This is a genomic window from Martinezella lusitana, assembly GCF_010668395.1.
Classification (GTDB): Bacteria; Pseudomonadota; Alphaproteobacteria; order Rhizobiales; family Rhizobiaceae; genus Rhizobium; species Rhizobium lusitanum_A.
In genome coordinates this window covers 57,672-288,357 of the sequence record NZ_WUEY01000002.1, presented here as the reverse complement: position 1 = coordinate 288,357, position 230,686 = coordinate 57,672, and the positions used below count along the sequence as shown (strand labels likewise).

Sequence of the window (230,686 nt, the reverse complement as noted above, 5' to 3'; positions counted from 1 at the left end):
CCGCAATCACGCCCTCGCGCTCCAGCCGTTCGAGCCTGGCCTGGACGGTGGTGCGCGACAGCGACAGCTTTTTGGCGAGCGTTGCTACCGGCATGCGGGCATTCTGGCCGAGCAGGGCGATCAGCTCGCGATCCTTATCCGTAACCTGCATGGCGGCTCCTGCGTTTTGCAAAATTATGTCGTCAGTTTGTACAGATTTATACAACGAAATGCGTTTTTCGTCGCTATGAATCGTTCAACTCCTGCCTACACTTATATAAATCTTATCAATGAAATGCAGGGGAGTCATATGAAAGACATAGTGGTTATCGGCGCAGGCAAGATCGGTGGGGCGATTGCTCTGATGTTGGCCGAGACGGGCGATTACAGGGTCGTCGTCGCCGACCGCAGCCAGGAGCAGCTGGACAAGATCGACCGCCATCCGGCGATTTCCACGGCAGCCGTCGACATTGCCGACCGCGCAGGTCTGGTCGCCGTCCTGAAGGGCAAGTTTGCCGTATTGTCGGCAGCACCGTTCCATTTGACCGGCTTCGTGGCCGAAGCGGCGCTCGAGGCAGGCGTCCATTATCTCGACCTTACCGAAGACGTCGCGACGACGAAGAAGGTAGAGGAACTGGCGCAGGGCGCGAACACCGCATTCATTCCGCAATGCGGCCTTGCTCCGGGCTTCATCTCGATCGTCGCCAATGATCTCGCCAAGCGTTTCGACAGCCTCGACAGCGTGCGTATGCGCGTCGGCGCGCTGCCGCAGTATCCGTCCAATGCCCTGAACTACAATCTGACCTGGAGCACGGACGGCCTGATCAACGAATATATCGAGCCCTGCGAAGCGATCGTCGAAGGCAAGCTCGTGACCGTTCCGGCGATGGAAGAGCGCGAAGAGTTTTCGCTCGACGGCGTCACCTACGAGGCGTTCAACACCTCGGGCGGGCTCGGAACCCTTGCCAAGACGCTGACCGGTCGCGTGCGCACGATGAACTACCGCACGATCCGCTATCCCGGCCATCAGGCCATCATCAAGGCGCTGCTCAACGACCTGAACCTCAAGAACCGCCGCGATGTGCTGAAGGATCTGTTCGAGAACGCGCTTCCTGCCACCATGCAGGACGTGGTCGTGGTCTTCGTCACCGTCTGCGGCTGGCGCGAGGGCCGCTACATGCAGGAGACCTATGCCAACAAGGTCTATGCTGGCATTGTCGCCGGCAAGAAGATGAGCGCTATCCAGATCACCACCGCAGCCGGCATCACCACCGTGCTCGATCTGCTGGCCCAGGGCAAGCTGCCCGCCAAGGGCTTCGTCTGCCAGGAAGAAATCGATCTCGGCGATTTCCTCGCCAATCGCTTCGGACAGGTCTACAGCCTGGAAAAGATCAAGATGAGAGAAGCGGTGTAAGCAGCGCTTATCCATGATGATTTGTATGTGGCGCCTGTTGGGCGCCACTTCTGTTTTACGATACCGGCATGTGCAAAGTCAGAAGCCCAAAGCGCCATCAATCAATTTGAAAGATCGCGCTGCGTTTCAGCCGATCAGATCATTCAGGATCTCGACGGGATGCGGAATAGTCCGGCGTTCCATCTTGGCGACCTGTGAGCGGCAGGAAAAGCCGGTGGCCATGACGATGTTTTGAGTGTCGCTCTTGGCGATCTTGTCTTGCCAGCTCATCGCATAGAGCCTTTCCGAAATAGGCCGATTGCGCAGCTCGTGGCCGAAGGTGCCGGCCATGCCGCAGCAGCCGACATCGGCCATATCGAGCTTGATGCCCAATTTTTCGAACAGCAGCGACCACTGCTTGAGCGCGGCCGGCGCATTCGTTCGTTCCGTGCAATGGGCAAGCAGCGTGAAACGCTCGCCGGGTGAGGCTTTCGGCTGCGGCAATCGATCGAGATTGGCGGCGAACCATTCCTGAAGCAGCAGCACCGGCGCCCGCAGCCGGGCAGAGGGCAGGGCGGCATATTCGCTGCGATAGGTCAGCGTCATCGATGGGTCGATGCCGACAAGCGGGATGCCCGTCTGCGAGATACGATTGAGATAGTCCCGCGATTTTGCTGCCGTCCTCTCGAAGCGGCCGAGATAGCCGTGCACATGCAGGGCCTTGCCGTTTTGCTGCGGGCTGGCGAGCCATGGCTTCATGCCCATCTTCAGCGCGAGCTTGAGCGCGGCGATGACCACGGCTGGATCGAAATGGGTGGAGAAGACATCGGCAATGATGACGACCGATCGAGCGCGCTCCTCGGGAGAGAGCTTCGCCAGACGCTCCGGCATGGCGATGCGCACGCCGAGGCGAGCGGCCTCCCGCTGCAGCGAGATCGCAGGCATGGTCGGAAGGGCCGTGAGGCCGGCAAGCCGCATCAATGCCTGACCGGCGTTGGATCCGGTCAGTAGATTGTAAGCGGGCTTGACGCGCGCCATCAGCGGCAGCGTGGTCTCGATCGCGGCGACGATCGGATCCTTCAAGGGCCTGAGATAGCGCCCGTAATAGAGCTCGAGAAACTTCGACCGGAAGGCCGGGACGCTGACCTTGACGGGACATTGCCCCGCGCAGGCCTTGCAGGCGAGGCAAGTGTCCATCGCGGCCCGCACTTCATGGGAAAAGTCGTTACGGTTGGACGGATTGAGCGAGTTGGCCGTCCGGCGAAGCAGATTGCCGACGCGGTTGGCGCTACGCTGCGTTTCCGCCTCGCGTCGGGGATCGACCTGCCGCTCGGCAAGCAGACGCAGCCATTCGCGCATCAGCGACGCGCGCCCTTTCGGCGAATAGCGCCGGTCGCCCGTCGCCTTGAAGGAAGGACACATCGGGCTTACGGCGTCGAAGTCGAAACAGGCGCCATTGCCGTTGCAATAGGCGGCATTGTCGAAAGCGGCGCGAATGTCGTTGCCGATAATACGATCGAGATCGCCGCGCAGCGGCACTTCGTCGATCTTGAGCAGCGGACGAGAGGCGGCCGAGGCGATCTTGCCGGGATTGAGGCGATCTGCCGGGTCGAAGGCGTGCTTGATGTCCTGCAGGCAGGGATAAAGATCGCCGAAGAATTCCGGCACATATTCCGAGCGTACGCCCTTGCCGTGCTCGCCCCAGAGCACGCCGCCATATTTGCGTGTCAGCGCGACCACGCCGTCGCTGATCTTGCGCACAAGCGGCTGATGGTCGGCGCGCGTCAGGTCCAGCGCGGGGCGAACATGCAGCACGCCGGCATCGACATGGCCAAACATGCCGTAATCCAGTCCTTCGGCATCGAGAAGCGCCCGGAATTCGCCGATATAGGCGGCGAGATGCTCGGGCGGGACGGCGGTGTCCTCGACAAAGGGCACCGGCCGCACCGGTCCTTCGACATTGCCGAGCAGGCCGACGGCGCGCTTGCGCATGGACCATATCGCCTCGATTTCGGCCCTGTCGCGGGCCACCGTATAGCCCTTGTGACGCGCGGATGAGAGGTCATCGAGGGCGGCGGTGACGTCAGTGAGCTTACGCTCCAGCTCCTCGCGGTCGTCGGCCAGCAGCTCGACGAGGTTGATGCCGTTGGCGGAGCCGGATGCATCCTCGGGAAAGAAGCGGGCGATATTGGTCCAGACGATGTCGCCCTTCGCCAGGCCCAGCACTTTCTCGTCGACCGTCTCGACCGAGGCCACCTTCAGCGCCACCAGCCGCCGTGCGTCCTCGAGCGCGGTGTTGAAATCATCGTAGCGGATGTTGATGAGCGCTGCCTCCGCCGGGATCGGCAGAACGTTAAGCTCTGCTTCCGCGATCATGGCAAGCGTGCCTTCCGAGCCGCACAGCACTGCATTGAGATCGAAGCGGCCGTCCTCGCGCCGGATATGGGCGAGATCGTAGCCGGTCATGTAGCGGTTGAGCTTCGGGAAGGTGGCCGCGATCAGCTCGCTCTTGTCTCCGGCGATCCCGTCGACGACCCTGTGAATCTCGCCGATCCGATCCTCGCGTGCCTTGATCTCCTCCAGTTCCGCGTCACCGAGAGGACGCGACCACCAGTCGCTGCCATCGCAGAGCACGACGCGAAGGCCGAGAACATGGTTGCTGGTCTTGCCGTAAAGGCACGAGCCCTGGCCGCAGGCATCGGTCGAGATCATGCCGCCGATCGTGGCGCGGTTGGAGGTGGAAAGCTCGGGCGCGAAGAACAGGCCGTATGGCTTGAGGGCCTTGTTGAGCTGATCCTTGACGACGCCGGCCTCGACGCGGGCGATCCTCCGAACGGGATCTATCTCCAGAATTCGGTTCATATGTCTGGAGCAGTCGACGACGACACCCGATGTCAGAGACTGGCCGTTCGTCCCGGTTCCGCCACCGCGCGGCGCGATGGTCATGTCGGAAAAGGCGGGTTCCGATATGGTCGTCGCGATGATCTTCAGATCGTCGGCGCCGCGCGGATAGACAAGGGCCGCGGGCTTGATCTGATAGATGGAATTGTCGGTCGAAGCCACCGTCCTGGCGCCTTCATCCATCTCCACGTCGCCACGGAAGCCGAGCGCGGCCAGCCGGCGCCCGAAGGCGCCGATCTGCTGCTTACGACTGTCTTTCGCCGAAACGAGGCGTGGGAGCATGGTACGAAGGCTTCCGGCGTTTTACCCGATGACTATCGCCGGAGATCAGCGCAGGCCCGTTCGATGCGATTGAGCGCTTCGACGAGATCGGCTTCCGACGTCGCATAGGAAATACGGAAATAAGGCGACAGTCCGAAGGCAGAGCCCGGCACCACGGCGACATGGGCTTCGTCGAGCAGATAGGCGCAGAAATCCGCATCCGTCTCGATGGACTTTCCGGACGGCGTTGTCGTTCCCAGTATGCCGGCGCAGCCCGAGAATGTATAGAAGGCACCTTCCGGCACCAGGCAATCCAGTCCTTCGATGGCATTGAGCCGGCCGACGACCAGATCGCGGCGACGCTGGAAGCTTGCCTTGCGATCCGACAGGAATTCCTGCGGGCCGTTCAGCGCCGCGACTGCCGCCGCCTGGCTGACGGAAGAGGGGCAGGAGGTCGCCTGGCTCTGAATGACGGCCATGGCCCTGATCAGCGCCTTGGGGCCGCCGGCATAGCCGATGCGCCAGCCGGTCATGGCATAGGCTTTGGAAACGCCGTTGACCGTCAGCGTCCGGCTCTTGAGACTCGGCTCGATCGCGACGGGCGTGGTGAAGCGGAAGCCGTCATAGACGATGTGCTCATACATGTCATCGACCATCAGCCAGACATGCGGATGGCGCAGCAGCACTTCGATCAGGGGCTGATAGTCGGCCTCCGAATAGGCCGCACCCGATGGATTCGAAGGCGAGTTCAGCAGCAGCCAGCGCGTCTTCGGGGTAATGGCCTTTTCGAGCTGATCCGCCTTCAGGCGAAAGCCGGCCGCGGCATCGCACGGGATCAGCACGGGCACGCCGCCGCAGATTTCGACGATATCGGAATAGGAGGTCCAGTAGGGCGTGGGGATGATGACCTCGTCGCCCGGATTGATCGACGCCATGAAGGCGTTGAACAGGATCTGCTTGGCACCCGTCGCCACGGTGATTTCGTCGAGGGTGTAGTCGATGCCGTTCTCGCGCTTGAATTTTCCGGCGATGGCCTTCTTCAGCTCCGGCGTGCCGTCGAGGGCCGTATATTTCGTTTCGCCGCGATCGATGGCGGCCTTGGCCGCCTCCTTGACGTTGTCGGGCGTATCGAAATCCGGTTCGCCGGCACCGAGAATGATGACCGGCAAGCCTTCCCGCTTCATCGCATTGGCGCGAGCGCCGATCTGAAGAATGGTCGATACGCCGATGGAAGCGATGCGCGAAGCGGGCTGGAAGCCCGCTTCTTCGATTTTGGTGGCGATCGTCATGGTGCTTACTCGATGTCGAAGGAGACACCCTGCGCAAGCGGCAGGGCCTTGGAGTAGTTCACGGTGTTGGTCGCCCGGCGCATATAGGCCCTCCAGGCGTCGGAACCGGATTCGCGGCCGCCGCCGGTTTCCTTCTCGCCGCCGAATGCGCCGCCGATTTCGGCGCCCGAGGTGCCGATATTGACGTTGGCGATGCCGCAATCCGAACCGTCAGCCGCGAGGAAGCGCTCGGATTCCTGCATGTCACGGGTGAAAATCGATGACGACAGGCCGGCGGCAACGGCGTTGTGCTCGTCGATAACAGCGTCGAAATCGTCATAGGGTATGACGTAGAGGATGGGGGCGAAGGTTTCTTCCAGAACGGGGCCTGCCTGCTTCGGCATTTCCACCAGCGCCGGCTTTGCATAATAGCCGTCGGCATGGCCGACATCGATGCGCTCGCCGCCGGTGACGGAACCGCCATGGGCCTTGGCTTCGGCGATGGCCTTCTGCATGCCGTCATAGGCTGCCTTGTCGATCAGCGGGCCGACCAGGGCGGAAGAGTGCAGGGGATCGCCGACCGAGACGCTCTGGTAGGCCTTCTTCAGCCGCGGCACGAGCTGGTCGTACACGCTCTTATGGACGAACAGGCGGCGCAGCGTGGTGCAGCGCTGGCCGGCGGTGCCCATGGCGCCGAAGGCGATGGCGCGCAACGCCATGTCGAGATCGGCCGACGGGCAGACGATGCCGGCATTGTTGCCGCCAAGTTCGAGGATGGCGCGGGCAAAACGCTTGGCAAGCCGCGGGCCGACCTCGCGGCCCATGCGCGTCGAGCCGGTTGCCGAAACGAGCGCCACCTTCGGGTGATCGACCAGGACTTCGCCGATCGCGCGGTCGCCGATCAGCAGCTGCGACAGGCCCTCCGGCGCATCGCCGAAGCGGGCAAGCGCGCGATCGAGGATCGCCTGCGAGGCCAGCGCCGTCAGCGGCGTCTTTTCAGAGGGCTTCCAGATGATGGAGTCGCCGCAGATCAGCGCCAGGGCTGCGTTCCACGACCAGACCGCGACCGGGAAGTTGAAGGCCGAGATGATGCCGACGACGCCCAGCGGGTGCCAGGTTTCCATCATGCGATGGCCCGGACGCTCGGTGGCGATCGTCAGGCCGTAGAGCTGACGGGAGAGGCCGACGGCGAAATCGCAGATGTCGATCATTTCCTGCACTTCGCCGAGACCTTCGGAGCGGATCTTGCCGGCTTCGATGGAAACGAGGCGGCCGAGATCGTCCTTGGCGGCACGCAGCTCTTCGCCCAGCAGACGAACCAGCTCGCCGCGCTTGGGTGCCGGCACGAGGCGCCAGGCGCGGAACGCGGCATGGGCCTTCTCGATCCGCTTCGCCGCTTCATCGGCCGAAACGGTCTTGAGGCTGCCGATCTTCTCGCCGGTGACCGGGGAGTAGGAAGGCATGTCGCCCTGCGTGTAGAGCGCCTTGTCGACGCCGAGCTTTTCGAGAATGGCAGCGGCTTCGGCTGCGACGGAGGGGTTCTTTGCTGCGATGTTCATCTTCTGAAACTCCACTTGTCTTTGATCCGGGTTGTGAGGGGCGGCTCATGGCCGCATCGCCTCACTCGGCGGCGTCTTGCTTGGATAGTGCCCGCAGGCAGGCGTCGATCGACGCCTGTTCGATGCCGGCATAATGGTCGAATTCGTTCAGCACCTTCATGCCGAGGTCGCTTTCAAAACGCTGCTGGTTCGGGCTTGCAACGAATTCCTGCTGCGCGCCATCTCCGAGATTGGATTGGAAGATGCCGGCGGCGCTGACGGGAAGAAAATCCTCATAGACGATCGGATCGAACTGAACGAGGCCCTGGCCGATCAGCGCGTCGATATCGCCATGGTTCGTTGCGGCGGCATTGCCCTTGGCCGTCAGCGAATAGGTGAAATAGCCGAGGCCCTGGGCACGGATTGCCGACCACTCGTCCGGGAATTCGGCAAAGCTCTGCGCGAGCGCGGCCTCATACTCGCGTGCGTTCGATCCGTCGGCGGCCGGACGCACGATCTTGCGCGACTGATCCAGCAGCCTGTCATAGAGCGCACGGCCCTTGGGCGTCAGCGCAATGCCACGCTGCTCGATCTCGCCGAAACGGGCCGTATGCGAGCCCTCTTCCCAGATGCCCTCGGCATTCCGGAACGAGACGGGCTCTTCAAGCGCCTTGAACGAGGTCTGACGCAGCAGGATCGGGCAAGAGCGCGTCGGCGGTCCTTCGACGATGGCCTTCGGCGCAATGTCGTAGTCAGGCATCAGTGCCTGCACGCGGTCGATATCGAGCGTGCGCGGTGTCAGGTGGTTGATGTGCGGCCCCTTGAACGACACGACATCGGCGATCAGGCGATGAGCGTCATGGAGACGATGGTACATGGCGGCATCGACATTGGCTTCGTCATGCCAGCGGAAGGTCTCCAGCACTTCGCTCACGAAACGCTGGGCGTCGTCCTTGTTCAGCCCGCCATCGCGCTCGGCCTTCTCGGCCAGTGCAACGGCGCCGTCCGTGAAGATCTTGCGCTTCGCGAGAATGTCCGCGGCCGCCTTGCGCAGATCCTCGTCGGCGATAAGGTCGAGCCGCAACAGCGAGGTGAAGACACGGAAGGGATTGCGCTTCAGCTCCGCATCGCCGATCGGACGGAATGCCGTCGAGTGGACCGGCACGCCGGCGGTGGAAAGGTCATAGTAGCCGACGGGATACATGCCCATGACGGCAAAGACGCGCGCCATCGTCGAAAGCTCCGCCGCAGTCCCGAGCCGGATGGCGCCGTGGCGCTCCTCGGAGATGCGGTCGAGATAATCCGTCGCCTCCAGCCGCTCCTTCAACTTGGGCTGGGCCGCAAGCGTTTCGTCGTTGACGCGGGCGACCAGTTCCATGAGTGTGCCGTAGGCGGGCACTTCTTCGCGATACATCGCGGACATGGCGGCCGAAAAGGCGCTGCGAATATCGCTGGTCGAGACGTGATCAGGCTTCATGTGCGATCTCTTCCTGAAAGCTATATCATTCCTATTTAGCAGAATATCTCTTGTTCAGGCGTCAGTCTTGTGAGAGAGAATTCTAACTTGATGCGGAAATGGAATGACCATGCGTCGACGGCTTATCCCGGACATCGTCAATCTGCAGGCGTTCGAATGCGCCGCGCGCCACCAGAATTTTTCGCGCGCCGCGGAGGAGCTCAATCTGACCCAAAGCGCCATTAGCCGGCAGATCAGCGATCTGGAACGGCAGACGGGCCTGAAGCTGTTCGAACGCGTTCGGCAGCGTGTCGTCCTGTCCGAGGCCGGCCTTCGGCTGTTGCCGGAGGTGAAGGATCTGCTTTTGCGCTCGGAGCGCCTGATGATCGGCGCCGTTGCCGCCGGCCAGATGAAGCTGTCGTTGAAAGTCGCGACCTTGCCGACCTTCGGCACGCGCTGGCTGGTGCCCCGCCTCGGCCGATTCCTCGACGAGCATCGCGATGTCGCCGTTACCGTGGAATCGCGCTCCAAGCCGTTCAGCTTCGACGAGGACAATTTCGATCTTGCCATTCACTATGGCCTGCCGGCCTGGGCGGGCGCCGTTGCGACGTTCCTTTGCAACGAGACCGTTCTGCCCGTTGCCAGCCGGGAGCTTGCCGGACGGTTGGCTCTGAGCTCGGCAGGCGAGCTGGCGGAGGCTCCGCTGCTTCACCTGACAACGCGGCCCAAGCTATGGGCGCAATGGTTCGACCTGCAGGATCTGCCAAGTGACAACGCCTATCCCGGTGCGCGCTTCGACCAGTTCTCCATGATCATCGCTGCGGCTATCGCCGGGATCGGCGTGGCGCTTCTGCCCACCTATCTGATCGAGGACGAGCTGAAAGCCGGCACGCTCCTGCCCCTGTTCGATCTGCCGATGCCGACCGAGAACAGCTACTATGTCGTCATGCCGGAAAAAAAGCAGACGAACGAGACGGCGACGTTGTTTCAGGACTGGCTGCTGAGCGAGGTTACGCCGCAGCCTTAGGTCACGACCGGCCCGGCGTTTCCACGCATCGGCGCCGATTGATAAATTTTAAGCTTGAAATTTCTCTTTGCCGGCGTCACAGATTTTCATGTCGGGCTGCCGCACATCCAATAGGGGGTCGGCTCGAGGTGAACTCGGGGAGGAGCAAGCCACCATGAAGATGCATCCGCTGAAGGGACCGAACCGGTTGAAGCTCGGCGTTTTTTCCGCAAATGCGGATGGCGGCCTCGCAATCACCGACGTGCCCGAGCGCTGGACCGCCGGCTGGCAGGATAATCTGACTGCGGCGCAGATCGCCGACCGGGCCGGGCTCGAATTCTTTCTGCCGATTGCCCGCTGGCGTGGTTTCGGCGGCAAGAACCGCGTGCGCGAATGGTCGTTCGAGACCTTCACCTGGGCTGCGGCGCTTTCCGCCGCAACCGAGCGGATCGGCCTCTTCATGACGGTGCATGTGCCGCTCGTTCATCCGCTCTATGCCGCCAAGTCGCTCGCCACGGTCGATCATATCAGTGGGGGAAGGGCCGGACTGAACATCGTCTGCGGCTGGAACCCGAAGGAATTCGGCATGTTCGGCGTGCCGCTGGTCGAAAAGGGCTACGATCAGGCGGCCGAGTGGCTCGAAATCGTCGAAAAGCTCTATGCGTCCGATGAGCCGCTCGACTATGCGGGCAGCTATTACAATCTGAAGGAAGCCGTCAGCCGCCCGGCAAGCCTGCAGGCACCGCGGCCGGTGACGATGAACGCGGCATTCGGCGGCCCCGGCCGCGATTTTGCCGCGGCCCATTGCGATTATCTCTTCACCACCTTTACCGAGATCGGTGACGCAGGAAAGCATGTGGTCGACATCGCGGGACGAGCGGAAGAAAAAGGCCGGCAGGTCGGCGTTTATACGGTTTGCCATGTGGTTTGCCGCGAGACGCAGGCGGAGGCGGAGGATTATTATACCCGCTACGCCGTGACCATGGCCGATCAGGGTGCCGTCGACCAGCACATGGCCGGCAAGAAGGAGTTCTCGCAATCCCATGATCGCGATGCTTACGACCGTTATCGGCAGCGTTTTGCCGGCGGTGCCGGCAGCTACCCGTTGATCGGCACGCCTCAGCGGATCGCGGAGGAGATGATTGCGATCGCCGAGCAGGGCTATGCCGGAATTGCCCTGTCCTTCGTCAACTACACGCAGGAGCTTCCCTACTTCTGCGACCGGGTGCTTCCGATTCTGAAGAAGGCCGGGTTGCGGATAGAGTGAGGGATGGCCGCTTTCCCTGCCATCACCGGCGCTCGACAGCGGCGTATATGATCGCTTCTCGCTGATCCTATGGCTTGCCGGCGCGCCATCATGGCGGCTGCGGCAAGTGTGCATTGCAGCAAAAAACTTGCCCCAAGGGGTTTACAAGCGCGCCATCGGATGGGATTCTTTTGGCGAAGGGGCCGCTTGATTTGCGGCGTCGCTATTCCCTTCACCCGGATGCCATGACTTTGGCTCCGGCGCGCTGTGCTTTGCAAGCGCTCAACCGAACACATCAATCCGAGGCCAGAATGCGGCGTTTGTTCCGTCTCCGGCTGTTGTCTCAGTGCGCCCCGAGCCTTGCGTCGGGGCACAGATAATCGGGCTTTTCATGAGCTTTAAGTCAAAACGCGCCCTTCGCGGCGTTCTGGGTCTTCTTGCAAGCGTCAGCTTGCCGCAGACGGCCAAGGCCAGCGATCTGATGATCTGGTCGCCGGTCAAGCTGGCGCCGCGAACATACAAGGCGACGCTCGGCTTTCGGCTGCCGATGGCGTGGGAGATGAGCGCGGGCATGGATCTCGGTCTGGGTGGAGCGGCAAATGGCCGAATCGTCCGTAGCAGCCGGCTGGCAACGTTCTGGGGGAGGGCAATCGATGATCACAAGCGCTTCTCGACCGTGTGGCGCCGCGAAGTTGCATTGAGGGTCGACACCGTCAACGGCACGGGAACGCTTTGCCTCGAGCGTTCGCGGAGCTGGGCTGTCTGGAACAATCTCGACATGAGCACATCCCGGTCGCTGAACGTGAACTATGCGGGCGCGCGGAACGCAGGAAATTCCATTGCCGCGACACACGCCGTCACAGTCGCTGTTCCCTGGACGGGAACCTCCATATCCGCGATCGGCAACCTGACGGACGCAGGCAGTATCTTTTCCAGCACCGTTTCGCTGCAGCAGCCGTTGGCGCCGAACCTCAATTTCTCGGCGTCCTTTGCCGACCCGCAGACTTTCGTGCCGTCCGGCAATTTCCGGATCGACTACCGCATCAAATGGTAGGCTTCGGCCGGCCCCTTGTCGCGGCCGCGGACGCGCGGAACAAATGTCGTTCGGGGAAGTTTAAGGCAAGCAAGAGATCGATCTTGCTCGAGGTCTCATGGCCTTGCGAAGCCTGCCGCTGGTGCAGCTCCCTGCTGGCGGCAGGCTTAGCGCTCATGCGGAGACGGTCAGTCGGCTTGGCTTGCCGGCTCTGTCGGCAGCTTGATCGCGACGTCCGATTCCGCAAGCCGCGCTTTCAGTTTCGATACGGTGTCGTGCCGGACATCGGACCAGGACGTGGTTACGGTCCAATACTCGATGTTCAGCACTGCCTGATCGACGGCCAGATCATCGAGATAGACTTTTGGCGCTGGCGTATTTTTGATCCGCTGATCTGCTTTCAAGACGTCCAGAATGGTCTTGCGGGCAAGGTTGATGTCGATGTTGTCAGCCAGGGCGACGGACAATTGCTGGCGGCGATCCGGCTCACGGCTGTAGTTGATGATGGGCGTGTTCCAGAGCGTGGAGTTCGGCGCCATGAGATAGAGGCCGTCCGCCGTCTTCATCTCCGTCGCGAAGAGGCCGATCTCCTTTATGTAGCCTTTGACATTGGCCGTCTCGATATATTCGCCGACGCGAAACGGCCGCAGGATCAGCAGCATGATGCCGGCCGCGATATTTTGAAGCGTGCCCTGCAGCGCCAGGCCGATCGCCAGGCCGGCGGCGCCGAGCGCGGCAATGATGGAGGCGGTCTGAACGCCGAATTGCCCGAGGACGGTGATGAAGACCAGGATGAGCAGGCTGTAGTGCAGGACGTTCTGGAAGAAGCTCGCCAGAGTTTCGTCGATGCCGCGGATGCGCGAGATGACGCGATAGGCCGAGCGGCTGATGATGCCGGCAAGGAGCCAGCCGCCGATCAGGAGAATGATCGCACCGAGAAGCGAGAAGCCGTATTGAACCGCGAGTGCCGAGGCCTGGTCGAGAGCGGTGCGGGTGGCGACGACGATGTTGGTCGTTTGATCTTCCATTTCAAAACTCCGTTTTTTTCAGAGAGCCAAATGAGAAGTCGCGATCTTTGTTCCCGATCGTCGGGCGCACGAACCTCGGCCGTTTCAAGTCATTGTGCGGGATGGATTCCGTGCCGGCGCTTCAAGCGCCGTGCTTTGCCTGATGCGCACCAAGGCTCGCGGCAACGGCATAATGTGCCTTTTTCTGCTCGTACATGCCGAGATCGGCGCGCTTGATCATCGCTTCAATGGTCTCGCCGGGCTCGCTCGTTGCCACGCCGACAGCGACGCTGAGCGGCGCGCTGGAGTAGAACTGGTTGTTGATCTTGAGCAGTTCGTTGATCGTCTCTACCATCGCTCCGGCGGTAATCTCGTCCGCACCGGGCATGAGAACGGCAAACTCGTCGCCGCCAATGCGGGCTGCATGGTTCGGCAAGGACACGACGCTGTTCAGTACCTCGCCCATCCGGCGCAACAATGCGTCGCCGGCATCGTGTCCGCTCTCGTCATTGGCTTCTTTCAGGCCGTTGAGATCGATGATGATGGCCGAAACCGGTCGAAGCGACTTGCGCTCCAGCCTGTTGAGCTCTTCCATGTAGAAGGCGCGGTTGTAGAGCCTGGTCAGGACGTCGTGCTTGCCGAGATATTCGAGATAGGCCTCTGCCTTCTTGCGGGCGGTAATGTCGGTGAGTGCCACCTGCACCAGCGACCAATCGTCCTCAAAACCGGGAAGGACGGAAAACTGCAGCAGAACGTGACGCTCCGATCCATCGAGGGCATAGTTCAGCACCTCACGCTGATGGAAGAGACGGCCATTCCACAATTCCACCAATTGCCCGCGGAAATGCTTCTCCATGTCGTCACGGAACACTTCACCGATCCGTTGATGCAGGGTTTGCCGATCCGGCGCACAGAACAGATCGAGCGTTGCCTGATTGACATCGAGCACGCTGATTTCGCTCATGCATTGCTGGACGAATTCCGGATGCACGTCGAGAAATACCTGGAAATCGACGATACCGCGGTTGCGGATTTGATCGAGCAGGATCTTGATGCGGCTGAAATCTTCGACCCACAGGGACACGGGTGAATGCTCGAACATTCCCTCGGCATAGCGGCGTTGCCGCTCTTCCTGGCGCCTTGCTTCTTCGCGCGCTGTCACGTCTTCGGTGGTCAGCAGCAACCTGTCCCAGGACTCTTCGTGCCCAGGGAGAATGACGCCGCGAAGCTGGATATCGAGCCTCTTGCCGCCAAGGGAATAGTTGATGGCCGTGCTCGAAAATTCGGTCTTGCCTTCCCAGAGCGCGACAAGCTCGTTCACATGGCTTTGAAGCATCTCGTCCCGGAAGATCTGGTGAAGACTTCCTATAAGCGTCTCGAAGGACGGCGCTTCGAACAATTCCAGCGTCCTGGCATTGACGGCAAGGACCTTGATCTTTCGTGAACAGGCCGCGACGCGCTGCGCATCGACGAGCAGGAAGGCGCGCAGGTCGGTTACCCCCTCAGCCCGCCAGAGGTCGAATTGCTCCCTGACGCCGCTGAAATCCTCCAGCCACATGGCGACAGGCGCGAGATCGAACACTGTGCTGCTAAAATCCTGGGCGTTCATTCCAATTCCCTGCGCCGGCCGAAAAATCAGTCTTCGAAGCACAAAGCCGGCTGTTCGCTGGATTCTGCTTAGCGAACATTTGTAAAGCTTGCGTTGATATTTGGCGCCCGGTCAAGCCGATCAGCCAACGGCATCCTGTTTTCAGTTCATTCTTGTCGAAACTGTGCCCAAAATGGCTCGATCGGTACAATTGACCACCCGACTCCTTGCGGCAAACACGGCTACTATGTTCTCAGAAAGCGCTCAAACGCTTCGAGAGTTTTCTCGCTGACATGGTGTTCGATGCCCTCGGCATCATTCCTTGCGGTATCGGGATCAACGCCGAGGCGGCACAGGACAGCTTCCACGACCTCGTGGCGGCGGCGCGTTGCGATTGCCAGGCGCTGACCTTCTTCCGTCAGGAAGACGCCGCGATACGGGCGTTGCGTGATCAGATTTTCCTCCGCCAGACGCTTGAGCATCTTGGCGACCGTCGGCTGTGTTACTCCCAGCCTCTGCGCGATGTCCGTCTGGCGTGCTTCGCCGGCGTGTTCTATCAGATCGGCAATGAGCTCGACGTAGTCTTCCATCAATTCCGTGCGTCTGTCGTCACGGCTTTTCTGAAAGGCCTCGGCATGCGACTCGACTTCCGTCGAAGCAAGTCGGCTTTCCGGGGTAAGAGGCAATTTCGTCAAGGCGGCTCACCTTCGCAAGGTTCAGAAAGTGGTGAAGATATTTAGCCTTGCCTATAAATAAATCGCAAGCGCAATGAAACCCTAATTGGGGGTATAGACACCGCTAATCAGGGACGGAAACTCTGGGTTTCATGTCCAAGGCTACGACGCGACCGCCGTTTACGAGAAAAGCCGGACGCTCCAATAGCACAATGCCGACATTGCGGCTGCAGCGGGCAAGGTGATCACCCAGGCGATCACGATATTGCCGGCAATACCCCAACGCACGGCCGACACTCGCCGGGCGGCGCCGACGCCGATGATGGCGCCGGTAATCGTATGGGTCGTCGAAACCGGTATGCCGAGCCAGGTCGCGGCGAAGAGCGTCAGAGCGCCGCCAGTCTCGGCGCAGAAGCCCTGCATGGGATTGAGGCGGGTTATTTTCGAGCCCATCGTATGCACGATCCGCCATCCACCGAGCAGCGTGCCCAAAGCCATGGCCGTCTGACACGAAAGAACCACCCATAAGGGAACGTGGAAGGAACCGCCGCCATATCCTTGGGAATAAAGAAGTATGGCGATGATCCCCATCGTTTTCTGCGCGTCGTTGCCGCCATGCCCAAGGGAATAGAGCGAGGCTGAAAAGAACTGCATGATGCGGAATGTGCGGTCGACGGCAAAGGGCGTCTGCCGGACGAACAGCCATGTGACGGCAAGGACCAGGAACAGGGCAAGCAAAAAGCCGATCAGCGGAGACATGACGATCGCGCCGGCGGTCTTGAGGACGCCGAGCCAGACGATGGAACTGACGCCGACCTTGGCGAGGCCGGCGCCGATCAGGCCGCCGACCAGCGCATGCGACGAGCTCGACGGGATGCCGAATATCCAGGTGACGATATTCCAGACGATCGCCCCCATCAGCGCGGAGAAAATGACGGATGCATCGACGATATTCGGATCGATGATGCCCGTCCCCAACGTTTCCGCGACGTGCAGGCCGAAGAACAGGAAGGCGATGAAATTGAAAAACGCGGCCCAGAGAACCGCATATTGCGGCCGCAGGACACGGGTGGAGACGATGGTCGCGATGGAGTTCGCGGCGTCATGGAGCCCGTTCAGGAAATCGAAGAACAGAGCGGTGGCAATGATTGCCACCAGCAGCGGAAAGGCGAGCGAGGCCTCCATCAGACACTCTCGATCACGATGCCGTTGATCTCATTGGCGACGTCCTCGAAGCGGTCGACGACCTTTTCCAGTTCGCCGTATATCTCGCTGCCGATGATATAGGCCATGGCGTTGGAGGTGCCGTAGTTGCGGAAAAGCTCTTTCAGGCCCTGCTCGTGCAATTCGTCCGCATGGCCTTCGACCTTGACGATCTCTTCCGTGATGTTGGCAAGCCGGGTGGCATTGGCGCCCATGCGATCCAGCAACGGCACCGCCTCGGCCACGAGATGCGCCGCCTTGACGATCACTCCGCCCATCTGCTGCATGCGGGGATCGAAGCTCCTCTGCTCGAACAGGCGGATGGTCTTGACGGTCTTGTGCATCATGTCGATGGCGTCATCCATGGACATGATCAGATCCTTGATGTCACCACGATCGAATGGCGTGATGAAGCTCTTGCGCACGGCAAGCAGCACATCGCGCGTGATCTCGTCGGCCTGATTTTCGAATTCGACGATCTGCCGGCACTTTCCATCGATGTCCTTGCCGGAAAGCAGTTGGTTCAGCGCCTCGGCAGCACCGACGATCGTGCGCGAGTGCTGCGCGAAAAGATCGAAAAAACGATCCTCGCGCGGCATGAGTTTGCGAAACCAGCCTAACATCAAAGCTCCATGCGTCCATTGTCACGAAATTGTCATAATTGACAACGCGCGGCTTGGAAAGGCGCGGAACGGTGTTGTTTTCAGGCCTCGCTGAGGTTTGTTGTGGACACGCTGCGTCAGTGTCGTCGAACGCAAACCGGCTCATGCTGAAGAGCGCCGCCCGGTCAGGCTGGGATTTGTTCGCGCAGGAGCGGCAGCAATCGGTCGCCCTGCCGTTTGATTTCCGAGAGATAGGGCGTGTCCGAAAGAACGAAATGCGTGATGCCCAGATCGCGATATTTACGCAGGGAACGGGCGACATCTTCGGCCGAACCGACCAGCCATGTGGTGCCCGCGCCGCCGCCGCCGACCTTGCCCGGCGCCGTATAGAGATTGTCGTCAAGCACATCGCCGCGCGCTGCAAGATCGAACAGCCGCTTCTGGCCGACGGCGATGGATTGACGGTGATCGTTCCAGCCAACGCCGTTGTTCTTTGCCATTTCGGCAATCTTTATTTCGGCATCGGCCCAGGCCTGCTCGCTCGTCTCGCGGACGAGCGTGGTGATGCGCAACCCGAATTCCAGTGGCGGAAGATCGCGATCAAGGTCTCTGCTCAATGCCTTGAGCCGGCTGATGCGCTCGCCGATATCGGCGAGAGGCTCGCCCCAGAAGAGCTGTACGTCGGCTTCCGTGGCCGAAACGCGCTCGGCCGCGTCGGAGGCGCCGCCGAAATAGAGCTTGGGGTGCAGGCGCTCGCCGCTGCGCCGGATGCGCGGCGCGGCCGTGGACTCGCTGACACGAAAATGGTCGCCCTCGAAGGTTACGTTTTCTTCCGTCCAGAGCTTGCGGGTGAGCCGCATGAACTCCTTGGTGCGGCCATAGCGATGCGCCTGGTCGCCCTCGCTGTCGCCATAGGCAGCCAGGTTGTCCTTGCCCGATACGATATTGACGCGCACGCGGCCTCCGCTCAGATGATCGAGCGTGGCGGCGGCCGACGCGAAATGCGCCGGTCGCCAATAGCCCGGCCGGATTGCGATCAGTGGCTCGAAGGTGGTGGTGCGGGCCGTCAGCGCTGCAGCCACAGTGAACGTATCGGGCCGGCCCCAGCCTGTACCGATCAGCGCGCCCTTCCAGCCGTGATCCTCCAGGGCCCTGGCGTGGCTGGTCAGGGTTTCAAGGCTGTTATGGTTCTCGAGAGTGGAATCGCCGCGATGGCCGGGTTTGACGTCGTTGGGGATATACCAAAGAAATTCGCAATTGCTGCTCATGCCTGGGCCTGCCTGACTTGGATATGATATTCCACCCCGGCGCCGGCCATAGTTCATCCATGGCTCACGGCGCCGGTATGCTTAAAGTTTGCCTTTCCACGGAACCAGGACGGCCTCGAGAATGCGGATTCCGGCCGAAAAGGCGAAAGCGCAAACGGCGATGATGCCGATGCCGACGAAGACGACGTCGGTGGCGAGGAATTGCGAAGCCGACATGATCATGAAACCGATGCCGCGGGTCGAGGCGATGAGCTCGGCGGCCACCAGCGTGCCCCAGCCGATGCCGAACGCGATCCGGACGCCGGTCAGAATTTCCGGCAGGGCCGAAGGCAGGACCACGGCAAAGAAGAGCTGCAACCGGCTTGCCCCCAGCGAGCGTGCCGCATTGACGCGCTCCAGCGGCAGCGAACGGACGCCGGCTTGGGCGGAAAGGCAAATCGGCGCGAACATCGCCAGCACGAGAAGCGTGATTTTCGACGTCTCGCCAATGCCGAGCCAGATAATCATCAGCGGCAGATAGGAAAGGGGAGGCAGAGGCCAGTAGAATTCGATCGGCGTATCCAGCACGCCTTTTGCCCAGCGATTAAGGCCCATCAGCAGGCCGACGGGAATGCCCACGACGATTGCGATGGCCGCAGCGACGATGATGCGGAACAGGCTTGCCAGTATATGTTCGGATAGCGAGGCGCCGGCATAGCCGTCGCGATAGACGACGCCGATCTGTGTCAAGACCTCGTCCGGGCGCGGCAGGAAGAGATGCGACACAAGGCCGAGCTTGGCAACTAGCCACCAAAGGCCGAGACAGGCGATTGCCGTGACGATGCTGATGGTGACGGTGGGCTTGTCGCCGACACCGAAATCGGGAAGGCGGACCAGCTTCGGTTGCGCCTCGTTCTGGGAAACGACGATCGGTCGCGTCTCGATGATGTCGCTCATGCGGCGCTCCTGATGGTCTCGGCGTTGTGAAGGATGCCGCGAATTTCTTCCCGGAGATTGCCGAATTCGGGAGATGTGACGATCGCCCTCGTGTCGCCACTGGCGGCAAAGCGATGCACGAAATCGAGCTCGAAGCGGGCGACGACGCGCCCCGGCCTCGGCGACATGACCAGAACTTCGGTGCCGAGGAACAGCGCCTCCTCGATCGAATGGGTAATGAAGAAGATGCGCTTGTTGGTTCTGGCCCAGATGGAGACCAGCAATTCCTGCATCTGCTCACGCGTCAGGCTGTCGAGAGCGCCAAAGGGCTCGTCCATCAGCAATATGTCCGGGTCGGTGGCGAGCGCGCGGGCAATGCCGACGCGCTGGCGCATGCCGCCCGACAGTTCATAGGGCAAGGCATTGGCAAAGTCGGTCAGCCCGACGAGCCGCAGCAGTTCCGATGCGCGGTCGCGCCGTTCCCTTCGTCCCAGTCCGGCAAATTGCAGGCCAAGCGCTACGTTGTCGATGACGGACTTCCATGGCAGCAATGAATCCTTCTGGAAAACGACGCCGCGGTCGGCGCCTGGCCCGGAAACCGGCCTGCCGTCGAGCGTGATCCTGCCTTCGGAAAGAGGTAGGAAGCCGGCGATCGCGTTGAGCAGCGTGGATTTGCCGCAACCGGATGCGCCGAGTGCGACGACGATGCCGCGCTCCGGAATGTCGAAGGAAACGCGGTCGAGCGCGTGAACTGTTCTGCCGTCACGCGCCGCAAAGAAAACACTGGCATGGTCGACTTGAAGCATGGGGCCTCTCAAAGGTTCGACACCGGCGCGCCGAGCGCGCCGGTGTCAGGGAGGATCAGTTGCTTGCGCTTACAAGCGCGTCAGCTGTAACGAATGCACCGTAATTCGGCAGGACGTCGGAGACTTTCCCCTGGCTCTTCAGGAAAGCCGCGGTGTCCTTGAGGATCTTGGCTGCTCCGGATTGGTCGCCGCCGCCGAGCCATGCGGCCGATGCCTGTACGTCGGGCGTCAGGAGGGTCAGGTTTTTCAGCGCGGCGGCCTGCTGGTCCGCCGTACCGCCGAGAAGCTTGGCGAGCGCCTTCGCATTGTCGCTATCCGGTCCCCAGGCGGCCTTGTCGGCTGCGAAGGAGGCATAGTATTTGCTGATGACCGAGGCGTAGGTCTTCAGGAACTGCGGATTGTCAGCCGCGAATTTCGAGGTTGCGACCCAGGCGGAGAATGTCGGGGCACCCTTGTCGGCGACATCCTTGGATGTCACGAGCACCTTGCCGCCCTTTTTCAGCTCGGTCAGTGCCGGATCCCAGACGAAGCCGCCGTCGATATCGCCGCGATTGTAACTTGCGACGATTTCCGGCTGCGGGATGGCGAAGACCTGCACGTCCTTCTCGGTCAGCCCGAGAGACTTGATGAGGGCCAGAAGCTGATAGTGATCGGTGGAGACGGGCGCAGCCGCGAGCTTCTTGCCCTTCAGATCGGCGAGCGTGTTGATGCCGGAGCCGTTGCGCACGACCAGGGCTTCGTCGATGCCCGAGATGGACGACAGGTAGAAAGCCTTCACCTCAAGCCCGCGCGAGGCGGCCGCCGCAAACGGGCTTGAGCCGACATAGCCGATCTGGACATCGCCGGACGCGATGGCGGCGAAAATCTCCGCGCCGGAATTGAACTTGCGGAAGTCGATGTCGTAGCCCGTTTCCTTGGCAAAATCGCCATTGGCGATCGCGACGGAGGAGGGCAACGCATCCGTCTGGTAGCCGACGACGACCTTTTTGTCGGCCGCAGCCGCGACGGCTGCCATTGAAATGCTGGCAAGGCCGATGGCGGCTGCAGCGATCAGTGTCTTGAACTTCATGTTTGTCCCCTTGGCCGGATCTCAGTCTTCCGGCGGTTCCCTGAGTGCAATGACCAAAGCCTAGCGAAGAAGGGGAGAGGATCGATAGAAATAACAAACTATTTTTATAGAGTATAAGCGGAATTGTTTGTCTGAATTGAAGGAGACAACAGCGCGGGTATGTTTCCGGCCTGCAAAGCCAGCATGATCGGCAAACCACTACGCACGCGAAATCATGCGAACACTGACAAGGCGTCGAGCAGCCGCCCTTTCCCTTAAAGATGCACCGAAATGACTATCTGCAGCCGCCCGTTGTCCCGCGTCGTCATGGAAAGCGGGCCATTTGGCCTTTGGGTAGCGGTGTGGCTTCAATCGCAGTCGTATCAAAGTTCCGCCGCGGAACAGCAATCGTTCGGCGCAGTTCGGGAGCTGGTCCAGGCCGCCCTTCGGGCACGACCGAGCATGACGTTGTCTTGCCCGAGCAGGAGGTGACACATGAGCCTGCTCGGGCGATATGGCGCCGGATCTTTTCTATGCCCGCACGAACCGGTAGGCGCCGTCTTTTCGCTCGGCATAGCCGATGCCGGGATAGCTCCAGTGGTAGCCGAGCATCTTGAGTTTTTCGCCCGCTGCGCGGTCGAGAAGCATTTGTCTGTTCTTGAGCGCGACGTCTGGATCTGTATCGAAGCCGAAGTGCCAGGCAGGATGCTCGAGGAAGATGACGTCGCTGGTGCAGGCATCGCCGGTAATCAGCAGATTGCCGTCGCCTGCCAGTTCGAAGGAGACATGGCCGGGTGTGTGGCCGCTCGTCGCGATGACGCTCATGCCCGGCACGACTTCCTGGCCGGGTTTCATCATGGTCAATCTATCCCGGACCGCAAAAAGGTCGCGCTGTGCGCCGCGGGCGAAATCATGCAGCGCGGCCGGCATGTGGGTTTCGTAGTCCTTGTCGGTCCAGAAGTTCCATTCCGCCTCGTTCACGAAATACTGCGCGTTCGGATAGAGGACCTTGCCGTCCTGCGTCGTCGTTGCTCCCGAATGATCGGGATGGGCATGTGTGAAGATGACCTTGGTGATCGCTTCCGGCTCCACGCCCAATGTCTTCAGATTGGCGGCCAGCTTGCCGGCGCTCGCCTGGAAATGCGTGCCGGAGCCGTTGTCGATCAGGATGAGATCGTCGCCATGCCGGATAAGCGGAATATTGGTCTGTAAGGGCGCGCCCTGGGCATCTCCGCCGAGCCTCGGCAATATTACCTCTCGCTCTTCCGGCGTTGCGTCCGGAAGCAGTATCTCCGCCGGCAGCGTCAGAAAACCGTCGCTGACGACGGTGATGTCGAAGGCGCCGTGGGTGAGATGGCGAAATTCCGCCGCATAGACGTCGCGCGGCAGAAGAAGGGCTGCGGCGCCGGCAATTGCAGCGGAAAGCACTTCCCGGCGTGTCGCATCCAACCGAAATTCCCGGTGATCACGCATCTTGCGGTCTCCTGTTTCTAGCTGTTCGTTGTTCGTCGGCGCGCTGCTAAGAGTGGTAGCGGTGCGCCGACGGCGATCGTCGTCAACTGCGGACGAAGTCCAGCAGATCGGCATTGACGATGTCGGGATGCGTCGTGCACATGCCGTGCGGTAGGCCATGGTAGGTTTTGAGGGTGCCGTGCTTCAGGAGCTTGGCCGATAGCGGCGCGGAATCGGCATAGGGGACGATCTGGTCGTCGTCGCCGTGCATGACCAGCGTCGGTACCGCAATTCTCTCGAGGTCTTCGGTGAAATCCGTCTCGGAGAAGGCTTTGATGCAATCGTAGTGGGCCTTGGCGCCGCCCGCCATGCCCTGCCGCCACCAGTTCTCGATGATGCCCTGGCTGACTTTTGCGCCTGGCCTGTTGAAGCCGTAGAAGGGCCCGGCCGGCACATCGAGGAAAAACTGCGCGCGGTTGGCGACGAGCGCCGCACGGAAACCGTCAAAGACCTCCAGCGGCAGACCGCCCGGGTTCTTGTCGGATCTGACCATGACCGGCGGCACCGCGCCGATGAGCACCGCCTTGCCTACGCGGCCGGGCTTGGCTCGTGCCACATAGCGGGCGACTTCGCCGCCGCCGGTGGAATGGCCCACATGGACCGCGTTCTTCAGATCGAGCGCATCCGTCAGGGCTGCGACATCGGCCGCATAAGTGTCCATCTCGTTGCCGGTCCAGGTCTGGGTGGAACGGCCATGGCCGCGGCGGTCATGAGCGATGACACGGTAGCCCTTGTCGAGGAAGAACATCATCTGGCCGTCCCAATCGTCGGCGCTCAGCGGCCAGCCGTGATGGAAGACGATCGCCTGCGCATCGCGCGGACCCCAGTCCTTGTAGAAGATTTCAGTCCCATCCTTGGTCTTGATAAATGACATGATCTTTATCCCTTCGTGAGATGAATCTGCTTTCGTTGCGGCGATCGCGGACCTGGGCAAGGCCATCGCGCCGATCGCGATGCCTCCCGCCACAAGCACGTCCCGTCGTGTCGCTTCTGCCGAAAATGCAAGGGCTCGCTCGTTCATGACTGTCTCCTTCGCGGGCCTGCCGGCCAACTTCGACGAAAGCATCGTTGCCCAGCTTCGGCGGCAACACGAGTTAAGCGTCGTAAATTGATGCAAATGGCGACCACATGAACCGGGGCCGTAAATCAGGCGCAGGCGATGGAATAGCGGTTCGCTCGGAAGAGGAGTTCTCGCAAGGAGAGCAGGAGGAGACGGCCTCTTGTGCGATGACACGAGGCATGTGGCGTGTTGCGATCCGGGTTGCCGGCCGCAAAGGTCAGATCGGACTTGCCATGAGGTTCCGTCTTTCCTGCGCCACCTTCAGGAGGGCGTGGGCGGCGAGTATCGAGGATTCGGCGTTGTCTCCCATGATGACCAGCCCGCTCATCGCCTTTTCAGACGAAAGATCGAGTGTCCAGCCGGGCACGAGCGCCACGGGTCTTCCGCTCTCGAGGAAGGATCGGACGGTCGGCACGAGGCTACCTTTGTCCGAAGCCTGCATGTCGTCGGCAGTCCCGATGCAGAATGCCGCGTCAAAATCGTCGATGACGATCTGATCGATGCCTAACGTGTCCGCCAGATCGTCGCGGGCATGACGGTCGGAGAGAAATCGCTGTGCCAGCTGATCCTGGTGCGAGCGCCGTCGCATCTGCGTCGACAGGGCGGGGAAGCCACCGAGCGGCGTGGCAAGAACCACCTCGGCGAAATGATCCTTGAAAAGGTAGTATGGCGGCGCAATCCTCTCGATCAGAGACTCGTCGCTGAGAATTCCGTGTCGCCCATCGGCCAAGGCTATGAGAAGACGGATAGGCGGAAGGCCGTCCATTTAACACTCTCCTTTTCCGGCGATCATGCAACGCCCGGGAGAGGCCGACGAGTTGAAAGTTGTAAATTCCTGTAAATCAGGGATCGTTCTTGGCTGCGATGTCAGGGAGCGATCCCGGAGGCGTGGCTCGCAATATCGGAGTTTAATGCCGCATCACGATCGGATGCCGGATTGATCGGGGCAGGAAGGTTGGAGATCGATGTCCGGATGCGATGTTCCCAGCGCTTCGTACCGTCCTCGCCGGCAATCCCCAGCGCCGTGCGGTAGCAATGCCCGGCTGTTTGCGCGGCAGCAGGACCGTTCGCGGCAAGCAGGGCGAGTCCCTTGACCCGATATAGCTCCGGCAGGCACCACCGTTCGCCGGAGGATTCGCAGTGGGTCAGGGCGGCGTCGAGGATTGCCAATGCTTCCTCGTGATGCCCGAGCCGTGAGAGAGCCTGAGCTTCCACCGATTGGAAGATCGTCTGAAAGAGAATGAATCCGGCACCGCGCAGAACTGGCATGCCCCGCTGCAATTGCCGAAGGCATTCCTGATGCCGACCGGCCCGCAAATGCAATTCGGCCTCGAAGCAGTCCGCATAGGTATGCCACACATCGAGCGACAAAGCCTTGGTATGGTCCCGCAGGCGCTGGATATAATCCGCAGCCAGTTCGTCCCGCTCGGCGAGAAGCGCGAGCGGGCAGGCCGCTTCCGCCAGCACGGTGGTCAGGGACAGATCGTGCCGGATCTCCGCGGCGTAGCGGATCGTTTCCTCGATTTCTTCAAGCGCTTCATCTTCATGATCGAGCAGCCACAGGCATCGTGCATGAATGATGCTTGCCGTCACCTTCTGATCGAACTGGAAGCGAACCGAATGCCGTTGCGGTGCGACGCGCTGATACTCGGCCATCATCCTTTCCAGCTGTTCGCGCGCCTCCTGCGCTTGTCCCAGCCAGTGCAGCGTCGCTCCTTTCATGCGCCTGCCGATGATCGCGTCGGTTGGATCGGAGGAAAGAGGCGCCCGCGCGCCGAATTGCTCGGCGAATGTTAAACCCAGTCTGGGTTGGGCGCGATTGATCGCGTCCACCCACAGCGCCCACAGCGCGCGCAGCTGATAATCGACGTCGGCGAGTTCTTCGGCGATCCGATATGCCGTGCTCCAGGCAGCCACGCCGAATTCGGGAGCATCGGTTGAGCGGAGCTGCGGCCAGCCGAGCGCCGCATAGAGCTTCATGCGGCGTCTTTCGTCCAATCCGGGCTGGCTTTCCAGAAAACGGATCGCCTGGGTCACGCAAGCCAGGCATTCGTCGAGCAGGGAAAGGCGGAAAAAGAGCGGCAGGGCGGCGACCGTCAACCTGACGCCGAGAAGTCCGTTGCCGCTTTCGCCAAATGCCCATTCCAGGGCCGCGCGAAGAGAGGCCACGTATTGGCCGAATTCTTGCGACCATTCCTCCATCGAAACCGAATAAAGCTCGTGTTCGGCGCTTTCGAACAGGGCGGTGAGATACTCCGCGAGCCTCGTCATGGCCGCGTGGCGCTCGCCTGCTTCCTTCAGCTTTTCCGCCGCATAGAGCCGGGTGGTGTCGAGCAGCCGGTAGAGCGTTTCACCGGAAGGCGTTGCAGCTGCGATGAGCGATTTTGCGACCAGTGCCGCCAGAATATCATCCGTTTCATCGACGGACAGGATCGCTGCGGCCATGTCGCTTGCAAACCAGCCCGGAAGTACGGAAAGCGCGTTCAGCGCCTGTTGCTCGGCGGACGGGAGAATCTGGTAGCTCCAGTCGAGCGTGGCTCTCAGCGTCTGATGGCGTGCCAGCGCGGTGCGCCGTCCGCGTGTGAGGATCCGAAAGCCGTCCGACAGCGAGCGGGAAAGCGTGGCCACGCCGATCGTCTCGAGGCGCCCGGCCGCAAGCTCGATCGCCAAGGCAATGCCGTCCAGCCGCGTACAAATGTCGACGACGTGAGGAGCGTCCTCGTCCGTCAGTTCATAGCCGCCGAGACAGGCGTCGGCCCGTTCAACGAAGAGCTGGACGGCGGGCGAAGCAAGCGCGTCCTCGGCTTTCATCCTTCCCTGTGGCAGTTCGAGCGGCAGCAGGCGATGCACCCGCTCGCCCTCGGCGCGCAGCGGCTCGCGGCTGGTGGCCAGGATGCGGATCTCCGATGTCTGCGCCAGCAGCTTCTCCACGAACTCCGCGACATTGGCGACCAGATGCTCGCAGCTGTCGAGAACGAGAAGAAGCCTCCGGGTCTTCAGGAAGGAAATGATTTCGGGGAGGATATTATCCGTGCGCGAGATTACACCGAGAGCCGAAGCGACCACGGTCTGGACAAGCTCACCTCTGCCGATCTCCGAAAAGTCGATCCATACGACGTCGGCCTCGCCGGCATAGTTGGACGCTGCCAGGCGTGCCACGGCGGATTTTCCAATTCCGCCCGGCCCGGCAATCGTCACCAGGCGACCTCTGGCGAGTTGGCCGGCGATGGCCGCGACCGCCGCCTTTCGTCCGAAGATCCGGGACGTTGGCTGATCTGCCCATGTCTGCCGATTGGCGGAAGAGGGCTCGTTCCTGTCCTTGTTCCCAGATTCCACCGCGGCAATGAAGGTATAGCCGCGACCGGGAGTATTGGCGATGATTTGCGAGTCACGCTGACGGTCCTCAAGCGCCTTGCGCAACGCCGACATGTGGACCCGCAAGTTCGCTTCGCCGACAAATGTCGTCGGCCAGACGTGGTTGACGATCTCCGTATTTGTCTTCGGCTCGCCCCGATGCGCGATCAGGAACAGGAGGATATCCATGGCCCGGCTTCCGAGCGGAACGACTTCTCCCTCCCGCAAAAGCTTGCGCCTTGCAGGCACGATCGAGAACGGCCCGAAACGAAGCTCCTCTTCCAAGCGATATCTCCAGCCACGGATTGACAGGTTGATCTGTGGAGAGACTTGATGTCAACAATGCTTCTGAATTGGCCGGAGGCTGGGCAATGACAGAGCAGCCTCGTCTCCGCCACTGCTGCGTGGAAAGGTTTCCGTCCGTGAACGATGGACTGTGGGTGAAAAAGTCCAAAACGGGAGAAGACCCGCATGGCCGCCCGCGTTTCGGAACGTGGACATGCCGCCTGCGTCTCAGGCTACCCTCAACATTGAAATCCTAAGCCAAGCCACTATCAGGATCATCGCGAAATGACTGTTTCACCTTCTTTCCTCGGCCTTCCCGACTGCCTGGCCGCCGGACGCACGCCCTGCGCGGTGATCTTCGCGGCTGGTCACGGCAGCACCTATCCCGGCAAGGACAGCAGCAATTATGCCTTGGCCGCCGGCGCCATCCGCGCCGCAAGCCAGGGCGATGCCGCGCTTATCGAGCACTGGGATTTCGACCTCGGCGGCCCGCTTTTCGATGGCAAGCCCGTCTGCTGCATCGACGTGGGGGATATCCCGACCGTCATGCACGACAATGCCGGCAACAGGGCCCGGATCGAGGCGAAGACGCGCGAGGTGCTGGCCTTGCCTTCCGTGCCGATCCTGCTGGGCGGTGACGATTCCGTGCCTATTCCCTTCTTTTCAGGCTTTTCGGATCACGGGCCTGTCTGGATCCTGCAGATCGACGCCCATATCGACTGGCGGGACGAGTTGCATGACGAGCGCTACGGCTATTCGAACCCGATGCGCCGGGCGAGCGAGATGCCGCACGTCGCCGGTATCGTGCAGGTCGGCATCCGCGGCGTCGGCAGCGCGCGCGTCGCCGAAATCGAAGCGGCGCGGCGCTATGGCAGCCGTTTGGTCACTGCCCGCGAGGTTCATGCGCAGGGCGTCGAAGCGGCCCTGCGGCATATTCCAGAGGGAGCGCGGGTGGTCGTGACCCTCGATTGCGATGGCCTCGATCCCGCTATCATGCCTGGAGTGGCGGCACGTACGCCCGGCGGCCTGACCTATACGCAGGTGATCGATCTGATCGCGGGTCTCGGCAAGCGGGCGAGGATTGCCGGATTGGACCTCGTCGAGTTTTATCCTCCCGCCGATATCGACGGCCTCTCGGCCCTGACGGCCGCACGCCTTCTTGCGAATGCGATCGGCACGATCGCACGGCAGTCTTCTTAGAGTCCGCACCTGATGGCGATAGTCACCGACCTTGTAGCTGCTGCCGAGAGGATCGGGTTGATACACACTTCGCAGCGGTCGGCGGCGCAACCGCAAACTTTGGTCTGAAAGGCAGGCAAATTTGATCTCTTGCTCGCGACAGAGTCGGTAGACGCTATTGACCCCAGACGGTTCTCCATCCCGCCGGACGACGAACAGGCGCCGATAGCCGAAACGCTTTCGCTCGTTGGCGAGGTCACGCAGCTTTGCCTGCTGTTCGGCCTCAGGCGGTCACCTCACCCTTCCGCCGCAGTCGACTTCATCCCGCCCATTGTGAAACTGTGCCCGCAGTGTTCCGGCCGCAGGCACAGTGATCATTGCCTTAGGGGCTAGTAGGAAGAGGCGCCTCCCGGTCGATCAAGCCTTCAGCCACCAGATCGGTCCAGAGGTCGGCCGGGATCGGAAAGTTCATAAAGGTGAGGTTTTGCTCCAGCTCCGATACGGATCGTGCTCCGGGGATCACACTTGCAACGACCGGGTGGCCAAGGGGGAACTGAAGCGCGGCCGCCGCCATTGGGACGCCATGACGTTCGCAGACGGATTGAATTTTGGCGACCCTGTCGAGAATCCGTTGCGGGGCAATCTTTGTGTTGAACATTGCCCCTTTAACGGGGCCGGAGGCCAAAATTCCGGAATTGTATGGGCCGCCAATGATAATTTTGGTCCCACGCTGCTCGCAGATCGGCAAAAGCGGCTTCAGAGGCTCTTGTTCGAGCAGCGTGTAACGCCCCGCCAGCAGGAAATAATCAAATTCACCCGCGACGACAAAGTCTTGAAGCATTTGCCACTGGTTGATGCCCACACCGATAGCCTTGACCACCCCTTGGGAGCGTAGATCATGTAAGACGTGGTAGGCGCCGTCCATCGCTTCCTTAAATCGACTACGAGCGTATGGGTCCTCTCCAGGCTCAAAATGCGTCGCTTCGTCGGGATCGTGGATTGCCAGCATGTCGATATAATCGGTGTCCAGTCGCTTCAGGCTCTGCTCGATGGAGCGCAGAGTGCCGTCCCGGGAATAGTCGAATTCTGGTTTGAAGGCTGGAGCGTCCTCCCAAAGCACCGGCTTGACTTCGCTCTCCGGGATGGGAATGAGGCCATAGCCAACCTTCGACGAGATCACGATCTCGCTGCGGGGGAGGGACTTTACCGCCGCGCCAAGCCGCGATTCGGCAAGCCCAAATCCGTAGACCGGCGCAGTGTCGAAGTAGCGGATTCCGTGTTCAAACGCCGCGTGTACCGTCTGGGCCGCCACCTCCGGGGCTGTCGCCTTATACATATTTCCGAGACCCGTTCCTCCCAGGCCCATCGTTGTAACCTTCAATCCGTCTTTTGATACGGTCCTCGATGAAATGGCTGACATCTGCTTCCTGCCAATTGAGTTGAGTTTCCATCAGGCGGCCGATCTCGCCCTCCAGCGACCCGGCCCCAAAAACATATTGACATGAAACTTGTCGTACAACAATGTAACCCGACGACAAAAGAGGGCACGGGAGGTGCGGCTCCTGTCGTTTGATAGGGAGGTTGCAGTGACGAATAAGTCTGATGACCAGAATCCGGAATTTATTGAGCCATCCAGAGGCCTGAGCAGGCGTGATGCCTTTGGCCTGGCTGCGAAGGTGGGTTTAGGCGCGGCGGCTTTGGCGGCCGGTGCCAAGAGCGGCACCGCACTTGCGGCCGATGCGGCTTCGAGCGGACTGCCGAAAAAGAATTACAAGTTCTTCTTCATTTGCCACGTCACTCTCGACCAGTTTTTCACTCCGGCCATCTACGGTGCCCAAGATGCTTGTGCGGCGTTCGGTTGCAGCTATCAGTGGACGGGTTCGCAGAAAGGCGTCGTCTCCGAAATGGTCAGTGCCATGCAGACGGCAATTGCCCAGAAGGCTGACGGCATCGCCGTTTGCCTGGTCGATCCGACCGCTTTTGACGCCGCCACTGCCGCTGCCACAGCCGCCGGTATCCCGGTCGTTGCGTTCAACGCCGATGTTCCTCAAGGCAGTCCGAACAAGCGCCTGTCTTACATCGGCCAGCCGCTTTTCCAGGCAGGCTACAATGTTGCGCTGAAATGGCTGAAGCTCGTCCCCAAAGGCGGACATGTGGTGCTGACTATTGGTGTGCCCGGTGCCTTGAACACCCAGCCCAGGCTTGATGGCTACATTCAGGCGATCAAGGATGCGGGGAACGGCGTGACCTACGAGACCCTCAACGCCGGCGTCGATCCGCAGACGGCGATCTCCCGCATCGAAGCCTACCATCTCAGCCATCCCAATGTCGACGGCATGTTCGGCACTGGCGGTGCTGATACCTACGCCTGCGGGTTCATCTCCAACAAATACGGCTTGGCAAAGAAGGGGGCCATCGTCGCCGGGTTTGACCTGTTCCCACAGACCCTGGGCTTTATCAAATCGGGAGACGTCACCTTCACGACCGACCAGCAGTCCTACCTTCAGGGCTTCTTGCCGGTCCAGCAGTTGTACCTTCACAAGCTGTCGGGCGGCCTCGTTGGACCCGCGAATAGCGACACCAGCCAGGCCTACGTCACCAAAGAGAATGTGGACGCCTATCTTGGTGATACCCGGTTCGAGGGGCGCACGCCGAACGAACCCAAGTAAGCGCTCCACCGCTTGCACATCGTATCGCGGCCGAATTCCGAGGTCGCGATACGTCCCACTGCGCGGGCCAAGGGCATGCCGTGCCCAATTCCCAAAGGCACCACATCCGCTTTTATGGCGGGAGGGAAGAGAATGATGAATGTGGATTTGAAAAACAACCAATCGAAATCGCCCCAGCCCGGGCTGACGGCCGGACAACGGCTGGCAACGCTACTTTCAAAGTACCCGGAGGCAAGCATTGCCGTCGTCGCCGTGGTCCTTGTCATTTACTTCCAGATCGCCAGCGGCGGCGGCTTCCTTTCGATGCAGTTCATGAGCGTCGTCCTTCGTGACACCAGCCGTTTGGCCATCGTGGCCGCAGCGGAGGTCATGCTGATGATCACTGGCGAGATCGACCTTTCGCTCAGCAGCACGTTCTCGCTTGCACCATACATCATGGTCTTGATGTCGATCGTCTGGGGTGTTCCCTTGTGGCTTGGCGCAATCGCTGGCGTCGCCATTGGTGTCCTTGTGGGTTTTGTCAACGGCTTCATAACCGTTCGTTTTCGCGTGCCATCACTGATCACCACCGTGGGAACGCTGTTCCTCCTTCAGGGCATTGTTGTTTCGATCTACGATAGTCAGCCGATTGTCGCGCCGATCCAGGAGCCGTTCAATTCGATGTTCGGCGAAAGCCTGTACGATCCCCTGGGCCCGCTGCTTTCAGTGAACGTGATCACCGCCTTCACGCCCTTTCTTTGGTCTTTAGCGGTCGTCATCGTTCTCGCAGGCGTGCTTTCGAAGACCACGTTCGGCCTTCATACGATTGCGACGGGCAGCAACATCGTCGGCTCTCGCGAGATCGGCATCAGGACGGATCGCATCAAGATCTACAATTTCATGATCGCGGGGGGATTGGCGGCTTTTGCCGGGGTCCTGAACACGATGGAATTCTCGTCTGCCGATCCCTTGGCGGGCAGCCCGTTCCTTACACTACAGGCAATCGCCGCTGCGGTTATCGGTGGGACCTCGCTGCTCGGAGGCTCTGGTACGCTGATCGGAGCGATGATCGGCGCCTTCGTGGTGTCTTCTCTCAACAACGGATTGGTCATGGTCGGAGCCCAGGCAACGACGTCTGACATCTATCTCGGGGCGGCGATCGTCGCGGCCATGGTTCTCAATGTTCAAGTCGACAGACTGCGTACGAGGAAGCGGAAATGATGGAACAGGAAATCAAGCCACTTGCTGCCGACGCACCCAACGTTCTTGAAGTATCACATATCAGCAAGTCCTTCGGTGCCGTGACAGCTCTTGTCGATGTAAGCTTGAAGGTAAAGCGGGGTGAGGTCCTCGCCCTTGTCGGTGACAATGGCGCTGGAAAGTCGACCCTGATCAAGATCCTTTCCGGCTTCCATCAGCCGGACACAGGCAAAATCCTGTCGAATGGAGAGGAGACCCGCTTCGCGTCTCCCCGCGATGCCCGGGCCAGGGGAATTGAGACGGTCTACCAGGATCTGGCACTGATCGGCGACCTCAGCATCTATCACAACATGTTCTTGGGCCGTGAGCAGCGGAAGCGCTTTCTTGGCCTCAATCTGCTCGACAACAAGAAGATGCGGACGCTGTCGCGCACCTATCTGGACACGCTCGGCATCCATATTCCCGATGTCAACAACACGGTCGACCTACTGTCCGGTGGTCAGCGGCAATGCGTAGCAGTGGCCCGCTCGATTTACTCCTCGCCGAGCATCCTGATTCTCGACGAGCCACTTGCCGCGCTCGGGGTGCGGGAAAGCGCCCATGTTCTCGGCCTCATCCAGAACCTTAGGCGGCAGCGCGAGGTCTCTGTTATCATGATCGTTCACAACTACAACCAGATCTTCGAAGTCTGTGATCGCATCAACTTCCTGCACGCGGGTGAGATCGTTCTGGATGCCTCAACCTCGGAGACCACCGAGGAAGAGCTGATCAGGGTCGTTAAATCGGGGTTGGGCAAGAACGCCATATCTGCGGCTGCCTCAGCTGCGGAGGGCCGGGCCACGCTTCCGCATCACTGATCCAACATTTCTTGCCGGTACCGCGTTCGCCAGCAGGCGGCGCGGACCGCGCCACAATCCAAGGATAGTAAAATGCAAGTGGAAGTCAGACACGCTGCCCACCCCGATGCCGTGCGCGAATTTGATACCGAAACGCTCCGCATGCACTTTCTCGTGGAAAGAATCTTCCAGAGCGGAGAAATCCTGCTGACCTACTCCCACTATGACCGAATGATCGTTGGTGGCGCCATGCCCGACGAGGGCGGCCTGACGCTTTCAACGCCGAAGGAGGTCGGTCAATCTTCTTTCCTAGCAGAACGGGAACTGGGCGTGCTCAACGTTGGCGGAGCCGGACGCGTTACAGTGGATGGAATAACGTATGATGTGGCCCACCTCGATTGCCTCTATGTTGGGAAAGGCACGCTTAACGTCCGCTTTGAAAATCGCGATCAGAAGAACCCGGCAAGGTTCTATCTTGTGTCGGCTCCTGCCCATGCAAAGCATCCGACGGTTCACCTGACCAGGACTGACGCTCGCCATCTCACGCCGGGAGAGCCCGAAACAGCGAACAAGCGGTCGATCTATCAGTATATCCATCCAGAGGTCTGCCAGTCGTGCCAGCTCACCATGGGCTTCACTATGCTGGAGACCGGAAGCGTCTGGAATACGATGCCGAGCCATACCCATGATCGGCGGATGGAGGCTTATCTCTATTTCGACCTCGATCCGGATCAGCGGATATTCCATTTCATGGGCGAGCCGCAGCAGACCCGGCATATCGTCGTGGCGAACCATCAGGCCGTGATCTCGCCGCCTTGGTCCATTCACTCTGGAGCGGGGACCAAGAACTACAGCTTCATTTGGGCCATGGCCGGTGACAATAAGAGCTTCACGGACATGGACCATATCGCGGTTGGGGACCTTCGATGAGCAACGTGGCCAATGCCTTCGATCTCACGGGCCGCGTTGCGGTCGTCACGGGCGCCAATACAGGCATCGGTCAGGCGATCGCGGTTGCGTTTGCCGAAGCCGGTGCGTCCGTCGTGGGGGTCGGCCGGTCGTCCATGGAAGAGACCAGATCTCTGGTCGAGGCAACCGGGCGGCAATTTCACACGGTGACGGCAGATCTCTCATCACTGGAACCCGTAAAAGGCATCGTGTCGGAGGCGATAGAGAAGTTCGGTGGCCTCGACATCTTGGTGAACAATGCCGGGATCATACGCCGGGCCGACGCCGTCGATTTCACCGAGGAGGACTGGGATGCAGTCATCGACACGAACTTAAAGACTGCCTTCTTTCTTTCCCAGGCCGCCGGACGTTACATGATCGGGCAGGGGCGAGGAAAGATCATCAATATCGCATCGATGCTGTCGTTTCAGGGCGGCATCCGGATACCGTCCTACACGGCGTCGAAGAGCGGTCTTGCGGGAATAACCCGTCTGCTCGCATGTGAATGGGCTGTAAAGGGAGTGAATGTCAACGCGATCGCTCCGGGCTATTTCGTGACCAACAACACAACCGCCCTCCGGGAAGAACCCGACCGTTCAGCGAGTATTCTGTCTCGCATACCAGCAGGGCGATGGGGCAGTCCATCCGAGCTTGGCGGGGCTGCCGTATTTCTCGCGTCATCGGCATCCGACTACGTGCATGGAACTGTTATACCGGTCGACGGCGGTTGGCTTGCCCGGTGAGCCGCCACGCATATCGAAAATGGCGGTAATAGACGTCGAGACCGGCCGCACCCATGTCCGTGCCGGTCTCGATTTGCAGTGCTCAGCCCGCCGTATCGAGGTCGATGAGTTCAATCTTGTAGCCGTCCGGATCCTCCACGAATGCGATGTGGGTTGTCCCGTGCTTCATTGGGCCGGGCGGCCTTGGAATGCTGGCTCCTTGCTTTTCGAGTTGGGCGCACACCCCGTAGATGTCCCGGACACCAAGGGCGAGATGCCCGAAGCCGGTTCCGATTTCATATGGAGCCGCCTGATCCCAATTGTGGGTAAGTTCGACGACTGTGCTGCTATCTTCCGGCCCGTAACCGACGAATGCGAGTGTGAACCTGCCGCCCTCGAAATCCTCGCGTCGGAGCAGCTTCATCCCGAGCAGCCCGGTATAAAAGGCGATCGACTTTTCCAGGTCGAACACCCTGATCATGGTGTGCATCATTCGAAAATTGTTGCTCGTTTCGGTCATTTTATCCTCCTGAACGGACTAAATGCCCGTGTCGGCGACAAAATAGTTGTTGTATGATAACCGTGCAAGCAACATAGTCGCGACAGACGTGATTAATTGGGGAGGTAGGATGTCGGAGGTTGTCAACCGTCGGGTAAACACGCTTGACGCGCTCGTTGCGCAGTTGCCTGATGGGACATTTCTGACTTCCCCTGAACTGATTGCGCCCTATTCAGGGGACTGGTCCGGTGAATATCGCGGCTCAGCGCTGGCGGTGGCACGGCCCCGCAATCGGGACGAGGTCAGCGTGGTGATGGCATACTGCCATGCCAACCAGATTAATGTCGTGCCGCAAGGCGGACTCACCGGGCTCGTGGGTGGCGCGGTGCCAAGGCAGGAACTCGTCGTGTCATTGGAGCGAATGGACAGGGTCCGGTCAGTCAGCCCGATCGATTTCTCCCTGGTGGCCGAGGCTGGTTGCGTGCTTCAGAACGCAAAGGACCGAGCGCTGGAGGCGGACTGTATCCTCCCGATCACCTTCGGAGCCCAGGGTAGCTGCAGGATTGGTGGCAACATCGCCACCAACGCCGGCGGATTCAATGTGCTGCGATACGGTATGACCCGCGATCTGGTACTCGGCCTTGAGGCGGTTCTGCCCGACGGTCGGATTTGGAACGGCCTGAAAACGCTCCGTAAGAACAACACTGGTTATGACCTGAAACAGCTGTTCATCGGAAGCGAGGGAACGCTTGGCATCATTACCGCCGCCGCCTTCAAGATTTTTCCCAGGCCTCAGCAGATCGAAACAGTTCTAATCGGACTTGGCTCCGTCGAGGACGCGATGGCTCTCTATGCCCGAGCCAGGCGCGATTGCAGCGACTTGCTGACAGCATTCGAACTGATCCTTCGTGTGGGGATCGATATAGCTGTCTCCGCAAGGAGCGACCTTCTTGATCCTTTAAGCCAGGTCTGTCCGGTTTACGTTCTGATGGAGGTATCCGGCGGTGGACGTATTGACGTGCGATCAATGGTCGAGGGCTTCTTGGCCGATGCAGCCGAACTCATAATCGACGGGACAATGGCTTCGAGCGAGGCTCAATCCCAACGACTTTGGCTGCTTCGAGAAACGATGGTGGAAGCGCAGGGGCGCGGAGGGCGCTACCTGAGATCCGACGTCTCGGTCTCCATATCGCGGCTTGCCGAATTCATCAAAGACGCTCTCATCGAATTGAACATCAGATATCCCAGCGCCTTGCCCGTTACATACGGGCACGTCGGAGACGGCAACGTGCACCTCAACGTGGTGCCGCCGCTCAATATGCCGCCGGAGGACATTGACGCCTTCTTTCACGCGGCCGAGGCCACCCTGTTCGAGGTTGTTGATCGCCACGATGGGTCGATCAGCGCAGAGCACGGTATCGGTTTAGGCAAGAGAGGAGCCTTTTTGCAACGGGTTGACGACGTTACCCTGGATATTGCCAGAAGCATCAAGAACAGCTTCGATCCCCACCAGATACTGAGCCAGGGTCGAATCTATGGAGCGCGAGCCACAACGGAGGTTAACTCTCGATGACGCTGAAGCTTGATAGGGTCAATCGCGGTCCTCACTTGTCGACGCTGGTAGCCAGCTCGATCACGCGTGAGATAGCTCAGGGTCGCCTGAAGCCAGGCGATCAGCTTCCAACCGAGCAAGCCTTGGCGACAACCTTTGGCGTCAGCCGAAACGTTATCCGTGAGGCGATCGCTCGGCTTCGCTCGGAGGGGCGGGTGTGGTCGCAGCAGGGGCGGGGTGCGTTCGTTGCGGAGGAAGCAAACGATACCGTCCTGACGATCAGCCACGGGGAGATGTCCGATACCGCCGCTTTTCGCAGCCTTTTCGAGCTTCGCGGCTTTCTGGAAGTCGAAGCGGCGGGACTTGCTGCCTTGAGGCGGTCCGACAATGATCTCAGGGCAATGAGCGACGCGTTGGAAACCATGAAAGGCGCGCCGTACGGGAGCGTGATGTGGTTGAAGACCGACCTTGAATTTCACAGGACCGTCGCCGCTGCAACCGGGAACCCGTACATGGTGCAGTTCTTGGTCTTCGTCTCTGAGCGGATCCGTGAAAGCATTCTCGTGTCCGGCAATCAGCAGAAGTCAGAGGTTTTGGCAGCCGTCACTCTTGGGGAGCATCAAAACATACTCGACGCGATCATCGAAGGGGATGAGGCCCGGGCAAAGGCGGCAATGAAGCTGCACTTGCTCAATGCCGCAGGTCGCGTGGGAATCGAGAACTCCTGAACCTGGCCAGCGTTGTCGCTCGCGCGAGTTCGTTCCATTTTTTGCATTTCCTCGTACACTCAGGTAGTAGGCAAACGACATCCCTATAGATGTAAGGTTGTTTTGAGGCGCACATACGAGGAAGGTTTGGCAGTTGTTCAAGGCGATCGAGCAGTCTCCCAATCTACGAAGCGAACTGGCCAACACGCTGGCTGCTCAGATCGAGTCCGGGGACCTTCAGCCTGGGCAGAAGCTGCCGACCGAGCAAGCGATTATGAAGGCCACGGGCGTCAGCCGGACGGTCGTGCGCGAGGCGCTCGCAACCTTGCGCGCCAAGGGGTTGATCGTAACGCGGCAGGGATATGGTGCAGTTGTCACCAACGACCCCAAACCCCCGGCGTTTTCTATCGTCCCGAATGATCTCGAAACCATCGATGACGTGCTTAATGTGCTGGAATTACGGCTCGGAATAGAGTGCGAAGCAGTCGCGCTTGCCGCATTGCGCTCCTGCGACCAAGACATTGCAAGACTTCAGTTTTGTCTGGATGCGATCGACTCGGCGATCGCGGATGGCGGATACGGCGCCAAGGAGGATTTCGCGTTTCACCGGTCGATCATGGTGGCGTCCCGCAACCCTTACTACGCCCGCGTCTTCGATGCCTACGAAAGCGCGATGATCCCCCGCCAGTGGGCTCGCCTTGATCTGCTGTCAGAGGAGGAGCGCGGGGTCCACACTGCTCGTATGACTCGGGAACATCGCGCGATATTCGAGGCGATCCGAAACAAAGATGAGGCTGCGGCTCGCAGCACGATGCGAACGCATTTGTCGGAAAGCATTGCTCGGTTCGAACAGTTACGGCAGGTGGCGGTCAGCGGCCTATAGCCTGTCGAAATCGGCGCCAATCGCGAGCTTATCCGGCCTGCTGGGATCCGGACAGCTGAGAGCTGCCATCTCACATATGGAGACCATGGCTATCGACGACTAAGCTCCAATGCGCACTCTAAAGATAAGAATTTGGGGAGCCTTGTTCGCCAAGGTCTGCCGCCGCCAATCAGCCAGGCGGATCGTCTAGGTAAACTCGATCCACCAGTTTCAAGCTTCGGTCCGGTTGCAATATGTATGTCTCTCGAACGCGCTCGCCCCATTGATCTGTAAAGTCATGGGGAACCAAACTGCCGATAGGCGATTTCATCAGACGCTGTGTCGGCTGCCCACCATAGGTAATACTTCCTGGAATGGGCTTCAGCGCAGCACCGCCAGCCTGACAGGACGCAAGAACGGCGCTCAGCGATACCGCTAATATCAGACGCTTCATCGCACACTCCAACTCGGACAATCCAGCGTTACTGTTATGCTGTCAACGTCTTGGTCGTACTCGGACATTTATCCGAACCGGCAGCAATCCAATCATCGAAATCGTACTTTTACAAGTCGTGAATTAGGTCGATAGGCTCAAGCTCGGCTGGCCCGATTTCAATTCCCGGTCCTCGCGAATCCAAGTTGTCTCATAGTTTGGATCCGATCCTCGCCGTATCCAACGATACTGCGGAGCAAGCTTCTCAGCGCGACCGAAACGTCGATTGGGGCGCCATGGGGCCGATCCCTTGCGAGGCTATCGCCGGCGGCGCCCGCATTTCGGTCGCATCTAGCAACTGTGACATCTGTTTGGGTGCAACCAGTCGCGCAACCCTCGCCGGGTGACATTTGTTGCGGCTGCATCCACCAGCCTGCATGCAATTGCCGATTTTTTCCGCATCTGGCGGAAGAAAAAGAAAGCTGTTTCTTAAATAACTTAAAATCTATGTTTTTTATAGATTACAGCATTCGGTGGTCGGCATTGAGTGCGAACATGGATGAAACGGCATGTCTTATCTCCTCAGCCTTCTCGACAAGAGCCCGATCGAACAGGGGCTCAGCGCCACCGATGCGCTCGGCGCCACGACGCGCCTGGCCATCAGGGCCGAAGAACTCGGCTATCATCGCTTCTGGGTCGCCGAGCACCACAATATGGCAAACCTCGCAAGTTCGGCGCCCGAAGTTCTGATTGCCTATCTTCTCGCCAGGACATCGAAGATCCGCATCGGTTCGGGCGGCGTGATGCTTCAGCATTACAGCGCCTATAAGGTCGCCGAGGCCTTTAACCTTCTGGCCTCGCTTGCGCCTGGCCGCATCGACCTCGGCGTCGGCAAGGCGCCGGGCGGGTTTCCGCTGTCGACGCGCGCGCTGCAGCGTGCCTTCGACCCTGAAAAAAAGCCCGATTTCGCGGAGCAGCTATCCGATATCAACGCCTACTTCGCCGCCGATCCCCATTCCGAGGGTGCCTTGGCGACGCCATTTCCGCCACGCTCGCCGGAGCGCTTTCTCCTTGGCGCCAGCGTCGAAAGCGCGAAACTCGCAGCCGAGAAGGGCTGGACATTGGTGTTCGCCGGCCATCTGAACGGCGATCCGGAAAATCTCAAGAAGACTTTCGAAGCCTATGAACATGCGACCGGCGGTAAAGTTCCGATCCTGGCGCTCGCTGCCTTTGCAGCCGAAAGCGAAGCTCATGCCAAGGAACGCGTCGGCCAGCTGCGCATCGTCAAGCTCTTCCTGCCCAATGGCCAGAGCGTCAATGTCGGCACCCAGGAACAGGCGGCGGAATTCGCGCGCCAGGCGGGCTTTTCGGATTTCCGCACCGAGGAAAAGGCGCCAAGCGTGCTGCACGGCACGGCAGCGCAGATCCGCGATGAACTCGACACGCTCCATCGCCGCTACGGCGTCGAGGAGTTCGTGCTCGACACCCCGGCTCTGACGGCGGCCGAACGGCTCAACTCCATAGAACTGCTCGCCAAAGAGCGCCTTTCGCTCGTGGCCTGAGCACCTACCCCAGGAGAATCATCATGGTTCAAAAACACGTCACTTTCGGTATCATGCTGCAAGGCCCGGGCGGCCACATGAATGCCTGGAAGCATCCAAGCGTTCCAGCCGACGCCAGCACCAATCTGAACTTCTTCGTTAAGACGGCCCGCAAGGCGGAAGATGCCGGCATTGCCTTCGCCTTTGTCGCGGACGGGCTCTATATCAACGAACAGTCGATCCCGCATTTCCTCAACCGGTTCGAGCCGCTGACCATCCTCTCTGCGCTCGCTGCCTTTACGACGAAGCTCGGTCTGGTCGGTACGGTTTCGACGTCCTACAGCGATCCCTTCACCATTGCCCGCCAATTCGCCTCGCTTGATGTCATCAGCGGCGGTCGCGCCGGCTGGAACGCGGTGACGTCGCCGCTCGAAGGGTCCGGCCGCAATTATAGCCGCGAGCATCCCGAGCATGAGCTGCGCTACGAGATCGCCGATGAATATCTCGATGCCATCAAGGGGCTGTGGGACTCCTGGGACGACGACGCTTTCGTGCGCGATCGCGAGACCGGCGTCTATGCCGACAAGTCCAAGCTGCATCGCCTGAACCACAAGGGCCGCTTTTTCCGCATCGAAGGCCCTCTTAATATCGGTCGCTCCAAGCAGGGCCAACCGGTGGTGTTTCAGGCCGGCGCGTCCGATTCCGGCATCCGGCTTGCCGGCAAACATGCGGACGCCGTCTTCACCAATGGCGGGCCGCTCGAAGACGCCAAGACCTTCTACAAGCAGGTGAAGCAGAGCGCGATCGCGCATGGCCGCAGTGCTGCCGATGTCGGCATCTTCCCCGGCATCGGACCGATCGTCGGCGCGACCCAGGAGGAGGCGGACGCCAAATACCTGGCGATCCGCAATCTTGTCACCATCGAAGAGGCGCTCGCCTATCTCGGCCGCTTCTTCGACCATCACGACTTCAGCGCCTATCCGCTCGATGAGCCGTTCCCCGATCTCGGCGACATCGGCCGCAACAATTTCCGCGCCACGACCGATCGGATCAAGAAGACGGCGCGGGAGAAGGGGCTTACCCTGCGTCAGGTGGCGCTCGATGCCGCAACGCCGCGCACCTCCTTCATCGGCACCGCCGAGCACATTGCCAGCGAGATCATCCGCTGGGTGGATGAGGAGGGTGCGGACGGCTTCATCCTCGGCTTCCCCGTCATTGGTGAAGGCTTCGACGATTTCTCCAAGCATGTCCTGCCGATCCTGACGGAGCGTGGCTATTTCGATCCGGTACTGAAGGGCGAGACGCTGCGCGATCACCTTGGCCTGCCGTTCCGCGAAAGCCGCTACGCGGCAGAGCCCGATGGCATCGAACCCGCAAAGGCCGTGGGCGCCTGAGCCCGGACGATCGCCATGAACGCCATCATCAAGTCCGCTTCGGTCACGGATCAAGTCGAGGCAGGGATTGCCGCCTATATCGACGAGATCATCGCGCTGAGGCACGATCTGCATCAATATCCCGAGCTCGCCTTCCAGGAGCACCGAACCGCCAAGAAGGTCGCGTCGCTTCTTGCCGACTGGGGCTATGAGGTTGCAACGGGCATCGCCGGCACCGGCGTTGTCGCGACTCTGAAGCGGGGAGGTGGAAATCGAAGTATCGGCATCCGCGCCGATATGGACGCGCTGCCCATCGAGGAGGCAACCGGGCTCGATTACGCCAGCAGCAATCCTGGTGTCATGCATGCCTGCGGACATGATGGGCACACGTCCATCCTGCTGGCCGCTGCCCGCTATCTTGCGGAAAGCGGCAGTTTCAGCGGCACCTTGCGCCTGATTTTCCAGCCGGCCGAGGAGATCGGCGCGGGTGCGCGCAAGATGCTGTCGGAAGGGCTTTTCGATCGCTTTCCGGTCGATGCCGTCTTCGGTCTGCATAATTGGCCCGGCGTTCCCGAAGGGCAATTCGGCTTCGTTGCCGGCCCAGCGATGGCCTCCGTCGACCAGGCGGTTATCAAGATCGTCGGCAAGGGCGGTCATGGTGCCGAACCGCATCGGGCCGTCGACCCCGTTTTGGCGTCGGCTTCGTTCATCACGGCTCTGCAAAGCGTCGTTTCGCGCAATATCGATCCGCAGGACATGGCCGTGGCGACGGTGGGCTCGATTCATGCGGGCTCCGCATCGAACGTCATTCCGGAAAGCGTCGAGTTGAAGCTGACCATGCGCGCTTTCAGCGAAGGGGTGCGCGCGAAACTTCAGGAGCGCATTCCGGCACTGGCACGGGCGCAGGCGGAAAGCTTCGGAGCCGTCGCCGAGGTCAACTATCGCCTGGGCTTTCCGGCCTTGGTCAACCATGCGGACGAGACGGCTTTTGCCCGCGACGTCGCGGTGCAGGCGCTTGGCCCGGCGGCGATCGAGGCGGATTTCCGGCCGCGCACGGCAAGCGAAGACTTTGCGTTCCTGCTGCAGGCCAAGCCTGGAAGCTACCTCTTCGTCGGCAACGGCGACAGCGCGCCGCTGCACAGCGCCCACTACAATTTCAACGACGCCATCATCGCGCCCGCGGCCCGCTATTGGGTGCGGCTCGCCGAAACTTTCCTTGCGGATGACAACAGGTGACGACCGACATGAGCGATACGTTTCTTTATACGACCCCGGTCGATCCGCGCGCGAAGCCGCTGATCGACGAGCTGATCCATGAGTATGACAGTCGCTATGGCACCTATTTCAACGCAGAGGGTGCGGCGGCCGAACTCAATCGCTATCCGCCGGAGGCCTTTTCGCCGCCGCACGGCAACTTCCTGCTGTTGTTGCGGGACGGCGAGACCATCGGCGGTGGGGCGTTCAAGCACTACGACGACCACACCGCGGAATTCAAACGCATCTGGACACGGCACGATCTTCGTCGTCAGGGATTGGCGCGAACGCTGCTCGTCGAGCTGGAGGCCCAGGCGGCGCGGCAGGGCTATCACCGCATCTATCTGACGACGGGCTTCCGCCAGCCCGAGGCCGTCGGCCTCTATCTGACCAACGGCTACACCGCGCTCTTCGACACGTCGGTCGATCCGGAAGTCTACAAGAGCCTGCCTTTCGAGAAGGATATCAGCCGCCTGGCCTTGTCCTATGCCGCCGAAGCCTCCGGATCGCAGCAACGTCTGGCCGCCGCCGGCCGATAACGGCGAGCCGGATCAATCACAATCATAAGGGGTAAGCATCATGGCGCTAACGACGGATTTTGCGAGTGTCGATCCCGGCACGGGAACCGCCGAGACGAAGACGGATTATTCGCGTTACCGCATCGTGCCCGCGCGGCACCCCGGACGCATTGCGGGCACGATTTTCGCCGCACTTGTCATATCGGTCATCCTCTATTCCACCTTCACCAATCCGCGCTGGGGCTGGAATGTTTTCGCGGAATGGTTCTTTGCCGAGCCGGTGCTGGTGGGCCTCGGCAGGACGCTGCTTCTGACGGCGCTCGCGGCGGTTTCCGGCTCCATTCTCGGTACGGCGCTGGCGCTGGCGCGCGTATCGAAGTCGCCGCTGCTAGCAAGCCTCTCCTGGGGTTATATCTGGCTGCTGCGCTCGATCCCGATGATTGTGTTGTTGCTGGTTCTCAACAATCTCGGCTATCTCTATGAAACCATTAGCATCGGCGTCCCCTTCACCGACAAGGTGCTGTTCGATTACCCGACCACGCAGCTGTTGACGCCGTTTGCCGCAGCCTTTCTCGGACTGACGCTCAATCAGTCGGCCTTCTTCGCGGAAATCGTTCGCGGCGGCATCCTTTCGGTCGACCAGGGGCAACTGGAGGCGGCGGCCGCCCTCGGCCTGTCACGTCGCCGGCAGGCCTTTCGCATCGTTCTGCCACAGGCGATGCGCTCCATTCTTCCCACCGGCTTCAACGAGATCATCGGTCTCGCCAAGAGCACGTCCATGGTCTACGTGCTGGCGCTGCCGGAGCTCTTCTACACGGTGCAGGTCATCTACCGCCGCAATCTGGAAGTCATCCCGCTGCTGATGGTGGCGACGGTCTGGTATCTCGTCATCATGACGGTGCTGTCGATCGCGCAGCACTACATCGAGCGCTATTTTTCGAAGGGAGCGGTGCGCAATCCGACGCCCTTGCCCTTCCAGGCCTATTTCCAGCGCTTGCGTCGTGCGTCGACGGTAGTCTCCACGAAGGCAGGCATCGGGAGCCTTGGAAGCCAGAAGAATCCTGCCGACTGGCGTGCGAAGGGTGGGGCCGTGCGCATCCACGGTATATCGAAGAGCTTCGGCACGCTCAAAGTCCTCGACAACATCGAGCTCAACCTGCCTGCCAGCAGCGTGACCGCCATCATAGGTCCGTCGGGATCCGGAAAATCGACCTTGCTGCGCGCCATCAATCATCTGGAGCGCGTCGACAGCGGGTTCATCTCGGTGGATGGCGAACTCGTCGGCTATACGCAGAAGGGCGATGTGCTCTACGAGCTCAAGGAGAAGGATATCCTGAGGCGGCGGACCGACATCGGCATGGTCTTCCAGAACTTCAATCTGTTCCCGCATCTCACTGTTTTGGAAAACCTTATCGAGGCGCCGATTCAGGTGCGTGGGCTGAGCCGGGATGAGGCTATCGCATTCGCACACGAGCTGCTCGCTCGCGTCGGCCTCAGCGACAAGATCGATGCCTATCCACGCCAGCTTTCCGGCGGCCAGCAGCAGCGTGTGGCGATCGCTCGTGCTCTGGCGCTCCGGCCGAAGGTACTGCTGTTCGACGAGCCGACCTCGGCGCTCGATCCGGAACTCGTCGGCGAAGTGCTCGACGTGATCAAGGAGCTTGCCCGCACCGGCACGACCCTTGTGATCGTCACCCACGAGATCGGCTTTGCTCGCGAGGTCGCCGATACCGTCGTCTTCATGGAAGGCGGGCACATCATCGAGACCGGCTCGCCGGTACAGGTTTTCAACGATGCGAGGCACCCGCGTACCCGCGCCTTCCTCGCCAAGGTTCTCTAGCAGACACAGGCAGCCATCGGACGACCTGACGTCAGGCGTCTGGACAACGACAACAATATAAACAACTTAAAATTGAAAAGGAGAAGGGAAATGGCATTCATTGATAGAGCAAAATATGCTTTTGCCGGCGTGTTAACCGCGGTGGTGATGAGTTGCACGACGGCCGGTGCGGCCGAAAAGTTCAATCTCAGCCCGGATACGTCCAATCGCGTCAGAGCGGAGAAGGACGAGGCGGCGATCAAGGCGATCGCGCCGAGCTTCAAGTTCGTCAATCCCGGCAAGTTCACGGTGGCGATCAACCCCTGGGACCCGCCGATCGCCACCTATGCGACCGATGCCAAGACCGTCGTCGGCGGCGACCCGGATCTCGCCCAACTGCTTGCCGATTCCCTCGGCCTCCAGCTCGAGCTGGTGCCTGTCGCCTGGGAAGACTGGCCGCTCGGCGTTTCCTCCGGCAAATATGACGCCGTCATCTCCAACGTGACCGTTACCGAGGAGCGCAAGGAGAAATTCGATTTCTCGACCTATCGCAAGGACGTGCTCGGCTTTTACGTGAAGGCCGACAGCAAGATCACGTCGATCAAGGAACCGAAGGACGTAGCCGGTCTCAAGGTCATCACCGGCGCCGGCACCAACCAGGAGAAGATCATTCTCGAATGGGACCGGGAAAATGTGGCGGCCGGGCTGAAGCCCATCGAGGTGCAGTATTATGACGACCGCGCCGCTGCCGATCTCGCGCTGCAGTCCGGTCGCGCCGATGTCGAATTCAATCCGAATGCGACGCAGGCCTACAACGCGGCTATCAACGGTACGAGGAAGCTCGTGGGCATCGTATCCGGTGGCTGGCCACTGACGGCGGAAATCGCCGTGACGACGAAGAAGGGAGCCGGATTGGCTGACGCCGTCACCCTCGCACTCAATGATCTGATCAAGGACGGCAAGTACGGTGAGGTGCTCAAGCACTGGAGCCTGAGCGCCGAGGCGATCGATCAGTCCAAGACCAACCCTGCGGGCCTGCCGAAGAGCGGTTCGTAATGTTGGTAGAGCGGATCGGCGCCGGTGGGGCCCGCGTCGATCCGCTCCCTGTCTCATTCATGGAGCGACCTGTTCGTGACTTTCTTTCCCAATCTCAAAACCATATTTGCCGCTGTAGCGACGGTTTCCCTGATCGGAGTCGGTGCCGTTCACGCCGCCGACGAGTTCGATCTCGGTCCTGAACAGCCCGGGCGTGTTCATGCGGCCAAGGACGAGGCCGCCATCGCCGCGATCCCCAAGGATTTCAAGTTTGTCACGCCAGGGACGTTCACCGTGGCGGTGGCGCCCAGCGGGCCTCCGCTTGCGACCTATGCAACGGATGCCAAGACCGTGGTCGGGGCGGATCCTGACTATGCCTCCGCCATCGCCGACGCGCTCGGATTGAAGCTCGAGCTTGTCCCGGTCGCCTGGATCGACTGGCCGCTCGGGCTGACCTCGGGCAAATACGATGCCGTCATCTCCAATGTCGGGGTGACCGAACAGCGCAAGGAGAAGTTCGATTTCTCCACCTACCGACAGGGCCTGCATGGATTCTTCGTCAAAACCGACAGCAAGATCACTGGCATCAAGGAGCCGAAGGATGCGGCGGGCCTGCGCATCATCGTCGGTGCCGGCACCAATCAGGAGCGAATTCTGCTGAAATGGAGCGACGAGGATGTCAAAGCCGGCCTGAAGCCGATCGAGCTGCAATATTACGACGATGATGCGGCAAGCCTCCTGGCCCTCCAGTCGGATCGCGCCGAAGTCATCGTGCAGCCGCACGCCCAGCTGGTCTACATCGCCGCCCGCGACAAGAACATCAAGCGCGTGGGTACGTTGAGCGCCGGCTGGCCGGATCGCTCGGATGTCGCGATCGCCACGCGCAAGGGCAGCGGATTGGCGGCCGCCCTCACCCTCGCAACGAACGGGCTGATCAAGGATGGCAGCTACGCGAGGATCCTCGACCATTGGCATCTTGCGGAAGAAGCCTTGCCGAAGTCGGAAACCAATCCGCCGGGCCTGCCGAAATTTTGAGGAGATAGCTGCATGAGCCGCCCAGCCCCATCGATCAGCCACATCGGCTTTCTCACGCCAGGAAACTATCCGGATGAAGATCCGTTAGCGGGCCTGGAGCAAACCCTGCAATTGCTCGAATACGGAGAAGGCAGGGGCTTCAACAGCGCCTGGGTTCGCCAGCGGCATCTCGAACCCGGCATCTCCTCGGCGAGCGCCTTTCTCGCGGCAGCGACACAGCGCACGCGCCACATCGAGCTCGGCACGGCCGTCATACCCATCGGCTATGAAAGCCCCTATCGGCTTGCCGAGGATCTGGCGACCGTGGATGTGCTGTCGCGTGGGCGATTGAATATCGGCCTCAGCGCCGGCCGTCCGCTGCATGCGGACCTGATCGGCCCGCTCGCTTTCGATGGCGACTGGGAAAGCCATGATTTCTCCCATCAGAGAGTGCTGCGCTTTGCCGATAATTTGAAGGGCGCCTATATCGGCAATCAGGATACGGTCATCAAGACGCCGTTCGGTCCGCAGCGTCCGCGTCTGCAGCCCTATGCGAAGGGATTGATCGATCGCATCTGGTATGGCGGCGGCTCGCTGCGTTCGGCCGAATGGGCAGGGCGCAACGGTTTCAACCTGCTGATCGGCAATGTCACGACGGGGGAGCAGACCGACGATTTCTTCGTCGCGCAGTCGCGGCAGCTGGAAACCTATCGGAACTCCGGCGGCGATACGAGGCGCGTGGCGCTCGGCCGGGTCATCGTACCCTTCGACAGCGCCGACGCCGTGACGCGCAAGCGCTATACCGACTATGCCGCCGGCCGCCATGAGCGAACGCTGTCTCCGCAAGGCGAGCGCCGCACGCTTTTCGCGCGCGATCTCGTCGGCTCGTCGGAGGAGATTCTGGAGCGCCTGCGCAACGATCCGATCCTGCCCCATGTCAATGAATTCCGGCTGGAGCTGCCCTACGAGTTCCACGACGAGGAGTATCGGCAGATCATTCACGACTTCGTAACGTTGATCGCTCCGGAGATTGGCTGGAAAGAACCCGCGCTCCTGCGCCGGTCGGCATCCTGATGTCTGTGGGATAGAAAACCGCGCAACCGGATCGGCAGATTGCCGATCCGGCCTGGATGATGCCGCGCTGAGGACGGCGCGGACGTTTTGATCCGCTAGCCGATGGACGGGCGTGTATCTTCCGTTCCGGCAAGGATTCGCTCCGCCAGCTGCAGGGCGTCTTCCTGGGACGCGACGATCTCCATCCTCGTGCCGAATGCTTTCGTGGCAAGGCTCATCTGCACTTGCATGGCCGCCCGCTTGATGGCGCTCGCCTCGATCCCGATCACAGCCCTGCAAATTGCCGCAAGCGCCGCCTTGTTTCTCTTCAGCCATATGCCGCGTGCCTTGCGATCCTCGTGATCCTCGGCAGGCTGATCGCCTTCCATGATGACGACGAAAGGCATCGAGATTGCGAGGATGGCGTCCATCTCGCGCGCCCATTGTGCCGCATAACCCGGCTGCACGGACCGGGCCGATTGGCGCACGATCGGCCACAGGGAAACATCGTGAAAGGCGAAAGTGGTTGCATCGATTGTCATGCTATTCTCCTCAAGCGATCTTGTCGGTGATTGCTGCGAACAGCATCGCGGCGCCGCGCTCCGAAATGTCGATGGCGCGGGTCGCTCGTTCGCGCATGTCGGCCTCGTAGTCCAAGAGTGCCGTACAGGTCGTCCTTGGCTCCTTGCCGGCCGCCGCCAGGATCTGTGAAAGCGTGCGGGCATCTTCGAGCGCGGTATTGGCGCCAAGTCCGCCGGCGGGGCTCATCGCGTGGATGGCATCACCGATGAGCGTGACCGCTCCGAACGGCCAGAGAGCATCGGGGCGTCCGGTTCGAACGGGAAGCGCCGCCACGGCTTCGGCCTTGCTCCGGCCGATGATCTGCCTCAGTTCGGGACGCCAGCCGCGCATTGCGGTTCTCAGCAAGACCGGCAGGTCGCGGGTGTGGTCGTATGTTTCCAGCCCCAATCGCCGGCGGGGGCCGATCAGCGCCCAATAAAGATAGTCGGAGACCGGCGTCAGCCTGCAATCGGGTGCGAGACTTCCCGCAAGGACGGGAAATTCGTCGCGGAACCGCATGAGATCGAAAATCGCCGTGCAGCCATCGGCAAAGATCACCGTCGTGCCGTCTTCAAGCAGATCGGCGGCGCCGTTGCGTGGCAGCTCGCTCTTGCCGTAAACGCATATCGAGCCCGTATCCGCCGGCTCGGCATAGGGTGCCAGCTGACGGCGGACCTGCGAATTCACGCCGTCGGCGCCGACGAGCAGGTTGCAGGAAACCACGGAGGCGTTTTCGAACTGAACCTCGACGCGGCCATCGTCCAGGCAGCGGTATTGAGTGAGCGCGTGATCGAAATGAACATGGTCCTCGATCCCGGCCAGCAGGATTTCACGAAGGGTAAGGCGATTGACGCTGAGATCGCCCTCATCTTCATCCTCTCCCGTATCCCAGCTCATCGGCGTGCGGCCCGCGATCGGCTGAAGCTGCGGCGTCAGGAAACGCCCCGACCGTGGGCTGATGGAGGCGGTCGCCCGAAAAAGATCGAACTGCCCCTGCGGCAGGCACGCCTCCAGCGCTCGCTGTCCATCCGTATCGATGCGGATGCGATAACCCTGTAGCCGGCTATCGGCTGCCGGGTCGCGCTCGTAGACGTCGAAGTGGATGCCGGCGCGCTTCAATCCCTGGGCAAGGCACAGGCCCCCGAGGCCCGCGCCAATGATGACGACATGAAAGTCCTGCATGGATTCTTCTATTCCATTCACTATTCGACTTCGATTTTGCGAGGTCAGAATAGCGCGCGCCCGCCGGAACGTGATAACGACATTCGGACTATAAATGTTGCAAAACGGCCAAACGGAATATGGATATCGAAGATATCGGCGATCGCCTTGACGGGCCGCCGCTCATCGCCTTCTGGGGGTCGGACGAGCCCGGCAGCGCCTTCCGCCTGGGAACCCTGGAATATGATTGGCATGCGCACACGCGCGGGCAGCTTTTCTGCATTGAAAGCGGGCTCGTGCGCGTCGATACGCCCACGGGGTCGTGGCTGCTGCCGCCGCAGCGTGCGGGATGGATTCCGCCGGGCGTCATGCACAAGGCCGGGATCAACGGTGTGCTGAGCGGCTGGGGCATCCTCCTGACGCCGGAAGCGAGTGCCGGCCTGCCCAAGGATCCGTGCGTTCTCAGTGTAAGCGAGGTTTTGCGGGCGCTGGTGCGCCGAACGACGACATGGCGCTGGGAGGAGCGGCTTTCCCCACAGCAGCGTCGTCTGGCGGCTGTCCTGCTGGACGAAGTGCGGGCCGCGCCGCGCGAAGGTCTACACTTGCCGATGCCGGCGGACCGGCGGGTTCTGCGTATTGCGGAGGCCGTGCTGCAGGATCCTGCCAGCGAGGACACTTTTCATGCCCTGGCACAGCAGGCGGGCATATCGGAACGATCGGCCCGGCGGCTTTTCAATATCGAAACAGGCATGTCGTTCGCAAACTGGCGGCAGCAGGCGCGATTGCTGCTTGCGCTTGAACATCTGAGCGCCGGCAATCCGATCGCGCAGGTCGCCGACAGCCTGGGATATGCGAGCGCCAGCAGCTTCATCGCCATGTTCAGGAAGGCATTCGGCCTGTCGCCGCGTCGATATCTCTCCGTCCGAAAATCCTGATGCCGCACTTGCCGGAGTTTTGGATGGTGACAGAAAAGGGCGCCGACATTTCGATCGACGCCCGGGCAGACGGTCTTAGGCCGCGACGCGGCGGGGCCTGACGGCGAGGAGGCGCAGGGCGTTCATGGTGACCAGCACCGTGGCTCCGGTATCGGCGAGGATCGCCGGCCAGAGACCGGTGATGCCGATGATCGTCGTGACCAGGAAGACGCCCTTCAGGCCGAGCGCGATGGTGATGTTCTGGCCTATATTGGTCATTGTCCGCTTGGACAGGTCGATCATCTCGATGACATCGCCGACGCGCCCATGCAGCACGGCGGCATCCGCCGTTTCCAGCGCAACGTCAGTCCCGCCGCCCATGGCTATCCCGACATCGGCGGCTGCCAGTGCCGGCGCATCGTTGATGCCGTCACCGACCTTGGCGACGCGAAAGCCCTGCTGCTTCAAATCGCTGACGATCCGCTGCTTGTCTTCGGGCAGCAACTGCGCCCTGACCTCGATGCCGAGCGTCTTGCCGATCGCCTGTGCCGTGCGCTGGTTGTCGCCCGTCAGCATGATCGTCTTGATGCCGGCATCGGAAAGCGCCTTGAGGCCGGCTGCCGTATCAGCGCGCGGTTCGTCGCGCATGGCCAGCAGGCCCGCGGCAGCACCGTTGGCCACGAGAATGGAGACGGTCTTGCCTTCATCATTGAGGGCGGCGATTTGGGCTGACTGCTCCGGAGCCAGCGAAACCCTGTCGGCTGCAGCCTGCGGCGATCCGAGGAATACATCTATACCGTCGACCGTGCCGCTGACACCCTTGCCTCCGATGGCTTTGGCATCGATGACCTGGGGGATATCCGTTCCCGTAGCTGTCGCGCGGTCGAGGATGGCGCGAGCGAGCGGATGGCTGGAGCCGGTTTCGAGCGCGGCCGCCAATCGCAGCACGTCCGCATCGTTCATGCCGAGGCCGACGATATCGGTGACCTTGGGCTTGCCTTCGGTCAGCGTGCCTGTCTTGTCGAAAGCGACAGCCGTGACCTTGCCGATATTTTCGAGCACGGCGCCGCCTTTCAGCAATAGCCCGCGCCGCGCGCCTGAAGACAGCGAAGCGGCAATGGCGGCCGGCGTCGAGATGACGAGGGCGCAGGGGCAGCCGATCAGCAAAATGGCCAGGCCCTTGTAGACCCACTCGCCCCAGGCGCCGCCGAAAAGCAGCGGAGGCACGATGGCGACGAGCGCTCCGACCAAGACGACGCCCGGAGTATAATAGCGGGAGAAGCGATCGATGAAGCGTTCGGTCGGCGCCTTCGATTCCTGCGCCTCCTCGACCAGCTTGACGACGCGGGCGATGGTGTTGTCGGACGCCGCCGCGGTCACGCGCACACGCAGCACGGCATCGCCGTTGACCGTGCCGGCAAAGACGGTTGCATCGGCACCCTTGCGCACGGGTGTGCTTTCGCCGGTGACCGGCGCTTCGTCGATGGCGCTTTCGCCGGAGAGGATCACGCCATCGGCCGGAATGCGGTCACCTGGCCGAACCAGAATGATGGCCCCTACGGCAAGGTCTTCCGCCTGTACTTCGCGGGTCTTGCCGTTTTCCTCGACGAGAGCGGTCTTGGGGACGAGGTTCGTCAGCGACTGGATGCTGGCGCGCGCCTTGCCGGCGGCAACGCCTTCCAGCAGTTCGCCGATCAAAAACAGGAATACGACGGCCGCAGCCTCCTCGCTGGCGCCGATGACAACAGCGCCAACGGCGGCAATCGTCATCAGCATTTCGATCGAGAATGGTGTTCCCATCCTCGCGGCCATGAAGGCCCGTCGCGCAATCGGCAGCAGGCCGACCAGCATGGCGGCGGTAAAGATCCAGACGTCCAGTGCGGGAATGAGCTTGCCGATACCCCAGGCTGCCGCAAGCGCCACGCCGCTGGCGATGGTCAGGCGGCCCTTGGCCGATTTCCACCAGGGCCCGTTGGTCGGTCCATGGTCGTGGCCGTGAAGGCCGGCAGCTGCCTCCTCACGCTCGTTCGAGCCGTGGCCATGCCCCTCATGATCGTGCTGACGACCGCTGCCTCCGTCAGCGTGGCCGCCATGATCGTGATCGTGCCCTGTGTGGTCATTGTTGTGCGATTGGTGTTCGTGATGATCGTGGCCACAGCCGCAGGTATGGTCGTCCTTTTCCACCTTGGGCGTGGCGACATTGCCTTGGGGAAGTGGAAAGAGCTTGTATCCCAGCCCGGTGACCCGCTTGGCGATGGTCGGCAGAAGGTCGGGATCGCCCTGGTGCCTGACCGTCATCGTGCCGGCGGTCACCGAGACCGAGACGTCCTCCACACCCTGAAGACGGCGAACGGCCGTGTCGATTTTCGCCGCGCAGGAAGCGCAATCCATGCCTTCCACGCGATAGCGGCTCTGTTGTGTTGTCGAAGTCATCTTCCGGTTCCGAATTGGCTGTTGGAACCATTGCTACATCCTCTAGCTACTAGAGGGACAAGAGCGATTTTCCGAATTTCTGCACGATGATTTGCGGATGTCGCCAACCGACCCAACCGTCTTTCCCGTGGACCTGGCTAGGACAATTCCGGAAGAGCGTGCGGTGGGAAGACGGCGTTCCTGCCGTGGCGCTTGGCTTCGTAGAGCGCTGTGTCGGCCGTTTTGAGCAGATCCTCAAGCGATTGCCTCGAGGTTTCGCCCCAGGCGACGCCGAGGCTGGCGGTGATCACCTGCCCATCGTCGAGCCCGCGGTGGCGGATGCCGAGAGCTTCGACCGCCCCGCGTGTTCGCTCGGCGATCGCAAAGGCTTTCTCGCGGTCGACATTGGGCAGAAGGATCAGAATTTCCTCGCCGCCGAAACGGAACGTGGTTCCGCTGACGCCGATTTCGCGCGAGATGCATTGGCAGACGGCGCGGATACAATCATCGCCTTCGATATGGCCATGGACGTCGTTGAACAGCTTGAACCGATCGATGTCGATCATGACGATGGCGACGGAGGTCGTGCCGCTCTTCGTCCGCCAGATCGAGGAGCGCACCCGCTCCAGGGAATGCCGATTGAAGAGGCCGGTCAGCTCGTCGCGTTCCGATTTCTGTTCGAGCTGCACATGCAGTAGGCCGCCGCGGAGCTGATTGAGGAAGTTCAGCCGGTCCTTGTGTTCGGAAATGTAGGCGCTGATCACCAGGAAGATCACCAGCGTTATGTAAAAGGTGACGATGCCGGCATAGACCACGTCGTCGAAGGCGCCGCTGAGCTTGGTGGTGGTGAACTGCACGGCGCACATCAGCGCGAGACCGAGGAGGATCGTCACGAATCGAGGCCGGAGCGCGATGACGAAGAAGAGGAAGGCGGCCACGTTGCCGTTCTGATAGACGAACAGGTACGGGCTGCCGCTGTGCATGGCGACCGACATCGGCAGAAGAGCGCCGAGAACCGCCACGCCGATGGCAAGCAGATCGTAGTTCAACGCGCTCGGCCATCGCCTCAGGGCCAGGACGCTGAACAGCGCGAAGGGCGTGAAGATCCCGAAGCGGACGATAACGAGCTGCGGGAAGACATTCGCCATCATCGTGCGGTCGCCAAAATAGACCATGTCGTAGATCAGCGTACCGACGATAGCCCAAATTGGGGCGAGCTTGACCCGGTGGGCGGTGTAATCCTGAAGGAAGAGCGATTCGATCGCGGGCTTGAAACGAAGAAGCCTAAACCCGTTGCGGATTTGGCGATCGACCTCTTCCAATGTCACGGCGCTCACCGATGACTCTCCGAATGACATAAATAATTTCCGTTAGATAGCGCAAAAGTCTGAGCAGTATCTAAAGAACCATCTGGAGAATGAATCAGTCGTAAAGGGTCAAATTGAGGCGGCCGCGTTCAGGCAAGCCAATCGCGCGCCCGGCAACGAGGGCATCGCCGGTCGCGGGATCGACGGCCGGCGAGTACCGTTTGCGGGAAATCTAAAGTTTAAGCAAAACCTTGCCGGCCTTTCCGGGCGCCAGCGAAGACTTTACCGCCTCGGCGATTTCGGTGATGTCGTAGGCTGCTTCCACCGGCAACTTGACCTCGCCGGAAGCGACCCTGGTGATCAGTTCGCTGATCAGCCGCCGCCGCTCGTCGGCAGACATGGCGGCGCTGACCTTGATGCCCCAGAAGCCCTTGATCGTCAGCTGCTTGAAGATGACGGCCCTCGAGGCGATCTGCATGGGTTTGCCGGCTGCGGTGCCGAAAGAAACCAGCAGGCCATTTTCGCTCAGCAGGTCGGCGAGATCGTTGCTGGCAACGCCTCCGACCGAATCGACGGCCGCCCGGATCGGCGCGTCGCCGACCATGGCGCGCACCTTCGCCTTCCAGTCGGCAGAAGCGGTCGAGACGGCGTTTCCGATGCCGAATGCCGACAGCTCGTCGATGCCGCCATCGCGCCTGACGAGATTGATCATGTGGATGCCGCGGCTGTGCGCCAGCATCGCCAGCGTCTTGCCGACCGCACCGTTCGCGGCATTCTGTATAATCCAGTCGCCAGGCCCGACGTTGAGGGATTCCAGAAGCGCGATGGCGCTGAACGGCATGGCGATAAGCTGAGCCGCGGCTTCGTCGCTGATGACGTCGGGCACGGGGACGAGGCTTGCCGCCGGCGCCGTGAATTGCTCGGCCCAGGTGCCATGCACGCCGGCCGCAACGACGCGCTTGCCGATCAGAGTCTTGTCGACGCCGGATCCCACGGCATCGACGATGCCGACCGCTTCGCTGCCGCCGATCGCAGGCAGGATCGGTTTGTAGCCATAGGCGCCGCGTACCGTCCAGAGATCATGGTTGTGGATGGGGGAGAGAATGGTGCGAATGCGCACGTCCCCCGCGGCAGGCTCCGGCAAGGGCATGTCGGCCAGATAAAGGACCGCAGTCGGATCGCCGAAGGTATCGTGGATGGCACTGCGCATTTTGTTTTCCTTGTGAGTTGACATGCTGGTCCGGGCTTGCGTCAAAGGCCGCCGGGCGTGGAAAGCGCTTGTTCGGTAGCGAGCATGGCCTGGTCGAGCGGGGTCCTGTCTTTTCCAAGCTTGGCCAGGATCGCCGCACCGAGCCACAGGCTGTAGAGCGAACGAGCCGTCTTTTCTGGAATGCAGGAAGGTGAAATGGAGCCGTCCTCGCGTCCTTCGGTGATGGTCTTGGTGAGGCGGCGAATAAGATCCTCGACGCCGCCGAGCAGGATTACGCGCATATTGTCGGAGAGGTCGGAGATTTCGGCGGCAAGCTTGACCACCAGGCACCGGTCGGCCAGGCTGGCGGTATTGCCATCGGAAAGCCAGGCGTTCCAATAATGCATCACCCGCTGGTGGCCATTGCCCTTCCAGCCGAAGAGCGCATCGAGGCGCTCGGCGTAGTCGGAACAATATTGCTTCAGCAGGGCACAGCCGAAGGCCTCCTTGGACGCGAAATAGTAATAGAAAGACCCTTTGGGCACAGCGCTCTGTTCGAGCAGCTCCTTCAGGCCCACGCCGCCGAAACCCTTGCGCAGCACCAACTCCCGCCCGATTGCGAGAATGTGGCTCCGAGTCAGTTCCGATTTCTTCTTTGTCACCATGAGCGGTGCGATAACAAATAATCGACCGGTCGTCTATAAACTCGATGCTGTCAGCCGTCAGATCAGCGCGAGTGTTGCAAGCGAGAGGATCAGCGCGGGCAGCATCACGACGGCGCCGATCTTCAGGAAGGTCAGCGCTCCCATGTGAAGCCCCTCCCGGCGCAGGGCCGCAAGCCAGAGGATCGTCGCAAGCGAGCCGGTGACCGACAGGTTGGGACCAAGATCGACGCCGATCAGCACCGCTCCGGCAATGGCGTCGGGAACATGAGCCGCCTGCACCGCGCTGCCGGCGAAAAGCCCGGCCGGCAGGTTGTTGACGAGGTTGGAGACGATCGCAACCGAAAACCCGGCCGCTCCGACCGCCTGTGCCTGGGATTGCGCCGCCAGCGATGCAAGCCTTTCCGACAGGAGCGCGGTCAAGCCTGTATGATTGACCGCTTCGACGATGACGAAGAGGCCCGCAACCAGCGGCAATACGCTCCAGCTTATGCCGCGAACCGTCTCGATCGGGCTTTGCCGGGTAAGCGCCAGAACGATGATCGTCGTGACGACGCCGGCGGCGAATGTCGGAATGCCGAGGTCGACATTCATCGCGGACGCCCCGATCAGGATGAGAGCCGTTGCGATAAGCCCCCACCCGGCCAGCCGCGCGCTAGGCGAAAGGGCAGGCTGGCCGACATCGCGTGCGATCGTATCTTCCGCAAGTGCGCGTCTCAGCACCCAGTAAAGGCAGGCGAACGTCACGACGATCGAGACGATGGAGGGCAGCAGGAACGTCTGCATCCAGCGCGACAAGGGCGGCATTTCGCCGCCTGCGAAGATGACCAGATTGGCGGGGTTGGAAATCGGCAGCACGAAGCTGGCGGCATTGGCGATGAAGGCACAGACCAGCAGGTACGGCATGGGATCCTTGACCCGTGCCGCCCGGCACGCCGCATAGACCGCCGGCGTGAGCACGACGGCAGTGGCATCGTTCGACAGAAACACCGTTACGACCACGCCGACGACATAGACGAGCAGGAACAGCCGGCGTGGCGAACCCCTGGCATGCGAGGTGGCGATTGCCGCGACCCAGTCGAACAGCCCCTCGCGCCGGGCAAGCTCCGACAGAAGCATCATGCCGATCAGAAACAGATAGACGTCGAAGCCTTTCGATACCCCCGCCCAGACGTCGGCCGGGCCGATGAGCCTGAAGGCGAGCAGAAGTGTTGCGCCGAGAACCGCCCAGATCGCTTCCGGCCATCGGAAGGGGCGCGTGACGACGCCCAAGGCTGTCAGGCCGGCGATGCTCCAGGTGATGGCGGATTCGGTCATGCAGCTCGTCTTGGGTATGGATCGAGGCGGGTAGGTAGCATTGTTGGAGGGTATAGCAAACCGTTACGGCAATGGTGTTCGACTGAATCTTCCGCAACGGACTGCATGCAGCCGCCTCATCCCGGCGGGTTTCATGCGTGCTTTGTCTTGCCCGTCTTGGTCGTGTCGTCATGCGCCGTGTCCGCGCGCTCGACGAGAACGGAGCAATCGGCGTGTCGGATGACATACTCGACCGTGGAGCCGAATATGCGATCGAGAATATCCGAATTATGCGTCGCAAGGACGATCAGGTCTGCTTTCTTCTCCTTGGCAATCGTCAGCAGTGTTTTCGAGGCCGTCCCCGGGCGCACTTCTATGGAGGCGGCGATGCCGAGGCGCCTGCACAGGGCGCCCAGCTTTTCTTCTGCCTCCTTGATGACGGAGACCGCCCATTCGTCGGGGCTTTCGTGTCCGGATGGGAAACGATCGATGATGTGCGCGACAGTGAGTTCACCTTCAGGCGACAAAAGGGCATGGGCGGTGCGTAACAGGCGTTCGGCACGCTCGCGTGATCCCAGCCCTATAGCGCAAATGATCTTGTCGTACATCAAGCTCTCCTCATGCGTCGACCGCTGCAGTTTCCAAACCCGACTCGCAATCTCGCCGGTTGAAACTTGCCCGGAGAAGTAAACGAGTGTCCAGCACAGCGATATTGGCGCGCCCCGTCAAGTGTCGTCGCAGCAATGATGCGAACCATACACATCTGTGCGCTTTCGACGCCGTCGGGCGCGGCGGGTTCTGTTGCAGGCGCTGCCGATTCGACCGGATGATTCGGCGCTTCGGTCGTCTATTGCCATGATCGAGGTCAAATGGTCGCGGTTTTATTATCAGCGCGGCCCGTCAGGACCATGCCGCCAACGCAAGGCAAGATGCTGCGGACATCGAGAAAATTGCTGCAACGCAAACAGTTTAACCGCCGCTCAGCTCATGGTCTTTCTCGCGGCGGCTCAAAAATATCATAGGCTTCTGCGTCAATCTGCCATCGCTCCAGCGGCGCCCTGCGACATCCTGCATGCTTTTGCGCAGTGCACAACATGCCTAGAACCATGTCGCGAACAGCTTGCCATGGTTTCAACCCATCAGCGAGACGGCTGTTGCTATTCTTGTCGCTGACAAGAGGCGGAAAGCCAGTCATATTGGCGCTCCGATATCGTCGATTGCGGCAAGTGCGTTCTGGGTTCGACGAAGGACCGGTGTGTCTGCAGGGCAGGTCACCCGGTCCTGCCGGTCGGCGGGCCCTCCTTTTTGGCATGGAATTGGAAAGGACGGGCTAAGGTGACTGCTTCCTCCGCCACCGATGGCATCTTGGAAAGACGCAATGCCGCGAACCCGCCTTCGTCGGTTAGTTTGTCGGCCCGTCGCACGGCAACTGGCCCGGCCACCGGAAAGTGTCCCGGTCTCGGCCTCGCATCCGCCCTGCTTTGTCTGTCTTCTCTCGGGTGGATCGCTCAAGCGGCAATGCTGGCCATGGGCGTGGGAGCGATCAGCCGGGGAGGCGGCGTGAGCGACGTGGCGGCACCGGCTGCGGTCGTTGCGGCCATCGGCGTCCTGAGAGCCGGCTTGGATGCCGCTGGCGGGCGGCTTGCGTTCCGGGCTGCGCGCAGGGAATTGAGCACTCGGCGTGCTGCTGCGGCCGCGGCGCTTGCACTGCGTTCACCCCTCGATAGTGGCCGTCCCGCATCCGGCCTGGCGGCAAGCGTTTTGGGCGAGCAGGCCGAAGCCGTCGTGCCTTATCTCGCACGGTTCCGTCCGGCTCGCATGAAGGCGAGCACCGTGCCGCTTGTCATGCTTGTCTGTATTGTGCCGATTTCCTGGCTGGCGGGGTTGATCCTCGTGCTCTGCGCGCCGCTCATCCCGGTTTTCATGGCGTTGATCGGCTGGCGCGCGAAAGCCGCCAGCGAGGAGCAGCTCGCCGAGACCGGCGGCATCAATGCCTTTCTGCTCGACCGCCTGCGGGGCCTCGCCACCATTCGCGCGCTCGATGCCGTCGATGCTACCGCACTGCGTCTGCGCGGGGATGCGGACTCGCTGCGGCTCCGCACCATGGCCGTGCTGAAGATCGCGTTCCTGTCTTCGGCCGTCCTGGAGTTCTTCGCAGCGCTCGGCGTCGCGGCGACGGCCGTTTACGTCGGCTTCAGCCTTCTCGGTTCGGTCGAAATCGGCACCTGGGAGGGCAATCTGACCTTGACGCAGGGCCTTTTCATTCTCCTGCTTGCCCCCGCTTTCTTCGAGCCGTTGCGTGAGCTGTCCGCTGTCTGGCACGACCGCGCCAATGGCGAGGCCGCGCTCTCGGCGCTGGCGGAGCTGGCATCTTCGCATCAAACCATCCTTGGCGGTGTCGATTCGCAGCCATTCACGGCCGCCGGTCACGCGTCCGTCGAGATCTCGGGTCTGGTTTTTCGGCACGGCCCGGAACGGGAAGCCGTCATCGATCATTTCGATCTTTCCATAGGGCCAGGCGAGCATGTGGCGCTTTGGGGCGCCAGTGGCTCAGGAAAGACCACGCTTCTGTCGCTGATGGCCGGTCTGGCGCGGCATGACACGGGTGTCATCCGCATCGGCGGTATTCCGCTGCGCGACGATACCGTCGACGGACTGCGCCGCCGCATGGCATGGATCGGCCAGTCGCCACATGTTTTTGCCGCCAGCGTCACGCGCAATATTGCCCTGGGGCGCGTCGGCATCGACGGCGAGGCGGTTGCGGCGGCTCTTGCGGGTGTCGATCTGGATCGGGTCTTCACGCCCGAGCGCGCGTCAGCGGTCGGGGAAGGGGGACTTGGTCTTTCCGGTGGCGAGGCGCTGCGGCTGGCGCTGGCGCGCATGATGGCCGATGAACGGGCCGATATCATCCTCGCCGACGAGCCGACCGCGCATCTCGATGCGCAAACGGCTGCCGCCGTGACGGATGCATTGCTTGCGCTCGCCGAAGGTCGGGTCCTGATCGTTGCCACGCATGATCCGGTGCTAGCGGCGCGTATGCACCGTATCGTCCGCCTTGAGGGGCAGGCGCCGAGGGCGGCGGCATGAGGCGTTCCTTCAGGCTACTTCTTCCTCTCGTCAGGCTGTTCTGGATCGAGCGCGGCGTGAGCCTAGCCCTTGGCGCGGGCTTGTCCGCCTTGGCAATGCTTGCCGGCGGCGCGTTGCTGGGACTGTCCGGCTGGTTCATCACCGCGTCGGCCTTTGCCGGATTGAGCGTGACGAGCGCCGCGGTTTTCGACGTCTTCGTACCGTCGGCCGGCATACGCATGCTTGCCATCGGCCGAACGGCTGCCCGCTACGGCGAAAGGCTTGTCACCCATGACGCCACCCTCAGGGTTCTCGCCGCGCTGCGCGAACGGCTGTTTCGCGGCTGGGCCGAGCCCGAAGCCGCTGCTGCCATGATCCGAAGGCCTGCAAAACTGCTGTTCCGACTGACGAGCGATGTCGATGCGCTCGATTCGCTCTATCTGCGCGTGCTGGTGCCGGCCGCCGTTGCGGTTCTCGCCGCCGTTGCCGTCACGCTCGCACTCTGTTTCATCGACCCCTTGTTCGGGATCGCGGCGGGGGTGTGGCTTATCGCGCTCTGTCTTGGGCTTTCCCTCGTTGCGGGGCATCTGGCACTGAAGCCGGGACGCCGCCGTGCCCACGCGATGGAGGCGCTGCGCGCCCGTGCCGTTGATCTCGTCGCCGGTCAGACCGATCTGGCAATGGCCGGGCAATTGCAGGCACAAAGAGCTGCGATTGCCGAAGCCGACGAACGGCTGGCCAAGGCCGACGATGCCCTGAACCGGATCGACAATGCCGTCGCAGCAGGCTTTTCGCTTGGGTCCACATTGCTGTTGACGGCTACGCTCCTGACCGTCGCCCTGCTTGCCAGACAGGGAACGATCGGCGCTCCCGCCGCGGCCCTGGCGCTCCTCGTCGCCTTTGCTGCCACGGAGCCGTTCGCTGCCCTGCGACGTGGTGCCCTCGAACTCGGCCGAACCCTGCTCGCCGCAAGGCGCATTGCTCCTCGATTGAGCGTTGCCTCCGCTCCGACGCGGCGTGCTGACCCGGTGGCCGGCTGCGCTTTCCAGCTTACGTCTGTTGTCGCAGGGCACGAGGGATCATCGCATCCGGTCTTGCAGGATGTGTCTTTGTCGCTTGCCGCCGGCGAGCGCTTGGCGGTCGTCGGGCAGAGCGGCGCCGGCAAGTCGACGTTGCTGGCCCTGCTCGCGGGCGAGATTGCCGCGACGAGCGGTGCCGTCGCCGGCCTGCCGGCAGCGGCGCTGACGCAGCGCAGCGCGTTGTTTCAGGACACGGTCCGAGGCAACCTGAAGCTGGCGGACCCCCATGCGGATGACGATCGCTTACGGGACGCGCTTTCAACGGCCGGCCTGCTCGACGATATCGAGGCGCTGCCGCAAGGTCTTTCGACCCGCCTGGGCGAGGGTGGCGGCGGCCTGTCCGGCGGGCAGCTCCGACGGCTGGCGCTGGCAAGGCTTCTGCTGCGCGACACGCCGCTCTGGTTGCTCGACGAACCGACGGAAGGCCTGGATGCCGCCACCGCCCGCGCCGTGCTCGAACGGCTTGCCTCGGCTGCCGACGGGCGCAGCCTCGTGATCGCAACGCATATTCGCCGCGAGGCTGCCCTGGCAGACCGCATCATGCTCCTGGATGGCGGTCGCATCGCCGCCAGCGCATGCCGCGAGGCACCGGAATTCGAAATGCTTCTCAACCGGTTGCGGCCGGATTGAGAGGTGAACATGCCCGCGACGCGTCGAATGGCGTCGCATTCCTGTCAGACACACCGTAGGGGGTGGGAGAAAGACTATGGAACTGGATATCGTGGCGCTATCGCGCCTGCAGTTTGCCATGACGGCCCTGTATCACTTCTTGTTCGTGCCGTTGACGCTTGGCCTTTCCGTGCTGCTCGCCATCATGGAAACAACCTATGTCATGACCGGCCGCCAGATCTGGCGGCAGATGACGAAGTTCTGGGGAACGCTGTTCGGCATCAACTTCGTGCTCGGCGTCGCCACCGGCATCGTGATGGAATTCCAGTTCGGCATGAACTGGAGCTATTACAGCTACTATGTCGGCGATATTTTCGGCGCGCCGCTGGCGATCGAAGGATTGATGGCCTTCTTCCTCGAGGCGACCTTCGTCGGCCTCTTCTTCTTCGGCTGGGACAAGCTGTCCAAGGTCGGCCATCTGGTCGCCACCTGGGCCGTGGCGCTGGGCTCGAATTTCTCGGCTTTGTGGATCCTGATCGCCAATGGCTGGATGCAGAATCCGGTGGGCTCGGCGCTTAACCCGCAGACCATGCGGATGGAGATCGTCAGCTTCTTCGACGTGGTCTTCAATCCGGTGGCGCAGGCAAAGTTCGTCCATACCGTTTCGGCCGGCTACGTCTGCGCTTCCGTCTTCGTCCTCGGCGTCTCGGCCTGGTATCTCGTGAACGGTCGCAGCGTCGAGCTCGCCAAGCGTTCCATGACGGTCGCGGCATCCTTCGGCCTGGCTTCGGCGCTTTCCGTTGTCGTCCTCGGCGACGAGAGCGGCTACCTGACAACCGAGCATCAGAAGATGAAGCTCGCCGCGATCGAAGCCATGTGGGAGACCGAGCCGGCACCCGCCGCCTTTACCGCCTTCGGCTTTCCCGACCAGCAGGCCCGCGAGACCCATTATGCCATTCACATTCCCTGGGCTATGGGTCTGATCGGCACGCGCTCGCTGACGACGGAGATCGCCGGCATCGACAAGCTCGAGGCGCAGGCCAAGGACCATATTCGCCAGGGCATCAAGGCTTACGACGCGCTGATCAAGATTCGCGCCGCAAAGCCGGCTACGCCGGGCGAGGCCTCGCAGGATGTCGCCACCGCCGAAGCGCGCACGTCCTTCGAGGATATCGGCCACGAACTCGGCTATGCACTGCTCTTGAAGCGCTATGTGGACGATCCGCGCCAGGCGACGGAGGAGCAGATCGCTCAGGCGGCCCGCGATACCATTCCGCATGTGCCGACGATCTTCTGGGCTTTCCGCATCATGGTCGGTCTCGGCATGTTCTTCATTCTGCTGACGGCGGTCTTCTTCTGGCTGTCGGCAAGGCGTCGTCTCGACCGGTATCCGCTGCTGCTGCGGGTCGCGGTATTTGCCATCCCGCTGCCATGGGTCGCTATCGAACTGGGATGGGTCGTTGCGGAGTTCGGTCGCCAGCCGTGGATTATCGAAGGCGTGCTGCCGACTGCGGCGGCCGTTTCCAATCTCGGCGCCGGTACCGTGCTCCTGACCATTCTCGGCTTTGCCGCGCTTTATACCGTCCTCATCGTCATCGAGATGACGCTGATGATCAAGGCGATCCGCAAGGGTCCCGAAGCGGACGACAAGCCGGAAGCCAAGCTGATTTCCGAAAACCTCGTTCCGGCTGCGGAGTGACCTGCCATGATCCTGCATGAATTGATCGACTACGAGACCTTGCGTGTCATCTGGTGGCTGCTTCTCGGCGTGCTGCTGATCGGTTTTGCCGTCACCGACGGCTTCGACCTCGGTGTCGGCACGCTCCTTCCCTTCGTCGCAAGGACGGATACGGAGCGGCGTATCGCCATCAACTCGATCGGCCCGACCTGGGAAGGCAACCAAGTCTGGCTGATCCTCGGGGGCGGCGCCATCTTCGCCGCCTGGCCGCCGCTCTACGCCGTGTCCTTCTCCGGCTTCTATCTCGCCATGTTCGCCATCCTGTTCGCGCTGATCCTGCGACCGGTCGCCTTCAAATATCGCTCCAAGCGCGATAGCGCACGGTGGAAGGCGGGCTGGGACTGGGCGCTGTTTGTCGGCGGCTTCGTGCCGTCGCTCATCTTCGGTGTTGCGGTCGGCAATGTGCTGCAGGGCGTGCCCTTCCGCTTCGACGACGATATGCGCATCTATTATGAAGGATCCTTCTTCGCCCTTTTGAACCCCTATGCCCTTCTCTGTGGCCTCTTGTCCGTTGCCATGCTTGTCATGCACGGCGCAGCCTGGCTCCAGGTGAAGACGGATGGCGTGGTGGCCGAACGCGCTCGCCGGTTCGGCATCGTGGCGGCGCTGGCCGTGATCGTGCTCTTTGCACTCGGCGGCGTGTTTCTGTGGATGGGTATCGATGGCTATCATATCGTGAGCCCCATCGACGTCGGCGGGCCGTCCAATCCCTTGCTGAAGACGGTCGAGCGCAGCGCGAAGGCATGGCTCTCGAATTACAGCACGCATCCCTGGATGACGATCGCGCCGGTTCTCGGCTTTGTCGGCGCGGCTGCCGCGCTGCTCGCCATGCTTGGCCGGCGTGAAGTCACCGTGCTGCTGTTCAGCAAGCTTTCCATCTTCGGCGTGATTTCGACGGTCGGGTTGTCGATGTTCCCCTTCCTCTTGCCGTCATCGCTCGATCCGCGATCCAGCCTGACGGTTTGGGACGCTTCGTCCAGTCACATGACGCTGTTCATCATGCTGGTCGTCGCCATCATCTTCCTGCCGATGATCCTGGCCTACACCGCATGGGTCTACCATGTGCTGTGGGGCAAGGTCGACGAGAAGACGGTCAACGACAAGGGCGGTCACGCCTACTGATCCTGAAGGAGATTTCCTATGTGGTACTTTGCCTGGCTTCTCGGCTTTCCTCTGGCGGCGGCATTCGCCGTCCTCAATGCCATGTGGTACGAACTCGTGGACGATCAAGCGAAGGCGAAAGCCGTGCGCCCTCAGGAGAAATAAACGGGTCGCCCGTCCTTGACCGAGGTTTTAGCCATACGATCGGCGCGCCGGCCAAAACCGGTGCGCCGATTGCCATGAGGTCACTTTTCCAAACCACGCGAGCTTTTGCGGCCGCGTGCTTTGTGTGCAATCATAGCGACCCTTCACGCGATCAATTGCAAAAATCTCCCTGAATGCGAGACATCGGCGGAGCGGGCGCGACATTTGGTCTTATCCAAGTGAAAACTAGAGCCGATGGTTCCACATGATATAAGTTGTATGCAACAATATGCGATCAATGCCGGCCCCGTTGCAGTTCAGGTCCGGTTCCCCTTGCGGAGCATGAAATGAAAAACTGGCACCCTGACCTCAGCCGCTCCTCCAGCCCCCGTTACATCGCCATCGCCGATCTCATCGAGATGGATCTGCGCAGCGGCGTGCTGGCCGCGGGCGACAGGTTGCCGCCGCAACGGGCGCTTGCCAAGCGTCTCAACATCGACTTCACGACGGTGGCGCGCGGTTATGTCGAGGCACAGAAGCGCGGGCTGGTGGATTCGCATGTGGGGCGGGGGACTTTCGTTACCGGCAGACAGGAGAGGGAGCGGCGTGGGTTCTCCCTCGATACCGCTCCTGATCCGCGTCGAGCCTCCGTCATCGATTTTTCGATGAACCTGCCGCCGGAGCCGAACGATCCGGATCTCGTCGCCCGCATGCGGGAGGGCATGTCGGTCGTGGCGGCCGATCTCATTCCCTTGCTGCGCTATCAGGGGTTCGGTGGCGCGGGCATAGACAAGGAGGCGGCCGGTGCCTGGCTTAGCCGGCGCGGGCTCACCCCCTCGCAGGAGCGCATCTTCGTGACGCCCGGCGCGCATCCGGCCCTGCTGGCGATCTTTGGCCTTCTGGCCAAGCCCGGCGAAACCGTGCTGTCGGAAAACATCACCTATCCCGGCATGCGTTCGATTGCCGCTCAGCTCCGGCTCAATCTCGCGGGGCTGCCGATGGACGAGGACGGAATTCTGCCAGACGCCTTTGGGGAAAGCTGCGAACGTCTGCGGCCAAAGGCGCTTTACCTCAATCCGACACTGCAAAATCCGACGACATTGACCGTTCCGCAAAAGCGGCGCGAGGCGATTGCCGCCATTGCCCGCAAATACCGCGTGCCCATCATCGAGGACGATGCCTATGGCTTCATTCCGCTCAACGCGCCGCCACCGATGGCTGCCATTGCTCCGGACCTGACCTGGCACATCGGCGGATTGGCGAAATGCATCGGCGCAGGGCTTCGGCTCGCCTTCGTCGTGGCGCCGGACACCAAGTCGATCTGGCCTTTCGTCAGTGCGATGCGAAGCAACAATGTCATGGCGTCGCCGCTCAACATGGCGCTGGCGACACGCTGGATCGAAGACGGCACGGCCGATGGCATCCTGCGCTTCATTCGCACGGAGGCCGCCGCCCGGCAGGCGATGGTGGCCGACATTCTGCCGTCCGGAAGCTATCGCGCCGATCCCATCAGTTTCAATATCTGGCTGCCATTGGCCAACGGCTGGACCCGCGCGACTTTCGGCAGCCATATGCGCAATGCGGGTATCGGCGTCGTCGCAAGCGATGCCTTCACGGTGGAGGGCATCGTCCCTGAGGCCGTGCGCGTTTGCCTCGGTGGCCCGATCAGTCGCGAGGCGTTGAAGGGTGCGCTCGATTTCATGGCGCACGCGCTCGAAGGCCCGCCGGAAATGGCCGCCTCCTTCTTTTAGAACTTCATCGCTGTTTCACCGTTGACTGGACGGATCCGGCTTCGGCGCGGAGACGATCTCTCGTCATGCGCCGGCTCTCCTCCTGCGTCATTCTGCCAGATGGACTCGTCATTTGCATTCATTGTAACTATATTGAATGCATGCAATCAAATTATTGATCGCACATCCTTGTAATATTGATTCAGGAGTGAGCCGCCATGGATACCGAATATCCTCCGCTGAGCCCGATTCAGACCGGCCTTCGTTGCCGTTGCCCTCGTTGCGGGCAGGGTCGCCTATTCGATGGGTTCTTGACCTTGCGCAAGCAGTGCGAAGCGTGCGGCCTCGACTATTCCTTCGCGGATCCCGCCGATGGCCCGGCGTTCTTCGTTATTTGCTTTGCCTGCATTCCGAGCGTGCTTCTCGGCGTCTGGCTGGAGGTGGCCTTCTCGGCACCGATCTGGGTTCAGTTCCTGGTAACCGGACCCTTCATGCTGGCGACCTGCATTCCGCCATTGCGGCCGCTGAAGGGGTGGCTGGTGGCTAGCCAGTATTTCTACAAGGCCGAGGAAGGCAAACTCGTCCGTCTTCCGGCGACCGATACGTCGCACGCAGCGAACTAAGGTCTGTGGGGATTCATCTTGAATGGATGACGGCTGCGGCGAGATGGATGATGACACCACTATGCCGTGGGAATGGGAACGTTACGATCGAAGTTGGGTTCGCCGATGGTTTGAACAAAACATGAAGCTGCTGAAGCAGCGGTTCTGAGCTCGTGCTCCTCACGATAGATAGCGTCAAGTAATAGCCTGGAAATACTCAAAATGATGGATTGGTTCCCTATAGTCTTCATCGTGTTTAAGGTTCTCGTGTTGGGCACGGGGATGTTCTTCGCCGTCAAGTGGCATCACGATCAGGGGGAGGAGGAGAGACGCGCGGCGCTACGTATGGGCGGCAAGATAGCGGCAATCTTCGTGCTGTTGCTCCTAGGTGCGGGTGTCGTTACCTTCGTTCTCAGCAGGATGCTCGGTTTGGACTTGGGCCTCTCATGATGGCATCGCCTACGAAGAACGTGAATTCGCAGCCCGATCGGCATACGCTGACCGGGCTTTCATTTGTAGCAAACTCTTACTACCCCGCTAACATGGAAAGGTTCTCTAGGATAAAGTTACGTGCCAAGGTCCCGCCTGGCATAGATGATGGTTTCGCATCCAATTGGAAGCGCACAAAGACAACGGTTCGTCCCTGCCTTTCGCCCCATCCGACAAACCAGCCTTGCGGCCGCGATTTATCGATCTGGCCGGCGCTATTTCTGAGCCACCCGCTTCCACTTTTTCCGTGAACCATCCACCCTCTGACCCAGGGTACGCAGGAAGTGACAAGCGGGTTTGTCTATAAGCATTTGCTCCGACGCCAAGACTACCGTTGAGGAAGTCGGAGACGAACCTGCATTGCTCGTCGGCGGAGATCGCTAGAGAATTCATGAGCCAAGCGTGCGTCAGGCCATCTTCTTGCGGCGTTCCATCCACGTCTTCATTGCCGTAGCGGAATTGCTTTACATAGGCGGCAAAGCGCTCCTTCCCCAGTTTCTGGGTGACGTTCCGCCTCCTTTATCCGTAAGCCTGTCGGCAGGGACGTATCGCAGCTAAGTCGAGTGATTGGACGGCGGTGAGGTTCCGGGACTGGCGTAATGGCCAGAGCGGGCAGACTTCGCCGTTCGTGATGCCAACGGTCGTTTCATCACCAACCGAAAGTTTATAATCTCACCTGCGTCAGCATGGCTGCTGTTGTATGCAGTAGTTTTGGGGTAGCGCGCCCCACGATGGGTAGCGTCAGGTAATAGCCTGGAAATACTCAAAATGATGGATTGGTTCCCTATAGTCTTCATTACATTCAAGGTTCTCGTGCTGGGCACGGGGATGTTCTTCGCCATCAAATGGCATCACGATCAAGGGAAGAAGAAACGAAACGAGCGGACCATAGCGCCCGCCGAACGCACCCTTGACGCCTCGGATCAAGGTCTGCGGGGATTCATCTTGAATTGATGACGGCTGCGGCGAGGTGGACGATTGCTGAGAGGCTTTCGTCTGTCTTGTCGGCTCCGGGCAGAGCTCTCGGCGCTTTGCGCCGGATATCGATGCTTCGGCATCGCAGTGCCCATGCCGCACTGCACATTTGACCAAACAAGCCACCCTTCATGTCAAAAAAGTATCGGCCGAACGTACAAGGCGTAGTAGCGGAAGGCTATTGCGAGGGGTAGATTTACCACATGGAAGACGCAATGGCCTCTGGGAGGAGGCGCCGTAACCGCAACGAGGCGGACGGACGAAAGGAGGCTTGCTGATGAATCCCGATTTGGAAGTGGTCGCGATCGGCAGCGGCGAGTCTTTCAAGGCTTGGGAGCACGGCTATCCCTACCGCACGGTTCGCTGGCATTTCCATCCCGAATATGAAATCCATCATGTGGTGGCGACAACCGGTCAGTATTTCGTCGGGGATTTCATCGGCGAGTTCGAGCCGGGCAATCTGGTCCTGACGGGACCGAACCTGCCGCACAACTGGGTGAGCGATGTGCCCGTTGGCGTCACCCTGCCGCTGCGCTGCCGCGTCCTGCAGTTTTCCGAATCCTTCTTCGCCGATGCGAGCAGGGTTTTCCCTGAGCTTTCCGCTTGCGGCGGTATTCTCGAAACAAGTCGCAGAGGCGCGCTTTTCACTCCCGAGACTGCCGCCGTCGTCGGCCCGATCCTTGGCGAACTGGTCGAGGCGGCAGGCATCCGCCGCATCGAACTCTTCATGAATATTCTCGATGCCATGAGCAGCGCCCAGGGGACTCGCACGCTTGCCAGCGCCGGCTACCAGCCGGATCCATCCGGTTTCATGTCGGCAGGCGTCAACCAGGCGCTGGCCTACATCAACACGCATCTGACCGAGCCGTTCAGCGAATGCGACCTCGCTGAGTTGACCGGCCAGAGCCCGAGCGCCTTTTCGCGCAGCTTTCGGCGTCATACCGGCATGGCGCTGGTGCAATATGTCAACCGGCTGCGCATCAACTTCGCCTGCCATCTGTTGATGAGCGAGGCCGGGATGACGATCACCGACATCTGCTTTGCGGCAGGCTTCAACAATATCTCGAACTTCAATCGGCGTTTCCTGGATCAGAAGGGCATGGCGCCTTCCCGGTTCAGATCGCTATTGGCACAGCACGCACGCGCGGTGGAGGCCGCCTAACAAAAGGGAGGACAGGGAGGAGAGACGATATTCGGACCAAGCGAACGGGCACCTCTGTCGCCCGAAGGAGAACGCTTGTCCAAAAAATAGCAGCCGCCTCGGTTGGATGACCGTTGCCGGCGAGCATCGAACAAGAACATCGCGTGCAGACAGCCGTGATGGTCAAGGGAAACTATTACCATTTGGAACGGAGAAATTCCAATGACTCATGTCACACTCAAAATCGCCGGTGCAGCCGCACTTGCCGTCGGCCTTCTGGCCGGCACGTCCGCCTTCGCCCAGTCCGCCAAGGTGACCGACGCAACCGTCGCCTTCCTGATGCCCGACCAGAGCTCGACACGTTACGAAGAGCATGACTTCCCCGGCTTCCAGGCGGAAATGAAGAAGCTCTGCGCCGGCTGCAAGGTCATCTATCAGAATGCCAATGGCGATGCCTCGCGTCAGCAGCAGCAGTTCAATTCGGCGATCTCGCAGGGCGCAAAGGCCATCGTGCTCGACCCGGTCGATTCCACGGCCGCCGCCTCGCTGGTCAAGCTGGCGCAGAGCCAGGGCGTGCGCGTCATCGCTTACGACCGTCCGATCCCCTCGGCTGCCGCCGACTACTATGTCTCCTTCAATAACGAAGAGATCGGCAAGATGATCGCCAAATCGCTGGTCGATCATCTCAAGGCCAAGAACGTGAAGGCGGGCGACGGCGGCCTTCTTGAGATCAACGGTTCGCCGACCGATGCGGCCGCCGGCCTGATCAAGAAGGGCATTCATGCCGGTCTCGCCGAGGGCGGATATCCGGTGCTGGCCGAATTCGATACGCCGGAATGGGCGCCGCCGAAGGCGCAGCAATGGGCAAGCGGCCAGATCACCCGTTTCGGCAAGAAGATCCTCGGCGTCGTTGCCGCCAATGACGGCACGGGTGGCGCAGCCGTCGCCGCGTTCAAGGCGGCCGGTTTCGATCCGGTCCCGCCGGTCACCGGCAATGATGCGACGATCGCCGGCCTGCAGCTCATCATTTCCGGCGATCAGTACAACACGATTTCGAAGCCGAGCGAGATCGTTGCCGCCGCCGCCGCCAATGTCGCGATCGAACTGCTTTCCGGCGAGACGCCGAAAGCCGACACCAAGCTCTTCGACACGCCGACCAAGCTCTTCACGCCGGCACTGGTTACGTCCGAAAATCTCAAGGCCGAAATCATCGACAAGGCCGTCAACGGCAAGCCGATCCAGACGCCGGACCAGCTCTGCATCGACCGCTACGCCGATGGCTGCAAGAAGCTCGGTATCGGCAGCTGAGCTTTCCCAACCCTTCAGATCCGGCCGCTTCGGCGGCCGGAAACCAAACGCATCCCAGCATTTCAACCCGAGAAGGTAGCCAGTCATGAGTGACGCTTCCGATCCAAGAGCCCCGTCAGGCGAGCCTGTGCTCAGCCTCAAGGGGATCTCCAAACACTTCGGCGCCGTCTCGGCACTGACGGATATCAATCTTGACGTACATGCCGGCGAAGTCGTCGCACTCGTCGGCGACAACGGCGCGGGCAAATCGACGCTCGTCAAGGTTCTGGCCGGCGTCCACCAGCCGAGTTCGGGTACGATCACGTTCCGCGGCAAGCAGGTGACGCTCAGCGATCCGGCAACCGCGCTTGATCTCGGCATTGCCACGGTCTTCCAGGATCTGGCGCTTTGCGAAAATCTCGATGTCGTCGCCAACATCTTTCTCGGCCGGGAACTGAGCCCGTTGAAGCTCGATGAAACCGCGATGGAGGTCCGCGCATGGACCTTGCTCAACGAGCTTGCGGCGCGCATCCCGAGCGTGCGCATCCCGATCGCATCCCTTTCGGGCGGTCAGCGGCAGACGGTGGCGATCGCCCGTTCGCTGCTGCTCGAGCCCAAACTCATCATGCTGGACGAGCCGACCGCGGCACTCGGCGTGGCGCAGACGGCGGAAGTGCTGAACCTTATCGAGCGCGTCCGTGACAGGGGTCTCGGCGTCATCATGATCAGCCACAATATGGAGGACGTGCGCGCCGTCGCCGACCGCATCGTCGTCCTTCGCCTCGGCCGCAACAACGGGATCTTCTATCCCGACACCTCGAACCAGGAACTCGTAAGCGCGATTACCGGTGCTACGGAAAATTCGGTGTCGCGCCGCGCCGTACGGCGTCAGGCCCAGCAGGAGCAGAGAGAAGGGGGCCAGCCATGAGTGAGGACAGCAAGCAATCCACTTTGTTGCTCGATCGCGGCGATGTCCGTGTGAACCATGACGCGGGGCTTGCAGCCACCATCCGTTCGTTCATCGACAAGGTGCGCTCCGGCGATCTCGGCTCGCTGCCTGTCGTTGTCGGCCTCGTCATCATCTGGACGGTGTTCGGCACGCTCAATCCGACCTTCCTCTCCAGCAACAACCTTGCCAACCTGCTGTTCGATGCCTCGACCGTTGGCATCATTTCGCTCGGCATCGTCTGCGTGCTGATGGTCGGCGAGATCGATCTTTCCGTCGGCTCGATCAGCGGCTTCGCTTCGGCCATGGTCGGCATGCTTTGGGTGAACGAGGGCTGGCCGGTGGCTTTGGCGATCCTGGCGGCTTTGGTTGTCGGGGGCGTGATCGGTGCGGTCTATGCCGTTCTGTTCAATCGGCTGGGCATGCCGAGCTTCGTCGCCACGCTGGCGGGGCTTCTCGCCGTGCTCGGCATGCAGCTCTACCTGCTCGGCGCGACGGGTTCCATCAATCTGCCCTATGGCTCGGCGATCGTGAATTTCGGCCAGCTCCTCGTCATTCCCCGGCCGCTTGCCTATGTCTTCGCGCTCATTCCGGGTGCGGTGATGCTGGTTGCCGGTCTCGGCGCGGCGCGGCGGCGCAAGCAGGCGAACCTTTCGGCTCCCTCCATCGGCGGCCTCCTGGCCAAAGCGGCTGTCATCACCGTGGCTTTGGAGTTCGTCGCCTTCTATCTCAATCAGGATCGCGGCATTCCCTGGATGTTCGCCGTGTTCGTGGTGCTCGTCATCCTCATGGACTATGCGCTGACGCGCACGCAATGGGGCCGGTCCATGTCGGCGGTCGGCGGCAATCGCGAGGCAGCGCGCCGCGCCGGTATCAACGTGCGGCGAATCTACACCAGCGCTTTCGTGCTTTGCGCCATGTTCGCGGCCCTTGGCGGCGTGCTGGCGGCTGCGCGCCTGGCGTCGGCCAGCCAGCAGGCGGGCACCGGAGACGTCAATCTGAATGCGATCGCGGCGGCCGTCATCGGCGGCACCAGCCTCTTCGGCGGCCGCGGCAGCGCCTATTCCGCGCTGCTCGGCATCATCGTCATCCAATCGATCGCGAGCGGCCTGACCATGCTCGATCTGTCGTCGGCGCTTCGCTACATGATCACCGGCGCTGTTCTCGCCATTGCCGTCATCGTCGACTCGCTGGCTCGCCGTTCCCGTGCCTCGCATGGGCGCGGCTGATTTCTACAAGAAGGTAAGGATTGATATGAGACAGGATTTTACCGGTAAAGTCGCCGCCATCACCGGGGCTGCCTCCGGAATTGGCCTGGAATGCGCCAAATCGCTATTGAACGAGGGCGCCAGCGTCGCCCTCGTCGACAGGGCCGAGGACAGTCTGAAAAGCCTTTGCGCGGAGTTGGGTCCGAATGCCTTTCCGGTCGTCGTCGATCTCCTGAACCCCGAGAGCGTCGCCACCATGATGCCGCAGATCCTCGGCAGGTTCGGCAAGCTCGATATCTTCCATGCCAATGCCGGCGCCTATATTGGCGGCGAGGTCGCGGAGGGCGATCCCGATGCCTGGGACCGGATGCTGGATCTGAATATCAACGCCGCTTTCCGTTCGGTCCGGATGGTGCTGCCGCACATGATTGAGCGCAAGACCGGCGACATCATCATGACCAGCTCGATCGCCGGTCTTGTGCCCGTGGTCTGGGAGCCGATTTACACGGCCTCGAAGCATGCCGTTCAGGCCTTCACGCATACGGTGCGGCGTCAGGTCGCCAAGCACGGCATCCGTGTCGGCGCCGTGGCGCCGGGGCCGGTGGTGACGGCGTTGATCAGCGACTGGCCGCAGGCAAAGCTCGATGAGGCGATCGCCGCAGGCGGTCTTATGGAGCCGACGGAAGTGGCGGAGGCCGTCCTCTTCATGCTATCCAGACCGCGCAACATTGTCATTCGGGATCTGGTGATCCTGCCCTTGAGTACGGATCTCTGATGACGGCACCTTACTTCATCGGCATCGATGTCGGCACCGGGAGCGCCCGGGCCGGGGTTTTCGATGCGCATGGCCATCTTCTTGCTGCGGCCAAGCGGCCGATCACCATCTGGCACGAGGCCGGCAGCATCGTCGAGCAATCCAGCGAGCAGATATGGAAGGCGGTTTGCGACAGCGTCAGGGAAGCTGTCGAAACGGCAGGGATAGCGGCTGATCGTGTCGCCGGCATCGGCTTCGATGCGACATGCTCGCTGGTCGCGGTCAAGGCGGATGGCGCGCCCGTGGCTGTGGGACCATCGGGTAATGCCGATCGCAACATCATCGTCTGGATGGATCATCGCGCCGCCGGTGAGGCGGCGGAGATCAATGCCGGACATCATGCCGTGCTGCGCTATGTCGGCGGTCGCATTTCGCCCGAGATGGAGACGCCGAAGCTCCTGTGGTTGAAGCGGAACCTGCCGCAGTCTTTCGCCGCAACGGATCATTTCTTCGATCTGGCCGATTACCTCACTTGGCGCGCGACGGGCTCGTTGCAGAGATCGGTCTGCACGGTGACGTGCAAATGGACCTATCTCGCCCATGAGAAGCGGTGGGACGCGCAATATTTCAAGGATATCGGCCTCGGTGAACTGGCGGACGAGGGCTTCGCGCGGATCGGCACCGAGATCGTCGAGCCGGGCACGGCGCTCGGCGAAGGCCTGAACGAAGCCGCCGCCCGCGATTTCGGCCTTGCGGCCGGTACGCCGGTCGGTGCTTCGCTGATCGATGCCCATGCCGGCGGCGTCGGCACGTTGGGCGGGCAGGGGCCGGATGGCGAAGCGGATGTCAGGAACAGGCTCGCCTATATCTTCGGCACATCGGCGTGCTCGATGGCGTCGAGCGGCGAGGCCGTGTTCGTCGAAGGGGTCTGGGGGCCGTATTATTCGGCCATGGTGCCCGGCCTCTGGCTGACGGAAGGTGGACAGTCCGCGGCCGGTGCGGCGATCGATCATCTCGTCACCATGCATCCGGCAACAGAGGAGGCGCGCGCCAAGGCCGAAGCCAACGGCCTTTCGCTGGTCGCCTGGCTCGACCGCCAGGCCATGAAGGCATGCAGGAGCGCTTCCGACGTCGTGAAACTCGTGAACTCCATCCAGGTCGTTCCCGAATTCCTCGGCAACCGGTCTCCTTATGCCGATCCCGACGCTCGCGCGGTGATTTCCGGTCTTGGCCTCGAAACCGGTATCGACGATCTGGTCGCTCTTTACGTCGCCGGCCTTTGCGGCATCGGTTACGGCCTCCGGCAGCTGCTTGAAAAATTGGCACAGGATGGCATCGCCTGCGATCTCATCATTGCCAGCGGCGGTGCTGCCCAGAGCGGACTGGTGCGCCAACTCCTGGCGGATACGACCGGCAGGCCGGTCGCCGTTTCGGATACCGAAGAGCCTGTGCTTCTCGGTGCAGCCATGCTTGGGGCCACGGCCGGCGGACATTGCGGCTCTCTGGTCGAGGCCATGGCAGCCATGTCGCGGCTGGCCAAAAGGTTCGAGCCGGCGGAGGGCGTCACGAACGCACTGCACGGAAGGCGCTATGAAGCCTTCGAACTGCTGCAAGCGGCCGACCGCAGCATTCGCGCGTTGATGGCGTCTTAACCGCCATCAGCGAAAGAACCCGTTAGCGGCACTCTTTTGCGGTTTGTTTGTAAAACGAGCTATCGGCCTCTACTCTTGCCCTGTTTTGGAGCTAAGTTGCCGGCATGCCCCCAAGCCGGGGCCATCGAGAGGAGAGCATAATGGATGTCATCAGAAACGGGACACAACCCTCCGGCAAAGGGCCCTCCGATTGGTTCAGCGGCGCTGTGCGGATAGATCCGGTGTTTGCCGCCAACGAGGCGCGTCGAGCCGCCGCCGCAACCGTTACCTTCGAGCCGGGCGCAAGGACTGCATGGCACACCCATCCGCGCGGCCAGACCCTGATCGTCACCGCCGGCCTGGGCCTGGTTCAGCGCGAGGGTGGTCGGGTCGAGGAGATTCGCCCCGGGGATGTCGTCTGGTTCGAGCCGGGAGAGAAGCACTGGCATGGCGCGTCCCCAACGACTGCCATGACCCATATCGCCATCCACGAACATGTCGACGGCAAGGTGGTGGACTGGATGGAACATGTCACCGACGAGCAATATCTGGCGAGATGAACGCCGGAGCCTTCGACCCCGTTTCCGCTGAACCGGTCGTTCTATCAGGAGGGACCGGCCTATTGCCGCGGCTTCGCCACAAGTCGGCCGCAAGACGCCGGTATCAGCGAAACTCTCCTGTCGTTTTACGGCGCAGGACCAGAGAGTGAATTGCGCCGGCGGGGTGACGGACCTCGTATCGGCACCGACTTGAATTGGGGGACATATCATGATCCGGCTCGTGATTGGCGCGGCACTCGCGCTTGCAGCGCTTACCTGGTCCAATGCGCAATGCATGCAGATGCCGACTGGCTTTTCCCTGCCGTCGAAAAGCGTGTTTGCCGCCGACTAATCCCTTTATTTCCAGCAGTATCTCCATGTCGCCATCGCGGCGCAATTGGCCGTAGGCGGAGAAGACTCGCTGAGCGCGCCGCGCTATCTTCGGCCAGCATCCACGATTCGAGGATATCCGATGACGTCAGCCGAGCGTCCCATGCCGAGCGAGGCAGGCATCCTGCAGTTCATGGAGATCTGCGATTCCTTCTATCCGCCGGATGCGGTAACGGCCTCGATCACCCAGCAGCGCGCATGGTACGACGCTTTGTGCGCCCGGTTCGACCGCCTCTTGCCGGAGGGCTTGCAGACCAGGGACGAGTTCGCGGCTGGAACGATTCCGGTCCGACGCTACAAGCCCGCCAATCTCCGCACGGCAACGAACCTCCTCTATCTCCACGGCGGCGGTTTCGTCGTCGGCTCGCTCGATAGCCATCATGCCATCTGCGCCGAGATTGCCGATCATGCCGGTGCGGAACTGATCTCGGTCGACTATCGGCTGGCGCCGGAATATCGCTGGCCGGCGCAGACGGACGACTGCTTCATCGTCCTCAAGCAGTTGCTTGCCGAAAAAAAGTCGGTCGTGCTGATCGGCGACAGCGCCGGCGGCAATCTGGCGGCTGGGCTGGCGGTGCGGGCGAAAGCCGAGGGGCTGTCCGGCGTCGTCGGCCAGATTTTGATCTATCCCGCGCTGGGCGGCGATCTCGTTTCCGGTTCCTACGAGGAAATGGCCGAGGCGCCGGGCCTGACGACGGCGGATGTCAGCTACTATCGCACCATCCTGCAGGCTCCATCGGGCGATCCGGTCTCGGAGCCGCTTGCCCAACCTTCCGTGGCCGGTCTTCCGCCGGCCTTCATTACGGTGGCGCATTACGACCCGCTGCGTGATGACGGCCGCAACTATGCGGCGCGTCTTGCGCAGGCGGGTGTCGAAGTCTGGTTCCGCGAAGAGCCGCAGATGGTGCATGCCTGGCTGCGCGCAAGGCATATGAGCGAAGGCGCGCGCGCCGGCTTTGTCGCCATATGCGCGGCGGCAAGCCGGTTTGCCGGTTCGCGCTGACCTACATCAGGTCGCGGGCGATACGCGTCTCTTCGAATATCTTCTCGAAAATCTGCGTTTCGCCTTCATAGGCGATGACCGAGGCGCTGATGATCCAGTCCGTTGCCGTGCAGGATATGGAGGAAGTCGCGATCGTGCGGACGAACCAGCCGGGGCGCTCCATGTCGCACGTCCATGTCGAGACGCCGCTCATCGACAGCGGGTCGTTTGGTGCGATCGACCAGATTTCCTCGCGCAACTGACGCGTGGAAAGACCTGTGCCTGGATGTTCGGAAAGACCCGTATCCTCCTGAATTTCATAGCGAGTTCGACCTGCCGAGAGATCGCGCACCACCTGCCGCTTCGTCGAGCCCGGCGCATGTTCGATATATTTCGGCAGGGGATCGGGATTGTCGGGCTGCTTCACGTCGATGATCTCATGCGCGCCGAGCTTGGGCAGGGCGAGGCCGAGAGAGGCGATGTCGATCGTCAGCCCCGGATCTTCCGGGGGCGGCAGGACCATCGGCCAATAGGCGGAAGAGAGCGACAGGCGGATGCGATGCCCCTTGCGGAAGCGATAGCCGCAGGCATCCAGCGTCACGGTCACGGTGGTCCGCTCTCCCTTGCTCAGCGGCTTGGGGGCGGCATTGCCGTTGCGATGAGCAAGGTTGAGAACGCCGAAGGAGACGCGCGTTGCCGTGCCGTCCGGATGGATATCGACGAGCCTTGCGCAGAGATTGGCGGTCTCTGCATCGCATCGCAGCGTCAAGGTCACAACCGGGCGTCCGAGATAATCCTGGTCCTCCGTCAGCGGTGCGGTCTGGAAGGTCAGCGACCCGGCATCGTCGATGCGCTGATCGATCGCCATTTCGGCATCGGGCTTCAGGGTGAACCACTCGCCTGACGCCGTGCCGGTGTCGAGCGGTGAGCGCAGATAGACCGGATGCTCCGGCGCATGCGGGATCGGCATACCCTCCATCAACGTGCCGAACTGCTCGACGTAGAAGGATTGCATTTCCGGTGGCTGCCATTCCCGTTTGGCGATCCAGAAGCCCGGATCGAAATCGCGGCGCGTGGCGGGCTTTATCGAATCGAGAATATAGGCGCGCACGGAGGGCGTGTTCTCGGCACCGTTGCGCTCGCCGCGCAGCCAGCGGTTCCACCAGTTGATGGCCTCGCCGTGGAAGTCGGCGCGCGGCTTCGGCCAGGCGAAATGCGGATATTTGTGAACCCAGGGGCCGATAAGCGCCTTTGCCGTGTCTCCGAGACCCTCGACGGCCAGCAGCGGCGTGTTGCGGTAGCCGTCCGCCCAGCCGGCGATGACGATGGCGGGAATATCGAAGCCTGCGAAATCCTCGCAGATCGACCCGTGCCGCCAGAAGTCGTCGCGGCGCTGATGCCGGAGCCATTCCTCCATGAAGAAGGGCTCCTGCTCGAGGCGCTGCAGCCACATGTCCCGCCAGTCGTCGCCGACGATGGCCGGATCGGGCGAGCGCGACTGATAGGCAAGCATCGTCGCCGCCCAGGACAGCTGGGCCGAGAGGTGGCAGCCGTTCTTGTAGTGGATATCGTCATTGTAGCGGTCGACCGTGGAGGCGATCGATATCACCGCCTTGAGCGCCGGCGGCTTCAGGGCCGCGACCTGCAGGCAGTTGAAGCCGCCCCAGGAAATGCCCATCATGCCGACCGAACCGTTCGACCACGGCTGCGCCGCGATCCAGGCGATCAGCTCGCAGGCATTGGCGAGCTCGAGCTCGGTATATTCGCCGTCGATGATGCCGCTGGATTCGCCGGAACCTCTTATATCGACGCGCACCCCGGCGATGCCGGCTGCGGCAAAGACCGGATAGGTGGATTCGTCGCGCGGGCTCGTTCCATCGCGCTTGCGGTAGGGAAGGAATTCGAAGACCGCCGGTACGGGATCGCTGTCCGCGCCGTCGGGCATCCAGATGCGCGCGGCGAGCCGCGTGCCGTCCTTGAGAGTGATCCAGTGATTTTCGATGGTGGTGAAGCTGCGCTCTGCCATGGTCATATATCCCGAAGATGATTAAGCATCAAACCACACACGGCTGCCGATGTAGCCGTTGGACGTGTCGTTGCCGATGTCGTCGACATATCCCTTCAGCGTTTTCGACGAGGCCATCAGATAGTCGTTGAAGACGGGCAGGATCAGACCGCCATCGTCCCGCACCGTCAGCGCCAGCTGGCGATAGAGAGCCTTGCGCTTGGTCTCGTCGAGCTCGGATCTTGCCTGCAGCACCATCTTGTCGAACTCGGGGCGCTTGAAACGCGTGTCGTTCCATTCGGCTGTCGAAAGATAGGAGGTGGAATAGCGCGAATCCTGTGTCGGACGGCCACCCCAGAAAGAGGCGCAGAAAGGCTGCTTGTTCCAGACGTTGGTCCAGTAGCCGTCTTCCGGCTCACGCTGCACGTCGATGGTGATCCCGGCCTTGCGCGCGCTTTCCTGGAACAGGGTCGCGGCATCCACGGCACCTGCGAAAGCTGCGTCGGATGTGCGCAACAGGACCGGACGGTCGAGGCCCGATTTCTTGAAGTGGAAGGCGGCCTTGTCCGGATCGTAGGGGCGCTGTTCGATATCGGTCGGCGCCAGCGCATAATTGGAATTGACCGGATAGTCGTTGCCGATCGTGCCGTAGCCGCCCAGAACCTTGTCCAGGATCGACTGGCGGTCGATCGCATATTTCAGCGCGAGCCGGAGGTCGTTGTTGTCGAACGGCGCTGTGTCGCAGTGCATTAGAAAGCAGTAGAAGCCCTTGCCGGCACTCCGGACGATGTCGACATTCGGCGCGCGTTTCAGCATGGGCACGGTCTTCGGGTCGACGCTGTTGACGAAATGGACCTGACCGGACGCCAGGGCGGCGATGCGGGCGGTGTTGTCGTTGATGACGAGTATTTCGACGCTGTCGACATAGCCTCGGTCCGAGCGCCAATCCTTCGGGTTCTTCTCAAAGAGCGCGCGGACGCCGGGTTCAAAGTTTTTCAGAATGTACGGCCCGGTGCCGATAGCCGCGGCAGGCTTTTCCACGCCACCCTTCGGCTGAATGATCAGATGGTAGTCGGTGAGAAGCAGAGGCAGGTCCGCATTGCCTTCCGAAAGCGTCAGGACAAGCTCCCCCGCTTTTTCCTCGATGCCGGTGATCGAGGCCAGCAGGCCGAGCGCACCCGACTGCGAATTCTTGTCCGCGTGGCGCTTGAGCGTGGCGACGATGTCGGCGACGGTCATCTTGCTGCCGTCGTGAAACTGCACGTCGTCCCTGATCTTGAACGTCCAGACGGAAGCGTCCGCCGATGGCGTCCAGGAGGTTGCCAGCGACGGCAAGGGCGCACCGGTCTTGGGATCGGATTCGACCAGCGTATCTCCCCAGAGGCGACCAATGACGAACAAAACGGATGCGCTGTATGTTGCCGGGTCGAGCTCATCGCTGGTGGCGCCGCCCTTGAGACCGAGCTTCAGATGGCCGCCATGTTTGGCTTGCTGGGCGCGCGCGTCACGCGGCATCAACAGGCCTGAGGCAAGGCTCGGCATAGCGCTGAGGGCGACCGCACCGCCGAGGAAACGGCGGCGGCCGATTTTCAGATGCGAAGATTGATCCTTTTCACTCGTCATTGCAGTTCCCTCTTTTTCGGTTTTGTAAGAGGAAACCTAGAGGTCGGGCCGGCTCACGCAATTTCGCGACTTGACGCATGTTTAAGTGAGTTTACGCTGGTATCATCAAGACGGAGCCATCGATGCCGCACCTGGCCGAAAACCTCAAGATTGCCTGTGCCACACAGCGTTCCATTTCGCATGTATGTCGTGCAATCGATATCAATCGGCAGCAATTCAATCGCTACATCAACGGCGAAACGACACCGTCCGCCCACAACCTGGCCCGCATAGCCAGATATTTTGATCTCGACGCCGCCGACTTTCTTCTCGCCCCCAAGCTCTTTCGCGAACGGCTTCGCGGACCGGCCCTCGGCCTCAATGAAAGCTCCGAGCTCTTGAAGGCCTTTCCGGGAAATCTTACGGCCCTGAGACGCCATATCGGCTATTTCCAGACCTATCACCGCTCACCGTCCTGGCCGGGGATGGTTGTCTGCTCGTGCAGTCGCCTCAGCGAGCAGGGCGGGCTGGTGCGCGTCAAGTCCATGGAGCGTCTCAGGGACCCCGGAAACGGTATCCAGCAGTTTTCAAAATATGTGGGCCTGGCGGCGTTTCATAGAAACCGGCTCTTCATAACGGAGCGTGTCATCGGCCCGAACTCCATGCTGTCGCAGACGATTCTCCTGCCCTTCGACGAGCATCAGCGCGTCTATTTGCGCGGAACAACCATGGGGGTCTCCTGGCGGAGGGAAAACCTTCCCTATGCTTCCCGGATGATCTGGAGACACGTCGGCGCCGAGCCCGACCTGCGCGAACTTCTGTCGCGCTGCGGACCGCTGCCACTGTCGTCGCGCCAGCTGCCGCCGACGGTGCGCTCCTTCCTCGCGGATCCCTCCGCCGAAGTCTATGCGGTGCCGGCAGAGTATTGATGACGCCAATGTTCGAACAGGCCTGCATCCGGACCGGGCATAGCGGATAGCCTGATAGCGCGCTCGCCATCGCAGTGCCTGGCGGTGGTCGGTCCGTGCCCCTCGGTTAGCATAAGGTTGAAACTCTCGAAAACCGATGCGGAAGTTGTGCTTTTACAGAATATATTAAGGATCACTTTATAAGAATACTTTTCATTATATCGTTTAGGGACGCATGCTTTCACATTTGGGGGTGCCTGGATGCTTCTCTCTACGAGACCGGATGTAGATTCCAGTTCGCATACTTACTTTGACGATCTGTTTCGCCAGGAAGCGAAGATCAGTTTGGATCGCGACGCAGACATTCCCGATGTGGTTTCCGTCAACCGGGCGTTGAACTTCATAAAACGTCTGTGGAGCGAAACCGGCGAGGAGATGGATGTCAATATATTCTATCGTCATCGCACCCTTGAAGCCTTCGGCTTTGCAATTTCCAATCACGAGGACCTCTCGGCCTCACCGAAAATCATAGAACTCCGAGGCGGCGACGATGGGATGCCGCTGCTGCTGTTCGCCGGGGGAGCAAGCTGCTTTCTGGAAATGCAGCAACTCATCAAGGAAATCGGCTTTCCGGGACCGATCCTCGGCGTCGCGTTGACGGCCTTCAATCGCGATCCTCAGCACCCTGCAACAGTACAGGACGAGGTTGAAAGCACGCTGAGAGCGCTGCGAGCGGCGGGGATAGGGGCGCCTTATCGATTGGTCGGCTATTCGTTTGGCGGTGTGTTTGCTCTGGAATTGGCTCGTGCCTTGAGGGCGCAGGGCCAAGAGATCGCGTTCCTCGGGATGCTCGATACTCCTCTGGGCGAGCAGGAGTGGCCGCTGATGACCTGGGGCGGCTTCATGTGGCAGCGCTGGCGGAGAGCTCGAAGCAGAAAGAGAAACCGAACGGGAACGGCCCCTCAGATGCGCGGCCAGGCACCGGTAAAGCCCGGCTTGCCGGCTATCGAGCGACGGGAACATCTCGCAAGAAGGTTGAAGCCCCTCTCGTTCCGCTATGCTGACCCACGGATAGGCTATTATCCGGAGCTGGCGCCGCAATGGGTGGGGGACTATCCCCCGCTTTATGATGCAGCTGCCAGGCAACTCCTGCGCATGAAAGGCCTTTACAAGCCGGATCGTTATGACGGGCCACTGACTTTCTATCGCAGTCTTCAAGGTTCTCCCGTCGATTGCGATCCAAAATCCATATGGGCGCGCTTTCTTGTGCATGCGGATTGGGTCGACGTGCCGGGCAATCACCAGAGCATGATTGTCGGACGCAATGCCGGCACGCTCGCTCGCGAACTCGGAAAACACCTTATGCGCTGAACTCTCCGGCGGCACGAAAGCGAGCACAGACTGAACCGCTACGCATTGGGTGCCCAGCTTCTAATTTCCCGCGCTCTCCATTTTTCGCGTCGTCAGGACACGCTCCAACCAGCCGATTTCCATTTCGGGCACGGATTTCAGCAGCAGGTCGGTGTAATCGTCGAACGGTGGCGACAACGCCTGCGATTTCGGACCGAAGCGAACGAGCTTGCCGCGATGCATGACGGCAACGCTATCGGCGATGGCGCGCACGATGGCGATGTCGTGGGTGATGAAGACATAGGAGAGACGCGCCTCTTCCTGCAGCTTCATCAGCAATTTCAGAATGCCCTCCGCAACCAGCGGATCGAGCGCCGATGTCGGTTCGTCGCAGAGGATCAGCTCCGGCTTGGCGGCAAGCGCGCGGGCAATGGCGACGCGCTGCTTCTGTCCGCCGGATAGCTCCGCCGGATAGCGGTCGATGAACCCGTTGCCCATTTCGATCTGGTCCAGCAGCTCCTTGACACGCGTCGTCTTTGCCGCGCCGTGCAGGCCGTCATAGAAGGTCAGCGGCCGGCCGATGATATCCCGCACGGTCTGGCGCGGGTTCATGGCGGTGTCCGCCATCTGGTAGATCAGCTGGATGCGCCGCAGCTCCTCCCGCGAGCGATTTTTCAAGGTCGGTGTCAACGGTTTGCCGTCGAAGGAGATCCGTCCGTCGCTTGGCGGCAGCAGGCCGGTGATGACGCGGGCGAGCGTCGATTTCCCCGAGCCGGATTCACCGACGACTGCCAATGTCTGCCCCTTGGGAACATGTAGAGAAACATCGTGCAATACCTTGAAACCGTTTGAGTATTGCGCACTGATATTCTCGATCTTCAGAAGCGCGCTCGACTGGTCGGCGGCTTCGGCTCTCACCTCCTGGCGAACGTTGACGAGGGCACGGGTATAGTCCTGCCGCGGCTCCTCGATGATCTGCTGGACGCTGCCATATTCCACCGTCTTGCCATGCCTGAGCACCATGATGTCGTCGGAGATCTGGGCAACGACGGCAAGGTCATGGGTGATGTAAAGTGCTGCCGTGTGCGTTTCCTCGATGGCGTGCTTGATCGCCGCCAGCACATCGATCTGCGTCGTCACGTCGAGCGCGGTCGTTGGCTCGTCGAAGACGATCAACTCCGGGTTGGAGCAGAGCGCCATGGCGGTCATGGCACGCTGGAGCTGGCCGCCGGAGACCTGATGCGGATAGCGCTCGCCGAAGGTTTCCGGATTGGGCAGGCCGAGTACCCTGAAGAGGTAGAGCGCTCGCTTCCTCGCTTCCTCTTTCGTCATAAGGCGGTGCTTGACGGTGGCTTCGATCACCTGATCGCCGAGCCTGTGCGCCGGATTGAACGCGGCCGCTGCCGATTGCGCGACATAGCAGACGCGGGCGCCGCGGATCTTGCGGATGCCGGATTTGCCGAGCGGCAGGATGTCGGCGCCGTCAAGCAAAACCTGGCCGCCGGTGATCTCGGCGCCGCCACGGCCATAGGCGAGCGCGGAAAGGCCGATGGTCGACTTGCCGGCGCCGGATTCGCCGATCAATCCGAGCACCTTGCCCTTCTGGAGGTCGAAGGAGACGCCGTCGACGATGGTGACGCGTTTCGGCGGTTCCCCCGGCGGATAGCTGGTGGCTTCGATCTTCAGATCGCGAACAGAAAGAAGCTCAGGCATCGCCACGTCCTCCCTTAAGGCTGGAGGTGCGCTTCAAGAGCCAGTCGACCACCAGATTGACACAGATAGCGAGCGCCGCAATGGCGGAGCCCGGCACGAGGGCGGCGGAAATGCCGAAGATGATGCCGTCCTTGTTGTCCTTGACCATGCCGCCCCAGTCGGCCGACGGCGGCTGGATGCCCAGGCCGAGGAAGGAGAGGGTGGACAGGAACAGGATCGAGAAGGCAAAGCGCAGGCCGAATTCCGCCAGCAACGGCGAAAGCGTATTCGGCAGGATCTCGCGGAAGATGATCCAGATCCTGCCTTCGCCGCGAAGCTTGGCCGCCTCCACGAATTCCATGACGGCGACGTCGAGCGCCACGGCGCGGCCGAGGCGATAGACGCGGGTGGAGTCGAGAATGGCCATGACGAGGATCAGCACGATCAGGTTCTGCGGCAGCACCGCCAGCACCACAAGCGCGAAGATCAGCGTCGGGATCGACATCATCAGGTCGTTGAAGCGCGAAAAGACCGTATCGATCAATCCGCGCGAGACGGCGGCGGTAAAGCTCAGGATGATGCCGAGCGAGAAGGAGATGATCGTCGCCGCCAGCGCGACGAACAGGGTCGTGCGGGCGCCGTAGATGAGACGCGACAGGATATCGCGGCCGAGATTGTCAAGGCCGAAGAAATATTGCGCGTCGGCAGGCTGCCAGACGTTGCCGACGACTTCCGTCTCGCCGTAAGGGGCGATCCAGGGGGCGAAGATCGCGCAGATCAAGGCGATCAGGATTCCGATGATGCCGATCCAGGCGGTGATGGGGATATCTCTCAATCTCATCGCGGATGCCTCAGACGCGGGTTGGCGACGATCGCCAGAATGTCGGCCGTCATGTTGAGGAAGATGTAGACGGCGGCGAAGATCAGGCCGCAGGCCTGGACGACCGGCATGTCGCGCACGGTAACGGCATCGACCATGTACTGGCCCATGCCGGGATAGACGAAGACGACTTCGACGACGACGACCCCGACGATGAGATAGGCAAGGTTGAGCGCGATGACGTTGATGATCGGCGCCAGCGCGTTGGGGGCGGCGTGCTTGACGATGGCACGGAAGGCGGAGAGCCCTTTGAGCTCGGCCGTTTCCATATAGGCGGAGGACATGACCGAGAGGATGGCCGCGCGGGTCATGCGCATCATGTGGGCGAGCACGACCAGCACCAGCGTTGCCGTCGGCAGGGCAATCGCCTGCAGCCGATCGAGGAAGCCCATGCCGTCATAGACTGTCGCCGGAAAGGTCGCGATGCCGTACTTGACCGAGAAGAACATGATCAGCAGGTAGCCGATAAAGAATTCCGGCAGCGAGATCGCCGCCAGCGAAATGACGTTGATGATCTTGTCCGGCAACCGGTTCCTGAAATGCACGGCCAACATGCCGAGGCAGACCGCCAGGGGCACCGAGATCAGCGCGGCGAAACCGGCCAGAAACAGCGAATTGCCGAGCCGCTTGCCGATCTGCTCGCTGACGGAGTTCTTGCTGGCCCAGGAGGTGCCGAAGTCGCCCTGCACGGCATGGCCGAGCCATTCCACATAGCGGGTGACGATGGGCCGGTTCAGGCCGAGCTCTTCTCGGATATTGGCGACCGCCTGCGGCGTCGCCGACTGGCCGAGATACGTGGTCGCAAAATCGCCCGGCAGGGCTTCCAGCCCGCCGAAAATCAGGATGGAGACCGCAAACAGCAGGACAATGCTGAGCAGGCAGCGCTCGATAATCAGGGACAGCAGCGGAAAACGCTGTTTGAACCGCAGCCCAGGCAGAACGGTTCCAGATGGTGGATTGGACATGGCCGATGCCTCGCGCTTAAACGTCGGGGGGACCGCGAAAGGCTTCCGCGGCCCCGGCTTCGTCAGAGATGAGGGCGTTTTCGCCCGGCTTGAGGCATCAGGCGTCCAGCCAGACGCGGGTGGCGACGTAACCATTCGACATGTCGTTGCCGATATCGTGGACATAACCCTTCACATGCTTGGTGGAGGCGTTCACGAAATCGTTGAACATCGGCAGGATGACGCCGCCTTCGTCGCGCACCATCATCGCCATGGCGCGGTAGAGCTCCTTGCGCTTGGCTTCGTCCAGTTCGGAGCGGGCCTGAAGCAGAAGCTTGTCGAAGTCCGGGCGCTTGAAGCGGGTGTCGTTCCAGTCCGCCGTCGACAGGTAGGCGGTGGAATACATCTGGTCCTGCGTCGGTCTTCCGCCCCAGTAGGAGGTGGAAAAGGGTTGGACGTTCCAGACGTTGGTCCAGTAGCCGTCGCCCGGCTCGCGCTTGACCTCGATCTCGATCCCGGCCTTCTTGCAGCTTTCCTGATAGAGAACGGCCGCATCGACGGCGCCGGGGAAGGCGACTTCCGAGGTGCGCAGCAATACCGAGCCGCTGTGGCCGGACTTCTTGTAGTGGAAGGCGGCCTTGTCGGGGTCGTAGGCGCGCTGCTCTATGCCTTCGGGGAAGAGGGCGTAGGTGTTGTTGATCGGGAAATCATTGCCGACCTTGCCGTAGCCGCCAAGGATCTTCTTGACCATGGTCTCGCGGTCCATGGCGTATTTCAGCGCCAGGCGAAGATCATTGTTGTCGAAGGGCGCCTTGTCGCAATGCATGATGAAGACGTAGTGACCGCGGCCGGCTGTGGACAGGATATCGACGGTCGGCGCGCGCTTCAGAAGATCGACGGTCTTCGGGTCGACGCGGTTGATGTAATGGACCTGGCCGGACGACAGCGCGGCGATACGAGCCGTCGCATCGTTCATCGTGATGATCTCGACGCTATCGACAAAGCCGCGATCGGTGCGCCAGTCGTCCTTGTTGCGCTCGAACGTGGCGCGCACGCCGGGCTCGAAGCTGACCATCTTGTAGGGACCGGTGCCGATCGAGGCGAGAGGATCGTCATTGCCGCCATTCGGCTGGATGACGAGATGGTAGTCGGTCAAGAGCAGCGGCATGTCGGCGTTGCCCTCGGTCAGCGTCAGGACGAGGTTGTCGCCATCAGCCTTGATTTCCTTGATCGACTTCATCACGCCGAGCGCGCCGGATTCCGATTTCGAATCGGTATGGCGCTTGAGAGTGGCGACGACGTCGTCGATCGTCAGTTCCTTGCCGTTATGGAACTTGACGCCCTTGCGGATCTTGAAGGTCCAGGTGGCTGCATCCTTCGACGGCTCCCAGGATTCGGCCAGCGCGGGAACGGCGGCACCGGTCAGCGGGTGGGATTCCACCAGCATGTCGCCCCAGCAGCGGCCGATGCAGAACATGACCTGAGACAGGAATTTCGCCGGGTCCTTGGAATCGGTCGCAGCACCGCCTTCGAGGCCGAGCTTCAGATGGCCGCCGCGCTTCGGTTCGGCTGCCATCGCACTTTCGGTAAAGAGTTTGTCGGCGAGCGTCAAAGTCACGCCGGCCGCCATTGCGCGTCCCATGAATTCGCGGCGGCTGAGGCCGCCCGCAGTGACGCGGCCTGCCAGATATTTCGTATAGTCGTTCATTCCCCTGTTCCTTCTTCTTGCCGTGTTGACAAAATTCCCGGGCAAGCCACTTCAGGTCTCGGTTCCTCTTCCGCCTGAAGCCTGTTGCCCGCGACATGCGGGAAGATGTTGCGGTTGCCGCCGCCTTTTACTTTCCTTTCCAGATTGGGGCTCGCTTCTCCGCGAAAGCCCTTGCGCCTTCCAATTGATCTTCGCTCGAATAGAGCGCGTCGACCGTCGCAAACTGCCGTTTGGTGATCTTGTTCATGGCAGTCTGAAACGTCGAACCCTCCGCTTCGCGAACGATTTCCTTGATCGCGGCATAGACGAGCGGTGGCCCGCTTGCGAGCAGGCGGGCAAGATCCCATGCCCTGTCCAGAAGCTTGTCGGCCATGACGATTTCGTTGACGAAACCCCAGCGATGGGCCTCTTCGACATTGAGCCAGCGGCCGGTCAGCAGCATGTCCATGGCGATGTGATAGGGGATGCGCTTCGGCAGCTTGATTGATGCGGCATCGGCGACGGTGCCCGAGCGGATCTCCGGCAGCGCGAAAGTCGCGTGGGCGGCGGCGATGATAAGATCGGCCGAAAGTGCGATCTCAAGGCCGCCGCCGCAACAGATGCCGTTGACGGCGCAGATGACCGGCTTGTTGAGATCGCGCAGCTCCTGCAGGCCGCCGAAGCCCCCGACACCATAGTCGCCGTCGACCGCATCACCATCAGCCGCAGCCTTCAAATCCCAGCCGGCGGAAAAGAATTTTTCGCCCGCGCCGGTGACGATGGCGACGCGCAGGTCCGGATCGTCGCGGAAATCGCGAAAGATCAGCCCCATCTTGCGGCTGGTCGCCAGGTCGATGGCATTCGCCTTGGGCCGGTCGATGATGACTTCGAGGATGCCGTCCTCGCATCGGGTACGAATGGGGTCTTGCAACTTCTGCTACCTCCTTCGCCGAATGAGAGCATCCGCAGCAACGACGCCGCGAGATTCAGGTAGGACCATCAATGGATTAATGTCTAGTTCTTCAAGCTGTGCGGCATTCTTTACGACATATTCTGCCGCTGATACGACGGCATCGGCCACGATATCGAGGCTGCTGCCTGCATTGCCGCGGAATCCCTCGATCAATTTGCGGACCTTCAGCCGCGAAATGCCATGCAAGACCTCGGCTTTCGTGACCGGAAGCGGCAAAACGATAGAATCTTCAAGCAATTCCACGAGAATCCCGCCCGCTCCGACCGTCAGGGCCAAGCCGACGACCGGATCGCGGACCGCGCCGACGATCAGCTCCGCGAGAGGGCGGTCGATCATGCGCTCGACGAGAAATCCTTGCGCGACATGGGCCATGCCTTCGGCAGCATCTCTGACGGCATTCCTATCGCACAGGTTGAGCTTGACGGCGCCGACATCGGATTTGTGCTCGACGCCGAGCGCCTTGAGCGCCACCGGGAAGCCGAGTTGTTCCGCGCAGTCGGCGGCATCGCCCGCCGTGGCGGCGGTTTTGCCGCGCGGCACGGCAAGGCCTGCGGCTGCGAGCTCGGCCTTTGCCGCAGCCTCGCTCAGCGTCTCCATCTCGCCCATGCGGGCCGGCGTGCTCAGAAGCGGCAGTGGCTGCTGCCTTTTCCAGGCGTCGGCGATACGGCTGGCAATCTCCGCCGCCACAAGCGCCTCGCTGATGCCGCAGAGCGGCACGATGCCGTTTTCGATCAGTTGCTGCGCGATTGCCTCCGGCATGTTTTCAGGCAGCGTCGCCAGAATGCCGGCACGCGCGCCGGTCTGCTTGGCGGCCGCGGCAACGGCCGAAACGGTGATCATCCAGTCCGCGCCGTCGCATCGATCCTCGCGCGGGAAGTCGAGAACGAGCAGATTGAGCGCATAGCCGCCGGCGAACATGGCACTGAAAGCCTCGGTCTGCCGAGCCAGATCGCCCCAGACGAAGGTGTGGTAGTCGAGCGGATTGGAAAGCGTCACCATCTGGCCGAGGCTTGCGCGCAGCGCCGGCAATTGCTCGGGCTTCAGGGCACGAAACTCGACATTCCGGCCGACAGCGGCATCGGCCATCAGCGACGCCTCGCCGCCCGAACAGCTCATCGAGGAGATCGCATTGCTTTCGAGCGGGCCTGCGACATGCAGGAGCTTCAGCGTTTCGATCAGCTCCGGCAAGGTCGAAACACGACCGATGCCGAGGCGATCGAAAACGGCGTCGGCAACAGCGTCGCTGCCGGCTAGCGAGGCCGTGTGGGATACAGTTGCGCGCTGCGCCTGTTCGGATTTGCCGACTTTCAGCGCAATGACGGGTTTCTTGAGCTCCCTGGCGCGCGTTGCCAGCGCCTCCAGCGCCCGGATATCACCGAAGCCTTCGATATGCAGGCCGACTGCGGTGACGCGAGGATCTTCGAGAACCGCACAGGCAAGATCCGACAAGCCGATCTGCGCCTGGTTGCCCGCCGTCATCAGATAGCTGATGGGCAGGCCGCGCCTCTGCATGCTGAGATTGATGGCGATGTTGGAGGATTGGGTGAGGATCGCAACACCGCGCTCCGTGCGCACGATGCCGTGCTGGTCAGGCCAGAGCAGGGCGCCGTCGAGGCCGTTGATCACGCCATAGCAGTTCGGGCCGACGATCGGCATGGCGCCGGCCGCCTCGACCAGGGCTTGCTGCAAATCCGCCCCGTCGGTCAGTTCCGCAACCGCCTCGCTGAAGCCCGAGGCGTAGCAGACGGCGCCGCCGGCGCCTTTGGCGGAAAGTTCCCGCACGATATCGACGGTAAGCGTCCGGTTGACGCCGACGAAGGCGGCGTCCGGCGCATCCGGCAGCTCGGCGACCGACCGATAGCAGCGGCGGCCGAGCACGCTTTCCTGTGTCGGGTGCACCGGCCAGATCTTGCCGGCAAACCCCATGAGATCGCATTGTTCGATGACCCGTCGCGCCTCGCGACCGCCGAAGACGGCGATCGTTCTGGGTCTGATGAGGCGGTCGAGCGAGTGCTGCGTCATGGGCTCATGCTCCGAACGGGCGAAGCAGGTCGCGGCTGATGATGTGCCGCTGGATTTCCGAGGTGCCGTCCCATATGCGCTCGACGCGGGCGTCGCGCCAGAAGCGGGCAAGCGGGAGATCGTCCATCAATCCCATGCCGCCGAAGATCTGGATCGCTTCGTCGGTGACGCGTGCGAGCATCTCGGAGGCGTAGAGCTTGGCCGACGCGATCTCGCGATTGGCCGGGATGCCGGCATCCAGTTTCCAGGCGGCGGACAGCGTCAGAAGGTCGGCGGCGTCGATCTCGGTAATCATGTCGGCAAGTTTGAACGACACGCCCTGATTGGCGCCGATCGGCTTGCCGAACTGCTTGCGCTCGGCGGCATAGGGCAGGGCGAGATCGAAGACGCGGCGCGCCCGGCCGACGCAGGTGGCGGCGACCGTCAGGCGCGTGCCGTAGAGCCATTGGTTGGCAAGATCGAAGCCGCGATGCACTTCGCCGAGCACCTGCGATTTCGGCAGTCGGCAGTCGGTGAAGTTCAGGATGCAGTTGTGATAGCCGCGATGGGAAACCGAGTCATAGCCTTTCAGGATATCGAAGCCCGGCGTGCCGCGATCGACCAGGAAGGCGGTGATCTTCTTCTTGACGCCCCTATGGGTATCTTCCTCGCCGGTTGCGGCAAAGACGATGACGAAATCGGCGACGTCGGCGTGCGAAATGAAATGCTTGGTGCCGTTGAGGATGAAATCATCGCCATCCTGTCGCGCCACGCATTTCATGCCGCGCATGTCGGAGCCGGCGTCGGGCTCGGTGATGGCAAGCGCATCGATCCTTTCCCCGCGTACCGCCGGCAGGAGATAGCGCTCGCGCTGTTCGCCCTCGCAGGCCATCAGGATGCCGGAGGGACGTCCAAAGAAGACGGTGAGCGCCATCGAGCCGCGGCCGAGCTCGCGTTCGACGAGCGTGAAGGTCAGATGATCGAGGCCGGCACCACCGATCTCCTCGGGAAAGCTGCAGGCATAGAAGCCGAGCTCGATGCATTTGCGCCGGATCTCGTCCCCGAGGTCCGGAGGCACGATGCCGGTGCGCTCGACCTCGTTCTCGTGCGGATAGATCTCCGTCTCCACGAAGTCCCTGACCGTCTGGACGATCATCTCCTGTTCTTCGCTGAGTCCGAAATTCACGATCGCTTCCTCCTAGCGTTTTTGTCCCACATGACGGCCGGCTCCCTCCGGCACTGGCAAGGCTGCATGCGCCGCGGCGATCGGCCTCAGTTTGCTCAGCACCTCCTCCGGTGCGGCAACGGCCTTGCCCGCCTTGGCATCGACATGCAGCAGCATCTGTTCCCCTGTCGCGATGACGTCGCCGCTCACCGTGTCGTGCAGCGCATGGAACACATGCAGCCGCTTTTCGTCCGATGCGAGGATCTGCGCGGTCGAATGGATGGCCTGCCCGAGCTTGGCTTCGCCGAGATGGCGGATATGGGTCTCCACCGTGTAATAGCTATGGCCGCGCTCGACATAATCGAGATCGACGCCGATGAGGCGCAGGAGCGCGTCCGACGTGTCGCCGAACACCTGCAGGTAGCGGTGTTCGGTCATATGGCCGTTATAATCAACCCAAGCCGGGCTGACCTTGGTGTCGATCAGGCGTAGCGGCTTTGCAACGTCCGGCGCCTGTTTCTCGCCACCGCCGGCGGCCCAGAGGCTCTGCTCGAAATCCTTCAGCAACTTGCCGGCACCCCAGCCCTTGCCGCCATGGCTTCCCTTCAGGCTCTGGAGGATGCCGACGAGGTTTTCGTCGCGGATGCGCTCGAGTTCGCGGATCGACAGGCCATCGGCCTGCTCGTCCGATTGCCGGCCGATCTTTTCGACGAGGGCATCGTCGAGATCGACGACGTCCATCAGCTTCGTCCAGTTCCACTGCAATGCCGGGCCGAATTGCGCCAGGAAGTGACGCATGCCCGCTTCGCCGCCGGCGATGCGATAAGTCTGGAACAGACCCATCTGCGCCCAGCGCAGGCCAAAGGAATAGCGAATGACGTCGTCAAGCGTTTCGACGGTGCAGATATCGTCCTTGATCAGCCACAGCGCCTCGCGCCACAGCGCTTCCAGCAGGCGGTCGCCGACGAAGGCCTCGATCTCCCGGGCGATATGCACGCCCTTCATGCCGATCGGCGGCAGCCTGTCCATCGCCCCCTGGATGGTTGCAGCACTGGTCTTTTCGCCGCCGACGATTTCGACCAGCGGCAGGAGATAGACGGGGTTATAGGGATGGGCGACGAAGAGGCGCTCGGGGTGGCGCATGTCGCGTTGCAGGTCTGTCGGGAGCAGGCCCGAGGTGGACGAGCCGATCAGGGCATCGGGCCGGGCTGCAGCGTCGATCTGCGTCAGGACGTTGCGCTTGAGGTCCAGCCGCTCGGGCACGCTTTCCTGTATCCAGTCGGCACCATCGACGGCCGCTTCCAGCGTGTCCCGGAATGTGAGCCTGCCGCGCGGCGGAAGCGGCGCGCCGGTCAGCATCGCATAGGCTTTTTCGGCATTGGCGAGCACCTCGCCGACGATACGCTTTGCCTCCGGATGCGGGTCATAGACATCGACATCGATGCCGGCCAGCAGGAAACGGGCGATCCATCCGCCGCCGATGACGCCGCCGCCGATGCAGGCTGCCTTGTTGATCTTGGTCATCGTGGCCTCAGCGCTTCGTCAGTTTCAGCTTCTTGCGGACGTCTTCGGGGCCGATGATGCGCGCGCCCATGCCTTCGACCACCTGCACCGCCTTTTCGACAAGCTGCGCGTTGGTCGCGAGCATGCCCTTTCCGGCATAGAGATTGTCTTCGAGCCCGACGCGGACATTGCCGCCGGCAAGGATCGCGGCTGCCGGATAGGCCATGGCGTTGCGGCCGATGGAAAAGGCCGAGAAGGTCCAGCTCTTGGGAACGTTATTGACCATCGCCATGAAGGTGTTCAGGTCGTCGGGCGCCCCCCAGGGGATGCCCATGCAGAGCTGGATGAGAACCGGGTCCTCGATGAGACCCTCCTCGGCAAGCTGCTTGGCAAACCAGAGATGACCGGTATCGAAAGCCTCGATCTCGGGACGCACGCCGAGATCGGTCATCTTCTTGGCCATGGCCCTCAGCATTGAGGGCGTGTTGGTCATGACATAATCGCCGAGACTGAAGTTCATCGTGCCGCAATCGAGCGTGCAGATCTCAGGCAGGCATTCGGCAACGTGGCTGACGCGTTCGGACGCACCGGCCATGTCGGTGCCCCTGTCGTTCAGAGGCAACGGACGTTCGACATCGCCGAAAATCAGGTCGCCACCCATGCCGGCGGTCAGGTTCAGCACCACATCGACATCGGCCGAACGGATCCGGTCCGTGACTTCCCTGTAGAGTTCGTTGCGGCGGCTGGCGGCGCCCGTTTCCGGATCGCGGACATGGCAGTGAACCACTGCCGCCCCAGCCTTGGCGGCGTCGATCGCGGAGTCCGCGATCTGCTTGGGAGTGATCGGAACATGGCTGGATTTGGAAACCGTGTCGCCGGCGCCGGTCACGGCACAGGTGATGAAAACATCTCTGTTCATCGCAAGAGGCATTTTTGTTCTCCCTCGTATTAAGGACATTACGAGCCATGAGACGCCTTCATGCTTTGCATTATTGGAAGCATATAATACAGTTTCGGAAATATCGAAGGAATGCGCGATGCTCACTTCCGCCAACGAGACGCTCGATATCGACCTCCTGATCCTTCCGGAGACGAACCTGATTCTGATTGCTTCGGTCATCGAACCGTTGCGCGGGGCCAACCGTATTTCCGGAGCCGAGCTCTATCGCTGGCGTCTCTTCACGCCGGATGGTTCGCCGGCGGAAACGACCAGCCTTATCCCGGTGCCAGCCTCCTCCAGTTTCAAACCGACATCGGACACGACACCGCTTTTCGTGCTTGCCAGCTACAATTGGCGGCGCAGCGCCACGCAGGCGTTGAAGATGCAATTGTCGCAAACCGCACGCCACCGTTCGATGGTCGCCGGCATCGAGTCCGGCACTTGGCTGCTTGCCGAGGCGAGCCTGCTGGACAACATTGCGGCCGCCGTTCACTGGGAGGATTTCGACGATTTCGGGCTTGCCTATCCGCAGGTACGCGCCGTGAAGGATCGCTTCGTGATCGATGGCAAGCGCATCACCACCGCCGGCTCCTTGCCCACTGTCGATCTCATGCTGGAGATCATCCGCCGGCGGCAGGGCTATTCACTCGCGCTGGAGGTCAGCCGCCTGTTCATCTACGAGTCGGCCAGCACGCAGAGCGTGGCGGAGCTTTCACCGTCCACGGCCGGCCTGCGGATGCGGGATCCGCGGGTTGCCCAGGCGATCCGTCTGATGGAAGACCACATCGAGCAGCCGCTGGTTCTCACCCGCCTGGCGCGGCGCATCGGCGTCAGTGCGCGCCACCTGCAGGCGTTGTTCCAGGAGAGCATCGGCGCGCCGCCGCATGTGCACTACCTGGCGCTGAGGCTCAATGCGGCGCGGCGCAAGGTCATCGAGACGAAGGCTTCCTTTGCCGAGATCGCGGCCGCGACCGGCTTCAATTCTGCATCGGCATTTTCGCGCAGCTACCGGGCAAGCTTTTCCGAAAGCCCCTCCGGCACGCGCCGCAGGCTACGCCGACGCCCTACGGCTGCAGCAGAGCCGACATAGGCTGGAAGGCTTCGCGCACCATGTCCGCCAGCTCGCGGATCGCCTCGCTCGAATGATAGGGATTGCGGCGAAGCACGACGCGCGAGGAATCGACCGGCGGAAACCCGTCGTCGCTCGTCAATTCCCGGCAGCCATGCGGAATGTTGCTGCGCGACAGCGTCGTCACGGCAAGCCCGGCGGAAACGGCATTCTTCAAGCCCGAACTCGTATCGGCGATGAAGGCGATACGATAGGCGCGGCCTTGCTGCTCCAAGGAGCGCAAGGCGAAATCGCGCGCCCATGTCGAATTCCGATAGGTTGCGATGGGCAGTGGCACGGCGTCGTGCAACCGATGCACCATGGATGTTACCCAGACGGTGGGGTCGATACACAGGACTTCGCCTTTCGTCTGGTTGCTCCAATCGAAGACGACGGCAAGGTCCAGCTCGTCCTTCTCCAGAGCGGTCAGATTATGGGCCGTATAGTCGCATGAGACCGTGACCTCGACGGCTGGATGCCGGATAGCAAAGGCGGCCAGCGCCGCCGGAAGAACGGTCTGGCTGTATTCTTCCGGAATCCCGATCCGAACCGGACCATCCAGAGGCTTGGTGCGGATGGTCGCCGCAGCCTCGTTCAGGAGTTCGATCACCCTCTGCGCATAGGGGAGCAGCTGGTTGCCCGCGCGTGTCAACACGGCTCCCCGGGCGCTTCTTTCAAACACGGCTTCGCCGATGGTTTCCTCGAGCCGCTTTATCTGGGCACTCACCGCCGATTGCGTCCGGCCGATCCTTTGCGCCGCGGCCGAAAAATTGGACGTCTCGGTGATGACGAGAAAGGTCCGCAGCAGGTCGCTTTCGATGGGTTCGCGCATGACGGGTCACAAATATTTCCGATAGCTACTATCTCTACTATTCGTTTGCCTGATGTCAAATATCGGCGCACACAGGGAACGTTCCTTCTGTTCCTGAGTCCATTACATGACATTCCAGTTACCGGCCCGCTCCGCTTTTGCCAGCGATTACGAGAGGGGCGTCATACTTGTGGCTACGGCGATGCTTGCGTGGAGCTGCAGCGGCATCTACGCACGCCTTCTGACCGCGGACATATGGACGGCGATCGCCTGGCGGTCGCTGTTCGGCGGCCTGTTCCTGCTGATACCCAGCTTTTTCCTCGAAGGTGGGTTTTCGCGGCGGCAATGGGCATCGATCTTCCATCCGGCCGGTCTGGCGATGCTGGCGTGCCAGATGATAAGTCAGGCCTGCTTCATCGGCGCGCTCTACATGACCACGGTTGCAAATGTGACCATGATCTACGCGACGGCGCCATTTATCGCGGCGTTTCTCAGCTGGGCCATGCTGAAGGAGCGTGTGGCGAAGCGGACATTGATTGCCGGTGGCGTCTGTCTCATCGGCGTCGCCGTCATCGTGGCCTCGTCGATCGGCGGCGGCACGGGTGTCGGCGATCTGCTCGCGCTCGGCATGACGATCACCTTCGCGCTGATCATCGTCATCCCGCGCATGGATCGCAGCATTCCGATCCTGCCCTCGAGCGTCGTCAGCGGGCTGCTGACATTCGTGATCTTCGTGCCCTTCGCTTCGACAAGCTCGGTAGACCTTCAAAACTGGCTTCTGCTTGCCGCTTTCGGGGCGACGAATTTCGCGCTGGCCTTTGTTCTTTTCCTTTTTGGGTCGAGAAAGATGCCCGCTGCGGACGCCGCGCTCATCAGCTCGATGGAAATCGTGCTGACGCCATTCTGGGTCTGGCTCTTCTTCTCCGAGACTCCGCCCGTGGCGACATTCGTCGGTGGTGCGATCATCTTCGCGACGATCGTCTGGCATACCGCCATCGACCTCAGGCACGGCCGCCGCGCTCGCGTCCAACTCAACGAGCTATAGCCATAAGCTCCCGTCTCGGCAAAGATGACGGCTTGGCCTCGATTTCACAAAAGCGATGAAAGCGTCATGACCTCCAACGATCCCTTGCTCCAGCCCTATCAGCTCAAGCACCTGACGCTGAAGAACCGCATCATGTCGACGGCGCATGAGCCGGCCTATTCGGAAGGCGGCATGCCGACGGACAGATACAGGCTCTATCATCGCGAAAAAGCCAAGGGCGGCATCGCGCTGACCATGACGGCGGGGTCTGCGGTCGTTTCGCCGGATTCGCCGCCGGCCTTCGGCAACCTCCATGCCTATCGCGACGAGATCGTGCCCTGGCTGAAGAAGCTTGCGGACGACTGTCACGAGTTCGGCGCCGCGGTCATGATCCAATTGACCCATCTCGGCCGCCGCACGGGATGGAACAAGGGCGACTGGTTGCCTGTGCTGGCGCCGTCGCCGATCCGCGAACCGGCGCATCGGGCTTTCCCGAAGACGGCGGAAGACTGGGACATCGAACGCATCATCGCCGATTTCGCCGCCGCCGCCCAGCGCATGCAGGCCGCCGGCCTCGACGGTATCGAGATCGAAGCCTATGGCCATCTGACCGACGGTTTCTGGTCGCCGGCCACGAACAGGCGGGATGACGAATTCGGCGGTTCGCTGGAAAACCGCATGCGCTTCTCGAGGATGATGACCCAAGCCATTCGCAAGGCGGTCGGGCCGGATTTCATCGTCGGCATGCGCATGGTGGCGGACGAGGATTGGGAAAAGGGGCTTTCGCGGGAAGAAGGTGTCGAGATCGCCAGGCGGCTGGTCGCATCGGGCAATATCGATTTTCTCAACATCATTCGCGGCCATATTGAAAGCGACGCGGCGCTCAACAACGTCATTCCGATCCAGGGCATGGCGTCGGCACCGCATCTGGACTTTGCCGGCGAGGTGAGGGCGGCGACGAAGTTTCCCGTCTTCCACGCGGCCCGCATCGGCGATGTCGCCACAGCGCGCCATGCGATCGCGGAAGGCAAGCTCGACATGGTTGGCATGACGCGCGCCCATATTGCCGACCCGCATATCGTCAGCAAGGTGATGTCCGGACAGGAAGCCCATATTCGCCCCTGTGTGGGAGCAACCTACTGTCTCGACCGCATCTATGAGGGCGGCGAAGCGCTCTGTATTCACAATGCGGCAACCGGCCGCGAGGCCGAGATGCCGCACCGGATCGAGCGTGCAGTCGCGCCGCGCAAGGCCGTCGTCATCGGAGCTGGCCCTGCGGGTCTGGAGGCGGCACGCGTGCTTGCCGAGCGCGGCCACACCGTCGACGTGCTGGAGGCGAGCAGCAAGGCCGGCGGACAGGTGAATCTTCTGACCCGCAATCCGAGGCGCAAGGAGATGATCGGCATCATCGATTGGCGGCTTGCGGAGTTGGAACGTCTCGATGTCACCATTCACTACGACGTCTATGCCGGCGCCGATGAGGTGATGGCTTTCGCGCCTGATCTTGTCGTTGTGGCGACCGGCGGTATCGCGCAATCTCCTGAGCTGGAGGGGGGTGACGCGCTCGTCACCTCGTCATGGGATATTCTCGCAGGCGCGATCAAGCCCGAGGGCCAGGTCCTGCTCTACGACGACAATGGCGGGCATCCGGGCATGTCGGCCGCCGAGGTCATCGCCAATAGCGGCGCCGAACTTGAACTGGTTTCGCCGGAGCGTTTCTTTGCGCCGGAAATGGGCGGCATGAACCATGTGCCCTATGCGAAAGCCTTCGCCGAGAAGAACGTCCGTGTCACCATCAATACGCGGCTCAAATCGGTACGGCGCGACGGAAACGTCCTTGTCGCGGTCCTGGGCTCCGATTTTTCCGAGCAGACCCAATGGGAGCGTCGAGTGTCCCAGGTGGTCGTCGAGCACGGCACGATGGCCAATGACGAGCTTTACCTCGACTTGAAACCGCTGTCGCGCAACCTCGGCGCTATCGACTATCCAGCCCTGATAGCGCGCCGCCCGCCATTGCCAGCGAAGAACGAGGCCGGCTCCTTCGATCTGATCCGCATCGGGGACGCCATCGCGAGCCGCAATATCCACGCTGCCATCTACGATGCGTTGCGCTATTGCTCGCTGCTGTGAAGTCGCCGGGTGTGTCGCTGAGCGGCCGAAAATCAACAGAAAGAGCTGAGAAAAATATATATTTCTCAGCTTCTTATATCTTTCTATTCTATTAAATTATCAGCAGCCTTGATCGCTATTCGAATGCGAAGTGGCTTTTGAAGCACGATATCACCACCACCGCCGAAGCCGCCCCCGGATCCATGTGCCCCAGAGCGCGGTCGCCAAGCCGGGATGACCTGCCTTTTGTGGCGATCATCGCCTTCGTCGCTTCTGCTCCCGCTTCGGCCGCCGCGAGGCCGGCTGCAAGACAGTCGGCAAGCGGCAAGCCCCGATCACGGGCGTCGCGGCAGGCGGCTGCGGCAGGCGCCCAGGCATCGACCATCGTCTTTTCGCCGACCTCCGCCTTGCCCCGGTCCTGAATGCCCTTGGCGAAAGCCGTCATTATATCGACCATATCGTCCTCGCTTAGCGAGGTTTTGCCCTTGGCGACGGCGCCCGCGCGCATGAGGGCCGTCGCATAGAGAGGTCCGGACGAGGCGCCCACGGCATTGAGGAAGGATTTCGCCGCCGTATTGAAGACCGCTGTCGGGTCTGCCGTTGCCGGATCCAGCTCTGAAACCGCCTTTGCGGCGGCGGCAAAACCGAGTTCCATGGCGATGCCGTGATCGGCGTCGCCGATGACGCCGTCCAGCGCGCAGAGACGATCCTTTTCGTGTGCCATTGCCTCGGCGAGCCGCGCGAAAAGTGCCTGCAGGTCTTCCGTTCCAATCGTCGTCATCACAGTGCCTCGCCGGAGCGGAACATGGCGCAATCGCAGGGATGATCGATCAGCCGCTGCAGTTCGTCGTCGAGATGCATGAGCGTGATCGAGGCGCCGGCCATTTCCAGCGATGTGCAGTAGTTGCCGACCAGGGACACATGGATGACGAGACCTGCGTCGTCGAGCATCGCCTTGAGCTTGCGCATCATGATGTAAAGCTCCATCAGCGGCGTCGAACCCAGAGAATTGACGAGCACGGCAACCCGGTCGCCGCGCGCCGGCTTCATCTCGTCCAGGATCTTGCCGGCGAGCTCGCTCGTCACCTCATCCGCCGATTTCATCGGGCCGCGAGCGACGCCGGGCTCGCCATGGATGCCCATGCCGATCTCCATTTCGTCCTCGCCGATTTCGAAATTCGGCTTCCGCGTCTGCGGCAGCGAGCAGGGCGATAGCGCGACGCCCATCGTATAGGTGCGTTCATTGGCCCATCGCGCCACCCGTTCGACGTCGTCGAAACCGTACATCAGATCGCAGGCGGCGCCCGCCGCCTTGAAAATGAAGACGTTGCCGGCAACCCCGCGGCGGCGTTCCTTCTGTGCTATCGGCGCTGAGGCGATATCGTCCGTCGTGAGCACGGTGCGCACCTCGATATCGTCCATGGCAAGCATCTCGGCCGCCATGTCGAAATTCATGACGTCGCCGGCATAGTTGCCATACATGAACAGCACGCCGGCGCCGCCATCGGCGGCCTTCGCGCATTCGATGATGGGGTCTGGCGGCGGCGAGGCAAAGACATTGCCGATGGCAGCGGCATCGGCCAGCCCCTTGCCAACAAAGCCGAGAAACGTCGGCTCGTGCCCTGAGCCACCGCCGATGACCAGGCCGACCTTGCCGGTCCTCGGACCATGGTTCGCCACGATCGAGCGTGGTGATCCTTCAACGGCGCGGAGGTGACGCGGATGGGCCGCCAGGATCCCGGCCAGCATTTCATCCACGGCCGCGGCACCTTCGTTGATCAGCTTCTTCGTCTTCACGCAACTCTCCCAAATCATTACGATTGTTGCGAGTAAGATGCGCGTCTGTGAATGAAGGTCAATCCATCAACGCTGCGGGAGCCATGATATAGGCTCCGTATTTCTGGGGACTGCGCCGACGGCAGCGGAGCAGTTGGGCGGCGTGCCGCCGAGTGCGACTGAAGGTTCCTCTTGCCGACAATTTGCCGCGTGACGTAGACGTTTTTTTGCTCGGCAGCCGATAACGCTTTTGTTATGGGCTTACGCTGCGGCAGGCGAAAAATGCATAAAGTGGAAAAAGCTTTGAGGAGGCGGAGTTTCATGGGGCAGCCAGTCGAGCAAATTGTCCGGCGAAAGCTATCTGATGAAGTCTTCGATCGGCTGGAACGTCTGATCACGTCGGGAGAACTCAAGCCCGGGGATGAAATGCCGTCCGAGCGTGTACTCATGGAGCGTTTCGGTGTCGGGCGCCCGGCGATCCGGGAGGCCATGCAGGCGCTTGCCAACATGGGATTGGTCAATATTTCGCATGGCGAGCGGGCGAAAGTGCTGCAACTGACGGCGAAATCGATCTTCCGTCAGGTCGATCCGACGGCGAAGATCATGCTGTCGCAATCGTCCGATTCGCTCGAGCACCTGAAGAGCGCGCGCATCTTCTTCGAACGCGGCATGGCGCGCGAAGCGGCTCAGCGTACAAGTGAAACGGATGTCTGCGAACTTCGCGAGATCATCGAGCGGCAGCGCGCGGCATTGGGCGATGCCGAGGCGTTCATTTCGGCCGACATCCAATTCCACACGCGCATCGCACAGATTTCCGGCAATCCGATTTTCGTTGCAGTCAGCGAGGCCATGCTTGCATGGCTGAAAGCCTATCACACCGATATGCTGATCTGGGCCGGCAAGGAGAAATTCACGCTGGTCGAACATGAGGAAATCCTGGCACGTCTGGCGGAGCACGATGCCGACGGGGCGGAACAGGCGATGCTCCGGCATCTGGAACGATCGCGCGCGCTCTACATGAAATAACAGCTGCGCCGGCAGGTCTTCCGGGGCCTGCTCGCGGACATGGCGTTCGTCCTAATTCCTCCCCAATCCTCGGTGTATCTGGCGGAATACAAATGAGGTATTCGCGATGATCAATTTCATTCATCGAAACATGGCGCTTTTTCTGGCACCCGTCCTGACGGTCGCGGCCATAACCCTTTACAATCTGACAGGCCTTCTGGTGAGGCATCATCACACTTTGGCACATGAGATTCATCGCGCGGCAGGCGCATTTGCTCTGCTCGCCGTGTTCTACGTGATCCTTCGTTACATGCAGTCATTGCCGGACGATGAGGCCTAGAAAACCGTCAAACGGGAAATCGTGACTGACAATTTCAGATAGAGTTCAGCCTGCACGGCTATATCCTCGCCCTGTCATGGCGCGAAATTGGCGACACCTTCGATAGAGGGTGCCGTTTTCGCGCTGGAAAACAGTTTCATAGCAAGTTCGTCGCACCGCTTCGGTGCAAGCCCCCATGAAGAACTGAGGATGTCAAAACGTGGCTGATGTTTGTACGCAAGGCGTGGACACGGGCTTTGTTGCCCTGGGCTATGCCAAGATCGCAATCCTGGGTGTCGTGCAGGGATTGACCGAGCTGTTGCCGGTCTCTTCGACGGCCCATATGCGCTTGGTGCCGGCCTTGCTTGGCTGGCAGGATCCGGGTTCGGCCTTTTCGGCTGCGATGCAGCTTGCCGCACTTGCCGCGATCGTCTCCTACTTCTGGAGCGACGTTCGGTATGTCACCTTCGGATCGCTCGATGCCATCAGGCAGAGGGATTGGCGCTCGCCTGCGATGCGGCTTGCTATCGCCATCGTGATCGCGACCGTGCCGATCGTCATTGCGGGCCTTCTGCTGTCGTCATCCCTGAATGCGTGCGGAACGTCGTTTCGCAGTCTCTGGGTGATCGGCATTGCCTGCCTGGTCATGGGGCTGCTTCTGGCAGTCGCGGAACTCTACAGCCGGCACAGGAAGGGCATCGAGCAGATGACGCTCATGGACGCCCTGTTCGTCGGCATCACGCAGGTCGGCGCGCTTGTTCCCGGCGTCTCGCGTTCCGGCTCGACGCTGACGGGCGCCTTGTTCCTTGGCTTGAAGCGCGAGGAAGCCGCCCGGTTTTCGTTCCTGCTCGGCCTGCCGGCCATCGCGCTCGCCGGCCTGAAGGAGCTTTTCGAGCTCTACAAGGCGCATATTCCGATGGAAGCCTGGTCGGTTCTGCTCGTTGGCCTTATTGTGGGCAGCATATCGTCCTTTATCACCATATGGGGACTTATGCGTTTCCTGGAGCGCTTCTCGACCTGGCCTTTCGTCATTTACCGTATCGTACTTGGCGTCGTCATCCTGTTCGGCGTGCTGACCATGGGCTGGGCCTAAGCGGCCAGCATCGATCCGACGTCAAGGTTTGAACAGAGGCGCTGTCTGCCAGGCAGCGCCTCTTTCCATGATGGACCTGCTATCCGAAGACGAGGCCGCCATCGACGATGAGGTTTTGGCCGGTGACGGCGCGTGCCCAGGGGCTTGCGAAGAAGACAACCGCATCGGCTGCCTCCTCTGGCGTGGTAACGCGGCGCAACGGCGTATTCGCGGCGATGATGTCGAAGACGGCTTCCGGGGTAGCGCTGCTCGCATCCGTCGTGCGCAGGAGACCGCCGGATACCATGTTGACCGTGATTCCCAGCGGGCCGAGCTCGGCGGCAGCCGTGCGGGTGAGCGACAGCAAGGCGGCTTTGGCGGCGGTATAATCGTGATAAGGCACGACCGGATTCTGGAAGAGGTTCGTACCGATCGTGACGACCCGGCCAAAGCCGGCCTGCGCCATTGCCGGCCGTGCAGCCTGTATCAGGTTCAACGCTCCCTGCAGGGCCGTTTCCAGCTGCAGCGCCATCTCGGCCCAGCTTAAGACATCCAGCTTCGAACGTGCGTCGCCGTTGAAGCTGAAATCGGCCAACGCATTGTGGACGACCGTTGTCGGCGCTCCGAAATGGTCCGTCACCTCCGCTACAAGCCGCTTTGTATCTTCGAGGTCGCGAATATCGGCCTGAAACGCTTGGGCGCGTTCGCCAAGCCGTGCTGCGAGCGCCTCTGCCTGCTCACGGCTCGTGCGATAGTTGATGGCGACTTTCGCGCCTTCTCGGGCAAAGGCGCTTGCGATGGCCGCACCGAGCCCGCGGCCGGCGCCCGACACGATAATGATTTGATCCTTGATTGGCAGGCTCATTTCCTCACTCCTTCTTTGTCTGCCCATAGCGCATGAAAGTGCTGTACGGGTCCGTGGCCGCTTCCGACGGAAAGTTGACCTGCCGCCGCAACCGCGGTGGCGAGATAGGCTTTGGCGACGGCGACGGCTTCCGGCAGCGGCAAGCCCTTGGCGATCTCGGCAGCAATTGCGCTGGAAAGCGTGCAGCCCGTCCCATGCGTATTCTTCGTCGGCAAACGTTCGGCCTCGAACCATGTCAGGCGGCCGGAGCTTGCAAGCACATCCGGACTTTCGTCACCCTCCAGATGACCGCCCTTTACCAGCACTGCCGAGGGCCCAAGCTCGGCCAGGGCAAGTGCCTGGCGCGCCATGTCCTCCCGGCTTCGCGCTTCCGCGTCATGCAAGAGCGCCGCCGCCTCGGGCAGGTTCGGCGTGATGACCGTTGCCAGGGGCAGCAATCGGGTGGTCAGCACATCGACGGCATCGGCAGCAAGCAGCGCGGCGCCGCCCTTGGCGATCATGACAGGGTCGAGCACCACGGGCACATCGCGATGTTGCTCCAGAATGTCGGCAACGGCTTCCGCGATCGCGGCGTTGGCGATCATGCCGATCTTGACGGCATCGACGCGGATATCGGCAAAGATTGCGTTGATCTGATCCGCCACGAATTGGGGAGGCACCGGATGAACGCCGGAGACGCCCTGCGTATTTTGCGCCGTCAAAGCTGTGAGGGCGGCCATTCCGTAGACGCCGAGGGCGGAAAAGGCTTTGAGGTCGGCCTGGATGCCGGCGCCGCCGGAAGGATCGGAGCCTGCGATGGATAGGACATTGCGGATCATCGACGGGCCTCCTTGATGGCGTTGGCGATAAAGGCCGTGGCTGCCTGCGGGTCGGGCGTGCCGCATATGGCTGAGACGACCGCCAGACCATCGGCGCCGGCCGTGAGAACGTTTGCCGCGTGCTCTGCCTTGAGGCCGCCGATCGCGACCGTTGGAACCGGGCAGAGCCCGACGATACGGGCAAGACCATCAAGGCCGATCGGCTGCTTGTGGTCGGGCTTGGTCGGCGTGGCAAAAACCGGACCGACCCCGGCATAATCGACGATGCTTGCATCTATGGCGGAAGCGAGCGCCTCGGTTTCCACCGAGAGACCGAGGATCATCTCCGGGCCGATCATGCGACGGGCGTCGGCGGCATTGATATCCTCCTGCCCGATATGCAGCCCATCGGCACCGATGGCGATGGCAGCCTCGACATTGTCGTTGACGATCAGCCGCGCATTGCTTCCATGCAGGATCTGTTTGAGGGCACGACCCGTTTCGATCATCGCTGCGGTCGGAGCATGCTTGTCGCGCAGCTGTACGATCGTGGCGCCGCCAGCGATAGCGGCACGCGTCGTCTCCACCATGCCGAGATCGGCGCATAGTATGGGATCGAGCACAAGATAGAGCGAGAGATCGAAGTCTTTCATGCTGCCGATATCCTTGCTTCGCGATCCAGCGTTTCCCGGTCGAGGTTCGCCAGCGCATCGAGGAAGCGCCAGGAAAAGGAGCCAGGACCATTCGCGCTCGTTCCTGCCTGCTCTCCGGCGACGGCGAAGACGGCGAGTGCCGCCACGGTCGCATCCAATGCCGCATCCGGCGCCGTCGCGGCAAAGGCGCCGACAAGGCAGGTGAGGGAGCAACCGAGCGCGGTGACCTGCGGCATGAACGGCGAACCGCCGGCAATGCGCCGTGCCTTCTGCCCGTCGGTCACGAAATCGGTGATCCCGGTAACAGCGACGACGCAACCGTGCCTTTCGGCCAGTTGCCGGGCGGACTCTTCCGCCTGTTCGACCGGGTCCCGGCTGTCCACGCCCTGGCCGCGGCTGGCGCCGCCGGCAAGGGCGATGATCTCCGAGGCGTTGCCGCGAATGATCGTCGGCCGCAGCTCGAGCAATTGGGCGACGGCATTGCGGCGAAACGCAGTGGCATAGTGAGCGACCGGATCGAGGACCCATGGCTTGCCTCCCGCATTGGCCGACTGCGCGGCTTTCAGCATGCCGGCAAGCCAGCCGGTCGAGAGCGTACCGATATTGATCGTCAGCGCGCCGGAGATCGCGGCAAATTCGCCCGCTTCCTCTTCGGCATGCACCATCGCCGGCGACGCGCCGGCCGCAAGCACGACATTGGCTGCAATATTCATCGCGACAAAATTGGTAATGCACTGCACCAGCGGCGGGTTGGCGCGCATGGTGTCAAGCAGCCTGCCTATTTTGATTTGGTCTTGCATATCGCCCTTTCAGGCGGGGCGAGACGCTAAGGGACGACGAGCTATGCTTCCCGAGGTCCCGAGCGACTTCCTCCGCCAGCATGATCTGGTTCAGGTTCAAAGGGTACTTCTCAGCCCGCCGGATAGCGGACGCCCCTGTCTCTCATCTCATCCCTTGTCGCAGACAAAGACGGCGCTGTCATCAGAAAATCGCAAATGCCACGACGCCGGAGAGGTGCTGCTTGCTTTTCGGGCGACCCATGCAACAAGCGCATGGGTGCAGTGATACCTTAGCTCTGCAAAAGGCGAAGGGCTTCAGCTATATATTACTCATCGAAGCGAACGGAGCGCCAAGGACGGCAGCTCAGCTTCGAAAGCCCAAGGAAAGGGGATCATCATGAACGTAGCACGCTCTTTCAACAACTGGCGCAAGTATCGTCAGACGGTCGCCGAACTGGGCCGTATGTCCACGCGCGAACTGCATGATCTGGGTATCGATCGCGGCGAAATCCGCAACGTTGCCCGCGCAGCAATCGCTCGCTAACGGCCGCAACGGCTCCTTATAAAGCTGCTTTATGCCAGCGCCTGTTCTTCCGAGCAGGCGCTTTTGCTTTGTCCGGACCTAGCGCTTCGTAGGGCCTGGTCGTGTTGCGAAAGATAGGTGAAGCCTGCCGCTTTTCGCATAACGCATAACTGCCCTGCAAATAAATGCCTATCCAGTGAGCAAAAATCGGCTATGTTATCTTCATCGAAGCGATGCACCTCCTCCCGCATCTCTTCGCTTTGCAGCTGCCCTTCTCCTCCTCCCAGGGGCGCTGCTGGAACAGCGGAACTCCTCCTCCCATCTGCTGTTCGGTTCTTGTAGAAAGCCTGCCGCACCTCCTCCCGCGGCAGGCTTTTTCGTTTCAGGCGATATCGAGCGGATTTCCGGTGGCTCGACTCGCTCGAGACTGAGGCCCTGCATCCGGGCGCTGCAATTGCCCGCCGACGACACACCCGTCCCAGCGTGTCGAAGGGTCCCTCGGCTCCTCTCGCAAAAATGAACAGCCGCCACTATGTGCGGGATATGTAGCGCGCTACATCGAAGACCTACCCTCAACTTGATTCCCGAAACAGGAGGATGCCCATGACCGGTTCTGCCGACTATACGCCGCCGAAAATCTGGACCTGGAACAAGGCCAATGGCGGCCAGTTCGCCAACATCAACCGTCCGATTGCCGGGCCGACCCATGAAAAAGAACTTCCGGTCGGTCGTCATCCCCTCCAGCTCTATTCGCTGGGAACGCCCAATGGCGTGAAAGTCACCATCATGCTCGAAGAGCTGCTGGCGCTTGGCCATAGCGGCGCGGAATATGACGCCTGGCTGATCAAGATCGGCGAAGGCGATCAGTTCGGCAGCGGTTTCGTGGACGTGAATCCCAATTCGAAGATCCCTGCCTTGCTGGACCGCAGTGGCCCGAAGCCGGTCCGCGTCTTCGAATCGGCCTCGATCCTGGTATATCTCGCCGAAAAGTTTGGCGCCTTCCTGCCGACCGAGCAGCCGGCGCGTGCGGAATGCCTGTCCTGGCTGTTTTGGCAGATGGGCAGCGCGCCCTATCTCGGCGGTGGTTTCGGTCATTTTTACGCCTACGCCCCCACCAAGATCGAATATGCGATCGACCGCTTCGCCATGGAGGTGAAGCGCCAGCTCGACGTGCTCGATCGCCGTCTGGCCGAGAGCGAATACATCGCTGGCAGCGACTACACGATCGCCGACATCGCCATCTGGCCGTGGTACGGCGGTCTTGCCAAGGGTTGGCAGTATGGTGCGGCCGAGTTCCTGCAGGTGCAGGACTACAAGAACGTTCAGCGCTGGGCCGACCAGATCTATGCACGGCCTGCCGTCAAGCGTGGCCGCATGGTCAACCGCATGTCGGGAGATCCTTCCGAGCAACTGCGCGAGCGCCACGACGCCAGCGATTTCGAGACCAAGACGCAGGACAAAGTCGCAGCCGCAGGCTGACAGACAGTTTTAGCGCGCATTCTTGCGAACTCGCGGTCTCCGAGCCGCGAGTTTTTTATTGTCGCTGCGGTCGATCTCTGCTGTTTGCGGGCCTGGCTGTTTCCGGGAAAGTCAGCCTCGCTCCATCTTGCCAAGTCTAATGTCCTGCTGCCGCAAGTGTACCGCCCGGCATAGAACGCAACGCGCTCCCGCGATGCGTTTGACCCATGACGCAAGAGGAATGCTTTTCCATGCAGCAGATTGCTGGTGACCGTGCCCTGGATAAAGATGTCATCGCGGGCGCGCCGTCGCAGCAATCGGGCGAGGGGCGAGAGATGCTTTTGAAGCACCTGATTTCGGGTGGTGACGAACGATTGGATTGCGATGCGGCCAGCGGACTGAACATGTACGGCTATGGTCCGACGCCTCGGCCAAGGGACCTTGCGTTCGGATCCTCGACGGCCTCGACGATTTCTGCGGGCGCCTTTGCCGAGGTTGCCACCTATTATGATGGCCTGATGCGCGACATGGAAGCCGGCCAGGCGGCCGCGATCTACGAGCGTGAGCTCGGACATGTGCGCTCTGACCTGCTGCGTTTGCTTGGGCTGAACCAGCTGGCCGGACAGCCGCATGTCGATGCCATTCTGGCGACATCGGGCACCGACATTCATCTCTTCGCCGCCTCGCTTCTGGCGCGCGAGGACGATCGAGCCTTGATGACCATCACGCTCATGGGCAATGAAACGGGAAGCGGCGTCATGACCGCCGCCTCCGGCCGGCATTTCATGGGCAGGGTCAGCAGCGAGCGCACGGTCGCCAAGGGCGAGGAACTGCGAGCCGGCGATGCAACGCGCAACGCAACCATTGCCGTTCGCAACAAGGACGGCTCCCTTCGCGCCGACAGCGAGATCGAAGACGAATTGCGCGGCCTGATCGAGCTTGGCCGCGCCGCGGGGCTGAGATGCCTGCTCGTCGTGACCGACGTTTCCAAGACAAGCCTGTTGGCGCCAAGCCTGGAAAGCGTGTTGCGTCTCAAGGCGCGTTTCGGCGGCATACTGGATATCATGATCGATGCCTGTCAGTTCCGCCTGTCGGCAGCAACGATCCGCGCCTACCTTGCGCACGGCTTCATGGTGGCGCTAACGGGTTCCAAGTTTCTGGCGGGGCCGATTTTCAGCGGCGCGCTCCTCTGCCCGCCGCAAATGTCGGAGCGTTTCAAAAACCGCCCTCTGCCGGTGGCTCTGGCCGACTATTGCGGCAAGGCGGAATGGCCGGAGGATTGGGTGGCGCGTGAAACGCTGCCCGAGCGCGCCAATTTCGGCTTGCTCCTGCGCTGGAAGGCGGCCCTGTTCGAGCTCGAAGCCTTTGCCGCAATTCCGGAGGAGCAGATCGTTGCAGTCCTCTCCACCTTCGCCGAGGCTGTGACCACGCGGCTTGCCGGCGATCCCGCTTTTCGGTCGCTGGACAGCCGGCCGCTCGATCGGCACTGCCTCTGGGGCGCGTCGGCGATCCGCCATTGGGACGAAATTCCGTCGATCTTCTCGTTCTATCTGCGCAATGCCAATGATATCGGCCTGTTGAACGCAGGCGAGACCGCGGCCGTCTACAAGGAACTGGCCGTCGAGGACGATGGATTTGCGGCGGTGCGCCTCGGCCAACCCGTGCGATGTGCCGACTTCGGCGATGTGCCGGCAAGCGCTCTCAGAATCTGCCTGAGCGCGCCGCTGGTCGTCCGTGCTTGCAAGAGTGCCGAAGCGCTTGCCAGCCTCATCGACCAGGCCATGATCGTACTCGACCGGACGGCTGAGATCGCGGCCCGGCATTCTTCCGCCTCTGCCGCGCGGCTTGCGAGTGCATAGAGCAATTCCGCTTTAAACGGCGCTATGGAAGTGCTGGGAATTACCCTGATATCGATCCTCGCTCCATCCGTCAGTTTCGCCGGTCGTCGCCATCAAGGCCGGCGAAATCGCCTCTGACGATGCCGTGGCGTTGCAGCTTGTCGTAGAAGGTCTTCCTCGGGATGCCGAGCGCCTCTATCGTCTTCCTGACGTCGCCGTTGTTCTGCAGCAGGGTCTCCCGGATAAGCTCAGCCTCGTAGCGCTCGATGCGGGCGGGCAATGAAAGCCCCGCATCGGTGGCAGGCGCCTCCGCGGGTTTCGGCAGGGCCGTCGCCTCCAGCCCAAGAACGAAGCGTTCCGCGAAATGCGAGAGTTCGCGCACATTGCCCGGCCAGTCGTGCTGTTGCAAATGGCGATGCACGGCCACGGAAACGGCCGGCACGTCGCGCTTGAAACGGCCTGCCGCGCGCTCGGCGAAATAACCGAAGAGCAGGGGAATGTCGTCGCGCCGCTCTCGCAGCGGCGGGATGGCGAGGGTAACGACGTTGAGGCGATAATAAAGGTCCTCGCGAAAATCGCCGCGTTGACCGGGGTCGCCAAGATCGACCTTCGCGGCTGCCACGACGCGAAGATCGACGGGACGAACCTCGTTGGTGCCGAGCGGTGTCACCTCGCGCATTTCCAGCACGCGCAGCATCTGCACCTGGATCGCCGGCGGCATGCTTTCGATCTCATCGAGAAACAGGGTGCCGGAGCTCGAATGCTCGATCCGCCCGATGCGCTTTTTCTGCGCACCGGTGAAGGCGCCCGGCTCATGGCCGAAAAGCTCGCTTTCGATCACGGTTTCGGGCAGGGCGCCGCAGTTCAGCGCCACGAAATTGCCTTTCGCACGGCGGCTCCAGCGATGCAGCAGGCTGGCCACGACTTCCTTGCCGCTACCTGTTTCTCCGGTCACCAGCACATCGACATCCGTATCGGCGATCTGTCGCAGCGTATAGCGCAGGCGATCCATGGCCGGAGTCTGGCCAATCAGCGGCAAATCGCCTTGCGCCTGTTCGGCAGCCTGCCGCAGCGTTCGGTTTTCCAGCACCAGCCGTCGCTTCTCCGCCGCGCGCCGTACGCTCTGCACCAGCCGGTCGGTGGCAAAGGGCTTGGCGATGAAATCGTAGGCGCCGTCCTGGATCGCCTGCACCGCCATCGGGATATCGCCGTGACCCGTTACCAGAATGACCGGCAGATCGGCGTCAAATCCCTTGATGCGGGCGAAAAGCTGCTGTCCGTCCATCTGCGGCATGCGGATATCGGAGACGACCACGCCGGCAAACCCGGCGTCCAGAGCAACGAGAGCGTCGGTCGCGGCGGAGAAAGCGGAGACGGTAAAGCCTGCAAGTTCGAGAGTCTGTTTTGTCGCCCGCAACAGATCCTTGTCATCGTCGATGAGGAAGACGGGGGAGCTTTCGTTCATGGAGTGGCCCTGCGCAAATGGATGGAGAAGCGGGTGCCGCTGTCGCTGCTTTCGACATCCATCCGCCCGCCATAGTCGACGACGATATCCTTCGAAATGACGAGGCCGAGGCCGAGACCCTTTTCCTTGGATGTGTTGAAGGGCGTGAACAGCGAATCGAGGATCGCCGCCGGAATGCCGGGTCCGTTGTCCGAGACAACTATCTCGACTTCATGCGAAGATTCATGCACCGACACGTCCACCTTCGCCTGGTCGCTGCCTTCCAGAGCTTCCAGGGCATTCTGGAAAAGGTTGATCAGGACCTGCTCCAGCCGGATGCGCGTCCCGACGACGCTGAGCCCCGGCGGCGGCAATTCGATCCTGAGCGCATCCAGACGGCCGGCAAACCGGCTTCTCAGCAGGACGACTGCGCCCTCCATCGCGCTTCTGACGTCCACGGGTTCCGGCGCGGTCCTGCCCTTGCGGGCAAAGGCCTTCAGCTCCTCGGTGATGGTGCCGATGCGCTCCGTCAGGGCTGCGATGGCGGAGAGGTTCTCCTTGGCCGGTCCGGTCTGCTGCCTGTCGAGGAAGACATGTGCATTCTCGGCATAGGCGCGGATGGTGGCGACCGGCTGGTTGAGTTCATGGGCGACGCCGGCTGCGACCTGGCCGAGAATGGCGAGGCGATTGGCCTGTACCAGATCCTGCTGCACGCCCTGCAGCTTGGCTTCCGTCGCCCGGTGATCGGCGATTTCCGCTTCCAGCCGGTCGCGGGCGCGGCTGAGATCCTCGGTCCGCTCCAGGACGCGGCGCTCCAATTCCTCGCGGGCGATCCTGCTGACGGCGATCTGCATGGCGGAGACATCGCGCCGACGCAGGAGGAAGGCGGCAAAGGCAAGGATCGGCAACAGGACGGTGAGGGTGAGGAAGCGTGTCTCGCGCACGGAAGACGCGATCGCCTGATCGGTGGGGATGAGATAGCCGAGCTGCCATGGCGTCGACGGGACGGGCGTGGTCAGCCGCAAATATTCGACAGCGCTGCTTCCGGGCAGAACGGCACGCACGATGGTTGCGTCCGGGCCTACTTTTTCAGGGCGGCTGATCGGCAGCGGCGAGAGCGGAGCCGCGCCGAATTGCAGGCTTTTGCGAATGGTCGCGGCTTCATCGCGGTCCAGCGGCGCCGTCGTCATGAAGCGCCAGGAAGGCAGGCTGGTGATGAGAACGACGCCGTGTTCGTCGGTCACGTAAGCCGGGCGGCCGGTTTCGCTCCAATCGGCCTCCAGCTGATCGAACTCCATCTTGACGACGACAACCCCCAAAGCCGAACCGGCATCGCCGACACGGCGGGAAATGTAGAGGCCGGGGCGGTTGCTGACCGTCCCGAGCGCGTAATGCTCGGCGGTTCCCGTTTCCATCGCCTTGCGGAAATAATCGCGAAACGAATAGTCGTTGCCGACGAAGCTCAGCGGCTCCCGCCAGTTGCTGGAAGCCATCGCGACGCCGTCCTTGCCGGTGACATAGAGCACGGAAGCGCTCGTGCCGGAAACCAGGCTTTCCAGCTTTCGGTCGAGGGACACGACATCATCCGTGCGTTGGCCGGCAAGCGCGTCGCGTACCTGCCGGTCGTCGGCAAGCAAGAGGGGGAGGGCGCGCGGACGTTCGAGGACCGCCCGCAAGAGGGCCACCTTGAGGTTCGCATCCGTATGGCCCTGTCTCTGCAACGTCTCGATCGCGGAAAGGCGGCCGTAGAAGCTCGCGCCATAAAGCGCGGCTGCGATGATGGCCGCACATAGAAACGCAAAGACGAACCAGATGCGGCGCGAGCGCCGGCCCAGTTGCGCGGGCGTCAGAAATCGTTCGGTGGCCGGGCGCTGCAGCATCCATCCATTGTGCATGATTTCGCGCGAACGGCAAATCAATCTGTGCGGATTATCGCACGAATACCGGGGCAGCTTTCGCCTCCGTATAAATAAATAGCGTGAAATCAGATATTTATAACCATGTCCCTGAGTTGGCACAGGCGTTGCAAAGGCAGATGGAACAGTCGGAGGCTGTTGAATTCTAGTCGTCGCCCGGAGGGCCGAGAGATCGGTTGGGCTTAACGGAGGACATCATGATTGCTCCCATCGCTGCCGCTGAACCGCACGGCAAGCTTCCTTTCTACCGGCACCTCTACGTGCAGGTTCTCACCGCGATTGCCGCCGGCATCCTGCTGGGCCATTTCTATCCGCAGCTCGGCGCATCGATGCAGCCGCTCGGTGATGCCTTCATCAAGCTGGTGCGCATGGTCATCGCCCCCGTCATTTTCCTGACGGTCGCCACAGGCATCGCCGGCATGTCCGACCTGAAGAAATTCGGTCGCGTCGTCGGCAAGTCGTTCATCTACTTCCTAACCTTCTCGACCTTGGCCCTGATCGTCGGCCTGATCGTTTCGAACGTCCTTCAGCCCGGCGCGGGCATGCACATCGATCCGGCCTCGCTCGACACGAAGGCCGTCAACAACTATGCGGCACAGGCTCATGATGCCTCGGTCGTCGGCTTCCTGATGAACATCATTCCGGACACGATCGTCGGCGCCTTCGCCAAGGGCGATATTCTCCAGGTGCTGTTCTTCTCCGTCGTGTTCGGCATTGCGCTCGGCGCTTCCGGCGAACGCGGCCGCCCGGTCGTCGATTTCCTGCAGGCGCTGACCACCCCGATCTTCCGCATGGTATCGTTGCTGATGAAGTTCGCGCCGATCGGCGCCTTCGGCGCCATGGCCTTCACCATCGGCAAGTATGGCATCGGCACGATCGCCAACCTGGCATTCCTGATCGGCACCTTCTACCTGACGTCGCTGCTGTTCGTGCTCGTCGTGCTCGGCGCCGTCGCGCGCTACAACGGCTTCTCGATCCTGGCCCTGATCCGCTACATCAAGGAAGAGCTGCTGCTCGTTCTCGGCACGTCTTCATCGGAAGCGGCACTGCCGGGCCTGATGAACAAGATGGAACGTGCGGGCTGCAAGCGTTCGGTCGTCGGCCTCGTCATCCCGACCGGCTATTCCTTCAATCTGGACGGCACCAACATCTACATGACCCTGGCGGCGCTGTTCATTGCCCAGGCAACCGATACGTCGCTGTCGCTCGGCGACCAGATCCTGCTGTTGCTGGTGGCCATGCTGAGCTCCAAGGGCGCGGCCGGCATTACCGGCGCCGGCTTCATCACGCTTGCCGCCACTCTTGCCGTCGTGCCTTCCGTTCCGATCGCCGGCATGGCGCTGATCCTCGGCATCGACCGCTTCATGTCGGAATGCCGTGCCCTGACCAACCTCGTCGGCAACGCCGTTGCCACCGTCGTCGTCGCCCGTTGGGAAAACGAGCTCGACAAGACCAAGTTTGCTGCCGCCATGGCGGGGCAATTGAGCGAAGATATCGAGGTGCCTGCCCTGCAGGCGGCCGAGTAAGCTTCGCTGCATCCTCCCAAGGGTGAAACGGCCCCCTCTGCGGGGCCGTTTCAGTTTTCGTGCGTATAGCCACGTTCATGTGTCGGCCGTTGCAACCCATCCGATCGGCATCATCAACAGCCTCCTTCATAAAACTGTCACTGCAACGGATCACAGGATCAATAAGACAGTTGTGAATTTCGGCAGAGTCGCGAGCGGAATGGGAGGGCAGCGTGTCACAGACAATTCTTGTGGGCGCATATCACCCAACGCCACGATGGGTTTTCCTCAATCGACGTCATCGCCGGTAGCCGCACATGGCGTCTTCCGTGTCGGTGCAAAAGAAGGCCTTGAGGCATACGGAGACTTTTTTGTCCGAACTTGCCTCCCATGCCGATACCTTGCTTCGTGGCCGCGCATACGAGCAATATGCCGCTATCTGCTACAGGAGAGGTTCTGAGCAGGCCGACGCCGAAGTTCTTCTCGTCACGAGCCGGGAAAGCGGCCGATGGGTCGTTCCCAAGGGCTGGCCCATCAAGGGCAAGAAACCGCATGAGGTCGCTGCCATAGAGGCCTTTGAGGAGGCCGGCGTACGCGGCAAGGTGAAGAAAAAGCCTTTCGGATACTTTACCTATCTGAAGCAGCTTGCCGATGGCGGTCGCGTCCCCTGTATCGTCGAACTGCGTCTGCTCGAGGTCGACCGGACGTTTCAGGACTTTCCCGAGCGAGGCCAGCGCCGTGTCGAATGGGTTTCCTTCATCGAGGCGGCCAATCGTGTGCGGGAGCCGGAGCTCAAGGGCCTTCTGCTTGCGGCCGAGCGTAAGATACGCAAGGCGAAAGGCAGGAAATAGTCGTCCTTCGCGCAGGATTCTTGCTTCCGCCTGTCACATCTTGGTGAAGGGAAAATGGGGTGCAGGGATTGGAATTGCGGTGAAGGACGGCATTTTTGTAACCAAGGCGTGTAGTGGCTTTCACCGAATATTAAAACACGATATGAGCCGAGAGCTGGAGGATTGGCAGCTATGCGCTTCCGTGCTTGCCCTTGCCGCATTGATGCCTATATTGACCGAGCGTTCGGCCGCGTCTGTTTAGGTCGATATGCCTCATGGCTGCAATAGCTGCCTTCACCCGGCAACGAACCGGCCGGCGGACTTTGGAAGGAGAAATTTCATGTCCATTACTCCGAACAATATCGATAGTTCAAAGGCTTCCACCGTTCCCCATGGCGAAATCGCTGCTGCCGTGCGGCAGGCGCGTGAAGCCATCGGTTATACGGTTGATGACCTGTCTGAAACCTGTGGCCTCACCAGTGAGGAAATCATTGAAATAGAGGCTGGTGCAGAGGCCGATCCGGCGAAACTTCGGCGCATTGCACTCGCATTGCAGGTTCCGCCCTCGACTTTTTTCATCGTCTGAACATGAGGCGCACTTCGGTGCGCCTCTTCAACTCCTTTCGTGGCGGAGTCACATGGGAGTTTCATGTCAACGGCCGCAATTTATACGTGCGTCATGTCGTTGAAGCGCGTATGTTCCTGCATAAGTGAAAGGCAGGACGTCGCTGCACCAGGTTCGACCCTCTTTCGTCCCGTGATTATGTGCATGGCATCCCCGATGCGGTTGGTGAGCCATGGAGCTTGCGGCGATTTCGTCCGCTATGGCCGATCCGTCTTGCGCGCCGTCGCCGAACAGGCCAATCGAGAGGCGTGGTTTCATCGGGCCGATGCTCCGTCCGCAGCCCTGGTTTCGCATTCTTGACGCTACCCGGCATTATTGTGTTGCCCAACGTTTCTGATGCCGGGAATTTTGTAAACCAACATTTCCTCGCCCGAAATTTCCGTATTGGTGCCGCAAAACCCTTCTTTTCAGAGAGTCGATAGCTTGTATAAGGGTTGAGAAAACGGAATGAAGCCTATGAATGCGAACGTCGCGCCGGATATTCTGATAGTCGATGACGATCACGAGATACGTTCGCTGCTCAGCCGCTATCTCGAGGAGCAGGGGTTCCGCGTGTCTACGGCAAGCGATCTTCGTGGATGCAACGATGCGCTCAACCGACGCCAGCCCGATCTGCTGGTGCTGGATGTCATGCTTCCCGACGGATCGGGCCTCGATCTTTGCCGAGATCTGCGAAACCGCCGCCCTCGGGTGCCGGTCATCCTGCTGACGGCGCTGAAGGAGGATATAGACCGCATTCTGGGTCTTGAGATCGGCGCGGACGACTATCTCGGCAAGCCGTTCAATCCGCGCGAGCTGGCCGCACGCATCCGTGCCGTCCTGCGCCGCACGAACGAGGACTCATCCTCCGAACCCGAGCAGAGACGCTATCAGTTTGCGGATATGATGCTTGATCCGCAGCTTCGGCGGGTAAGCAGGGACAATGGCGAGGTGATCGCGCTGACCGGCGCGGAGTTCGATCTTCTGAAAGCCTTCCTGGAGCGGGCTGGCCGGTTGTTGTCTCGCGATCAATTGCTGGATCTGACACAGGGTCGCGACCGCGATCCGGCCGACCGCTCGATCGACGTCTTGATGAGCCGGCTACGCCGCAAGCTCGGTGAGACCGTGGAAGAGCCAATTTTCAGAACCATTCGTAATGGTGGCTATCAGCTGGTCGTCCCCGTAATGGCTATCAAGGGCGATTCATGAGGTCGCTTGGTGCGCGTCTGGCGTTGCTTCTGCTGACGGCCATCGTGCTGGTGGTCATTTCCTCCTCATTCGTGGCAAGCCTCGTCATGCGCGGGCCACGGCCGGATATGATGGTCGAGCGCATGGCCAGGCAACTTTCCATTCTGGCGACCTTTGCTGAAAAGGACAGGGCCACGGCAGCGTCGGCGGGATTGGTTATTACGCCCAAGCCGGTCGAAGGCCAGCGCGACGAAGAACTCTCCCGCTTTCTCATGGAAGCGCTGCTTCGAATTACCGGCATGCGCGAGGCGACCATAACGCGCCAATCGACGGGAGAGATGATCGCATCGCTGAAACTGTCCGACGGCAATTGGCTGGTTTTGCCGATGCCGCAGCACGGCCCGCCGCCGGGCGGTTGGAAGATCCTCATGGGGTGGCTTGGCCTCATCATCATCGGCAGCGTGCTGGTTTCGATCTTTGCCGCCTCGAAGATCATGAAACCGCTGCGCCTGCTGGAAGAGGCGGTTGCCGCGGTCAACCCCGACGGCACCTTGCCGCACATACCCGAAACCGGGCCGGGCGAAGTTCGCGCTACGGCGCAAGCGCTCAACGGCCTGTCCGCCAGAGTGAAGGCCGCCACCGAAAGCCGCATGCGGCTCGTTGCCGCCGCCGGTCACGATCTGCGGACGCCGATGACCCGGATGCGCCTGCGCGCGGAATTCATCCGGGATGACGAAGAGCGGCGCAAATGGTTTGCCGATCTGGAGGAGCTCGACCGGATTGCCGACAGTGCCATTGGCCTCGTCCGGGAGGAGATTTCCAGAGATAGCCTCGAACAGGTCAGGCTCGACAGGATCGTCGGGGCCATCGTCGCGGAGCTGAGGGCAATCGATATGAACATCGATAGCGGCGAGATGGAGCAGACGACGATCTGCGCGGGGCCGCTCGCCGTCACCAGGGCGCTGCGCAATCTGCTCATCAATGCCGCGACACACGGCCAGTCGGCGACGGTAACGGTCACTCACCTCGGCAACCGCGCGGTGGTGAGAATTATCGATACGGGGCCAGGTATTCCGGAGGATCGGCTGAACCAGGTGTTCGAGCCCTTTTTCCGAATCGATATAGCACGACAAAGATCTTTCCCCGGCGCCGGCCTCGGCATGGCTATCGCGCGGGAGATCGTCACGCGCTTCGAAGGCGAGATCACCGTGCGCAACCGCAAGCCGAGGGGGCTGGAGCAAGTCGTCTCGTTCAAGAGCGCCGATGCGAAGGCCGCGAGCTAGAGCAGAGCGATCGTCGGCGCCCTGCAAAGCGGCGGTCAATTCACGCCGCATTTTTCCGGTAAAACAGGTTTTACTTGCGTAGAATTCCCGAAAATTCTACGAGCGACAGTATTGATGATGCTATCGCGGAATTTGCTAAATAATGCGAATTCGATGGAAAAGCCGAGACACCAAATTTCCTCAAAATGCCTTGTTTCAGCAATGTTCGGAAATGTTCGGGGCAGCAACTGTTGTAGTTTGACGGCGATCACCAGCTTGACTCGAGCAGGCTTTGATCGCCCCGCATACCCGGCTTCGCCATGACGCCCCCAACACGAATGGCGAAGCCGGATTGTCTCCGATGGCAGAATTGAAAATTTCCAAAAAATCAATGCTTTGAGCGCGGCATGTCGCGAATGGCTTGCATGTCATTGCGCGCCTGTACACCACGGTAAATGCCGTCGGACGCCCCCCTTTTCACTGCTGTCAGAATGAACGACGGCGCCGTTCCGATAGCCGGCTACATATGCCCCGTTATTGGCGGCGTCTTGGCACGATATAATTTGGGCCGAGCCGAATACGGATCTTGTTTAACGGCGAAAATCCCGGCCATGGCGACGTAACCAGGGCGATACCAATGGCTTCTGTGGCCCATATTGGTGGCGATATGGCCGCTGATGCTAACGCATCTTTGGTCCGGGAGCGCCGGGCGGGCACTTCCGGACCATGCGGCTCCTCAAGGAGCCGCGCCTTGCAACCGATCGGGGCGTCCGGGGGGATCTCGATCGGCTGGAGGCGGAGAGAAATTGGTCTAGGCTATCACTTGGCGCGGGATTTCCCCTGGCCTGCTCCCGTGTTGTCGCTCAGCGGAATGGATGAGGACCGGGGACGAGGGATCGTTCGGCATCTTCAAGCTTGGCGAGCTGATCGGAAGTCAGAACATTGCGCAGAGCCGCGGCCTTGTCCTTGAGCACGCTTGCCTTGGCGGCGCGATCCAGCACGCGGTCGGCAATGCGCTCGCCGAAGAGTTCCGTCGGCTTGCCGGCATCCTGGGCGGCCTGGGGAGGGGGCGCATCGTCACCGTCCGGCGGACCCGGCGGTTGATGCCTCGGCATGGCCAAGAGATCGGTCAAAGCATTGGTATAGTCTCTCCAGGCGTCGAGCTGGGCGCTGCGAATGCCGATCAACGTTTCCATTGCCGAAAGTTTGCCTGCGAGTTCCAACGCCGGATTGTCACCATGCGGGAAGCCACCGGGCGGCATGTGCGGCATGGGCATGCCAGCGCCAAACGCCATCATCGGTCCATGGGGATGCGGGCCGGGGTGGGGCCAGCCGAATGGCGGCATATCCGCCGGAGCGGGCGGCGCTGTCTCGGCAATGGCGGGATTCTGCGTGTCAGGCGCAGCCGGCGGCTCGGCGGCATAGGCTGCGGCGGCCATGCCGCCCATGGCTGTTATGAATAAAGTTGCGACGATGTATCGTTGCCTCATGATCAGTACCTTCATTGCGATTAACCGATGCGGAGGCTAATGAGGCTGTATGAACGCGATACGTCCTTATGTTTCCGAGTATGTCCCGGAAGAGGAATGTTGCGAACGAAGTTTTCTGTGAGCTTTGCGGCAATACTTCATTACAAATTTTCTTCGTTGGCCGGATGCGAGGATCGCCGCAGCCGTTGCGCGGCTTGGACATCGACGATCGCGGCCCTCTCGGGGCGGCGATCGCCAGTGTCTCTTGTGGCGGCCTTACTCCTTGCCGGCGGACGCGACCGATGTCGATTGATCCGCCTCCTTCAGGGCGGCCGCACACTCCTCGCAGCATACTTCGACCGATTTGCCACCGAGATTGACCTTGATGGTCTCCGCACCCAGCTCGCAGTCGCAGGCGGCACATGTGGTTCTCTTCATCTCATGATCCTTTCCTGATCGTTCCCCATGTCGGGGCAGGGTCATGAGAGCACCGATCATCGCTGGAGCGCTGTCAGAATCTTTAGCGAGCCGTATATCGTTTCGGCTTCAACTGCGCGGAGCGCTGGAACTCCGCCGGAGTCAGCCCGTAGGTCTGCTTGAAAGCAGCGCTGAAATGGCTGTGGCTGGAGAAGCCGAGATCGAGACCAAGCATGGTCAGATCATCATAGGAGCCGAGAAGATCGAGTGCGCGCGCCAGCCGCAGCCGCAACTGGTAGCGATAAAGCGGCATGGCTTCGACCTGCTGGAAGACCTGCGTCAGGTAAACCGGCGATACGCCGACCTCCCTGGCGATCTCCGCAAGCGTCCATCGCCGCGCAAGATCGGAGGACAGGACGAGCTTGGCCCGGTCGACAAGTTTCTGCCGGCCGAAGCTTGCGCCGGCCGCATGAGACGTGCGCTCGCCGAGCGAGCGGCGCACCAGGGTTAGCGCCAGCGTTTCTCCTTCGAGGCTTTCGGCTATGTTACGGCTCAAGCCGTGACGCAGCATCGCCACAAGCGCCTGGGCCCGAGGGTCTATGCGCCGCCGCTGCCGACGGAAGATGACGCCGTCACCGGCGTGAACCTGCTCTTTTGGCGCAAGTTCGTGAAGGACGGTCTCGTCGATCATCAGGTCCAGGCAGGAATCGCCGCCCTCGACGGGATGGCTGATCCGGTATCCCTGTTCGCGATTGAAAAACAGCACCTGGTTGGCTTCCGCAACGGCATCGTTTTGCCCGACGTGGCGCTTGAAGACGCCGCGATAGGGATAGACGAGGCTGGTCCTGTGGGCGCATTCCTCGTCGCTCTTATGCCGGCATTCGCCATTGCAGACGACATCGCGGATGAGGACAGTTTTCGTCTTCAGCAGCAAGGCTGTCGAAATGTCTGACATGCCGAAATCCCCATCAGAGCGCTGAAGGTCGCTACGCCTAACGAACTTAGCACGTCCCGTTTCATCTTTTTAGTAGCGGCCATAGACATGGACGTCGCTTCCATTCTGACCGCGGGAAAGCCCGATATCCTTCAACTGATCGTCCGACAGCTCCATCAGTGCATTGCGGTTTCTCCGCTCGACCATCCTGCGTGCAAGCAGGCGCACCAGATCGGCGACGACCGAAAGAGGCGTGCGCCGGGCCTTGCGGCCGGCGCGGATCCGCTGGGAGGGAACTATGATAGTTGCGATTTGCATGATGATGTTCCACCGTCTGTTTCGATGGAGGCAGTGAACCATTGGGGCAGCGTTCGCGCTGTCAGATAATTTAGCGATCGAGCGGGCTGGCTATGGTCCTGACGCCGCATTGCGGAGCGGGTGGAGCGAAGCGCAAAGCGATAGGAATGTTAGCATTTTCTTTGTCGACACTTTGCCCACAAGAGCGATAGTGTCGATGGAATTGCACCTGATACGAATGAAAATGCATAAAACGGAAATAGTTGAGGAGACCAGAAATGTCGTGGCAACATCCAGTACCCCGGATCACCGAAGAGGAAAGGCTGCAACGCCTCTCGCGTCTTCGCCAATTGCTCGACGCGCAGGGATTGGCCGGCCTGTTGCTCGGGCCGACGGAGAGCCTGCGTTATTTTACCGGGCTGATCTGGCATGCGAGCGAGCGGTTTCTGGGTGCGTTGGTGACGCCGAACGGGCTTTACTACATCGTACCGGGTTTCGAACGCAGCCGGGTCGAGACCTTGCCGCATCTGCCGGCCGAAATCCTCGAATGGCAGGAAGAAGAGAGCAGCGCGGCATTGATCGCGCGCGTGCTCGGCAAGTCAGGTGTTTTGGCGCTGGACGACAACATGCCGCTTTACTTCTATAACGCACTGGCGACGGAGCTCGGAGCCGAAAAACTGGCGAACGGCGGACCGGTCATCAACAGCCTGCGCCGGATCAAATCTCCGGCTGAAATCGCGCTCATTCAATATGCGATGAACCTGACGCTCGATGTGCACAGGCAGGCGCATGCCTTGCTCAAGCCGGGGATTCGCGCCTCGGAAGTGGTCGAGTTCATCGACCGGCGACATCGCGAGGCTGCAGCCCATGGTGGCTCAACCTTCTGCATCGTATCTTTCGGTGAGGCCACGTCGCTGCCGCACGGCGCCAACGGCGACCAGACACTCGGCGAAGACGACGTCATTCTGGTGGATACCGGCACCCGCATCGACGGCTATCACTCCGACCTGACACGGACGTACAAGCTGAAGAGCGGCGACAGCGCCTTCGAAGACGCCTGGGCGATCGAGCGCGAAGCGCAGCAGGCCGTTTTCGATGCCGCGAAGCTGGGCGCTGCCTGCTCCAGCCTGGATGACGCGGCGCGCGCCGTGCTCGTGAAACATTCGCTCGGTCCCGACTATAAGCTGCCGGGGTTGCCGCATCGCGCCGGTCATGGCCTCGGGCTGGAGATTCACGAGGAGCCTTACATCGTGCGCGGCAATGCGACGAAGCTCTCAGCCGGCATGTGCTTCTCGAACGAGCCGATGATCGTCTTTCCGCAGAAATTCGGTATCCGGCTCGAGGATCATATCTACATGGCGTCGGACGGCCCGCACTGGTTTACCCAGCCTTCCAATGGACCGACCAAGCCCTTTGCAGATTGAGAATTTCCCGGAAGGGCGGCGGTTAAGCCGCCCTTTTTCCTTCCTCGTCGAAGACGTGCAGATACTGCGCCGGGAAAGCAACATTGACCTGGGTGGCCGCGCTCAGCGCGCTGCGATTCAGCGTGAATACCTTGAACGGCAGGCCATGCAGCGAAAGATGCAGGATGATGCCGAAGCCGGTGGGTTCGATGAGTTCGACATTGGCGGCCATGTCGGACGGATTGGACGACAGCACCACATGCTCCGGCCGGATGCCGAGCGTCACCTTGGCGCCGACCGGCAATTTCAGCGGCTCCGGAAGCGAAACGAGCGTGCCGTCCTTGAGCTTGACGGCACTGCCCTCGTATGTTGCGTCGAGGAAGTTCATGCCGGGAGACCCGATGAAGCCGGCCACGAAGAGATTGGCGGGGTGATCGTAGAGTTCAAGCGGACTGCCGACCTGCTGCACCACGCCGCCATGCATGGCGACGATGCGGTCCGCCAGCGTCATCGCTTCGATCTGGTCGTGGGTCACGTAGATCGACGTCGCCTTAAGATCACCGTGCAACTTCTTGATTTCGGCGCGCATCTGCTCGCGAAGACGGGCGTCGAGGTTGGAAAGCGGCTCGTCGAAAAGGAAGGCTTTCGGCTGCCGCACGATGGCACGGCCCATGGCGACGCGCTGCCGCTGCCCGCCCGAGAGCGCCTTCGGCCGGCGTTCGAGCAGCGGATCGAGACCGAGCTTTGCCGCCGCGTTGGCCACGGCCTTGGAGATGGTCTCCTTCGCCATCTTCCGCAGCCGCAGGCTATAGCTCATGTTGCCGGCGACATTCATGTGCGGATAGAGCGCATAGGACTGGAACACCATGGCGATGTCACGATCCTTCGGATGCAGTTCGTTGACCCGGTTTTCCGCAATGCGGATCTCTCCGCCGCTGATGTCTTCGAGACCTGCGATCATCCTGAGCAAGGTGGACTTGCCGCATCCGGACGGACCGACGAGGACGACGAACTCGCCGTCCTTGATCCGAAGATCGATGTCGTGCAGCACCTGCACATGGCCGTAGGCTTTCTTGACGTTCTGAATATCGATCGATGCCATGTGACTAACCCTTGACCGCGCCGGCCGTCAGGCCCTGCACAAGATAACGTTGGATGAGCAGGAAGAAGAGTGCCGCCGGAATGAGCGCCATGACGCCCGCGGCCATCATCTGCCCGAAATCCACGGAGAATTTCGAGACGAAGGTGAGAAGGCCGACCGGGAAGGTCGCGGCCTGGTTGCCGTTGATCAGCATCAGCGCAAAGAGCAGCTCGCTCCATGCGGCCGTGAAGACGAAGCCGAGCGTTGCCGCGATGCCGGGCAGGGTCAGCGGCAGGATGATCTGCCTGAAGGCTGTAAACTGCGTGGCGCCGTCAATCATGGCCGCCTCCTCCAGGTCCTTCGGAATGCCGTCGAAGAAGGATTGCATCAGGAAGGTGGCGAAGGGCACGTTGAAGGCTGTGTAGACGATGACGAGCCCGGTCAGGCTGTTGGTCAGATGCAGCGGCGTCAGGATCTTGAAGATCGGGGCGACGAGCATGACCAACGGAAACATCTGGGTCAGCAGCATCAGGGCCACGATCCAGTATTTGCCGCGGAAATTGAAGCGCGAAAGCGCATAGCCCGACAGCGAAGCGCAAATGGTGACGGCAATCGCCGTCGAGGCGGAGACGATCAGACTGTTCTCGAAGAAAGTCGGGAAATCGCTGTGCTGCAGCACGAAGGAATAATGTTCCCAGGTCGTGCGGGACGGCCACATGCGCACGCCTTCCGTATAGAGCAGGTCGTTCGGCGTCACCGACACCTTGAGCAGCCAGAAGAGCGGAAAGAGCGCGAAGACGACATAGCAGAGGATCGCCAGGCGATGCGCGATGGTAGGAATGACGGATCGTCTCATGGCTCAATCCTTCATCAGGGTCTGCCGCAGCAGAATGATCAGCATGGAATAGGCGAGCAGCAGCACCAGCAGCACCAGGGCGATGGCCGAGGCATAGCCGAAGTCCAGCCGCTTGAAGGCCTGCGTGAAAATGTAGCTGGCGACGATCTGCGTGCGGTCCGCGGGACCGCCGCCCGTCATCACGACGATCAGATCGGCGAAGTTGGACACCCAGACCGTTCGCAGGAGCACGGTAATGGCGATGGTCGGAGCGAGGAACGGCAGCGTGATCGAGCGGAAACGTTCGAACCAGCCGGCACCGTCGATCGAGGCCGCCTCATAGAGATCGCGCGGGATGGCCTGCAGTGCCGCCAGCAGCGTGATGGCGAAAAAGGGTATGCCCCACCAGACATTGGCAACGATGGGCCCCCACATCGCATAGTTCGGATCGGACAGAATGTTGCTCGGCTCGCTCATCAGGCCGATCGCGTAAAGCCAATGCGGTATCGGTCCGATGACCGGGTTGAATAGCCAGGACCAGTTGAGGCCCGCCAGGAAGGAGGGAACGGCCCACGGCAGAAACACCAGCGCCTGCACGAGAGACCTGCCGACGAATGGCTTGTCCAGCAGCAGCGCGAGGATCAATCCGAAGATGAATTGCAGCGCCACGGAAGCGCCGGTCCACCACAGCGTGTTCTTCAGAGCCCAGTAGAAGGCACCATCTTTTGCGAGGTCGCGAAAGTGCTCCAGACCGATGAAACCGCCGGAAAACGGGTTGAGCAACTGAATATCGCGAAAGGCATAGGATATGCCGATCACCAGCGGCACCAGCATCACGGCAATGATGAGGATGAGGGCAGGCGCGCTGTAGAGATAGGGCTCGGAGGCGTCGGCCAGGCGCGTCAGCCACGTCCTGCGGTCGTCGCGCCTGTCGGGCGTGTCGGCGATCGAAGTCATCTGCAAGTGTTCCCGTTCGCGGCGTTCGAACGCCGTCTGTTTCAAATGGGTAAAGGCGGCGGCGGATCGCTCCGCCGCCGCATATACGATTTACTTCTTGGCCAGGAACTTCTGCTGGGCCTTGGTCAGGTAGTCGGCCCACTGGTCAGCGAGATCCTTCGCGGAGATATCGCCGAGCATTGCCTGCTGCGATGTCTTGATGGCGAGCGAATCCTTGAAGAAGGCGAATTCCTCGAGATAGGTCGGCATCACCGTGGGCACGGTGTCCTTGTCGGCCAGTTCCTGGAACCAGCCCTTGAACTGATCGCCGGCATAGAAGGGGTCCTTCTCAGCGGCGGTATAGGCCGGCAGCGCGCCGATCTTCTTGTTCCAGGTGAGGTTGCCTTCCGGCCCTTCGAGGGTCGCGATCAGCTTCCAGGAGAGATCCTTGTTCTGGCTGGTGGAGAACATCGACCAGCCGCCATAGCCAATGGTCGGGAAGGATTTTCCGTCCGGGCCCTTCGGCAGCGGCGCAACGCCGAAATCGTCCTTGTTCATGCGTTCTGCGACGGCAATCAGCGCATCCGGATCCTGATCGAGGAAGGCGCAGGTGCCGGAGTAAAAGCCGGCGACCACTTCGTTGAAGCCCCAGTTGACGCTGTCCTTCGGCGCCAGGCCCTTCTTGTAGAGATCGACCATCCATTCGATGCCCTTGGCCCAGCCGGCGCTGTTCATTGTGGAGGTGCCGTCATCCGTGAAGTATTTGTTGTCGCCGGCCATGGAGGCGGCGAAGATCATCCAGCCGTTCAGTCCGCCCGGTCCGCCGCGCATGCAGTAACCGTATTTGCCCGGCAGCTTGGAGACGGCTTCGGAAGCCTTGACGAAATCGTCCATCGTCTTCGGCGGCTCGCTGACGCCGGCATCCTTGAGCAGCTTCTTGTTGTAGAACATGGCCCGGAGGTAGAAGCCGTAAGGCAGCATATAGGCGGTGTTCTTGACGTAGCGGCCGAGCTCCAGCGCCCGGGGCGTCAGCTCCTTGGTATGGTCCCACTTCGCCAGATAGGGTTCCAGGCTTTCGAGCATGCCGTTGTTGCCGTAGAGCGATACCCAGGTGTCGGGCATTTCCATGACGTCGGGCGTGTCGCCGGCCGAAACCATGGTGGCGAACTTCTGGAAGGCTTCGTTCCAGGGCAGGGAGATGATGTCGACCTTGGTGCCGGGATTTTCGGCCTCGAACTTGGCGACGATCGACTTGAGCGTCTCGGTGCGCTCCGGGCTCGTGATCACTTCCACAAGCTTGAGCGTCGTATCGGCAACGGCGGTTCCGGCCATCATGGCGGTAAAGAGTGCTGCTGTTATCAGTCTTTTCATGTTGGTTCCCCTTTTAGGTTTCCTCTCAGTTTGATGATTTCACGAGGCGGCGGCGATCGCCTCCTCGAGTTCTTTCCATAGGGCCTCGGTTCCTTCGAGGCCGATATGGAGACGCACGGAGCGCGGATTGATGCCGAAGGTGTGCGCCGAATTCGGCTGCGCCTTCTGCTGCAGCACGACCTCGCCCGGTACGATCAGGCTCTCATGACCGCCCCAGCTCACGCCCAGCTTGAAGAGCTTGAGGCGATCCGCAAAGGCGCGGACGTCAACGCCTTCGCGGAAGATGAAGGAAAACAGGCCCGAAGTTCCGTTCAGGCCGGCCGGCAGGCGGTTGGCGAGACCCGGATGGCAGACCTGCTCGACGACATCGAGTTCCTGCAATCGCTTGGCGATCGTCATGGCGGCGGCCTCATGCGCCTTCATGCGGATCGGCAGAGTGCGCAGACCGCGGATCAGCAGCCAGGCGTCGAAGGGAGAAAGCTTGCCGCCGAGATAGGGGTAGGCTTCGGCCTTCAGGCGGGCGATCATTTCCTTCGAGCCTGCAACGACGCCGGCAACCACGTCGCTGTGTCCGCCGAGATATTTGGAGGCGGAGTGGATGACAAGGTCCACGCCGAGCTTCAGCGGTTGCTGGAAATAAGGCGTGGCCCAGCTGTTGTCGATCATCGAGATGACACCATGCTGCCTGGCAAGAGCTGCCAACGCGCCGACATCATGCGCCTCCATGACCCAACTGGTCGGGCTTTCCATGTAGAAGACCTTGGCGCCGGGAAGCGCCTTTGCGACGGCTTCCTCATCGCGGCCATCGACATAGGTCACCTCGACCTTCATGCGCTTCAGAAGCGTGCCGAACAGGCGGAAGGCATCGGGATAGACGTGCTTGACCGCAACGATCCGGTCGCCGGGCTCCACGAAGCTCAACACAGCCGATGAGATCGCCGCCATGCCGCTGGCGAAGCCGAGCGCATCCTCGCCGCCCTCGAGCTTTGCCAGCATCTCCTCGAACATGCGCACCGTCGGGTTGAGGCCGCGCGTGTAGATCGGCCGCAGCTTTTCGCCGCGATAGGAGGCGATCATCTCGTCGTAGCTGGAGAAGGTGAACAGCGATGTCTGGAAGATCGGCGGCACCACCGCTTCGGCGAAATTGCCGTCGTCGTGGGCTGTAATGAGGGAGGCAAGTTCGAACGGCTCCGGTCCGTCAGTCATTTGGACATTTCCTTGATGTCTTCCTCGACGACGTCGAGAATTTTAAGTGTCTCGGCGCGCGCTGCCTCGGGATCCTGGTCGACGATCGCGTTGAACAGCGTGCGGTGATAGGGAAAGGACCGGCGGGCAAAATCCAGCCGGTCGAAGGGATGCTCCCAAAAGCGCTCGAAGGTTTCGCGCATCTGTTCGAGAAGCTGCTTGAACAGTGGATTGTGCGTGGCGTCATAGACGGCGAGATGGAATGCGAGGTCTTCCGGTCCGGACGTGCCCTTGGCCATGTGGACGCGCTCCATCTCGTTGAGCTTTTGCTCGATGATGGCGATGTCCTCGTCGGTCCGCTTTCTTGCCGCCACCATGCCGGCCTCGCATTCGATGCCGCGGCGAACCTCCAGCGTCTGCAGCAGCGCGTCGCGCAGATGCGAGGGGTTGAAGGAAAGCGGCATGTGAATCGTCGCTTTCGAAACCGGCTTCAGCAGATAGGTGCCGCTGCCTTTGCGCGTCTCCATGACCCCGAGAGCCTGGAAATAGGTGATTACCTCGCGGATGGTCGAACGCCCTACCGAAAGTGCTGCCATCAGCTCGCGCTCCGTCGGCAGCTTGTCGCCGGCCTGCAGCTTCGACGACTCGATGAAGGTCGACAGCGCCTCGATGACTTGCTGCGTCCGGTCAATGGAAGGAAGGGGTGTAAGCATCGGTTTCGTCATAGGGCGGTAAATTGGTCTGACATCTGCCATCAGGTCAATCCCCTTTTCGACGCAATCGGCCTTTTTAGCTCCTTAAATTTTTAAGGGAGGAAATCGAACTGGATCGGAGACCGCTTACGGCCTTCAAGTGCGTGCAAGGCGCTGCTAGAAGGTTTCCAGCATGAGTCCCGGATTGGAAGAGAATGGCCGCGCGAGATCGATATTCACGAAAGCTGGAATGCGCCAAGTGCGATCACACCGGATTTGCCGAGGTTTCCGAAACCGACGATCGTCGCGCAGCCAGTCGTGATTTCAAGATAGACGAGATGCCGCGCGGCTTTTCCACCGAGCGCCCATCGACCGATCCGCGCAAGCATATGATTCGTTGCCGTTGCGGCTCTGTCTTCGCTTTCGAGCAGGATACCGTCTATGCGCCGGGCGGCGAGCCGCGCCGTTGAACAATCGGAAGTAGAAAAGAAAAAAGCCCCGCACAGGCGAGGCTAAGCTTGTGCCGCTCCGGGGAAATCGGAAGCGACGCGGCGTTGTTTAGTCGGCGCATGTCCTTCCGGCTAGGTCAGTTTTGGCCATAACGGTACGCTCCTGCAAAAAACCTCCATTCTTCAAGCGAGTTCCGCGAATTTGCCCATGCAATCACCGATTTCGGATTTTAGAGGTCGCATATTCTCGACACCGCATGGTTTCGCTTCCTGGGTGCGAAGATCGGACCAAACCATCCTTCCGTGCAGGATGTTCAGCTAGCGTTCATTTTTGCGCGGGCAAAAAGGTAATCGCCGCAACGCCTTGCGGCCGTTGAGGCCCGGCTTCCGGTTGGCTTTCGAGCCTGGCGGCCGGGCCTCTCAGCTACTGAAAACCTTGGATATCGACATGCGGCTGCTTCGCGCTTTCATCGACTGGATTCGCCGCCGCCGTCAGCGGCGGCTGGAGCTGGAGACGGCGCAACATTCCGCCGATGATCCCTGGGTCCTGCAGCAGATCGAAAAATTCGAGCGGGAGTTGAAACGATAGGCGCGTCACGGCTGCGTGACCGCACCGTTGCGTCTCCAAGCGGCGATTAGGCCCTCCGCCTGGAATGCCCAGGTTCAGCGCCGCAAAACGATGCCGTCCCTGGCGACAAGCTTGCCTGTCTTGTAGACCGAACGCGGTTTGGGGACTGAAACAACCGCCTCGGGTACATGTTCCGCCCTCAGGGTTACGAAGTCGGCTTTCGCGCCGATCCGCAAGCCATAATCGCTGATCCGCGCGGGAGGCGCCTCCAGGCGCGCCATCTCACCGCTCGAACGCTTCCCTGAGGCCGAAGCTCTTGCGTTCGCGCAGATCGAGATCGGCTTCGATATGCGCGATATGGTGAAGCATCAGGTCGCAGGCTTTATCGACGTCCTTGCGTTCCAGGGCGGTGATGATGTCACCGTGCTCGGAATGACCGCAGCTGGAGGCGCTCGATTGTCCGTAGAGCGCGATCACCAGCGATGAGCGGGCGACGAGTTCCTCCATGAAACGCTGCATGATGAGATTGCCGGAAAACGACGCCAGCATCAGGTGGAAATCGCCCGAAGCCTTGATCTCGGCTCTGCGGGCAGACTGACCGCGTTCGTTCATCAGGCGGCCTTCTTCCACGAGAAGCTGCCTCAGCTGCTTTATCTCAGCCGGGGTTATCCGCTCGGCCGCCGACTTCAATATGCCGGGCTCGACCAGGCGGCGCGCGGCGAAAATCTGCCGGGCCTCCTCGGGCGAGGGATAGGCGACAAAAGCCCCCCTGTTTTTCTCCACACTGACGAGGCCCTCGTAGGAAAGAGCCTGCAAGGCGGCACGCGCCAGCGTTCGGCTGACGTTGAACAGGCCGCCGACATCGCTCTCGGACAGTTTCGTTCCCGGTGCCAGTCTGCGTTCGACGATCGCGTCGCGAATGGCGTCGCGGATCTGCTGTGTGCCGTTTTCTGTGAGATCGCTGGGCGTCAACAGCCCGTCTGCTGAAGAATTCATAACCGTTTACCTGAGTATTCGGCGGAAATGATAGCCCGCTTTCCGATCGAAGTTAAATGAAATCTCATTCAATGGTACGCTGGATTGCATACAATAATGTGCACTCATCGAGCACGATAGCCTATTTGATGAGCAGATATCGAATTGCCTCACAGGAGGCAAAAATCCTTCGCGTGTGAAAAAGTGTCGAAATTGCAGACGGTTAGTGCGCTGCAACAAAACTGGCACGATTGATGCAATGTCTTTCTCAAACAACAGGGGAAGATGATGTCGAAAGCGGCAGAGATCGATATAGTGTCCGTTTCGAAGATCTACGGCACGACCACCGCAGTTCATGCGATCAGCCTGAAGATACCGGCGGGCTCCTATTGCTGCTTCCTGGGGCCCTCCGGCTGCGGCAAGACCTCGACGTTGCGCATGATCGCCGGCCACGAAGGCATTTCATCCGGCGACATTCGCCTCGGAAATACAGTCGTCACCGATTTCCCACCCGCCAGGCGCGGAACGGCGATGATGTTCCAGTCCTATGCGCTGTTTCCCCATCTCGACCTGATCGACAACGTCGCCTTCAGCCTGAAGATGAAGGGTGTGGCCAAGGAGGAGCGCCGCGCCAAGGCGCTCGACATGCTGAAGCTCATGCAGATGGAGGCCTATGCGACCCGGCGTCCGGCGCAACTTTCAGGCGGACAGCAACAGCGTGTCGCGCTCGCACGCGCTCTGATTACGGATCCCGAGGCACTCTTGCTGGACGAGCCGCTGTCGGCACTCGATCCCTTCCTGAAGATCCGCATGCGCGCCGAGCTGAAAAAGCTGCAGAAGACATTGGGCATCACCTTCGTCCATGTCACGCACAGCCAGGAAGAGGCGATGGCGCTCGCCGATATCATGGTCATCATGAATGACGGCCGGATCGAGCAGGCTGCCTCACCGCGAGACGTCTTCGAACGCCCCGCAACCGCTTTCGTCGCTCGCTTCATGGGCGATCACAACGTCCTGTCCGGCCGCGTCACGTCGAGCGAGGACGGCATCGTCACCATGACCGCGCCGGAGGGGCAAAGCTTCTCGGTAAGAGGGGCAGGGCGGCAGGCCGGCGAGGCCGTCGATATCGCCGTCCGTACCGATCGCGTCCAGCTTTCGCAGCCGGAAGGCAAGGGCCTCGGCTTCAACGGCGTGGTCTCCAACATCGAATATCGCGGCGCGACGCTGAAGATCACCGTCATCGGCGCAGGGAGCGACGACTTCACCGTGATCGCAAGCAACGACGACGATGACGCCAAAACCCTGGCGGTCGGCGACGCCGTCTCGCTGAGTTGGGCTCAGGAGGATGCGATCCTTCTGGGTCGTATGTCCGCATGAGAATCCGAAGCATCAAAAAGGGGAACTGACATGACGACTGAAACGAAGACTACCAAGACGACGAAAGGCATTTCCCGCCGCTCTCTGCTGAAGACCGGCGCTGCCGCGCTCGGCGCAATGGCCGGCTCCGGCGTCATCACCGGCTTTCCGACCATCTGGGCGCAATCGAATATCACGTTGCGCCAGTTCGGCACCGGCGTTTCGAACATCAACGCGATCGCGGAGAAGTGCAAGGCGGATCTCGGCATTACGCTCGAGATGACCGCGACCGATTCCGATGCCGCTGCCCAGCGCGCCGTGACGCAGCCGAATAGCTACGATATCGCCGACATCGAATACTGGATCGCCAAGAAGGTCTTCCCGGCCGGCGTCCTGCAGCCGATGGACGTCAAGAAGCTCAAATACTACGACAAGATCGTGCCGTTGTTCATCAATGGCAAGATGAAGCCGGACAGCGTTATCGCCCAGGGCACCGCGCCGCACACGGTCGGCTTCCTTGAGGCGCAGGACTCCAAGAAGTTCGCCAAGGAGCCGACACAGTGGATGACGATGGTTCCGACCATCTACAATGCCGACACGCTCGGCATTCGCCCCGACCTGACCGGCCGCCCGATCACCAGCTGGGCCGATATCATCGATCCGGCCTTCAAGGGCAAGACCGCCATCATCAACATCCCGTCGATCGGCATCATGGATGCCGCGATGATCATGGAAGCCGCCGGCAAGATCAAATATGCCGACAAGGGCAACATGACCAAGGAAGAGATCGACAAGACGATCGAATTCCTCATCAAGACCAAGGGCGATGGCCAGTTCCGCGCCTTCTGGAAGTCCTTCGACGAAAGCGTAAACCTGATGGCGTCGGGCGAAGTCGTTATCCAGTCGATGTGGTCGCCGGCGGTGGCAGCGGTTCGCTCCAAGGGCATCGCCTGCACCTTCCAACCGCTGAAGGAAGGCTATCGCGCCTGGGGCGGCGGCCTCGGCCTTGCCGCGCATCTCAAGGGCGCCGAGCTCGACGCCGCCTATGAGTATATCAACTGGTACACTTCCGGCTGGGTCGGCGGTTATCTCAACCGCCAGGGCTATTATTCCGCCTGCATGGACACGGCCAAGCAGTTCATGTCGGCCGACGAATGGGGCTACTGGATCGAGGGCAAGCCGGCGCAGGGCGATATCCTGTCTCCGGAAGGAAAGGTCATGGAAAAGGCCGGCGCCGTTCGCGACGGCGGCTCCTTCGAGGCCCGCATGGGGGCCGTCGCCTGCTGGAATTCGGTGATGGACGAAGACCGCTACATGGTTCGTCGCTGGAACGAATTCATCGCTGCCTGAGCCGATATCCGCATATCGCCTCCTCCGCTATTGCGGGGGAGGCATCCCCAAACGGAGAGCCGAACCATGGCGACGATCGCTTCCTCTCACACAGCAGAGGCAACACCGAAAACCGGACGCGGATCTGGCGTGCCCGCCTGGGCGGTTTCCTATCTGCAGGCAACGCCGCTGTTTCTCATCCTCGGCTTCTTCTTCCTGCTGCCGATCGCAATGATCGGCGTCGTCAGCTTCTGGGACTACGATTTTGCCGGCATCTACCCTGCCTTCCTTACCACCAACTACACCGATACGCTCGGCTCCTGGGTGACGTGGAAGACCTATCTCAACACGCTGAAATTCACCGCCATCGTCTGGGCGCTGACATTGTTCATCGGTTTCTGGGTCGCCTATTTCCTTGCCTTTCATATCAGGCGCACGTCGACGCAGATGATCCTTTTCCTCGTCTGCACCGTGCCGTTCATGACCTCGAACATTATCCGCATGATCTCGTGGATCCCGGTGCTCGGCCGCAACGGACTGGTCAATTCCGCCTTGATCGACATGGGCCTGATCCCGCAGCCGATCGAGTGGCTGCTCTATTCGGATTTCGCCGTCGTGCTCGCCATGGTGCATCTCTATACGCTCTTCATGGTGACGCCGATCTTCAATACGCTGATGCGCATCGACTGTTCGCTGTTCGAGGCTGCCCGCGATGCCGGCGCCAGTGGATGGCAGGTGCTGTGGAACGTGGTGATCCCGCTTGCCAAGCCGGGCATGGCGATCGGCAGCATCTTCGTCGTCACGCTCGTCATGGCGGATTTCTCCACCGTTCAGGTCATGTCCGGCGGACAAAGCGCCTCCATCGCCCTGATGATGAAGAACCAGATGTCGCTGCTGCAATATCCGGCTGCAGCCGCGAATGCCGTGGTGTTGCTGATTGTCGTGCTGCTGATGGTCGCCGCCATCCTGCGCATCGTCGACATCCGCAAGGAGCTGTGAGATGAACCGCGAAAAGCGCAGTCTGGAATTCTATGTCCTGGCGATCTTCTTCACCGTTTTCGTGCTGTTTCTCTACGGCCCGCTTTCGGCGGTCGTCATCCTGTCCTTCCAGGGGCCGGATGGCGGCCTGACCTTCCCGTTGAACGGCGTGTCGCTGCATTGGTTCGCCAATCTGTTCGAGAAGCAGGCGGTCGGCGATTTCGGGGCTTCGTTCCAGCGTTCCCTGATGCTCGGGGTGATGGTGATGATCGTCACCGTCGTCGTGTCGCTGCTGGCGGGCCTTGCCTTCCGCCGCCGCTTTCGCGGTTCGACATTCCTGTTCTATGCGACGGTCGCCAGCCTCGTCGTGCCGTCCATCATCATCTCGCTCGGGATCGGTGTCGTCTTCCAGCAGGGCGGTCTGGCGCCTGCCTGGTATTCCTCGGCCTTCGGCGCGCATCTGACCTGGACCTTGCCCTTCGGCGTGCTCATCATGTTCGCGGTCTTCAACCGGTTTTCGCCGGCCTATGAGGAAGCCGCCCGCGATCTCGGGGCGAGTTCCTGGCAGACCTTCCGCCATGTCGTGCTGCCGATGATCGCGCCGAGCCTCATCGGCGTCGGCCTGTTCGGCTTCACGCTGTCCTATGACGAGTTCGCCCGCACCCTGATGACCTCAGGCACTTACAATACCCTGCCGCTCGAAATCTACGGAATGACGACGAACGTCACGACACCCGTTCTCTATGCGCTCGGAACAGTGACGACGCTTTTTTCCTTCACGATCATTCTCGTGGCGCTTGCAGTTATGACCATGCTCGGCCGCCGCCAAGCCAAGAAAAGTTGAGACCATGCGCCTGCTGCTCATCAATCCGAATACCACCGTTTCCATGACGGAGAAGGCGGCGATAGCCGCGCGTGCCGTGGCCAGCGCCGGCACGGAGATCATAGCCGCCACCTCGCAGATGGGACCGGCCTCGATCGAGGGCTACTACGACGGCGCCATCGCCGTACCCGGCATGCTGCGCGAATTGAAGGAGAGGCAGGCCGCGGGCTATGATGCGGCCATCATCTGCTGCTTCGACGATACCGGCCTGGAAGCCGCGCGCATGCTTTGCGATGTCCCCGTCGTTGGTCTCTGCGAATCCGCCGTTGCGACGGCCGCTTTTTTGGCACAGCGCTTCAGCGTGGTGACGACGCTCGAGCGCTCACGCATTCTCATAGATAATCTTGTCCAGCGCTACGGCATGGGCGGACGCGCGAAGGTTCGCGCTTCGGATATTCCCGTCCTCGAGCTTGAAGACTCGTCTTCCGGCGCAATCGGAAAGCTGCGGGCGGAAATCGAGCGCGCGCTCGCCGATGACGGGGCGGAAGCCATCGTGCTCGGCTGCGCCGGCATGACGGATCTCGCAAGAGAGCTGCAATCGATCTATGGCGTCCCGGTCGTCGATGGTGTCGCCGCGGCGGTCAAGCAGGCCGAAGCGCTGGTATCGCTCGGCCTGTCGACCAGTAAGCGCAGCTCCTATGCCTCGCCATTGCCCAAAGCCTTTTCGGGTACGATGCGCGATTTTGCGCCGATGCCGCTGCTGGCCTGACAGCAGCGACCTTTGGTGAAGGCCTTACGCCTCAACCGTTTGCAGCTTGTTGTGTCGCGCGTCGCGCAGATGCTTGTAGACCGTCGCACGGGAGATTCCGAGCAGCTTGGCAAGATAGGGGACGAGATTGCGGATGGCGAAATAGCCATCCTCTTCCAGAGCTTCGATGAGCGCCGCATGATCCTCCTTTGCCAGTGCGGAAGCCGCAAGCCCGCGTTCGCCAAGAAAATCCGCGATCGCGCTGTTGACCGTTTCCTGCCAGTCCGTGCGGAAAAGCGCGGACGGCTGTTCGCCTGTTCCCTGCAATGCGGCAAGAAGATTGAGCGCGTCGCGCGCTGCTTCGATCGGTGCGATGTCGAAGTTGATGCAGAGCAGGCCGAACGGCTCGGCTGCCTTGGTCCTGAGAACGGCGGTGATGGATTTGAGTTGCCGTCCGTCGAAATTCGTTTTGCGATAGGGGCCGATGACATCGGCGCCGAGGGCTCCGATGTCCTTCAGTTCGGCAAGAGACGAGCCGCCGATTTCGCGCCGTGACAGGTTGTTGGCGATATGAGCGATGGTCTGCGTTCTCAAGTCGTGGATGACGACTTCCGCATGCGGCTTCAGCAGCGTCGCCACCGCTTCCGCGATGGGGACAAATTGCAGGATGTCCTCCTGACCCAACTCCGCGCCGCCTGCGTTCGCGCTCTTCGCCATGGTTGCCCTCCGTTCATGTTAATTTACAATCGCTCTATATTTGACAGTTTGTCAATATCTCTCTAACGTCATGGTCTACTGGATCGGCGCGGATTCGTACCGGTCCTTCTCGTTTCTGGAGAAGACCCATGCCGCTCCTGCCGGACTTCAAGCTCGAAACCTATTTCTCGAAGTGGGAATTCAGCGCGCGCTACCACATGACTGCCTCCGACGCGCAAAGCATGACCATGGCGGAGCTGCTGGCGATGGCGACGCCGGAGCAGCGGCGGGAGCATGAGACGCTGTGGCTGGGCTATAGCGAGACCTTCGGCAATCCGGAGTTGCGCGCGATCATTGCCGGCCTCTACGGGCAAATGCAGGGCGCTGATATTCTGTGCTTCGCGGGGGCGGAAGAGGGCATCTACATCGCCATGCATGCGCTTCTCGATAAAGGAGACCATGCGATCGTCGTCACCCCGAACTATCAGTCGGCGGAAACGATCCCGCTCAGCATTTGCGATGTCTCGGCCGTAGCGCTCGATCCTGATGACGGCTGGTCGCTCGATATCGACGCGGTTGCCGCGACGATCCGGCCGAATACCAGGCTGATTTCGATCAACTTCCCTCATAACCCCACAGGCAAGGTCCTCGAAAGGGAACGTTTCGATGCGCTCGTGGAGCTCTGCCGGCGGCATGGCATCTGGCTCTTCAGCGACGAGGTCTATCGCGGGCTGACCGTCGAGGACAAGCCGCTGTTGCCGGCCGCCGCCGACGTCTATGAGCGCGGCCTCTCGCTGGGCGTCATGTCCAAGGCCTACGGATTGCCGGGCTTGCGCATCGGCTGGATCGCCTGTCGGGATCACGCCCTGCTTTCGAAGATGGAGCGGATGAAGCACTATCTCTCGATCTGCAACGCCGGGCCGAGCGAGAGCCTGGCCAAGATCGCCCTGCTGAACGCCGACAGGATCCTCGACTGCAACAACCGTCTGATCGCTTCCAATCTGGTAAAGTTGAAGGGGCTGTTTTCGGAATTCGAGCATCTCTTCGATTGGTATACTCCTGACGGGGGCTGCGTCTGCTATCCGCGCTACAAGGGCGCCGATGGCGTCGAGGCGTTTGCGCGCGATCTGGTCGAGCAGGCTGGCGTGCTCCTCCTGCCGGCCAGCCTCTACCATTCGGATCTCCATCCAACGCCCGGCGATCGGTTCCGCATCGGCTTCGGCCGTGCCAATATCGACGAAGGCATCGCGGCGATGCGGTCTTATCTGCTGCGCAATCGCGTCTGACCGCCACGGCCTGCTTCCAAATGCACGAAATCAGAAGAGCGGAGCGGATGGCGCAGACCTGACGCCGGGGCTACAATGCCACGGTAAAGAACGAGAGTCGTGGATTTGGCACAGAGAGCTGGCAAAGCTGACCTTCCCCTGCATGGCGGCCGCGTGCCGCGCTGGCTTGGAGACCGGATGACACGCCTGGGCGCCGTCATCACCGAAGCGATCGTGCAGCACTATGGGCGCGACGAGCTGTTTCGCCGCCTGGCCAATCCCTTCTGGTTTCAGTCCTTCGGCGCCGTCATGGGCATGGATTGGCATTCCTCGGGCATCACGACGAGCGTCCTCGGCGCGTTGAAGCGCGGTCTGACGCCGCTGTCCGGCGAGCTCGGCATCCATGTCTGCGGCGGCCGCGGCGCGCAATCGCGCAAGACGCCGGACGAGCTGCTTCATATCGGCGATCGCGTCGGCATCGACGGCGCATCCCTCGCCACCAAGAGCCGGCTGATCGCAAAAGTGGACAGCGCAGCCGTGCAGGACGGCTTCGATCTTTATCTTCATGGCTTCATCGTCGCCGATGACGGCAAGTGGGTCGTCGTCCAGCAGGGCATGAACGGCGAGCGGCGACAGGCGCGGCGCTATCACTGGCTATCCGAAGGTCTGACGAGCTTTCTGGATTCGCCCCATGCAGCCATAGAAGGGCGCGAGCAGGGCGAGATCATCAACCTCGCCGACAGGCGCGCAGAACACTCCCGCAACGAGCAACTTGATTTGCTTTCTTCAATCGGCCCGGACGGAATTATCCGCGAATTCAACGCTCTGGAACGGCAAGCTGAAGGAAAGACCAAACCAGAGCTTCAACCGATGCTGCCCTATCTCATCATGCCGGCGCATCATGACGTGCGCGAGGAAGACGTCAACATGCGCCGCCTCCATGGCAATCTTGCCGCCGCGGCCGATCGCGGCCCGGTGGATTTCCAGGAGCTGTTGCTGACGCCCGGTGTGGGTGCGAGAACGGTCAAGGCCTTGGCCATGGTCGCGGAAGTCGTCCATGGAGCGCCATGCCGTTTTTCCGATCCGGCCCGCTTTTCGCTGGCGCATGGCGGCAAGGATAGGCATCCCTTTCCCGTGCCCCTGAAAGTCTACGACGAGACGATCAGCGTAATGAAATCGGCCGTCAGAAAAGGTCGGCTCGGCCGGGACGAGGAACTGTCTGCCCTCAGGCGCCTGGACGATCAGTCGAGAATGCTGGAGCGTTATGTCACCGGTCCCGATCTCAAGGAGATCGTTGCCGGCGAATTCGACCGTTCGTTCTCCTATGGCGGCCGCAGCGTCTTCGGCTGGGAACCGCCCTCCGATCCCGCCGCCGATCACATGGAGGCGGATCAACTGCGCTCCCGAAAGAGCTGAGAAGGGCGAGGGGCGAGGAGCCCCGCTTCAACCTCAGCTAAGGCAACGTATAGCCGATCACATAGTCACCCGGCTTCGTCCCAACCGAACCGTGTCCGCCCGCGACCATCACGACATATTGCTTGTTGTCGCTCGCCGTATAGGTCATCGGCGTTGCCTGGCCGCCGGCCGGCAGCCGTGCTTCCCAGAGCTGCCTGCCGCTGGTGACGTCATAGGCGCGCAGATAATCGTCGACTGCGGCGGCGAGGAAAGCGACGCCGCCCTTGGTGACGATCGGGCCGCCAATGCCGGGAACGCCGACCTTGAAGGGCAGTGGCAGCGGCGTCATGTCATGGACGGTGCCGTTCTTGTGCTTGTAGGCGATCTTTCCGGTCTTCAGATCGACACCGGCGACATAGCCCCAGGGCGGCGCCTGGCAGGGAATGCCGAGGGGACTGACGAACGGGCCCATATAGACGCCGTAGGGAGACCCCTCGTTCCGGTTCAGGCCCTGTTCGCTGCCTTTGTCGCCCGCTCCCTTCGGCGGAATGTCGGCCCTCGGCACCAGTCTCGAGGTGAAGGCCAGGTAGGTCGGCATGCCGAACATGATCTGCCGTTCCGGATCGACTGCGACGCTGCCCCAGTTGAAGGTGCCGAAATTGCCGGGAAAAATGATCGAGCCACGCAGCGACGGCGGCGTGTAGCGGCCTTCATACTGATGCTGATGGAAGGCGATGCGGCAGGCGAGCTGATCGAACAGCGAGACGCCCCACATGTCCTTTTCCTGCAGAGGCGGCGGCGAAAACGTCAGGTCCGAGATCGGCTGCGTCGGTGAGGCGTGATCCTCGGGAATGGTGCCGCCGGGCGCCGGAATCTCCTTGAAGGGAATGATCGGGGCTCCGGTGCGGCGATCCAGCACATAGATGTCGCCCTGCTTGGTCGAGGCGACGAGCGCAGGCACGGTGCTGCCATCGGCCTTGGTCAGGTCGACGAGCACGGGCTGGGCCGGCACATCCATATCCCAGAGATCGTGATGGACGAATTGCTGCACCCATTTGAGCTGGCCGGTATTGATGTCCAGCGCCACCACCGAGGAGGAGAAGCGCTCGACATTGGCGCTGCGGCCCATTCCGAGCTGGTCGGGCGTCTGGTTGCCGAGCGGGACATAGACCATGCCGAGCTTCTCGTCGGCGCTGGAGACCGACCAGCTGTTCGGCGAGTTGGTTGTATAGGTCTGGCCGGCAGGCAGGGGCGCCGTCTGGTCCGGGTTGCCGGAATCCCAGTTCCAGAGCAGCGCGCCCGTCCTTGCGTCGAAGGCGCGGATGACGCCGGACTGTTCCTGGGTGGAGTAGTTGTCGTTGACAGCGCCGCCGATGATGATCTTGTCGGCAACGATCACGGGCGGCGACGTCGAATAGTAATAACCGGCGGGATTGTACTTCATGCCGGTTTCGAGATGCAGCGTCCCCTCGTTGGCGAAGCTGGAACATACCTTGCCATTGGCGGCGTCGAGCGCGATCAGCCGAGCGTCCGAGGTCGGCAGATAGACGCGGTCGGCGCAGGGCGCTCCCGCGGCGACTGCGCTGTCGTGATAGTAGGAGACGCCGCGGCATGTCTGATGCTGGCGGTTGGGGTTCAGGCCGGCATTGGCATCGTACCGCCATTTCTCCTTGCCGTCCTTTGCGTCGAGGGCGATCGCCAGGCTATGGGGCGTGCAAATGAAAAGAGTGTCGCCGATCTTGAGCGGCGTGACCTGGTAGGTCGTCTCGCCGATATCGTCAGGCCGCTTCACGTCGCCTGTCTGGTATCGCCAGACTTCCTTGAGGTTGGCAACATTCTGCGCATTGATCTGATCGAGTGGCGAGTAGCGCTGGCCGAAGGAGGTTCGGCCATACTGATGCCATTCGCCGTTCGGGACATCGCCGCCCATCTGCGCATTGGCCGCAACCGTTGTCGGCAATTCACCCGAGAGATCGTGCGGATCGGTCGTCATCGAATAGGCGGCGACGAGGATCGCGATGAACAGCGAGACGGCGAGCGGCCATGGGTTGGCCCCGTAATGAACGCCGTCGAGACTGCGAAAGCCGAGCGGCCGCCGGATCCAGGGTGTCAGCAACCAAAGGCCGATCAGAATGATCAGGCCGCCGCGCGGACCAAGCTGCCACCAGTCGAAGCCCACCTCCCATATCGCCCAGGCAAGTGCGGCGAGCACGAAGATGGCATAGAGCCAGAGCGCCGCGGCCTTGCGCATGAAAAGCAGGATCGCCGTCACGAGAAAGGCCAGGCCTGCCAGCACATAGAAGGCGCTGCCGCCGAGCAGCACCAGCCAAAGGCCGCCGCCCCCAAGCGCCAGGCCGATGAGTGCCAGAATGATCGAAGTGATGAGAATGGCCATGATCCGCTCCAGTCTATCCGCCGATTGGACAGTGATTGATGGAAGGCATGCAAAACCACTCGGGCGCCGGAAGGATCCCGAGGTTAGTCTATGTCGAAATCGATGTTGGTTTATCCTGTGGCAGCGACGGGTGCCGTTTCCAGGGCAATTCGGACCGATGCATCAAGCTCCCCAATCAATCAGAGATTGAACGCCGAAAGCGGGAGAATGTTCCAATCCGGCCAGCCGTTCAAGTTCGATACCGTGGCGCCCCGATTGATTAACGGACGTAGTTAATTTTTTAACAATTGTCCGGATACTAATGGAACAAACCTTGGAATCAAGGATTTCCGTGCAGAGCCGGAGGACTAGAGATGAATCTGAAGATCGTTACCGCCCAGTCTGAAGTCGAGACCGAGGACACCGGAACCTATCCGGACGGTATGATGGAGCGCATTCTTGTCGAATTTTCCGCGGGCTCCGAGCAGCAGCATCGCAAGTCCCACGAGCGGGACTACGGTGCCCGCAAGGTGCTCCGGCCGATCCCGGCTGCGCTGGCTTGAAATGGCGGCAGTGAGTGCCGCTTGCTTCGGCGCGCGGCATATTGAAAGCCGATTGCCGCGTCAGACGTAGAGCGGCGCCATCCTCCGCCACGCGCCGGCGCGGTGCGCGCGTCCATCCCATATGTGCAGTTGATGGTTGATCCGCTTCTCGGCCAGCAGGCGACTGAGATGGCGATTATTGTCGACGAACGGATCAGTGCCGCCGATCGTCATGACGATATCGATCTGGCGTAGCTTCTCCAGCTGCCATTCGCAGGCAAGCCCCGGCAGAAAATGCGTCGGCGTATGAAAATAGATGTCGTCGTCATAATAGCCGTCGAACAGATCCGTGAAGGATTCGACCTTCATCGTCAGATCGTAGCGACCGGAAAATGCCACCAGCTTGCGAAAGAGGTGAGGGTGGCGGAAGACGAGGCTGGCGGCCTGGAAGGCCCCGAGGCTGCAGCCGTGAACTATGATGCACTCATGAGGGTTCTTCTGCGCCATCAGCGGCAGGACTTCCTTCAGAATATATTCCTCGAAAGCGTTGTGCCGGCGAATGCGCTCGGCGGGGTGGCGATGGGAGCCATAGAAGGTTTCCGCAGCCAGTCCCTCGATGCAGTAGAGCTGAAGCTGTCCGGCATTCAGCTTGTCGGCGAGGCTTGCGACGATGCCGATCTGCTCATATTCCCAGAAACGGCCTTCGCGCGTGGGAAACACCAATACCTTTGCGCCTGCATGGCCGAACACCAGCAGCTCCATGTCTCGATCCAGCCTCGGGCTGTACCAGCGCAGATATTCGCGGTTCATGGTACCTTGAAAAATCGCCCCACCTTGTCTCGCAGAATTGCGTTCTGCTCTTCGCTGCCAGCATAATCGAAGTGGCCGGCATCCAGGATGAAGATTTCGTTAAACTTCTGTAGCGCATTTGCGACGGAGAATTGGCATGGCGGCGCAACGGCGGGATCGAACAGGGCAGGGGCGACGAGCATCGGCACGGTGATCCGGCTCGCCGCGATCGCGGCGTCGAAGAAACGCAGCGTTTCCAGAACGCTGCCATGCTGCTTCTGATAGGCCTGGACGGACTGGGCGCTGCCGACGGTCGGCAAGGTCAACCACAATTGCCTATGGCCGAACGTCGGAACCACCAGATGCCCGCGCTTGATCCTGGCATCGAACGGAATTGCCAGCGCGCCGATACCGCCGCCGAAGCTGATGCCGCTATAGCCGATATGGCCGGCAAGCCATGGGTATAAGGTATGCAACGCCGAAACGCCGAGCCAGATGTCCTCGACACAGCCGCCGATAATATAGGTATCGCGACTTTCGATGCCGTAGAGAACATGACCGGACGCATCGGATGGGATCTGCGGGCTGGCGCTGAGGGAAAGGCCTCGGCTGCAGGGAAACAGGACAGCCGTCTCTTCGACCGGCAGATCGAATTCGGGCTGGTCTCTTCCGCCATATCCATGGCCGACGATCAGGCCGCGCCGCACCTGGCCGGTGCGGGGAACGATCAGCCAGCCGTTGATCTGAAACGATCCCGTCGACATGTAGCTGATATCGAAGACATGCCAATCGTCGTGCCGCAGCCTGCTATGGCGAAGTCGCGGTTGCGGATCGATGGCGATGGCGGCCTTGTAGCGTTGCTGCCAGAACTCATCGAAGCCGGGCGGCGCTTCCGGCGGCTGGATGGCGAGCAGCTGTTCCTGCTCCATGCCGTAGGTGGGATCGAAATCAAAGGGATGGGTTGTCGGTATGGTCATCTGAAATTTGTCTCGTGAAAGCACCGTCGACGCAAGGGCGAACTCGATCGCCAACATCGCCGGCCGCAGCCGTTCATTGATGGGTCTGTTACGTGGGGCGATCGATGCGATAGAGCACATGCGGTCGCAGGATATGGCCAGGCGGAACAGTAGTGTCTTCGAAATCGCCGTCTTCGACCCGCACCATGCCGATCTTTTCCATCGCATGGCGCGACGGGAAATTGATATTGGAGGTATAGCCGATCACGCATTCGGCCTGCAGCTCCTGCCAGGCAAACTCCAGGAAACGGTGGCTGACTTCCGTCGCATAGCCCTTGCGCCAATGGGCGCGGCCCAGAATCCAGCCGATTTCAAGCGGGAAGTTGCCCGGAACTTCCGGTCCGGGTCGAGATAGTCCCGCGCCGCCGATCAGGGCGCCGTCGGCTTTGCGCTCGACGGCGAGGAAGCCGAAGCCTCTCCGTGTTAGCTGCTCGTTGGCCTCGTCGATCAGCTCGCGGGTTTCTGCTGCCTTGAGCAGGTGCGGATAATAATATCGCCGGACCTCGGCATCCGCGTTGATGGCGGAAAACGGAGCGAGGTCGCTATCCCGCCAGGGCCTGAGGACAAGTCGGGACGTTTCGAGAATAAGCATCAGGCTCCCTGCGCGAATGGATTGACTTGGGCGACATGAGGGGCACGCAGCATCCTGCAAACGTCACGAAACCGGAAAATTCTCCATCCACGAATTTGCTGGAGGAGTCCATCTTTTCCGCCGCGATCTGGTCTTTGCGATTTGGCCGCACATGTCGAAAAGATGACGCAAATAGACTGTGGTTTTTGCGAACCGCTGTCGCTTCCGGGCCCGCGTTGGAGTATAGTGAGGTATGATTAGGTTGCTAACAATACTTGCGGGAGTTTCGATTGCAGGCTGCGCATCGGCGGAGCAAAGTCAGATCGTTCAAGGCGCTTACAGGATCCAGGATTGTTCGAGTGCGGTGGATCAGGTCTTGTGGAAAACGAAAGGACGCCTGCTGTCCGTCAAGCCGCGTGAGAAACGTTGTATCGTGACCGTGATCATTCCGCATGGTGGGCAACGGCCTGAAAAGGTGGTCGTTCGTGTCGATTATACCGATGCGGACAACGGCCAGGAGAATGAGCAATAACCGCGAGCGGTAAAAGGGACCGCGTGAAAAATGGGCGAAGTCATCCAGTTCCGACCCACAACAAGATATGGCAAGCACCTCGATGCGCAGGCCCGTATAGAACGGGAACTATTGCTTCCCTTCGCGACGAAGGCTGCATCCGCCAGCCCTCCCGAAACATCGTCCGGCACACCTTCGAAGACAAGCTTTCCGCTGAACGGAATTGTCATCGCCCTTGGTGCGATCCTCGTCTATGCGCTGGTGATATCGCATGTAGCCGGCCAGCAGCACTATTCTGCCCGCGCCAATTTCATGCCTTCGGCCTTTGAGCAAGACTAGCTCATTCTGCTATGCCGGCTTGATGCGTCGGTTGTTCGAAACTTTTTTCCTGCCATCTCTTCGGAATTTCAAGCGAAATCTACTTGCTGGAATGTATCGATACATCATAGATACATTCCGCGAACTCATTTTCGGCACTATTCTTTTCTATTGCGCTTGCGAGCGCGACGCCGGTTATCGGCAATAATGCCGCGCTTCGGCACCGGAAGGGGCAGGCACATCATTTCGGTCCGCAAAGTACAATCCTCCCATGTTTCAGGGAGCTGCGGCCATTGGAGGCTACCCGATAGCATCGCTCCACGAAAATGAAGAGGATTTGAACCTGTTCGTTAAATGAAGATTCCACCAAATCTGGTGTAATCTGGAACGGACGGTAGTTTTGGAGAGCATTTCTTGTCGCGGCTTGGAATTCAACAGCTGCAATGGATCGGTGCGGTAGCTGTTATCATGGTTTGCCTGATGATGGCCTGCTCGACGATTGCTTTCAGTTTTTCCGATTATGTCAACTACAGGCGGGGCGTGACGGAGTTCAGCCGCTTTCATGCCGCCTTGCATGCCGCGGCGACAATCTCCAGAGAACGAGGGCCGGCAAACAGCCTCATGGGGGCCTCGGACGAGGAGCGGTCACAATTTGCCGCCTCTCTGATGGCAAGCCGTGACGAGACCGACAAGGATATCGCCAGGCTTGAAACCCTGTTTCGCACGGAAATAGATCAGTCGCCGGAGATGCGCAGTACGTTCACGGCGGTGAAGGCTCAATTGGAAGCCGGCAGGCAGGCCGTCGATGCGGTGGCCGCGACGCCGCTCGAGGAGCGCAGCGGCGCGAAGATTGCGGAGGCGATCCAGACGATGTTCCGCGCGGCGGACCGTGCCCAGGACTATCGGGATGCCGCCGGCCGATCAATCATTGCGCTGGCGCCGGAAACGGGCGCCGAGGTCATGCTGGCATCGATGGCCGGAACGCTACGGGAACGCGCGGGAAGACTGGGTTCCTACGTGGTGATGATGATGACCTCGCAAGGGCAGGCCCGTTCGCACTATCGGGCCGAGTTCGATAGCGAATTGAACCGCGTTCTCGAAGTGAATGCGCTTCTGAAGACCTATGCCTCCACCACGCTCCAATCCCAGGCTATCGCAAGTTTGCTGGATCAGGTTGCGGTCAGCTATTTCGCCGGATCGCTGCCATATGCTCAGCGTGTCGCCTTCGATCTGAATAACGGCAATGCGCCGACACCGGGCGAGTTCACGACGAAATACGTTCCGGGAATGAAGTCCACCGAAACCCTGCGCGAACTCATCGAGACGACCGCTGTGACGTCGCTGGAGAAGGTTCAGCAGAAAGAATTGAAGGCCATGCTGATCTCGGCCCTTCTCGCCGGCATGGCAATTACCGTCGTGATCGGATTGGCCTATGTGCTGAGACGGTCGCTTTTCCAGCCAATGCTTGCCGCGATACGCCAGATCGACGACATTGCCGCCGGCAACCTCGTGCAGCCGCCACGAATGCCTCACGCCGGGCGCGAGGTGGGCGAGATGTTCCGGCGGCTGGATCTTCTGCGTGAGCAGCAGCGCTTCAAACGGCATCTGGAAACGGAACGCAAATCGATGACGGAGGAACTGAGGCGCCTCTCGCAGACGGATGCGCTCACCGGTCTTCTCAATCGGCGTGCGCTTGGCGAGGCCGTGGAGCAGCTATTTGCCGCTACCGGCTCCGGCTCCCGCAGCATCGGTATCATCATGTTCGATATCGACCATTTCAAATCGATCAATGATCGCCACGGGCATGCCGTCGGCGACCTCGTGCTTCAACGGACGGCCCAGATCCTGTCGCCGTGCCTGAAGCCCGATGATCTTTTCGCGCGCTATGGCGGCGAGGAGTTCATTATCGTGCTGAACGATGCGACCGAAGCATCGGCGCGGGCGACTGCGGAGAGATTGAGGGAAACGCTGGAGCGGGCCGTCATCAGCGACCAACACGGGTTGAAGGTCACGGCGAGCTTCGGCGTCGACTGGCGCACGCAATGTACGATCGCGGATTGGGAGAAGCTGGCTATCGTCGCCGACAGGCGGCTTTATCGAGCCAAGCGGGGCGGACGCAATCTGGTCTGTTCATCCGACAACGGGACGGAGGAGACAACGGCCGTCTCTACAGGGGGAAGCGGCCCGGAAAAAGCGGGGGATGCAAACGCCGCTTGATGCGGCGACCACGACGATGATGGGGCGTTACAGTTTCATCAGCGAAGAAAAGCGTCGAGCCTATGTTGACCATCTTCGACCATCGCGCCGCGCTTGCGAAGCAGATGAACTGGCGCCAGTAGGCCACATCTTGCCATCGTCGAAGACTATTGCCGGCGTCCGTGTTCGAGAGCCGGTTTTCGCAGTCACCGCTCCCTGCTCGTCAACATTTCTTTGCAAAAGGCCGGCAATTGGCCATGTTTCGGTAAAGGACACGCCACAGTTCTCGTGAGAATGGGCATTCGATATCTATTCCAGAGGAGCGGTCGATGGATACGCAGCCGATGAAATGGTGGAATGGCCAAACCGAAATGACCCGGCGGCTGAGTTCCGGGCTTGCTGTGTGCGGCATAGTGGTCGGCGCTCTCTATATCGTCGTCCAGACGGGCCCGACCGAACACGCGATGCGCGTCTTCGACGATAGCGGCCGCATTGTTCTAGGCGGCCTTGCGCCTTTGGCGCATTCGTCGAAGAACGGATTGCAGGTTGCGGTTGATGCAAGTCCCGCCCGGCAGTTGATGTCCGTGCCGATCCCGCAGCCATCGCCTCTCGCAGCGGCCAAAAGCGGCACGCCGGTCGGAAAGAAGGTCGCCTCGCATGGCGATGTGGCCAGGATGAAGGTTGCAGCATCGGGTGGCGTCGAGCGTTTCGACCGCTGCCTGCCACAATGCGAAACGCGCGATCCATTGATCGCTGGGCGTCCGCAATATGCTCAGGCTGCGCTGCCCGTGACGAAGGCTGACGATCCTCCTCCGATAGTGAGAGAAGAGGAGGGCTTTCACCCATTGGCGGGCGCACGCCATCTATTGATCCGGGCGGCGGATGCCCCCGGCGTGATGCTGCGGCGCGGCCGCGAAGCGCTTGACGATGTCGCCCGCATAGATTGGTAGGACGGTGCGCGGCGCCAATTGGTGCTCGATAACGATCATCTTCATCGAAACGAACAAGTGTGCGCTGTTTCGCAACAGGGCCACCGGCTTCAAATGGGGAATAAAGTCTGCTCCCAGACGAGCTTAAGAGCGCTCCGCCCAGATCTTCGCCAATTCGACGAGTGTTTTCACGGCTTTTTCCATATCCTGCCGGCTGACCCACTCCAGTGGCGAATGAAAGGCATGGCCGCCGGCAAAAAGGTTGGCGCACGGCAGTCCCATGAAAGAAAGTCTGGATCCGTCGGTGCCGCCGCGAATACTGCCGCGAACCGGCGTCATGCCGGCGCGCCGGATTGCTTCGACGGCATTTTCCACGATTTCCGGATGGCGATCGAGAACCGCCTTCATATTGCGATACTGATGCCGCACGGTGAATGTGTGCGACGAGCCCGGATAGCCCGCCATCACGTCCTTGACGATCTGCTCCAGCATGGCTTCCTTGGTCGCAAGGCCGGCCTCGTCGAAATCGCGGATGATGAGGCCGAGCGAAGCCTTCTCCATCGAGCCGCTGACGCCCGTCGGATGGATGAAACCATCGCGTTCCGCCGTCGTCTCAGGGGCGATCTCTTTCGGCAGCCGGTCGATGATCGCTCCGGCGATCTTGATGGCGTTCTCCATTTTTCCGAAGGCAAAGCCCGGATGAATGGCCACGCCCTGGATGGCGATTTCGACGCTGTCGGCCGAGAATGTTTCGTCTTCTATATGTCCAGCCGTTTCGCCGTCGACCGTGTAGGCAAATTGCGCGCCCAGTTTCTTCAGATCGACCTTGTCGACGCCGCGGCCGATCTCCTCGTCGGTCGTCAATAGCAACTTGATGGTGCCGTGACGAATGTCGGGATTGTCGACGAGATATTTGGCCGCTGCCACGATCTCGGCGAGCCCCGCCTTGTCGTCGGCTCCAAGCAGCGTCGTGCCGTCCGAGGTGATGATGTCATTGCCGATCTGATCGCGCAGGGCAGGGTGCTCGTCGACGCGGATGACCTGCTGCGGATCGCCGGAAAGGCGGATATCGCCGCCGGCGTAGTTCCGCAGGATCTGCGGCTTGACGTTCGTGCCGGTGAAATCGGGCGCGGTGTCCATATGGGAGCAGAAGCAGATCACGGGAACCGGCTTGTCGACATTCGACGGAATGGTGGCATAGACATAGCCATGCTCATCCAGATGCGCGTCGGTCAGTCCGATTGCCAGCAGCTCCGCGACGAGGATGCGTCCGAGGTTTTTCTGCTTTTCGGTGGAAGGCTGCGTGGTGGAGGTCGGGTCCGATTGAGTATCGACGACAACATAGCGAAGAAAGCGATCGGTGACGGTATCGGTCATGAACCTGGCTCCCATGAATCATTCGGTCTTGCGTAAATTATAGCGGCGATAAGCCGATTTCACGCTGAAATACAGTGAAATCCGAAATGGATTTGCGCCGTCCGCCTTAAAAGAATGGCCGCTCCAGCGTTCTGCGGGAGCGGCCAAACGTCAAGCTATCGGGATGACCGAAAGCCTTAATCGGTCGAGGTCAGGGTAACGGAGGTGCCGGTTGCGGCGACGTTGAGGCCGAGCTGGCCGGTCACGCTTACCGTCTGAAGATGGATGGAGCCGGAGGTGCCGCCGACAAGGATGTTCGTGCCCACGCCGGCACCGACGGTCGCTTCAACAGTGGCGCCCTGATAGAGGCCGCTCAGCGAACCGTGATGATAGCCGGCTGTCGGCGCGAAGACAGCCCAGATGAGCCGGCTGCGCGTCGTGAAGCCGAGATCGACGCCCATCTTTCTGATCGCGCCGGTGTAGTGATCGATGCGCTCGCGTCCGACGGTCGAATGGAAGGTGCAATCGACTTCCTTGGCAGAACCGAGAACATAGCCGACGCCGCCGCCGATCTCGCAATCGAGATAGCCGATCTTCACGCCGTTGCGCTGATCCGGCTCCTCATTGTAGGTCGTCGGCATGTCCGCCGCCCGCGCTACAGCCGCGCCTGCAATGATCAACGATGCTGCTGAAAGCGTCAGGGTCAGGATTTTTCTCATCTGTTTTCTCCTTGTCAGAGTATTATGGGTGGCATGCACCCTCGTCGTCGAGCCGATGGAATCAACCCGTATTTAACGTGTATACGCGCAGAACGATCCCCAAAATAAGGCAGCTATCGTCATGATCTCCATCACAATATAGGGAGGTCCATCCGGGACGGCATCCCCTAATCGTTTCACGTTTTGCAACCGACTGAATCGCGCCGTACAAAATCGACGGCTTGCAAGGTTTTCTCCCGCTTGGCGATCAGCTGTGCTGCAGCAGCTTCTCCTTTGCCGCGAAAGCGAAGACATCGACCGGTTCCCCCAGACCCTTGAGGGGGAAGGAGCCGAGACTTTCCATATCACGCTGGCAGCCGGCCATATCGACGAAAGCCTTCGACAGGAGCACGGGCCGCTTGACCTCCTTCGTCAGGGATTCCAGCCGCGACGCGATATTGACGGCCGGCCCGATCACCGTGAAGTCCAGCCGGGTGCGCGAGCCGATATTGCCGTACATCACATCGCCCACATGCACTCCGACGCCATAACGCAGCACCTCGCGGCCATGCTTGCGGTTCTCCTCATTGAGTGCCGCAATGCCCGTTTGCGCTTCACTGATGGCGAGAAGGAGATTGTGGCAGGCATTGGGGTCGCTCAATGGGAAGATGGCCAATAGCCCATCTCCCATGAACTTGAGGATTTCACCGCCGTGCTTCTCGATCGGCTCGACCATGGCGTCGAAATAGCCGTTGAGCAGTTCGATCACGTCGTCCCGCGGCCACATGTCCGAAATGGTGGTGAAATCGCGCAGGTCGCAGATGAGGATCGCCGCGCCGACCGTGGTGCCGCTCCCGCGCGTCGTGGCACCCGCCAGGATCTTCTCGCTGGCATGCGGTCCGACATAGGTGCGCAGCAGCGTGCGCGCCATGACGTTCTTCAGCCGGATCTCGGTCACCATCGTCAGGGCCGGCAGCAGGTCCTTCAGGAAAGTAATATGCCGCTCGGTGAAACCGCCGGGAGCATCCGAGGCGAACGTGACGATGTGACGCTTTCCGAGCGTGTGATAGATCGGCCAGGCGATGTAGTCGGTCAAGCCCTCCGCGTGCATCTCCCTGTAGAGGGGATAGTCGAGTTCCGCCTTTTCGCAAATCTCCAGATTTTTGCGGACTTCCGTCGCGCCGTTGAAGATTTCGTTGATGGGGCTTGCCAGAAACTGCGGCGTGTTTTCGACGCCGTAGCTGAACATGGCGATATCCGCCTCCTTCATCCCCGTCCGCCAGAGGATTCGCGCGCCGAGCCATTGCGGATGATGCGTTCTGAAATGCATGGTCGCCCTCGCAACCGGAATTCCGGCTGCCCGCATCTTTTCGCAGAGTTCGACGAGGATGTTGTCGATGAAGCGCTGATCGCGGACGTCATTCATCAGCCAATCGAGTATCTTGCTTTGTTTCGTCGGCCAGCTGCCGTGATCGTCATGTGTCGAGGCGGCAATAGCCTCAATGGAAGATTGCATTTCCTTTACCCCACAAATTCCGTCACCTGTCGCAGGCCGTCAGCGCCGTTCGATCCCGAACATCACTATACGCGTCGAGCCAAGGACCGGGAACGGCTATCGCCTCTATTTCGCGATATCGTAAATTATGCGCTCGGCTATGGCAGAAGCGCCGTGAATCGGCCATAGGCCTCATATGGTCCCGCAACTCCCGCGGTGCAATATTCTGGCGAAGAGGCAAGGGAATGAGAGCGTATTTGGCAGGTCCGGAGGTATTTCTCCCGAATGCGAGGGAAATCCTCGATCGCAAGATCGCGCTGACGCGCAGCTATGGCTTCACGCCGGTCTCGCCGGGCGACCTCTCCGTTCCCGAGACGGAAACACGCAGGCAGCGCGGCCTTGCCATCAGCGCCATCAACGAGAAGCTGATGTCGAGCGCCGATCTTATCATTGCCAATCTGACGCCGTTTCGCGGTGTTGCCGCCGATGTCGGCACGGCCTTCGAACTCGGCTTCATGTGTGCCCGCGGCTGCCCTGCATTCGCTTTTTCCAACTGCACCGAAAACCACTTCGAGCGTGTGCGCGGGCTTTATGGCGGGGAGGTTCATCTCGGTCCGGACGGACGCCATCGCGGTCCCGACGGGCTGGCGCTGGAAAACTTCGACATGGCCGACAATCTGATGCTCGACGGCGGCATCGCCGCACGCGGCGGCGTGATCGTCACCCGCAAGGTTTCGGCGGATCAGCTCTTTACGGACCTGACCGCATTCGAGGAATGCCTGGGCTTGGCTGCCGAGAAACTGCTGAAGGAAGCCGTTGGCGCATAACAGCTTGGCGGTTAGGCCTGCCTGCCGAAGCTCACCAGGGTCCAAGAGCCTCATCGATAGTGCGCGCTCTTGCGGGAAGCTGATCATAGGCAGCGATATCCGGCTCCGCAAAGCGGGCCAGTCCGAGCGCTGCCAGGAGAGCAAGACCTTCCCGATCCCGGTGGGCGCTGAGAAGGTTGCCGCGAAGCGCCTCAACGATCTCGGGAGGTTGCTGTTTGGCAGCGACCAGCAAGGGGAAGGGTGCCGGTTTCGTCGTGGCGACAATGCGCAATGGCGCAACCATCTCCGGTTCGTGCAGTGCCAGAAGCTGGTAGGCGTAGGCATCGATCGCGCCGACATCGATCGTTTCGGAGCGGATCGCGTCGACAACGCCGCGCGGATTGAGGAGCGAGCCAATGGTCTCGCGGGCCGGCTGCCCGCCCGCAAGCGCTGCAAAAAATTCCCGCGGCGCGTTATAGCCGGACTGCGAGTCACGCACGGTCCAACCCCAACGGGCGGACACAAGATCGGCTTCCTTGAGCGGGCTTTCTCGGGCCGCGACGATGTGGCTTGCATAGAGGGGTTGCCCCTTTGCCCAATCCGCCAGCGAAACGGGAGCGGCCAATGGCAGCGGGCGCTCATCTGCCGCAAGCCTGGAAAATGGAAAGCCGCACATGAAGACGGCGCCCATGTCGGGGCGCCCCCACAGCTCGGAAAGCGGCGCGGGAGCCGCATGGGCGATAACTTCGAGCTCGACGCCCGACCGGCTCGCAAGCCAATGGAAGAACAGATCCCAAGATGCTGATATCTTTGGGCTAAGATTGTACATTCGCGAGCAGGCGATGGCGGCGGAAGTCGTCATGGCTGGTCACGCAAACCGAAGGCGCTGGCCGATATTCATACGTTTTGCCTTTTCGACCATCGCCGCACCGAGCGCGACATCGGTCGTGCTGAGCCCACGGTGCCAGAAGAGAATGGTCTCGTCATCGCTTTCACGGCCCGGCTTGGCGCCGCACACGATCTGGCCGATCTCGGCATGCAGCGTTTCGGCCGTCACCTTGCCCTCGTCGACATGGCGGCGAAGCGCACCGAAGGGCCGGCCGGGACCGCATTGTCCCCAATCATCGACGACGACCTTGTCCATGATGTCGGTCAGGTCGAATTCGAGCGCGCTCATGGTGCCGTAAGGCACGACGAAGGCGCCTTTCTTGACCCATGCAGTCTTGAAGAGCGGCGTCGGCTCCGGAAGGCGGCTTGCCTCGATCATGATGTCGGCGCCCTTCAGGCAATCCTCCCAATTGTCCGTGACGATGATCTTCTTGCCGAGATCCTTCTCCAGACGCGCGGCAAAGGCATCGCGGCTTTCCGGACGACGCGAATGCACGCGGATCTCGTCAAAATCGAAGATGTGATCGAGCAACCGGACATTCCAGTAGGAGGTGCCGCGCGCGCCGATATGGCCGAGGATCTTGCTGTCCTTGCGGGCGAGATGGCGCGCACCGATGGCGGTGACGGCGCCGGTGCGCATGTCGGTGATCGCGGTCGCGTCGATGATGGCCTTCGGTACGCCGGTGCGCGGATCGAACAGATTGAGGACCGCCATTTCCGAGGGCAGCCCGTGCTTGTAGTTGTCGACGAAATCGCCGACGACCTTGACGCCGGCATAGTCGAGCGGCTTCACATAGCCGCGCAGCACGTTGAAATGTCCCTTGTCCGAGCTCTCCGGCACGAGATGAACGCGAGGCTCGATCACGGTCTCGCCGCGCCCTTGCGCATCGAGCGCCTTGGTCACGGCCTCAAGGATTTCGTCGTTGGAAAGCGCCAGCGCCTTGGCGTCGATGGCGTTCAGATAGTCGATCCAGATTTCCTGCATTACCGTTCTCCAGGCCTTTCACCGGCAATGCCGGTCTATCGAATGATGCGGGCCGTTGGATGGCCTGCGGCAAAAGGAAGTGGCAGGCGCAACCGCGCCTGGCCGCATGTCTATCAGGAAGCCGCCTGCAGGGCGGTATGGGCGATAAAGTCCGATATTCTTTGAAAATCCGGCCCTTGGGCGCGGTCCTCTTCAAGCGGTGGCACCCGTTGGCGCACCTGTCGATAGGCGTGCGACGTTCCGCTGCCAAGCTCGCCCGCGACGCCGCGCAAATCGACGGCCTGCGCCGATGCGACAAGTTCGATCGCTACAAGATAGCGCAATCGCTCGATCATCGCTTCGATTTTTGCCAGAACGCTCGGCGCCATCGAAGCCTGATCCTCGACGCCGTCCGCAACCGGGATGGGCGTAAGCGAGACGGGAGCAGCCAGATGCCGTATCTCTGCTTCGAGGGCTGAGACCGTCTTCTGAACGGTGGCAAACCCCGTTCTGCTCTGTCCGAGCGGCGTCAGGAAGCGCGGCAGCTCCGACATGCCCGCCGACATGATCTTCATGGTTCTATAGGCCGTTGCCGCTGCGCAATGGGCGATTGCCTGGCCAAGCCGCTCCCAGGCCAAGACGAAGGCCGTCATGTCGAAATTGCCGTGCGACAGGATCAGCCCTTCTTCGGCGAGCACGACAGGGTTGTCGCCGGAACTAGCAAGCTCGATTTCCGTGGCGAGACGCGCTTCGCCGATCGCATGGAGGAGGGCGCCCCATACCTGGGGCGCGCAGCGATAGCTCAAAGGATCCTGCAGACGACGCGCGGCGCCATCGGCAAGCAGAGAGCTGCCGGAAAGCAGTTCGCGAAGCCTTGCGGCTGCCTCACGCTGGCCGAAGGCTGGCCTTGCCGCCAGTGCCCTATCGTCGAAGGCCGATACATTGGCGCGGAATGCCTCGAAATTCAAAGCGACAGCGCCAAGCGACCAGTCAAACAGACGCTCGATATCCTCAATGCATAAACAGGCCTTGCCGACTGACAGGCTGTTGGCGACCACAAGGACATGGCCATCCTTCGGCGCGATCGACAAAGGCGTCAGCCCGGCCTTCGAAAGCGCATCGAGCGCCGGCATGACCATGCCGTCCACTTCAGCCTCGCCATCCCCGAGCAGGGCCCGTCCCATGTGGGCCAAGGGTGCAAGATCGGCAGCGCCGATCGAGCCGAGCGATGGCACGACTGGATGGAAGCCCGCGTTGAGTGCGGCGACGAGACCGGTGAAAGCCGGCAGCGACACGCCGGAGCCACCGGCCGCCATCCCGGCGATACGAGCAGCCATCATCGCCCTGACGGCTTCGCGCGGCAGCGCCGCCCCGACCCCGACCGCGCGAGCTTGCGGCACCCGCAGCTGGAAAGCGATGAGATCGTCTGCGGCCAATCGTGTATCGACACCGGCACCCAAGGCTGTCGTCAGGCCATAGACGGGCCGGTCGGCAGCCAGATAGCGCTCCACGACGGCACGGGCAGCATTGATCTTCGCTTCGACCTCCGGCGAAACGACGATCTGCACACCGCGTCGCGCGATCGAAGCGATGTCGCCGATGGTCGGCGCAGCGCCGGTTAAGGACACGATGTCTGCGGCCTCGGTCATTCTTGCTTGCCTCCGGGAAAAGCGCCAGGCATCCGGTGTCTTTTTCTGGAGCCGGCCTCCAGACGATATTTGTTGCCGGGGTAAGTCAGCAGCGCGCATGTGCCCACCAACTTGCCGGACCATGTGCGCCGGAAGACGCGCAGGCAGGGTTGATCTGCTTTGACGCCCAGCAACTTCCTGATCTCGGCATCCGGCTTGATAGCTTCGACGAAATGTTCGAATTCGGTGATCGGCGCCAGCTGCGTCAAATACTCGTTCGGCGTGATCGTGCTGAAATCATTGGCGAGATAATCCGGCGCGACGGCGGGATTGACATAGCGTTCTTCCACCTGAATCGGCTGGCTGTCCTCCAGATGCACGATCAGGCTGTGCATGACCTCCGTGCCGGGCGCCAAATCAAGGGCCTGCGCGATGCGGGCATCCGCCTTGATACGGTCGGCGACCAGAACCTTGGCGGTGTGCCGGTGGCCGCGCTCGGATATTTCGTCGGCGATGTTCCTGATCTGCAGCAGATCGATATCCTCACGCTGTGAGGAAACGAAGGTCCCGAGGCCTGCGCAACGGGTCAAGACGCCTTCGAACATCAGCTCCCGCAGTGCCCGATTGGCAGTCATGCGGCTGACGCCGAAGGAGGAAACGATCTCGCTTTCGGAATAGACGCGATCGCCCGGCTTGAGCTTGCCCTCGGCAATCAGGCCGACGATCCGCTCCTTGATCCGCAGGTAACGCGGCATGTCGTTCGGCGGCTCGGCTTCCAAGCTCGTCATGCCAGCCTCGCATTGCCGTAATCGAGCACCGTCGCTTCACGGGCGGGGACACGCGCCTGGAAATAGACATCCTGTCCGTCACGCCAGATGTCGAATTCCAGGGTATCGCCGGGAAAAACGACCGCCGTGAAACGTGCCGCGATGAAGCCTATATCCGCGAAATCCTGCTTTCCCAGCAGGCGCCCTATGGCATAGCCCGCATAGCCGAATGTGCAGAGACCATGGAGGATCGGGCGTGGAAACCCGGCCTGGGCGGCATAGGCCGGATCGGCGTGCAGCGGATTGAGGTCGCCGTTCAGGCGGTAAAGGAGTGCTGCATCCTCCGGGATCGCTACCGCAAGCCTTGCGTCACTCGTGCGCGATGGAACCGGCCGCAGCGCTTCGGGCGGCGTCCCGGCTGAGCCGCATCCGCCATCGCCACGACAGGCATTCGTCTGAGACATGGTTGCGACGATCTTCTCATCGCCGGCAGTCATGATCGTCCGGTCGAAGGTGGCGAACATGCCCCTATCAGGTCCGCGGTCGACGATCGAACGCATATGCGAGCGCGAAAGCAGGGGCACATCGACAGGCACGGGCGCGTGAATCGTCAGGCGATGCTCGGCATGGACCAGCTGCTGCCAGTCGACACCGGCATCTTCCATCCAGGAACCCGCATCGGCCACAACATTCGGCAATGTCGGCGTGACGACGAGGTCCCGTTCCTGAACCCGCCGCAAATGTGCCGCATCCAGAGGATCGTTGCCATAGCCGGTGGAAAGCGCGTAAAGAATTGCGTCCCGTGCGCTGACCGCTCGCCGCATGTCGGGAATGGGATATGCCATGAGGGACTGTGCCGTGATGGGCATGGTCAAACCCGTGTTGCGACGATCTGGCAGCGGGTGGCGGCAATCATCGGAAGCACTGTTTCATCATTGTAAATACGCATTCGCATGGCTTATCCAGTCCTGTCGCCTGTATATACAGGCACAGCGCGTGGGCAGTTGCAAGGCAATAATCGGAACCGATTAAAATGAAGGCGGCCTCGCCATTGGCAACCCGGTCTACGGCCACCGGGCAGGGCGTTTCTTTCGAGATAGGCCATTGGTCCGAAGCTCGCCATAAATAGCGAAGCGGCAACGACGTTTCCTTGCCATTGCCGCTTCGTCTCTTTTGCAACTATGTGCCGGCGTTCGCGCTAGCCGCCGATCATGAGCCTGACGACTTCCTCGTGATTGGTGTCGGCGATGTTCCGCTCCCCGGCCACGATCCCACGCCGCAGGACGACGATGCGATCGGAGACGGCAAAAATATCCTGCAAATTATGCGAGATGAAGATGACGCCACGCCCCTGCGCCTTCAGCGACTTGATCAGGGCGACGACCTTGCGCTGCTCCGGTACGCCGAGCGCAGCCGTCGGCTCGTCCATGACCAGGATGCGGGCATTCCAGTAGACCGCGCGGCCGATCGCGACTGCCTGGCGCTGGCCGCCGGAGAAATTGCTGACCGGGGCGTCGAGCCGCTTCACATGAAAGTCGAGCTCCGCCATCGTCTTGCGCGCCGCTTCCGCCATGGCCTTGCGATCCAGGACCGGCAGGAAGCCGAAGAGCTTCTTCATCGGCTCGCGACCGAGGAAGATGTTCGCACCGATCGGCAGGTTGTCGGCAAGCGCGAGGTCCTGGTAGATGGTCTCGATGCCCTTCTCGCGCGCATCCTGCGGTGACGAGAAGGTAACGGGTTTGCCTTCGATCAGGATTTCGCCGGCGGTCGGCGGATAGACGCCGGAGATCGCCTTGATCATCGTCGTCTTGCCGGCACCGTTATCGCCGGCAAGAGCCACGACTTCGCCAGGCCTGACGACCATGGAGCAATTGTCCAGGGCACGCACGGCGCCGAAATAACGCGAGAGATTGCGGACCTCGAGGAGGGGGGTGACACTATTCATCCTGCTTCGCTCCGCTGAACCTGCGCTGTGCCTGGTCGATGAGCACCGAAATGATGATGACGACGCCGACGGCGATGAACTGCCAGAACGGCTCCACATTCATGAAAACGAGACCGTACTGGATGACGGCGATGACGAGAGCGCCGGCAATGGTGCCGATGATCGTACCGGAGCCGCCGAACAGGCTCGCGCCGCCAATGACGACGGCGGCGACGCTATCGAGCAGCAGCGGCTCGCCGGCCTGGGCCGCGCCGGCGGTGAAACGCGCCGCATAGAGCGCCCCGCCCAATCCAGCGCAGACGGCCGAAAGAATATAGAGCCGCAGCAGATGGGACTTGATGTCGATACCGGCGCGGCGCGCGGCCTGCGCATTGGCGCCGATGGCATAATTATGCTGGCCGAAACGGGTTTGGCTCAGCAGGTAATGCATGATGAGCACAAAGACGAGCGTGACGATGACGAGATAGGGCACGCCAAAGAAGCGTCCGTTGCCGAGTTCGGCAAAATAGGAATTCTTGACGGGCACCGTCGTGCCGCCGGCGAGCAGGAAGGCCGTGCCACGCGCAACGCCGAACATGCCGAGCGTGCCGATGAACGGCGGAACCTTCAGCCGGGAGATCAGAAGACCGTTTACGAAGCCGGGTACGGCGGCCGCCAGCATGGAGATGAGAATGCCGAACACCATTGCCAGCGGCAAAGGCATATAAAGGCCGGCGATATTGGCGACGTGCGCGGCAACGACGGCCGCAAGCCCCATGATGAAGCCGGTCGACAGATCGATGCCGCCGGAAATGATGACGAAAGTCTGCCCGATCGCCAGCAGCAGCGGCGCCACTGCGAAGACCGCAACGGACTGCCAGTTGAAGCTGGAGCCGATGAAGGTGCCGCCGAAGTCGATCCGTGCCCAGATCTCGAACGTCACGATAAGCGCGGCAAGAAAGAGCCATGCGCGCAATTGCGCGATACGATTAAGGATAGTTTTTTCCTGGTCGCCGTGGTCTGCCTGAGGCGCCACATGCTGATCCGTCTTGCGAACGTCTGCATTGTCGATTGTCATGGACTGGTCCAAACTGGAGCGTTATCGGCACGAGATTGCGGCGCCGTTCGCTCTATCATCGTTGGATGATGTGCCTCGCCGATCCGGCGAGGCACAGGCTATCCCCGAGTTAATCGGAGTAGATGAACTTCGCGATGTTCTTGTCTGTCACGTTCGACTTGTCGATGACGGTGAAGCCGGTGCCGATCGCCGTCGGAATCGAATTCCCGGTCAGATGGGCATAGGCTGCCATCACGCCGAAATAGCCGATTTCTGCCGGGTGCTGTGCGATCGCCAGATCGACGAGGCCGGAGTTGATGTTGTCGATGATCGACGTCGGCGCATCGAAGGCGACGACGCGGATCTTGCCCGTCTGGCCGGCCTGCTGCACGCCGTTGGCGGCGCCAAGGGCGGAGAACAGGTTTGCCCCGAAGACGCCGTCGAGATCGGAGTTGCGGGCATAGACAGCCTGAAGCTGCGATGCCGCCTTGTTGGCGTCGTCGTCGTTGTACTGCGTCTCAAGAACGGTGATGTTCGGGTATTTCTTCATTTCCTCCTTGAAGCCCTGCTCGCGCTGGTCGGTGGTCGATACACCGGGCTTGACGTTGGAAACGTAGACCTTGCCCTTTTCGCCGACGGCCTTTGCCAGTGCGCGTGCGGCGATCGCACCGCCGAGCAGATTGTCGGAAGCGATATAGGCAAGCGGGAAATCGGCATCGCCGTTGCCCGTCTGGTAGACGCCGGTGCCTATGAAGGTATCGACGGTAATGATCGGGATGCCCGCGTCAGCGGCCTTCTTGAGCGGCTGGATCAACTGATCCTTGTCGGTCGGCGCAATGAGAATGAAATCGGGCTTCTTGGCGATCACCGCGTCAAGAACCGGAACCTGGGTCACCGGGTTGAAATCGGGCCCACCCTGGAATACGAGTTCGGCACCGACCGCCTTGGCTGCCGCTTCGGCACCCTTGCGCATGGTGATGTAGAAAGCATCGGTCGTCAGGCCCGGAATGAGGGCAATCGTAAATTTCTTGTCTGCAGCTTTAGTGCCACCGGCAACTGCCGCAACACCGGTAGCGAGCGATGCCACGGCTGTGGCCTTTAGAAATGAGCGGCGCTCCATAATTTTCCTCCTCTTGAAGCCGAACCTCCCCTGTCCGGCACAGCGATAATCAGTGGGTTGTTGCCACGCGTCAAGTAATTTTTTTCTGTAATGAATTTCCTTTAATTCGTTGATATACTTATATAATTCGAATATGTGCATACTGGTATGGTCCGTCGAGGACATAGCGTCGCACACGGGTTCCGAATTATTCCGCAATCATGCCATCGCTTGCGCGGCGACACACCTTATCCGCAGTCGAAGACCTGCGATACCCACGCCATGATAGCATCCATATCCGGCTCCAGGGTCCGGTCGACCGTCATCACGGGGCCACAACCCATGGGCTCGGCCAGATCGGCGAGTGCAATCAGCTCCGGCACGTATTCGGCGCCCGGGTGGCCGGGTAGCCGATCCTTCAGCCGGCTGGCATAGCGCTCGCCGGCAACCGACCCCGGCACCTTGCACCACAGCTCGGCGACATGCTCGATCTTTGCCGCGCCGATATAGCTCTCGAGCTGTTCCCTCGGCTGGAAGCCGAACCAGGCATCGATGATGAAAGTCGAACCGGCGGGAGCTTCCGCGACGAAAGACCAGATCGCCTGGTAGCTCGCCTTGCCCAAGGTCCGGTTGAAGTCTCGATCGACAGGGCCGATGTGCTGCAGGAAGGGGTTCTTGATGTCGTCGAGAGACAGGATCGGCCAACCGGTTCGCTGGGACAAAGCCTTCGCAAGCCGACTTTTGCCGGAGGCCGGCACGCCGTTCACCAGAACGACCCGCTTTCCCTGCTGCGGAAGGGCATCCCCGAAAACAGACAGGCCAGCGCCGATCACGCCGGCATCGTCGGCAAGCTTCGCCGGCAATATTGCCGGGCAAAACCATGGCGCTTCTGCCGGCAAGTCGGCAAGGGCACGCGCCGCATCGCAGCCGAGGCCGCCGCCGAGCAGGATGACTTCGGGATCCATCGTCGCGGCGATATTGTCGAGAGCCGTACGCAGCGGACCGGCCCATTGGCGCAATACGCGCGTTGCCGCATCGTTTCCCCCGGTTGCCATGTCGAAGACTTCGCGGATCGTCGCAACGGACAATCCGGCTTCGGCGATGTGCCGGCGCAAGGCGGTTCCGGAACTGAAGGTCTCGACGCAGCCGCGCCGGCCGCAAGGGCAGGGCGGACCGTCCTGCGATACGCAGATATGACCGAGCTGCCCCGCAGCCCTGTGGCCATGATAGATGCGACCGGCATGGGCGACGGCACCGCCAATACCCGTTCCGATCGTCAGCATCGCAACATTCTGATAGCCCTTGGCGCCGCCGATGCGCATCTCGGCGATCAGTGCCATGTTGCAATCATTTTCGATGACGACCTTCTTTCCGAGCGCGGTCTCCAGCCGCCGGACGAAATCGAGGCCCGCCAGATTGACGATACCGCCGGACAGGATCTCGCGCCTGGCGACATCGACCCGCCCCGGTATGCCGACGCCAATACCGGAAACCTCGGATGCGTCGAGCTCGCGCGCCATCGCGATGACGCGCTCCAATACCTGCAAGGGATCGCTCGGTGTGCGTTCCGACCGCTTGGCAAGAATTTCGCCGGCAGCGGAGACGAGGGCGGCGCGAATATTCGTGCCGCCGATATCGACGCCGATGGCGATGTCAGCCATTGGCGCGCTGCCTTCCGTCAGCGCCGTGCGAGCCTGCGCCTTTGAAGTGCGTCGTGATGACGGCCTGGATTTCACGAAGCCGTGGCACCGCGACCGATTCCAGCCGATCCCTGGTTACCGAGCGGTCGAGGGAGATGCAATCCTTCCAGAGGGAGCGGCCGGCAATGACCCCCGAAGCGCCGTTTCGCATGGCATCTTCGACCTGCGCCAGGAAGGTTTCATGGTCGACGCCAGCCGACAGCACCGCCCACGGCACGTCGCCGGCGGCGACGGCAAGGCGCGTGACCTCGGCACAGGCGTCCGACGAGCCCGGATAGGGGATCTTCAAAACCTTCGAGCCGAGATCCAGGCAGATCCTGCTGCCGCCGACGATCAGCGACGGTAGCCTGGCCTTGTAATCGGCGTCATCCTCGTCATCGAACTTGTAGGTCAGGAACTCGACGACAAGCAGAAGATCCTCATGCGCGAAGTCTTCGATGCAGCGCTTCAGGATCTCGATATTGTGGACATTCGCCGCATCCCGGTCCGAGCGCAGGTAGACCATGATCTTGCCGCCGGTCGCGCCCAGCTGGCGCACGCGGCGGGCGGAAATGCCGGGAACCAGCTTCGACAGGCGATAGCCCTCCGGCGATGTATCCCAGCCGGAAGCGTCGAGCCCGATCAGGAGCGCGGTATCGCGCTGAAGGACCCGATCGTCGACCAGGGCAGGCACGGCGCAGATCGGATCAACCAGAACGCAGGATGCCTTGCTGGCCAGGAAACGCGCGATATCGGCCTTCGTGTCCCCCAGCACCTTGTCGGAGATGGCCGCCTGTTCGGCCGGATCCTTGGCCAGGAGGCTGCGCATGCCGCCGCGCTGGTCGCAGGCAATTACCATCATGGCGCCGTCGCTGCCGCAAATCTGCTGGTAGCCGCGCATCTCCGCTGTCGTCAATTTCGTCATGTGATCTTTCCTCCAGCCGTCGCAAGACGGCACCGACGCAGCCATGCCTTCTCCACTCCCCGAAGAAGGCACTGCTCTTGAAATTGAGGGCTGCTGCGCTCTGTATAAACGTTGCGAAACCGGCTGTTTTGCGCCATAACTCCCTCAAGTGCAGTATGTGTAACACATTGCAGAAAGGAATTTCAACCTGAATTCGTCTCAATCGCAGGAGGCTGCGGCAAATCGCGCATTGCTGCATACCGTCGCCAAATTGCACTACCAGTCCGACATGTCGCAGGTGGATATTGCGAGGAAGCTGGGCCTATCGACTGCGACGGTTTCACGGTTGCTGCAGCGAGCGCGGGCGGTCGGGATCGTCCGGATCGAGGTGATCGATCTTTCGCCCGCCGAGGATATGAGTGCCGCGTTGATCGACGGCCTGAAATTGCAAACGGCCGCGGTGATCGATACGCCGTCGTCCAACGTACTGAGCGCACTGGCAGCACCCGTCGGCACGCTTTTGCAGCAGGCGGGTATGCGCTCCGGCTCGACGCTGGGCATCGGTTGGGGGCGGGCGGTCCGCGAGGTGACCATGGCCGGCCTGCCGCAGTTTCCTGGCATCACGACCGTTGCGCTCAATGGCGGCATGCAACAGGCGGCCGCGCACTTCCAGATCAACGAATTCGTGCGCCAGGCGGCAGCCCAGATGGGCGGCGTGCCGCACTTCCTGCATGCCCCCTATATTTCCTCAACCGAACTCAGGGACGCGTTTCTGGGCGATCCCACGGTGCAGCAAGTCACCTCTCTCTGGGACAGGCTGGACGCCGCGATCGTCGGTGTCGGCTTGACGCATGCTGCCAACCCCTCGGAAGCGGCGCTGCCGGGTGAAAAGGCGTTGAGCCATGCGGCCGGCGACGTGTTGCGCCATTACGTGACCGAGGCCGGCGAAATCCTGCATTGGGACGGGGAGGAGGGCATGATTGCAGCCTCGCCCGAACAATTGCGCAAGGTGCCGCTCTGCATCGCCGTTGCAGCCACGCCCGGCAAGGCAAGCGGCATCATCGGCGCGGCGCGGTCGGGAATGATCAACGCCCTGGTGACCGACGCCAACACCGCGCAGGCCATTCTGGATCGCCTGTCGTCCCATCAGAAAGCCGAGGATCGATCCTGATGCTCTTTGACAGCCGCTCCTTCGGCGCCTTCCTGTTCGACATGGATGGAACCGTCCTCAATTCGATTGCGGTCGCAGAACGGGTTTGGACCGCCTGGGCGGAACGGCGAGGCGTCGATGCGGTCAGCTTGCTGGCGACGGTTCACGGCCGCAAGGCGATCGAGACGATCACCCAGCTCGGCCTCACGGGGATCGATCCCGCCGAAGAAGTCAGGATTCTCACGCAGGCCGAAATCGACGACGTTGCCGGCGTCGAACCGATCGCAGGCGCTATCGCCTTTCTGAAAAGCCTGCCACCGGATCGGTGGGCGATCGTCACCTCCGCCCCGCGGGAGCTGGCCAAGGTTCGCCTTGAGGCGGCTGGCCTTCCCTGGCCGCCGGTTCTGATTGCCGGCGAGGACGTACAGAACGGCAAGCCGGCACCGGATTGCTTCATATTGGCTGCAAGGACATTGGCGCAACCTATTGAAGATTGTCTCGTTTTCGAAGACGCGCCGGCGGGAATAGAGGCAGCGGAAGCCGCGGGCGCTTCGGTGCTTGTCATCAGCGCGACCCATCGGGGGCCGCTGGCCACGCGGCATCCAAGTGTCGAAGATTATGATCGTCTTAGCCTGGGTGTCGATGCGATCGGCACTCTTCGTCTGGCAAACAGGTTGACCTGAGCTGAGCTGCACTCGCCTGTCCTCGGTACGTCCTGCATCCGCAATCTGGATGCTATCGGCGATAAGGGGCCGGGAGTATCTTGATGAAAAACCATCACGCTGCGGGTTCCGGACAGCCGAATACATCGGCTTTGCAATGGAACGCGCTCGGGATCAAAACCCATCGCCGCGCCATCTGGCAAAGACATCGGATTCATGATCTGAGCAGCCTACCGGTACGGGAGGAACCATGCAGAACTTGCTCATATTCCAGTCGCTTTGGGCCATGGAGCGACGCAGCGCTCGCTATCCGGAGCTCTCTCTCGAAGAAAACATCGAAAAGATCGCCGCCGCCGGCTTCGATGGCATCAGCACGCCTTGGCACGATCGCAACGTCGTCTCCCGCGTCGCGGGCCTACTCAAGCAGCACGGACGTCAGGCGGAAGGCCAGTGCTTTCCCAAGAGCGTCGACGACCTGAAGCCAGTGCTGGAAATCGCCGCCGAACACAATGTCCATCACATCTGCCTCCAGCCGGACGTGCGGCTGCGGCGATTGGAGGATTGCATTCCCCTGCTGGAAGGCTGGCAACGGCTGGCGGATGAGGCGGGCATCGACGTCTGGATCGAGACGCATCGCGACCGAATGACGACGGACCTGTTCTTCACGCTCGACCTGCTCGATCGCATGCCTGATCTGCGGCTGCTGGGCGACATCTCGCATTTCCTCGTCGGGCGGGAATTCGCCTGGCCGGTATCCGACGAAAATCATGCGCTTATTCATCGGATACTGGACAGTTGCTGGGCCTTCCACGGCCGCGTCGCCTCGCGCGAGCAGGTCCAGATCGAGATTTCCTTCCCGCATCACAGGCCTTGGGTCGACCTCTTCCTCGGCTGGTGGGACTACGGCTTCAAGAGCTGGCGGAAGCGCGCAGGCAAAGACGCCACACTCGCCTTTACCTGCGAGCTGGGGCCGAAACCCTATGCGATCACGGGAAGGGATGACGAAGACACCACCGACCGATGGGAAGAATCCCTGCTTATGCGGCAGGAGATACGCGATTTGTGGGCAAAGTCTACCAGTTAAGACATAAGACGAGATATCGACGACACTATTTTGTTTTCAAATGGAAATATATGGAGAGACGAGCGGCCGTAATCAGCAAGCCGCTTGCGCTGATGACGATTGAGCTTGAAAAGTCGAAGGCAGGCGACGTGCTGATCGAGGCGAGGGCGACCGTTCGATCTCCCTGTTCCGAGGCAATTCCCGACGAAAAGCAGTCGCTCACGTTTCCCGGAGTTGCTTGAAAACTGTACCGATGGCTCGGCCAAGACAGTTTGGCGTCGGCGATCCTGTCTGTATCTTTCGTGGCGCTGCGATGCCTGCAATCATGTCAACCGACATGAAAGACTGACCAAAGGGATTCTGCCTTGCTTTTCGATGGATTCGACGTTCTTACGCTCCCCGGTTGGCATAATTCCGGGCCGGATAATTGGCAGAGCCACTGGGAACGAGCGTTCCCCACGATACAACGTGTCAGCCAGGATGATTGGGATCACCCCGACTATCTCAAGTGGGCGAGGAACCTGTCTGCGAGGGTGAAGCAGAGCAACAGGCCGATCATCATCATCGCCCATAGTCTCGGCACCTCGCTACTCACACGATGGGCGCGGGAGGGATCGACCGATGGGATCGCAGGTGCCTTCCTCGTTGCGCCGACCGATCGGGATACCGAGGCGGCCCTGGCCAATACGGCCATCACCGGATTCGCGCCCATGGCATTGAGGCCTCTGCCGTTTCCATCCATGGTGGTCGCCAGCAGTACCGACCCGCATGTCTCCATCGAACGGGCAAGGCAGTTCGCCGATGCTTGGGGTTCCGTCTTCGTCAATGCCGGCCCGCTGGGCCATATTGGCGCTGCTGAAAAACTGGAACTCTGGCCGCAAGGCCTCGTTCTTCTTGGCCAGTTCCTCTCGCTGCTTTCAGCGCCGGCGCATCGACCGTAAGCTGCATCCATCGCGCAATGCCGGGCATATCGCTCCAGCCTCGATCCATGGCTAGATCTCCCGCAACGCGGCCCTTTTCTCGCAGGCGATCGTCCTTATCTTTCTGTCAGGGCAATAAGTTTCGGGACGCGGCGTGCTTTTCCATCCAGACCGACTTTCATTCGGCATAGTCCTGCCGGTACAGGCGAGGACCTCGGCCGACATACGGTTCGATACCCAGCTCGATATGGCAAGCCATGCCGATAGGCTGGGTTTCGATGCCCTGTGGGTAAGGGATGTCCCTCTCAACAGCGCAAGCTACCCCGACCCCGTCGGGCATGCCGACCCCTGGGTTTTCCTCGGCGCGTTGGCAGCGTCGACATCCAGGATCGCACTGGCGACGGGCGCGATCGTACTGCCTCTGCGGCATCCGCTCCACATCGCCAAGGCAGCCCTTTCGATGGCCTCCTTGTCGAGGGGGCGTTTCGTCCTTGGTCTCGGTTCGGGAGACAGGCCGACGGAGTACGAAATATTCGGAGCGGATGTCGAAAGCCGCAAGACGCTCTTTCAATTTCATTGGGAGCGCCTCGCCGCCGCGCTGCGGCAGAACCCGGAAGTCATTGACGAAGGTGGCCGCGTGCGCAACGAATTCGCCATAAGACCCAGCCTGCAGCAACGATCCATTCCGATGGTGGCCGTGGGTTCGTCATCGCAATCTCTCGAGTGGATCGCCCGGCACGCGTCGGCTTGGATGACCTATTACCGGCCGCTATCCATCCAGAAGGATCGCTTGGCGCTCTGGCGCAATGCGCAGGCAAAAGTCACCACCGATTTCCGCGGCTTCGGCCAGTCCATGGTGTTGGAATTGCTCGACAATCCCGAGGCGGCGTATGAGGAGGTGAATCTCGGCGGCAGAAGCGGCAGGCGAGGGCTGATCGGGGCGCTCGCGGCGATGCGGGAAGCCGGCATTCACCATGTCGCCTTTAACCTCGCCGCCCAGGGCAGGCTGCCCGGCGAGGTGATGGAGGAGATCGCAGCGGATATCCTGCCGGCCATGCGTTAGCATCGGCGATTTGCCCGTAATGGTGGTGCCATGGAAATCATGTCTATTGGATGCTGGCATTTGCAGCATGCGCCACCTATCTTTCCGCTGAAACAAAAAAGGGCCGACTTTGCTTCTCGAAATTTCAATCGTCATCGTTCTCACCCTTCTTAATGGCGTACTGGCAATGTCGGAATTGGCGATCGTCTCATCCCGGCCCGCCCGCCTGAAAGTGCTTTCGGACCAAGGAAGCAGAGGTGCCGCGATGGCGATGAGACTGGCCGAGGAGCCCGGCCGCTTCCTCTCGACGGTGCAGATCGGCATTACGCTCGTCGGTGTTCTGTCCGGCGCGTTTTCCGGCGCCACACTTGGCGCTCGGCTGTCGGGATGGCTTGCAGCACAGGGGCTTTCGGTTGCCGCGGCCGACGCGATCGGCGTTGGCTCCGTCGTCGTCGCCATCACCTATCTCTCGCTGATCATCGGTGAATTGGTGCCGAAGCAGGTTGCGCTTCGCGCCCCTGAAGCCGTGGCCGCCAAGATCGCACCGGCCATGGTGTTTCTTTCGCGAGCGGCCGCGCCGCTTGTCTGGCTGCTGGATCTTTCGGGACGATTTGTCCTGCGCGCGCTCGGCCAATCCGGCAAGGCGGCAGACGGCGTCAGCGACGAGGAAATCAAAACCGTTCTCGCGGAGGCGCAGAGCGCCGGCGTCATCGCAACGGAAGAACAAGCCATGATATCAGGCGTCATGCGCCTGGCCGACCGGAATGCCAGAGGGCTTATGACGCCGCGTCGCGACGTGGAGGTCATCGATATCGAGGACAGTTTCGAAGAGGTTCGGGAACAGATTCGCCGCACGGACAAGGCGCGGCTGCCGCTGCGCAAGGACAGCTCGGACGAAATCGTCGGCGTGCTGACGACCAGGGATTTCTTCGACGCGCTGGCATCCGGCGACCGCGTCGATATTCAGACGCTGGCCAAGCAGGTGCCGATCGTTTCGGATCTTTCGAGCGCGCTTGATGTGGTCAAGGCGCTACGCCGCTCCTCCGCGCATATGGTGCTCGTCTATGACGAATACGGCCACTTCGAAGGCGTCGTCACCTCGGGCGATATTCTCGAAGCCGTCCTTGGCGCCGTGCAGGAAGAAGCGGATGCCAGCGGCGAACAGGCAATCGTCCGTCGCCATGACGGCAGCTACCTCGTGTCCGGCTGGATGCCGATAGACGAGTTCGCCGATTTCATGAACCTCCAGATCGACGACGATCGTGACTACCAAACGGTTGCAGGCTTCGTCCTGCAGGAACTGCGCCATCTTCCGGATGTCGGCGAAAGCTTCACCAAGAACGGCTGGCACTTCGAGGTCGTGGATCTCGACGGCCGCAGGATCGACAAACTGCTGGTGAGTTCGGACGAGAGTGCTCGCGAAGGCAGGCATTGATATTGTTAGAGATTTGAGGAGCGGTATCCCGGCATGTCATGGGTCTGCTTTAGTTCCATAAGATAGATTATCTGATGATTCTATGTAGGGGGGTACATTCTATTTCCAAGTGCGACATGCCAGTAAATTCAATGGCTTCACTTTGGAGATTTTGGCATGTCGCTTTGCTATCAGCAGTTCACCCTCGCCGATCGTCGCCGTCTTTATCATCTCAGAGAGCGAAAGGTGCCAGTTGGCGAGATCGCCCGCCAGCTCGGACGTCATCGCTCAACGATCTATCGTGAGCTCAAGCGCAACACTTTCCACGATCGCGAGTTTCCCGAGTACACCGGCTACTTTGATACGATCGCCGATGACATCGCCAAGGAGCGGCGCCGAAGGCTGCGCAAGCTCAGGCGGCATCCAAGACTGCGCGAGCTGGTCATTGACCGCCTGAAGGCCTATTGGTCACCGGAACAGATTGCCGGTCGCCTTGCCGAAGACAGCGCAAACCCCGTTCGCATTTGCCCGGAGACCATCTATCGCTTTGTCTACTGCAAGGAGGATTATGGTCTGGGCCTCTATCGCTACCTGCCGGAGGCACGTCGCAAGCGTCGCCCTCGGGGCTCTCGCCGACCGCGCGGCAACGTCTTCCCGGCTGATTGCAGGATATCCCAAAGACCTGATTTTATTGGCAGTCGGACCGAGTTCGGACATTGGGAAGGCGATCTGCTGATCTTCAAGCGGGAGCTTGGGCCGACCAATGTCACCTCACTGGTTGAACGCAAGAGCCGCTATACGGTCATGCTCAAGAACAACAGTCGTCATTCGCGACCGATCATGGATAAGATCGTTCATGCCTTCTCACCATTGCCAGCGCTGGCGCGGCGGAGCTTTACCTTCGATCGCGGCACGGAGTTCAGCGGCTTCAGGGCTTTGGAGGAAGGCATCGGCGCGAGGAGCTGGTTCTGCGATCCAAGCGCGCCATGGCAAAAAGGCGCCGTTGAGAACACCAACAAACGCATCCGACGCTTCATGCCTGGTGACACGGATCTTGCCAATGTCACCCAGCAACAGCTGACCGACTTGGCGCATCATCTAAACTCACAGCCTCGCAAATGCCTCGGATACCGGACCCCCGCCGAAGCCTTTGCTGCCTATTTGCGCGAAGGTGGCTGATGCCCTACCCTCCAAGGCGGCTATGATGCACTTGGGTTAGCTTCTCCAAACCGCAAAGTTGAAGTGTCCTGTTTCTGCAAAGTTGGAATGTCATTCTCCCCGGGTCTGAACGATGCTTGGGAGATTGCAGATGGGATTGATAGCGATGAGCGAGCGCGATCTGCAGCGGATTGAGGTTCTGTCGAAGGTGGCGGCCGGCCGGATGACAACGGTGTCGGCGGCGCATGTACTTGATCTGAGCGAGCGCCAGGTCCGTCGTCTGCTGGAGCGGATGCGAACCGGCGGCGCGGCGTCGATCCGGCAAAGGGCGATCGGCCGGCCATCTCAACGGCCAGCCGCGAAAATGCCTCAGCTACAAAACCCCGACGGAAGTGTTCCTGGCATATGCATGAGAAGGAGTGATCCCCTACCTAAACGCTGGCGTGATGCGCTCAGATGAGCTTCTCCAACAAAACTGGATTCCCGAAGTTCAAAACTGGTGCAATTTGAACGCTTCAGCTCGATGCCTCGCAGGGCCATTTCATCGGGCTATAATTTCGTTAACTTCCCGTTTCTGATCAGTGCTGAACGTATCAACCGTGGCCTCTCCTTAACCTCCGTCATGATCTTGGCCACATATTCGCCCACAAGACCTATTGCCAGGAGATTGAGGGAGCCGAAGAAAAGGACGCTAATCAGCAGGGTTGTAATCCCTCGTGGGGCGGCGTCCGGAAACAGGATGCGCGCGCACGCCACGATGATGACGGCCAGTATCGACAGGGCGAATAAGATTACCCCGGTCGCTGTAAGCATAGACATCGGGACATTGCTGAATGAAAAGATGCCCTTCTTCGCCCAATCTATATTTTTCAACAGATTGTTCGTCGAGCGACCAAACAGGCGTTCGGGTCGAACGTAATCGACGCCTGTCTGGCGAAACCCTACGTAGGCGCGAAGTCCGCGCATAAATAGGTCTCGTTCCGGGGACCTTAGCAGCCATCCCGCAACACGCTGATCGATGAGAGAAAAATCGCCAGCATCGAGGGGGATCTTCACATAGCTGAAAGCGGCGAACACTCGATAGAATGCCTTGTACAACAAGCCCCAGGCCCAAGGCATTTCGCGCCTTATGCGTCGCCCGTAGACGACGTCATATCCTTCTTCCCATTTCGAATAGAATTCTTCTATCAGCTCCGGCGGATCCTGCAGATCGCCGTCGAGAAGAACAACGGCCTGTTTGGTCGAGAGTTCCATTCCGCTGCGGAATGCCATCTGCGATCCGAAATTGCGCGAATGCGAAATTCCCAGGACGTTCTTGTCCTGCCGCGAAATCTGTAAAATGACCTCGGCGCTGTCGTCAGGACTGCTGTCGTTAACAAAGATGATTTCGTATTCGATTTTCAGCCGTTGAAACACATCCGTCAAACGGCGATGCATGATCGGGATCGCCTCGGCATCCTTATAGCATGCAATGATCGCGCTCACGCTTCGACGCTTATCCAGCGTCGCGCGTTTGGTGCTGTTCGACATTTCCTCCTGCGAAAGCGTATCTATCCAACCGGCCATTTTCCTAAGGCCGGTTTCAAGCGAAGTTTCCGCCCGCCAGCCTAGCAATAGGTCCGCCTTCTCCGAGTTCGAATACCAATCTTGAAGATCCCACGCACGGGCTTCCATGTTGTTGTAGACCGGCGTGGCCGTCACTGCGAAAATTGCGCGAGCGGTTTCGACAAGCTGGCCGATCGTGGTCTTTTGGCCCGATCCGATGTTCAGGCTCTCGCCGAACAGCGATGGATTCATCTTGGCCGCCGCGAGGATGAAGGCGTGGCATACGTCGTCGATATAGATGAAGTCGCGTGACGTTTCAGGATCCACCAACGGCGGCAGCCGTTTCGCCAGCATCTCCCTGACGAGGTTGGGCATCAGTCTCGAGGTATCCTCCAGCGGACCATAGGCTGAATAGAGGCGGAGATTGACGCAAGGGAACTGACCATGCTTCCCCATGTAGCTCAAATAATCGCTGGCAGCCACCTTCGACACGGCATAGTCGCTGTTCGGCTTGCAGACGTCAGTCTCGCGCGGGCCCGCGGAATTGCTCCCATACTCCGAGGAGCTTCCGGCATGGACGAATGCAGCCAAGGGACGGTTTGCCAGCATCCCCACCAGTCGCGTCGTCGCGAGGAAGTTCGTTTCGTAGATGAGGCTTGCATCCTTTTCGAATGAATAGGCACCATATGCCACGCAGTCGAATACGGTCTGCGGCTGTACGCCATCGAGGAGGTTCTTGACGGCGTTTTCGTCGTTGAGATCGGCGGCGAGGACTTGCTGTTCCCGCACGTCCTGCAGGCGCCAGTTCTTTTCTCGCTGGACGACGGCGAACACATCGTTGCGCTGGCGGGCGATCATTCGAAACAAGTTCGCCCCCACGAAGCCCGATGCGCCGGTCACCAATATGGGGCCGCGAAGAGCGCGGATAAAAGGTTCAATGTCGGTCATTATCAGCGCTGCCCGGTTAGACTGGAATGGCTAATTGCATCCATCAACGAAGCCGGGTCCAGACCCGACTCGCCACGCAAGTAGCGTTGCGATCCATATTTTGGAAAATGATGAGCGCGCGCATAGAGGTGCCGCATCCGGATATTGCCGTGATCGCCATCTAAGAGATAGAGCGCGAGATCCGAACCGAAGCTGCCGTAGCGCACATGCTCTTCCGCGACATAAACCTCGCCGCGGGCCTCAATCGCATCGAGCAGATCGCGTGGCAGCGGATTTGCCGCCAATGGCAACTCTGCGACGGCCCACAGGTTTGGCCGTTGCGCCTCGTCGATACTGTTACAGGATTGGACATAGGTTCCGGCCAGCGGCCCCACCGCTATCACGACCGATCCACGCCCTTCCGTCAGTTGGCGCCAAGGTGCGTAGGCAGGCACACTCCAATCCTTGGGCGGCTCGCCGCGGCCGAGCCGAAGATAACTTAGGCCCGGCGCGCCCGACATCTTGGAGATGACGGCCGGAATATCCTCGTCGAAAACCGGAACAAAGGCGCGAGTGTTAGGCAGGGTCAGCAGGATGCCATAGTCTTCGATCGCATGATGGGTCGGCCCCATAACGCCATATCCATAGCCGCCACCATTGCCTACAATTTTCACAGGCAGGTTATGAAACGCAACGTCGTTCCGCAGTTGCTCAAACGCCCTGGCGTAGCAAAAAGGGGCGATACTGTAGGCCCAGACATCAAGTCCCTGTCGCGAAAGCCCGGCGGCAACAGAGATCATGTTCTGCTCGGCGATCCCCGCGTTGACAAATCGCTCTTTCATTGCCTTGCGCAAGGGCTCCAAGGCCATGAAACCGAGATCACCGGTGAGGAATACGACATTCTGGTCGTCTGACAGAGCTACAAGAGCATCGCAAAATTGATTTCTCATGCTACGGTCAAATCCTGAATGGCCCGAAGATACAAGGCTTCGTTGAGCGGCAGGTAGTGCCAGCTCATCTCGTTTTCCATGAAAGACACGCCCTTCCCCTTCACCGTTTCCATGATGATGACGTGCGGGCATTCGGTCTTGCGATCAAGGGCATTTCGAATTCCCTCAGGGTCGTGACCAGAGATAACGTCGATCTGGGCATCGAACCCGGCAATCCGCTCCTGGAGCGGCCACATCGATGCGACGTCTTCGGTCGTGCCAAACCCTTGCAATCCGTTGTGATCGACCAGTATCTTCAGGTTTGCAAGCTTCTGGTGACATGCGAAGATAAATGCCTCCCATGTCGAACCTTCCTGCCACTCGCCGTCTGAGGTCATGCAGAATACGGTCCCTCCACTTGCTTTCAGACGAAAGGCAAGGGCTGTTCCGGCGGCAAGTGAGAGTCCATGGCCAAGACTTCCGGTTGCGAAATCGATTTTCGGCAATCCGCTCGCGGGCGGGTGTCCCGCCAGAAGGGTTGCGTCCTTGTGAAAGGTCGAAAGATCCTGATCGGTCAACAGCCCCAGGCTCCAGAGCACGATGTACAGCGCACCGGCGGCATGACCCTTCGACAGAATAAATCGGTCACTCGGCTGCATGAATTCGTGAAACGTTATCATCAACGAATCAAGCGCGGAAAGATTGCCGCCGATATGCCCGACACCGCTTTCATAATGCATTTTCAGGAGGCGCAACCGGGCGCGTCTGAAATCCGAATCGCTGAGCCGATTGTTCACGATATCCAGAGTGTTCACATTGCATCCCCTCGTTCAACGAACCCAGCAACAGACAATCGAGGTTTGCCACCGCAAATTCGATCAACTATTTGCTTCTCAATAACCGAAACCGCCAGAAGCATACCAGACCTATCCACGCAGTTTCGCTTGGCCCGTCGCCGTTTCATCTCACTCCCTCACCTGCTTTTGTAAATCGCGACCACGCCGTTTTTCCATATTGCGGCGTCTCTCCTCGAATCAAAAGGCGCCTGATTGTTATTCGTCGTAACGAAATAGGTTATCTTTTCCTGCGTCATAATTGCTTGCAGGGCATCGAGGCTGGGAGCAGAAGACAATTTTTCCGCAATGGTCATCCGTCGTTTGGCCTCAATTCCTATAGCGTCATCTCGAACAATCAGGGACTGCGGACAGGATATATATGCAGGCACGCCACTTAGCGCAGTCAGGACGGCGGCATCGTCGATAATGCGGGCGGCCGCTGATTGGTCCGCGACAACAAATCGGGGATTCGTGTCCGTACCGCTCTTCAGAACCGCGGCTGCCTGGAAAAGTGTCGGCTCGAATCGTTCGTCGTAAGCATCCTTCGCCCATCCCATCGTCGGTACGCGCGACCAAGCTATGTCGTAGGACATGGCAACAAGGGCCAGTGCGCTGACCGCGGATGTCATTGCCCACGACACCCGTTTCGAGACGCTCATCCGGAATTGGCTGACAGTTAGCCAGATAAATCGAAGCGTCCAGACGGAAATCACCACGACCAGAATTGGCCCCGCGCGATGGCGAAACTCACTGATGTCTCCATTCTTCGGGATGGGTGCCAGGAGCATAAGGATCGAGGCGACGGCCAGGAGTATGAATGGAATCATGTCGTAGGACAGAAGCTTGCCCTTGATGACCTGAGGCAGTGCGAACAACAGAAAAATAGGCAGCCATGGCCCGAGCGTTCCGATAAGGATAAGTCCCACGCCAATGACTGCGGCACCAGCGCGGCCGAAAGTGCTGGTCAGCCACGGATACAGGGTGTCGTAGTTGGTGGGATGATTGCTAAGATGCACAAATTCGACATATGAAAAAAGGAAATTGGCCGGACCAGCACGAAGATGAGGCCACGAAACCGCAATCAGAAATATGCAAAGGCAAACCAGTCCGGCGGCCAGCAGGATGGCGCGGCTACGCCTTGATAGCCCCGGCATTCCACAAGCGATCCCCAGCGCGATAACGGGTGCGAGCCAAATAAAGGTGTTTACTCTGACGAGGAAACAAGCCGCGACCAGAGCGCATGTCGTCACAAGCAGACCCAACCGGGGCGTGCGAATCCAGTACACGAGAGCCGCAATCGCTCCGCAGGATATTCCCAGGCTGTACGGCGTACCGGGTGCCGTCTCCAGCAACCAGGAAAAGCCGAGCATACCGTTTCCCAGTGTAAGCTTTTCCGGGGCTGGGATAAGGGCGATTGCCGCGAGAGCCAATGCCGCCATGCGCCAGCCTCCCAGCGCATAGCCCAACGTAACAATTCCTGCCGCCATCGTCAGGATTCCGAGGGGCATCCATATGAGAACTGCGGCATCGAGCGGCGGAATGTCAAAGATACGCGCGATCACGGCAGCGGGCATGTAGCCCGCGACGTGATAAAGCGGCCGAGGAGCATCGGCCATCAGCACCATGCCCCGTCCGATCGAGTTATCCACGGCGAACTGAGCGATCGTTCCGGCATGAACTATAATATCGACCCAGAACTGCAACCTTCCCGTTTGCCTAAAAACGCCGAGCCTTGTCCCCACGTCCTCGCACCAGATAAATGCGAAGGCCGACGCAAAAAAAGCGATAGCGATTGGCGCGGGCCGGACCGACCACCTGGTGTGGAAAATGTCGTAATTTGCGAGACATACGACAGCGAGATAAAGATAAACTGGCCAGACCTTGCCGGGAAAGAACAAGTCCGCCACGAGCAACATATGCGACACCAGCGCAAAACCGACGATAAACCCGAAGAATGGGTCGTCGATCCGAGTCAGCCGACTGGCTGCCCTGCCGGACAATATCGTTGCAAGAACAAGGACGAATATGCCGGCTTGCAGACCAATTCCCAAGCTCCAGGCCACACCACTCAGGGCGGCCGAAAAAAACAAACTGAATATTAATATCATCTCGGTACCAGGCGATATGCGTCATACCCGCCGTCTATTACGCTCTTCAGAAACATCATAGACGGCCTTGAAGAAATCCGCCAACTACCAGGATTGTTGCGATTATTGACGATCTGACAGGCGGCTCGAATTTCTTCGGACGTGACCTACGCTCCTGCAGTCAGAAAATGAGATTGCGCCAGCCATCTGGTCAGGGGTGTGGCTTCCAAAGCGGGTTCGACCGCAAGGGTGGGTTTTACGAGAGAAGAGGGTACTCCCGGCAGGAGGAAATCCTTCGTCACTATCCTCACATCGCGCCAGCCGGATGCCAGCACCCTTCGTCTCAGGCCGGCGGCGCTGAAGGCCATCTCGTCTGGTTCAAGACGCGCCCATTTGCGGCCGATCCTGGTTCCGAAGATGAAGGCGCAGTAAGGATTCATCAGGTTTGGCTCGATGAACGCCATACCCCCGCCGTCTTGCGTCATCGATCGCAGGATACTCAGGACGGATTCGAGCTGCACAACGAGATGATGCAATATCCCGTTACCGTAGATCATATCAAACTTGCCGAGAATAAGCGGATTCCCGCCGAGGAGATCGAGTTTCTCGAAGCGGAGATTGGGAGCTTTATGCGTAGCGTTGGCATGGACAAGAAAGCTATCGCTGATGTCGACACCGACAACTTCCGCAGTCGTATGCTGAGCGACGTATGCCGCCGCCTCGCCGGTCCCGCTACCAATTTCAAGAATTCGTTTCGCCTTGACACGATTTGCCTGTGCGACGAACCAGGCGTTGCGGCGGTTTGCTCTGACAAGAGTCGAGCCAACGGGAGCGAAGACCTGATTGAACCCGCGCTCGTCCTGCAATTTTAACTGTGTCATTTCGGACTCTTGCGTGCGACGACGCCATAACCAAGAGGATCGTTCTTCGAACCCGCGCCGATGCAAAGCGACAGGTGCGCCGACAACAGCGCGACAATAGCGCAAGGCGCCAACAATACTGACAAAGGCCCCGTCCACAGCAGGTCGCGTATTTTCTTTGGCTTGGCCAGTCGGACGCACAGCACGATCAGCTTGTTGGCAATGACGGCAATATCGTTGCCGCGCTCCAAGATCTCCAATTCATCGAAGGCGGAAAACATCGCCACGAGCCGAAATCGCGTAAATCGGTTAAAGTCATAGGGTGCGTGGTGCACACGAGCTGCGAAGGGAACCGTTACGAGCAGCGTGCCGCCGGGACGCAATACCCTGTGCATCTCCGCAATCAAGGTTACCGGATCGACGGCATGCTCAAGAACCTCGGTGCACAGCAGCGTATCGAAGCAGGCGTCGGGAAACGGAATGGTCGTGCCATCGAAGGCAACGATTTCCTTATGGTCCCGCATGCCGAAGGAAGTTGCCTGAGGCACATCCAGCCCCGTATATCGCACCTGCGGTCTCATGAGCGACCGGAACGGCATCTCGCCGCATCCGACGTCCAGAATCGTCCCCTCGACCGGTTCCAACCGAGGTCTCAGAAAACGGGTGCAAGTCAGAAGCTGCAGATCGACGATAAGGCGCAGGCCATAGAGCAGAGAGTGGAGCGGTCCACTTCCCTTTCTAACCGGAATTGGCTTGAACTCTTCCGTAGCGTCGACGCTCATCCAATCCTCATAGCGCTGTGCTGGCAGCCGCGCGAAACACAAACAGCCGGAGCCCCGCATAACATATAACCGCAAGCAGGGGCAACAATAGGGCCTGCCCTAGTATCGGCTTGACCCCCAGCGCCTCAAGCGCACGCAGCGCGCTATAGTTGATGACCGCGAATGCGGCGTAAAAGATAATGAATCTGGGCAAGTTCCGACGCGAAAGATCTTTGAAAACCAATCCGCCATAGGTGATGAAATTGAACAACAAGGCCGCGATCATCGATACGACAAGCGCAATCCACAATGGCATGGAAATCAGGACGCACACGGCGTAGCTGGCATAGCCAAAAACGGTATTGATAACGCCTACGGCGAGAAATCGTCCGACCCGCAAAAAATCGACCACTCGCAACCCCGCGAACTGGAACTCCCGTTTTGCCGTGCGGACATGATGCTCGTCCAGGCAGCGGATTCAATCCACGGCATTGCCATGGCGACAAAAGTACCAGATGTCAACGTATCGAGAACGCGAACTACGCCAAAGTCAACCTTTTCGTTCCCGGTCGCCCTTATCGCGCGTTCGTTTCGCTTCCGCTGCTCTCATTCGACCTAGCAACCTATCAAGTTGCTTAGCGATGAGAGCCTTATTGCAATCCGTCTGATTTTCATTTGCCGAAGAACGGTTGTGCATTCTGCGTAGAACAATTTTAAGTAGCGCCGCATGTTTCGCCCGCTCCCATAAAGCACCGAGCTTCACCCGCCTCGATCCCAGCCATGCATCAAACCGATCCACTAGGTCAGATGGGTTCGCCACAAAGGTAGATGTGGCTGATGATACGGAAGCCGGGCAAAGTGGAATGTAGTCTTCCGGATCATCGCGTGTGGCGGCTGATTAGAGCAATCGCTGCGTTGGAACCGGAGATTGCGTAAAGAAATTTCCACCGCCTTCAAACCTTTAGTCTATAAATTCTGTAGATTAAATCCTCTATTTCATAGTCTTTCTTATTGACACAGGGGACTTTGACCATGAGCGACACGACTTCAGCCAAAAATCATCTCTCCCGCCGCACTCTGTTGAAAACTGTAGGCGCAGTCGGCGCGGCCGCCTCGATCGGCGCCATCGTTGGCCGTGGCCAATATGCCATTGCGGGCAATCTCGACAAGGTGAAGCTTGAGTGGACGGAAGTCGCGGCATGCCATTCGCCGATCGGCTTCGGCCTTTCCAAAGGCATCTACACAAAGCATGGCCTCGACGTTGAACTATTCTATCAGGGCGCGAGCGGCCAGACGCTCATTCAGTCGCTCGCCACACATAAGGCCGAAGCTGGCCCGGGTCTGCTCTATGACTGGCTGAAGCCGATCGAACAGGGCTTCGACGTCAAGCTCTTTCACGGTTCGCATGGCGGCTGCCAACGTCTTCTTGTCAAAAAAGACTCCGGCATCAAGACGATTGCCGATCTCAGGGGCAAGACCATCGGAACGTTCGACGTTGGCTCCCCTTCCCGCGTGGCGTTTTCCGTGGCGCTGGCGAAGGCCGGCATCGACCCGGAGCATGACGTTACCTGGAAGGTCTTTCCATTCGATCTGGTCGCCGAAGGTGTCGAGCGCGGTGAAGCCGACGCCGTCGCCCATATGGACCCTTGGGCATATTCCTACGAGAAGCAGCATGATTTCCTGAAGATCTACGATACTCAGACAGGCATCTTCCAGGATCGTGTCTGCTGTGTGCTCGGGGTCAACGGCAACTACTACGAAAGCAACAAGGATATCATCCGACGTGTCGCGGCCGCCAACTTGGAGATCCACCAGTACACATCGGAGCATCCGGACGAAGTCGCGAAATGGTATTTCGATACGTTGAAACCAGGATTGCCGCTTGAAGATCTGACCGAGGTCCTTGCGTCTCTCACCTATCATAAGAATTGGTTTGGCAAGGAACTGGTCGCAGAAGTTCGTGAGGGCTACGCCAATCTCAAGCTGACCGGTGTGATCGATGAAAGCACCGATCCCGACGAAATCGCCAATCGCGTTACCCTCGATATCTTCGCGTGAGACCGAAGCAATGACCGATATCGCACACGACACCGCCGTCGCGATCGCCCAGCGGCAGGTTGGCTTATCGGATTTCCTGTGGCGGGATGGGTTGTTCGCGGCTGTGACCTGGTTCGTCGCGGCATCCGTGACCTGGCTTCTGCCGGATGTGATTTCCTGGGGGAATACGGAAGCATTCGCGATTCTTGTCGCCATCGGCGGCGCGGTGTTTCTATTGCTGGCGCTGGCCGTACCGCATACGGCGGACTCCACCCGCACCCTCTCCCACTATGGCCCATGGTTCGTGGTCATCGGGGTATGGCTTGCTCTTTGGGAACTGCTCACCGCAAAGCTCGGCTGGCTACCGAAACCGTTCTTTTCCCCGCCGCAAGGGCTGCTTCATGTCTATCTCAGCGACTGGAGCCGGATCCTGATTTGCATTGCCTATACCGGGCGTCTCTGGATCCTTGGCTTTACGTCCGGCGTTGTCGTCGGCTTCGTGGCCGGCGTGGCGCTCGGCTGGTCCAAGCGCTTCGCCTATTGGGGGATGCCGGTTTTGAAGCTGATTGGGCCGGTGCCCGCAAGCGCCTGGATCCCCTGTACTTTCTTCATCTTTCCGACCACTTTCCAGGCCAGCATCTTTCTCGTGGCGCTCGCCTCCGGTATCCCCGTGGCGATCCTGACCGCGGCCGGCGTCGGGCAGGTTAACAGGTCGCTTTATGACGTCGCACGCACGCTCGGAGCGACCAACCGCTACCTCATCTTCAAAGTGGCCATCCCCGCTTCCCTTCCGAATGTTTTCGTCGGCCTGTTCATGGGGCTCTATTACTCCTTCGCCGTCCTCGTCGTCGCTGAAATGTTGGGTGCGAAATACGGTCTCGGCTGGTACCTGCAGTTCAATACTGCCTACTCGGCCTATGCGAATGTCTATGCCGCGCTCGTCGTCATGGCATTGATCTGCGCCGGGCTGGTGAGGCTGCTCTTTATCGTTCGCGAACGGTTGCTCGGCTGGCAGAAAGGAATCATCTGATGAACGTCGCCTTTCGCCAGGACGAGTCCTTTTCGCACAGTGTCAGCCTGGATATCGACAACGTGAGTCACGAATTCGATCTCGGCAAGACACGGCTGCCTGTTCTGTCAAACATCACGATCCACATTGAAGCCGGCGAATTCGTCGCCCTACTCGGCCCGTCGGGCTGCGGTAAATCAACGCTTCTGCGGCTCGCGGCAGGCCTCGATACGCCGACCAAAGGCAGCTTGCTCGAAGATGACAGGCCGATCGTCCGACCCGACCCGTCACGCATCCTGGTTTTCCAGGACGCCACGCTCTTCCCCTGGCTGACCGTCTGGAAGAATGTTGCGACGGGCCTCGACGCGCGCGGTATCCTTAAGAAACATAAGCATCGCGTCGACGATATTCTGAAGCTAGTCAAACTCGACACCTTCGCCGATGCTTATCCACATCAGCTCTCCGGTGGCATGGCACAGCGCGTGGCAATTGCCCGTGCCCTGGTGAATGATCCGAAGCTTTTGCTTCTCGACGAACCCTTCGGCAAGTTGGATTCGTTGACTCGCCTGAAGATGCAGAACGAATTGCTGCAGCTCTGGCAGCGCTCGGGCTTCACGGCTCTCCTTGTGACCCATGACGTCGAGGAGGCGCTCTTGCTGGCGGACCGCGTCATAGTCTTCGGGGACAGGCCTGCCAGCATCATCGCGGATACCCGGGTAAGCAAGCCCCACCCGCGTCGCCGGGACGATGCTTCCCTAATCGCCATGCGTCAGACGCTTCTTGAAAAGCTCGGGGTATCCCATGACGTCTGACCGCCGCCTGCCGTTTTTCTTTGCCATGGCCGGTATCGCCGTGCTGAGCGTTGGACTTGCCTGGTGGTGGATCGTGTTTAGCGAAGTCATTGCCAACAATTATATCAGCTACGGTCAAGCGGCGACCTGCATCGGTGGCAACAGCGATCTCTGCAATCTCGCCCAGGCGCTATGCAAGACCAATCATTGGCTCGGCATCACCCGATATTCCTCCGTGATCTTCTGGGCAGGCCTGGCGACATTAAGCGCCGGGCTCGTTCTCGGCTCATCGCGACGTCCGGTCTGAGCACGAAAGGAAACAGATATGACCATTGCTCCAAAGACGCTCCCGGTGCTCGATCTCAGACTTTTCGCGCCGGATCATCCGGAACAAGATCAGGCGTTGGCACAACTGCGCGAGGTCACGCGCACGCTCGGTTTCTTCTATCTCACCGGACATGGAGTTCCGCAGCAGCAGATCGATGAGCTGACCGGCCTCGCAAGGCGTTTCTTCTCCTTATCCGAGGAAAAGAAACTGGAGATCGAGATGCGCAAATCGCCGCATTTTCGCGGCTACAATCGTGCCGGCTTTGAATATACCCGTGGTGCCCAAGATTGGCGAGAGCAGGTCGATTTCGGACCAGAGCGCGAGAAGCTACAGATCGGCGCCGATGATCCGGCCTGGAAGCGGCTGATTGGACCGAACCAGTTTCCCTCCGCCCTGCCCGAGCTGCGCCCTGCTGTCCTCAAATGGATCGAAGACGTGACGATCGTCGGCCTGAAAGTGCTGCAGGCCTTTTCCGAGGCGCTCGGCCAGAAGCCCGACGTCTTTGCGCCGATCTACAACAACGGACCGAACCAACTCCTGAAGATCGTGCGCTATCCTGGCCGCGACCAGACGGAAAGCGATCAGGGCGTCGGCGCCCACAAGGACGGTGGCTTCCTGACGATCCTGCTGCAGGATGTTGTTGGAGGCCTGCAGGTCGATGACGGTCGGGGAGGCTGGATCGACGCGCCGCCGGTGCGCGGAACCTTCGTCATCAATGTTGGCGAACTGCTGGAGCTCGCTTCAAACGGCTACCTCAAGGCGAATATTCACCGGGTGGTCACGCCAGCCGCTGGCGGCGACCGCCTTTCCATCCCTTTCTTCCTGGGTGCCAATCTCGCAGCCAGCATCCCGGTTCTCGATCTGCCGCCGGCCCTTGCCGCACAGGTGCGCGGCGTCACGCAGGATCCGCTCAATCCTCTCTTCCGCGAAGTGGCGCGCAACGTGTTGAAATCGCGGCTGCGCTCCCATCCGGATGTGGCGCGCGAACACTATGCCGATCTGCTTGAAGAGCAGACGGGGGAAACGACACCCGCGTAACCGCGCGTGGATCACGATGAACTCGATGTATCAGGCGGCCGCGTCCTTTGCATCCGGCCCGCCGGATTTCCTTGTCTAGCGACATCAGTAAAAGAGAGAAAGGCGACATGCATGACGATCCACAATCCGCCTGCCCCGACGCCCGAGGCCTCGGCATCTCCTGTCGGAGCGCCCGGTCCGCGCAGTCTACGTCGGCATCCCGAAACGATCGCACTCCATGGCGGCAATTTCCGCTTCGACCCGGCGACTGGCGCCATCGCCGTTCCGATCTACCAGACGACATCGTTCCAGCTGCCCGGCACGGAAGGCGCAGACAAGCTCTTTGCGCTCGAGGCAGCCGGACATCTCTATACGCGCGTGTCCAATCCGACTCAGGACGCCTTCGAACAGCGGCTGGCGGAGCTTGAGGGCGGCGCTGCCGCGCTGGCGCTCGGCTCCGGCCAGGCGGCATCAGCATTCGCTCTGCTGAACCTCGCGCGGGCCGGCGATAATATCGTCAGTGCAGCTGGCCTCTATGGCGGTACCTGGGCGCTGTTTGCCGCGACGCTGAAGAGCTTCGGTATCGAGACACGTTTCGTGGACGCCGCTGATCCTGAGGTCTTCGCGCGGGCGACGGATGACAGGACCCGCGCCTATTACGCGGAATCGCTGCCCAACCCGAAGCTTGATGTCTTCCCGATCGCGGAAGTCGCCGACATCGGCCGACGCTTTGGCATTCCGCTCATTGTCGACAATACGACCGCACCATTGATTATACGGCCACTGGAGCACGGCGCAGCTGTGGTCGTGTACTCCACCACAAAATATATCGGTGGCCACGGCACCGCCATCGGGGGAGCGATCGTCGATGGCGGCAATTTCCCGTGGAAAGATCTGGCGGACCGACTGCCGACGCTGCACGAGCCCGATCCGAGCTACCGGAACAAGAGCTGGATCGAGAAGGCGGCGCTTATCGATTTCGAACCTTATATCCTGAGGATTCGCGCCGTGCTGCTGCGCGACATCGGGGCACCGATCAGCCCGCAGAATGCGTTTCTCTTCATCCAGGGACTGGAAACCCTGCCGCTACGCCTGCGCCAGCACAATGAGAACGCCGTCAAGGTTGCGGAATTCCTGGCCACCCATACAAAGGTATCGAAAGTCATCTTCCCGAAATTCCAAACCGGGCCAGCTGCAGATCGTGCCAGGAAGTATCTGCGCGAGGGCTTTTACGGCGCCCTTGTCGGCTTCGAACTCAAGGATGGCCGGGATGCCGGGCGTCGCTTCATCGATTCGCTTCAGCTACTCTACCACGTCGCCAATATCGGCGACGCGCGTTCCCTTGCGATCCATCCATCGACAACCACGCATTCGCAGCTTAGTGCAGAGGATCAACTCGCGACGGGTGTCACGCCTGGCTATGTGCGGCTGTCGATCGGCATCGAGCATGCAGACGACATTATCGCCGACATAGCGCAAGCGCTCGACGCAGCCTGACGCGACCTGCAGGAACCAAAGCAAGAATCACTCACCGATTTCACAATTTGATGCGCCCTTGGTAGGATTTTTCACCGATTACCCGAACCTAAGATGCAAATACGTCACTTTCGAAATCGCTCTGTAGGTGGTTGCAAACGGTCGATGATCGACGCGGGTTCACGTCTCCCGGATAGCTCCGCGTCGACTATTCCCTCTGGAGTTTTTCGGCGTTCAAATTTTAAAGTCCGATTTTACTCGTGACCTTCCTTTTTGCCTACCGAGCCGGCGGATCAAAACCGCACGGAGAAATTTTCATCTGAACCTGCGGTATCAAGGCAAAGTTCGGCCACCGCAAACGCCTGAAACGAAATGATGAATTAATGAGCAAATCGTTTCATTTTCATCCGGCGATCCGCAATAATCTATCTATTCTATAGACAATAAGTATTTAAGTTAGTTTTGCCGGTGGCTGATCCTCCCAAGTTTGATGCCGCCGGCGGGGGCGATACATTAAAGGAGCATTTCATGCGACCCATTTCGATACTTCAGTCTTTTAAAAGCACTATTGGCGCTCTGATACTCGCTGCGACGGCCCTTGCGCCTCTCGCAGCCGAAGCGGGGCAAACCCTCGACAAGATCAAGGAGCGTGGTCTTATCAAAGTCGGCGTGGGCACGACGCCAGGCTTCTTCACACCCGACAGCAATGGCCGGTGGCAGGGCTTCTTCGTCGATTTCGGGCGGGCGCTGGCGGTTACGGTCTTCAACGATCCCGACAAGGTTGAATTCACCAACTCCTCACCGCAGCAGCGTCTTCCCGCATTGCAGGCGGGCGAATTCGACATTCTGCTTTCCGGGGTGACGGAAACCATCACCCGTGCTTTCAAGCTCGGCTTCCACTTTGGGCCTGTCGTCTTCTATGATGGCCAGGGGCTGCTCGTTCGCAAGGACCTTGGTGTCACCAAGGGCGAAGATCTCGATGGGGCGACGATCGGCGTTCAAAGCGGCACGACGGGTGAGCTCAACATCGCCGATTTCTTCCGGAAGACCGGCAAGAAGTTCACGCCCGTCACGATCGAGGAAACGAGCGAGTTTACCAAGGCGCTCGACACCGGCCGCGTCGATGCTTTGACGCAGGATTCGACCGATCTGGCCGCGAAGCGGACCCAACTCACCAAGCCCGACAATTACATCCTTTTGCCGGAACGGCTTTCCAAGGAGCCTCTTGCACCCGCCATCCGCGCCGGCGATGACCAGTGGCTGGAGATCGTCAACTGGACGGTTTACGCCACGATCCAGGCCGAAGAATTTGGGATTACCAAAGAGAACGTCGATACCTTCCTGACCAGCGACGATCCGGCGATCAAACGCTTCCTCGGCGTCGATCCTTCGCTCGGCGAGGCGATTGGCCTCGATCCGAAATTTGCCTACAACATCATCAAGGCTGTCGGCAACTACGGGGAAATCTTCGAGCGCAATGTCGGCAAGGGTACGCCGCTCAATTTCGATCGCGGCTTGAACCAGCTCTGGACCAAGGGCGGCCTCATCTACTCTCCGCCCTTCCGTTGATCTCATGCCGTTGTTGCATATCGCATCACGGAACAGTTCCGAACCGGGCTTCGCGAAGCCCGGTTTCCCGGATCGAATCCGTCAATGGCTCGGTCCTTCGCCGCTGACCCAAGTGGCAGTGCTACTCCTCATCATCGCGCTTTTCTGCTATCTCGGCGACAATGTCATCGAGACGATGCACAGGCTCGGCCTGAAGCCAGGCTTTGCCTTCCTTTCTCAGCGAGCCAACTTCGAGATCGGCGAGAGCCTGATTGCTTATTCGTCTTCGGACACCTATGGCCGGGCGCTCCTGGTCGGGCTGTTCAACACGATCAATGTCGCCTTCTTCGGATGCCTGCTCGCGACCGTCTTCGGCGTGATCCTCGGGATCGCCCGTCTTTCCGGAAACCGTGTGCTTTCGTCCTTCGTTCGCGGCTATGTCGAGATATTCCGCAACACGCCGCTTCTGCTCCAGCTCCTTCTGTGGAGTGCGATTTTCCATAGCCTCCCGCCGCCGCGCCGAGCGATCGACGTTTCCGGCAGCTTCTTCCTCACCAATCGCGGCGTCTTCGTCCCGAAGCTGATTGTCGATGGGCCTTCCATATTGATCTGGTTGCCCTTCGCCGGCGCTGCCGCCTGCGTCACAATCTTCGTCTTGCGACGCCTGTTGTTCGGCCGGCGTTTTTACGCAAGCCGTATCGCTATCATCGCCGCTGCGGTTTTTATAACGGTCTGCTGGGCGGCGGGTGTTCACATATCAGCCGAAATACCTGTAAGAGGCGGTTTCAACATCAGCGGCGGCCTGTCGCTGACGCCGGAATTTACCGGACTTCTGACCGGGCTCGTCTTCAACGCCGCCGCCACCATCGCCGAAATAGTCAGAAGCGGCATCCAATCGGTTGGCAGCGGCCAATGGGAGGCCGCCCGCGCGCTGGGGCTGCGGCCCGGCCATATCATGCGGCTTGTCGTTCTGCCACAGGCGCTCCGCGTCATCACGCCACTGATGACATCGAGCTATCTCGACCTGACGAAGAACTCGAGCCTCGCCGTGGCTATCGGCTTTCCCGATCTTGTGAATGTCGCCAATACAACCGCCAATACGACCGGCCAAACGCTGGAGGCGCTCGCGATTATCGCGATCGCGTATCTGTCGATCAATCTGGTCGTCTCCATTCTGATGAACCTCTATAATCGAAATATAATGCTCAAGGATGCGCGGCAGCGATGAGCGAATTGCAAATCACACTTCCCAAGCGCGCCCGGCGACCCCTGACAGCAGGACTTTTCGACAGCAAGCTGAATGGCTTCATAACTCTCGCTTGCCTTGCCGTCGCCATTTGGTTTCTCATGCCCCTGTGGCGCTGGGCTATTGACGACGCCGTCTGGGCCGGGCCGGCACAGAACTGCAACGTCGATGGCGCCGGAGCCTGTTGGGCTTTTATCGGCGCGAAATTCCGCTTCATCATCTTCGGCTTCTATCCGCCCGCCCTGCAATGGCGCCCTACTCTCGTCATTCTCGGGATCGCGGCTCTGCTCTTCCTATCTGCAAAACCGCAATTCTGGAGCAAGCGACTTCTTATTCTCTGGCTTGTCGCCGTGCCTGTCTGCTGGCTGCTGATGGCCGGCACTCTCCTGCCGCCGGAAGTTCCGACCAACCAATGGGGCGGATTGCCGATAACGATCCTGGTCTCGCTGATCGGCCTCGCCACTGCCTTTCCCCTCGCCTTGCTGCTGGCTCTCGCACGTCGATCCAAAATGGGCATCCTGCGAAGCCTTGCCGTGATCTTCATCGAATGCCTGCGCGGCGTCCCGCTGATCGCCGTGCTTTATGTCGCAATGCTTATCGTTCCGATGGCATTGCCGGCAGACGCGCTGCTGGACAAACTGCTGCGCGCGCAAGTCGGCATCACCTTCTTCGTTTCCGCTTATCTGGCCGAAGTCATTCGCGCGGGTCTGCAATCGATCCCGGCTGGTCAAACGGAAGCAGCCTATTCCCTCGGTCTGGGCTATTGGCGGACAGCACGGTTGATCGTGCTGCCCCAGGCGCTGAGGACAGTCATTCCGGCCATCGTCAATCTGTCGATCGGCATCTTGCTCAACACCTCACTGCTTGCCGTCATCGGCATCACCGACCTTCTGAACGCGGCTAAGACCGCGGCAACAGACCCGAACTGGCTCGGCTTCTATACGGAGACGTTTATCTTTGCCGCCTGCATCTATTTCGCAATCAGCTTCGCCGCCTCGCGATACAGCCTGTGGCTGGAGGCGCGGCTGCGGGCACGGTGACGACGGCTGCACGAGTCGTGCAAATCCCCTCGCCTCCCGGAAATGAACGGCAGCATGCCGGTTGCCGTCATTTCTCCCATCATTCGATCGGCTACACCTGACCCATAAGGCTTCCTGCTGCATGGGCAAAACGAACCGCAAGTTAGATAAACATCGAATTCCAAAACCGGCCGGCTGCGACAGGCCTTAGAAGGGAGGCGTTGGCGACGCTGCCTGAAAATGTTCGCGCAGCGTCTCGGTCTCGTATTCGTGGCGGTACAGGCCGCGCCTGCGCAGAATCGGCACGAGTTCGTCGACAATCACGGCAAGACCGTCGATCAGGCGATCCGGCTGCAGGTTGAAGCCGTCGATGGCTCCGGCGTGGAACCAATCTTCGATGTGGTCGGCGAGTTGCTCGGGCGTGCCGACGAATCCGGCATGACCCGACCCGGTATACCGCGTCTGCTTCAGATACTCGCGCACGGTGGGGTTGGTCTTGCGGATCTGCGTGATGATCGATTCGCGAAAGCCGATACTGCCGAGGAAGGTCTGGGTGTCCTTGATCGGGCCGAGGACATCCTCGGGAAACGGCTCATCCAGTTCGAGTTTCGAGGCGTCGTAGCCGATCGCCTGTGACAGCCAGGCGATGGAATATGATGGCGGGCCTGCGTCATGCATCTCATCGCTGCGGCGACGCGCCTCTTCCTCGCTGCTGCCCAAGCTCAGCAACAAGCCGGGGAGGATCTTGATATCGTCGGGTGAACGGCCATTGCTCCGCGCGAGACCTTTGACCAAACGGTAATGCTCGATGGCTTGATTTTTGGTAAGTTCGGCCGCGAAGACACCTTCAGCCGCGCGTCCCGCCAGGGCGCGACCCTGCGGCGAACCACCCGCCTGGAAGATGACCGGGTGGCCTTGCTTCGACGGCGGCACCCGCAAACGGCCGTCGACATCGAAGAATTCGCCATGGTGATGCACATCCCGACCCGTGGCCGCGGATTCCCACAATGCCCGCACGACATCGACGAACTCGCTTGCACGCTCGTAGCGATCGTCACGAAAGGGGATATCGGGCATGCCGAAATTGCGCGCGGCAGGCACGCCGCGTGTGGTGACGACATTCCACGCCGCGCGACCACCCGTTTGTTGGTCCCATGAGAGGAAGCGCTCGGCGAGTTCGAAAGGGTCGTTGAAGGTGGACGAGGCGGTGGCGACAAGGCCCACGCGCGAGGTTGCCGCGGCCACATGACCCCAGTTCACCGTCGGCTCAAGGCGGATCGGATTGGCGTCATAGGCTGGGTCGCCCAGCAGCGGGCCATCAGCCAGGAAGATGGCGTCAAGGGTGCCGCGTTCCGCCGTCTTGCCAAGGTTCGTCCAATAATCCGGGTCGATGAAGGAATCCTTCTTCAACAGCGGCGTCTTCCATGCCGCCGGCAGATAACCTAGCACCAATGCGTTGATCCCGAGGAGGACGTGACCAGATCGCTTGTTTGTCATGAGTGATATCTCCGTTGCTCTCTAAAGAGAGACATGCGGTTGCGGCAGAGGGAAAGCCGCGCGCGCCGTGGACGGCAGCGGCGCTGGCGCCGTCAGGTTTAACGCGGTGCGCAGAGATCCGCCTGGCGCGATGGGAGCAAAACCAACGGCAAGCCACCGCTCGGCGGTGTCGAGGAGATCACCCACCGACTGCTCGAGGCCCGCGCGCAGCACGACACCCGCAACAGCATGTGGCGGCGGCTCCTGCCCCAGAGCCACGATCGGCACAGAGCCTGAAGCGCCCAGGACAAGCTCGATCGGGTCGTTGGCGCTTGCCGGCGGGATATCCGCAGCCGTTGCGGCATACCACGCGATCACCGACGCGCCTGTGGATGGCTCGGGTGCGTTCAATGGCCCCGCGATGGAGAAGCTGTTGTTGATATCGACATGCACGATACGATTCGACTCCACCAGGATGCCGGTCTCACGATTGCCGATGATCGAGTCGTGCGGCCAGCTCTGCTCGAGCGCGCGCACCGCAAGGGCGGCGTCATAGGCCGTCTGAGCGGTGAGCGGCGCCCCACCGCCGAGCCCTGCTCCACCCCAGGCCGGTGCTTCCTTCGGACCTTCGGGGGCATAGGCGTCGCGCACGCCGATCAGAAGGCCGCTGCGACCATGCGAAAGGTGGGCAAGCGAGGCGACGCGGCGCGCGACGTTGTACGGGTGGTCGCGCTGCGGCGTCGCAGTGATGAGGAAACGACCGTAGTTGGTGGCACCGGCCAAAGTGGCGCCGGCGGCACTGCTGGTCAGCGTGACCGGCGCCGGCGCGCTGCCATCGACACGGTCGATTCCCAGCACGCTGAACGCGACCGGCAATCTATCCCATCGCGACAGCAGAGCGCGGCTTGCGGTAAGCTCTATCAAATGCGGCCCGGCCAAGCCAAGCGCAAGGTAGGGTTTGGTCATCCTGCGTCTCCCTAGTTGCCTTGGCCACCGCGACCGAGCCGGGCGATGCTCGACACGGGCGATTTGTCGTTGACGAAGTAGTCGCCGAGGATGCGCGCCTTGTAGGCGACCGGATTATGGGATGCGAGGGTGCGCGCATTGCGCCAGTGGCGGTCGAGAGCGGTTTCCTCGGAGGTTGCGGACGCCCCGAGAGCGCCGAAGATGTGCGTGGCGGCAAAGAGGACGCCGTCGATGATCGCGAGTTGCGCCTGCGATACAGCCACTTCTCCAGCTGTCGCCCGCTCGTCGCGCAAGGCAACATCGCCGGCGGCATGGGCGGCGGCGATGCGGTCGAGCGAATTCGCGGCACGGCGTAGCGCTGCCTCCGTGGAGAAAACCCGAACCGATACCTCGCCGATCACTTGCAGCAGCTGCGGGTCAAGCGCCGGTACCGGATCGAGACCTTGCGGGTAGTTGCGCCCGCGCGACTTGAGCGCCGCAATACCGTCGCGCAGGATCGCACGCGTAATACCCGTGAGCACGGCCAGCAGCGCCGTTTGATAGAAGTGCCCCTGGTAGACGACGCGCTCGCTCGCCGGGAAGACGTCGCCCTCATGCGCAACGGCGTCCCGGTAGGTGGCGCTGCCGCTTGCCGTGGTGCGCTGGCCAAAACCCGGCCAATCGTCAGTAAGCACGACGCCCGGCTGGTGACGGCTGACTAGGGTGGTGATGAGGGAACCGTCTTCGCCCTTGCCGATCACGTCGAGCCAGTCGGCATAGAGACTGCCGGTGGCATAGAACTTCGCGCCGGTGACCTTGTAATGATCGCCTTCGCGGGTCACGGTCGTCTTTATGGTCGCGTAGGTGCCGTTATTGGCTTCCGTCCAGCCGCCGCCAACGAATTCGCGGCCACGGAAGCGCTGGAACCAGCGGTCGTTGGTCGGCGACGGCCGCGCGTTGAGACGGTCTTCGATGAAGGCCAGGTGATTGCGCCATACGTGGGCGACATTCGCGTCTGCCTCCGCCAGCAAAGCCAGGAGGTAATATGTCTGTTCAAGCGAGGCGCCCCATCCGCCAAACTCCTCAGGTACGCGCACCAGAGCGAAATCGGCATCCTTGAGCCACTGCACCTGCTCCAAAGGAAAAGTGCGATTGCGTTCACGCTCGACATTGCCCTCGGCGATACGGTCGAAGACCGGTTGGAAGCGCGCCACGAGGTCTTCTTCCGTCGCGGTGGCGGGGCGCAAGTAGGTCAGCGAAGTCGGGGCATCCACTGCGGTCATATTTGTTCTCTCCTTCTTAGTGGTGCTGCATCGAGAAACGGGGGAACGGAATGTGTCTCCGGGCTTGTTCGGTCGCGGTCGCGCGTTGTGCTCATGCCTGGATTTTTCCGTCGTATGGATGGTGAGCCTGATCCGCCAAGATGCTCAGTTTCGATTTGCCGGATCGCGCCACAGCGCGACAAGGTCGACCGCGAGGGTCGTGAGGATGAAAGCGGCGGCGGCAAAGATGGTCGTGCCGATGACGACGGGGAAATCGCCATCCAGAGCGGCAGTGATCGCCATGCGGCCAACTCCATCCAGACCGAAGATCGTTTCCGTCACGATTGCGCCCCCCATGATGGAGGCAAGCTCCAGCCCGCCGAGCGTTAGTATCGGATTCAACGCCGATTTCAGAGCATGGGAGAAATAGATCCGGTGCTCGGGCACGCCCTTGGCCCGGGCCGTGCGGATGAAATCATGCCCGAGCACGTCGAGCATGCTCGCCCTGACCATGCGCTGAAAAATCCCGATCTCCGCAATCGCGAGCGTCGCCCACGGAAGCACCAGATGTCGCGCCCATTGCAGCGGGTCCTCGCTCAAGGGAACGTAGCCGCTGCTGGGGAACCATGAAACGCCGTGGTTCGACAGCTGGAAGAAGAAGAAATAGGAGATCAGGATACCGCTGAGGAACGTTGGAACCGAAAGGCCGACATAGGCGAGGAAGGCGAGTAGGTGGTCGACGAGCCGGCCATGCCAGCGCGCCGCGACAACACCGGAAATGATGGCGATCGTCATCCAGATGATCACCGCGCCGAAGGCCAATGAGAGCGTTACCGGAGCCTTGGCGAGGATAAGATCCGTGACGGGCGCCTGCTTGCGAAAGGAAAAGCCAAGAGCCGGTGGCCAGTGCATCAAGCCCATCGGCGCGCCCTGGATGTCCGGACCGCGGAACAGGTAGTGCCAAAGCTGCAGATACCAGGGCTCGTCGAGGCGAAGCGCTCTCGCGACGCCGTCAATCGTTTCCTGCGTCGCATTGCGCGGCGCCAGCATCGCGGCGGGATTGCGATAGGCGATCCTGGTGATGAAGAACGAGAGGATGAGGACGATGACGAGCGTCGAGAGCGAACGCACGGCGGTGGAAGCAAGCCGGCTCACCATGATCACGCGCCTCTATGATGGGGATCGAGCACGGTTCGCAGCCCGGCACTCAACGTATTGAAGCCCACCACCGTCAGGAACAGGGCGAGGCCGGGCCCTGCCAGAAACCAGGGCTGGTTCTGATAGAGGGACGTCCGCTGCGCTTCCGCGATCATATTGCCCCAACTGGGCATTGGCGCCTGAATGCCAAGACCGAGGAAGGAGAGGGTCGCCTCCGCGACGATATTGGCGGGCAGCTGCACGGCCCAGTAAACAAATATCGTCGGCAGGATGTTCGGCAGGATATCGAACCAGATGATGCGCGCCCATGACGCGCCGATCGTGCGCGAGGCTTCCACCATCGGACTGGTGCGCAGTTCCACCACGAGCCCTCGCGTGAGGCGGGCAAAATAGGCCCAGGAAAACAAGGCAATGACGAGGATCACCACGATGACCGGCGGAACGATCGGCTGGCCCGTTCCCCCTCGGTTGAGCGACAAAAGGCTGAGTGCCGTCACTACGAAGGGAAAAGAGAGAGCGACGTCTATGGCCTGCGAAATGATACGATCCGTTCGGCCCGCGAAAAAGCCGCTGACCAGGCCGATGGCCGTACCGATGATCATCGCGATCGTTGTCGCCGGAATGCCGACGATGAGCGAAACCTGCGCACCGTAAAGGGTTCTGACCAGCACATCGCGGCCGTTTCCATCGGCTCCGAGAGGAAAGTCGAGTGTCGGGCCCGTGGGCAATCCCATTTCATCGAGCGCCGTATCCTGGAACTGTTCCATCGGACCGTGCCCCAGGAGATTGGCGACCGCGGGCGCCGACAGCGCTGCCAGCAGTACGAAGCCAACGATGATGGCGCCGGCGCGCACCGCCCTTTCGCGCCACAGGCGCTTCAAAAGCAGGGTGAGCGGCGACGGAGACGGGTCGGAAGGCGCCAGGGCGGCGACGGACTGAATGCGGTCAGCCATGGCTCACCTCTTCAAGCTCTGCATCGGCCGATAGACGCTTGTTTCCTGGAATGGATGCGAGCAACCGTCGAGTGTAGTCGTGGACCGGGCGCCTGAAGACCTGTCGCGTCTGGCCGGTTTCCACGATCTGTCCCTTTTCCAGCACGATCACCCGGTCGCATAGCTCGCCGATGACGCCAAGATCATGTGAAATGAACAGGAAGGAGACTCCGAGCTTGTCGCGAAGCCGGGAGAGCAACCTGATGACCTTTGCCTGGGTGGTGATGTCGAGGGCGGAAACCGGTTCGTCGGCAACGATCAGGGAGGGCCGGAGCGCGATCGCTCTCGCAATGGCGACCCGCTGCCGCTGCCCGCCGGACAATTGCGACGGCAACCGGTTCAGAATCTCTTCCGGCAGTTCCACGTCGGCCACGAGTTGTTTCACTTTCTCGCGCAGTTCCGCCTTGCCGATGGAGCCATGAATGACAAAGGGATCGGAAAGGATGGCCTCGATCCGCCGTCTGGGATTGAGGCTGGCATAGGGATCCTGAAACACCACTTGGATAGCCTTGCGCAGATCGCCCTGCAGCAGGACGCCGCCGGATCCGGGCTGGGAATAGTCCCTTCCCCGCAAGCTGATCAGACCCGCGTCGGGCCGGTCCAGACCGGCGATCAGCCGCCCTATGGTCGATTTGCCGGAGCCGGACTCACCGACGAGGCCGAGGATCTCTCCTTCGCCTATGGTGAAGGAGACGTCATCGAGTACCGAACGCGTGCCGAAGGAACGGGCAATTCCATGCATGGCAAGCAAAGGGCGGGACGCTTCCCGGCCTCCGGCCGCCGCGTAGGTCTTCGGGCCGCCGAGGCGCGCCGCACCCAACAATTCCCGGGTATAATCCTGCCGTGGCCGGAGATAGATCTCGGCCGCAGGCGCTTTCTCGATGACGACGCCTTCGCGCATGACGACAACGTCGTCGGCAATGTCGGACACGACCGCGAGATCGTGGCTGACGAAAATCAGCGCGGTTCCGTGCTCCTGCTGCAGACGCTTGAGAAGATCGAGAATGGCCGCCTGAACGGTGACGTCGAGAGCCGTCGTCGGCTCGTCCGCAATGATCAGTCCTGGATCGAGCGCGATGGCGATGGCGATCATCACCCGCTGGCGCATGCCGCCGGAAAGGTGGCGTGGGTAGTCCGCGAGCCGCGCCTGCGGATCGGCAATACCGACATTGTCGAGAAGCGCCAGCACGCGCTCGCGCCTCTCCCTGCGACCAACTCCGCCATGAACCGAGATCGCCTCGCCGATCTGCTCGCCGATCGTCTTCAAGGGGTGCAGATTACTGAGCGGATCCTGGAAGACGAAACCGATCTTCGCGCCGCGAAGCCTGCGTAATTCCCTATGGGGCAGACCGAGGATCTCCCGGCCGCAGTGCCGCACGCTGCCCTCCACCACGGCGGAAGCCGGCACGAGCCCCGTCGCGCCGAGAAGGCTGGCGCTCTTGCCCGACCCGGACTCGCCGACAATTGCAAGCGTCTTTCCGGCTTCGACGGCGAAGGAGACACCCCTCACCGCCTGGACACCGCCGAAGCGAACTCGTAGATCATTTACGGAAAAGACGGACATCAAACTACGCCACTGCCTAGTTCTTCACCGCGATGTTGGTGATGTCGGCCTGCACCGCGAGCGAAGACCAGGTCCAGTGGGTGACGCGGTCCGACGTGATGGCGATCTTGCGCTTTTCGAAGAGCGGGATCCAAGGCAGATCGGTTGATACGATCTTGTCCGCTTTGGTCCAGAGTGGGGTCGCATTGTCGGACGGATAAGCTTCGGCGGCGAGTTTGTTCAACTCCGGATTGCTATAGCAAATCGCATACACATTTCCGGTGCCACACGGCGCGGCATCCGAGTTCAGCCAACCACCGAGCAGCATTCGCGTGCTCGGACCTTGCCAATCGGGTGAAAAGCTGCCGTTCAGGAACACGTCCCAACGCGACTTCGGATCCTGAATGTAAGCCCGCCATCCACTGGCAGGTGCCGGGATTAGGTTCAGCGTAATGCCAGCAGCCGCCAAATCCTCCTTGAGAGTGACCGCAATCGTTTCGTTCTGTGCGTTGGTACGATAGAGCGCGTCGAGCGTGATGCCATTAGGATAACCGGCCTTCGCCAAAAGCTCCTTCGCTTTTGCCGGATCTCCCTTGTTGCCTGCAGTCGGATAAGGATCGAACTGTTCGTAGCCCGAGATGGTGGAGGTGATGATCTGCGACAGAGGTACGGCCGCGATCGATCCGCCTTGCGATTGAACCAGATGGGCGCGATTGACCGCATAGGACAAGGCCTGGCGCACCTCCGGCTTGCGCAACGCCTCGATACCTTCGCTGGTGACATTCTTCTGCGCGTTTATGGTGATGAAGTTGGCCGAGCCGCTGTTGGTCGCGTGCAGGTAGGGGCTATTCTTAGATACATATTGCTGGATGGTGCCACGCGGAGGCGCGTCGAGATAGAGCGAGAGATCGGCCTCCCCGGTCTGAATCTTCTGAACGACTGCATCTTCGCTGTTGGCGGTGAAATCGACATCGATCTCATCGACATAGGCCTTGCGGGCTTCGTCCGATTCCGGCTTGAAGTTCTTGGCCTTCTTCAGGACCAGCTTCTGGCCCTGATCGTAGGAGGCAACATAGTACGGCCCGCTCGATGGTAGATTCTTTCGCGATTCCAGTGAGTCCGGGAAATATTTCGACGCGATTTCAGGCGCCACCGGCGACACGAAATTCATCGAGAGAATATTGAGGAAGTCGTAGTTCTTGGTATCGGAATGGATCACCAGGGTCTTATCATCAGGGGCTGATACACCGGAAATCTCGTGACTATCGATAAAGGCCTTGCTTGCCGCCAGATCCCCGGTCGGCACTTTGGAAAAATCCTTGCAGTATTCGACAAAGCCCGACAGCACGAGATTGAAATAATTGATGGCGGCGACCTGCTTGTTGGGGTCGCAGAAGCGCTTTATGCCGTAGACAAAATCGCCGGCGACGATCTTACGTTCGGTAGAGCCCGAGAAGAAGATGTCGTCCTTCAGATGAAACGTATAGGTCTTGCCGTCCGGACTGACGTCCCAGGATTTGGCCAGATCCGGCACCAAGGTGGTATCTTCCTTGAGGCCGATCGGCGAACCGGGATAGGTGACGAGCTGGCGTGTCGTGGCACGCAAAATTTCCCAGGATTCAATGCTGTAGCCGGTTAGCGGGTCGAAAGCGTCGAGATCGGCTTCAAGCGAGGCGATGTGCAGCGTGCCACCGAATTTCGGCTCATCGGCAAACGCCGGGGCGCAAAGGGCCGTGTAAGCCGCGAGAAAAGAAACGGCGATCCGCCTGGCGCGGAGAAAGACAGTGACATGCATTGGGAGTTTGCCTCGGCTTTGATTGTTTCCCCTTATTTTCTATAGTTTTTATGTATAATTGAAACGGTGGAACGTTCCAATTGAGCTGCCCGCGAAGAAAATAAACTGCCGAAAATTGGCTTTCGTCGAAAAAAGCGTGCCGTTTTGAGATACTCTCATCCACGCCGCGAAGCCAATCGCCGAAATCACCGTCTGCATGGACTGCGTCACGGCAGGCGGCCGCATCATGAAAGCGGAGAACGATTTTCCCCACAAATTGCGCTTTTTAGAACGGAACGACCGCGCCAACGATCGTATTCCGTTGCATAAATCTATCAAATCTATAGAAAATAAATGGACTAGGATCTATGGCCTTCGACGGACTTTCGAGATACACGGCTTCGCGCTTTCTGGGCGCCCTGCTCGGGCTGGCGCTTGTCTCCGGCGCCGCCTTTGCGGAAGACAGGGGTGGCACGCTGAACCTGATCGTGCAGCCGGAACCGATCTCCCTGAACCCGGGCATCAATCGCCTCGGGCCGGCAACCTTCGTCGGCGACAAGATTTACGATTCGCTCGTCAGCTACGCCCAAAAGGATCTGGCGCCGATCCCGCGGCTCGCCGAAAGCTGGACCGTTTCGCCCGACGGCAAGACCTATACGTTCAAGCTCAGATCTGGCGTTACCTGGCATGACGGCGTGCCCTTCACCTCCAAGGACGTCGCCTTCAGCTACAATGACTTCCTGCCTGCGCTGCAAGCCCGCTCGCGCGATCTGCGCAACGAGATAGACCGCATAGAAACGCCGGACGATCTAACTGTCGTCTTTACCCTGAAAAATCCCTATCCGGCTTTCCTTCGCTCGCTGAACGCAGCCATTGTTCCCGCGCACAAATATGTCGGCGTCACCGATTTCCGTAACGCGCCGGCCAATGCCGAATTCATCGGCACAGGGCCGTTCAAGTTCGCGGAGTGGAAGAAGGGCAGCCTGATCCGCCTCGTGCGCAATGACAAATATTGGGATGCCGGCAAACCCTATCTCGACGAAATCGATTTCCAGATCATACCGGATGCAAATTCGCGAGCGATTGCTTTCGAGACGGGCCAGGTGGACGCACTGCGGTCGGGCGATGTCGAGAATTTCGATATCCCGCGTCTTTCGGCGCTTGAGGGCGTGAAGACACGCGAGGACGGCTGGGAATATCTGCAACCGATCGGCTATGTTCACCTCAACAACCGCAATCCGGTCCTCGCGAAACTGCAGGTTCGACAGGCCATCACGCAGGCCATCGATCGCGATTTTATCATCAACACGATCTTCGCGGGCTTCGGCAAGCCCATCAACGGTCCGTTTTCGAGCCTGTCTGTCTACAAGGATGCAAGCGTCGAAACCGTCTACCCGTTCGATCCGCAGAAGGCCGCGGCGCTGCTTGACGAAGCCGGCTACAAGCCGGGGCCGGACGGCACGCGCTTCACATTGAAACTGGTCCCGCTTCCCTATGGCGAACTCTGGTCCCGCGAGGCCGAATATCTGCGCGAAGCTCTCGGCGCAGTGGGAATCAAGGTCGATATCGTTTCCACCGACGTTGCCGGCTGGTTCAAACGACTAACCACCTTCGACTATGACATCGCCGAGAACTTCGTCTACACGACCGCCGACCCGGCGATCGGTATTTCCTACGGTTACAAGACGGTCAAGGGCGACAATGCCGGCACGACCGGCGCCAATGTCAATGGCTACTCCAACCCGGAAGTCGATGCCTTACTGGATCAGGGCGCTCACGAGCCCGACGAAGCCAGGCGCAAGGAGATCTACTCGAAGGTGCAGCAGATCGTCTCGCATGACGTGCCTCTGGTCTGGACCCATGACATCGTCTTCCCCACCCTGTATCGAGACAGGGTGCAGGATCTGATCACGACCGCGCTCGGCACGGACGACAACTTCGCATCGGTCTGGCTCAGGAAATGAACCAGACGTCTAAACGCGGTCGCGTGCATGGACAGGGAGCAGCCTTGGCCTTCGCCAAAGCCGTGTCGCTTCGGCTTGCCAAGGCCGGGTTCATTCTCTTGGCGGTCATCGTCCTGACATTCGTGCTCGTCCGCCTTGCCCCGGGCGATCCCGCCCTCCTGCTCGCAGGCGATCAGGGTGGAAGCGATCCGGCGTTCGTCGCCGAAATCCGGCAGCACCTCGGTCTCGACGGTCCGATTGACGTGCAGCTCTGGCATTATCTGCAGGCGATTGTCAGGCTCGACTTCGGCACCTCCTATCGCGATCAGCGGCCGGTGATCGACATCGTGCTGGAAAGACTGCCGGCAACATTGCTGTTGACGGTTTCCGCCTTCGTCTTTTCCATCGTCGCGGGTGTGGGCCTCGGCGCCCTTGCAGCACGCCGGCCGGGCTCTGCGATCGACGGCATCGTCACGACGATATCCGTCGCCTTCTTCGCCATGCCGATGTTCTGGATCGGGCTGGTCTTTATCATCGTCTTCGCCGTGAAGCTGGGCTGGTTGCCGTCCTATGGCATGCAGACCCCTTCGGCTGCAGCCAAGGGCGGCTGGGCGGCATTCGGCAATCTCGCCGCGCATATGGTCCTGCCGGTTCTGACGCTTGGCCTCTACTACATGTCGATCCACGCGCGGGTCAGCCGCGCAGCGCTCCTGCAGATCTCCGACATGGATTTTATCCGTACCGCCCGGGCCAAGGGCCTTCCGGCCTGGCTCGTCTGGCGCGATCATCTCCTGCGAAACGCGCTTCTGCCGACGATCACCGTTGCGGCCTTGCAGGCCGGCCAGTTGATCGGCGGTTCGATCCTGGTCGAGACGGTCTTCGCATGGCCGGGCATCGGCAGGCTTGCCTTCGATTCGCTTGCAAGCCGCGACTACAACGTCCTTATCGCCGTGTTCATCCTTTCCTCGTTCGGTGTTCTCATCGCCAACCTCGTCGCCGACATGGCCTACCGCATGATCGACCCGAGGATCGACCGGGAGGCGAGGACATGATCCGCCGCCCGCGCCATCCCTTGCTCCGCGCGCCGGTCCTGTTCGGCTTCGCCGTACTCGCACTCCTCGCCTTTTGCATCATTTTCGCCGACGTGCTTTATCCGGGGGATCCCTGGCGCATGGTGGCGCGGCCAAACCTGCCGCCGCTGTCGCCCGGCTACCCGGCGGGGACCGACATGCTCGGCCGCGATCTGGCCGCCGGCCTCGTCCATGGTGCCCGCGCCACCCTTGCCGTCGCGCTCAGCGTCGTCTGCCTTGCCATCGGCCTTGGCGTGACGCTCGGCCTTGCCGCCGGTTATCTCGGCGCGGCCGTCGATGAAGTGCTGATGCGCATTACCGAGTTCTTCCAGACGATTCCGGGGCTCCTGCTGACGATCATCATCGTGGCGATCCTGTCACCGACCCGCCTCATCGTCGTCCTGGCGATTGCGCTCATCTCCTGGCCGCCGGTCGTGCGCATCGTCCGCGCCGAGGTGCTGTCGCTGCGTCGGCTCGACTGGGTCCGCGCCGCCCGTGTCAGCGGACTGTCGCATCTGCGCATCGCATTCCTGCATGTACTGCCGAACGTATTGCCGCAGGTGATGATTCAGGCCTCTCTTCTCATTGCCGGTGCGGTCATGATCGAATCCAGCATCAGCTTTCTCGGACTGGGCAATCGTGACGCCGTCTCCTGGGGTTTTCTGCTCGGATCCGGCCGTACCGCTTTCAGCGTCAACTGGTGGCTCTCCACCCTGCCCGGACTGGCGATCTTTCTCACAGTGCTTGCCTTCAATCTGGTCGGCGATGGCCTGGAACGCTGGATGAATCCGAAAAGCGGAGCGGGAGGCGGGCGATGAGCCAATCGCAATCCGCTGCGACGGCACCCCTGGTCGAAATCGAAAATATCGACATACGGCTTCCGGAGGGCGGCGAGCGGGAGCTTGCCGTTCGCAACGCGACCCTGTCCATCGCGCGCGGCGAAGTGCTCTGCGTCGTCGGCGAAAGCGGCTCGGGCAAGTCGGTGCTCGCCTCTGCCATTGCCGGCCTTCTTCCCGGCAACGGCCTTCGGGTCGAGCGGGGGAACCTGCGCTTTGCGGGCGAGGATGTGCTTTCTCTCAATGAAACGGCGCTCCGGCGCCTGCGCGGCGCGCGGATCGGTTACATTTTCCAGGAGCCGATGACGGCGCTCAACCCGCTATTGACCATCGGCCGGCAGATCGCGGAAGCGCTCACGGCTCATGGCCACCCAGCACCGCCGGAACGGATCGCAGAGCTTCTTGCCGCCATGCGTCTACCCGATCCGGGCACGCTCGGCCGGCGTTATCCGCACGAACTTTCAGGGGGCCAGCGCCAGCGCGTGGCGATTGCCATCGCGATGGCCTGCGGGCCTGATCTCCTGATCGCCGACGAACCGACCACCGCGCTCGATGTGACGACGCAAGCGGAAATCCTGCGGCTCATTCTCGACCTGCGGGCCCGTCACGGGCTCGCCGTGCTGTTCATCACCCATGATTTCGGCGTGGTACAAGACATCGCCGACCGCATCGTCGTCATGCAGGCCGGCGAGATCGTCGAACAGGGGAACGCGGAACAATTGCTCGCCGCGCCGGCCCATCCCTACACGCAGAGGCTGCTTGCCGCGGTGCCGAAACTTGAAGCCCGGCGCCCTCCGCTTCCTTCAGGTCTGCCGCCAGTGCTGGAGCTTGAGGGCATTGACAAGACCCATTTCAGCCGCCGCCGCTTCCTTGGCCCAGCCCGGCCGGCGACACAGGCGCTGAGGAGTGTCGATCTGACATTGCGCGTCGGCGAGACGGTTGCGCTGGTCGGTGAAAGCGGATCGGGCAAATCCACTCTCGGGCAGGTCATCACCGGTCTTGTCGAACGCGATGCCGGCACCTTCCGTCTTTCCGGCGAGGCGATAGGCCGTGCTCGGGAGCTGTTCACGCGCGAGAGACGGCCTGCCGTGCAGATGGTGTTCCAGGATCCGCAATCCTCTCTCAATCCACGCCACAGCATCCGTCGCATCCTGACGGAACCTGTGCTGCAAGCCGGCCTATCGAGAGAAGAAGCCGAATCCCGCATGGCGGAGCTGCTTCTGCGCGTAGGGCTGGATCCCTCCTCCGCCGATCGGAAGCCGCATGCCTTTTCCGGCGGCCAGCGCCAGCGCATCGGCCTTGCCCGTGCGCTGATGCCAAAGCCGCGGCTGCTGGTGGCCGACGAGCCGGTTTCCGCGCTCGACGTGTCCGTGCAGGCACAGGTCCTCGATCTCTTGGCCGAACTTCAACGCGACCTCGGGCTCGCCATGGTGTTCATTACCCACGACCTGCGCGTGGCGGCCAGGGTGGCCGACCGCATTGCGGTGATGCAGCACGGACTGATCGTGGAAGAGGCCGCGACCGCCGATCTTCTGCTGGCGCCACAATCCGTTTACGCGCGTGCGCTTGTTGCCGCGGTTCCAGGTCGGAACAGAGAGATGGAATCCGCTGCAAACAACGCGTCTCGAATCCTTGAAGAAATGCCCCATGATTGAACTGACAAACCCGGAGGCGGCCCGAAAGCCGCTGTTTTTGGACACCTTCAGAATGAACACCGCGAACCACGTTCCCCAGGGACATTGGCGCCATGTGATCGACAATCTCCCCGTCGCCGATGCGACGCTCCGTGGCCGCCTGATTGGCACCGGCGCCTTGGAAACGGATCATCCCGGTGCTGCCTTCGCCATCATTCGCGGAAGCCGCACCGCGCTTGACCGGGATCATCGTTCGGCTGCGGCCAATAAAAGGATCCCGGCATGAGTGGCAACATCCACCTTCATTGGTATCTGCCGACAAATGGCGACAGCCGGGGCCTGACAGGCTCGGGAGCCGATAGCCATGTCGTGGAATTTTCCGGGGGCTTCCGCGCACCAACTCTCGCCTATCTCGGCGAGGTGGCACGCGCCGCTGAAGCGCAGAATTTCCACGCCGTTCTTACGCCAACCGGCACATGGTGCGAGGATGCCTGGATTACCACCGCCGCGCTTTCCCGCGAAACGAAGCGGCTGAAATTTCTCGTCGCCTTCAGGCCTGGCCTCATATCGCCGACGCTCGTCGCCCATCAGGCGGCGACCTTCCAGCGGATGACCGGTGGGCGGCTGCTTCTCAACGTCGTGACGGGCGGCGATCGCTTCGAGCAGGCGCGCTTCGGCGATCATCTGGACCATGACACCCGCTATGAGAGGACGGAGGAATTCCTCTCGGTGGTGCGCGGCGTGACGTCCGCGTCTGCAGACCAGCCCTTTTCTTTCAAGGGTAAGCATTACGACATCCGCGAGGCAAGCATCGACACCGGTCCGTACGATCTGCCGGAGATCTTCTTTGGCGGCGCAAGCGCTGCCGCCCAAGAGGTCGCGGCCGGTCAGGCCGATGTCTATCTGGTCTGGGGGCGGCCGCCGGCACTGGAGGCCGACAATATCGCACGGCTAAAAGCGCGAGCGGCTGCCAGAGGTCGTTCGCTGCGCTTCGGTGTGCGCTTGCATGTCATTTCGCGCGATACAGAGGATGAGGCCTGGGCCACCGCCGACAAACTTCTTGCCTGGCTCTCGCCGGAGCGGGTGCGGAAGAACCGGGAGCTCCTCGCCAAATCCGAATCCGTCGCCCAGAGCCAGATGTCGGCGCTGCATGTGGGTCGCGAAGGCGTCCCGGCTTCGGCGCGTGAACTGGAAATCCATCCCGGCCTCTGGTCCGGCTATGGCCTCGTGCGCGGAGGAGCGGGCACCGCTCTCGTCGGGAGCCATGCGCAAGTTGCCGACCTCATCGAAGCCTATCATCGCGTCGGCTTCGACCATTTCATCCTCTCCGGGCAGCCTCATCTCGAAGAGGCTTGGCATTTCGGCGAGGGCGCAGCGGCGCTTCTCAAGGCGCGGGGCCTTCTCGCTCCGGTGTCCGCGCAATCATAAGAAATGGCACATGTCATCACCTGCAATCGAAGACTGAATTCCCGAAAGTCGTAAAATGACATTGGACAACATTCGCATGGATATACGATCGCTGAATGACGAAGACGGCCGGCGCAAGGCTTTTGCTCTGTTCCGGCAGGCCTTGCTGGGTATCGGTGATTTTGGGCGCACCAATCCCGACACCGAAACCCGGTTTCTGGCAGAGGGCCAGCCGCTTGGCGGCTTCGAGGGCGATGTGCTGCGAGGCGTCGTCAACGGCTATGATTCATCAATCACCCTACCCGGCGGCCGGCGCGTGCGCCATCTCTCCGTCACACATGTCGGCGTCTCTCCGGACGCGACACGTCGCGGGATCGCTCGCCAGCTCATCATCGAGCAGCTTCGCCGTGCCCGCGCAGATGGCTATGTCGTCGCAGGCTTGCGGGCATCGGATGCCCGCATCTACGGCCGATACGGTTACGGCATTGCCTCCTGGTCGGTCCGGCATGAACTCGATCTTACCCGCACCGGGCTTGCGGTCTCAACCGCGCGAGAAGGACTTCGCATCGTCGATGCTCGCGAGAGCTTCGCCTTGTTTCGGAAAATTGCCGCCGCGGATCCGTCGCCGCGAGCAGCGACGCTATCGCGCTGGGATGGCTGGTGGTCCATTCAGGAATTCCGTAGCGTCTCCGGCACAACGCCCCATCACGCCGTCGTCTTCGGTGCCGAGGGTCACGAGCGCGGCTATTTGCGCTTCCATGTCGAGTCCTCGGACAACTGGTTCACCTCATCGCATCGTACCGTGATCGTCGACGATCTCGTCGCCCATGACGATGAAGCCTGGCAGGCCCTGATTGGCCACCTCTTCACGCAGGATATCCTGCACCAGGTCACCTTTCCATCCCGGCCGGTGGATGATCCGCTGCCTTTGCTTCTCCACAATCCTCGATCGCTGGAGATATCCGGTCAGCGCGACGAAAGCTGGATACGACCTCTCGATCTCGAAGCCTTGCTTTCGGCCCGCCGGTATGGCGGCACGCGCCAGGTCACGATTGCCGTCGAAGACGACTTGTTCCATGACAATGGCGGCACCTGGTCTCTCGGTCCGAAGGGTGCGGAGCGAAGCAGCGAGAGGGCGGAGGCTCATGTCACAATCGCGGAACTGGCCACGCTGATCTTCGGGGCGCAGAGCGCCTCGCTTCTTGCTGCTTCCGGGCGCATCAAGGCGATCTCCGTGGACGTGGCCGAGGAACTGGACCGCGTGTTTGCCACCAGCCGCCGGCCCCATTCAGGCATCTCATTCTGAGAGCGACATGCGTTGCCCCCGCCCGAACCGAAGCTGCCTGGCAGGAGAGTTGGAAGAACAAAAATGGATATAATCCAATATGATGGACCCTTTAGTTGTCGTAACCAGCGCGCCAGGCAGGCAAACAATTGAAGCAATTGCAAGCGGGCCGGATAGCTTCAATGACGACGTAACAGGGATCAATGATCGGCTTCCTCTCGCACAGGCGAGGGAACAACGCGCTTCAGAAGCAGATAAGCGCCACCTGCCACGCCGATACCCGCAAGCCATGAAAGATCGACGCCGCCTGTCCTTGAGAAGATCCAGATGTTCTCGGATCATCTCGATACTCAGACCAGACATCCGCCAGCGCGCGATCTTTCATCGGCCCCTTCGACGGCTGTGAAAGCCAGGAGCGAGGATGGCCAACGGACCGAGCCTTCAGGTCATCGAAGATAAGATATTAAGCAGCCGGCGCGCGCTGCCCATCGCCAGCGTCCAGCCGAGCATGCCATGACCGCCGTTGACATAGAGGCCGGGAATTCCGCGGGATGGCGCAATGATCGGCTGTGACGATGGCGTCATTGGGCGTTCGCCAGACCAACGCGCTTCACCGGCTTGCGCTGTGAAATAGCCCGGCAGGACGCTGTTTGCCATATCCCGCAGAACCGCGAACCGGTCCGTGTCGAAGCCGGCGTCCGGTCTTTCGATGTCCGCAAGGCCGGCCACGCGCAAACGAACGCCGATGGCGGCGAAGGCGAGTTTGCGCTTCACGTCCGTCAAGCTTACGCGCGGCGCGCCGTCCCGCCATTCAACCGTCAGCGAATACCCGCGCACCGGCTGCACGCAGGCCGCCTCCGGCAAGGCGGCGGCAAGCGTACGGATCAGCGGTCCGGCCGTGACGACGGCTGCATCGACGCCAAGCGCGTCGCGGTCGGCGAATTTTACCGCCGATAGTCTGTCCTTATAGCGTTCGAACCCGGCGACCTTCGCGCCGAAGAGCCTTTCGACGCCGTAACGGGCGACAGCGAAACCGGTCAGTTCGCGGCAGAAGGCCGCCGCGTCCCCAAGCGCATCGCCGGGCGTATGGACTGCCCCGGCAATTTCGCCCTGATAGGACTTCAAGACCGGCTCGACCTCTTCGGCTTGCGCCCGAGACAAAAGCCGCTGGTCCAATCCAAGCAGGCGCTTGCGCTCAACCAGCGGACCGGCGCGTGAAAAGCTCGCCGCATCCGGATAGAGATGCAGTTTGCCGGCGACACGGTAGTCGAAGGATAGCGGCGCCTCGGCCAGAAGCGCGGCCAGTTCCCGGCGGGATTCATCCGCGAGCTGCAGGATTGCGCTCGTATTGCTCCACCAGCGCCTGTCCGGCATATTGGCGAGAAACCGCAATCCCCAGATCATGAAATCCGGATCGAGCCGGAAGCGGACACGGAAGGCCGGATCATGGCCGGCGACGATACCCGGCAGATGTTTCAGAAGCGACGGGGACGCCATCGCATCGCCATAGGCCCACGAAAGCTGGGCCGCGTTGCCGGCGCTCGCCCCTCGCCCAGGCTCGGCTTCCGCATCGATAAGCGTGACGGCGTGACCGGCCTTCGCCAGCATGTAAGCCGAGGCGACGCCGACAACGCCCGCCCCAATGACGGCAATTCGCATGGAGATCATCCCTCTCCGCCGTTCGTCACGGCGGTCAGCTCGATCTCCACCGGCACGCCGCGCGGCAACGATCCGACGCCGATGGCGATGCGGGCGTGCTGCCAGCACGTTGGAAAGAGCTCGCGCAGCAACTCGGACGCGCCGTCTATCACCGCGCCATGCTCTGTGAATTCCGGAGTGGCCGCCACATAGCCGGCCAGCCGCACGAACCCCTTCACCCGATCCAGCCCGCCGGCGACGAGTTCCAATTGCGCCAGTGCGTTGAGCAACGCCCACCGCGCGCATTCCCGACCTTGATCGAGGCTGACGGCACCGCCAAGATGCCCCTTGCAAAGCACGGCCTTATCCTTGAGCGGCACCTGACCGGACACAGTCACGAGGTTGCCGGTGGTCAAGGCTCCGACAAACGCACCTGGGGGCACGGAAGCTTCCGGCAAAGCCAGTCCAAGGGCGGCAAGCCGCCTGCGGACCGAGCAGGCTTCCGGCGAACCGGCTTGCGACTTGCGGCCGGCGCTCTGCTCGATGAAGCGCCTGAGGATCGCACGGTCGAATTCGCTCAGGTGGTATTCCGGATGCCATTGCACCCCGAGGCAGAACGTATCCGTCTCGCCCTCGATCGCCTCGACCACCCCATCGGGCGCGCGCGCCGCAATGCGGAACCGACCGGCACCCGTCAGCGCATGGCGATGCAGGCTATTGACGGAAACCTCCGTCGTTCCCGCAATGGAGGCTAGCATGCTGCCGGGCTCGACCGCGATCCTGTGGGCCATGCGGTCGGGAATGTCGGCGGGAATATGATCGACAGCCGTGTCCGGCAGGCTCGTCGTGAAGGTCCCGCCGAGAAATTCGCCCATGATCTGCATCCCGTTGCAGATCCCGAGCAACGGCTTGCCTGCCTGAAGTGTTTGCCGGATGAGTTCCAGCTCGAATTCCCGCCGCTCGGGAAGCGCTTCATGACCAGGCGTCGTGCCGGTCAGCAAAACGCCGTCCCCAAGGGCAACCAGCATGGCGATATGCTGGCTCTGATACGGCAGGATCAACGAAATACCGCCGGCCTGTGCAATCGCCTCGGCATAGTTGGCCCGCACCACATATTCCGCCTCGGTTTCGGCGATGTCGGACGCCCGGAAATCCGGGGACGTCAGGATGATCGGCCGGCGCGGCGCGATGCGTCCTTGGTCATTCGTATTCATGGTCTTGTCTCTTGGTTCGAACGAGGTGTCATGCGACGGCGATGCGCTCTAACGGACAGTGCGCGGCGACAGCCGTTTCGACAGCAGCGAAAACGGCCAGGCGATGAAGAAGTAGCAAAGTCCCACGGCCAGAAAGATTTGCAGCGGGAGGAAATAATCCGTCGACATCGATCGGCCCGTCAGCATCAGTTCGTCGACCGTGATCAGCGAGGCGAGCGAAGAATCCTTCAGCAACGCAACAAAAGTCACGATCAGCGGCGCGGCGATGACACGCATCACCTGTGGCAGAACGATCAGCCTGAAGCTCTGATACGGCGTGAAGCCGACGGCAAGCGCGGCCTCGCGCTGTCCCTTCGCAATCGCCATCAACCCGGCGCGAAACAATTCCGCTACTTGCGCCGCGAAGGCGAGCGCCAGCCCCAATACGCCGGCGGTGAAGGCATTGAAGGTGATGCCGATGCCGGGAAGACCGAAGTAGAGCAGGAACAGAATGGCGAGCAGCGGTATGCCGCGAACGACCGAAACATACAGCGAAACGAGACGTTGCAGGAGGGGCGAACGAACATTGCGGCACAGCGCCAGCAAGAGACCGAGGACCAGCGAGAGTGCGAAGGCTGTGACCGACAGAGCCGCGGTCGTCCACATCGCTTCAAGAAGCGCCGGCAGCCATTCCGCGCCGTATTCGGCATAGGGTTCAAAGAATGCGGTCATGCCTTGACCCTCCCGTAACGGGTTTCGAGAACGCGGATCGCCTGCATCAGCGGCAAGCCGAGCAGCAGGTAGAGGCCGGCGGCCGTCGCATAGATCAGCGTCGTCTGGAACGAGGACGTGACCATCGAGCGCGCATAGAACATGATCTCCGGCGCGGCGATGGCCGAAACGATCGAGGTGTCCTTCAGAAGCTGGACGGCGTAGTTGCCAAGCGACGGCAATGCGATGCGCAGGGCCTGCGGGGTCAGGATGTCGAAAATCGTCTGGAGCGGCGTAAACCCGACGGCGAGCGCGGCCTCGCGCTGGCCGTTCGGCAGCGCCGCAAAGCCCGAGCGGAAGAGGTCGCAGGTCACCGCGCCACCGATCAGTCCGAGGCCGAGAATGGCGGCGGCGATGGACGAAAGCCGGAGGCCGATGCTCGCCAGCCCGAAATACAGGATGAAGAGATGGGTGAGCGCCGGAATGTTGCGCATGATTTCGCAATAGGTGTCGATCAGGGCGTGAACCGCCCACAGCTTGCCGAATTGACGGGCGAGCGCCAGTCCAAAGCCCAGGCAGACGCCGAGCGCCAGCGAGGCGAGCGTGACCAGAATGGTGACGCCGATGCCGGCGGCAAGCCCCTCCAACACCATAAGAAAGATCGATAGTCCGCTCATCGCGCCGCCCTCAATGCCGGATCTGCTTGAGGAAAGCCTGCGTGCGCCGTTCGCGCGGTGCGAGAATCAACTCCCGCGCCGCGCCCTGTTCGGCAATCACGCCGCCGTCGAGAAACATCACCCGATCCGCGATGTCGCGGGCGAAGGCAATCTCGTGGGTGACGATCAGCATGGTGCGCCCTTCGGCGGCCAGTTCTTCCATCACCTTCAGCACTTCGTGCACCAGTTCGGGATCGAGTGCCGACGTCGGTTCGTCGAACAGCATCAATTTCGGTTTCTGGGCCAAAGCGCGGGCGATCGCCACCCGCTGCTGCTGGCCACCGGAAAGTTCGAGCGGCGACGCATCGGCGCGATGCGTCATATGGACCTTGGCCAGCATTTCGAGCGCCAGCTCACGCGCTTCTTTCGCCGAAAGACCGCGCACCTTGCGGGCGGCGATCGCCACGTTTTCGGTCACGGAAAGATGCGGCCAAAGATTGAAGAGCTGAAAAACCATGCCCATCTCGGCGCGCTGTGGCGCAAGCTGGCGGTCGTTCATCGGCCGGCCGGCGGCCATGCCGATCTGCTCGTCATCGAGGCGGATCTCTCCGGCTGTCGGCTTCTCCAGAAAATTAAGACAACGCAAGCAGGTGGATTTTCCCGAGCCGGATGGGCCGATCAAAGCGATCTTCTCGCCCGCCGCCACCTCGAAATCGATCCCCTTCAGAACCTCCACGGTTCCATAGCTCTTGCGCAGACCCGTCACGCTCAGCAGCGGGCTCATGGCATTCCCCTTTTTATCGTTTTGGTCGAACCAGGGGGACGGCGCCCTAAAATGCGCCGTCCAGGTCTTGAGGACTTAATCGGTGGAGACGAGATCACCTGAAAGGCTCCGTCCTTTCCGTTTCCGTGCAACTTCGGAGGCAAAACCGCTGCGCGCTTTTGCTGTCACTCCTCCGATATCAGCCGGCCGTCTTGCAGGACGGCAGCTTGTAATCGGCCGGGCGGTCCACGCCGGCGCGGAAGTTCTCGCCAGCCGGCGTGTACCAGACATCGGCGGAAAGGCCGTAGCGCTCGCCGATTTCCTTCATCGCGCAGGTCTTCCACATCTCGTCGATGATGGCGTCGACCTTCTGGCGCAAATCATCGTTCTTCTTGTTGAAGCCATAGACGACCTGACCGAGACCGGTCAGCAGCGGGAAGTCGGGATTGGTATCGGTGAAGGCGAGGAAATGCATGTGCCAATCGGGATTCTTCTTGATCGCAAAGGAAACGACCGGCGGATCGCCGATGACGGCATCGATGCGCCCCGCGATCAAATCGCGCACGGCAGCGTCCGCCGTGTCATAGAGCGAAAGCTCCAGTCCCTTGATTTTCTTGAGTTCCGGCACGAAGGAAAACCCGGTGATCGTGCCGACCTTCTTGCCTTCGAGATCGGACAGCTTGTCCCAGCTGGTCTTGTCGGACTGCATGATGCCGTTCTTGAAGTAGTGGATCGGCTCGGACAGCGACATGATATTGGCGCGCTTTTCCGTCCAGCCCATCGTGCCGAGCATGACATCGACGCGGCCGGATTCAACGGAGGCGATCGTGCCCGACCACTCCATCAACGCCGGCTGGATCTTCAGCCCCAGCTTGTCGGCGATTTTCTGCATGATTTCGCCGTCATAGCCGATCAGCTTGCCGTCCTGCCAGCCGGAGCCCGGCATGTCGCCGGTGAAGGCGACCGTTAGTTTGCCCTGTTCCACCAATTCGAAAGCCTTCGCGGCGGTCGAAAAAACCGAAAAGCTCCCGCCTGCCAGCAGCGCGCACACCACCAGCCTTCTCGAAAGAGAAAGTGCCATTTGTCAGATCCTTGACGTTAAGAGTTCCCTGATCCGGTTGTTTTTGCGGTCCGGATGCTTGTGTTCAACGCGTAAAGAATGCCGCCAAACCGACGGGTTGGATTTTATAAATTGGACATTTTCTTTTAAAAACGGACATGCCAAGCTATGCTTTCCCATCAAGGGAGAGTGCTGTGGACGAAAAGACCGGCGTTTCGGATGGACAGAAGGATATGGACTACGTCGGCTGGCTGGACAGCCTGTGGGCCGAACGCCTGCTTTCGGCGCGCGACCACAAGCCGGATATTTCGGTGGGCATCCTGCTCTGGCCGACCTTTCCCCTGATGTCGCTGACGGGCGTCATCGAGCCGCTTCGTCATGCAGCCGATTTCGGCGACAATTCGCGGCCGCTTCATTGCCGCTGGTCGATCATGGGCAAGCCGGGCTATAGCGCTGCGGCGAGCTGCGGCATCCGCGTCCAGGCAGACGCCGCCTATATCAATCCGACGGATTTCGACTATGTCGTCGCCATTGGCGGCCTGCTGCCGCATCTCAGAGCCGCCCCCGCTTCGCATCGTGACTATCTGCGCGTGGCGGCATCCGCCGGCGTGACGATCATCGGGGCCTGCACGGGATCGTTCATCCTCGCGCAGGAAGGCCTGCTCGTCGATCGCAAGGCTGCCGTCCATCCCTATCATTCGGAGGATTTCCGAACTGCCTTCCCGCGCCAGGCCTTTTCCACACGGGACGACTTTCTGATCGACAAGGGGCGCATCACCGTTCCGGGGGGAACCTCGATCCTGTCACTGATGACCCAGCTCATCCACAATCATTGCGGACCAGACCGCGCGGCGAAGGCCGTCCACCAGCTATCCCTCACAACTCCGAAGGGCATGAGTGTCTTCGACCACGAAAGAGCATCGACCTTTCGCCATGTGAGCGACGCACGCCTGCAAAAGGCCATCGTGCTCATCGAAAGCCGGAAAGGACGCGACGTATCACCGGAACAGGCAGCCGCCGCCGTGGGCCTTTCGCCACGTCAGTTCGCCCGCCTCTTCCAAACGCATATCGACATGACGCCGAAACATTTCATTCTTGAAACGAGGCTGCGCTATGCACGCTTTCTGCTCGAAAATGGCTCGCTGGCGATCACAGCCATCGCGCATGAAACCGGCTTTTCCGATTCCGCCCATCTGGCAACTGCGTATCGCAAGAAATACGGTACATCACCGAGCGAAATGCGGAAAGTCAGCAAGTGAAGATCGCCCGAAAGGGCCGCCAGGCGACGCATCCGCGCTTCAACGGACGAGCGCAGCAAGATTACTCGCTGGAGAATGGCCGCCGGCGCGTCTAGTGCCCGTCCCGGGCGACGGCTTCCTTGGGGATCGTGTCGGTGACATTCTTGCGGTGGAAGATGAAAAGGCCGGCGAGCACGATGATGACAGATCCGATGATGATCTGGGCGTCCGGAATATCTCCGAAGAAGACAAAACCCAGCACGATCGCCCAGATGAGCAAGCTGTACTGCAGCGGAGCCAGAAGCGACGCGGGGGCAAGCTTCAGCGAGCGGGTGATCAACATATGGGCGCTGCCGGCAACGATGCCGAGCGCCAGCATGGCGCCGATATCAAGAACCGATACCGATCGCCAATTGCCGATGCTGAGCACCAATCCGGCCGCAAGCGCGCCAATCGTCTGCCAGGCAACGAGCGTTGCGTCGCCCGTCTGGCGCAGTCGCCGCCCGAGCACCAGCGTCAGCGCGAATGCAAGGCTTCCGCCAAGGCCGAAAAACGACGGCCAGGAGAACATCGCTGCAGAAGGCCTGAGCGCGATCAATACACCGATAAAGCCGACGAGAACCGCCAGCCAGCGCCGCCAGCCGATCCTCTCGCCGAGGAAGAAATGCGAGATCGCCGCGACATAGATCGGACCGGCCATATAGAAGGTCATAACGTCGGCAAGCGGCAGATAGGTGACCGCGGCGTAAAAAAGGGCGACATCGACTGTCGCCATCACCACCCGCAGCAGCTGCAGCGAGGGCTGTTCGAGGCGAAACAGGGCTGCCTTATCCTGTCTCGCGATCATGGGAGCAAGAATAAGGAACGCACCGAATGAACGAATAACCAGCACCTGTCCGACCGAGAAACTCGCGACCAGCCATTTGCCCATGGCATCGTTCAACGAGAACAGAAAGTCGCCGAAAAGCATCAAAAGCATGCCGGCAAGCACCAGATTGCCGTTCGCTACGGCTTTGCCAGCACGCATACTGATTTATCCTTGCGATTCTTGAATTTCCACCATCCGGGCTTTAGCCGGTTTTGCCCTCTTCCCGCAAGGCAATCCGCTCTCTCCGCTCCAGAAGAAGGCTCTGCCGCGCCGCCGGCCGTCTCGGGAAAGCAGCGACAATCTTACCGCCCCGATTGAGCGGATATTCATACATTATATTATATGACAATATCCACACGGATGGATGAGCCAGGCTGCCGGCCGTCGGATCAGAAGCCATGCGCGTCTGCTTCGGAAGCCAAGATGCTCGATACGCCGTCATGATTGCATAATTGCCTGCCGATATTGTCCGCTCGCCGAGTGAGAGTATGTAGATGACACAGCAGCCGGGTAAATCGCCCAAGCGACCGCATGGGGATGAAAAGAGCGACGACCGGCAGCGTCGTAGCATGCTCGAATTACTCCGGGCCCAATATCAGTCCCTCTCCGAGCGCTACGAATGGCTCGAGGCGATGATCAACTATGTGCCGGACTTCATCTATGCCAAGGACAGAGACAGCCGCTTCCTCTTTGCGAACCGGGCCACCGTCCTCAACAACGGCTTCACGCATGTCGAGGAACTGATTGGCCTGACGGACGCGGAAATCCACCCATTAGCTGATGCCCACAAGATCGAGGAAGTGGAAAGGCGCGTCATGGAGACCGGCGAAGCCGACCTGGGCGTCGAGGAGCGACGCCTAAGGGGCGAAGGCTGGCTCATGATGTCCCGGGTGCCGTTGAGAGACAGGAACGGCAACATCATCGGCGTTGTCGGAGCCTCCCGCGATATATCCGCCCGCAAACGGGCGGAAGAGTTGATGAGCGCACAAACGAAGCTGCTGCGGGAGGTCGCGCGAGGCGTCGACCTCGACCTGTTTTTCCAGGAAGCGCGCACTTTACTTGAGCGGCTGCTGAACGGAAGGCCAGTCAGCTTCATTCTCGGTGATGAGCACCTCGCGCCGATTGCCGGCGAGATTCTGGAATTCCCCATTTCCTCGCGAGATGGCGGCAGGCACGGAACGCTGGCGGTAGCGAAGACCGACGGCAACGAAGCCGGGCTTACGGAGTTCCTTGCCGGCATAGCGCAAACGGTCGGAATCGCCATTGATCGCCATCGGGATATCGCGCGCATCGCCTATCTGGCCGAGCATGATGCACTGACCGGCCTGCCAAATCGCACGCTTCTCGACAGCAAGCTCGGGCGTCTGTTGGAGACGGCGGCAACAGACGGGGTGCCTCTCGCCGTCGCCTTCGTCGATCTGGATAATTTCAAGCTGGTGAACGACAATCTCGGTCATGCGGCCGGTGACGAATTGCTGAAAGTGGTCGCCCGGAGAATAGCCGCCTGCGTTGGAAATGACGGGCTTGTGTCGAGGATCGGCGGCGATGAGTTCATCCTTGTCCTCCGGCAGGCTCATGATTCCATACACGACAAGTTGAAGGCCATCCTTGAAGCGATATCGGAACCTTTGACCATCGCCGGCGTCGCCATCCGGACAACCTGCAGCATCGGCGTGGCCTGCTCTGCCGAGCACGGCACTACGGCTTCGGAGCTGTTTGCAAACGCCGACATGGCGCTCTACCGCGTCAAGGAATCCGGGCGCAACGGCATTCAACTGTTCTCGCCGGCCATGGCCGAAGACGCGCGCAACAAGCTCACACGCATCGAAGAACTGCGCCACGCGGTCGAACGGGACGAGTTCCTGCTCCACTATCAGCCGCAGAAAGATATCCGCACAGGCAAGGTGATCGGGGTCGAGGCGCTCGTGCGATGGCAGCATCCCGATGAAGGTCTATTGCCGCCTGGCGCCTTCATCCCATTGGCCGAGGAAACGGGGCTGATCGTCTCGATCGGCGATATGGTCTTGCAGAAGGCTTGCCGACAGGCGCGGGCATGGCAGGACCGGGGCCTGCCGCCGCTCCGCATCGCGGTGAACGTGTCGGCACGGCAGTTTCTGGAAAGTTCGCTGACGGATCAGGTCGCATCGGCGCTGCGGTCGGCCAATCTCGATCCAGAATGGCTCGAGCTCGAATTGACGGAAAGCCTGATCATGCGCGATGTCGCTGGGGCGATCGAGCGCATGCAGGAACTGAAGAAGCTCGGCGTCAGCCTTGCGATCGACGATTTCGGCACGGGCTATTCAAGCCTCAGCACACTCAGACGCTTTCCGCTTTCCCGTCTCAAGATCGACCGCTCCTTCATTGCCGAGATCCCCGACAAGCCCGGCGACATGGCGATTACCTCCGCCATCGTATCCCTGGGCCGAACTTTGGAGCTGGAAGTCGTCGCCGAAGGCGTAGAAACGGAAGAGCAAGCGCGCTTCCTCGAACAAGCCGGCTGTGAAATGTTTCAGGGCTATCTGTTCGCCAAGCCCCTTCCCGCCTCCGAGATCGAAAGCCTGATCGCCAGGCTGTCGGGAAAAGCCGACTAGGAACGGTGCGCGATCATCCGCTGGACGCTTGTCGCCGGCGGTCTCTCCTTCAGATGAAAGTCACGATCTCGATCCAGTTCGCGCCCGCATCGACCGGGTATCGGCCGACCAATCCGAGGGCACCGTCCATCTGGTCGATGGCATAGACCGACAAGCTGTCGGATTTTTCGCCGGACGCGACAAGAAAACGGCCCGAGGGATCGATACGGATGCCCCGCGGCTGCAATTCGGTCGGATAATTCGCGATATAAGTCAGCGTTCCATCGTGTTCCGAGACATGAAAAAGTGCTATCCGGCTGGTGGTTCGCTCAGTCGTGAACAGAAACCTGCCATTCGGCGTGATGCCGATATCCGCTGCCCAGACCTTCGGCTTGCCGTCATCGGCCGCATTTGCCGCCGACGGGGGAATGCCGGGAGACAGTCCCGCATCTGGGGGCACGGAAGCGACACTTGCGATCTCGGTCAAAGTGCCTGTGACAGCGTCGAGGGCATAGTGGATGACATGGCCGGTCAGTTCCGTCAGAACGTAGAGGGATGCATTGTCCGGTGATACGACTATGTGACGCGGACCGAAGCCAGGACCGGTCTCGACCCGCATGGGATCATTCACCGCCAGTATCCCGGTCTCGGAATCGAAGATGAACTGCTGCAGCGCGTCGGAACCGAGATTTGTGGCGAAGACATATCGTCCCGATCGATCGCTGACGATCGAATGAGCGTTGCGCCCCGTGGGCATCACCTGGCTGGCTTCGGCGGTGACGCGTCCGTCCCCGTCGACGGGCAAGACGGTGACCAGGTTGCCGCCATAGGAGGCCGTGAAAAGAAACCTGCCTGACGGATCGGTCGAAACATAAGCCATGCTGTCGGGTAGTGCCGCTAAGGCTTCCCGGGTGAGCCTGCCGGTCGCGCTGTCGATCGCCAGCGTCAGCACCCGGTAGGGCTGCGAACGGATGACGGCATAGAGATGCCGCCTGTCCGGGCTGGCGGCCATCGGCATGACGGCATGCCCCACGTCCAGGCTGGTCACCCGCACGAGCGCGCCAGTCGCCTCATCCATGCTGTAGATGTCGATCGTGCCGGCGATAGCGGCGGCGACATAGACGAATGTGCGAGACGCTGTGCTGAAGGAAGGTTGAACCATGCGTGACCTCGTTCGAGCATCGTACCGGCGTGACCGGCGATGATGCGAACCTTCTAGCAAATCTCACTCTGCTGCCGCGATAATCTTTTCCAGTATTGCCATTTCCTCCGGTGTCAGATCGGTCAATGGCGGTCTTACCGGCCCGGGGTCCCTGCCAAGAACGCGCAGGCCCGCCTTGATGATCGACACCGCATAGCCCTTCTTTCGATTGCGCAACGTCACCAGCGGAAAGAAGAAGCTTCTGAGAATATGGTCGACGGTTACCTGATCGCGCGAGCGAAGTGCCGCGTAGAAACGCTGTGCCAACGTCGGGACAAAATTGAAGACCGCCGAGGAATATGTCGTGACGCCCGCCGCGAAATAGGCCTGCGCATAGACCTCGTGGGTCGGCATGCCACCGACATAAACCAGGCGGTCCTTGAGAGTGGTGGTAATCTCGATCACCTTATCGACGTCGCCGACCCCGTCCTTGTAGCCGATCAGATTGGGGCACTCGTCGGCAAGACGGGCCAGGCTCTCGGCGCTGAGCACGGCATTGTCACGATTATAGACGATGACGCCGATACCAGTGGCCTGGCAGACCGCCTTGACGTGAGCGATGAGGCCCGCCTGTTCCGCAAACATGAGATAGGGCGGAAGAAGCAGCAAACCGTCCGCGCCGGCCTTTTCCGCCGCCTTGGCGATGTCGATAGCGAGCGACGTACCATAGCCGGTCCCGGAGATAATCGGCGTGCTGCCCGCCGATGCTTTCGCAGCACGAACGACCTGCGGGATCTCGGCCGGGTTCAACGAGAAGAACTCGCCGGTGCCTCCCGCGGCAAAAAGCGCAGCGGCTCCGTAGCCGGCCAGCCATTCGATATGACCTCGATATTTCGCCTCGTCGAACGTCAGATCCTGACCGAAATGGGTGACGGGAAACGACAGCAGACCGCTGCCAACAGCCTTTTTCAGTTCATTCGCGTCCATGGCGATATCCTGTTCTAGATCTTGGTTGAGTGGTGTTCGTTCAGGCCTGATCGAGCGTCTGGAGAAGAGCGGCGATATAGCCGTAGCAGAAGGCGAAGGCGACGCCCGTCGGATCCCGGCCGCTGATCGTCGGTACGTGGTCGGGCATCAGCATGTATGAATAACCGACTTCCCTGTAGATCCGGGCGGAGCGCACCATGTCCATGTCGCCCTCCTCGGGGAAGGTCTCCATGAAGGAGAGCTTGCCGCCCCGGATGTTGCGGAAATGGACGTTGAAGATTTTGCCGCGGCTGCCGAACCAGCGGATAACGTCGTCGATTTCCTCGCGCGGATGGTCAAGCATTTCCCCGATCGATCCCTGGCAGAAATTCAGACCGTGATAGGGGCTCTCCCGCATCAGCACGAATTTCTTAAGGCCTGCGACCGAACCGAGGACGCGCGTCACGCCACGGTAGCCCGGCGGTGTATAGGGATCATGCGGATGGCAGGCGAGGCGAATGCGATTGCTTTCCGCCACCGGAACGACCCGCTCCAGAAAATAGTCGATGCGTTCCCAGTTGTCGTCTTCCGACAGCACGCCCGCAAGGCCCGGTGCGGCGCGAGGGTCGGTCATATTCCATCGAAAACTCGCGTTCAGCGAACCCCCTCGCCCCCACTCATCCGGGGTGCGCGGTATGCCGATGAGATTGAGATTGTATTTCACTGCCGGAATTCCGGCGGTCGCCACATCCTCGATCAGCCTGCAGATGGCATCGATCTGGCGATCGCGATCAGGCCCTGCAAGCAGGATATCGGGATAGGTAGCTTTTTCGACGGGCTGGGACGACAACGGAAGCTGAATCATGTCCAGCACCAATCCGAAGCTTTCGACCTTGTCGCGAAGTCGCTCAAGATCGGACAAAGTCCAGTTTTCAGGCCTCCCGGGTGGGTCGGCACAAATGTGCTTCACTCCAAGTTGCGCGAACATCCGATAGTCGTCGTCGTCGCGCGCCTCGATCTGCGTTCCCAAATACACCCGCCACGCTCCCTAAACGGCCATATCATATGACATACTATGATTAAATGGCATGTCGAACCTTATTGCGGCTGGAGTTCAGCCAGCAGGCGGTAGCGCCGTTGGCTCGCCATCAGGTGGGCGCGCATCGCCTGGCGTGCCCGTTCCGGATCCTGATCGACAATCGCCGCCAGAATCTCGACATGCTCGGCATGAACCTTCTCCAGATAGGCATGATCATTGGCCTCCGGAAGCGTCGGAAACTGTCCCCGCGGAATGGTGCGCGGGCCGATATGCCTGAGTATATCGACATAGAAGCGGTTGTTTGTCGCGACCGCGACCGCCATGTGAAACTCGAAATCGGCATCGACGGTTGAAAGCCCCTGCTCCATCAGAGCAGCCATCTTCCGGTTGGCCGCAGCAATGGCTGCCTCTTGTTCCGCGGTCCTGCGATACGCCGCGATTGCGGCAGCCTCACCTTCGGTCGCCATACGAAACTCCAGCAATTCCAGCGTCTCGGGAATGGTCTTGATCTCGACGGGCGTCAATATGAGGGCGGGCCTCGTGGGCGTATCGGAAACGAATACGCCCTTCCCCTGAACCGGCCTGACCAGCCCGGCTGCTCGCAGATCGGCGATCGCCTCGCGCACGACGGTCCGGCTGACCCCAAACGCAGCCTCGAGCCGCGGCTCCGTCGGAAGCTGATCGCCTGCCCGAAGTTTGCCGGTCTCGATCTGCGTGCGCAATTGGTCGATGACCCGTTGCGCCAGACGCTGCCGTGCCTGGGCACTGATCGCCATTCTCAATCCCCTGTTTAGCCACCCGCAACCAATAGCGAGAAACCTGCTGACCGCAGCAAATCATAATATGACTTAATGTCAACATAGCATGCTTCAAAACCTTTCAGACCGAGCGTCCGAGATGAGGCTGGAATTTCCGCTCGCCGCCCCGATAGCGGGGTCACCTCGATCATTCCCCACGATCGACGCTCCGCCCCTCCCACCCGTCGGCGACTCTCCGAGATTTAACAGCCTCGCCGCCTCTCGCAGCGAATTCAAAATCGCATGCTTGACATTTGTCGAAAGCACTCCGAATATTGTCAACATTGGTGCCGAGCAGCAATCGTCTCTGTCGTCAGAGCTTGTTTCGGCATCGGGAGTGCGGAGGGGAAAGTGGAATTCCTGCTTGAAGTAGAGGGGCTGAAAAAGTCCTTTGGCGGCGTCGCTGCATTGCGCGACGGGCGCTTTCAATTGCGGCCCGGCTCCGTCCACGCTCTGTGCGGCGGCAACGGTGCGGGCAAGTCGACCTTCCTCAAGATCCTGATGGGCATTCACAAGCGCGATGCCGGCTCCATTCGCCGCCGCGGCAAGGAAGTGGACTACGCCAGCCCCGCCGAAGCGCTCGCCGCCGGCATCGCCATCATCGAACAGGAACTCAGCCCCATCCCGCACATGACGGTTGCCGAGAATATCTATCTCGGCCGCGAGCCATCGGCCCGGTTCGGCGGCATCGACTTCAAGACGATGAACCGCAACGCGCAGGCGCTGCTCGACCGGCTGGAGTTCAATATTCGCGCCACGCAATTCATGATGAACCTTTCGGTCGCGCAGGTTCAGCTGGTCGAAATCGCCAAGGCGCTCAGTCACGACGCCGAAGTGATCTTCATGGACGAACCCACCTCGGCGATCGGCGAAAAGGAAGCGCAGCAGCTGTTTGCCACCATCGAGCGGCTGAAGGCCGAGGGCAAAGGCGTCGTCTATGTCTCGCACCGGCTGTCCGAAATCTTCCAGATTGCCGATTCCTACACGGCCTTCCGCGATGGATCCTATGTCGGCAGCGGCGCGCTTGCCGATATCGACCGGCCCGGCCTCATTCGCATGATCGTCGGCCGCGAGCTTGGCGAGGAATACATCAAGACGAACGTGCCGACCGCGACGCCGGGGCTGGAAGTTGCCGGCCTGACGGCGCAAGGCAAGGTCGACGACATCTCCTTCACCGCCCACAAGGGAGAAATCTTCGGCATCTACGGCCTCATGGGGTCCGGCCGCACCGAGATCTTCAACTGCATCTTCGGCGTCGACGCCGTGACGAGCGGCGAGATCAGGCTTTCAGGCCAGCCCATTGTCGTGCGCAAGCCGGCCGAAGCCATGCAGCACGGCATCGCCTTCGTGACGGAAGACCGCAAGTTGACGGGGCTCAATCTCATCGACAGCGTGCGCAACAATATCTGCCTGGCGAGCCTTCCCGAAATGAGCCCGCGCTTCTCGATGGACCGTCGGGCGGAAGCCAGCGCCAGCCAGGACATGATCAAGCGCTTCGGGATCAAGGCGGCGCGCGACAGCATGCCGGTTTCCGGTCTTTCGGGCGGCAACCAGCAGAAAGTCGTGCTCGGCAAGTGGTTCCTGCGCAAGCCGAAAGTGCTGCTGCTGGACGAGCCGACGCGCGGCGTCGACGTCGGTGCCAAGCGCGAGATCTATCGCATCATCTGCGACTTCGCCGCCGAAGGCGGCACCGTCATCATGATCTCGTCCGAAATAGACGAGGTTCTCGGCATGTCGGACCGCATCCTGGTGATGCGCCAGGGACGCTCTGCCGGAATTCTCAAGAGGGAAGAGGCCGACGCGCAATCGCTCGTGCATCTGTCGACCTGAAAGCGACAGAGAACGAAGCCCAAGAACCAGCGCCCGGCAACAAGAGGTATTTGCAATGTCCGCCACTGACAACAATCAGCCCAATTCCTGGTTCGGCTCGGACCGGCGCAGATTGATCATTCAGGAATACGGGATCTTTCTCGCCTTCCTGCTGCTTGCCGCCGTCCTCTCGTTCTCGAATGAGTATTTTCTGACGGCCGGCAACATCTCCAACGTGTTGCTGCAGACCTCGATCAACGGCGTGCTGGCGATCGGCATGACCTTCGTCATCCTGACGCGCGGCATCGATCTTTCCGTCGGCTCCGTGGTCGCACTGACAGGCATCGTCAGCGCGAGCTTCGCAACGACCTCGGCGACGGCCGGCATCGTCGGCGCACCCTACCCGCCCTATGTCGCACTTGCGGTTGGAATATTGGTCGGTATCGCCTGCGGCGCCGTGGTCGGGTTCATCGTTTCCCGCTTTGCCGTTCCCGCCTTCGTTGCGACCCTCGGCATGCTATCGGCAGCACGCGGCCTGACGCTGATCTATGGCGGCGGCAAGCCGGTTCCCGCTCTCACGCCCGATTTCCGCTGGATCGGCACCGGCAGCGTCCTCTCCATTCCGATGCCGGTCATCCTGCTTGCCATCGTCTTCGTCGTCGCATGGTGGGTTCTCAACCGCACGCGTTTCGGCCGCTACATCTATGCCGTTGGCGGCAATCCGCATGCCGCCATCACCTCGGGCATCAATGTCAGCAAGCTGCGCTTCCTCGTTTACGTCATCTCCGGCGGCCTTTCCGGGCTGGCGGGCATGATCCTCGCAGCCCGCACGGGTTCCGCCCTGCCGCAGGCCGGCATCGCCTACGAACTCGATGCAATCGCCGCCGTCGTCATCGGCGGCACCAGCCTTTCCGGCGGCGTCGGCCGCATCACCGGGACGCTGATCGGCGCATTGATCATCGGCGTCATGAACAACGGCCTCGATCTCATGGGGATCCAGTCCTACTACCAGCAGGTCCTCAAGGGCGCGCTCATCGTCGGCGCCGTCATGCTCGACCAAAAGAGAAACCTGGGCGGTTGAGCCCAAAGAAATCCCTGTGTTCGCACTCGGAAACCCAACGGCGCGTCAGGATGGCCGCCGGACTTTCAACGGAGGAGACTTATAATGAAGAAATTATTGATTGCTCTTGCAGCGGCCACTGCGCTTCTGGCCTCGCCATCCCTCGCCCAGGACAAGAAACTGAAGATCGGCGCGGCACCCTATGGCCTCAATGCCGAGTTCATGCAGATCTGGTCCGCGGCGCTGAAGGAACATCCCGCCGTCAAGAACGGCGACGTGGATCTAACCATCTTCGACGGCCGTTACGACGCGCTCGTCCAGCAGGAGCAGGTCAACACGATGATCACGCAGAAGTTCGATGCGATCATCTTCGTGCCGATCGATATCGAAGCTGCGGCAACCGCCGTTCAGGCAGCCCATGACGCCGGCATCCCGGTTGTCGGCTCCAACACCCGCGTCAACTCCGATCTCCTGACCTCCTATGTCGGTTCCGACGACACGATCTCCGGCTACATGGAAGCCAAGACCGTGCTCGACAAGATCGGCTGCAAGGGCAACGTCGTCATCCTCGAAGGCCCGATCGGCCAGTCGGCGCAAATCTCGCGCCTCGAAGGCAACAAGAAGGCGCTTGCCGAGTGCCCGAATGTGAAGGTGCTGGAAGATCAGACCGCCAACTGGTCGCGTGCCGAAGCCCAGACGCTGATGGAAAACTGGCTGACGTCTCACCCGGGCCAGATCAACGGCGTCATCGGCCAGAACGACGAGATGGCGCTCGGCGCGATCGAGGCAATCAAGGCCGCGAAGCTCAACGTCAAGGATTTCGCCATTGCCGGTATCGACGGCATCACCGATGCGCTCCACGCCGTCAAGGAGGGCACGATGACCTCCATCCTGCAGGACGCCAGCGCACAGGCACAGGGCGCCCTCGATCTCGCGATCTTCGCCGCCAAGAAGGGCGACTACAAGCCGGAATCCAAGATCTGGGAACAGTATCCAGCCATGCCGTTCAACGACGGCAAGGACAAGAACTACAATGTTCCGTGGACCCCGGTAACGGCAGAAAACGTCGACAAGCTGCTCGAAACCCGCAAGTAGAATCAGTGAAGGTGGGGCGATCATCTCGCCCCACCCAATCCCCAGCTAGAGGCTTGAACAAGATGACCGAGACATCTCCAGACATTGATTTGAACTTCCCGCTCTCCGGCAAGATCGCCCTGGTCACGGGCGGCGGCTCCGGCATCGGCGCCGCGGTCGCAGCCGCATTCGCCTCCAAGGGCGCAAAGGTCGCGGTTCTCGATATCAATGTCGACATGGCGAAGGCCAAGGCATCCGAAATCGGCGGCGGCGCTGCGGCATTTGTCTGCGACGTCTCCGATCCCGCCTCGGTCAACAAGGCCGTCGGCGATGCGGTCTCGCATTTCGGCGGCATCGATATCGCCGTCAACAGCGCTGGCGTCGTTTTTCTCGCACCGGCTGAAGATCTTCCGCTAGACTATTGGGATAAAACGATAAACATCAATCTCAAAGGCACGTTCCTGGTCACACAGGCTGTCGGTCGCGCCATGATCGCCGCCGGCAAGGGCGGCAAGATCGTCAACCTCGCCTCGCAGGCCGGGACGGTCGCCATCGAAGAGCATGTCGCCTACTGCGCCTCCAAATTCGGCGTCATCGGCATGTCCAAGACTTTCGCCGCCGAATGGGGCAAGCACGGCATCAACGTCAACACCATCTCGCCGACGATCGTCCTGACCGAACTCGGCAAGAAGGCCTGGGCCGGCGAGAAGGGCGAGGCCGCCAAGAAGCGCATCCCCACCGGCCGTTTCGCCTTTCCGCAGGAGATCGCAGCCGCGGCTGTTTTCCTCTCGTCGTCCGGCGCGGACATGATCAACGGTGCCGATCTTCTGATCGACGGCGGCTACACCATTCTCTGAGCGCATACGCTCGACAATTCTACAGGAGAGACCATGCAGCGGTTCATCAACAATCCGGATGAAGTCGTTGAAGATACTGTAAAAGGCTTCATCAAGGCACACTCGGACATCGTTCGTCTGGCAGAAAATCCGCGCGTCGTCGTCGCCAAGGATGCACCCCGTGCCGGCAAGGTCGGCGTGATCACCGGTGGCGGTTCGGGCCACGAGCCGGCCTTTATCGGCTATGCCGGCAAGAACATGCTGGATGCGGTCGCGGTTGGCGAACTCTTTTCCTCGCCGACGGCCAAGAGCTTCCACGATGCCATTCGCGCGGCAAATGGCGGCCGCGGCGTAATCTGCCTCTACGGCAACTATGCCGGCGATAATATGAACGTGAAGATGGCGACGAAGCTTGCCGCGAAGGACGGCATCGAGGTCGCCACCGTCGTCGCCAACGACGATGTCTGCTCGGCACCGCCCGAGGAGCGCGAGAAGCGCCGCGGCGTGGCCGGCGAAATCTTCATGTGGAAGGTCGGCGGCGCCAAGGCGTCCAGGGGCGCAAGCCTCGAGGAAGTCCGCGTCGCCGCGCAGAAGGCAATCGACAGCTGCCGCTCCGTCGGCATCGGTCTGGGTCCCTGCACCCTGCCCGCCGTCGGTCATCCGAATTTCCAGATCGAACCCGGCACGATGGAAGTCGGCATCGGCCACCATGGCGAGCCCGGCGTTCGCGTCGAGCCGCTGAAGACGGCAGCCGAGATCGGCGAGGCCATGTGCCAGATCGTTCTCGACGATCACAATCTGCCGGCCGGAGCGGAAGTGGCCGTCCTCGTATCGGGCCTGGGTGCGACCCCGGTCAACGAGCTCTATATCCTGAACGACACGATCGAGACGAAGATCTCCGAGCGTGGCCTCAAGATCTACAAGACCTATATCGGCAACTACTTCACGTCGCTGGAAATGGTCGGCGCGACGCTGACCGTGATGGCGCTCGACGAGGAGCTCAAGGAGCTTCTGGACGTCGAGGTCAAGTGCACGACGCTGCTCTGAGGGGGACGCACGCATGCAGACATTCAACAACGCAGCGGCCGGCGACATCGTCCTGGCAATGGCCGAGCGCATCGTCGAAAACCGGGCCTATCTCAGCGAGATCGACGGCAAGATCGGCGATGGCGATCACGGCGTCAACATGGCCAAGGGCTTCGGCATGGCCGCGGAGCGCCTGAAGGGCAAGAACCAGTCGCTATCGGCGTCGCTCGACACGCTCGGCACCGTGCTGATGACCGAAATCGGCGGCTCCATGGGCCCGCTCTATGGCGTCATGTTCACCGAATTCGCCGAGAAGCTCGAGGGCATCGACGC

At 60.9% G+C, this 230,686-nt stretch carries 207 protein-coding genes, 4 pseudogenes and 1 riboswitch (2 of these 212 only partly in view); of the genes and pseudogenes, 104 read left to right on the top strand and 107 right to left on the bottom strand.

The annotated features are described in order from the left end of the window. On the bottom strand, nt 1-151 hold the beginning of the coding sequence (locus tag GR212_RS05275) for an Lrp/AsnC family transcriptional regulator (RefSeq protein ID WP_163985410.1). Its footprint begins 281 nt before the window's first position; 151 of the gene's 432 nt are visible here — the first part of the coding sequence; the start codon lies at nt 149-151; its stop codon lies beyond the left edge, outside the window. A 138-nt stretch (nt 152-289) separates the two neighbouring features. Here GR212_RS05275 and GR212_RS05270 point away from each other — a divergent pair, with 138 nt between their 5' ends. Then, complete coding sequence (locus GR212_RS05270; protein ID WP_163985409.1) at nt 290-1,393, top strand: saccharopine dehydrogenase family protein; 1,104 nt, start codon at nt 290-292, stop codon at nt 1,391-1,393. A gap of 126 nt (nt 1,394-1,519) precedes the next feature. Here the strand turns inward: GR212_RS05270 and ydiJ are convergent, their stop codons facing one another. The 4 genes from ydiJ to hglS form a co-directional block, all read right to left on the bottom strand. Further along, complete coding sequence (gene ydiJ / locus GR212_RS05265; protein ID WP_163985408.1) at nt 1,520-4,555, bottom strand: D-2-hydroxyglutarate dehydrogenase YdiJ; 3,036 nt, start codon at nt 4,553-4,555, stop codon at nt 1,520-1,522. Between the two features lie 32 nt (nt 4,556-4,587). Continuing rightward, complete coding sequence (locus GR212_RS05260; protein WP_163985407.1) at nt 4,588-5,823, bottom strand: pyridoxal phosphate-dependent aminotransferase; 1,236 nt, start codon at nt 5,821-5,823, stop codon at nt 4,588-4,590. A 5-nt stretch (nt 5,824-5,828) separates the two neighbouring features. Then, the gene (gene amaB / locus GR212_RS05255) at nt 5,829-7,361 is read right to left on the bottom strand and encodes an L-piperidine-6-carboxylate dehydrogenase (RefSeq protein WP_163985406.1); all 1,533 of its coding nucleotides are present in this window, start codon (nt 7,359-7,361) and stop codon (nt 5,829-5,831) included. Between the two features lie 61 nt (nt 7,362-7,422). Further along, the gene (gene hglS / locus GR212_RS05250) at nt 7,423-8,817 is read right to left on the bottom strand and encodes a 2-oxoadipate dioxygenase/decarboxylase HglS (protein ID WP_163985405.1); all 1,395 of its coding nucleotides are present in this window, start codon (nt 8,815-8,817) and stop codon (nt 7,423-7,425) included. 103 nt (nt 8,818-8,920) lie between these two features. Between hglS and GR212_RS05245 the strand changes: the two genes are divergently transcribed. From GR212_RS05245 to GR212_RS05235, 3 genes are all read left to right on the top strand, one after another. Further along, nucleotides 8,921-9,823 carry a LysR family transcriptional regulator gene (locus GR212_RS05245; RefSeq protein ID WP_163985404.1) on the top strand — a complete coding sequence of 301 codons (903 nt, stop codon included), beginning with the start codon at nt 8,921-8,923 and terminating at the stop codon, nt 9,821-9,823. Nucleotides 9,824-9,977: 154 nt separating this feature from the next. Then, nucleotides 9,978-11,069 carry an LLM class flavin-dependent oxidoreductase gene (locus GR212_RS05240; RefSeq protein WP_163985403.1) on the top strand — a complete coding sequence of 364 codons (1,092 nt, stop codon included), beginning with the start codon at nt 9,978-9,980 and terminating at the stop codon, nt 11,067-11,069. Between the two features lie 370 nt (nt 11,070-11,439). Beyond that, a complete protein-coding gene (locus GR212_RS05235; protein ID WP_163985402.1) occupies nt 11,440-12,102 on the top strand; it encodes a hypothetical protein in 663 nt (220 codons plus the stop codon). Nucleotides 12,103-12,269: 167 nt separating this feature from the next. Here GR212_RS05235 and GR212_RS05230 read toward each other — a convergent pair whose 3' ends face one another. The 13 genes from GR212_RS05230 to GR212_RS05170 all read right to left on the bottom strand — a co-directional run bounded on the left by GR212_RS05230 (nt 12,270) and on the right by GR212_RS05170 (nt 27,403). Further along, nucleotides 12,270-13,109 (bottom strand): mechanosensitive ion channel family protein, encoded by an 840-nt coding sequence (locus GR212_RS05230; protein WP_163985401.1) that lies wholly within the window; start codon nt 13,107-13,109, stop codon nt 12,270-12,272. Between the two features lie 121 nt (nt 13,110-13,230). Further along, the gene (locus GR212_RS05225) at nt 13,231-14,697 is read right to left on the bottom strand and encodes a sensor domain-containing diguanylate cyclase (RefSeq protein WP_163985400.1); all 1,467 of its coding nucleotides are present in this window, start codon (nt 14,695-14,697) and stop codon (nt 13,231-13,233) included. 224 nt (nt 14,698-14,921) lie between these two features. Further along, nucleotides 14,922-15,371: a manganese-binding transcriptional regulator MntR gene (mntR, locus tag GR212_RS05220; protein ID WP_163985399.1), complete on the bottom strand. Its 450-nt coding sequence runs from the start codon at nt 15,369-15,371 to the stop codon at nt 14,922-14,924. A gap of 159 nt (nt 15,372-15,530) precedes the next feature. Next, nucleotides 15,531-16,535 carry an inorganic phosphate transporter gene (locus GR212_RS05215; RefSeq protein ID WP_163985398.1) on the bottom strand — a complete coding sequence of 335 codons (1,005 nt, stop codon included), beginning with the start codon at nt 16,533-16,535 and terminating at the stop codon, nt 15,531-15,533. Next, the gene (locus GR212_RS05210) at nt 16,535-17,176 is read right to left on the bottom strand and encodes a DUF47 domain-containing protein (RefSeq protein WP_163985397.1); all 642 of its coding nucleotides are present in this window, start codon (nt 17,174-17,176) and stop codon (nt 16,535-16,537) included. Before GR212_RS05210 ends, GR212_RS05215 begins: the two co-directional genes overlap by 1 nt. A 164-nt stretch (nt 17,177-17,340) precedes the next feature. Then, nucleotides 17,341-18,423, bottom strand: a complete 1,083-nt coding sequence (locus tag GR212_RS05205) for an LLM class flavin-dependent oxidoreductase (protein ID WP_163985396.1) — start codon at nt 18,421-18,423, stop codon at nt 17,341-17,343. Nucleotides 18,424-18,504: 81 nt separating this feature from the next. Then, the gene (locus GR212_RS05200) at nt 18,505-19,359 is read right to left on the bottom strand and encodes an ABC transporter permease subunit (RefSeq protein WP_163985395.1); all 855 of its coding nucleotides are present in this window, start codon (nt 19,357-19,359) and stop codon (nt 18,505-18,507) included. Beyond that, the gene (locus GR212_RS05195) at nt 19,356-20,144 is read right to left on the bottom strand and encodes a taurine ABC transporter ATP-binding protein (protein ID WP_163985394.1); all 789 of its coding nucleotides are present in this window, start codon (nt 20,142-20,144) and stop codon (nt 19,356-19,358) included. The genes GR212_RS05200 and GR212_RS05195 overlap by 4 nt, the downstream gene beginning before the upstream one ends. A 55-nt stretch (nt 20,145-20,199) precedes the next feature. Beyond that, nucleotides 20,200-21,213 (bottom strand): taurine ABC transporter substrate-binding protein, encoded by a 1,014-nt coding sequence (gene tauA, locus GR212_RS05190; RefSeq protein ID WP_163985393.1) that lies wholly within the window; start codon nt 21,211-21,213, stop codon nt 20,200-20,202. Nucleotides 21,214-21,723: 510 nt separating this feature from the next. After that, nucleotides 21,724-22,665, bottom strand: coding sequence for an MBL fold metallo-hydrolase (locus GR212_RS05185; RefSeq protein ID WP_163985392.1), 942 nt, complete (start codon nt 22,663-22,665; stop codon nt 21,724-21,726). Nucleotides 22,666-22,747: 82 nt separating this feature from the next. Further along, complete coding sequence (locus GR212_RS05180; RefSeq protein ID WP_163985391.1) at nt 22,748-23,578, bottom strand: alpha/beta fold hydrolase; 831 nt, start codon at nt 23,576-23,578, stop codon at nt 22,748-22,750. 403 nt (nt 23,579-23,981) lie between these two features. Further along, complete coding sequence (locus GR212_RS05175; RefSeq protein WP_163985390.1) at nt 23,982-24,530, bottom strand: transporter; 549 nt, start codon at nt 24,528-24,530, stop codon at nt 23,982-23,984. Between the two features lie 101 nt (nt 24,531-24,631). Then, nucleotides 24,632-27,403 carry an ATP-binding protein gene (locus GR212_RS05170; RefSeq protein WP_163985389.1) on the bottom strand — a complete coding sequence of 924 codons (2,772 nt, stop codon included), beginning with the start codon at nt 27,401-27,403 and terminating at the stop codon, nt 24,632-24,634. Nucleotides 27,404-27,688: 285 nt separating this feature from the next. On the opposite strand from GR212_RS05170, the gene GR212_RS05165 reads away from it, so the two are divergent. Next, the gene (locus tag GR212_RS05165) at nt 27,689-28,603 is read left to right on the top strand and encodes an agmatinase (RefSeq protein WP_163985388.1); all 915 of its coding nucleotides are present in this window, start codon (nt 27,689-27,691) and stop codon (nt 28,601-28,603) included. Nucleotides 28,604-28,681: 78 nt separating this feature from the next. Here GR212_RS05165 and GR212_RS05160 read toward each other — a convergent pair. After that, nucleotides 28,682-28,873: pseudogene (locus tag GR212_RS05160) on the bottom strand (IS3 family transposase); the annotation flags it as partial. A 91-nt stretch (nt 28,874-28,964) separates the two neighbouring features. Then, nucleotides 28,965-30,002, bottom strand: a complete 1,038-nt coding sequence (locus GR212_RS05155; RefSeq protein ID WP_163985387.1) for an aldo/keto reductase — start codon at nt 30,000-30,002, stop codon at nt 28,965-28,967. Between the two features lie 166 nt (nt 30,003-30,168). Between GR212_RS05155 and GR212_RS05150 the strand changes: the two genes are divergently transcribed. The 5 genes from GR212_RS05150 to kduD all read left to right on the top strand — a co-directional run bounded on the left by GR212_RS05150 (nt 30,169) and on the right by kduD (nt 34,957). Then, nucleotides 30,169-31,251 carry a substrate-binding domain-containing protein gene (locus GR212_RS05150; RefSeq protein WP_163985386.1) on the top strand — a complete coding sequence of 361 codons (1,083 nt, stop codon included), beginning with the start codon at nt 30,169-30,171 and terminating at the stop codon, nt 31,249-31,251. A gap of 132 nt (nt 31,252-31,383) precedes the next feature. Beyond that, nucleotides 31,384-32,451 (top strand): ABC transporter permease, encoded by a 1,068-nt coding sequence (locus tag GR212_RS05145; RefSeq protein ID WP_163985385.1) that lies wholly within the window; start codon nt 31,384-31,386, stop codon nt 32,449-32,451. Next, the gene (locus tag GR212_RS05140; protein WP_163985384.1) at nt 32,448-33,287 is read left to right on the top strand and encodes an ATP-binding cassette domain-containing protein; all 840 of its coding nucleotides are present in this window, start codon (nt 32,448-32,450) and stop codon (nt 33,285-33,287) included. Before GR212_RS05145 ends, GR212_RS05140 begins: the two co-directional genes overlap by 4 nt. Nucleotides 33,288-33,359: 72 nt before the next feature. Further along, on the top strand, nt 33,360-34,196 hold the full coding sequence (kduI, locus tag GR212_RS05135; RefSeq protein ID WP_163985383.1) for a 5-dehydro-4-deoxy-D-glucuronate isomerase: 837 nt from the start codon (nt 33,360-33,362) through the stop codon (nt 34,194-34,196). Beyond that, nucleotides 34,193-34,957: a 2-dehydro-3-deoxy-D-gluconate 5-dehydrogenase KduD gene (gene kduD, locus GR212_RS05130; RefSeq protein ID WP_163985382.1), complete on the top strand. Its 765-nt coding sequence runs from the start codon at nt 34,193-34,195 to the stop codon at nt 34,955-34,957. The genes kduI and kduD overlap by 4 nt, the downstream gene beginning before the upstream one ends. An 82-nt stretch (nt 34,958-35,039) precedes the next feature. Here kduD and gloA read toward each other — a convergent pair whose 3' ends face one another. Further along, complete coding sequence (gene gloA, locus GR212_RS05125; protein ID WP_163985381.1) at nt 35,040-35,456, bottom strand: lactoylglutathione lyase; 417 nt, start codon at nt 35,454-35,456, stop codon at nt 35,040-35,042. 109 nt (nt 35,457-35,565) lie between these two features. Between gloA and GR212_RS05120 the strand changes: the two genes are divergently transcribed. From GR212_RS05120 to GR212_RS05110, 3 genes are all read left to right on the top strand, one after another. After that, entirely contained in the window at nt 35,566-37,008 is a 1,443-nt protein-coding gene (locus GR212_RS05120) for an FAD-binding oxidoreductase (RefSeq protein WP_163985380.1), read from the top strand. Further along, nucleotides 37,005-37,715 (top strand): FadR/GntR family transcriptional regulator, encoded by a 711-nt coding sequence (locus GR212_RS05115; RefSeq protein WP_163985379.1) that lies wholly within the window; start codon nt 37,005-37,007, stop codon nt 37,713-37,715. The genes GR212_RS05120 and GR212_RS05115 overlap by 4 nt, the downstream gene beginning before the upstream one ends. Before the next feature lie 133 nt (nt 37,716-37,848). Continuing rightward, complete coding sequence (locus GR212_RS05110; RefSeq protein WP_163985378.1) at nt 37,849-38,577, top strand: FadR/GntR family transcriptional regulator; 729 nt, start codon at nt 37,849-37,851, stop codon at nt 38,575-38,577. 169 nt (nt 38,578-38,746) lie between these two features. Here GR212_RS05110 and GR212_RS05105 read toward each other — a convergent pair whose 3' ends face one another. Then, nucleotides 38,747-39,010 (bottom strand): glycine--tRNA ligase subunit alpha, encoded by a 264-nt coding sequence (locus GR212_RS05105; protein WP_163985377.1) that lies wholly within the window; start codon nt 39,008-39,010, stop codon nt 38,747-38,749. A gap of 548 nt (nt 39,011-39,558) precedes the next feature. Here GR212_RS05105 and GR212_RS05100 point away from each other — a divergent pair. The 8 genes from GR212_RS05100 to GR212_RS05065 all read left to right on the top strand — a co-directional run bounded on the left by GR212_RS05100 (nt 39,559) and on the right by GR212_RS05065 (nt 48,617). After that, the gene (locus GR212_RS05100; RefSeq protein WP_163985376.1) at nt 39,559-40,551 is read left to right on the top strand and encodes an LLM class flavin-dependent oxidoreductase; all 993 of its coding nucleotides are present in this window, start codon (nt 39,559-39,561) and stop codon (nt 40,549-40,551) included. A 23-nt stretch (nt 40,552-40,574) separates the two neighbouring features. Next, nucleotides 40,575-41,924 carry an LLM class flavin-dependent oxidoreductase gene (locus GR212_RS05095; protein ID WP_163985375.1) on the top strand — a complete coding sequence of 450 codons (1,350 nt, stop codon included), beginning with the start codon at nt 40,575-40,577 and terminating at the stop codon, nt 41,922-41,924. Between the two features lie 15 nt (nt 41,925-41,939). Continuing rightward, nucleotides 41,940-43,139 carry a M20 aminoacylase family protein gene (locus GR212_RS05090; protein WP_163985374.1) on the top strand — a complete coding sequence of 400 codons (1,200 nt, stop codon included), beginning with the start codon at nt 41,940-41,942 and terminating at the stop codon, nt 43,137-43,139. A gap of 8 nt (nt 43,140-43,147) precedes the next feature. After that, nucleotides 43,148-43,696: a GNAT family N-acetyltransferase gene (locus GR212_RS05085; protein WP_163985373.1), complete on the top strand. Its 549-nt coding sequence runs from the start codon at nt 43,148-43,150 to the stop codon at nt 43,694-43,696. A gap of 40 nt (nt 43,697-43,736) precedes the next feature. Next, on the top strand, nt 43,737-45,515 hold the full coding sequence (locus tag GR212_RS05080) for an amino acid ABC transporter permease/ATP-binding protein (RefSeq protein ID WP_163985372.1): 1,779 nt from the start codon (nt 43,737-43,739) through the stop codon (nt 45,513-45,515). Between the two features lie 90 nt (nt 45,516-45,605). Then, nucleotides 45,606-46,550 carry an ABC transporter substrate-binding protein gene (locus GR212_RS05075; RefSeq protein WP_163985371.1) on the top strand — a complete coding sequence of 315 codons (945 nt, stop codon included), beginning with the start codon at nt 45,606-45,608 and terminating at the stop codon, nt 46,548-46,550. A 75-nt stretch (nt 46,551-46,625) separates the two neighbouring features. Then, nucleotides 46,626-47,564: a transporter substrate-binding domain-containing protein gene (locus GR212_RS05070; RefSeq protein WP_163985370.1), complete on the top strand. Its 939-nt coding sequence runs from the start codon at nt 46,626-46,628 to the stop codon at nt 47,562-47,564. Between the two features lie 12 nt (nt 47,565-47,576). After that, nucleotides 47,577-48,617 carry an LLM class flavin-dependent oxidoreductase gene (locus GR212_RS05065; protein WP_163985369.1) on the top strand — a complete coding sequence of 347 codons (1,041 nt, stop codon included), beginning with the start codon at nt 47,577-47,579 and terminating at the stop codon, nt 48,615-48,617. A 95-nt stretch (nt 48,618-48,712) separates the two neighbouring features. On the opposite strand, the gene GR212_RS05060 is transcribed toward GR212_RS05065, so the two are convergent. Together GR212_RS05060 and GR212_RS05055 are read right to left on the bottom strand one after the other, a co-directional pair. Further along, nucleotides 48,713-49,138: a hypothetical protein gene (locus GR212_RS05060; RefSeq protein ID WP_163985368.1), complete on the bottom strand. Its 426-nt coding sequence runs from the start codon at nt 49,136-49,138 to the stop codon at nt 48,713-48,715. A 10-nt stretch (nt 49,139-49,148) separates the two neighbouring features. Beyond that, nucleotides 49,149-50,339 carry an FAD-dependent oxidoreductase gene (locus tag GR212_RS05055; protein WP_163985367.1) on the bottom strand — a complete coding sequence of 397 codons (1,191 nt, stop codon included), beginning with the start codon at nt 50,337-50,339 and terminating at the stop codon, nt 49,149-49,151. Nucleotides 50,340-50,458: 119 nt separating this feature from the next. On the opposite strand from GR212_RS05055, the gene GR212_RS05050 reads away from it, so the two are divergent. Beyond that, on the top strand, nt 50,459-51,253 hold the full coding sequence (locus tag GR212_RS05050) for an AraC family transcriptional regulator (protein ID WP_163985366.1): 795 nt from the start codon (nt 50,459-50,461) through the stop codon (nt 51,251-51,253). Between the two features lie 75 nt (nt 51,254-51,328). Here GR212_RS05050 and GR212_RS05045 read toward each other — a convergent pair whose 3' ends face one another. The 6 genes from GR212_RS05045 to GR212_RS05020 form a co-directional block, all read right to left on the bottom strand. Continuing rightward, nucleotides 51,329-53,665, bottom strand: coding sequence for a heavy metal translocating P-type ATPase (locus GR212_RS05045; protein ID WP_163985365.1), 2,337 nt, complete (start codon nt 53,663-53,665; stop codon nt 51,329-51,331). Between the two features lie 137 nt (nt 53,666-53,802). Further along, complete coding sequence (locus GR212_RS05040) at nt 53,803-54,981, bottom strand: diguanylate cyclase (protein ID WP_163985364.1); 1,179 nt, start codon at nt 54,979-54,981, stop codon at nt 53,803-53,805. Between the two features lie 202 nt (nt 54,982-55,183). Then, nucleotides 55,184-56,161 (bottom strand): zinc-binding dehydrogenase, encoded by a 978-nt coding sequence (locus GR212_RS05035; RefSeq protein ID WP_163985363.1) that lies wholly within the window; start codon nt 56,159-56,161, stop codon nt 55,184-55,186. 41 nt (nt 56,162-56,202) lie between these two features. Continuing rightward, on the bottom strand, nt 56,203-56,805 hold the full coding sequence (locus tag GR212_RS05030; RefSeq protein WP_163985362.1) for a TetR/AcrR family transcriptional regulator: 603 nt from the start codon (nt 56,803-56,805) through the stop codon (nt 56,203-56,205). Nucleotides 56,806-56,862: 57 nt separating this feature from the next. After that, nucleotides 56,863-58,119, bottom strand: coding sequence for an arsenic transporter (locus GR212_RS05025; protein ID WP_163985361.1), 1,257 nt, complete (start codon nt 58,117-58,119; stop codon nt 56,863-56,865). Nucleotides 58,120-58,250: 131 nt separating this feature from the next. After that, nucleotides 58,251-58,706 carry a universal stress protein gene (locus tag GR212_RS05020; protein ID WP_163985360.1) on the bottom strand — a complete coding sequence of 152 codons (456 nt, stop codon included), beginning with the start codon at nt 58,704-58,706 and terminating at the stop codon, nt 58,251-58,253. Nucleotides 58,707-59,505: 799 nt separating this feature from the next. On the opposite strand from GR212_RS05020, the gene cydD reads away from it, so the two are divergent. The 8 genes from cydD to GR212_RS04980 all read left to right on the top strand — a co-directional run bounded on the left by cydD (nt 59,506) and on the right by GR212_RS04980 (nt 68,617). After that, on the top strand, nt 59,506-61,185 hold the full coding sequence (gene cydD / locus GR212_RS05015; protein ID WP_246725700.1) for a thiol reductant ABC exporter subunit CydD: 1,680 nt from the start codon (nt 59,506-59,508) through the stop codon (nt 61,183-61,185). After that, nucleotides 61,182-62,873 (top strand): thiol reductant ABC exporter subunit CydC, encoded by a 1,692-nt coding sequence (gene cydC, locus GR212_RS05010; protein WP_163985358.1) that lies wholly within the window; start codon nt 61,182-61,184, stop codon nt 62,871-62,873. The genes cydD and cydC overlap by 4 nt, the downstream gene beginning before the upstream one ends. A gap of 76 nt (nt 62,874-62,949) precedes the next feature. Beyond that, a complete protein-coding gene (locus tag GR212_RS05005) occupies nt 62,950-64,551 on the top strand; it encodes a cytochrome ubiquinol oxidase subunit I (protein ID WP_163985357.1) in 1,602 nt (533 codons plus the stop codon). Nucleotides 64,552-64,557: 6 nt separating this feature from the next. After that, complete coding sequence (cydB, locus tag GR212_RS05000) at nt 64,558-65,712, top strand: cytochrome d ubiquinol oxidase subunit II (RefSeq protein WP_163985356.1); 1,155 nt, start codon at nt 64,558-64,560, stop codon at nt 65,710-65,712. 18 nt (nt 65,713-65,730) lie between these two features. Next, entirely contained in the window at nt 65,731-65,856 is a 126-nt protein-coding gene (cydX, locus tag GR212_RS04995) for a cytochrome bd-I oxidase subunit CydX (protein ID WP_163985355.1), read from the top strand. 326 nt (nt 65,857-66,182) lie between these two features. Beyond that, on the top strand, nt 66,183-67,586 hold the full coding sequence (locus GR212_RS04990; protein ID WP_163985354.1) for a PLP-dependent aminotransferase family protein: 1,404 nt from the start codon (nt 66,183-66,185) through the stop codon (nt 67,584-67,586). Nucleotides 67,587-67,783: 197 nt separating this feature from the next. Beyond that, nucleotides 67,784-68,188, top strand: a complete 405-nt coding sequence (locus tag GR212_RS04985) for a DUF983 domain-containing protein (RefSeq protein ID WP_163985353.1) — start codon at nt 67,784-67,786, stop codon at nt 68,186-68,188. Between the two features lie 201 nt (nt 68,189-68,389). Further along, nucleotides 68,390-68,617: a hypothetical protein gene (locus tag GR212_RS04980; RefSeq protein WP_348643441.1), complete on the top strand. Its 228-nt coding sequence runs from the start codon at nt 68,390-68,392 to the stop codon at nt 68,615-68,617. Nucleotides 68,618-68,696: 79 nt separating this feature from the next. Here the strand turns inward: GR212_RS04980 and GR212_RS37690 are convergent, their stop codons facing one another. Both GR212_RS37690 and GR212_RS37685 read right to left on the bottom strand, forming a co-directional pair. Beyond that, complete coding sequence (locus tag GR212_RS37690) at nt 68,697-68,912, bottom strand: hypothetical protein (RefSeq protein WP_432444351.1); 216 nt, start codon at nt 68,910-68,912, stop codon at nt 68,697-68,699. 86 nt (nt 68,913-68,998) lie between these two features. Then, nucleotides 68,999-69,154: pseudogene (locus tag GR212_RS37685) on the bottom strand (penicillin-binding transpeptidase domain-containing protein); the annotation flags it as partial. Between the two features lie 270 nt (nt 69,155-69,424). On the opposite strand from GR212_RS37685, the gene GR212_RS04970 reads away from it, so the two are divergent. From GR212_RS04970 to GR212_RS04930, 10 genes are all read left to right on the top strand, one after another. Next, a complete protein-coding gene (locus tag GR212_RS04970) occupies nt 69,425-69,610 on the top strand; it encodes a hypothetical protein (protein WP_204326271.1) in 186 nt (61 codons plus the stop codon). A gap of 298 nt (nt 69,611-69,908) precedes the next feature. After that, nucleotides 69,909-70,793: an AraC family transcriptional regulator gene (locus GR212_RS04965; protein WP_163985352.1), complete on the top strand. Its 885-nt coding sequence runs from the start codon at nt 69,909-69,911 to the stop codon at nt 70,791-70,793. Between the two features lie 201 nt (nt 70,794-70,994). Further along, nucleotides 70,995-72,080 carry an ABC transporter substrate-binding protein gene (locus GR212_RS04960; protein ID WP_163985351.1) on the top strand — a complete coding sequence of 362 codons (1,086 nt, stop codon included), beginning with the start codon at nt 70,995-70,997 and terminating at the stop codon, nt 72,078-72,080. 85 nt (nt 72,081-72,165) lie between these two features. Continuing rightward, entirely contained in the window at nt 72,166-72,987 is an 822-nt protein-coding gene (locus GR212_RS04955; protein WP_163985350.1) for an ATP-binding cassette domain-containing protein, read from the top strand. Next, a complete protein-coding gene (locus GR212_RS04950; RefSeq protein ID WP_163985349.1) occupies nt 72,984-74,234 on the top strand; it encodes a sugar ABC transporter permease in 1,251 nt (416 codons plus the stop codon). Before GR212_RS04955 ends, GR212_RS04950 begins: the two co-directional genes overlap by 4 nt. A 25-nt stretch (nt 74,235-74,259) precedes the next feature. Next, nucleotides 74,260-74,988: an SDR family oxidoreductase gene (locus GR212_RS04945; protein ID WP_163985348.1), complete on the top strand. Its 729-nt coding sequence runs from the start codon at nt 74,260-74,262 to the stop codon at nt 74,986-74,988. Continuing rightward, nucleotides 74,988-76,619, top strand: a complete 1,632-nt coding sequence (locus tag GR212_RS04940) for an FGGY-family carbohydrate kinase (RefSeq protein ID WP_163985347.1) — start codon at nt 74,988-74,990, stop codon at nt 76,617-76,619. The genes GR212_RS04945 and GR212_RS04940 overlap by 1 nt, the downstream gene beginning before the upstream one ends. A gap of 140 nt (nt 76,620-76,759) precedes the next feature. Further along, nucleotides 76,760-77,158 (top strand): (R)-mandelonitrile lyase, encoded by a 399-nt coding sequence (locus GR212_RS04935; protein ID WP_163985346.1) that lies wholly within the window; start codon nt 76,760-76,762, stop codon nt 77,156-77,158. A 208-nt stretch (nt 77,159-77,366) separates the two neighbouring features. Next, nucleotides 77,367-77,489: a hypothetical protein gene (locus GR212_RS37495; RefSeq protein WP_281411018.1), complete on the top strand. Its 123-nt coding sequence runs from the start codon at nt 77,367-77,369 to the stop codon at nt 77,487-77,489. 120 nt (nt 77,490-77,609) lie between these two features. Then, complete coding sequence (locus GR212_RS04930) at nt 77,610-78,530, top strand: alpha/beta hydrolase (protein WP_163985345.1); 921 nt, start codon at nt 77,610-77,612, stop codon at nt 78,528-78,530. A gap of 1 nt (nt 78,531) precedes the next feature. Here GR212_RS04930 and GR212_RS04925 read toward each other — a convergent pair whose 3' ends face one another. After that, the gene (locus GR212_RS04925) at nt 78,532-80,535 is read right to left on the bottom strand and encodes a CocE/NonD family hydrolase (RefSeq protein ID WP_163985344.1); all 2,004 of its coding nucleotides are present in this window, start codon (nt 80,533-80,535) and stop codon (nt 78,532-78,534) included. A gap of 21 nt (nt 80,536-80,556) precedes the next feature. After that, nucleotides 80,557-82,137: an ABC transporter substrate-binding protein gene (locus GR212_RS04920; RefSeq protein WP_163985343.1), complete on the bottom strand. Its 1,581-nt coding sequence runs from the start codon at nt 82,135-82,137 to the stop codon at nt 80,557-80,559. 122 nt (nt 82,138-82,259) lie between these two features. On the opposite strand from GR212_RS04920, the gene GR212_RS04915 reads away from it, so the two are divergent. Continuing rightward, complete coding sequence (locus tag GR212_RS04915) at nt 82,260-83,045, top strand: helix-turn-helix domain-containing protein (RefSeq protein ID WP_163985342.1); 786 nt, start codon at nt 82,260-82,262, stop codon at nt 83,043-83,045. 240 nt (nt 83,046-83,285) lie between these two features. Then, nucleotides 83,286-84,395: a thioesterase domain-containing protein gene (locus GR212_RS04910; RefSeq protein WP_163985341.1), complete on the top strand. Its 1,110-nt coding sequence runs from the start codon at nt 83,286-83,288 to the stop codon at nt 84,393-84,395. Nucleotides 84,396-84,455: 60 nt separating this feature from the next. On the opposite strand, the gene GR212_RS04905 is transcribed toward GR212_RS04910, so the two are convergent. The 9 genes from GR212_RS04905 to GR212_RS04865 form a co-directional block, all read right to left on the bottom strand. After that, nucleotides 84,456-86,087, bottom strand: coding sequence for an ABC transporter ATP-binding protein (locus GR212_RS04905; protein WP_163985340.1), 1,632 nt, complete (start codon nt 86,085-86,087; stop codon nt 84,456-84,458). After that, the gene (locus tag GR212_RS04900; RefSeq protein ID WP_163985339.1) at nt 86,080-86,907 is read right to left on the bottom strand and encodes an ABC transporter permease; all 828 of its coding nucleotides are present in this window, start codon (nt 86,905-86,907) and stop codon (nt 86,080-86,082) included. The genes GR212_RS04905 and GR212_RS04900 overlap by 8 nt, the downstream gene beginning before the upstream one ends. Next, nucleotides 86,904-87,911 (bottom strand): ABC transporter permease, encoded by a 1,008-nt coding sequence (locus GR212_RS04895; RefSeq protein WP_163985338.1) that lies wholly within the window; start codon nt 87,909-87,911, stop codon nt 86,904-86,906. The genes GR212_RS04900 and GR212_RS04895 overlap by 4 nt, the downstream gene beginning before the upstream one ends. Nucleotides 87,912-88,008: 97 nt before the next feature. Next, a complete protein-coding gene (locus GR212_RS04890) occupies nt 88,009-89,598 on the bottom strand; it encodes an ABC transporter substrate-binding protein (RefSeq protein WP_163985337.1) in 1,590 nt (529 codons plus the stop codon). 127 nt (nt 89,599-89,725) lie between these two features. Beyond that, entirely contained in the window at nt 89,726-90,508 is a 783-nt protein-coding gene (locus GR212_RS04885) for a carnitinyl-CoA dehydratase (RefSeq protein ID WP_163985336.1), read from the bottom strand. 6 nt (nt 90,509-90,514) lie between these two features. Then, nucleotides 90,515-92,572: an acetate--CoA ligase family protein gene (locus tag GR212_RS04880; RefSeq protein WP_163985335.1), complete on the bottom strand. Its 2,058-nt coding sequence runs from the start codon at nt 92,570-92,572 to the stop codon at nt 90,515-90,517. A gap of 4 nt (nt 92,573-92,576) precedes the next feature. Continuing rightward, complete coding sequence (locus GR212_RS04875; RefSeq protein ID WP_163985334.1) at nt 92,577-93,737, bottom strand: acyl-CoA dehydrogenase family protein; 1,161 nt, start codon at nt 93,735-93,737, stop codon at nt 92,577-92,579. Between the two features lie 12 nt (nt 93,738-93,749). Beyond that, nucleotides 93,750-95,240, bottom strand: coding sequence for a carnitine 3-dehydrogenase (locus GR212_RS04870; protein WP_163985333.1), 1,491 nt, complete (start codon nt 95,238-95,240; stop codon nt 93,750-93,752). Between the two features lie 7 nt (nt 95,241-95,247). Next, entirely contained in the window at nt 95,248-96,150 is a 903-nt protein-coding gene (locus GR212_RS04865) for a 3-keto-5-aminohexanoate cleavage protein (RefSeq protein WP_163985332.1), read from the bottom strand. Nucleotides 96,151-96,256: 106 nt separating this feature from the next. Between GR212_RS04865 and GR212_RS04860 the strand changes: the two genes are divergently transcribed. Beyond that, nucleotides 96,257-97,249, top strand: a complete 993-nt coding sequence (locus tag GR212_RS04860) for a GlxA family transcriptional regulator (RefSeq protein WP_163985331.1) — start codon at nt 96,257-96,259, stop codon at nt 97,247-97,249. Here GR212_RS04860 and GR212_RS04855 read toward each other — a convergent pair. After that, the gene (locus GR212_RS04855) at nt 97,224-98,099 is read right to left on the bottom strand and encodes a LysR substrate-binding domain-containing protein (RefSeq protein ID WP_163985330.1); all 876 of its coding nucleotides are present in this window, start codon (nt 98,097-98,099) and stop codon (nt 97,224-97,226) included. The two genes, GR212_RS04860 and GR212_RS04855, sit on opposite strands and share 26 nt — an antisense overlap. A gap of 106 nt (nt 98,100-98,205) precedes the next feature. Here GR212_RS04855 and GR212_RS04850 point away from each other — a divergent pair, with 106 nt between their 5' ends. Both GR212_RS04850 and GR212_RS04845 read left to right on the top strand, forming a co-directional pair. Continuing rightward, complete coding sequence (locus tag GR212_RS04850; RefSeq protein ID WP_163985329.1) at nt 98,206-99,123, top strand: DMT family transporter; 918 nt, start codon at nt 98,206-98,208, stop codon at nt 99,121-99,123. A gap of 66 nt (nt 99,124-99,189) precedes the next feature. Beyond that, a complete protein-coding gene (locus GR212_RS04845; RefSeq protein ID WP_163985328.1) occupies nt 99,190-101,232 on the top strand; it encodes an NADH:flavin oxidoreductase in 2,043 nt (680 codons plus the stop codon). Nucleotides 101,233-101,347: 115 nt separating this feature from the next. Here the strand turns inward: GR212_RS04845 and dhaL (GR212_RS04840) are convergent, their stop codons facing one another. Both dhaL (GR212_RS04840) and GR212_RS04835 read right to left on the bottom strand, forming a co-directional pair. Continuing rightward, nucleotides 101,348-101,992, bottom strand: a complete 645-nt coding sequence (gene dhaL, locus GR212_RS04840; protein ID WP_163985327.1) for a dihydroxyacetone kinase subunit DhaL — start codon at nt 101,990-101,992, stop codon at nt 101,348-101,350. After that, complete coding sequence (locus tag GR212_RS04835) at nt 101,992-103,008, bottom strand: dihydroxyacetone kinase subunit DhaK (RefSeq protein WP_163985326.1); 1,017 nt, start codon at nt 103,006-103,008, stop codon at nt 101,992-101,994. Before GR212_RS04835 ends, dhaL (GR212_RS04840) begins: the two co-directional genes overlap by 1 nt. 300 nt (nt 103,009-103,308) lie before the next feature. Here GR212_RS04835 and GR212_RS04830 point away from each other — a divergent pair, with 300 nt between their 5' ends. The 3 genes from GR212_RS04830 (at nt 103,309) to GR212_RS04820 (ending at nt 105,404) form a co-directional block, all read left to right on the top strand. Next, nucleotides 103,309-104,013 carry a transcriptional regulator NanR gene (locus GR212_RS04830; protein ID WP_163985325.1) on the top strand — a complete coding sequence of 235 codons (705 nt, stop codon included), beginning with the start codon at nt 103,309-103,311 and terminating at the stop codon, nt 104,011-104,013. Nucleotides 104,014-104,119: 106 nt separating this feature from the next. Then, nucleotides 104,120-104,332, top strand: a complete 213-nt coding sequence (locus GR212_RS04825) for a hypothetical protein (RefSeq protein ID WP_163985324.1) — start codon at nt 104,120-104,122, stop codon at nt 104,330-104,332. A 199-nt stretch (nt 104,333-104,531) separates the two neighbouring features. Next, nucleotides 104,532-105,404, top strand: a complete 873-nt coding sequence (locus GR212_RS04820) for an undecaprenyl-diphosphate phosphatase (RefSeq protein WP_163985323.1) — start codon at nt 104,532-104,534, stop codon at nt 105,402-105,404. Between the two features lie 79 nt (nt 105,405-105,483). Here GR212_RS04820 and GR212_RS04815 read toward each other — a convergent pair whose 3' ends face one another. From GR212_RS04815 to thiM, 4 genes are read right to left on the bottom strand one after another with little or no spacing between them, the layout of a single operon-like run. Continuing rightward, on the bottom strand, nt 105,484-106,248 hold the full coding sequence (locus GR212_RS04815) for a 3-oxoacyl-ACP reductase (protein WP_163985322.1): 765 nt from the start codon (nt 106,246-106,248) through the stop codon (nt 105,484-105,486). Next, nucleotides 106,245-107,066, bottom strand: coding sequence for a bifunctional hydroxymethylpyrimidine kinase/phosphomethylpyrimidine kinase (thiD, locus tag GR212_RS04810; RefSeq protein WP_163985321.1), 822 nt, complete (start codon nt 107,064-107,066; stop codon nt 106,245-106,247). Before thiD ends, GR212_RS04815 begins: the two co-directional genes overlap by 4 nt. After that, complete coding sequence (gene thiE, locus GR212_RS04805) at nt 107,063-107,698, bottom strand: thiamine phosphate synthase (protein ID WP_163985320.1); 636 nt, start codon at nt 107,696-107,698, stop codon at nt 107,063-107,065. The genes thiD and thiE overlap by 4 nt, the downstream gene beginning before the upstream one ends. After that, on the bottom strand, nt 107,695-108,498 hold the full coding sequence (gene thiM / locus GR212_RS04800) for a hydroxyethylthiazole kinase (protein ID WP_163985319.1): 804 nt from the start codon (nt 108,496-108,498) through the stop codon (nt 107,695-107,697). The genes thiE and thiM overlap by 4 nt, the downstream gene beginning before the upstream one ends. A 50-nt stretch (nt 108,499-108,548) precedes the next feature. After that, nucleotides 108,549-108,645, bottom strand: a riboswitch (TPP riboswitch). Between the two features lie 229 nt (nt 108,646-108,874). On the opposite strand from thiM, the gene GR212_RS04795 reads away from it, so the two are divergent. The 3 genes from GR212_RS04795 to GR212_RS04785 all read left to right on the top strand — a co-directional run bounded on the left by GR212_RS04795 (nt 108,875) and on the right by GR212_RS04785 (nt 112,317). Beyond that, entirely contained in the window at nt 108,875-109,021 is a 147-nt protein-coding gene (locus GR212_RS04795) for a DUF1127 domain-containing protein (protein ID WP_015342994.1), read from the top strand. A 582-nt stretch (nt 109,022-109,603) separates the two neighbouring features. Beyond that, nucleotides 109,604-110,479 (top strand): glutathione-dependent disulfide-bond oxidoreductase, encoded by an 876-nt coding sequence (gene yghU / locus GR212_RS04790; RefSeq protein ID WP_163985318.1) that lies wholly within the window; start codon nt 109,604-109,606, stop codon nt 110,477-110,479. Nucleotides 110,480-110,709: 230 nt separating this feature from the next. Beyond that, the gene (locus tag GR212_RS04785; protein WP_163985317.1) at nt 110,710-112,317 is read left to right on the top strand and encodes a hypothetical protein; all 1,608 of its coding nucleotides are present in this window, start codon (nt 110,710-110,712) and stop codon (nt 112,315-112,317) included. Between the two features lie 70 nt (nt 112,318-112,387). On the opposite strand, the gene GR212_RS04780 is transcribed toward GR212_RS04785, so the two are convergent. Together GR212_RS04780 and GR212_RS04775 are read right to left on the bottom strand one after the other, a co-directional pair. Then, on the bottom strand, nt 112,388-113,761 hold the full coding sequence (locus GR212_RS04780) for a sigma-54-dependent transcriptional regulator (RefSeq protein ID WP_163985316.1): 1,374 nt from the start codon (nt 113,759-113,761) through the stop codon (nt 112,388-112,390). After that, nucleotides 113,758-115,635: a sensor histidine kinase gene (locus GR212_RS04775; RefSeq protein ID WP_163985315.1), complete on the bottom strand. Its 1,878-nt coding sequence runs from the start codon at nt 115,633-115,635 to the stop codon at nt 113,758-113,760. The genes GR212_RS04780 and GR212_RS04775 overlap by 4 nt, the downstream gene beginning before the upstream one ends. 218 nt (nt 115,636-115,853) lie before the next feature. Here GR212_RS04775 and GR212_RS04770 point away from each other — a divergent pair, with 218 nt between their 5' ends. The 5 genes from GR212_RS04770 (at nt 115,854) to GR212_RS04750 (ending at nt 121,066) form a co-directional block, all read left to right on the top strand. Further along, entirely contained in the window at nt 115,854-117,182 is a 1,329-nt protein-coding gene (locus GR212_RS04770; protein ID WP_163985314.1) for a dicarboxylate/amino acid:cation symporter, read from the top strand. Between the two features lie 296 nt (nt 117,183-117,478). After that, nucleotides 117,479-118,012: an NUDIX hydrolase gene (locus GR212_RS04765; RefSeq protein ID WP_163985313.1), complete on the top strand. Its 534-nt coding sequence runs from the start codon at nt 117,479-117,481 to the stop codon at nt 118,010-118,012. A 319-nt stretch (nt 118,013-118,331) separates the two neighbouring features. Next, complete coding sequence (locus GR212_RS04760; RefSeq protein WP_163985312.1) at nt 118,332-118,577, top strand: helix-turn-helix domain-containing protein; 246 nt, start codon at nt 118,332-118,334, stop codon at nt 118,575-118,577. A gap of 495 nt (nt 118,578-119,072) precedes the next feature. Then, nucleotides 119,073-119,804 carry a response regulator gene (locus GR212_RS04755; protein WP_163985719.1) on the top strand — a complete coding sequence of 244 codons (732 nt, stop codon included), beginning with the start codon at nt 119,073-119,075 and terminating at the stop codon, nt 119,802-119,804. Then, nucleotides 119,801-121,066, top strand: a complete 1,266-nt coding sequence (locus GR212_RS04750) for an ATP-binding protein (RefSeq protein WP_163985311.1) — start codon at nt 119,801-119,803, stop codon at nt 121,064-121,066. Before GR212_RS04755 ends, GR212_RS04750 begins: the two co-directional genes overlap by 4 nt. An 842-nt stretch (nt 121,067-121,908) precedes the next feature. Here GR212_RS04750 and GR212_RS04745 read toward each other — a convergent pair. The 4 genes from GR212_RS04745 to GR212_RS04735 all read right to left on the bottom strand — a co-directional run bounded on the left by GR212_RS04745 (nt 121,909) and on the right by GR212_RS04735 (nt 124,183). Then, nucleotides 121,909-122,535, bottom strand: coding sequence for a hypothetical protein (locus GR212_RS04745; RefSeq protein ID WP_163985310.1), 627 nt, complete (start codon nt 122,533-122,535; stop codon nt 121,909-121,911). 255 nt (nt 122,536-122,790) lie between these two features. Next, nucleotides 122,791-122,952, bottom strand: a complete 162-nt coding sequence (locus GR212_RS36780; RefSeq protein ID WP_204326268.1) for a hypothetical protein — start codon at nt 122,950-122,952, stop codon at nt 122,791-122,793. A gap of 82 nt (nt 122,953-123,034) precedes the next feature. Next, a complete protein-coding gene (locus tag GR212_RS04740) occupies nt 123,035-123,886 on the bottom strand; it encodes a helix-turn-helix domain-containing protein (protein ID WP_163985309.1) in 852 nt (283 codons plus the stop codon). Between the two features lie 69 nt (nt 123,887-123,955). Next, complete coding sequence (locus GR212_RS04735) at nt 123,956-124,183, bottom strand: DUF1127 domain-containing protein (protein WP_163985308.1); 228 nt, start codon at nt 124,181-124,183, stop codon at nt 123,956-123,958. Nucleotides 124,184-124,440: 257 nt separating this feature from the next. On the opposite strand from GR212_RS04735, the gene GR212_RS04730 reads away from it, so the two are divergent. Next, nucleotides 124,441-125,586, top strand: coding sequence for a M24 family metallopeptidase (locus GR212_RS04730; RefSeq protein WP_163985307.1), 1,146 nt, complete (start codon nt 124,441-124,443; stop codon nt 125,584-125,586). Between the two features lie 22 nt (nt 125,587-125,608). Here GR212_RS04730 and GR212_RS04725 read toward each other — a convergent pair whose 3' ends face one another. The 6 genes from GR212_RS04725 to GR212_RS04700 form a co-directional block, all read right to left on the bottom strand. Next, nucleotides 125,609-126,667 carry an ABC transporter ATP-binding protein gene (locus GR212_RS04725; protein WP_163985306.1) on the bottom strand — a complete coding sequence of 353 codons (1,059 nt, stop codon included), beginning with the start codon at nt 126,665-126,667 and terminating at the stop codon, nt 125,609-125,611. Between the two features lie 4 nt (nt 126,668-126,671). Next, nucleotides 126,672-127,502: a carbohydrate ABC transporter permease gene (locus tag GR212_RS04720; RefSeq protein ID WP_113422706.1), complete on the bottom strand. Its 831-nt coding sequence runs from the start codon at nt 127,500-127,502 to the stop codon at nt 126,672-126,674. 3 nt (nt 127,503-127,505) lie between these two features. After that, nucleotides 127,506-128,438, bottom strand: coding sequence for a carbohydrate ABC transporter permease (locus GR212_RS04715; protein ID WP_163985305.1), 933 nt, complete (start codon nt 128,436-128,438; stop codon nt 127,506-127,508). A gap of 90 nt (nt 128,439-128,528) precedes the next feature. Continuing rightward, nucleotides 128,529-129,788: an ABC transporter substrate-binding protein gene (locus tag GR212_RS04710; RefSeq protein WP_163985304.1), complete on the bottom strand. Its 1,260-nt coding sequence runs from the start codon at nt 129,786-129,788 to the stop codon at nt 128,529-128,531. A 39-nt stretch (nt 129,789-129,827) separates the two neighbouring features. Next, complete coding sequence (locus GR212_RS04705) at nt 129,828-130,994, bottom strand: PLP-dependent transferase (RefSeq protein ID WP_163985303.1); 1,167 nt, start codon at nt 130,992-130,994, stop codon at nt 129,828-129,830. Beyond that, on the bottom strand, nt 130,991-131,686 hold the full coding sequence (locus GR212_RS04700; protein WP_163985302.1) for a FadR/GntR family transcriptional regulator: 696 nt from the start codon (nt 131,684-131,686) through the stop codon (nt 130,991-130,993). Before GR212_RS04700 ends, GR212_RS04705 begins: the two co-directional genes overlap by 4 nt. A 194-nt stretch (nt 131,687-131,880) precedes the next feature. Between GR212_RS04700 and GR212_RS37680 the strand changes: the two genes are divergently transcribed. Both GR212_RS37680 and GR212_RS36770 read left to right on the top strand, forming a co-directional pair. Continuing rightward, nucleotides 131,881-132,135 (top strand): hypothetical protein, encoded by a 255-nt coding sequence (locus tag GR212_RS37680; protein ID WP_112508621.1) that lies wholly within the window; start codon nt 131,881-131,883, stop codon nt 132,133-132,135. 427 nt (nt 132,136-132,562) lie between these two features. Continuing rightward, nucleotides 132,563-132,703, top strand: a complete 141-nt coding sequence (locus GR212_RS36770) for a hypothetical protein (protein WP_204326266.1) — start codon at nt 132,563-132,565, stop codon at nt 132,701-132,703. A gap of 74 nt (nt 132,704-132,777) precedes the next feature. Here the strand turns inward: GR212_RS36770 and GR212_RS04690 are convergent. After that, nucleotides 132,778-132,936 (bottom strand): annotated as a pseudogene (locus GR212_RS04690) (metal-dependent hydrolase); the annotation flags it as partial. 28 nt (nt 132,937-132,964) lie between these two features. Further along, nucleotides 132,965-133,678, bottom strand: coding sequence for a GntR family transcriptional regulator (locus tag GR212_RS04685; RefSeq protein ID WP_163985301.1), 714 nt, complete (start codon nt 133,676-133,678; stop codon nt 132,965-132,967). A 267-nt stretch (nt 133,679-133,945) separates the two neighbouring features. On the opposite strand from GR212_RS04685, the gene GR212_RS04680 reads away from it, so the two are divergent. From GR212_RS04680 to GR212_RS04660, 5 genes are all read left to right on the top strand, one after another. Beyond that, complete coding sequence (locus GR212_RS04680; RefSeq protein WP_163985718.1) at nt 133,946-135,034, top strand: ABC transporter ATP-binding protein; 1,089 nt, start codon at nt 133,946-133,948, stop codon at nt 135,032-135,034. Between the two features lie 30 nt (nt 135,035-135,064). Then, on the top strand, nt 135,065-136,363 hold the full coding sequence (locus GR212_RS04675; protein WP_163985300.1) for an ABC transporter substrate-binding protein: 1,299 nt from the start codon (nt 135,065-135,067) through the stop codon (nt 136,361-136,363). A 66-nt stretch (nt 136,364-136,429) separates the two neighbouring features. Continuing rightward, nucleotides 136,430-137,341 (top strand): ABC transporter permease, encoded by a 912-nt coding sequence (locus tag GR212_RS04670; RefSeq protein ID WP_163985299.1) that lies wholly within the window; start codon nt 136,430-136,432, stop codon nt 137,339-137,341. Nucleotide 137,342: 1 nt separating this feature from the next. Continuing rightward, nucleotides 137,343-138,164: an ABC transporter permease gene (locus tag GR212_RS04665; protein ID WP_163985298.1), complete on the top strand. Its 822-nt coding sequence runs from the start codon at nt 137,343-137,345 to the stop codon at nt 138,162-138,164. A 4-nt stretch (nt 138,165-138,168) separates the two neighbouring features. Next, complete coding sequence (locus GR212_RS04660; RefSeq protein ID WP_163985297.1) at nt 138,169-138,912, top strand: aspartate/glutamate racemase family protein; 744 nt, start codon at nt 138,169-138,171, stop codon at nt 138,910-138,912. Nucleotides 138,913-138,936: 24 nt separating this feature from the next. Here GR212_RS04660 and GR212_RS04655 read toward each other — a convergent pair whose 3' ends face one another. Further along, nucleotides 138,937-139,608 carry a helix-turn-helix transcriptional regulator gene (locus tag GR212_RS04655; protein WP_163985296.1) on the bottom strand — a complete coding sequence of 224 codons (672 nt, stop codon included), beginning with the start codon at nt 139,606-139,608 and terminating at the stop codon, nt 138,937-138,939. Between the two features lie 128 nt (nt 139,609-139,736). On the opposite strand from GR212_RS04655, the gene GR212_RS04650 reads away from it, so the two are divergent. Beyond that, complete coding sequence (locus tag GR212_RS04650; RefSeq protein WP_163985295.1) at nt 139,737-140,873, top strand: aminotransferase class I/II-fold pyridoxal phosphate-dependent enzyme; 1,137 nt, start codon at nt 139,737-139,739, stop codon at nt 140,871-140,873. Between the two features lie 105 nt (nt 140,874-140,978). Beyond that, a complete protein-coding gene (locus GR212_RS04645; RefSeq protein WP_163985294.1) occupies nt 140,979-142,268 on the top strand; it encodes a DUF763 domain-containing protein in 1,290 nt (429 codons plus the stop codon). A 37-nt stretch (nt 142,269-142,305) separates the two neighbouring features. On the opposite strand, the gene GR212_RS04640 is transcribed toward GR212_RS04645, so the two are convergent. Then, the gene (locus tag GR212_RS04640) at nt 142,306-144,642 is read right to left on the bottom strand and encodes a glucose/quinate/shikimate family membrane-bound PQQ-dependent dehydrogenase (RefSeq protein WP_163985293.1); all 2,337 of its coding nucleotides are present in this window, start codon (nt 144,640-144,642) and stop codon (nt 142,306-142,308) included. Nucleotides 144,643-144,995: 353 nt separating this feature from the next. On the opposite strand from GR212_RS04640, the gene GR212_RS04635 reads away from it, so the two are divergent. After that, nucleotides 144,996-145,184 (top strand): hypothetical protein, encoded by a 189-nt coding sequence (locus GR212_RS04635; protein ID WP_163985292.1) that lies wholly within the window; start codon nt 144,996-144,998, stop codon nt 145,182-145,184. Nucleotides 145,185-145,244: 60 nt separating this feature from the next. On the opposite strand, the gene GR212_RS04630 is transcribed toward GR212_RS04635, so the two are convergent. The 3 genes from GR212_RS04630 to GR212_RS04620 form a co-directional block, all read right to left on the bottom strand. Continuing rightward, the gene (locus tag GR212_RS04630; RefSeq protein WP_163985291.1) at nt 145,245-145,973 is read right to left on the bottom strand and encodes an esterase family protein; all 729 of its coding nucleotides are present in this window, start codon (nt 145,971-145,973) and stop codon (nt 145,245-145,247) included. Then, nucleotides 145,970-146,929 (bottom strand): acetylxylan esterase, encoded by a 960-nt coding sequence (locus GR212_RS04625; protein ID WP_163985290.1) that lies wholly within the window; start codon nt 146,927-146,929, stop codon nt 145,970-145,972. The genes GR212_RS04630 and GR212_RS04625 overlap by 4 nt, the downstream gene beginning before the upstream one ends. Before the next feature lie 88 nt (nt 146,930-147,017). After that, the gene (locus GR212_RS04620) at nt 147,018-147,560 is read right to left on the bottom strand and encodes a GNAT family N-acetyltransferase (protein WP_163985289.1); all 543 of its coding nucleotides are present in this window, start codon (nt 147,558-147,560) and stop codon (nt 147,018-147,020) included. Nucleotides 147,561-147,903: 343 nt separating this feature from the next. Here GR212_RS04620 and GR212_RS04615 point away from each other — a divergent pair, with 343 nt between their 5' ends. From GR212_RS04615 to GR212_RS04600, 4 genes are all read left to right on the top strand, one after another. Continuing rightward, nucleotides 147,904-148,071, top strand: coding sequence for a hypothetical protein (locus GR212_RS04615; protein ID WP_163985288.1), 168 nt, complete (start codon nt 147,904-147,906; stop codon nt 148,069-148,071). Nucleotides 148,072-148,101: 30 nt separating this feature from the next. Continuing rightward, nucleotides 148,102-148,389: a hypothetical protein gene (locus GR212_RS04610; RefSeq protein ID WP_163985287.1), complete on the top strand. Its 288-nt coding sequence runs from the start codon at nt 148,102-148,104 to the stop codon at nt 148,387-148,389. Between the two features lie 393 nt (nt 148,390-148,782). Next, a complete protein-coding gene (locus GR212_RS04605) occupies nt 148,783-150,585 on the top strand; it encodes a GGDEF domain-containing protein (RefSeq protein ID WP_163985286.1) in 1,803 nt (600 codons plus the stop codon). Nucleotides 150,586-150,893: 308 nt separating this feature from the next. Then, nucleotides 150,894-151,514, top strand: coding sequence for a hypothetical protein (locus tag GR212_RS04600; protein WP_163985285.1), 621 nt, complete (start codon nt 150,894-150,896; stop codon nt 151,512-151,514). Nucleotides 151,515-151,637: 123 nt separating this feature from the next. On the opposite strand, the gene pepT is transcribed toward GR212_RS04600, so the two are convergent. The 3 genes from pepT to GR212_RS04585 form a co-directional block, all read right to left on the bottom strand. Then, a complete protein-coding gene (gene pepT, locus GR212_RS04595; RefSeq protein WP_163985284.1) occupies nt 151,638-152,870 on the bottom strand; it encodes a peptidase T in 1,233 nt (410 codons plus the stop codon). A 176-nt stretch (nt 152,871-153,046) separates the two neighbouring features. Beyond that, the gene (locus GR212_RS04590; protein ID WP_163985283.1) at nt 153,047-153,568 is read right to left on the bottom strand and encodes a DUF992 domain-containing protein; all 522 of its coding nucleotides are present in this window, start codon (nt 153,566-153,568) and stop codon (nt 153,047-153,049) included. 247 nt (nt 153,569-153,815) lie between these two features. Further along, the gene (locus GR212_RS04585; protein ID WP_163985282.1) at nt 153,816-155,063 is read right to left on the bottom strand and encodes an adenylate/guanylate cyclase domain-containing protein; all 1,248 of its coding nucleotides are present in this window, start codon (nt 155,061-155,063) and stop codon (nt 153,816-153,818) included. A gap of 224 nt (nt 155,064-155,287) precedes the next feature. Between GR212_RS04585 and GR212_RS04580 the strand changes: the two genes are divergently transcribed. Next, nucleotides 155,288-155,869: a nucleoside 2-deoxyribosyltransferase gene (locus GR212_RS04580; RefSeq protein ID WP_163985281.1), complete on the top strand. Its 582-nt coding sequence runs from the start codon at nt 155,288-155,290 to the stop codon at nt 155,867-155,869. Between the two features lie 31 nt (nt 155,870-155,900). Here GR212_RS04580 and GR212_RS04575 read toward each other — a convergent pair whose 3' ends face one another. The 10 genes from GR212_RS04575 to GR212_RS04530 form a co-directional block, all read right to left on the bottom strand. Next, nucleotides 155,901-156,710, bottom strand: a complete 810-nt coding sequence (locus GR212_RS04575) for a phosphate/phosphite/phosphonate ABC transporter substrate-binding protein (protein WP_246725684.1) — start codon at nt 156,708-156,710, stop codon at nt 155,901-155,903. A 6-nt stretch (nt 156,711-156,716) separates the two neighbouring features. Beyond that, nucleotides 156,717-157,721: an ornithine cyclodeaminase family protein gene (locus GR212_RS04570; RefSeq protein ID WP_163985280.1), complete on the bottom strand. Its 1,005-nt coding sequence runs from the start codon at nt 157,719-157,721 to the stop codon at nt 156,717-156,719. Nucleotides 157,722-157,834: 113 nt separating this feature from the next. Beyond that, nucleotides 157,835-159,349: an HAL/PAL/TAL family ammonia-lyase gene (locus GR212_RS04565; RefSeq protein ID WP_163985279.1), complete on the bottom strand. Its 1,515-nt coding sequence runs from the start codon at nt 159,347-159,349 to the stop codon at nt 157,835-157,837. Beyond that, entirely contained in the window at nt 159,346-160,116 is a 771-nt protein-coding gene (gene hutC, locus GR212_RS04560; RefSeq protein WP_163985278.1) for a histidine utilization repressor, read from the bottom strand. The genes GR212_RS04565 and hutC overlap by 4 nt, the downstream gene beginning before the upstream one ends. Next, nucleotides 160,113-160,964, bottom strand: a complete 852-nt coding sequence (locus tag GR212_RS04555; protein ID WP_163985277.1) for a MaoC family dehydratase — start codon at nt 160,962-160,964, stop codon at nt 160,113-160,115. Before GR212_RS04555 ends, hutC begins: the two co-directional genes overlap by 4 nt. A 329-nt stretch (nt 160,965-161,293) precedes the next feature. After that, complete coding sequence (locus GR212_RS04550; RefSeq protein ID WP_047634459.1) at nt 161,294-162,040, bottom strand: ATP-binding cassette domain-containing protein; 747 nt, start codon at nt 162,038-162,040, stop codon at nt 161,294-161,296. Next, the gene (locus tag GR212_RS04545; RefSeq protein ID WP_163985276.1) at nt 162,033-163,097 is read right to left on the bottom strand and encodes an ABC transporter permease subunit; all 1,065 of its coding nucleotides are present in this window, start codon (nt 163,095-163,097) and stop codon (nt 162,033-162,035) included. The genes GR212_RS04550 and GR212_RS04545 overlap by 8 nt, the downstream gene beginning before the upstream one ends. Before the next feature lie 109 nt (nt 163,098-163,206). Then, nucleotides 163,207-164,196, bottom strand: coding sequence for a substrate-binding domain-containing protein (locus GR212_RS04540; RefSeq protein WP_163985275.1), 990 nt, complete (start codon nt 164,194-164,196; stop codon nt 163,207-163,209). A 227-nt stretch (nt 164,197-164,423) separates the two neighbouring features. Continuing rightward, entirely contained in the window at nt 164,424-165,836 is a 1,413-nt protein-coding gene (locus GR212_RS04535) for an ROK family protein (protein ID WP_163985274.1), read from the bottom strand. Further along, the gene (locus GR212_RS04530) at nt 165,829-166,779 is read right to left on the bottom strand and encodes a tagatose-bisphosphate aldolase (RefSeq protein ID WP_163985273.1); all 951 of its coding nucleotides are present in this window, start codon (nt 166,777-166,779) and stop codon (nt 165,829-165,831) included. The genes GR212_RS04535 and GR212_RS04530 overlap by 8 nt, the downstream gene beginning before the upstream one ends. 229 nt (nt 166,780-167,008) lie before the next feature. Between GR212_RS04530 and GR212_RS04525 the strand changes: the two genes are divergently transcribed. The 8 genes and pseudogenes from GR212_RS04525 to GR212_RS04490 form a co-directional block, all read left to right on the top strand. Next, nucleotides 167,009-167,929 (top strand): sugar-binding transcriptional regulator, encoded by a 921-nt coding sequence (locus GR212_RS04525; protein ID WP_163985272.1) that lies wholly within the window; start codon nt 167,009-167,011, stop codon nt 167,927-167,929. Beyond that, on the top strand, nt 167,929-168,591 hold the full coding sequence (locus GR212_RS04520) for an HAD-IA family hydrolase (protein ID WP_163985271.1): 663 nt from the start codon (nt 167,929-167,931) through the stop codon (nt 168,589-168,591). Before GR212_RS04525 ends, GR212_RS04520 begins: the two co-directional genes overlap by 1 nt. A 229-nt stretch (nt 168,592-168,820) precedes the next feature. Beyond that, nucleotides 168,821-169,654: a sugar phosphate isomerase/epimerase family protein gene (locus GR212_RS04515; protein ID WP_163985270.1), complete on the top strand. Its 834-nt coding sequence runs from the start codon at nt 168,821-168,823 to the stop codon at nt 169,652-169,654. A 344-nt stretch (nt 169,655-169,998) separates the two neighbouring features. Then, the gene (locus GR212_RS04510; protein WP_163985269.1) at nt 169,999-170,574 is read left to right on the top strand and encodes an RBBP9/YdeN family alpha/beta hydrolase; all 576 of its coding nucleotides are present in this window, start codon (nt 169,999-170,001) and stop codon (nt 170,572-170,574) included. 133 nt (nt 170,575-170,707) lie between these two features. Next, nucleotides 170,708-171,616 carry a TIGR03571 family LLM class oxidoreductase gene (locus tag GR212_RS04505; protein ID WP_163985268.1) on the top strand — a complete coding sequence of 303 codons (909 nt, stop codon included), beginning with the start codon at nt 170,708-170,710 and terminating at the stop codon, nt 171,614-171,616. 109 nt (nt 171,617-171,725) lie between these two features. Then, the gene (locus GR212_RS04500) at nt 171,726-173,030 is read left to right on the top strand and encodes a hemolysin family protein (RefSeq protein WP_163985267.1); all 1,305 of its coding nucleotides are present in this window, start codon (nt 171,726-171,728) and stop codon (nt 173,028-173,030) included. A gap of 156 nt (nt 173,031-173,186) precedes the next feature. After that, nucleotides 173,187-174,188, top strand: a complete 1,002-nt coding sequence (locus tag GR212_RS04495; RefSeq protein WP_163985266.1) for an IS30 family transposase — start codon at nt 173,187-173,189, stop codon at nt 174,186-174,188. 130 nt (nt 174,189-174,318) lie between these two features. Then, a pseudogene (locus GR212_RS04490) lies at nt 174,319-174,513 on the top strand (helix-turn-helix domain-containing protein); the annotation flags it as partial. Between the two features lie 203 nt (nt 174,514-174,716). Here the strand turns inward: GR212_RS04490 and GR212_RS04485 are convergent. From GR212_RS04485 to GR212_RS04455, 7 genes are all read right to left on the bottom strand, one after another. Then, a complete protein-coding gene (locus GR212_RS04485) occupies nt 174,717-176,660 on the bottom strand; it encodes an NAD-dependent epimerase/dehydratase family protein (protein WP_163985265.1) in 1,944 nt (647 codons plus the stop codon). Between the two features lie 2 nt (nt 176,661-176,662). Continuing rightward, on the bottom strand, nt 176,663-177,589 hold the full coding sequence (locus tag GR212_RS04480; protein WP_163985264.1) for a transketolase family protein: 927 nt from the start codon (nt 177,587-177,589) through the stop codon (nt 176,663-176,665). Continuing rightward, the gene (locus tag GR212_RS04475) at nt 177,586-178,383 is read right to left on the bottom strand and encodes a transketolase (RefSeq protein ID WP_348643439.1); all 798 of its coding nucleotides are present in this window, start codon (nt 178,381-178,383) and stop codon (nt 177,586-177,588) included. The genes GR212_RS04480 and GR212_RS04475 overlap by 4 nt, the downstream gene beginning before the upstream one ends. A gap of 158 nt (nt 178,384-178,541) precedes the next feature. Further along, entirely contained in the window at nt 178,542-180,512 is a 1,971-nt protein-coding gene (locus tag GR212_RS04470; RefSeq protein ID WP_163985263.1) for a hypothetical protein, read from the bottom strand. A gap of 146 nt (nt 180,513-180,658) precedes the next feature. Then, nucleotides 180,659-181,372 carry a class I SAM-dependent methyltransferase gene (locus GR212_RS04465; protein WP_163985262.1) on the bottom strand — a complete coding sequence of 238 codons (714 nt, stop codon included), beginning with the start codon at nt 181,370-181,372 and terminating at the stop codon, nt 180,659-180,661. Next, a complete protein-coding gene (locus tag GR212_RS04460) occupies nt 181,369-182,133 on the bottom strand; it encodes a class I SAM-dependent methyltransferase (protein ID WP_163985261.1) in 765 nt (254 codons plus the stop codon). The genes GR212_RS04465 and GR212_RS04460 overlap by 4 nt, the downstream gene beginning before the upstream one ends. A gap of 7 nt (nt 182,134-182,140) precedes the next feature. Then, nucleotides 182,141-182,524, bottom strand: a complete 384-nt coding sequence (locus GR212_RS04455; RefSeq protein WP_163985260.1) for a GtrA family protein — start codon at nt 182,522-182,524, stop codon at nt 182,141-182,143. 620 nt (nt 182,525-183,144) lie between these two features. Between GR212_RS04455 and GR212_RS04450 the strand changes: the two genes are divergently transcribed. The 9 genes from GR212_RS04450 to GR212_RS04410 all read left to right on the top strand — a co-directional run bounded on the left by GR212_RS04450 (nt 183,145) and on the right by GR212_RS04410 (nt 192,604). Next, entirely contained in the window at nt 183,145-184,170 is a 1,026-nt protein-coding gene (locus GR212_RS04450) for an ABC transporter substrate-binding protein (RefSeq protein WP_163985259.1), read from the top strand. 10 nt (nt 184,171-184,180) lie between these two features. Continuing rightward, nucleotides 184,181-185,179 (top strand): ABC transporter permease, encoded by a 999-nt coding sequence (locus tag GR212_RS04445; protein WP_163985258.1) that lies wholly within the window; start codon nt 184,181-184,183, stop codon nt 185,177-185,179. Further along, nucleotides 185,179-185,970: an ABC transporter ATP-binding protein gene (locus GR212_RS04440; RefSeq protein ID WP_163985257.1), complete on the top strand. Its 792-nt coding sequence runs from the start codon at nt 185,179-185,181 to the stop codon at nt 185,968-185,970. The genes GR212_RS04445 and GR212_RS04440 overlap by 1 nt, the downstream gene beginning before the upstream one ends. Further along, nucleotides 185,960-186,256, top strand: coding sequence for a hypothetical protein (locus tag GR212_RS04435; RefSeq protein ID WP_163985256.1), 297 nt, complete (start codon nt 185,960-185,962; stop codon nt 186,254-186,256). The genes GR212_RS04440 and GR212_RS04435 overlap by 11 nt, the downstream gene beginning before the upstream one ends. A gap of 18 nt (nt 186,257-186,274) precedes the next feature. Next, a complete protein-coding gene (locus tag GR212_RS04430) occupies nt 186,275-187,315 on the top strand; it encodes an isopenicillin N synthase family dioxygenase (RefSeq protein ID WP_163985255.1) in 1,041 nt (346 codons plus the stop codon). A 111-nt stretch (nt 187,316-187,426) separates the two neighbouring features. Next, nucleotides 187,427-188,791: an O-acetylhomoserine aminocarboxypropyltransferase/cysteine synthase family protein gene (locus tag GR212_RS04425; protein WP_163985254.1), complete on the top strand. Its 1,365-nt coding sequence runs from the start codon at nt 187,427-187,429 to the stop codon at nt 188,789-188,791. Between the two features lie 507 nt (nt 188,792-189,298). Further along, complete coding sequence (locus GR212_RS04420) at nt 189,299-190,339, top strand: amino acid ABC transporter substrate-binding protein (protein ID WP_163985253.1); 1,041 nt, start codon at nt 189,299-189,301, stop codon at nt 190,337-190,339. Nucleotides 190,340-190,451: 112 nt separating this feature from the next. Next, a complete protein-coding gene (locus tag GR212_RS04415; protein WP_348643438.1) occupies nt 190,452-191,546 on the top strand; it encodes an amino acid ABC transporter permease in 1,095 nt (364 codons plus the stop codon). Beyond that, nucleotides 191,543-192,604 (top strand): amino acid ABC transporter permease, encoded by a 1,062-nt coding sequence (locus GR212_RS04410; protein WP_163985251.1) that lies wholly within the window; start codon nt 191,543-191,545, stop codon nt 192,602-192,604. Before GR212_RS04415 ends, GR212_RS04410 begins: the two co-directional genes overlap by 4 nt. 186 nt (nt 192,605-192,790) lie before the next feature. On the opposite strand, the gene GR212_RS04405 is transcribed toward GR212_RS04410, so the two are convergent. The 7 genes from GR212_RS04405 to GR212_RS04375 all read right to left on the bottom strand — a co-directional run bounded on the left by GR212_RS04405 (nt 192,791) and on the right by GR212_RS04375 (nt 201,754). After that, a complete protein-coding gene (locus GR212_RS04405; protein WP_163985250.1) occupies nt 192,791-194,080 on the bottom strand; it encodes an NtaA/DmoA family FMN-dependent monooxygenase in 1,290 nt (429 codons plus the stop codon). 21 nt (nt 194,081-194,101) lie between these two features. Beyond that, nucleotides 194,102-195,025 carry an LLM class flavin-dependent oxidoreductase gene (locus tag GR212_RS04400; RefSeq protein WP_163985249.1) on the bottom strand — a complete coding sequence of 308 codons (924 nt, stop codon included), beginning with the start codon at nt 195,023-195,025 and terminating at the stop codon, nt 194,102-194,104. An 11-nt stretch (nt 195,026-195,036) separates the two neighbouring features. Further along, nucleotides 195,037-196,287, bottom strand: coding sequence for an acyl-CoA dehydrogenase family protein (locus tag GR212_RS04395; protein ID WP_163985248.1), 1,251 nt, complete (start codon nt 196,285-196,287; stop codon nt 195,037-195,039). Between the two features lie 144 nt (nt 196,288-196,431). Next, entirely contained in the window at nt 196,432-197,424 is a 993-nt protein-coding gene (locus tag GR212_RS04390) for an ABC transporter permease (RefSeq protein ID WP_163985247.1), read from the bottom strand. 2 nt (nt 197,425-197,426) lie between these two features. Next, on the bottom strand, nt 197,427-198,377 hold the full coding sequence (locus tag GR212_RS04385) for an ABC transporter permease (protein ID WP_163985246.1): 951 nt from the start codon (nt 198,375-198,377) through the stop codon (nt 197,427-197,429). After that, nucleotides 198,370-199,980, bottom strand: coding sequence for a dipeptide ABC transporter ATP-binding protein (locus tag GR212_RS04380; protein ID WP_163985245.1), 1,611 nt, complete (start codon nt 199,978-199,980; stop codon nt 198,370-198,372). Before GR212_RS04380 ends, GR212_RS04385 begins: the two co-directional genes overlap by 8 nt. A 16-nt stretch (nt 199,981-199,996) precedes the next feature. Next, a complete protein-coding gene (locus GR212_RS04375; protein ID WP_163985244.1) occupies nt 199,997-201,754 on the bottom strand; it encodes an ABC transporter substrate-binding protein in 1,758 nt (585 codons plus the stop codon). A gap of 347 nt (nt 201,755-202,101) precedes the next feature. Between GR212_RS04375 and GR212_RS04370 the strand changes: the two genes are divergently transcribed. From GR212_RS04370 to GR212_RS04340, 7 genes are all read left to right on the top strand, one after another. After that, nucleotides 202,102-203,697, top strand: coding sequence for an ABC transporter substrate-binding protein (locus GR212_RS04370; protein ID WP_163985243.1), 1,596 nt, complete (start codon nt 202,102-202,104; stop codon nt 203,695-203,697). Then, on the top strand, nt 203,694-204,728 hold the full coding sequence (locus GR212_RS04365; protein ID WP_246725683.1) for an ABC transporter permease: 1,035 nt from the start codon (nt 203,694-203,696) through the stop codon (nt 204,726-204,728). Before GR212_RS04370 ends, GR212_RS04365 begins: the two co-directional genes overlap by 4 nt. Next, on the top strand, nt 204,725-205,564 hold the full coding sequence (locus GR212_RS04360; RefSeq protein ID WP_163985242.1) for an ABC transporter permease: 840 nt from the start codon (nt 204,725-204,727) through the stop codon (nt 205,562-205,564). Before GR212_RS04365 ends, GR212_RS04360 begins: the two co-directional genes overlap by 4 nt. Continuing rightward, a complete protein-coding gene (locus GR212_RS04355; RefSeq protein WP_163985241.1) occupies nt 205,561-207,237 on the top strand; it encodes a dipeptide ABC transporter ATP-binding protein in 1,677 nt (558 codons plus the stop codon). The genes GR212_RS04360 and GR212_RS04355 overlap by 4 nt, the downstream gene beginning before the upstream one ends. Further along, nucleotides 207,230-207,502 (top strand): hypothetical protein, encoded by a 273-nt coding sequence (locus GR212_RS04350; protein ID WP_163985240.1) that lies wholly within the window; start codon nt 207,230-207,232, stop codon nt 207,500-207,502. The genes GR212_RS04355 and GR212_RS04350 overlap by 8 nt, the downstream gene beginning before the upstream one ends. Beyond that, nucleotides 207,499-208,644 (top strand): LLM class flavin-dependent oxidoreductase, encoded by a 1,146-nt coding sequence (locus tag GR212_RS04345; RefSeq protein ID WP_163985239.1) that lies wholly within the window; start codon nt 207,499-207,501, stop codon nt 208,642-208,644. Before GR212_RS04350 ends, GR212_RS04345 begins: the two co-directional genes overlap by 4 nt. A 76-nt stretch (nt 208,645-208,720) precedes the next feature. Beyond that, nucleotides 208,721-209,929: a GNAT family N-acetyltransferase gene (locus tag GR212_RS04340; protein WP_246725682.1), complete on the top strand. Its 1,209-nt coding sequence runs from the start codon at nt 208,721-208,723 to the stop codon at nt 209,927-209,929. 420 nt (nt 209,930-210,349) lie between these two features. On the opposite strand, the gene GR212_RS04335 is transcribed toward GR212_RS04340, so the two are convergent. From GR212_RS04335 to GR212_RS04310, 6 genes are all read right to left on the bottom strand, one after another. Continuing rightward, on the bottom strand, nt 210,350-211,567 hold the full coding sequence (locus tag GR212_RS04335; protein ID WP_163985237.1) for an FAD-dependent oxidoreductase: 1,218 nt from the start codon (nt 211,565-211,567) through the stop codon (nt 210,350-210,352). Between the two features lie 5 nt (nt 211,568-211,572). After that, a complete protein-coding gene (locus GR212_RS04330) occupies nt 211,573-212,760 on the bottom strand; it encodes an Atu1372/SO_1960 family protein (protein WP_163985236.1) in 1,188 nt (395 codons plus the stop codon). A 48-nt stretch (nt 212,761-212,808) separates the two neighbouring features. Continuing rightward, nucleotides 212,809-213,471, bottom strand: coding sequence for an amino acid ABC transporter permease (locus GR212_RS04325; RefSeq protein WP_163985235.1), 663 nt, complete (start codon nt 213,469-213,471; stop codon nt 212,809-212,811). After that, nucleotides 213,468-214,127 carry an amino acid ABC transporter permease gene (locus GR212_RS04320; protein WP_163985234.1) on the bottom strand — a complete coding sequence of 220 codons (660 nt, stop codon included), beginning with the start codon at nt 214,125-214,127 and terminating at the stop codon, nt 213,468-213,470. Before GR212_RS04320 ends, GR212_RS04325 begins: the two co-directional genes overlap by 4 nt. A gap of 10 nt (nt 214,128-214,137) precedes the next feature. Continuing rightward, the gene (locus tag GR212_RS04315) at nt 214,138-214,890 is read right to left on the bottom strand and encodes an amino acid ABC transporter ATP-binding protein (RefSeq protein ID WP_163985233.1); all 753 of its coding nucleotides are present in this window, start codon (nt 214,888-214,890) and stop codon (nt 214,138-214,140) included. A gap of 178 nt (nt 214,891-215,068) precedes the next feature. After that, nucleotides 215,069-215,950 carry an ABC transporter substrate-binding protein gene (locus GR212_RS04310; protein WP_163985232.1) on the bottom strand — a complete coding sequence of 294 codons (882 nt, stop codon included), beginning with the start codon at nt 215,948-215,950 and terminating at the stop codon, nt 215,069-215,071. Between the two features lie 212 nt (nt 215,951-216,162). Between GR212_RS04310 and GR212_RS04305 the strand changes: the two genes are divergently transcribed. Further along, nucleotides 216,163-217,188 (top strand): GlxA family transcriptional regulator, encoded by a 1,026-nt coding sequence (locus GR212_RS04305; RefSeq protein WP_163985714.1) that lies wholly within the window; start codon nt 216,163-216,165, stop codon nt 217,186-217,188. A gap of 91 nt (nt 217,189-217,279) precedes the next feature. Here the strand turns inward: GR212_RS04305 and GR212_RS04300 are convergent, their stop codons facing one another. After that, nucleotides 217,280-218,194: a DMT family transporter gene (locus GR212_RS04300; protein WP_163985231.1), complete on the bottom strand. Its 915-nt coding sequence runs from the start codon at nt 218,192-218,194 to the stop codon at nt 217,280-217,282. Nucleotides 218,195-218,604: 410 nt separating this feature from the next. Here GR212_RS04300 and GR212_RS04295 point away from each other — a divergent pair, with 410 nt between their 5' ends. Then, a complete protein-coding gene (locus GR212_RS04295) occupies nt 218,605-220,626 on the top strand; it encodes a putative bifunctional diguanylate cyclase/phosphodiesterase (protein ID WP_163985230.1) in 2,022 nt (673 codons plus the stop codon). A gap of 49 nt (nt 220,627-220,675) precedes the next feature. Here the strand turns inward: GR212_RS04295 and GR212_RS04290 are convergent, their stop codons facing one another. From GR212_RS04290 to GR212_RS04275, 4 genes are all read right to left on the bottom strand, one after another. Next, complete coding sequence (locus GR212_RS04290) at nt 220,676-221,767, bottom strand: lactonase family protein (protein ID WP_163985229.1); 1,092 nt, start codon at nt 221,765-221,767, stop codon at nt 220,676-220,678. A gap of 63 nt (nt 221,768-221,830) precedes the next feature. Beyond that, nucleotides 221,831-222,733, bottom strand: coding sequence for a 5-dehydro-4-deoxyglucarate dehydratase (gene kdgD, locus GR212_RS04285; protein WP_163985228.1), 903 nt, complete (start codon nt 222,731-222,733; stop codon nt 221,831-221,833). Between the two features lie 40 nt (nt 222,734-222,773). Further along, the gene (locus GR212_RS04280; RefSeq protein WP_163985227.1) at nt 222,774-223,748 is read right to left on the bottom strand and encodes a mannonate dehydratase; all 975 of its coding nucleotides are present in this window, start codon (nt 223,746-223,748) and stop codon (nt 222,774-222,776) included. Between the two features lie 62 nt (nt 223,749-223,810). After that, nucleotides 223,811-224,527, bottom strand: coding sequence for a FadR/GntR family transcriptional regulator (locus GR212_RS04275; RefSeq protein ID WP_163985226.1), 717 nt, complete (start codon nt 224,525-224,527; stop codon nt 223,811-223,813). 372 nt (nt 224,528-224,899) lie between these two features. Between GR212_RS04275 and GR212_RS04270 the strand changes: the two genes are divergently transcribed. The 6 genes from GR212_RS04270 to dhaL (GR212_RS04245) all read left to right on the top strand — a co-directional run. Then, nucleotides 224,900-226,378, top strand: coding sequence for an ATP-binding cassette domain-containing protein (locus GR212_RS04270; protein WP_163985225.1), 1,479 nt, complete (start codon nt 224,900-224,902; stop codon nt 226,376-226,378). Nucleotides 226,379-226,433: 55 nt separating this feature from the next. Beyond that, nucleotides 226,434-227,438: an ABC transporter permease gene (locus GR212_RS04265; RefSeq protein ID WP_163985224.1), complete on the top strand. Its 1,005-nt coding sequence runs from the start codon at nt 226,434-226,436 to the stop codon at nt 227,436-227,438. Nucleotides 227,439-227,522: 84 nt separating this feature from the next. Next, complete coding sequence (locus GR212_RS04260) at nt 227,523-228,512, top strand: substrate-binding domain-containing protein (protein WP_163985223.1); 990 nt, start codon at nt 227,523-227,525, stop codon at nt 228,510-228,512. Nucleotides 228,513-228,574: 62 nt separating this feature from the next. Next, the gene (locus tag GR212_RS04255; protein WP_163985222.1) at nt 228,575-229,348 is read left to right on the top strand and encodes an SDR family oxidoreductase; all 774 of its coding nucleotides are present in this window, start codon (nt 228,575-228,577) and stop codon (nt 229,346-229,348) included. A gap of 33 nt (nt 229,349-229,381) precedes the next feature. Next, a complete protein-coding gene (locus GR212_RS04250) occupies nt 229,382-230,374 on the top strand; it encodes a dihydroxyacetone kinase subunit DhaK (RefSeq protein ID WP_163985221.1) in 993 nt (330 codons plus the stop codon). A 13-nt stretch (nt 230,375-230,387) separates the two neighbouring features. Next, nucleotides 230,388-230,686, top strand: the 5' portion of a protein-coding gene (gene dhaL / locus GR212_RS04245) for a dihydroxyacetone kinase subunit DhaL (RefSeq protein WP_163985220.1). 343 nt of this gene lie beyond the right edge of the window; 299 of the gene's 642 nt are visible here — the first part of the coding sequence; it begins with the start codon at nt 230,388-230,390; its stop codon lies off the right edge, out of view.

Excerpts from the sequence above, each read along its gene's own strand:
- GR212_RS05270 (WP_163985409.1), top strand. The coding sequence starts at position 290 with ATGAAAGACATAGTGGTTATCGGCGCAGGCAAGATCGGTGGGGCGATT.
- ydiJ (WP_163985408.1), bottom strand. The coding sequence starts at position 4,555 with ATGCTCCCACGCCTCGTTTCGGCGAAAGACAGTCGTAAGCAGCAGATC.
- GR212_RS05260 (WP_163985407.1), bottom strand. The coding sequence starts at position 5,823 with ATGACGATCGCCACCAAAATCGAAGAAGCGGGCTTCCAGCCCGCTTCG.
- amaB (WP_163985406.1), bottom strand. The coding sequence starts at position 7,361 with ATGAACATCGCAGCAAAGAACCCCTCCGTCGCAGCCGAAGCCGCTGCC.
- hglS (WP_163985405.1), bottom strand. The coding sequence starts at position 8,817 with ATGAAGCCTGATCACGTCTCGACCAGCGATATTCGCAGCGCCTTTTCG.
- GR212_RS05245 (WP_163985404.1), top strand. The coding sequence starts at position 8,921 with ATGACCATGCGTCGACGGCTTATCCCGGACATCGTCAATCTGCAGGCG.
- GR212_RS05240 (WP_163985403.1), top strand. The coding sequence starts at position 9,978 with ATGAAGATGCATCCGCTGAAGGGACCGAACCGGTTGAAGCTCGGCGTT.
- GR212_RS05235 (WP_163985402.1), top strand. The coding sequence starts at position 11,440 with ATGAGCTTTAAGTCAAAACGCGCCCTTCGCGGCGTTCTGGGTCTTCTT.
- GR212_RS05230 (WP_163985401.1), bottom strand. The coding sequence starts at position 13,109 with ATGGAAGATCAAACGACCAACATCGTCGTCGCCACCCGCACCGCTCTC.
- GR212_RS05225 (WP_163985400.1), bottom strand. The coding sequence starts at position 14,697 with ATGAACGCCCAGGATTTTAGCAGCACAGTGTTCGATCTCGCGCCTGTC.
- GR212_RS05215 (WP_163985398.1), bottom strand. The coding sequence starts at position 16,535 with ATGGAGGCCTCGCTCGCCTTTCCGCTGCTGGTGGCAATCATTGCCACC.
- GR212_RS05210 (WP_163985397.1), bottom strand. The coding sequence starts at position 17,176 with ATGTTAGGCTGGTTTCGCAAACTCATGCCGCGCGAGGATCGTTTTTTC.
- GR212_RS05205 (WP_163985396.1), bottom strand. The coding sequence starts at position 18,423 with ATGAGCAGCAATTGCGAATTTCTTTGGTATATCCCCAACGACGTCAAA.
- GR212_RS05200 (WP_163985395.1), bottom strand. The coding sequence starts at position 19,359 with ATGAGCGACATCATCGAGACGCGACCGATCGTCGTTTCCCAGAACGAG.
- GR212_RS05195 (WP_163985394.1), bottom strand. The coding sequence starts at position 20,144 with ATGCTTCAAGTCGACCATGCCAGTGTTTTCTTTGCGGCGCGTGACGGC.
- tauA (WP_163985393.1), bottom strand. The coding sequence starts at position 21,213 with ATGAAGTTCAAGACACTGATCGCTGCAGCCGCCATCGGCCTTGCCAGC.
- GR212_RS05185 (WP_163985392.1), bottom strand. The coding sequence starts at position 22,665 with ATGCGTGATCACCGGGAATTTCGGTTGGATGCGACACGCCGGGAAGTG.
- GR212_RS05180 (WP_163985391.1), bottom strand. The coding sequence starts at position 23,578 with ATGTCATTTATCAAGACCAAGGATGGGACTGAAATCTTCTACAAGGAC.
- GR212_RS05175 (WP_163985390.1), bottom strand. The coding sequence starts at position 24,530 with ATGGACGGCCTTCCGCCTATCCGTCTTCTCATAGCCTTGGCCGATGGG.
- GR212_RS05165 (WP_163985388.1), top strand. The coding sequence starts at position 27,689 with ATGACTGTTTCACCTTCTTTCCTCGGCCTTCCCGACTGCCTGGCCGCC.
- GR212_RS05155 (WP_163985387.1), bottom strand. The coding sequence starts at position 30,002 with ATGTCAGCCATTTCATCGAGGACCGTATCAAAAGACGGATTGAAGGTT.
- GR212_RS05145 (WP_163985385.1), top strand. The coding sequence starts at position 31,384 with ATGATGAATGTGGATTTGAAAAACAACCAATCGAAATCGCCCCAGCCC.
- GR212_RS05140 (WP_163985384.1), top strand. The coding sequence starts at position 32,448 with ATGATGGAACAGGAAATCAAGCCACTTGCTGCCGACGCACCCAACGTT.
- kduI (WP_163985383.1), top strand. The coding sequence starts at position 33,360 with ATGCAAGTGGAAGTCAGACACGCTGCCCACCCCGATGCCGTGCGCGAA.
- kduD (WP_163985382.1), top strand. The coding sequence starts at position 34,193 with ATGAGCAACGTGGCCAATGCCTTCGATCTCACGGGCCGCGTTGCGGTC.
- gloA (WP_163985381.1), bottom strand. The coding sequence starts at position 35,456 with ATGACCGAAACGAGCAACAATTTTCGAATGATGCACACCATGATCAGG.
- GR212_RS05120 (WP_163985380.1), top strand. The coding sequence starts at position 35,566 with ATGTCGGAGGTTGTCAACCGTCGGGTAAACACGCTTGACGCGCTCGTT.
- GR212_RS05115 (WP_163985379.1), top strand. The coding sequence starts at position 37,005 with ATGACGCTGAAGCTTGATAGGGTCAATCGCGGTCCTCACTTGTCGACG.
- GR212_RS05105 (WP_163985377.1), bottom strand. The coding sequence starts at position 39,010 with ATGAAGCGTCTGATATTAGCGGTATCGCTGAGCGCCGTTCTTGCGTCC.
- GR212_RS05100 (WP_163985376.1), top strand. The coding sequence starts at position 39,559 with ATGTCTTATCTCCTCAGCCTTCTCGACAAGAGCCCGATCGAACAGGGG.
- GR212_RS05095 (WP_163985375.1), top strand. The coding sequence starts at position 40,575 with ATGGTTCAAAAACACGTCACTTTCGGTATCATGCTGCAAGGCCCGGGC.
- GR212_RS05090 (WP_163985374.1), top strand. The coding sequence starts at position 41,940 with ATGAACGCCATCATCAAGTCCGCTTCGGTCACGGATCAAGTCGAGGCA.
- GR212_RS05085 (WP_163985373.1), top strand. The coding sequence starts at position 43,148 with ATGAGCGATACGTTTCTTTATACGACCCCGGTCGATCCGCGCGCGAAG.
- GR212_RS05080 (WP_163985372.1), top strand. The coding sequence starts at position 43,737 with ATGGCGCTAACGACGGATTTTGCGAGTGTCGATCCCGGCACGGGAACC.
- GR212_RS05075 (WP_163985371.1), top strand. The coding sequence starts at position 45,606 with ATGGCATTCATTGATAGAGCAAAATATGCTTTTGCCGGCGTGTTAACC.
- GR212_RS05065 (WP_163985369.1), top strand. The coding sequence starts at position 47,577 with ATGAGCCGCCCAGCCCCATCGATCAGCCACATCGGCTTTCTCACGCCA.
- GR212_RS05060 (WP_163985368.1), bottom strand. The coding sequence starts at position 49,138 with ATGACAATCGATGCAACCACTTTCGCCTTTCACGATGTTTCCCTGTGG.
- GR212_RS05055 (WP_163985367.1), bottom strand. The coding sequence starts at position 50,339 with ATGCAGGACTTTCATGTCGTCATCATTGGCGCGGGCCTCGGGGGCCTG.
- GR212_RS05050 (WP_163985366.1), top strand. The coding sequence starts at position 50,459 with ATGGATATCGAAGATATCGGCGATCGCCTTGACGGGCCGCCGCTCATC.
- GR212_RS05045 (WP_163985365.1), bottom strand. The coding sequence starts at position 53,665 with ATGACTTCGACAACACAACAGAGCCGCTATCGCGTGGAAGGCATGGAT.
- GR212_RS05035 (WP_163985363.1), bottom strand. The coding sequence starts at position 56,161 with ATGCGCAGTGCCATCCACGATACCTTCGGCGATCCGACTGCGGTCCTT.
- GR212_RS05030 (WP_163985362.1), bottom strand. The coding sequence starts at position 56,805 with ATGGTGACAAAGAAGAAATCGGAACTGACTCGGAGCCACATTCTCGCA.
- GR212_RS05025 (WP_163985361.1), bottom strand. The coding sequence starts at position 58,119 with ATGACCGAATCCGCCATCACCTGGAGCATCGCCGGCCTGACAGCCTTG.
- GR212_RS05020 (WP_163985360.1), bottom strand. The coding sequence starts at position 58,706 with ATGTACGACAAGATCATTTGCGCTATAGGGCTGGGATCACGCGAGCGT.
- cydC (WP_163985358.1), top strand. The coding sequence starts at position 61,182 with ATGAGGCGTTCCTTCAGGCTACTTCTTCCTCTCGTCAGGCTGTTCTGG.
- GR212_RS05005 (WP_163985357.1), top strand. The coding sequence starts at position 62,950 with ATGGAACTGGATATCGTGGCGCTATCGCGCCTGCAGTTTGCCATGACG.
- cydB (WP_163985356.1), top strand. The coding sequence starts at position 64,558 with ATGATCCTGCATGAATTGATCGACTACGAGACCTTGCGTGTCATCTGG.
- cydX (WP_163985355.1), top strand. The coding sequence starts at position 65,731 with ATGTGGTACTTTGCCTGGCTTCTCGGCTTTCCTCTGGCGGCGGCATTC.
- GR212_RS04990 (WP_163985354.1), top strand. The coding sequence starts at position 66,183 with ATGAAAAACTGGCACCCTGACCTCAGCCGCTCCTCCAGCCCCCGTTAC.
- GR212_RS04985 (WP_163985353.1), top strand. The coding sequence starts at position 67,784 with ATGGATACCGAATATCCTCCGCTGAGCCCGATTCAGACCGGCCTTCGT.
- GR212_RS04980 (WP_348643441.1), top strand. The coding sequence starts at position 68,390 with ATGATGGATTGGTTCCCTATAGTCTTCATCGTGTTTAAGGTTCTCGTG.
- GR212_RS37690 (WP_432444351.1), bottom strand. The coding sequence starts at position 68,912 with ATGGTTCACGGAAAAAGTGGAAGCGGGTGGCTCAGAAATAGCGCCGGC.
- GR212_RS04970 (WP_204326271.1), top strand. The coding sequence starts at position 69,425 with ATGATGGATTGGTTCCCTATAGTCTTCATTACATTCAAGGTTCTCGTG.
- GR212_RS04965 (WP_163985352.1), top strand. The coding sequence starts at position 69,909 with ATGAATCCCGATTTGGAAGTGGTCGCGATCGGCAGCGGCGAGTCTTTC.
- GR212_RS04960 (WP_163985351.1), top strand. The coding sequence starts at position 70,995 with ATGACTCATGTCACACTCAAAATCGCCGGTGCAGCCGCACTTGCCGTC.
- GR212_RS04955 (WP_163985350.1), top strand. The coding sequence starts at position 72,166 with ATGAGTGACGCTTCCGATCCAAGAGCCCCGTCAGGCGAGCCTGTGCTC.
- GR212_RS04950 (WP_163985349.1), top strand. The coding sequence starts at position 72,984 with ATGAGTGAGGACAGCAAGCAATCCACTTTGTTGCTCGATCGCGGCGAT.
- GR212_RS04945 (WP_163985348.1), top strand. The coding sequence starts at position 74,260 with ATGAGACAGGATTTTACCGGTAAAGTCGCCGCCATCACCGGGGCTGCC.
- GR212_RS04940 (WP_163985347.1), top strand. The coding sequence starts at position 74,988 with ATGACGGCACCTTACTTCATCGGCATCGATGTCGGCACCGGGAGCGCC.
- GR212_RS04935 (WP_163985346.1), top strand. The coding sequence starts at position 76,760 with ATGGATGTCATCAGAAACGGGACACAACCCTCCGGCAAAGGGCCCTCC.
- GR212_RS37495 (WP_281411018.1), top strand. The coding sequence starts at position 77,367 with ATGATCCGGCTCGTGATTGGCGCGGCACTCGCGCTTGCAGCGCTTACC.
- GR212_RS04930 (WP_163985345.1), top strand. The coding sequence starts at position 77,610 with ATGACGTCAGCCGAGCGTCCCATGCCGAGCGAGGCAGGCATCCTGCAG.
- GR212_RS04925 (WP_163985344.1), bottom strand. The coding sequence starts at position 80,535 with ATGGCAGAGCGCAGCTTCACCACCATCGAAAATCACTGGATCACTCTC.
- GR212_RS04920 (WP_163985343.1), bottom strand. The coding sequence starts at position 82,137 with ATGACGAGTGAAAAGGATCAATCTTCGCATCTGAAAATCGGCCGCCGC.
- GR212_RS04915 (WP_163985342.1), top strand. The coding sequence starts at position 82,260 with ATGCCGCACCTGGCCGAAAACCTCAAGATTGCCTGTGCCACACAGCGT.
- GR212_RS04910 (WP_163985341.1), top strand. The coding sequence starts at position 83,286 with ATGCTTCTCTCTACGAGACCGGATGTAGATTCCAGTTCGCATACTTAC.
- GR212_RS04905 (WP_163985340.1), bottom strand. The coding sequence starts at position 86,087 with ATGCCTGAGCTTCTTTCTGTTCGCGATCTGAAGATCGAAGCCACCAGC.
- GR212_RS04900 (WP_163985339.1), bottom strand. The coding sequence starts at position 86,907 with ATGAGATTGAGAGATATCCCCATCACCGCCTGGATCGGCATCATCGGA.
- GR212_RS04895 (WP_163985338.1), bottom strand. The coding sequence starts at position 87,911 with ATGTCCAATCCACCATCTGGAACCGTTCTGCCTGGGCTGCGGTTCAAA.
- GR212_RS04890 (WP_163985337.1), bottom strand. The coding sequence starts at position 89,598 with ATGAACGACTATACGAAATATCTGGCAGGCCGCGTCACTGCGGGCGGC.
- GR212_RS04880 (WP_163985335.1), bottom strand. The coding sequence starts at position 92,572 with ATGACGCAGCACTCGCTCGACCGCCTCATCAGACCCAGAACGATCGCC.
- GR212_RS04870 (WP_163985333.1), bottom strand. The coding sequence starts at position 95,240 with ATGACCAAGATCAACAAGGCAGCCTGCATCGGCGGCGGCGTCATCGGC.
- GR212_RS04865 (WP_163985332.1), bottom strand. The coding sequence starts at position 96,150 with ATGCCTCTTGCGATGAACAGAGATGTTTTCATCACCTGTGCCGTGACC.
- GR212_RS04860 (WP_163985331.1), top strand. The coding sequence starts at position 96,257 with ATGCTCACTTCCGCCAACGAGACGCTCGATATCGACCTCCTGATCCTT.
- GR212_RS04855 (WP_163985330.1), bottom strand. The coding sequence starts at position 98,099 with ATGCGCGAACCCATCGAAAGCGACCTGCTGCGGACCTTTCTCGTCATC.
- GR212_RS04850 (WP_163985329.1), top strand. The coding sequence starts at position 98,206 with ATGACATTCCAGTTACCGGCCCGCTCCGCTTTTGCCAGCGATTACGAG.
- GR212_RS04845 (WP_163985328.1), top strand. The coding sequence starts at position 99,190 with ATGACCTCCAACGATCCCTTGCTCCAGCCCTATCAGCTCAAGCACCTG.
- dhaL (WP_163985327.1), bottom strand. The coding sequence starts at position 101,992 with ATGACGACGATTGGAACGGAAGACCTGCAGGCACTTTTCGCGCGGCTC.
- GR212_RS04830 (WP_163985325.1), top strand. The coding sequence starts at position 103,309 with ATGGGGCAGCCAGTCGAGCAAATTGTCCGGCGAAAGCTATCTGATGAA.
- GR212_RS04825 (WP_163985324.1), top strand. The coding sequence starts at position 104,120 with ATGATCAATTTCATTCATCGAAACATGGCGCTTTTTCTGGCACCCGTC.
- GR212_RS04815 (WP_163985322.1), bottom strand. The coding sequence starts at position 106,248 with ATGAGCCTGCCAATCAAGGATCAAATCATTATCGTGTCGGGCGCCGGC.
- thiD (WP_163985321.1), bottom strand. The coding sequence starts at position 107,066 with ATGATCCGCAATGTCCTATCCATCGCAGGCTCCGATCCTTCCGGCGGC.
- thiE (WP_163985320.1), bottom strand. The coding sequence starts at position 107,698 with ATGAAAGACTTCGATCTCTCGCTCTATCTTGTGCTCGATCCCATACTA.
- thiM (WP_163985319.1), bottom strand. The coding sequence starts at position 108,498 with ATGCAAGACCAAATCAAAATAGGCAGGCTGCTTGACACCATGCGCGCC.
- GR212_RS04795 (WP_015342994.1), top strand. The coding sequence starts at position 108,875 with ATGAACGTAGCACGCTCTTTCAACAACTGGCGCAAGTATCGTCAGACG.
- yghU (WP_163985318.1), top strand. The coding sequence starts at position 109,604 with ATGACCGGTTCTGCCGACTATACGCCGCCGAAAATCTGGACCTGGAAC.
- GR212_RS04785 (WP_163985317.1), top strand. The coding sequence starts at position 110,710 with ATGCAGCAGATTGCTGGTGACCGTGCCCTGGATAAAGATGTCATCGCG.
- GR212_RS04780 (WP_163985316.1), bottom strand. The coding sequence starts at position 113,761 with ATGAACGAAAGCTCCCCCGTCTTCCTCATCGACGATGACAAGGATCTG.
- GR212_RS04775 (WP_163985315.1), bottom strand. The coding sequence starts at position 115,635 with ATGCACAATGGATGGATGCTGCAGCGCCCGGCCACCGAACGATTTCTG.
- GR212_RS04770 (WP_163985314.1), top strand. The coding sequence starts at position 115,854 with ATGATTGCTCCCATCGCTGCCGCTGAACCGCACGGCAAGCTTCCTTTC.
- GR212_RS04765 (WP_163985313.1), top strand. The coding sequence starts at position 117,479 with ATGGCGTCTTCCGTGTCGGTGCAAAAGAAGGCCTTGAGGCATACGGAG.
- GR212_RS04760 (WP_163985312.1), top strand. The coding sequence starts at position 118,332 with ATGTCCATTACTCCGAACAATATCGATAGTTCAAAGGCTTCCACCGTT.
- GR212_RS04755 (WP_163985719.1), top strand. The coding sequence starts at position 119,073 with ATGAATGCGAACGTCGCGCCGGATATTCTGATAGTCGATGACGATCAC.
- GR212_RS04750 (WP_163985311.1), top strand. The coding sequence starts at position 119,801 with ATGAGGTCGCTTGGTGCGCGTCTGGCGTTGCTTCTGCTGACGGCCATC.
- GR212_RS04745 (WP_163985310.1), bottom strand. The coding sequence starts at position 122,535 with ATGAGGCAACGATACATCGTCGCAACTTTATTCATAACAGCCATGGGC.
- GR212_RS36780 (WP_204326268.1), bottom strand. The coding sequence starts at position 122,952 with ATGAAGAGAACCACATGTGCCGCCTGCGACTGCGAGCTGGGTGCGGAG.
- GR212_RS04740 (WP_163985309.1), bottom strand. The coding sequence starts at position 123,886 with ATGTCAGACATTTCGACAGCCTTGCTGCTGAAGACGAAAACTGTCCTC.
- GR212_RS04735 (WP_163985308.1), bottom strand. The coding sequence starts at position 124,183 with ATGCAAATCGCAACTATCATAGTTCCCTCCCAGCGGATCCGCGCCGGC.
- GR212_RS04730 (WP_163985307.1), top strand. The coding sequence starts at position 124,441 with ATGTCGTGGCAACATCCAGTACCCCGGATCACCGAAGAGGAAAGGCTG.
- GR212_RS04725 (WP_163985306.1), bottom strand. The coding sequence starts at position 126,667 with ATGGCATCGATCGATATTCAGAACGTCAAGAAAGCCTACGGCCATGTG.
- GR212_RS04720 (WP_113422706.1), bottom strand. The coding sequence starts at position 127,502 with ATGAGACGATCCGTCATTCCTACCATCGCGCATCGCCTGGCGATCCTC.
- GR212_RS04715 (WP_163985305.1), bottom strand. The coding sequence starts at position 128,438 with ATGACTTCGATCGCCGACACGCCCGACAGGCGCGACGACCGCAGGACG.
- GR212_RS04710 (WP_163985304.1), bottom strand. The coding sequence starts at position 129,788 with ATGAAAAGACTGATAACAGCAGCACTCTTTACCGCCATGATGGCCGGA.
- GR212_RS04705 (WP_163985303.1), bottom strand. The coding sequence starts at position 130,994 with ATGACTGACGGACCGGAGCCGTTCGAACTTGCCTCCCTCATTACAGCC.
- GR212_RS04700 (WP_163985302.1), bottom strand. The coding sequence starts at position 131,686 with ATGCTTACACCCCTTCCTTCCATTGACCGGACGCAGCAAGTCATCGAG.
- GR212_RS37680 (WP_112508621.1), top strand. The coding sequence starts at position 131,881 with ATGGCCGCGCGAGATCGATATTCACGAAAGCTGGAATGCGCCAAGTGC.
- GR212_RS36770 (WP_204326266.1), top strand. The coding sequence starts at position 132,563 with ATGCGGCTGCTTCGCGCTTTCATCGACTGGATTCGCCGCCGCCGTCAG.
- GR212_RS04685 (WP_163985301.1), bottom strand. The coding sequence starts at position 133,678 with ATGAATTCTTCAGCAGACGGGCTGTTGACGCCCAGCGATCTCACAGAA.
- GR212_RS04680 (WP_163985718.1), top strand. The coding sequence starts at position 133,946 with ATGTCGAAAGCGGCAGAGATCGATATAGTGTCCGTTTCGAAGATCTAC.
- GR212_RS04675 (WP_163985300.1), top strand. The coding sequence starts at position 135,065 with ATGACGACTGAAACGAAGACTACCAAGACGACGAAAGGCATTTCCCGC.
- GR212_RS04670 (WP_163985299.1), top strand. The coding sequence starts at position 136,430 with ATGGCGACGATCGCTTCCTCTCACACAGCAGAGGCAACACCGAAAACC.
- GR212_RS04665 (WP_163985298.1), top strand. The coding sequence starts at position 137,343 with ATGAACCGCGAAAAGCGCAGTCTGGAATTCTATGTCCTGGCGATCTTC.
- GR212_RS04660 (WP_163985297.1), top strand. The coding sequence starts at position 138,169 with ATGCGCCTGCTGCTCATCAATCCGAATACCACCGTTTCCATGACGGAG.
- GR212_RS04655 (WP_163985296.1), bottom strand. The coding sequence starts at position 139,608 with ATGGCGAAGAGCGCGAACGCAGGCGGCGCGGAGTTGGGTCAGGAGGAC.
- GR212_RS04650 (WP_163985295.1), top strand. The coding sequence starts at position 139,737 with ATGCCGCTCCTGCCGGACTTCAAGCTCGAAACCTATTTCTCGAAGTGG.
- GR212_RS04640 (WP_163985293.1), bottom strand. The coding sequence starts at position 144,642 with ATGGCCATTCTCATCACTTCGATCATTCTGGCACTCATCGGCCTGGCG.
- GR212_RS04635 (WP_163985292.1), top strand. The coding sequence starts at position 144,996 with ATGAATCTGAAGATCGTTACCGCCCAGTCTGAAGTCGAGACCGAGGAC.
- GR212_RS04630 (WP_163985291.1), bottom strand. The coding sequence starts at position 145,973 with ATGAACCGCGAATATCTGCGCTGGTACAGCCCGAGGCTGGATCGAGAC.
- GR212_RS04625 (WP_163985290.1), bottom strand. The coding sequence starts at position 146,929 with ATGACCATACCGACAACCCATCCCTTTGATTTCGATCCCACCTACGGC.
- GR212_RS04620 (WP_163985289.1), bottom strand. The coding sequence starts at position 147,560 with ATGCTTATTCTCGAAACGTCCCGACTTGTCCTCAGGCCCTGGCGGGAT.
- GR212_RS04610 (WP_163985287.1), top strand. The coding sequence starts at position 148,102 with ATGGGCGAAGTCATCCAGTTCCGACCCACAACAAGATATGGCAAGCAC.
- GR212_RS04600 (WP_163985285.1), top strand. The coding sequence starts at position 150,894 with ATGGATACGCAGCCGATGAAATGGTGGAATGGCCAAACCGAAATGACC.
- pepT (WP_163985284.1), bottom strand. The coding sequence starts at position 152,870 with ATGACCGATACCGTCACCGATCGCTTTCTTCGCTATGTTGTCGTCGAT.
- GR212_RS04590 (WP_163985283.1), bottom strand. The coding sequence starts at position 153,568 with ATGAGAAAAATCCTGACCCTGACGCTTTCAGCAGCATCGTTGATCATT.
- GR212_RS04585 (WP_163985282.1), bottom strand. The coding sequence starts at position 155,063 with ATGCAATCTTCCATTGAGGCTATTGCCGCCTCGACACATGACGATCAC.
- GR212_RS04580 (WP_163985281.1), top strand. The coding sequence starts at position 155,288 with ATGAGAGCGTATTTGGCAGGTCCGGAGGTATTTCTCCCGAATGCGAGG.
- GR212_RS04575 (WP_246725684.1), bottom strand. The coding sequence starts at position 156,710 with ATGACGACTTCCGCCGCCATCGCCTGCTCGCGAATGTACAATCTTAGC.
- GR212_RS04570 (WP_163985280.1), bottom strand. The coding sequence starts at position 157,721 with ATGCAGGAAATCTGGATCGACTATCTGAACGCCATCGACGCCAAGGCG.
- GR212_RS04565 (WP_163985279.1), bottom strand. The coding sequence starts at position 159,349 with ATGACCGAGGCCGCAGACATCGTGTCCTTAACCGGCGCTGCGCCGACC.
- hutC (WP_163985278.1), bottom strand. The coding sequence starts at position 160,116 with ATGACGAGCTTGGAAGCCGAGCCGCCGAACGACATGCCGCGTTACCTG.
- GR212_RS04555 (WP_163985277.1), bottom strand. The coding sequence starts at position 160,964 with ATGCCCATCACGGCACAGTCCCTCATGGCATATCCCATTCCCGACATG.
- GR212_RS04550 (WP_047634459.1), bottom strand. The coding sequence starts at position 162,040 with ATGAATAGTGTCACCCCCCTCCTCGAGGTCCGCAATCTCTCGCGTTAT.
- GR212_RS04545 (WP_163985276.1), bottom strand. The coding sequence starts at position 163,097 with ATGACAATCGACAATGCAGACGTTCGCAAGACGGATCAGCATGTGGCG.
- GR212_RS04540 (WP_163985275.1), bottom strand. The coding sequence starts at position 164,196 with ATGGAGCGCCGCTCATTTCTAAAGGCCACAGCCGTGGCATCGCTCGCT.
- GR212_RS04535 (WP_163985274.1), bottom strand. The coding sequence starts at position 165,836 with ATGGCTGACATCGCCATCGGCGTCGATATCGGCGGCACGAATATTCGC.
- GR212_RS04530 (WP_163985273.1), bottom strand. The coding sequence starts at position 166,779 with ATGACGAAATTGACGACAGCGGAGATGCGCGGCTACCAGCAGATTTGC.
- GR212_RS04520 (WP_163985271.1), top strand. The coding sequence starts at position 167,929 with ATGCTCTTTGACAGCCGCTCCTTCGGCGCCTTCCTGTTCGACATGGAT.
- GR212_RS04515 (WP_163985270.1), top strand. The coding sequence starts at position 168,821 with ATGCAGAACTTGCTCATATTCCAGTCGCTTTGGGCCATGGAGCGACGC.
- GR212_RS04495 (WP_163985266.1), top strand. The coding sequence starts at position 173,187 with ATGTCGCTTTGCTATCAGCAGTTCACCCTCGCCGATCGTCGCCGTCTT.
- GR212_RS04485 (WP_163985265.1), bottom strand. The coding sequence starts at position 176,660 with ATGACCGACATTGAACCTTTTATCCGCGCTCTTCGCGGCCCCATATTG.
- GR212_RS04480 (WP_163985264.1), bottom strand. The coding sequence starts at position 177,589 with ATGAGAAATCAATTTTGCGATGCTCTTGTAGCTCTGTCAGACGACCAG.
- GR212_RS04470 (WP_163985263.1), bottom strand. The coding sequence starts at position 180,512 with ATGATATTAATATTCAGTTTGTTTTTTTCGGCCGCCCTGAGTGGTGTG.
- GR212_RS04465 (WP_163985262.1), bottom strand. The coding sequence starts at position 181,372 with ATGACACAGTTAAAATTGCAGGACGAGCGCGGGTTCAATCAGGTCTTC.
- GR212_RS04460 (WP_163985261.1), bottom strand. The coding sequence starts at position 182,133 with ATGAGCGTCGACGCTACGGAAGAGTTCAAGCCAATTCCGGTTAGAAAG.
- GR212_RS04450 (WP_163985259.1), top strand. The coding sequence starts at position 183,145 with ATGAGCGACACGACTTCAGCCAAAAATCATCTCTCCCGCCGCACTCTG.
- GR212_RS04445 (WP_163985258.1), top strand. The coding sequence starts at position 184,181 with ATGACCGATATCGCACACGACACCGCCGTCGCGATCGCCCAGCGGCAG.
- GR212_RS04440 (WP_163985257.1), top strand. The coding sequence starts at position 185,179 with ATGAACGTCGCCTTTCGCCAGGACGAGTCCTTTTCGCACAGTGTCAGC.
- GR212_RS04435 (WP_163985256.1), top strand. The coding sequence starts at position 185,960 with ATGACGTCTGACCGCCGCCTGCCGTTTTTCTTTGCCATGGCCGGTATC.
- GR212_RS04430 (WP_163985255.1), top strand. The coding sequence starts at position 186,275 with ATGACCATTGCTCCAAAGACGCTCCCGGTGCTCGATCTCAGACTTTTC.
- GR212_RS04425 (WP_163985254.1), top strand. The coding sequence starts at position 187,427 with ATGACGATCCACAATCCGCCTGCCCCGACGCCCGAGGCCTCGGCATCT.
- GR212_RS04420 (WP_163985253.1), top strand. The coding sequence starts at position 189,299 with ATGCGACCCATTTCGATACTTCAGTCTTTTAAAAGCACTATTGGCGCT.
- GR212_RS04410 (WP_163985251.1), top strand. The coding sequence starts at position 191,543 with ATGAGCGAATTGCAAATCACACTTCCCAAGCGCGCCCGGCGACCCCTG.
- GR212_RS04405 (WP_163985250.1), bottom strand. The coding sequence starts at position 194,080 with ATGACAAACAAGCGATCTGGTCACGTCCTCCTCGGGATCAACGCATTG.
- GR212_RS04400 (WP_163985249.1), bottom strand. The coding sequence starts at position 195,025 with ATGACCAAACCCTACCTTGCGCTTGGCTTGGCCGGGCCGCATTTGATA.
- GR212_RS04395 (WP_163985248.1), bottom strand. The coding sequence starts at position 196,287 with ATGACCGCAGTGGATGCCCCGACTTCGCTGACCTACTTGCGCCCCGCC.
- GR212_RS04390 (WP_163985247.1), bottom strand. The coding sequence starts at position 197,424 with ATGGTGAGCCGGCTTGCTTCCACCGCCGTGCGTTCGCTCTCGACGCTC.
- GR212_RS04385 (WP_163985246.1), bottom strand. The coding sequence starts at position 198,377 with ATGGCTGACCGCATTCAGTCCGTCGCCGCCCTGGCGCCTTCCGACCCG.
- GR212_RS04380 (WP_163985245.1), bottom strand. The coding sequence starts at position 199,980 with ATGTCCGTCTTTTCCGTAAATGATCTACGAGTTCGCTTCGGCGGTGTC.
- GR212_RS04375 (WP_163985244.1), bottom strand. The coding sequence starts at position 201,754 with ATGCATGTCACTGTCTTTCTCCGCGCCAGGCGGATCGCCGTTTCTTTT.
- GR212_RS04370 (WP_163985243.1), top strand. The coding sequence starts at position 202,102 with ATGGCCTTCGACGGACTTTCGAGATACACGGCTTCGCGCTTTCTGGGC.
- GR212_RS04365 (WP_246725683.1), top strand. The coding sequence starts at position 203,694 with ATGAACCAGACGTCTAAACGCGGTCGCGTGCATGGACAGGGAGCAGCC.
- GR212_RS04360 (WP_163985242.1), top strand. The coding sequence starts at position 204,725 with ATGATCCGCCGCCCGCGCCATCCCTTGCTCCGCGCGCCGGTCCTGTTC.
- GR212_RS04355 (WP_163985241.1), top strand. The coding sequence starts at position 205,561 with ATGAGCCAATCGCAATCCGCTGCGACGGCACCCCTGGTCGAAATCGAA.
- GR212_RS04350 (WP_163985240.1), top strand. The coding sequence starts at position 207,230 with ATGATTGAACTGACAAACCCGGAGGCGGCCCGAAAGCCGCTGTTTTTG.
- GR212_RS04345 (WP_163985239.1), top strand. The coding sequence starts at position 207,499 with ATGAGTGGCAACATCCACCTTCATTGGTATCTGCCGACAAATGGCGAC.
- GR212_RS04340 (WP_246725682.1), top strand. The coding sequence starts at position 208,721 with ATGGATATACGATCGCTGAATGACGAAGACGGCCGGCGCAAGGCTTTT.
- GR212_RS04335 (WP_163985237.1), bottom strand. The coding sequence starts at position 211,567 with ATGCGAATTGCCGTCATTGGGGCGGGCGTTGTCGGCGTCGCCTCGGCT.
- GR212_RS04330 (WP_163985236.1), bottom strand. The coding sequence starts at position 212,760 with ATGAATACGAATGACCAAGGACGCATCGCGCCGCGCCGGCCGATCATC.
- GR212_RS04325 (WP_163985235.1), bottom strand. The coding sequence starts at position 213,471 with ATGACCGCATTCTTTGAACCCTATGCCGAATACGGCGCGGAATGGCTG.
- GR212_RS04320 (WP_163985234.1), bottom strand. The coding sequence starts at position 214,127 with ATGAGCGGACTATCGATCTTTCTTATGGTGTTGGAGGGGCTTGCCGCC.
- GR212_RS04315 (WP_163985233.1), bottom strand. The coding sequence starts at position 214,890 with ATGAGCCCGCTGCTGAGCGTGACGGGTCTGCGCAAGAGCTATGGAACC.
- GR212_RS04310 (WP_163985232.1), bottom strand. The coding sequence starts at position 215,950 with ATGGCACTTTCTCTTTCGAGAAGGCTGGTGGTGTGCGCGCTGCTGGCA.
- GR212_RS04305 (WP_163985714.1), top strand. The coding sequence starts at position 216,163 with ATGGACTACGTCGGCTGGCTGGACAGCCTGTGGGCCGAACGCCTGCTT.
- GR212_RS04300 (WP_163985231.1), bottom strand. The coding sequence starts at position 218,194 with ATGCGTGCTGGCAAAGCCGTAGCGAACGGCAATCTGGTGCTTGCCGGC.
- GR212_RS04295 (WP_163985230.1), top strand. The coding sequence starts at position 218,605 with ATGCTCGAATTACTCCGGGCCCAATATCAGTCCCTCTCCGAGCGCTAC.
- GR212_RS04290 (WP_163985229.1), bottom strand. The coding sequence starts at position 221,767 with ATGGTTCAACCTTCCTTCAGCACAGCGTCTCGCACATTCGTCTATGTC.
- kdgD (WP_163985228.1), bottom strand. The coding sequence starts at position 222,733 with ATGGACGCGAATGAACTGAAAAAGGCTGTTGGCAGCGGTCTGCTGTCG.
- GR212_RS04275 (WP_163985226.1), bottom strand. The coding sequence starts at position 224,527 with ATGGCGATCAGTGCCCAGGCACGGCAGCGTCTGGCGCAACGGGTCATC.
- GR212_RS04265 (WP_163985224.1), top strand. The coding sequence starts at position 226,434 with ATGTCCGCCACTGACAACAATCAGCCCAATTCCTGGTTCGGCTCGGAC.
- GR212_RS04260 (WP_163985223.1), top strand. The coding sequence starts at position 227,523 with ATGAAGAAATTATTGATTGCTCTTGCAGCGGCCACTGCGCTTCTGGCC.
- GR212_RS04255 (WP_163985222.1), top strand. The coding sequence starts at position 228,575 with ATGACCGAGACATCTCCAGACATTGATTTGAACTTCCCGCTCTCCGGC.
- GR212_RS04250 (WP_163985221.1), top strand. The coding sequence starts at position 229,382 with ATGCAGCGGTTCATCAACAATCCGGATGAAGTCGTTGAAGATACTGTA.